The following is a 230686-nucleotide window of genomic DNA, read 5'->3' as shown; positions in this document are numbered from 1 at the left end:
AGCTGGCGGTGCCACAGCTCCTTGCCGGTGGCCGCGTCGAAGCACAGGACGTGGAGCCGGTCGTCCTTCTTGCCCGACGAGCAGGTGACGTAGGCCTTGCCGGCGGCGACCACCGGCGACGACACGCCGCGCGCCGGCAGCTTGGCCTGCCACTTCACGCCCTTGTCCTTCGACCACTCGGTCGGGAGGGCGGTTTCCTCCGACACGCCGGACGCGCCGGGGCCTTTGAACTGCGGCCAGTCGGCGGCGCCGGCGGTGACGGCGAGCGCGAGCACGAACGCGGAGCCGATGAGGGTGCGGGTCACTTCTTCGTCTCCGGTTGGGGGGTCGCCCCGAGGGGCAGCTTGCGGCCGTCCACCACCTGCGTCAGCCCCGCGATCGGGCCGCCGGTGGAATCGCACACGCGGGCCTGGAACTGCCACCGCTGCGCCCAGCTGTCGGTCTGGTTGTTCTGACACACCTTCACCACCACCGTGTTCTCGCCGGCGGCCAGCACGCCCTTGCCGACGTGGTAGTCCATCTGGTCGCCGTGGTGGTACTCCTCGCGGCCGAACAGCTTCTTGCCGTTGAGGTAGATCGCCACCGCGTTCGGGCTGCCGACGCGGATCTCCGCCGGCGTGGCCTTGTCGGCGTGGACCGTGGCGCGGGCGTAGATACAGGCGTTCTTCAGCCGGCCGACCTTGTCGTTCAGGTCGAGCTGGCCGTACTTGTGGGCGGTGCTCTGCGGCTGCCACGCCACCTTGCCGTCCTTGCCGTCGTACTCGGCGGCCGCGGGCGTAGTCTCGGGCGGGTAGTTGAGCGTGAGCGCCTTCCCCTTCTCGCTGAAGAACGGGCCGACGACGCGGAAGTGCGTGAGGAACGCGAAGTGCTCGGTGACGCTGACCGTCTTGCCGGCCTTCTCCAGTTCCTTGGCGATCGCCTCGGCCTGCTCCTTGTCGCGGGTGTAGTCGAACAGCTTGTCGAGGGTGAGCGCCTGGCCCATCCCCGTGAGCCGGGTGAGGCCGTCGGCGATGGCCTCGCGGCGGAGGTCGGGGTGCGGGTCGTCGAGGAGCTTCGGCAGGAGGCGGGCCGCCGTCCGGTCCTGGGCCGACAGCACCTCGTACGCCAGCCGCCGGGCCGACGGGGCGTACTTGGTGTCGAGGACGAACGCCTCCAGCGCCGCCTCGTCGATCCGCTTCCGGGCCGTCTTCTCCTTCTCGGTGATGGCCTCGGCGGCGCTGCGGAGCCAGTTCGCGGCCGTGGGGTTGGCGTCGTCCACGGCCGCGAGCGCCGGGAAGAACGCGGGCGCGCCGGCGTCCACGACGGCCTTCCACGCGGGGCCGGCGGCGTCGTTGCTGGCGCCCTCCTTGGTGACGCCCTTGAGCGTGGCGAGCGCCTTCACCAGGTCGTCGGGCTGGGCGGGGGCGGGCGCCGCGAGCAGCGCCAGCACCACCGCCGCGGCCCACCCGGGCCGGAACCGTCGGAGCATACGAGGGGTCTCCTACAAGGAACGATCGGTTCGAGTTTCGTAGGTCGGGTCGAGTCTGCGAGGCCCGACGCGGGGTGCGAACGACGCACGGAGAAACACCCGTGACGTTGGCGTGGCTGGGTTGTGGTCCGAGCTCACTCGCGCCCCGCGTCGGGTCTCGCAGACTCGACCCGACCTACAAGCCCCGAGCCGGGTGGCGAGTCAGTGCAGCGGCACCCGCGCCGCGGCTTCCATCTGGCCGCGCAGGTCGGCGAAGTACGCCGTCAGCTCCGTCGCCGACTTCACCGCGCCGCGGGAGCACGAGCCGGTCGAGCAGCCGCCGCCGGTGCCGCACCCGCCGGCGCCGGAGCCGCAGTCGGGCTTGCCGCAGCTCGTCGCGGGTTCGGGCGGGTCGGGGTTCGCAGGCGTGCGGGAGAGGTCGAGCAATCTTACGGGTAGGCCGAACCGCTCGGACAGGGCCACGAGAACCGCGTCGAGGTCGCACCCGGCCCACGGCAGCGCGTGCAGCACCGCCGCGGTGCCGTCGAGCGCTACCTCGGCGTCCGGGAACGCGACGGGCAATCCGGCGGCGAGCTCGTCCGCGGCGGCGAGCAGGTCGCGGGCCAGCGCCGCGGAACGATCGGCGGCCGCTTCATCGGCGGCGGTCGCGGCCCTCAGCAGTTCGCCTTCGTCGTCGATGCCGCTGACGCCCGCGACGGCCGCGCACAGCACCGTGCCGAGTTCCAGCCCGCGCGGCCCGCGCAGCACGACACAGGCGCCGCGCACCGCTTCCACACTCGCGCGGAAGCGGCCGACGTAGCCGGGCCGGCCGTACTGCACCAGCAGGGCGGCCGTCACGGCGCCTCCTCGAAGCCGAAGAACTCGCGCATGTGCTTGTCGTACTCGTTGTGCCCGAACTCCGAGCTCAGGTCGAGCCGCATCTCGTTGATGACCTTGATGCTGAGGTCCTTGAACCACAGGTTCCAGCAGCCGGCGCAGACGTTCTGGTGGATGCGCTCGCCGATGGCGTCGGGCACCGGCGGCGCGGGCAGCTGCTTGGCCCGCTTCCCCTCCATGCACCCGGGCCGCTGGCAGCGGAACCCGGTGTCGGGGCCGTCGTCGTCGGCGACCGCGGTCGGCGCCGCGGCCTTCGGCACGGGGGCGCCGATCTGCGTCAGCAGCTTCGCCATCGCGTCGCGCGGCATCTTGTCGCCGCGCTCGTCGGCGGTGGTCCAGCCGGTGGTCAGCACCTCGGCGGCGCGCGGCTTCTGGTCGAGCTTGATGAGGCACTCGCCGAGCAGCTGGTACACCTTGGAGAACTGCGGGCTCAGTTCCAGGGTGCGCTCGAACGACTTGGCGGCCTCGGCGGGCTGGCCGTCCTCCAGGAGTAACTGGCCGAGGCGGAAGTGCCCGAGTTCGTTTTCCGGGTCGTCGGTGGCCATCTTCCGGAACTGGGCGATCCGCTCGGCGAGCTGACTCATTTCGGGCACCTGGGGGTGGGTGGGGGAATTGTAGGCACCCGGTGGGGCGTCATTCGTCATTCGTCATTCGTCATTCGGGGGCACTGGGCGCGTCCCGAATGACGAATGACGAATGACGAATGACGACAAGTCACTGCGGCGGGTCGACGCGGATCGGCAGCTCGAACTGCGCCCGCTTGTTGGTCACCTTGTCGAGCGCCGACACCCGCACCGTGAACCGCCCCGGCCGGCTCAGGAACACCGGCACGTGCTGGCCGAACACCGCGTCCTTCTCGTCCACCCCGCCGGTCTGCGCGTCGCGGATCGGCTGGCCGAGCGTCGCCACCCCCTTCTCGTCGAAGAACTCCAGCGTGAACTCCACGTTCGGCTGCTTCTTCTGGGCGTCGCGGCCGAACCCGACGACGGTGAACTGCACCCACAGCGTCTCGCCCACCGAGCCGGCCGCCGGCGCCACGATCGTGCCGCGCACGTCCCGCGTCGGGTTGATCGCCACCAGGCCGAAGTCCGCCTTCAGCACCTCGAACTTCACGGTGAAGCTGTTCGTCGCCTTCGCCTTCGGGTCGGTGACGGTGAGCTTGCAGGTGTACGCCCCGGCGGGGGTGTCGTTGCCGATGGTGACGAACGCCCGCGCCGGCATCTTGCCGCCGCGGAGCGGCACGGTGTCGCGGCTCTCGCGCGGGTCCTGCTTGAACAGCAGCTTGTTGGCCGCGTCGGTCACCTCCATGCCGACCGTGTAGACGGTCTGGCCGTCCGGCGCGATGGTGAGGCCCTCGATGTCGAAGGCGATGAACAGCACGTCGCCGGGGAGGAGCTTGGCGTCCTTGCGGGCCGGGCCGAGCTCGCCGGTGGTGAGGCGGACGTTGTTGAGCTGGAGGCTGCCGGCCGGCGGCTGGGCCGGGGCGAGCGTGGCCGCGGCCAGGGCGAGGGTGGTGAACATCGATTGTCCTCGGCGGGGTGGCGGGCGGCGGCGCCCGTCAGACGGAACCGCGCTATTGTTGCCGGCGTTGGCGGTGCCGACCAGTGGAACCGCCGCGGACGTTTGCGACTTGGTTGGAGGGCGCGATTTTCTGTTCCCCGCGGGGCGGGTGTGTGTCTATAGTGGGGTGTCGGTCGGATGTCCCGCGGCCGTGGCGGGACGGGCAAAAGGCCTCGGGCGGTCCGCACTGGTACGCGGGTCGCCCCTGGCGTGGCCTTTCACAAAGGGGGTGGTCCTGTGAGTTGTTGCGACCAGGTTCAGAAGGGCCGGCTAGCTTAGCGGCTACGTAACGGGTTGTCCGTTAAGCCGGCTACCCAGATAGAAGCGATCCCGCGGGTGCCCTGTGCCCGCGGGGTCGCGTCATTTTCCGCCCGCCGCGATAAGCTACCCCCGTCTCCACGGGGGTTCGCGGGCATGGCCGATCCGGTCCGACAGGATGTCATTGAGCGGGCGCACACGGTCGTCGTGAAGGTCGGCACCAACGTCCTCGCCGACCCCGCCGGTCGGCTCGACGCCGGCCGCATCCGCGCCCTCGCCGACCAGCTGCACCGCGTCCGCACCGCCGGCCGGCGCGTCGTGCTGGTCACGTCCGGGGCCATCGGCGCCGGCGTCGGCAAGCTCGGCCTCGGCAAGCGCCCCACCGACCTCGCGCAACTCCAAGCCTGCGCCGCCGTCGGCCAGTCGGCGCTGATGCAGCTGTACCAGGAGAGCTTCGCCCCCCACGGCGTCCACACCGCACAGATCCTTCTCACCGCCGGCGACTTCGACAGCCGCGCCCGCTACCTGAACGCCCGCAACACCGTCCGCACGCTGTTCGAGTACGGCGCGCTGCCGATCATCAACGAGAACGACACCGTGTCCGTCGCCGAGATCAAGTTCGGCGACAACGACCACCTCGCGGCGATGGTGTCGAACCTGCTCCGCGCCCCGCTGCTGGTGCTGCTGACGAACGTGGACGGCCTCTACTCCGCCGACCCGCGCACCGACCCGGCGGCGGAACTGGTGGCGACGGTGCCGCACATCGACCACGCGGTGACGGACATGGCCGGCGCCAGCAAGAGCGACCTCGGCACCGGCGGGATGCGGAGCAAGCTGAAGGCGGCCCGGGTGGCGACCGACGCCGGCGTGGCGGTGGTGATGGCGAACGGCTCGCTCGACGGCATCCTCGACCGCGTGTTCGCGGCGGAGCCGGTGGGGACGCTGTTCCTGCCGCACCGCGACGACATCCCCGCGTGGAAGCGCTGGGTCGGCTACACGGCCCGGCCGGTGGGCACGCTCACGATCGACGCCGGCGCCGTGCGGGCGGTGGTGGAGTTGGGGAAGAGCTTGTTGCCGGTGGGGGTGGTGGGGGTGGGCGGCGAGTTCCGCAAGGGGGACGTGGTGTCGGTGTGCGACGCGGCCGGCCGGGAGGTGGCCCGCGGGCTGACGAACTACGCTGCGGCCGACGCGCTGCGACTCCGCGGCAAGGCCGGCGCACCCTACGCCGAGTTGATTCACCGCGACAACCTGGTGGTGACGGCGCCGGGCTGACTACGGCAGCAGGTCCGCGACGCGAACGGCGGCACCCGGCGCGGCGAGGGGGGTCACGACATCCGCGGAGCCGAGGTCGAGGTGGGTGCGGTACGCGGTGCCGCCGAGGCCGGTCGGCAGTGGGGCCGGGTCACGGAGGACGTGGAGCCGGCCGCCGGCCACGTCGAGCACCCAGTAGTCGGCGATCCCGGCGGTCGCGTACAGTTCCGCCTTCGTCGTGAGGTCGTACCCGAGTGACGAGTCGCTGATCTCGACCACCAGCTCGGCCGTGGTCGGGTGCGGCCCGAGGGTCGGCGCCCCACGGACGACGGACACGTCGGGCCCGGGGTCGATCGTCAGCCCGAAGACGAGCGGCTTGTGCACCCGCACCCGCCACCCGGGGCCGAACGCCGCGCGGACGGCGTCCTCGGCCTTCTCACCGGCAATGGCGTGCGGCGGGTTCATCGGCCCCTCCTCGATGATCTCCCCGTGGATGAGCATCGCCCGCCGGCCCTCGAACATCCCGAGGTCGCCGAGGTAGTGGAACTGGTCCACGGTCCACACCTTCGCGGCCGGGCCGTGGGCCGGGGAGGGGCCAGGGCGGAGTGGGGCGGGCGGCGGGGTCGCGACGGACGCGGTCATCGGGTGTCCTCCGTCGGTCAGGGTAGCGTCAGGCTTTTCCGAGCACCAGATCGACCACCCAGCAGCCGCGGACGTGCGGGCCGCCGTCGCGGCAGTGGGCGAGCACGTCCGCGTTCGCGCAGCCGGCGTCCTCCAGCGCGTCGGCCAGGACCGGCATCGTGGCGAAGTCGCGGCTCTCGTACATCCCGCGCGCCAGGCCGACGACCGCCTCCGTCCGCCAACTCGCATCGAACACGACGGGAGCGAACGGGTTGCCGAAGACGTCGCGGATCAGGTCGCAGTGGGCAGGTGAGGGGAGCCGGAAAGGATACCCGTCGAACGGACCGGACCCGGTAAACGTGTTTCGCCACTCGTACACCGAGGCGGTCAAGGCTGCCGCCTCAGCCAACCACACCCGGTCATCGTGGTCCGCGGGCCCGGCGTCCCACAACTCGTCTCGCACGTCCCACGCGTCGTTCACGACGGCCTCCAGTGCCGAGGCGTCTACGTGCCCGTCGGCGAACGCTTCTGCCGTCAGAACGGCTCTGCGGGTGCGATCGTCCTCGATGCGGTCCCAGGATGCGCGGGCGATCGCTACTCCCAGCAGCCGCAACTTCCGATCGCCTAACTTGCCTCGAAGAAACGTGAGCATCGGGGTCGGATTGGTCGCCACCATCCAGTCGGCTTCATTCATGGCGGATCACCTCCCGAGCGGGGTCGCGTCAGCGCCCCGTGCGAACCCGCAACTCGAAGTTATGGGTTCGCACGGGGCGCTGACGCGACCCCGCTCGGTGGCGTTACCTCACTCCCGGATCGTCGGGCGGAAGTCGAGCGTGCGCACCAGGAACGCCCACTGGTCGGCCACCTCCTCGATCACTTTGGCCGTCGGCTTCCCGGCCCCGTGGCCGGCCTTCGTCTCGATGCGGATCAGCACCGGCGCCGAGCCCTTCTGCATCGCCTGCAAGGCCGCCGCGAACTTGAAGCTGTGACCCGGCACCACCCGGTCGTCGGTGTCGGCCGTCGTCACCAGCGTCGCCGGGTAGTCGCGCGGGCCGCTCCGCAGCAGCGTGTGGTACGGGCTGTACGCCAGCAGCGCCTTGAACTCCTCCGGGTTCTCGCTCTCGCTGCTGCCGTAGTCGTCGGTCCAGAAGCGGCCGGCGGTGAACTTCTGGAACCGCAGCATGTCCATCACCCCCACCGCCGGCAGGCACGCGCCGTACAGGTCCGGCCGCTGCGTCATGCACGCCCCCACCAGTAGCCCGCCGTTGCTGCCGCCCTGGATCGCCAGCTTCTTCGGGCTCGTGTACTTCTCCTTGACGAGCCACTCGCCGGCCGCGATGAAGTCGTCGAACACGTTCTGCTTCTTCGTCTTCGTGCCGGCGCGGTGCCAGTCGTCGCCGTACTCGCCGCCGCCGCGCAGGTTCGCCACCGCGAACACGCCGCCCATCTCCATCCACATCAGCCGGCTCACCGAGAAGCCGGGCGTCAGCGAGATGTTGAAGCCGCCGTAGCCGTACAGCAGCGTCGGGTTCGTGCCGTCGAGCTTCAGCCCCTTCTTGTGGGCCACGAACATCGGCACCTTCGTGCCGTCCTTGCTCGGCACGAACACCTGCTTCACCTCGTAGGCGCTCGGGTCGAACTTCACCTGCGCCTGCCGCAGCAGCGTGCTCTTGCCCGTGGCCAGGTCGTACTTGTAGGTGCTCGGCGGCGTGGCGAAGCTGCTGAACGAGTAGAACGTCTCGGTGTCGGTCCGCTTGCCGTTGAACCCGCCGGCGGTGCCGATGCCCGGCAGGTCCACCTCGCGGACGAGCTTCCCGGCCATGTCGATCACCTTCACGACGGTCCGGGCGTCCTTCAGGTAGCTGCACACGAACTGGTTGCCGAACAGGTCCGCCCCTTCGAGCACCTCCGCGGCCTCGGCGACGATCGTCTTCCACCCCTTCGGGTCCGGGCTCTTGGTGTCGATCGCCACCACCTGGTACTTCGGCGCGTTGTAGTCGGTGAGGAAGTAGAACAGCCCGCCGTCGTTGCCGAGGAACGAGAACTTGTTCTTGTGGTTGGCGACGAGCTCGACCGGCTGCGCCTTCGCGTCCGTGAGGTCGCGGTAGACGACGCGCGACTTGCGGCTGGTGGTGCCGTCGCCGACGCTGATGACGAGGTACTTGCCGTCCTCGGACACGGTGCCGCCGACGGTCCAGCGCGGGTGCTCGGGCGTGCGGTACACCATCACGTCGTCGCTCTGGGGCGTGCCGAGGCGGTGGTAGTAGAGGGTCTGGTTCTCGTTGAGCGCCTGGAACGCGGCGTCCTTCTGCGGCTCGGGGAAGCGGCTGTAGTAGAAGCCCTTGCCGTCGAGGGTCCACGCCGCGCCGCTGAACTTCACCCACTCCAGTTTGTCGTCGAGGAGCTTGCCGGTGGCGACTTCAAGGACGTGCCACGTGTTCCAGTCGGAGCCGGCCGCGGCCTTGCCGAAGGCGAGGTACTTGGCGTCGTCGCTGATCGCCATGCCGGAGAGGGCGACGGTGCCGTCCTTGCTCCAGGTGTTGGGGTCGAGGAGCATCCGCGCGGGGCCGTCGAGCGTGTCCTGGGTGTAGAAGACGCTCTGGTTCTGAAGGCCGTCGTTCTTGCTGAAGAAGTACCGGCCGCCGACCTTCGACGGGGCCGAGATCTTCTCGTAGTTCCACAGGTCGGTGATGCGCTTGCGGATGGCCTCGCGCTGCGGAATGTCCTTGAGGAAGGCGTCGGACACCTTGTTCTCGGCCTCGACCCAACTGGCGACCTCCGGCGACTTGCGGACGTCGTCTTCGAGCCAGCGGTAGGGGTCGCCGACGGTGGTGCCGTGGTAGGTGTCGGTGGTGCTGCCCTTCTTGGTATCCGGGTAACTCAACTTCCTCTCCTGGGACGTCGCCGGGACGGCGAGCAGAACGGCGGCGACGAGGGCGACGGTCGCCCGTCGGGCGGTGCGCATGGGGTGGCTCCGTGGGGGCCGGGGTGAGGGGCGGCCGGGGTGCGGGTCGGAGGGATTGTAGGGGCCGGGCGGGGCCGCGGGACGGGGCGGACGGGGCGATGGTGAACAAGTGTAAGGTACGCCTTTGGGTAGTCAAACGAGCCGGATGTGCTTTGCCCGCGATGGAAGACGAGTACCGCGATGGCGAACGAGGTGCTGGCGAAGGTGGTCTGTCACAACGTCGTGTGCTGTATCCACGCGGACCACGAGTTGCGGATCGACGTGGGGGTTCGGCGGGGTGAAGCGGGACGAACCGGACAGCGGCGACGCGCCGTGGCTCATTCGGTTTCCGGGGGCGTGATCCAGGGGTAGCGGAGGCCGCCTCTCTCCCGCAACCCCACCACGTAGGCGTAGATCGCGCTTTTTTCATCGATCTGCCAGTAGGAGATCAGGTCGCCAGCGTCGTCCCACTCCCGGGACTCAATCTCGACCCCGTACTCGTACTGCCCGACGGCCTTGAGCGCGCCCCCCGGGTGCCACTCCGTCTTCACCCCCGTTATGGTGCCCTGGGCGGCAATCCACTCACACCGGAGCCGACCATTCGGGTGCCACTCCCGGCACAGCCCGTCTCTAAACCCGTCGCGGAACGGCGACTCACTGCGAAGTGATCCGTCCTCGTACAGGTCGAAGCCGACTCCCGAGAACGGCACCCCGGCCAAGAGCAGCATGTCCTCGTCCAGCTCCAAATCGTTCTCGTTAACCCGCACGTCGTCTGCCATTCTCCCTCCCGGTCGCGGGTTGATCTGGCGCCAAACCAAGCACCGACAGCGGAGCAAAATCTCGTCACGTCTAACAATGTCTATTTAACTGCTCTTATGCCGCCCACAATCGGCTACTAATCCCGTCTCGCCCGCCACCAAAAGGCGAAATCCGCCTCGAACTCGAAAAAGTCGCCGGAATTCCGTTTGACACGCATACTGAACATGCGTATAACTTGTGTGTCGGCCGCTACTGAGGAGTTTCAACCCTCACCGCGGAGCATGACGCACGCCCTTCGACCGAGGAACGACCATGGAAAGCTGGCGTCTCGTGTGGCGGGATGGGTTCGCTCCGGTCCTCTCCACCACCGGCCTCGAAGCCCTCCGCGACGCACTCCTGCTCGACGACCCGCGACTCACCCAGGGGAGCACTACCACCCCGCCCCCGCTCATGTGCGTCCAGGACTGGCCCGTCGAGGCCGCCTGCGCGCTCGGCTACTGCGGCTGGCAGGGCGACACGCTCGACACCGTCGGGCAGGTCGAAGAGTTCTTCGCCCGCGTCTGCTTCGAGGCCGACCAGCGGCTCGGCGAGCCCGCCGCCTGCCGGTGGTTCCTCAACTGGTTCGACGACACGCCCCGCGCCCAGATGCGCCGCGAACTTCTGGCCGAGGTCGAACTCGCCCTCGCCGAGCGCAACCCGGTCGAGGAGCTCGCCGAACTGGACGCCGTGGCAGCTTAACACCCGTACACCTGCGTCGCAACCGAATTCCCCCCGAACCCGTGCCGGAGCCCGCCCATGACCGCCTGCTGCCGCCACTGCTCGAAGTCGAAGGTGAACCGCCCGCGCGGGCTGTGCTGGAGCTGCTACTACACCCCGGGCGTGAAGGAGCAGTACCCGTCCACCAGCAAGTACGCCCGCCGCGGCGTCGGCAACTTCACCGGCAACGCCCCGCTCCCCGACGCCCCGACCAGCGCCGCCCCCGGCAGCCCGGAGAAGCTGGCGGTGCTGGAGCAGCGGGCGAAGCTGAAGCAGGCGCTGTTCCACCCGGCCGACGCCACGTTCGTCGGCGACCAGCGACCGCTGGAGTTCCTGCGCGGCACGTTCGCCCCGCTCGGCGTGTGAGGAGGCTTCCGATGATCGCAGCAACCGAGATGTACCTGGACGCCGTGCGGGTGATCGCCGCCGCGACCGCGACGGGCGAGCCAATCCTGACGGCGGTGCTGACGCTCGGGGCGGCGCTGGGCTGGCCCGGCGAGTGAGACGCGAGGGCGCGGGGGAGGAAGCGCCTCCCGCCCTCCGGGGCCGGGCCGTGCGAGCGGCCCGGCCCCGTGCGTTTGGTGAGGAGAAGAGTTTTGACAGGATAACAGGATGAAGCAGGATGCCGATCCAAGACAAGGCTTTGGTTCGGCATCCTGCTTCATCCTGTTATCCTGTCAAAACTCTTCGTTCTCCGCGCGTGCATCAGTACTTCGCCAGCTCGCCCGCCGCCTTGCCCAGGCCGAGGCCGTCGGTCACCTTCTTCGCCGCGTCCAGCATCAGCTTCAGCTCGCTGCCGACGGCGATGAACTGCCAGCCGTCCGCGATCCGCTGCTTCGCCTCCTCCACCGAGAACGTGTGAATCCCCGCCGGGATGCCCAGCTCCTTGCAGCCGGCGAGGATCTCGGCCAGCGCTTGCTTGAACACCTCGGGCGTCGGCGGCGTGCCGTCGGCGGCGCGCATGCTCGCCATCAGGTCGTTCGGCCCCACGAACACGGCGTCCACGCCCGGCACGCTGTACACGTCGCGGAAGTTGCGGACGGCGTCGATGTGCTCGCACTGGAGCACGACCAGGATTTCGTCGTCGGCCTTGGCGTAGTAGTCGGCGGGGGTGGCGGCGAAGTTCAGGGCGTGGGTGGCGCCGCCGACACTGCGGGTGCCCTTCGGCGGGTACAGGCACGCGGACACGGCGGCCTCGGCCTCCGCGCGGGTGTTTACCATCGGCACGACGACGCCGTGGGCGCCGGTGTCGAGGACGCGCTTGATGTGGTCGTGGCGGTTCGACGGCACGCGGGCCAGGCACACGCCGCCGGCGTCGGCGACGGCCGCGAAGCAGGCGGCGGTGGCTTCGATGCCGATGGCGTTGTGCTCGGTGTCCACGGTCAGGTAGTCCCAGCCGCTGCGGGCGAGGAAGCGGGCGGCGACGGGGCTGCCGAGGGACAGCCAGGTGCCGACGGCCGGGCGGCCGGCGCGGAGGAGCCGCTTGGCGGAGTTCGGGCGCATGGGAACGCTCTCGGAGAATGCGGGCGGGTGTGAATAGGGTACGGCCGCCGTCCGCTCACGGCGTCGGCACCGGGTCGTCGCGGCCGACCGGGGTGCCCTCCCACGTCACGGCGCCGGTGCGGGCGTCGTAGGTGAGCACCCGCTGGGCGCTGCCGGGGGCGTGCGGCTCCTCCTTCGCCGGCAGCCACTTCGCCAGCTCGCGCTTCACGCCGATCAGGGAAGGGTCGGCGGCGCGGTTCGTCCACTCGTTCGGGTCGGTGACGGCGTCGTACAGCTCCTCGCTGCCGTCGGCGTAGCGGATGTAGCGCCAGCGCTCGGAGCGCACCGTGTGGTTTCCGGGGTTGTGCGTCGTCAGCGCCGGCCGGTCCCGCGGCGCCACCGCGTCCCGCAACTGCGGCACCAGCGACAACCCGTCCAGGTCCGTCCGGGCAGGCAGGCCCGCGAGCTCCAGCAGCGTCGGGTACACGTCCAGCAGCTCGGCGGGCCGGCCGCAGCGGCCGCGGTTCACCCCGGGGCCGGCGAACACCAGCGGCACCCGCGTCGAGCGCTCCCACAGCGAGTTCTTCCCCGTGATCCCCTTCTCGCCGAGGTGATAGCCGTGGTCGCTCCACACCACCACGACCGTGTCGTTCGCCCGGCCCGTTTTCTCCAGCGCGTCCAGCACGCGACCGAGCTGGTGATCCATGAACGCGGTCGAAGCCAGGTACCCGCGCACGAGCGGCCGCCACTCGTTTGCAGCTTCCAGCGTCGCCAGCCGCGGCTCCGGCAGCTTCCAGTGCAAGTACCACGAGAAGCGCGGCGTGTCGGCGCGGTCGTCGGCGCGGACCGGCGGCAGCTGCACGCGGTCGGCGGGGAACTTGGCGAACCACGCCGGCGGGGCGAAGCACGGCACGTGCGGCAGGCGGAACCCGCACGCCACGAAGAACGGTTTGTCCTTCGGCGCCCGGTTCAGCGCCGCAATCGCCGCGTCGGCGATCTGGTGGTCGGCGGCGTCCGCGTCCCGCTCCGGGAACGGCCCCCAGTCCATGAGCGGGTGCGGCGTGCCGGGCAGTTTGGCGAACCGTTCCTTGGGCCGACCCATGCCGGGAGCCGGCCCCCACTCGGCGAACTCGGCCGGGCGGTCCTTCGCGGCGACGGAGCCGTCGTGGAAGATTTTCCCGCAGGTGTACGTGCTGTACCCGGCGCGCAGGAACGACTGCGGCAGCGTGACGCAGCCGCGGGCGGCGGGCGCGGCGCGAAAGCCGGGGGCGAGGCCGTACACGCCGGTGGCGGTGGGGCGGCGGCCGGTGAGGAGGCTGGTCCGCGACGGGTTGCACAGCGGCGCCTGGCAGTGGGCGTTGGTGAACGCGGTGCCGCGGGCGGCGAGGCGGTCGAGGTTCGGGGTGCTCGCCTGCGGGTGGCCGTGCAAGTGGCCCACCCAGTCGTTCAGGTCGTCGATTGCGACGAACAGTACGTTCGGCGCGGCGGCCGCGGGGCCCGCGAGGAGCGCGAGCGCGGCGGCGGCAAGGAGAGGGCGCATGTCGCTAGCCTACGAACCAGTTGAGCCGCTACACCAACGAAGACTCCGGAGGGCGGCGCGATGCGATTCCTGGTGGTCGGCGCGGGGGCGGTCGGCGGCTACTTCGGCGGGCGGCTCCTCGAAGCCGGCCGCGATGTGACCTTTCTTGTGCGACCGGCACGCGCCGAGGCGCTCGCCGCCACCGGCCTCGTCATCACCAGCCCCGCCGGCGACGTCGCCATCCCGGCCCCGCCGACGGTCGTCGCCGCCGAGTTGCGGGCGCCGTTCGACGTGGTGCTGCTGTCGTGCAAGGCCTACGACCTGGACGACGCCATGACCGCGTTCGCGCCGGCAGTCGGGCCGACCACGGCGATCATCCCGCTGCTCAACGGCCTGCGCCACCTCGACGCCCTCGACGGCCGCTTCGGCCCGGCCCGCGTCCTCGGCGGGTCGTGCTTCATCTCGGCGAAGCGCGACGACGCCGGCCGCATCGCCCACGTCAGCGACCCGCACCGGCTCGTCTTCGGCGAGCGCGGCGGCGGCCGGTCGGCGCGCGTCGATGCCATTCTTGCCGCGATGACGGGGGCGAAGTTCGAGGCCGACGCCAGCGACGACATCGTGCAGGAGCTGTGGGAGAAGTGGACGTTCCTGGCGGCGCTCGCCGCGGTGACGTGCCTGACCCGTGCGGCCGTCGGCGACGTGGTCGCGGCCGGCGGCGCCGACCTGACGCTGGCGCTGCTCGACGAATGCCGGGCGGTCGCGGCGGCGGCGGGTCACGCGCCGCGGCCGGGCCCGTGGGAGGCGGCCGTGAAGCGGCTGACGCACCCGAAATCGACGGTGACGGCCTCGATGCTCGGCGACGTGGAGCGGCGCGGCCCGACGGAGGCCGACCACGTACTCGGCGACCTGCTGCGGCGCCGCGGCCCGGTCGAGGGCGACCGGTCGCTGCTGCGCCTGGCGTACACCGCGGTGAAGGCGGCGGCGGCGCGGGCCGCCCGCGAGGCGGGGTGACGGCCCGCTACCGGTCGGGTCGGGTCGGTCGGGCCGGTTCGCGCCGCGCGTCGGATCGTGTACGATAGCCGCCGGTTCCCCACGCCCGCCAGCCCCACAGGTCGCCATGACTCGCGCTCTTCTGGCACTCCTCGTGCTCGCCGCCCCCGCATCCGCACAAGACGGCTGGCACGCCGGGTTCGCCGCCCAGCGGATCACGCCCGCCGAACCGATGTGGATGTCCGGGTACGCCAGCCGCACCGCCCCCGCCGACGGCACCGAGACCGACCTGTTCGCCAAGGCCGCCGTCCTCCGCGCCCCGGACGGCAAGACGTTCTGCTTGGTCACCCTCGACCTCGTCGGCATCGACCGCGACACCTCACGGCAAGTCGTGACCGCGATCACGGACAAGCACCGGCTGCCGCGCGAGGCCGTGGCGCTGGCCGTGTCGCACACGCACTGCGGGCCGGTCGTCGGCAAGAACCTTCGCTCCATGTACTTCCTCGACGACCACCACGCCCGCCTCGTGGACGCCTACACCGACGCCCTTCCCGGCAAGGTGTTGAAGGCCGTCGACGGCGCCGTCGCCGCGCTCGGCCCGGTCACGCTGTCGGCCGGCGTCGGCAGCGCGACGTTCGCGGTGAACCGGCGCGAGAACAAGGAGGCCGACGTGCCCGCGCTCCGCGAGGCGGGCAAGCTGAAGGGGCCGACCGACCACGACGTGCCCGTCCTGGCCGCCCGCGACGCGCAGGGGAAGCTCAAGGGCGTCGTCTTCGGCTACGCCTGCCACGCCACCGTGCTGAGCGCGCAGAAGTGGTGCGCCGACTACCCCGGGTTCGCGCAGCTGGAGCTGGAGAAGGCGCACCCCGGGGCGGTGGCGTTGTTCTGGGCCGGGTGCGGCGCCGACCAGAACCCGCTGCCGCGGCGCACGGTGGAACTGGCCCGCGGCTACGGCAAGCAGCTGGCCGACGCCGTGGACGCGGTGCTGGCGAAGCCGATGCCGGCGGTCGGCGCCGGGGCGGCGGCGGCCTACCGCGAGGTGCCGCTCCCCCTGCACGAAATCCCGTCCCGCGAGGCGCTGCTGAAGCAGGCCGAGAACCCGAACAAGTACGAGGCGGCGCGGGCGCGGCACCTGCTGAAGCAACTCGACACCCCGCGCGGCATCCCGGCCGACTACCCGTACCCCGTTCAAACCTGGAAGCTCGGCCGCGTGACCTGGGTGCTGCTGGGCGGCGAGGTGGTGGTGGATTATTCGCTGCGGCTGAAGCGCGAGCTGGGCGCCGGGCTGTGGGTGGCGGGGTACGCGAACGACGTGATGGCGTACGTCCCGTCGGCGCGGGTGCTGCGAGAGGGCGGGTACGAGGGGGCCACGTCGATGGTGTACTACGGGCTGCCGTCGGTGTGGGGGCCGGAGGTCGAGGAGCGGGTGGTGGCGGAGGTACGCCGGCAGGTCGGGGCGAAGTGACGGCGGGACTTGAGCGGTTTCCCAATTTTCCCCTGGCACCTGCCGGCCGGCGCGGGTATGGCCGACGCCCTCTCGGGGAACCGTTCGTCGCAGAAGGGGGGCGGAAGATGCTCCGCAAGCTCGTGCTCGGGCTCGGCGCCGCCGGGCTGTTCGGCTCCGCGGCCGTCGCGCAGTTCGCCGCCGACCGCGTCGGCACGCCCGCCGCCCCGAAGGCGGCCCCGCCCGTCGGCGGCTACGTCCCCCCGGTCGGCGGCTTTACCCCCGCCCCCGCGCCCCCCGGCTTTACCCCCGCCCCCGCGCCCCCCGGCTTTACCCCGGCCCCCAAGCTCGCCCCGACGACGCCCCCCGGGGCGCCGCCGATCCTCACCCCCACGCCGACCGCGGCGCCGGCCGAGCCGCTGAACATTCCCACCGCGCTGCCGGCCGACCACCCGTGGCTGCTGCGACCGGAGCACGGGCCGTTCGTCATCCTCGTTCGCAGCTACAGCCGACCCGCCCGGCCGAGCGCCGCCGACCCCGGCCTCACCGCCCGCCAGCTGGCCGAGGGGCTGGCCGACGAGATCCGCCGCCTGCCGCAGACCAAGGGGCTCGGCGTCTACCTGTACGAGCACATCTCGGAGGAGCGCAAGGCCGAGGCGCAGGCGCTCGCCGACGCCCGCCGCAAGGCCGCCGAGTTCGCCACCCGCGTCAACGACTTCCGCCAGAAGGCCGAGCTGAACAGCATGACGTTCCTCGACCCCGAGCACACGCTGCGGTACAAGTCGTTCAACTACCGCGACCAGATCGGCGTCGTGGTCGGCGGGTACCGCACCGAGGACGAGGCCGTGCGGGCGCTGGCCAAGGTGAAGGCCTGGCCGATGCCGTCGGACACGCGGCTGCTCGACGGCGGGGCCATTGCCAAGCAGGGCTCGGACGGCAAGGCCACGATCGAGAAGACGTTCCTCAGCCCCTACGGGCAGGCCATGGTGGTCGCCAACCCGACGATCCCGCGGCAGCTGCCGGCGCCGGGCACGGTGTCGCAGCTCGACCCGTTCATCGTGCGGCTGAACGAGGGCCGGCCGTACAACCTGCTGCGGGCCACGAAGACGTGGACGCTCGGCGTGAAGGCGTTCAACGCGCCGGTGCGGGTGCAGACCCGCGACGAAGAAAGTGTCGGCATCCGGCTGTTCGCCACGCCGAAGGGCGGCGACGCGATGGCCGCCGGGGCCGAGGCCGCCGAGCAGATGGCGAAGGGGCTGCGCGAGATGAAGCGGCAGGACGGGACGCCGCTCGGGCTGGAGGCGTTCGTGCTGCACCACCGCAACGGCAGCATGGTGACGGTCGGCCAGTTCGACGGCCCGACCGACCCGGCCCTGCACACGACGCGGCGGTTGCTCATGGGGATGCGCTTCCAGGCGGCCGACCCGCGGGCCGCGGAGAACGCCAGCCACTACCTGCACGAGAGCATCGTGCCCATCCAGATTCCGAAGCCGTGACACCGGGCTTGACACCCGCGGCGCGGGCGGCGGATACTCCCGCCCCCCGGGCCGCGTTCGGCCCGCGACCACACGGAAGTGAGTCGCCGTGCCCCACCTCGCGCCCGCCCGCCGCGCCGCCCCGCCGGCCGCCGCCTACACCACCGACCGCGGCCGACTCCTCGTCGGCAAGGCCGAAGACCTCCTCGCCGACCCGGCGCTCGACGACCTGCGCGGCCGCGTGCAGCTCGTCTTCACGTCGCCGCCGTTCCCGCTGCTGCGGCCGAAGAAGTACGGCAACCGCCAGGGCGACGAGTACGCCGCCTGGCTCGCGTCGCTGGCCATCCCGCTCACGAAGTTCCTCACGCCGACCGGCTCGATCGTCATGGAGCTCGGCAACGGCTGGAACCCCGGCACGCCGACCGTGAGCACCGTCGGCATCAAGGCGCTCCTGGCGTTCCAGGAGGAGGCCGGGCTCCACCTGTGCCAGGAGTTCATCTGCTACAACCCGGCCCGGCTGCCGACGCCGGCCGAGTGGGTGGCCGTGCGCCGCGAGCGGGTGAAGGACGCCTTCACGCGGGTGTGGTGGCTGAGCCCGACGCCGACGCCGAAGGCCGACAACCGCCGCGTGCTGACCGAGTACAGCGACGCGATGCGGAAGCTGCTGAGCCGCGGCACGTACTCGTCGGGCCGGCGGCCGAGCGAGCACAAGGTGGGGCGGCGGTCGTTCCTGGCGGACAACGGCGGGGCCATCCCGCCGAACGTGCTGGTGGCGCCGGCCGAGGAGCCGCAGGCGGTGCTGCCGATCCCGAACACGGCGAGCCGCGGCGGGTACCACGAGAAGTGCCGCAAGGGGAACGTGCCGCGCCACCCGGCGGCGATGCCGGAGCCGCTGGTCGAGTTCTTCGTGAAGTTCCTGACCGACCCCGGCGAGCTGGTGCTCGACCCGTTCGCCGGCAGCAACACGACCGGGGCTGTGGCCGAGAACCTGGGGCGCGAGTGGGTGGGCTTCGAGGCGGACGCGGAGTACGCAGCGGCGTCGCAGGTGAGATTTGCGGCCTGATTTCCACCGCTTGCGGCGTAGCGGCGTGTACGCCGCTACGCCGCAAGCGGCAAAACCCGTTAGCTAAACCGCTTCTTCGGCTTCGCCCCCGCTTCCACGTCGAGGTGCTCGGGGAAGCGGTACGTCAGTGCCGTCAGGAAGTCGAGCAGGTCGGACACGTCGCGGACGTGGATCGGGGCGCCGCCGGCGCCCGAGCCCTTCGTCAGGAACGCCACCTCCTCCACGCGGCACCAGTCGAGCGCCGCCTTCATCGCGCCGCGCACCTCCTCCAGCCGGGCCACCGGGTCTTCGTGGCCGCTCTTGCCGGACAGGCCGAGGAACGTCGCGGCGCCGGCCCAGTCGCGCGGCTCCTCCGGGTTGTCCTGCCAGCGGCGGAACTCGGGCTTGCCGGCGTACACCGCCACGGTGTCGTACAGCTCGCGCACCGTCACGGCGCGCCGCACCGGCTTCACCTTCGCCCCGCCCCGGAGCTTCGCGGCCGCGGTCTTCCCGGCCGGCGTCAGCTTGTAGACGTTGGGGCGGATCTTCTCCAGGTACTTGTTCACGACGGGGCTGCTGGGCTTCTGGCCCATGATCTCCATCATCACGCGCTTGTGGTCGGGGTACGACTGGGCGTACCCGCGGAGGCCGAACCGGAAGCGGTCCAGCGACCACGCGGCGACGGTGAGGTCGAATTCGGTGAACTCGTCCTTGCCGGCCGAGGCCAGGTCGTCGGCGGCGAGGAGCACAGTTTCGGACGCGGTTTGCTTCGGCTGGGTGGTGACCACGGGGGGTGCCCTTGACGGGGCTCCGGTGCGGGAGCGGGGTGCCTGTCTGATTCAGGCTAATGGTCCCTACCGCGCCCGCAGCGCGAACGTGAGTCAAAGTGAGCGAGCTCCCGAAGCCGGGGCCGCGCGCCGCCGGCAGACGTGGCAAAACCGCTACAGTCGGGGGAATCGGAAAAGCGCCGCCGCTCGCGGCGGAACTCAGGGGGTCACGATGCTCTTGCGCACCGCGGCCCGGTTGCGCATCTCCTGCTTGTCGATGCCGAGCGCCAGCAGGATCGGCTGGTACACCTCGGCGTAGAAGTTGTCCTCGTTGAAGATGTTCAGCGACTTCACCGCGGCCACCCGCCGGCGGCTGTCGGCCAGCAGGTGCGTCGCCGGCATGGCGAAGCCGTTCAGCACGCGCTTCAGTTGCTCGATCGTGCCGGCCCGGTCGTCGGCCAGGTGGAGCTTCAGGATCTTGACGTAGAAGTCGTAATGCGCCCGCTCGTCGGTCGCCACCAGCATCAGCAGCTTCGACAGCGCCGGGTCGGACTCGCCGACGAGCAGCCGCAGGTTGCGGTAGTGGAGCCACGTCGCCAGCTCCTGCGACATGGTGTAGCACGCCAGCCCGCGCACGTCGTCGGTCGGCAGCTCCCACTCGCCGATGACGGCCCAGCTCTGCACCTCCTCGATCTGCTCCTCGGTGCGGTGGCCGCTCTTCACGAGCCACTCCTGCATCACCATCGAGTGCTTCGACTCCTCGTAGCCCCAGTTCGCCGCGAACCAGGCCCGGCCGCGGGTGCCGCGGACCAGTGGCAGGAACTTCCCCACGTAGTCCGGGAGGAACAGCTCGACGGCACAGAACGACTCCACCACGTCGGCGATGGCGTGGCTGGTGTTCGGGTTGCACTGGTCCCAGGGGATGTCGAGGCGCATGTTCCAGCGCCGCCGCCGCTCGGCGAGGTCGAAGAACTCCTGGTAGATCTTCCAGATTTCCCGCTCCATCGCGGGGCCGTACGGGGACGACGCGGACATGGCGGCTCCGGCGCGGGCGGTACGGCTCAGTATACGACGCCGGGCGTGCGACCCCGCGGACAATCAAAGCTCAGCCCGAGTGCGGTGTGTACACGGGAGAGGGGGTGGGGTTCCCCGGACGCATTAGAGGGGCGCCGCAATAGCCGGGTAAGGGGTGGGGTTCTAACCTGGCTGAGCTCACGGCTCCGACCCCACACCAACACTCGCCCATGATCGCACGTCTCGACCGCCTCCGGAAGAACCCGGCCGTCTTCCGGTCCCTCACCGGGGTCACCCCGGACGTGTTCGACGCCCTCCTCGCCGACGTCCTCCCGGCCCTGGCCGACGCCGACTTCGCCCGCCACGACCGACCCGACCGGAGCCGCGCCGTCGGCGGCGGCCGCACCACCGGGCTCGAACACCCCGACCGCATCCTGCTCGCCGTCGTCTGGCTCCGGGTGTACCCGACCTACGCCGTCCTCGGGTACCTGTTCGGGGTTTCCGAGTCGGCCGCCCGCCGCCTCGCCGGGTGGTCCGTCCCGGTCCTCGCCGCGGCCGGGAAGGACACCATGCGAATGCCCGACCCGGGCAAGCACCACCGCCGCGACCTCCCGGCCGTGCTCCGGCACACCCCCGGGCTGGCCGTCCTGGTGGACACGTTCGAGCAGCCGACGCACCGGCCGAAGCGGCGGCAGCGGGCCGACTACTCGGGGAAGAAGAAGCGGCACACGGTCAAGAGTCAGGTCGGGGTGGACGAGGAGACCGGGCGGGTCGTCCACGTCCCGCCGAGCGTGCCGGGGCCGACGGCCGACCTCAAGCTGTTGGGGCGGTCGCGGCTCCTGGGGCGGCTGCCGAAGGGGGTCGGGTTGATCGGGGACAAGGCGTACATCGGGGCGGGCGAGTTGCGGCCCGGGGTGGTGTGTACGACCCCGCGGCGGAAGCCGCGGGGGAAGCCGCGGCCGGCGGCGGACGTGCGGTACAACCGGGCGGTGTCCCGGCGCCGGATCGTGGTCGAGCACACGATCCGGCGGCTGCGGGTGTTCCAGTCGCTGACCCAGGTGAACCGGCACGGGCGGAAGAGGCACGAGGTCCGGGTGCGGGCGGTGGCCGGGCTGGTCAACCGGATGATCGACGCCCGGCCGGCGGACTGACCCGTTCTCGGGGAGGGGGACGGTCGTGACCGCCACTATTACGGCGCGCCTCTATTGCGTCGGCGGCACGACAGAGTATCAGACCGACCGCCGCCGGCACGTTCGGCCGAAAGTCGGGATTGATGCGTATCCGGCGACAAGTTATGCCGCGCCCCCACTGCCCTGGGGGACCGCCATGCGCCTGCCGCTCGTGTTGCTGACGCTCGCCGCCGCGGCGGCCGCCGCGCGGGCGCAGGACGCGCCGCCCGCCGCGCTGCCGCCCGCCGCGCCGGTGAACGTGAACCAGACGGTGGTCATCGCCGCCCCGGCCCCCGACCCCGGCGAGCCGGTGCTGGGCCTCGACCTGATGCTCGGCCAGCTGTCCGGCATCCGGCCGAGCATCGCCATCCACCGCGGCGACCGCACGGCCCTCGTGGTGGAAGCCTTCTACGGCGGCATCCTGACGAAGCTCGGCACCTCGGAAGGCGCCGGGGCGGGGCTGCGGTACAACGTCAGCCGCGGCAACCGCGACGGCGTGACGGTGGGGCCGGGGGTCGACGTGCTGTTCAACTTCCGCGACGGGCAGGCGGTGATCTTCGCGCCGACGGTGGACGTGGCGTGGCGGCGCGACTTCGGCGACCGCGTCGGCTGCTCGCTGGGCATCCAGGCGGGCGTCGGCGTGGGGCTGAGCGGCCGGTACAGCGGCCGCGACGACAAGGCCGCCGCCGGGCAAGTGACGCCGCTCATCAGCGTGTTCGGCGGGCTGCGGTTCTGACGGGGCGGTGCCTTCCGTAGTAGTCCGGCTACCGATCGATGTCGGGTGCGTGTTAGGCCGGGGCGCAAGCCCCGTTGCGGTCCAGAACCCCGACGGGGCTTGCGCCCCGGCCTAACGGCTCGCCGGTCCTCCCAGCGACGAAGCCCGACGTCGATCGGTAGACGGACTAGTCGGTCGGGTCGAGGCTCTGCGAGGCCCGACGCGGGGCACGACGTGCGTTGGATGAAGAACCGCGGCGATAGCGCCTCCGGGCTACCTCCCTAACTCCTTTACGCCCCGCGTCGGGCCTCGCAGAGCCTCGACCCGACCTACCAGACCAAGCCATCTCTCAATACGGGCTCTGGAACTCCAGCCGCGCCAGGTACAGCATCCGCCGGTCGCCGCGCTGGTAGTAGTCCTCCAGCATCACCGCCGCGTCCGGCTCCAGCACCCGCGGCCGCCAGCCCACCGCCGGGCTGCCGTTCAGGTTCACCCGCACCGGCTTCGACCAGTCGATCATGTCGCGGCCCAGCCACACCGAGATCGTCCGCACGCCCCGGCCGCGCAGCTCCAGCAGGTTGTTCCCCTTGATGTCGCCCATCAACTCGGCCGGCGTCACGTTGCGGTTCGGCGCCTCGCGGTTGGTCAGGTTCGCCGCCGCGATCCGGTCGGCGCCCAGCCAGTAGAAGCGGTTGTCCGTCTCGCGGTTCGTCTGCCAGCCGTACCGGGCGCCGCCGCCGAACTGGAGCGTCGCGGTGCCGTTGGCCCGCCGCTTCCGCCCCATCCAGTCGAACATCACCGGCACCTCCGCCGGGTACCACTCGATGCCGCGGCCCTTGTACACCACCTGAATTGCCGGGAAGCCGTTCGCCGTCCACCGCTCGTAGAGGTAGCGGAGGTTCTGGTTGGCGTCGCCGGCGAGCTGGCCGCTGACCACGTAGAACGGCAGCTTCTGGGCGTTCTTCCAGTAGTTGATGAACAGCCCCTGCCACTTCGGGTTCGGGCACACGGCCACTACCCCGGCGAACAGGTCCGGGTGCGATGCGCCCACGTCCATCGCCATGTCGGCGCCCTCGCCGGCGCCCATCAGGAACACGCGGTCCGTGTCCACGGTGAAGTGGCGGATCGTGTCGCGCAGCACCTCGGTGACGAGGTCGTGGTCCTCGCCCTTCCACTCCCACTGGTTGCGGTTGCCGAACGCGGCGGCCCAGTCGGGGGCGACCAGGATGTAGCCGTGGCGGTCGGCGTCGGCGGCCGCCGAGCCCAGGAACTCCTCGGGCTTCACGCCCGGGTAGGTACACATGACGACGACCGGGTACGCCCGGCCGTGGTGGTACTCGGCGGGGAGCCGGACGCAGTAGCCGACGCCGACGGGCCGCTGCCCGTGAGGGGCGCTGGTGCGGCGGTACACGTTGTCGGGCACGTTCGGGCCGGCCTTCACCGCCTCGCCCGTGCGGGCGCTCAGGTTCTCGGGCTCGGCCGGCGGCAGCAGCGCGATCACCTGCGCCAGCTCGTCGAGGCCGACGGTGCTGGCCTGCTGGTACTTCGTGAGCGCGGCGTTGCGGGCGTTCACGTTCGCCCCGCGCTGGTACTCCAGCGCCGCCTCGCGGGCGTTCCACACCTTCTGCGCCCGCACCGGGTCCGGCGTCGCGCCCGTCTTCCCCTTCGCCCACCCGCTGATCGCCGTCGCCAGCAGCTCGGCCGGGTTGCGCGTCGGTGGCTTGCCGGCGGCGCGCTCCTTCTCGGCCTGCGCGGCGAGGTTCACGAAGAACTCGATCCGCCCGGCCGAGTCGGGGTGCAACTCCGCGGCGACCGTCTCGGCCGCGGCCGCGAGCGCCGCCGTCTTCGCGTCGATCTTCGTCGGCAGGGCGAAGCGCGCCAGCCCGCCGCCGGCGGCGACGAACGGCGCCGCCTTCCCCGCGCCGGTCAGGTCGTCGGTGATGGCCGTGAGCAGCCGCTTGCCGAGGGCGTACTGGTCGCGGGCCGTCTCCCACCTGGCCTTCGCGGTCGTGAGCCGGTCGAGGCTCTTGGGGTCGGCGGTCTTCTCGGGGAAGGCGCGGAATAGCAGCCCGGCCCGCTCGTACCGCCCGGCCGCGACCGCGACCTCGGCCTCGACGGCGACGTACTCGGCCTCCGCGTGGTCGAGCTCGCGGGTGACCTTGTCCACCTCCTCCTGCGCCTCCTTCGCGTAGGGGCCGGGGTTGGCCTTCGCCAGCGCTGCCAGCTCGTCGCGGGCGTCCTTCAGCCAGCCGGCGTCCTTCTGGAAGCGGGCGATGGCGGCGCGCTTGAGCGGGTCGGCCTTGCCGTCGGCTTCCACGAGGTCGGGGTGCGTGCTGAGGAGCTTGCGGACCATCTTGGGGTCCATCTCGGACGTGCGGTACGTGAGCGTCCACTGGTGCGACCGCGACGACACGAAGCAGCAGTACGGGTCGAGGTACGTGACCTGCTGGTCCACGCGCTCGAACCCGGCGGGGACGTTGAGTTCGAGCGTGCGGCGCCAGGCGGCGTCGAAGTCGGGCGTCTTGCGCGGCGACCAGGCGACGGGCGGGGGGTAGTTGTTGGTGCGGACCTTGAACAGGTTGCGGTAGGCGCGGTAGTCGGGGCGGACCTTCACGTCCTTGCCGACCTCGCCGAGCTGCTTGTGGTGCGACGAGAAGATGACGACGCGGGCGCCGTCGTCGAGGAAGTCGAACCCGTTCCCCTTGGCGACGACGAACGCCTGCCCGGTGGCCGGGTCGCGGATCGTCTCCATCTCCTTGCCGACCTTCCCCTGGACGACGAAGCCGTCCTTGAGGATGACGACGTCGCCCGGCGCGGCGCCGGCGAACACGGCGAGGGCGAGGCCGGCGAGGAGCGGGGTGCGGGGCATCGGCGGACCTCGGCGGGGCGACTCGGGTTCATTGTCCCCGGGCGGGGGCGGGGCGCCAATGACGAATGACGAATGCCGAATGACAGAACGCGAGCCGGCGGGCCGCGTGAGCGCCGCCGCGGTCGTTCGGCATTCGGCATTCGGCATTCGGCATTCCCGCCGCCCCTTCACCGCGGCCTGAGTCGTCGGCTACAATGCGCACGCATTCCCCCGCAAGGGTTTTCCCATGCCCAGTCCGTTGCCCGGAATGGACCCGTATTTGGAGCACCCGAAGCTGTGGCCGGCGTTCCAGCACCAGCTGCTGGCGTGCCTGTACCAGGTGCTCCTGCCCGGCCTCGTGGACCGCTACCGGGCCCGCGTCGGCACCCGCGCCTACACCACCGAGATGGCCCTGTTCACGTCCGTCGTGAAGGAGGACCACAGCGAGGAGTACATCGAGGTGCGCAACCGCACCGACGGCCGGCTCGTCACGCTCGTGGAGGTGGTGAGCCCGACGAACCGCACCGCCGCCGCCGGCCGGGCCGCGTACCTGGAGCGCCGCCGCGACGCGCTGGCCCAGCGCGCCGGCGTCGTGGAGATCGACCTGGTGTTGCAGGGGACGCCGACGCTGACGTTCAACCGCGACGGCCTGCCGGAGTACGACTACGCGGTGACGGTGACGCGCGGCGCCGCCCCGGACCGGTACGAGATTTACACGACGACGCTGGCGAAGCGGCTGCCGAAGTTCAAGGTGCCGCTGGCCGCCGACGACCGCGACGCGCTGCTGGACCTGCAGGCGGCGTTCGCCCGCGCCTACGACCTGGGGAACTTCGGGGCGCAGGTGGACTACAGGGCCGCGCCGCCGCCCGACGTGCCGCTGGCGGACGCCCAACGTGCCTGGCTGGACGACCACTTGAAGAGTTTGAAGCTGCGCTGAGCGATCAGCCGAGCAGTTCGGCGGCCGGGATGTCGGCGACGCGGCGGCCGTCGAGTTCGAACGGCACCGCGTCGGCCGGGCCGTACTGGTCGCGGGCCGCGTACCCGCCGGCGGCGGGCTGCCGGTACACGATCACCAGCCGGTTCGTCACGTCCACCACCCAGTCCGCGGGTACGCCGGCCGGCCCGTACATCCGCGCCTTGTCCTGCGTGTCGCGCACCAGCGACGTGTTCGACACCTCGACCAGCAGCCCGACGTCCGCCGGTTCGGGGTGCCGCTGCCGGTACGCTGCCGCCGGCCCCCGGACCACCGCGAAGTCCGGCTGCGGCTCGCTGTCCGACAGCCGGAGCGCCGACGGGATGCGGTAGCACCACCCGGCTGGGCGGCGGGCGTAGAAGGCGTCGGCCACCCCCTGCACCGCCCCGTCGTGTTCCGGGTTACCGGGCAGCTTCAGCACCACGTAGCCTTCGAGTAACTCCACCCGGTCCGTGTCGTCGATGATCCCCTCGTCCACCATCCGCTCGTACTGCGCCACGCTGAACCGGGCGATCGACGCGACGCTTCCGTACGTCACCGGGGTCGCCGGGATCGACGGCGGGGGCGTGGCGGCGGGTGCGGGGAGCGTGGCGGCGGTGATCGGAGTCCTCACGCGGTCGGGGCCTCGGCGGGGCTCGCCGGCGGCGGGGCGAACACCGCCTGCACCAGCAGCAGCCCCGCCCCGACCACCAGGCAGCAGTCGGCGAAGTTGAACACCGGCCACTCGATGCGGTAGAAGTACATGAAGTCGCGGACGCCGCCGAAGACCACGCGGTCGTAGAAGTTGCCGAGCGTGCCGCCGAGGATCAGGCCGAGGGCGATGCTCAGCCACCGCTCCCGGCTCGGCTGGCCGCGCAGGCCCCACGTCAGAATCGCCACCGCCGCCGCCAAGCTGACCACGGCGAAGAACCCGTTGGCGAACCCGCGCCCCGCCCCGCCCATTCCGAACAGCGCCCCGTGGTTCACCCGCGGCATCACCTCGTCGCCGCCCGTGCTCCAGGTTTGCAGCGCCCGCAGGGCGCCGTCGCTGACCGGCGCGGACGAGTCGTACTGGGCGATGAACTTGAACCACCCGGGCACGAGGTCGTGCTCGCCGCGGTGGTACAGCTCGCGGAACGAATAGTACTTGGAGCCGAGGTCGGTCGTGAGGGCGAACGCGGCCAGCCCGAGCAGGAGCCACCGGTAGGAACGTCCGGTCATGTCGGCCTCGGTGGAGCAAGCGAACCAACCGTCACGCTAGACGCCCCCGCGGGGCGCGTCAAGCGACGGGGTATACCGGCGGCGCGGGCGGGGTGCGAGAGCGGTTGGCGCGAAGCTGTGCGGGTCGCCCCGGTTCCCCGGCCCGCCCCGGTTGCCCGGTCGCAGCGGCCCCGCGGGTGGGCTTGACCGCGACGCCCCTCGCCGGAAAGATGCGCTGAGCCCGGCGGTCGGCTCAATCGGGGGAAGCCATGCGGCGCGGCGGGGGCGTTCTCATCGCGGCGGTCCTCGCACTCTCGGGGTGCAAGTGGGCCGGCACGCGCCCCGCCGACAAGGACAAGGAACTGCCCGCCGCCGCCGCCAGCCGGCCGAAGGGCGGCGAGGTGCCGTGGCTCGACGAGGCGCTCGGCAAGCTGCCGGGCGGCGACACCGGCGTGCCGAAGGCCGGCTCGTGGGCGCACCCGAAGGACGGCAACTTCAACCCGACGGCCGAGAACCGCGGCGTGCTCGCGGGGCGGGTGCTCGACCCGTACAACCAGCCGGCCAAGAACGTGTTCGTCCGCATCGAGGCGGCCGACGCCCGGCCCGGCGAGAAGGCCGCCGCCGGCGTCTACGCCGACGGTAACGGCTACTTCCTGGCGAACGGCCTCCGCGCCGGTCAGGCGTACACACTCACCGTCAACGCGTCCGCCGACGGCAGGCCGCTGTTCGCCACCGTGCAGACGCGCCCCCCGCAGGCGGCGCTGGTGCTGGCCCTGCGCGACGACCTCGCCCCGGGCGCCGCTCCGTCAACGGCCGCACCGGTGCCCCCGGGCACGACGGTCCTTCCGCCGCCGGCGCCGAGCACCGGGCTTCCGCCGCCGTCGGACCAGCTGCCGCCGGTCGCCGTGCCGCCGCGGCCCGCGGACGGGAGCTGGTCGCCGAGCGGCTCGGCACGGCCGGGCGCGGCGGGCGTGCCGCCGACGCTCGGCGGGCCACCCGCCGCGCCCGCGGCCGTGCCGCCGGCGCTGCCCGCACCCGACCGCACCGCGGAAGGCCCGACGGTGCCCGGTCGGCCGCCGGCGGCGAACCTGCCGGGGCCGCCGCCGTTCCCGCCGCTGCCGGTGCCGCCGGCCGTGACACCGCCGGTGGTGGCGCCGCCCGCCGGCCCGACGGGTCAACTCATGTCGCGGCCGCGAAACGCGGCGAGCTTCACGCTGCTCGACCCGCTGGACCGGCCGTGGGACTTCGCCACGCACAAGCACGGCAGCCTCGTGCTGCTCGACTTCATGACCACGACGTGCGTGCCGTGCAAGCGCGCCATGCCGACGCTGAACGAGCTGCAGGCGAAGTACGCGGGCAACGGCCTCGAACTGATCGGCGTGGTGTGCGACGACGCCTCGCCGCGCGAGCGGACGGAGCGGGCCGCGCGCTACGGCCGCGAGCAGCGGCTGAACTACGTGCTCTACACCGAGCCGGGCCAGGACGCCGGCGCCGTGCGCGACCGGTTCGGCGTCGAGGTGTACCCCACGGTGGTGCTGCTGGGGTCCGACGGCTCGGTGCTGTACAAGGGGAACCCGAACGACCGCAGCGGCCAGCTCGAAAGCGTGATCCAGCGGAACCTCCGCCGCTAGCGTTGCACCTCGCCCGCACCCCGGCTACGCTTCCCCCATGACCCCCTCCCATCCCGCGGCGATCGTCGCCCTGCTGCTCGTGCTTGTCGCCGCGGGCTGTGGCCGACCGCCCGCCGCGCCCGACGCCGCCCCACTGTCGCGGGAAGAGGTCGAGCAGAACCTCCAGGCGCAGGCCGGTGAGTTGGGGCGGGCCGTCGTCGCCGAGGACCACGAGCGGGTGGCCGGGCTCACGCACCCGGAACTGGTCAAGAAGCTCGGCGGCCGGGACAGGTACGTCCAGCGCCTCGGCGAGATCGCGGCCCAGATGAAGGCCGGCGGGTTCCGGATGGCGGCGATCACCCCGGCGCGACCGTCCGCGCTGGCCGAGACCGCCCGTAAGTGGTTCGGCGTCGTGCCGACCGAGGTGGAGATGACCGGCCCCGGCGGGGCGCGGACGACGCTCCGGTCGTACCACATCGGCGAGTCCGGGGACGGCGGCCGGGCGTGGCGGTTCGTCGACGCCAACGGCGTTAATGGTGACCGCCGGAAGTTGACGCTGATCATCCCCGACTACCCCGCCGACCTGCCGGTTCCCGTGAGCCCGCCGCCGCAGTAGGGCGCTCGCCGGCCCAGGACGATTGCAAAGTCGCAGGTATCAGCGGGTCATGAGGTTGATGGCGCGTTCGATGTCCCAGTTGAGGGCGTCGGCTTGCGCCTTGAGCGGCTCGCCCTTACCCCCGGGGTTGAGTACCCGCAACACGCTCACGGCCGCGCTCAGCAGGGTCGTGAAGCGCTCGGCCAACCCCGGCCGGCGGCACACGTGCCGGTCCTCGTCCCACCACCGGTCCTTCTCGAAGTGCAGGCTGTTCTCCACCGACCAGTGCCCGCGAACGAGCCGGAGCAACGCGGCGGCGGTCACCACGGCCGGGTCGAGACTGGTGGCGAAGTACCGCGTCTCGCACGTCCGGGCGCCGTCGGCCCCTCGGGTCTCCCGGTCCACCCGCACGACCGCCCGCAGGCCGGGGACGTTCAGCGCCTCGCGGGCGTAGTCCGCCGTCGCCGCGTCGCACCAGACCCGCCGGGTCTCGACCGCCCCGCGTTTTTTCCCCGCGCCGTCGCGCTCGCCGACGCCGGGGTGGCGTCGGCGAACGCGGCCCGGATCGTCTCGTGCAGGTCGGGCTGGTTGTCCTTGACCGCCAGCACGTAGTCCCGCCCGGCCTCGACGATCGCCCGGGCCAGCGGGCGCTGGCAGAACAGGGCGTCCCCGGTCAGCACCCGGAGCGACGGCCAGGCGGCGAACAACTCGTCCAGGTGGGCCTTGAGGACCTCGGGCTCGGTCTCCTTCCCGTCCCCGATCGGCCAGTCGGCCAGGCACACCCGGGCGTCGTGGGCGAACACGTTGAGGACGTGGATCGGGTCGCCGTCGGCGTCGTGGGCCTGCTTGCTCGTCTTCCCGTCCACCGCGGCCGCGGTCGGGGCGTCGGCCATCACCCGGGCGAGCCACCCGGCCAGGGCGCCGCGGAACTCGTCGATCGAGAAGGCGGCGGCCGCGCGGCTGTAGGTCGTCGCGTGCGGGGCGTACGGGCGGGTCAGCCCGAACGCCTCCCGGAGGGCCGGCCAGTGCCGCTTGGCCCACCGGGCGAGGGAGGCGAAGTCGGGGTGCCGGCTCAGCAGCCCCAGGAAGACGACGGACAGTAACCCCGCGAACGGGTGGCGGACACCACGGCGGTGGCGAGGGTCCGTGAGTTGGCGGAACGCGGCGACCAGTGAGTCGGAAGTGGGTGACATCGGGGCTCCATCCCGAGGTGAGTAACTCGCAACCCGTCAACACGTTAACCGGAATTCTGGACTTTGCAATCGTCCTGCTCGCCGGCCCCCGCCCGTTGCACCTCCCGCGCTCCTCGGCTACCCTTCACCTCCACCCTCCCCACGGGAGCGCCCGATGCGCCTCGCCGCCGTCGCCGTCCTCTTCGCGGCCACCGCCCCCGCCGCCGCGCAGATGCGTGCCCCGAACGTCGTGCTGATCGTCGCCGACGACCTCGGCCAGCGCGACCTCGGCTGCTACGGCAGCACGTTCCACCGCACCCCGCACCTCGACTCGCTGGCGAAAGCCGGCGCCCGCTTCACCGACTGCACCTCGTCGTGCCCCGTCTGCTCACCGACCCGCGCCAGCATCCTCACCGGCATGTACCCGCAGCGGTTCGGCATCACCGACTGGCTCCCCGGCCGGCCCGACCAGCCGGGGCAGATGCTCCGCCGGCCGGTGCCGACGATGCAGCTGGCGCACGACGCCGTCACCCTCGCGGAGCGGCTCCGCGCCGCCGGCTACGCCACCGCGCACGTCGGCAAGTGGCACCTCGGCGGCGAGGGCTTCGGCCCCGAAACACAAGGCTTCGACCTGAACGTCGCCGGCGACCACACCGGCACGCCGCTCAGCTACTTCGCCCCGTTCCAGAACAAGAAGTCCGTCATGCGCGGGCTCGAAACCGCCCCCGCCGGCGAGTACCTGACCGACCGCCTCACCGCCGAAGTGGAGAAGTTCATCACGCGCAACAAGGAGCGGCCGTTCTTCCTGCACCTGGCGCACTACGCCCCGCACACGCCGCTCCGCGCCCCGGACGACGTGGCCGCCCGCTACCCGTCGCCGCCCGTGCACGGTCGGCAGAGCCACGCCGTTTACGCGGCCATGGTCGAGCGCCTCGACGCCAGCGTCGGCCGCGTCGTCGCCCTGCTCGACGAACTGAAGCTGAGCGACAACACGCTCGTCATCTTCACGTCGGACAATGGCGGCCTCGCCACCCTGGAGGGGATGCCGTTCGCGCCGACGTTCAACGGCCCGTTCCGCGAGGGGAAGGGCTACCTGTACGAGGGCGGGCTGCGCGTCCCGCTGCTGGTGAAGTGGCCGGCCCGGGTGAAGCCCGGCACCACGTCCGGGCTGCCGGTGAACAGCATCGACCTCACCCCCACCATCGTCGCCGCTTCCGGCGTTACACCGGACCCGCGCCCCGACGGCATCTCGCTGCTGCCGCTGTTCCGCGGCGAGGCGCCGGCGGCGCGCGACCTGTTCTGGCACTACCCGCACTACGCCAACCAGGGCTCGCGGCCCGGCGGCGCCGTCCGCAGCGGGCCGTGGAAGTTCGTCGAGTTCTACGAGACGAACCGGCGCGAGCTGTTCGACCTGTCGCGGGACCCGTCTGAGAGCAACAACCTCGCCGCCGCGCGGCCCGAGGTGGTGACGGAGCTAGCCGCGAAGCTCGACGCATGGCGCAAGGGCGTGGGCGCGAAGATGCCGACGCCGAACCCCGACTACCGGCCGAACCCCGCGAACGGGAACGGCGTGTACACGCTTCATGCCCGCACGGCGCAGGTGTTCGGCACGATGCTGCGGTACGAGCCGCTGCCGCACAAGGAGACGCTCGGGTTCTGGGTGCGGCAGGACGACCACGCGGCGTTCCCGTTCACGGCGGGCGCGGCCGGCGAGTACCGCGTCGAGGTGTTGCAGGGTTGCGGCAAGGGGAGCGGCGGTGCGGAGGTGGAGCTGGCCGTCGGCGACTCGAAGCTGACGTTCACGGTGAAGGACACCGGCGGCTTCCAGGCGTTCGAGGCCCGCGACGTCGGCGTGCTGCGGCTCCCGGGTTCGGGCCGGCACGAGCTCACCGTCCGCGCCCGCACGAAGCCCGGCGTCGCCGTGATGGACCTGCGACAGGTCGTGCTGCGGCCGGTCCGATAGAACGGGAAGCGTCCTCCCCCCGCAGGCGCGCCATGATTCGCTTCAAGTGTCAGAGCTGCGGCGAGCCGCTGACCTCGCCCGACTCGACCGCCGGCGAGACCGGCCGGTGCCCGCACTGCCGCGAGATCTTCGACATCCCCTCGCCGCGCGCCGCGGCCAAGCCGGCGGGCCTGCTGCGGCTGGTCTGCCCCGGGTGCGACAAGACGCTCGGCGTCCCCGCCGCGGCCGCCGGCAAGCCGTGCGTCTGCCCGTCGTGCTCGCTCAAGTTCCTGGTCCCCGCCGACGCCGAGCCGGAACCCGCGCCGGCGCCGCGCTCCCGGCGGGGTCGTGACGACGACGAGGACGACGGCCCGGCCCGCCGCCGGCCGCGCGACGACGACGAGGACGACGACCGCCGCCCGGCCCGCCGCCGGTCGCGCGACGACGACGAGGACGACGACGAGCCGGTGAGCCGCAGCCGCCGGCCGCGTGACGACGACGAGGACGACGAGGACGACCGCCCGTCGCGGCGGTCGCGGTCGAAGCCGAAGAAGCGGCGGAAGTCGCGCGGCGGCGGCGGTGGGCTGCCGGACTGGTACCGCGGCCCGCTCGGCCGGCTGGCCGAGAACGCCGTCATCACGGTGCTGCTGGGCCTGCTGGCGCTGGCCGTGCCGGGCCTCGGCGGTGGCCTCCTGACCGCGTGGGGCTTCGTCCTCATGATGGGCGGGTCGATCTGGTTCCTGGTGCTGTCGGCGAAGGAGGGTGTCGACCAGCTGCTGCTGAACCTGTTCATCCCGTTCTACTCGCTGTACTACGCCATCAGCCGCTGGGACAACGTGAAGCACCCGGTAACGCTCTACCTGATCGGGCTGGTGCAGTACCTGATTGGCGCGTTCGTGTTTCTCCTCCCGCTGCTGGCGATGGCCCAGCAGCAGCAGCAGATGCGGTAACACCTCACACCCGGAGTCGTCATGACCGCCGCCCGCCTGACCCGCCTCCCGGCGTGGGCCGCCCTCCGGGCGCACCACGCCGCCGTCCAGACCACCCACCTCCGCGAGCTTTTCGAGGCCGACCCGACGCGCGGCGAGCGCCTCACCGCCGAGGCCGCCGGCGTCTTCCTCGACTACTCCAAGAACCGCGTCACCGACGAGACGCTGAAGCTGCTCCTGCAACTCGCCGAGGAGTGCCAGCTGCGCGACCGCGTCGAGGCGATGTTCGGCGGCGAGAAGATCAACGTCACCGAGAACCGCGCCGTCCTGCACACGGCGCTGCGGGCGGCGCGCGGCAGCACCGTCAACTTCGACGGCAGGAACGTCGTGCCCGACGTCCACGACACGCTCGACCGCATGGCCGCGTTCTGCGACCGGGTCCGCTCCGGCGACTGGAAGGGGCACACCGGCAAGGTCATCCGCAGCGTCGTGAACATCGGCATCGGCGGCAGCGACCTCGGGCCGGTCATGGCCTACGAGGCGCTGCGGCACTACACGGACCGCACCCGCACCTTCCGCTTCGTGTCGAACGTGGACGGCACCGACTTCGCCGAGGCCGTCCGCGACCTGGACCCGGCCGAGACGCTGTTCATCGTCTCCTCCAAGACGTTCACGACGCAGGAGACGATGACCAACGCCGCCACCGCGCGGGCGTGGCTGCTCGCCACCCTGAAGGACGACGCGGCGGTGGCGAAGCACTTCGTCGCGGTCAGCACGAACGCCGCGGAGGTGTCGAAGTTCGGCATCGACACGGCGAACATGTTCGGCTTCTGGGACTGGGTCGGCGGCCGCTACTCGATGGACTCGGCGATCGGCCTGAGCACGATGCTCGCCGCCGGGCCCGATGGCTTCCGCGAGATGCTGGCCGGGTTCCGCGCGATGGACGAGCACTTCCGCACCGCTCCGTTCGCGCAGAACCTGCCGGTGCTGCTCGGGCTGCTCACCGTGTGGTACGTGGACTTCTTCGACGCGCGGTCGGTGGCGGTGCTGCCGTACGACCAGTACCTGAAGCGGTTCCCGGCGTACCTCCAGCAGCTGACGATGGAGAGCAACGGCAAGTGCGTCACGCTCGCCGGCGCGGAGGTGGACTACGCCACCAGCCCGGTGTACTGGGGCGAGCCGGGCACGAACGGGCAGCACAGCTTCTACCAGCTCATCCACCAGGGGACGAACCTGATCCCGTGCGACTTCCTGATGTTCGGGAAGAGCCTCAACCCGGTCGGCCGGCACCACGACCTGCTGACGGCGAACGTGCTGGCGCAGGCCGAGGCGCTGGCGTTCGGCAAGACGGCCGCCGAGGTGCGGGCCGAGGGCGTGGCGGAGGCGCTCGTGCCGCACAAGACGTTCCCCGGCAACCGGCCGTCGAACGTGCTGGTGGTGGAGAAGCTGACGCCGTTCGCGCTGGGCTCGCTGATCGCCCTGTACGAGCACAGCGTGTTCACGCAGGGCGTGGTGTGGGACGTCGGCTCGTTCGACCAGTGGGGCGTGGAGCTGGGGAAGGTGCTGGCCCAGCGGATCGTGCCCGAGCTGAGCGGCGCCGGCGAGTTGAAGCACGACTCGTCTACGAACGCGCTGATCCGCCGCTACCGGGCGGGGCGAGGGGCGTGATATAATCGCGGTGAGGAGGGTACGCCGATGGTCAAGCTGTACATCGCCGGCCGACTGGCCGGCACGATGGACGACGCACTTCGGGTGATGCGCGAGGCGGCGGCGAGTCGCCAGCCGGTCGAGTACCGTGAGGCGGACGGCAGCGTCTTCGGCGTATTTACCCCGATCACTGTGCCGGCCCCGTTCAGCGAGCCGCCGTGCCCGTGGGAGCCGTCGCTCACGTGGGAGGATATCGAGCGCCGCCGACAGGGCGAGATGCTGACGTTCGAGGAACTCAAGACGCGGCTGGGCTGGGAATGACCAGGCCATTCACGGTGTGAGACTCACGGATTCCGGCTGACTTTCGCCTGACGGGTCTTCTTCCCCTCGTCGAGCAACCGGGCCGTGGAAACATGTGGGCTCTTGTCCTTGATCCGTCGGGTCGCCGTCCTCGTCGGCTTCCGGGGCGGCGCTTTCTTGATCCTCCCAAGGTCGACCTTGCCCGCCCACTCGCGGAGGTGGCCGGCCAACTCCGGGCTGGGCATCGGACCGAACGCCTCCCATTCCGACGCGGGCAGGGCGATCATCATCCCCGCGTACACCATCGCCCACTCCAGCGCCAGGTAATACCCCGACACCTCCTCCTGCACCTTCTTCTCACCATGCACCGCCCGCAGGGCCGCCTTCAGTACGGCCAGCACGTTGTACGCGGCCACCGCCACGCAGAACCCGAACAGCGCGGCCCTGGGGTACCCCAGGGTGTTCACCTCACAGTTCAAGGCGACTGTCAACTCGTGGAAGGCCCCCTCGATCTTCCACCGCTTGAGGTAGATCTCGGCCACCTTCTTGGCCGGCACCTTCGCCGGCAGGTTGGTCAGGATCTCCACCTCCGCGTCCCCGTCCGCGGTCGGCGCCCGCAGCCGCACCCGCACCTGCCGCAGGCGCACCAACCGCGCCCCACCCCAGCAGACCCAGACCCGCCGCTCGCCCACCCAGCCCCGGTCCGTCGCGACCTCGGCCCCGTACCCGGCTTCGGCCTCGACGCTCAGGTTCCCGTGGCGTCGGATGACGACGTAGGCCCGCCGGGCGGCCACCTCACACAGGAACTCCGCCGTGCAGAAGTTGCGGTCCGCGACCCACACGTCCCGCTCCCGCACCAGCGGCACAATCTGGTCGATCAGCGCCCGCTCCTGGGTGTGGGCGTCCTCGCACGGGACGATGTCGGTGACCAGCATCAGGGCCGGGTCGAGCACGACCAAACTCTGCCCGGGCAAGGGGCCGGCGGTGTGCCCCCGGGTGACGCCCAGCCGCCGCTGGGTGGCGGCCAGGTGGTTGCCGTCGAGGACCCGCACCCGGTAGCCCGGCAGCAGGCTCTTGCACCCCCCGCCCAGCGCGGTGATCAGCCCCTCGCACCGGCCCGACACGTGCGCGACCAGCCCCGCGGACACGCCCGTCTCGATGTTCCGGAGCTTGTCGTAGACGCACTTGAGGGTGACCGGGACGCGGTCCCGCAGGTGCCGGTAGGCGGCCTGGACGTGGAGGGCCTTGCCGCCGACCACCAGGGTCATCAGATCGACCGTCGTGGAGAACAGCAACTCCCGGGTGTACCCGCGCTCGGCGGTCCGGTCGAACAGCGCGTCGAGGGCCGAGGCCGAGAGGGCGTGCTCGATGGTCGCCCGGGACATCACGCTGAGCGGGCTCTCCTCTAGGAACCGCTCGAAGACCCCACCGAACAGCATGGGCGCGCCCTCTCCCTGGCTTGGCCAAGTCCCTGCCAGCGGACGGCTTACGACCGGGATGCGTCACCGTGAATGGCCTGCTGGGAATGACCTACGCCGTCGTCTGGACCGTCGCAACGGTTCAGGAACTCGCCCGCATTCAGGCGGCGGAGGCCGACGCCGCGCGGGTGGCCGCCGCGGCGAATCGGATCGACTTCGCGCTGCGCCGCACCCCGCACGACATGGGCGAATCCCGGGAGAAGGGCTACCGGCTCTGGTACGAGGACGTACTCGGGGTCCGGTACTATGTGGACGACGCCGCCATGCGCGTCGAGGTGCTCTCCGTCGGCCCCGCACGGCGCCGGTAGCCGGTCGCGTCACCCGCCCCGAATCCGCCCGCCGGAACTTGGCACATCCCCCCGGCGGCCTACCATCTTGGACACACCGCCGAGCCGAGAGGACCGGATGAATCCCGAGCGCGCCCGCCTGGCCGAGGCCGAGTCGAAGACGGCGTGGTGGAAGAAGTGGGGGCCGTACCTGTCCGAGCGGCAGTGGGGCACCGTCCGCGAGGACTACTCCCCGCGCGGCGACGCCTGGGACTATTTCCCCCACGACCAGGCGCGCAGCCGGGCCTACCGGTGGGGCGAGGACGGCCTCGCCGGCGTGTCCGACGACCGCCAGCGGCTGTGCCTGTCGCTGGCGCTGTGGAACGGCGCCGACCCGTTCCTCAAGGAGCGGCTGTTCGGCCTGACCAACGAGCAGGGGAACCACGGCGAGGACGTGAAGGAACAGTACTACTACCTCGACAGCACCCCCACCCACTCGTACATGCGGTTCCTGTACAAGTACCCGCAGCGCGAGTTTCCCTACAGCCTCCTCCTGTCCGAGTCCCGCCGCCGCACCCGGCTCGAACCCGAGTACGAGCTCGTCGATACCGGCATCTTCGACGACGACCGCTACTTCGACATCGAGGTCGAGTACGCGAAGGCGGCGCCGATGGACCTGCTGATGACGGTGACGGCCCACAACCGCGGGCCGGACGCCGCCGAGCTGCACCTCGTTCCGCAGGCGTGGTACCGCAACACCTGGAGCTGGACGCCCGACGCGGCGAAGCCGCACGTCAGCCGGTGCGGCCCGGCCGTGGCGCACCTCGACCACCCGGCCTGGCTCGACTTCCGCCTCCACTTCGACGGCGCGCCGGACCTGCTGTTCACCGAGAACGAGACGAACGCGCCGCTGCTGTTCGGGTCGGCCGACACCGGCCACTTCAAGGACGCCTTCCACGAGCGGATCGTCCACCAGGACGTGAAGGCCGTGAACCCGATGGGCGAGGGGACGAAGGTCGGCGGGTGGTACCGCTTCACCGTGCCGGCGGGCAAGTCCGTCACCGTCCGCGCCCGGCTGCTGCTCGCGCCCGACATGCCGGGCCAGGCCATCGCCGACCCGTTCGCCGACTTCGACGCCGTGGTCGCCGCGCGGAAGCAGGAGGCGGATGCCTACTTCGCCGATCTGCAAGACGGGATCGACGACCCGGACGAGAAGCTGGTGCAGCGGCAGGCCTTCGCGGGGCTGCTGTGGACGAAGCAGTTCTACGCCTACGACGTGACCACCTGGGAGAGGGGCGACGCGCTCCCGCCGAAGCCGCCGCCCGGCCGCGGAAAGGTGCGCAACGGCGACTGGGAGCACCTGTACAACGACGACGTCATCTCGATGCCGGACAAGTGGGAGTACCCGTGGTACGCGGCGTGGGACCTGGCGTTCCACTGCGTCCCGTTCGCGCTCGTGGACCCGGAGTTCGCCAAGAGCCAGCTCCTGCTCCTGACGCGCGAGTGGTACATGCACCCGAACGGCCAGCTGCCGGCCTACGAGTGGAACTTCTCCGACGTGAACCCGCCCGTCCACGCCTGGGCGACGTGGCGCGTCTTCCAGATCGACCGCAAGCGCCGCGGCGACGGCGGCGACGTCGCCTTCCTGGAGCGGGTGTTTCACAAGCTGCTGCTGAACTTCACGTGGTGGGTGAACCGCAAGGACGCGCAGGGGCGGAACCTGTTCCAGGGCGGGTTCCTGGGGCTGGACAACATCGGCGTGTTCGACCGGAGCAAGCCGCTGCCGACCGGCGGGTACATCAACCAGGCCGACGGCACCGCGTGGATGGCGATGTTCTCGCTGAACATGCTGCGGATGGCGCTGGAGCTGGCCCTGCACAACCAGGTGTACGAGGACCTGGCGAGCAAGTTCTTCGAGCACTTCCTCCACATCGCCGAGGCGATGGCCGACTTCGGCGGCGCCGGCCGCGGGCTGTGGGACGAGGCCGACGGCTTCTACTACGACCAGCTCCGCTGCGAGGGCCACGCGCCGGTGACGCTGCGGGTGCGGTCGATGGTCGGCCTCATCCCGCTGTTCGCGGTCGAGACGCTCGAACCGGACACGATGAAGCGGCTCCCGGGCTTCACGCGGCGCATGGACTGGTTCCTGAACCAGCGCCCGGACCTGGCGGCGCTCGTGTCGCGGTGGAACGAACCCGGCGTCGGCGAGCGCCGGTTGCTGAGCCTGCTCCGCGGCAGCCGCATGAAGAAGCTGTTGCGCCGGATGCTGGACCCGGCCGAGTTCCTGTCGCCGTACGGGGTGCGGGCGCTGTCGAAGTACCACGAGGACCACCCGTACACGTTCACGCTGAACGGCGAGACGCTGAGTGTGAAGTACGTGCCGGGCGACTCGGACTCGTGGCTGTTCGGCGGCAACTCGAACTGGCGCGGCCCGGTGTGGTTCCCGGTGAACTACCTGCTGATCGAGAGTTTGCAGAAGTTCCACCACTACTACGGGCCGGACTTCCAGGTCGAGCACCCGTTCGGCTCGGGGAAGACGGCGAACCTGGAGGACGTGGCGGACGAGCTGGCGGGCCGGCTGAGCGGGCTGTTCCGGAAGGGCGCCGACGGCCGGCGGCCGGCGTTCGGCCGGCACCCGAAGTACGCCGACCCGCACTGGCGCGACCACGTGCTGTTCTACGAGTACTTCCACGGCGACGACGGCGGCGGCCTGGGGGCGAGCCACCAGACCGGGTGGACGGCGCTGGCCGCGAAGCTGCTGATGCCGCGCCGCCCCGACCCGGTGCAGCACCTGTGCACGGTGCCGCTGGCGAAACCGACCATCGTCGGGTAACCGACTTCAAGTGTCGTTGCCGCTCGGGGCTTCGCGCTGCGAGGCGCGGAGCTCCAAGCGGCAACGACACTTCCCCCCCCTCCTGACCCCTTCACCGGAATGACGCCGACCGAAGTCATCGCCTGCCCGGCCTGCCGGCACACCGTCCGCGTGCCGACCGACTGGCTCGGCCAGACGGTGCAGTGCCCCGAGTGCAAGGCCACGTTCACCGCCCCCGTCCGCGAAGGCGGCCGGCTCACCGAGCCCGTGCTGCTGTCGGCGACGCCGCGGGTTCGCGGCCCGTCGCCGAAGCGGAACCGCGTCATGCTCCGGTTCGCCGGCGCCGGCCTCGTCCTCGTCGGCGTGGTGTCGTTCGTGGCGAACGCGCTGGTGCTGTCCGACTTCCTGCGCGGCCCGGACGGCGGCAAGGAGTGGCTGAAGGAGCGGCTGCCGGGCGTGCGCCAGATGGGGCTGGCGCCGCCCGCCGCGGAGGGCGGCGACGAGGCGGAGGACGACCGCGCCGCGGCCGAACTGGCGCCGAAGCTGACGTGGGTGTGGCCGGCGGCGATGGGGCTGGCGGCACTGAGCGCGGCCGGCGGCGTGTGCCTGATCCGGCGGAAGGGCTACCGGCTCGCGCAGCTCGGGTGCGCCGCGGCGGCGCTGAACGTGCCGCACCTGTGCTGCATCCCCGGCGCCGTGTGCGGCTTCTGGGGGATGCTCGCGCTCCTCGCCGACGACGGCTTCGGCCAGCCGGACGCGCCTTCGCCTTGACACCCCGGCCGGGTTGCCGCACCCTGTGCGCCGTCGCGGGGGGCGGGCATGGGCGTGGCACGGGCGGTGCGGCGGAAGTGGCGGGCGGTGCGGACCGTCGGGGCGCTGTGGCCGGCGCTCGTCCGCGGCGGCCGACTCCTGGCCCGCGGCCGCGTCCGCGAGTTCACGGCGAAGCTACTCAGCGAACGCCCCGCCGCCGTGCCGCAGCGCAGCGGCCCGCCGCTGGCCCTCGCCGGCATCGCGCTGAAGCCCGGCGGGTACGACCACGTCGTCCTCGAAGTCGCCCGCGGCCTCCTCGCCCGCGGCGTGAACGTCGTCCGCGACCCGACCGCCGTCGTGTCGCTGCTCGCGCTTCCCGAAGCCGATTCCGCCGCGCCGCGACTCGTCGCGGCGCCGCCGCACCTGCTCCACCGCTTCGCCCCGTGCGGCCGGTCCGTCGCGTACACGATGTGGGAAACCGACACGCTGCCGCCGGGGGCCGTGGCGGCGCTCGACCGCTGCCGGCTCGTCGTCGTGCCGAGCGCGTGGGGCGCCGCGTGCTTCCGCGCGAACGGCGTGCGCGTGCCGATCGAAGTCGTGCCGCTCGGCATCGACCCGGCGGCGTTCGCGCCGGCGCCGGCCGGCGGGTCGGTCGTGTTCGGCACCGCGGGGGCGCTCGACGAGGGCGGGCTGCGCAAGAACGTGCAACGCGTCGTGGACGTGTTCGTCCGCGCCTTCCCGGCCCACGCCGACGTGCGGCTGCGGGTGAAGATCACGCCCGCGTCGCCGCCTGTGGACACGCACGGCGACTCGCGCGTCGAGGTGACGCGGCACACGCTCGGCGCGGCCGAGCTGGCGGCGTGGTACCACGGCCTCACGGCGTTCGTGAACCTGTCGCACGGCGAGGGCTTCGGCCTACACCTGCTGGAGGCGATGGCGTGCGGCCGGCCGCTGGTGTCGGCGGCGTTCGGCGGCGTCGGCGCGTTCTTCGACGGGTCGGTGGGGTACGCACTGCCGCACCGCTTGGTAGTAGCGCGGAACGCGGTGTACGCCGGCCGCTGGGCCGACGTGGACGACGGTGACGTGGCGCGGCGGATGCGGGAGATCGTGGCCGACCCGGGCCGCGCCGCGGAGTTGGGTGCGCTCGCCGCGGCACGGGCCGCGCGGTTCACCTGGGAAGCCACGGTGCAACAGCTCGCCGCGGCGCTGGCGCGGCACGGGGTGCTGTAGCGACCTACCCGTTCAGCCACGCCGCGAACTGCGCGGCCTTCGCCGCCCACCCCTCGGCGTTGAGCCGCTTCCGCCCGTCCGCCTGCGCCGCCGGCACCCCCGTCGCCAGCCGCTCGCGTACCGCGGCCGCGAAGGCCGCCGGCGTCGCCGCCGCGTCGAGGCAGTCGCTCCACTCGCGCGTCGCCGGCAGCTCGCGGACCACGACCGGCTTCCCCGTCGCCAGGTACTCCTTGAGCTTCAGCGGCTGCATGGCCCGCGTCACCGGCAGGTCGGCGTAGGGCATCACCAGCACCGCCGCCCGCGCCGCCAGCGCCGGCAGGTCGGCGTAGGGCACCGGCGGCAGTGTCGCCACCCGCGGTAGCGCCAGCAGCGCCGGGTCGGGGTCGTCCTGTGGGCCGACCAACAAGACGGTCCCGGCATCGAGCGAGGCGGCGAGTACCCGCACGAATTCGGTGTCCATCCGCCGGTCGATCACGCCCCAGAACACGACCAGCGGCCCCGCCAGCGCGTCGAGCCGGCGCAGCGACTCGGGCAGCACTTCGGGCGTGCGGCGGAAGTGGTCCAAATCGACGCCGTGTGTCAGCAGGTGCGACGGCCGGCCGAGCGCCGCGAGGTGCCGCTGGAGCGTCTCGCTGACGGCGACCACGGCGTCCACCTTCGCCGCCAGCTCGGCCTCCATGTCGCGCATGGTGCGACCGTCGAGGCCGGGCCACACGGCGAAGTCGTCGACGCAGTAGTACACCCACCGCGCGGCGGGGAACGTGCCGACGAGGTCGGCGGTGATCGGCAGTGTGGTGACGACGACCGGCGGAGCGGCCAGGTCGGCGAGTGCGGCACGGACGGCGCGGCCGAGGACGTGGCGGTTCAGCCCGCGGGCAAACCGGCCGCGGAACGACGGCCACATGCGCGGGTTCAGCACGCGCGGCGCCGGCGCCTGCGCCGGGCTCGGCGGGCGTCCCCACTGTTTGAGCTTCTCGACGACCCGCGCCAGCGTCGCCCGGTCGAGCCGCGGCGGGCGGGTGCCGATCGTGTTCACCCACACCACCGGCCGCGTCGGCAGCAGGTGCGAGATCAGGTGCTGGCAGCTCGACGGGTGCCGGCCCCAGTCGTCCGAGAAGACCACCAGTGGCGTCGGGTCAGGCATCGGGGGCGCCCCCGAACCGCGGCCGCAGCACCTTCGCGGGAACGCCGGCGGCCACCACGTAGTCCGGCAGCGGCTTCGTCACCACCGACCCGGCCGCGACCACGGTGCCCTTGCCGACATCGGCCAGAACGATGGCCCCGGCGCCGACCCACGCTCCTTCGCCGATGGTGACGAGCGTCAGTTCGCCGCCCTGGTCGCGGATCGGTACGTCGGGGTCGTCGAACCGGTGCGTCTTGCCGCCGGACGGCACCTGCACGCCGGACGCCAGTAGTGCGTCCTTGCCGACGCGGACCAGACCGAGGATGCAGCGCGGGCCGACGTACACGCCTTCGCCGAGTTCCGCGCCGGGCTCCGAGAACAGCACGCCGAACTCGACCCGCGCCGACGGGTGGCACCCGGCGAGCGTGTGGGTCAGGAAGGCGCCGCGCATGTAGATGCCGGGGAGGCCGGGGAGGAGCGAGACGAACTGCACGGCGCCGCGGAACGCGGCGTGGTGGCCGACGACGAGCGACCAGAACCAGTAGTGCAGCAGCACCGGCAGTACGGCGACGAGCGCGGCGGCGCGGGCGAGGCGCTTCGCGGTTTCGCGGGTGGCATTCACGGCGTGCGTCCGGCGAGGCGGCAGTACAGGCGGAAGTATTCGTCCACGGTGCGGTCGAGCTGGTAGCGCTGCCGCGCCCGCTGCCGGGCCGCGGCGCCGAGGCGGGCCGCGAGCGCCGCGTCGGCGAACAGCCGACGGAACGCGGCGGCGCAGCCGGCGGCGTCGCCGCGCGGGAACAGCAGCCCCTCGCGCTCGTGCCGCACCAGCTCGGGGTTGCCGCCCACGGCCGTCGCCACCGAGGGCAGCCCCGTCGCCATCGCCTCCAGCAGCGTCAGCGACGCGGCCTCGCTCACCGACGTGAGCGCGAACACGTCCGCGGCGCGCATCAGCTCGGCCACGTCGGTGCGGATGCCGAGGAAGCGCACCCGCTCCCGCACGCCGAGCCGCGCCGCCAGCGTTTCCAACTCCTCGCGCAGTAGGCCGTCGCCGGCCATCAGCAGCTCGACACCCTCCAGCTCCGCCGCGGCGAAGCCGCGGAGCAGCGTCGCCTGGTCCTTGACCGGGTGGTGCCGGGCCACATGCACGACGTACCGCCGCGCCGGGTCGAGGCCGAGCGCCGCCTTCTGCGCCGCGGGGTCGGCCGCGGGGCCGTACCGGTCCACGTTGATGCCGTTCTCGACGATCTCGATGCGGTTGCCGCGGAAGCCGTCGGTGCGGGTCAGCCCCTCGGCGCTGAAGTGACAGCACGCTGTCACGGCGTCGGCGAGGCGGTCGAGCGCCAGCCGGTTCACGGCCCGCCGCAGCGGCGACACGCGGTCCGGGTAGTGCCGGCCGTGCTCGGTCAGGATCAGCCGCCAGCGCGGGTTCAGCACCTTCGCCAGCGCCGAGTAGAAGAACGGCGTGTACTGGTGGGCGTGCATCACCTCGACGCCGCGCTCGCGGGCCGCGGCGGCGAGGCGGCGGGCCACGCCCCAGTCGCGGCCGGGCCGGCGGCCGAAGGCGATCACGTCCGCGCCGTCGGCCGTCATCTCCTCGCCGATGCGGCCGATCGCGTCGAGGCAGAACACGGTCGCCTGCACGCGCCCGGCCAAGCGCGCCACCGTCTCGCGGACGAGCACCTCGGCGCCGGCCACCTGCATGACGTGGACGACGAACCCGACGCGGAGCGGTCGGGTCATACGCGGACCACCCCGATCCCCATCCCGCCGCTGGTCCGGCCGGGCGGGTCGATGAACTCGCGGGCGTCGTACCGGCCGCGCAGCTCGGCCCAGAACTCGGGCACCTGGATGTGCGCGTTCCCGGGGTCGGGCAGGATGTCGTGGAAGGCCACCAGCCCGCCCTTCCGGACGAGCGGGCCGTACGTCTCGAAGTCCTGGCGAATGCCGGCGAGCGAGTGGTCGCCGTCGAGGAACAGGAAGTCGATCGGCCGGCCGGCCAGCACGCCGACCAGCCACTCCCGCGAGGCGGGGAGGTGTGAGTCCTGGCGGAGCGTTTCGAGCCGCTGCCCGGGGCGCAGGAACTCGGCCAGCCGCGCCAGCACGGGGTCGCCGGAGCCGCCGCCGAACGAGCCGGCGGGCAGGTCCATGCTCACGAGCAGGGCGCCGTCGGCGGCGACGGTCGGCCAGCACGAGAAGGTGCCGCCGTGGCGCGTGCCCACCTCGACGACCACGTTCGGCTTCAGGGCGGCGACCATGCTCACGAGGCCGGCCAGCTCGGGGAGCCGCTGCACGGCCTGGTGGCGGCGGATGGCGTGGTCAGCCAGGCGCGTGGGCCCCCAGCCGTGGCGGGCGGCCGTGGTCAGGCGGCGGACCGGGCCGAGCAGGGAGGACGGGAGGGACACGCGACGATCCTCGGTGGGTCAGTCCGCCTTCGCGCGGAGCAACTGGTACAGCGAATCCTTGTCGCGGGTGAACTCGGCCGGGTCGTCGCGCACCGGGGTGATGTACGGCCCGTCGTACACGGCCAGGTCGGGCAGGAACTGCGGGTCCTTCCAGCGGTGCGGGAACAGGTCGAACAGGAACGTCGGCAGGCCGAAGCGGGTGGTGCGCTTGCCGTCGCGGCGGGCGTACAGGTTGGCCAGCACGTTCCGCCACTTCTGCCGCAGCCGGGCCGGGTTCCGCACGAAGCCGAAGTGATGCACCGCGAACTTCGCGTCCACCGCCGGGCGTGTGGCCGACTCGCCGACGCGCCGCACGTTCGACCCGTCGTTGTAGACTTCGATGTCGGGCTTGTTGCGGTGAACGTTCCACTTCACGTCCGGCCACGGCACTTTTTCCGGGTGCCGGTGGTAGACGCGGTAGCTGCCGTAGAAGTTCATCATCCGCAGCGGCAGCACGTCGGCGTCGGGCGGCGCCTGCGCCAGCCACTCGCGGAACGGCGCGAAGTCCCACTCCGGCAGGAACTCGTCGCAGTCGAGGTTGATGGCCCAGTCGCCGGTGCAGCGCCGGCGGGCGGCGTTCTTGAAGTTGGTGATCCAGTCCAGGCCGGTCGGCTTCCCCCAGTCGGAGCGGAACAGCTTCACCTTGTCCGAGCCGATCGCGGCCACGGCCTCGGCGGTACCGTCGGTCGAGTTGCCGTCGTGGACAACGATCTCGTCGGCGACCGCGAGGTGGTGGCGGATCATCTGCACGACGTGGTAGTCGTGGTACAGCCCGTCGCGGACGCAGGTGTAGATCGACAGCCGCATCGCAGCTCAGCTCCGGGTGGGCGTGCCGGGAACCGGCGCGGCGAAGTACGCGAGCCGCAGTTGGGCCGCGGCGAGGAACAGCCAGTACTGCGGCTCGAACGCCTCGGCCGACAGGAACGTCGCCCCCACCAGGAACGTGACGATCGCCCCCTGGAAGCCGGCCGCGGACACGTAGGCGCGCACGGAGTCGGGGTCGTCGAGGGGGCGGGACCGGCGGATCACCTTCTCCAAGTCCCACATGGCGAGCCCGACCACGGCCAGGTAGCAGGCCAGGCCGACGTACCCGTTGTCGGCGGCGATCTGGATGTACTGGCTGTGGATGACGCGGCCTTCCATGTCGGCCCCGTACGAGTACGTGAGCAGCGGCGAGTTGCGGATGCCGACGCCGAACACCGGGTTCTCGTTGGCGATCTGGACGCCGATCTTCCAGCTCGTGAGCCGGCTGTTGGCGCTGTTGTCCTGTTGGTACTTCTCCACGGAGAAGAAGCGGTCGCGGATCTCCTGCCCGGCCAGGAACGGCAGGCACGCGAGCACGCACACGCCGAGGGCGATCTTCGGCTTGCGGTAGCGGCCGCGGAGGATCCAGAACGGGGCGGCCACGACGAGCGCGACCATGGCCCCGCGGGAGTACGTCATCAGCACGGCGTGGAGGATGACGGGGATGAACGCGGCGAACGCCCACCGCCACCACCGGGTCGTGCTCTCCCAGGCGAACGCGCACAGCGGCACGCCCATCGCCAGGAGCATGCCGGCGCCGTTGTTGTCGGCCCCGCCGTAGCCGTTCGTGGCGATGCCGAGGTAGCCGTGCCGGAAGTACAGGAAGTTGACCTCGTACGCGATGTACGCCAGCGACAGGGTGTACGTGAGGTACAGCGCCCACACCTGCCCGACGGACCGCGTCACGACCGCGCCGACGCCGAACATCAGGAACATCTTCCAGTAGTCGCCGACCATGCGGTCGCCGGCCTCGGGGACACGCGCGGTGAAGTAACTGGCGACCAGGCACAGCCCGAACAGGAACATGGCGACGTGCAGCGGGGCGATCGTGACGCGGCTCGGCGGCAGCCGGCCGGGCGCGGGGCGCGGCGGGCGCGGGCCGAACACGGCGGTGGCGAGGATGGTGGCCAGCGCCACGTACAGCGACCAGTTGACGCCCACGGGGAGCGACCACTGCCACATGTACTGCGGGCGGAGGACGGCGTAGAGGACGTAGACGCAGAACCCGACGAACGGGGTGCTGGCGAACGACCCGACGACCGCGAACCCGGTCAGGGCGGCCATGAACAGCGTCTGCTTCACACACCCCCCGGGCCGGACGGAGCACCGAACTATACTACAGCGCTCCCGGAACGAAAGGCGGCCCCGTGGAATCGCCCCGCGTCGTGCTGACGGTGACTACCCCGGCCGCCGGCCGCGGCCCGGTGACGGCCGGCGTCCCGTGGCCGCGCGGCGTCGTGACCGACGCGGCGCGGCTCGCCCTGACCGATGCCGCCGGCCGCCCGGTTCCGCTCCAGGCGAAGGTGACCGACCGCTGGGCCGACGGCTCCGCCCGGTGGGTGCTACTGGACTGGATCGCGGAGTCGGGGGCGGGGCCGTACACGCTGTTCGTCGGAGATCAGTCGAGGCTTGAGGGACGGAACCTCGCCGAGCGAACCGGCAATGCCGTGTGGGTTCACCCGGGAGCGGCGCTATTCATCGTCCGACCGGGTAGTTGTTTCCCGTTCATGAGCGTCGCCCTCGCCGTGGGCACGGGCGTATCGCCCGAGCCGAGCCCACGCGGGTTCCTGGTGACGGACGGTAACGGGCACACCTGGCTGGCGGATGTACGGACGGTCGAGATTGAGGCGCCCGGCCCGTGCCGGTCGATCTTGCATCTGACGGGTCAACTCGTTTCGGAGCAGGGGTCGCGATCGGACTCACTGCTCGACTTCGACGCCCGGATACACTTCTTCTCCGGCTCAACAGTTGTGCGCGTCGAGTTCACGCTGCGGAACCCGCGCCGCGCCGAGCACCCTGGCGGCCTCTGGGATCTCGGCGACCCGGGCTCGGTGTTCCTGAAGGATGCGTCGATCACGTTCGCGCTGCCGGAAGGGCGCGGCGGCGAACTCCGCTACTCCCCAGAGCGCGGCGCCCCCGTCGTGCCGTACCCGCTGCCGTTCGAGCTGTTCCAGGCGTCCAGCGGTGGGGAGAACTGGAACGGCCGCAACCACGTCACCCGCGCCGGCACTGTCACGCTCCCATTCCGCGGCTACCGGCTCAACGCAGCGAGCGGCCGCCGCGCCACGCCGATCGTCCTGCTGCCGGGTCTCGGCGTCACGACGGAGCACTTCTGGGAGAACTTCCCGAAGGCGATCGAAGCCACCGCCGACGCCATCACCCTGCGGCTGTTCCCGCAGCAGGCCGGCGACCTCCACGAGCTCCAGGGCGGCGAGCAGAAGACGCACACGTTCGCCGTCGCCTTCGGGGCCGACGCCACCGCCGAGGCGCTGGAGTGGTTCCGCACGCCGCCGCGCGTCACGCTGCCGCCCGAGTGGGTCGCCGCCACCGGGGCCGTGCCGTACCTCACGCCGCAAGCCACCGACCCCCACGCCGACTACCTCGCGCTCGTCGGTGCCGCCCTCGACGGCCCGGACACCTTCGTTCAGAAGCGCGAGACGATCGACGAGTACGGCTGGCGCCACTTCGGCGACATCTGGGGCGACCACGAGGCCGTCTACGACGCCGGCCCGGCGCCGATGGTGTCGCACTACAACAACCAGTACGACCCCGTGTTCGGCTTCGGCGTGCAGTTGCTCCGCTCGGGCGACCCGCGCTGGGCCGAGCACATGGACGCCCTCGCCGCGCACGTCGCCGACATCGACATCTATCACACAACCCGCGACAAGGCGGCGTACAACGGCGGCCTGTTCTGGCACACCTACCACTACGCCCCCGCCGACACCGCCACGCACCGCTCGTACCCGAAGCTGCTCCGCACCCTCGGCGGTCCTGCCGGACTCGACCCGAACGATCCGAAGGCGAAGAAGTCGAAGCACGTCTACGCGCTCGGCGGCGGCCCCGGCAACGAGCAGAACTACGCCGCCGGCCTCGCGCTGCACTACTTCCTCACCGGGAGCGAGCAGTCGCGCGCCGCCGCAATCGGGCTGGCGCAGTGGGTCATCGACATGGACGACGGCTCGAAGACCGTCTTCCGCTGGCTGGCCCGCGGCGACACCGGTCTCGCCAGCCAGAGCCGCGGGCCGGAGTACCACGGCCCCGGCCGCGGTTCGGGTAACTCGCTCGCCGCCCTGCTCGTCGGCCACACCCTCACCGGCGACGCGAAGTTCCTGGCGAAGGCCGAGCGGCTCATCCGCCGCGTCGTGCATCCCGCCGACGACGTGCCGGCGCGCAAGCTTCTCGACGTGGAGAACCGCTGGTTCTACACGATGTTCCTGCATTCGCTCGGCAAGTACCTCGACCACAAGGCCGAACTCGGGCAGCTGGACGCGATGTACGCCTACGCCCGCGCCAGCCTGCTGCACTACGCCCGCTGGATGGCCGACCACGAGGTGCCGACGCTGAGCCGGCCCGACATCCTCGAGTACCCGAACGAGACGTGGGCGGCGCAGGACGTGCGTAAGTTCGAGGTGCTCCGCCTCGCCGCGCGCCACGCCGGCCCCGACGCCGAGCGCTTCCGCGAGCGGGCGCGCTTCTTCTTCAGCGACTCGATCGCGCGCCTGACGGCGTTCCCGACGCGGACGCTGTGCCGGCCGGTGGTGCTGCTGCTGTCGCTCGGCTACACCGCGGCGTGCCCCGCCGACGCGGCGCCCCCGCCGGCGGTGGCGGTGACCGACTTCGGCCGGCCCGAGCGGTTCGTGCCGCAGAAGCAGACGGCGCTGAAGCGGGCCAAGCTCCTCGTCGCCGCCGGGGCCGTGGTCGGGTTCGCCGCGGTGGTCGCACTCGGCGTCTGGCTGCTCGCCGGGTGAGCGGGTAGAATCCGCCTTCGACTCCGGAGCCCGCCCCATGAGCCGCGCCGACGACGACGACTACGACGACCGCCCGCGCCGCCGCCGCCCGCGCGACGACGATTACGACGACGACTACGACGACCGCCCGCGCCGCGGCCGGGCCAGCGGCGGCGGGAGCGGCGGGGGGGCCGGCGCCGCGGCCGGGATGAGCGTTGCGGCCATCGTCGGCATCGTGGTGGTGATCCTGTTCTGCTGCGCTGGGGGCGGCATCGCTCTGTTGCTGCCGGCGGTGCAGAAGGTCCGCGAGGCGGCGGCGCGGACCAAGGACATGAACAACTACAAGCAGGTGGCGCTCGGGTTCCACAACTACCACGACACGAACGGCCGGCTCCCGGCGGCCGACGGCCCCGTGAGCTGGCGCGTCCACCTGCTGCCGTTCCTGGAACAGGAGAACCTGTACCGCCAGTTCGACGTGACGCAGCCGTGGGACGACGGCAAGAACCGGCCGCACGCCAACGTGCCGGTACCGGTGTACGTCTCGCCGTCCGACCCGGGAGACACGAAGCAGACGCACGCGCGGGTTTTCACCGGGCCGGACACGCTGTTCCCGCCGGGCCGCCCGCCGCTGAGCATTAACCCCCGGAACGGCCAGATTCCGGACGGGACGAGCACGACGTTCCTGGTGGTGGAGGCGCGCGAGACGGTGCCGTGGCCGCAGCCGCGCGAACTGACGTACACGAAGGACGGCCCGCTGCCGCAGCTCGGCCAGGTCCACCGGAACGGGTTCATCTTCGCGATGGCCGACGGCAGCGTCCGGTTCGGCCGCGAGAGCACGCCCGACGCCGCCCGCCGGATCGCGGCCACCGTCAACGACGGCCTGCCGCTGCCGCCGGACTTCTGACGGCCGTGCCGCTCGCGGCGTGGCACCGCGGTGCTACGCCGCGAGCGGCGGTCAGTCGCGCCACGCCCCGCGGAACAGCGTCCGCCGCGCGCCCGGGTGGTCGGCCAGCAGCAGCTCGTGCGGGTCGGCGGCGTCGCGGTCCGGCAGCGGCACCGCCACCGCGTCGGCCGACTTCCCCGCCTCCAGGCTCCCCGCCTCGTCGGCCCAGCCGAGCGCCTCCGCGCCGGCCAGCGTCACCATCTTCAGGATCAAGTCGGCAGCAACGTCCGGCCGGCGGGCGCGGACGAACCGCGCCTCGGCGAGCGGGTCGAGGTCGGGGTTTGACGCGAGGCTGTCGGTGCCGAGGCAGACGCGGACGCCGCGCGCCAGGAAGTCGCGGACCGGGTGCGGCGGGTGGCCGAACGCCGCGTGCGTGCGGGGGCAGTACACGACCGTCGCGCTCCGCGGCAGTCGTCGCGTCGGGGTCAGGTAGTTGGCGTGGACGTACAGGTCGGGCGCGCGGCGAAGGCGGCGCACCAACCACTCTTCGTGCTCGTGAGCCAACCCGTCGGGCTCCCAGGCGCCGACCCGCTTGAGGAATTCGACGAGCGGCCCGCGGCGGCGGCGGAGCAGCTCGAGTTCCGCCGGCGACTCGGCCAGATGAACCGCGACGGGGAACCGGGTCTCGCGCGCCAGATTCACCGCCTCCTTGTGCAGCCGCGCGTTGACGCTGTAGGGGGCGTGCGGGCTCAGGCCCGGGCGGCACAGCGGCGTCGGAGTTCGACCACTCACCCACCCCCGGGCCGTCGCGATCCCGAGCACCGCCCGGGCGTGCGGCAGCCCGATCAGCTCGTGGAACACCACCGCCCGCAGCGGCGTCGCGGCGACCGCGTCCCAGCTGGCCCCCTCGGCGGCGATGTCGCCGAGCAGCGTCGTGCCGGCCCGCAGCGCCTCGGCGAGGCCGACCCGAATGTCGGCCTGCACCTGCTCCGGCGTGCGGCCGCGGCGGTAGGCGATGACGCCGCGGAGCCAGTCGGTGAAGTGCGCCGCGTCGGCCGGCGGGACGAGGCCGCGGGCGCCGCTCAGGTCGAGGTGCGTGTGCGCGTTCACCAGCCCGGGGATCAGCGCGACGTTGCCGAGGTCCACGTCGGCGGCGCGGGCGCCGCGCGGCTCGACGGCGAGGATGCGGTCACCGGCGACGGTGAGCGTGCCGCCCGGCAGCGGCGGCCCGGCGACCGGGAAGACGACGCGGGCGGTGTACGTGACCGCGAACCCGTTGGCGGCGGCGGCCGTCTGGTGTGGTGGGTCGGTCGCCAAGTGGTAAGGCCCCCGTCTGATACGCGGGGAAGCGCGGGTTCGACTCCCGCCCGACCCACTGCCGGGTAGAATAGCAAAGTCCCTTTGGCCGAAGCATTTTCTGCTTACCCCGGTGCGTGACCGGGTGCGGCTTCCGAACGACGGTTTCGTGGAATCGTTCCACGGAACGGATCGAGGAACCGCACCATGCCCCGTCCCCGGAACCTGACCCCCACATATTCCCGCCACAAGCAGTCCGGCCGCGGCCGGCTCACGTGGACCGATATCGCGGGCGTCCGCCACGAGAAACTCCTACCCGGGCAGCACGGCAGCACCGAATCACTCGCCGCGAAGGCCCGGCTGGAGTTGGAGATCGCCACCTCGCCCACCCACTCCTCGGTCACCCCGACCGACATCACGCTCGCCGAGGTGTTGGCCGCGTACCTCACCCACGCCACGCGGTACTACGTCGATGCCGCGGGGAAGCCGACGAAGGAACTCGACAACATGAAGTCGGCGATCAAGCCCGCCCGCGAGTTGTACGCGGCGACTCCGGCCGCGCAGTTCGGCCCGAAGGCACTGGCTGCCGTGCGGCAACACATGGTCGGGCTCGGGTGGTGCCGGTCCCTCGTCAACCGACAGGTGGACCGCATCCGCCGGGTGCTGCGGTGGGCGGCGAGCGAGGAGCTGATCCCGGGGAGCACCTACGAGGCCCTCCGCACGCTTGCCGGTCTCCGCCGGGGCCGGACCGAGGCGAGGGAAAGCGAGCCGGTCCGGCCGGTGGCCGACGAGGTCGTCGCGGCGACGCTACCCTACCTGCCGCACCACGTCCGGGTGATTGTGGAGCTGATGATGCACACCGGGATGCGGCCGTCGGAGGCGTGCAGGCTGACGCTCGACCGACTCGACCGCGGCAGCGAGGTGTGGGTGTACCGGCCGGAGAAGCACAAGACGGCGCACCACGGCAAGCCGCGGGTGATCCCGTTCGGGCCGAAGGCTCGCGCGGTCCTCTCGGCATTCCTGGCGGGCCAGGAACCGAGCGCGACCGAGCCCGTCTTCTCACCGCGGCGCGCGGGAGAGGAACGGCACGCCCGCCTCCGGGCCGCCCGCAAGAGCAAGGTGCAGCCGTCGCAGGTGTCGCGGAAGAAGGCACGCCCGAAGCGGCAGCCGGCGGTACTGTACACGGCCCGGGCGTTGGCCCACGCGGTCCTCGTCGCGGCCGAGAAGGCGGGGGTGCCGCACTGGCACCCCTACCAACTACGGCACAGCTACGCCACGAAGGTCCGCCGACACCACGGTCTGGAGGCGGCGGGGGCGGCACTCGGCCACACGCGGATGAGCGCCACGGAGGTTTACGCGGAGCGGGACGAGCAACTCGCCGTGAACGTGGCCGCGAAGATCGGGTAACGAGACTGCACGGGAAAAGTGCCCTACGCAAGCCTCGCAAGGCGGTGGTATACTTATGGTCAGCAAGCCAGTCGGCGGGCGACGACCACTCGGTCTCGCTCCGCCGGTCGGCCCGTGCCGTAGGTGTCCAGCATGTCCCGGGATTGGCAGGCACCCTTCCGCCTCCTCCGCGAACAATTCCTCACCGCCGCGAACGAGCCCCATCGGGTTAAAGTCGCACTCACGGCGTTTCCGGATTACGACACCTACTCGGCCTGGTACGACCGAACGGTCCGGCGCGATCTGGATTCGGAACTGACCAGCGCGATGAACCAGCACCCCGGGCGTCCGACCCGGGCCAGTTCGCGCGGGACGGTATGGGGCTTGGAGGCACGGCCAGCGCGCATAACTGGGCAATCTGGGGGGCATTGCGCGAGGGGCCGCATCGGCGTACACCAGGGCCTGGGGCCGGGGCCGTCGGGCCACACGACCGTCGGGGGCATCCCGGCACCGCCCCGCTCACCGAGGGGCCACCGGCATGGCGACCACGAGGGTCAACGTCGAAGCCATCGGCTCCTACTTCGAGTCGTTGTCCGACCCCCGGCACGTCCGCAACCGGAAGCACCTCCTGGTTGACGTCGTGGTGATCGCCGTGTGCGGCCTGGTGTGCGGGTGCGACGGCCCGACCGCCATCCACCGGTGGGCCGCCAACCGCCGGGATTGGCTCGACGAGTTCCTCACGCTGCCCAACGGCGTCCCCTCACGGGATTGCATCCGCCGGGTGCTGATCGCCCTCCAGCCCGAGGCTTTCCAGCGCTGCTTCCAGGAGTGGATCGCCGACGCCCTGGCACCCGCCGGGGGCGGCCCCGGCCGCCTGGTCGCCATCGACGGCAAGACGCTCCGGCGGTCCCACGATGCGGCCAACGGGCTGGGTCCGCTGCACGTCGTCAGCGCCTGGGCGAGCGAGCACGGGGTCGCGTTGGGCCAGGTCGCGACCGGGGAGAAGTCGAACGAGATCACTGCCATCCCCGTCCTGCTGAAGCAGATCGAGCTCGCCAGGGCCGTGGTCACGATCGACGCGATGGGGTGCCAGAAGGACGTCGCGCGGGACGTCGTGGCCGGCGGCGGGGACTTCGTGATCGCCGTGAAGGACAACCAGCCGAAGCTCGCCGAGGCCATCGGGTCGGTCGTCGAGAAGCACCTGGACGGCGAACTGGAGGCACGCAAACGCCGGCGCCACGAGACCGACGAGCGTGGGCACGGCCGGCGTGACGAGCGGTTCTACTTCGTGGCCCAGGTGCCGCCGGATTTTGCGGCCCGAGCGGAGTGGCCGTGGGTCAAGGCCGTCGGCACGGCGGTGCGGGTCACCACGCACGCCGACGGGACCCAGAGCGACGAGGTGCGGTACTACATGCTGAGCCGGTTCCTGAGCGGCAAACGCTTCGGGGAGGCGGTTCGGGCGCACTGGGGCATCGAGTCGATGCACTGGGTCTTGGACGTGACGTTCCGCGAGGACGAGAGCCGGACGCGCGAGCGGGTGCTGGCGAACAACTTGAGTTGGCTCCGGCGGTTCGCCGTCACGCTACTGAAGCGGCATCCCATCAAGGACAGCATCCGGGGGAAGATGATTCGCTGCCTGATGAATACACAGTTCCTCGACGAAGTCCTGACATTACCAGCAGTCTGATACGCGCTGACCGTGGGGTGCTCCTCCGCACCGACGGCGATCGGACCGCCTACCCGGTGACCCTTGAGGGCTCCCGTCGCCGCGTCCTGCACGTCGCCGCCGCTATCGTCTTCCCGAAACCGGGACACCCGGGACGGGAGGCCGAGATCCCCGTCGAATCCGACCCAGCCTCGTGTCCCGTGTCCGCCACCGCGGTCTCGTACCCGGGACACCGAACCGGGACGAACCCCGCGAGGAACGCGAGCTTCGTCCCGAACATCCCGGGTGTCCCGGCTTCCGCGACGTGGGAGATAGACCCGGCGGCGAGTACCGGGGCCGGCGTGGTTGAGGGCGACGTGGAGGTGTTTGCCCCATGACTCCGTCCGCCCTGCTCTCCGCCCTCCGAGGTCGCGGGTTCGCCGTCGCCGCGACCGGGGGGAAGCTGACCGTGCGGCCGGCATCGGCGCTCACGACGGCTGAGCAGGCCGCGATCGTGACACACCTGTCGGGACTGGTCGCCGCGGTAGCCACCGGTGTCACTCCGGCCGTGGGCGACCGGGACAACGATACCGCGGTCCGCCTGCTGACCGATGCCGACACGCTAGTCGAGCGGCTGAGGGTGAGCGGCACCCGCCCAGAAGTCAACGCGGCGGCCGCTATGGTGTGTCGCGCGTACGCCACCGGCGACCTTGCCGCTGTCCGGTTCGCAGTAGCGGAGTTCGAGCGGGTGGTCCGCCGGCTGGCGGGTCGTCCGCGCGTGGGCGCCGGAGCGGGGCACCCGCCGGGCGCGTAGTACACGCCGCGGGTCTGCAATTGGAGGTCGTCATGGGTTGGGAATTGCGGGGCGGCCGGCGCTACCTGTACCGGAACCGCCGGGTGAACGGGAAGCCAGTCAAGGAGTACCTCGGCCCGGACGACCAGTTCGGGTTCGGGGCAGAGCTGGCCGACAACCTCACCCACGTCCAGCGACGGGCCGCGAAGGCCCGAGCGCTGGAGCGTCGGGCGGACGCCGAGTTCCGAGGGCGGATCGGAGTGCTGCTTGCCGCCGCGGGGGCGGTCAACGCCGCCCTCCGGGTTATCGCCGAGGGAATCCTGACCGCGGTCGGGTTCCACAACCACAAGCGGGGGGAGTGGCGGATGCGCCGGGGACTGAAACATCTGGCCGAGCAGATCGACCTTCTGGAGGCCCAGTTGGCGAAGCCCGGGCCGCTGGTCAACTACCAGGCTCCCGCTGGGGACGCCGAGGCGATCGAGATGTTCGCCAAAGCCCGGGCGGGGGACGCGGCGGCACTCGAGCGTGTGCGAGGTGTGATCGCCGCCCGGGGGTGGACCGGGTGGCTCGGCGACATCGGGCAGCAGGCCACCCGCCAGCTCATCCGGGCTGCGGCCGCCAACGACCCGGTGTGGGAGGCCGGGATTACCGAGAAGGTGGCGGCCCTGCGGCGTGAGCTGCTCGGGCCGAACCCGACGGCGCTGGACGACTTGCTGGTCCGGCGGGTGGTCAACGGGTGGGTGGCCGTTCACGCCCTGGAGTTGGAACTCGCCGTCCGCCCCCCGGGGGAGCGGAAGGCGCGAGACTACCTCGACCGGGCGCTGACCCGCGCCCAGAAGCGGATGACCGATGCCGCCCGCGAACTCGCCCGCCTCCGCCGTCTGTCGGTGCCGGCGGTCCTGACGCGGGCGACCATCACCCCGCCGCCGGCCATCGCGCCCTCAGCACCAGCGGCCCTGCCCCCGGCCCCATGGCATGGTACGGGTGGACTCTGCGGAATGGCCGGCAACGAGAACGCACCGATCAGGACGGCCGCACTTGCACCCCAGGGCGATGATCCCGCGGCGTGAGAGACCCAATTGATTTCGGAATAACGGAAGGCGTCATGGGCGGGCTCGGGAGTGGCGAACGCTGGCGAAAGAAGCGGACGGCCGACAGCTGCATGTGGCTCGACACCCGGGCATTTCGGCAGTGGGGGTGGCTTGCCGCCCCGGGTTCCCGGTCTGGTAGCCTCGGCTGGGGTGCGGTCCGCGCCGGGCGCCACGAGGCCGAGATCCAGTACGACCTGACGGTCGGGGAGTCAGCGGGATCGGTCGGCCTCCGGTATGCGCTGGCCGGCGACCCAAAAGCCGTGATCGACTACCGGGTGTCGCTGGTCACGACGGCATGCCACCTCGGCGGCCGTCGCTGGTGGTTCCAGTGCCCCCTCGTCCGGGGCGGGACGCCTTGCCGGCGGCGCGTCCGCAAGTTGTTCCTGGTCGGCCGGTACTTCGGGTGCCGAGGCTGCCACGACCTGACCTACAGAAGCCGTCAGCAGAGCGACAGCCGGGTGTACGCCGCCGTCCGCACCGGCGTGGGGTTGGGCCATGCCAGCTTGCTCGATCGGCTGTCGGTCGAGCAACTCGGCTTCATGTTGAAGGTTGCGACCCTGCGCGAGAAACAACGCGGCCGTTCCACCCACTCGTAGCGGAGGAAGGGCTTCGGCCCTGCGGACACGGGCGTGTCACCGCGACTCAATTCGTTGAGGCGGCGGGAAGGGTGTTGCGGAATATCGACCGATCCTGCACGGCGGTCACCCCGCCGCGGGAGTTCTCGCCCCGGGTCCGGCTCCCGGCCGCGATGTACCACACTTCCGCTTCCAGCTGGTCCGGCCGACCAACTCGGCCGGGGTCCCCGCGGGTCGTAGGCGGTAATGGCGACGACCCCGAACCGGAAGCTGCTCGTCCCGGACATCCTGCCACCGTGGTGCCGGAAACGGCGAACCGACCGGTGCGCCGCTACCGACCGTCCCAGACGGTCTTGCTGATGACACAGCGGAACCCGATGTGGGACATCCCCGTGTCGAACGGGGTGCCGCGCCGCGCCGACGGGCGGTAGCTCTCGCAGTACGAGGCGTGGCACAGGAACGACCCGCCCCGGGTCACCCGCCGCTGGGACGACGCCTCGCCCGGGTCCCACGAGGTCTTCGGCCCGGTCGGGTCCGTCGTGACCCCGACGCGGCCGATGTAGGTGTTCGGCCGGTACCAGTCGCCGCACCACTCCCACACGTTCCCCGCCATGTCGTACAGCCCGTACCCGTTCGGCGGGTAGCGGCGGACCGGCGCGGTCCGGTCCCACCCGTCGGCCTTGGTGTTCAGGTGCGGGAACGTCCCCTGCCAGATGTTGGCCCGGCCGTCGGTGTCGGTCGCGGGCTCGTCACCCCAGACGTACCGCTTGCCGGCGAGGCCGCCGCGGGCGGCGTACTCCCACTCGGCCTCCGTCGGCAGGCGCTTCCCGGCCCAGAGGGCGTAAGCGGTCGCGTCGTCCCACGAGACGTGGACGACCGGGTGCTCGTCGCGGTCGGCGAGGTCACTCCCCGGGCCTTCGGGGTGCTTCCAGCACGCCCCGGGGGTCCACGTCCACCACCGGGCCATGTCCGACGTGGGCACGGCCTCGGCCGGGGGCGTGAACACCATCGACCCGGCCACAAGCTTCTCGGCCGGGGGCCGCGGCGTCTCGGGCGGGAACTGCTTCTTCATCACCTCCCAGTCGGGCGGCTTCTCGGCCGTGGTGACGTACCCGGTGGCGTCGACGAACGCCCGGAACTGGGCGTTCGTCACCTCCGTCTGGTCCATGAAGAACGGGGACACGACCGCCTTGTGGGCGGGCATCTCGTTCCGGTGGCGGAGGTCGTCGGCCCCCATCACGAACTCGCCGCCGGGGACCGCCACCATCCCGGGCGGGTTGCCGCGGCGGGTGAGGAGCGTGACGCCGTAAGCGGCGCCGAACGCGGCCGTGAGGAGGGCGAGGTACACGAGCGGTCGGAGGACACGCCGCCACCACGGTGGTGTCGGTACAGCCGGGACGACCGCGGTCGGGGTCTGTTTCTTCGCGCGGCGCTCGCGGTTCTTGGCGGACATGGCCCTACACGACGTTGTGGAAGTGGAAGAAGACGACTACCGGGGCGGGAACATCGTGGCCCAGTCGTCTTTCATACTGACCACGGACCAGCCCCGCGCCGGGGCTTCGTCCAGCGCCCTGGCGAGCCGCCCGATGTGGGACGTGCGGTCGTAGGCGTACTCGCGCGCGGCGTCGGTGTGGTGGACGATCAGGCCGAACCGCGGGCCGGCGCCGGCCGTCGTGTACCGGAGCATCTCGTAGTCGCCGTCCGAGTTGCCGAAGCACATCACCGGCCGGCGGCCGATGAACTTGTTGATGGCGACCGGCTTCCCGCCCTTGTCGTCGTTGAAGTCGAGCCGGGGCAGCCGCACCAGGACCGGCACGCCGTCCCGCTCCTGGTATTCAGTGGCGATGGTGCTGCCGATTACCTGCTCGGGCGGGATGCCGTACACCCGGTCGGCCCACACCCGCATGAACTCGACCCCGCCGCCGGACACGATGTACGTCTTGTACCCGCTCGCGCGCAGGTGGCTCAGCACCTCCAGCATCGGCTGGTACACCGTCTCGGTGTACGGCCGGTCGTACTTGGGGTGCCTCGCGGCGGCGATCCAGGCGGCGACGATCGCCTCGAACTCGGTCGTGGTGTTGCCGGCGTGCGTCGCCATCATCAGCTCGACGACTCCCTTCGTCCCGCCGGCCGCGAGCGCCTTCACGTCTCCGGCGAGCGCCGCCTTGAACGGCTCCTTGTCGGCCCATTCGGGGTGTTGGGGGGCGAGCGCCTTCACCCGGTCGAGGGCGAAAACGAGTTGGGGGACGATCGGCTGCTCGCACCACAGCGTGCCGTCGTTGTCGAACACGGCGATCCGCTCCGCCGGGGGCACGAAGTCGGGGCCGCCGGCCTTCGTCGTCTTGGCGACGAAGGCGAGGACGGCCCCCTTGCTCGCGGTGTCCTTCCACGACGGCAGCGGGTCGGCGGGGGCCGAGGTCCACAACCGCTTCTGGGCCGTGCCGAAATTCCCGAGTTGGTAGACGCTGACCGCCCGCGGCTTGAAGGTGAACGAGTCGAACGGTTCGGCCTTGAGCTTGTCGACGAACGCCCGCGTGCCGATGCCCACGGTCACGTGCGGGTTGTACTTCGCGCCGCTGCCCGCCGGCACGAACCCGGCGACGTAGTCGATAGTCGGCTGGTTGATGGCCGCGCCGGTGGGGTCGGGGGCGAACGCGGCGCCGGTCCCCTTCGCGACCGTGTACGGGGCGACGGCGTCGATCACCTTCTGTTGGAGGCGGAGCAACTCGGGCGTCGGGCGGACCACGATCCCGGCCAGGCCCAGCTCCTGGAACGGGATGTCGTAGTATCCCGTCGCCCGGAGCTCCAGCGCGGTCGGGTTCTCGTCCGCGGCGACCTTCGCCACGGCGGAGTAGACCTTCTCCAGGTCGGCGGTGCGGACGTACCGCTGGACGATGGTGACGTGCGGGGCGTGGTCGGCGTCGAGGGCGAAGCCCTTCGGGAAGTCGCCGCGGAGTCGGGCGTTCGCCGCGCCGGCCCGGTCCGCCATGACCGCGTCCGGGTCGAGGAGCACGTCGATCGCCGTCACCCCGGCGTCTGCCGGCGGCTGGGCCGGCACGACCGGCGCGAGGCCCGCCAGCAGACAGGCAGCCCCCAGCATCGCGGCCAATAGCGATCGCATTGCCTGCTCCCGCAGAGATGTGAACCGATCACTCACGTTGTACGACGGGGCGCCCGGCCGGTCGTGCGACCGGCCGGGCGCCCCCGAGCATTACGGCGTCACCGGCTCCCGTGGCCTTCCGACAGGCGGCGCATCACGTCGTCGAGGTTGAAGCTCGCGGCCTTCTGCCGCTGCGGGTAGTCGCGGAACGTCATCAGAAACTTGCCGATGTAGTCCTGCGCCGGGACCAGCAGGAACACATGGTCCATCAGCCAGTCGTAGTAGGTGTTCGAGGTGATGTCGGCCCGCTCGTACGGGTCGAGCCGGAGGTTGAAAATCTTCGGCACCCGCAGCATCACGAACGGCTCGGCCCAGATGCGTAGCGTTCCCTGCACCCGCTGCTCCATGAACACGATCTTCCACTGGTGGTACCGCAGGCCGGTGACCTGCTGGTCGTCGTTGCAGTAGATGAACGACTCGCGCGGGCTCTTCGGCACCTGCCCGGTCAGGTACGGGACGAGGTTGTACCCGTCGAGGTGGACCTTGTACGTCCGGTCCCCGACCCGCAGCCCCGCCAGCAGCTTCTGGGTGATCTGGTCGTCGCCGGCCATCGCCGCGAACGTCGGCAGCCAGTCGAGGTGCGCGACCATCTCGTTGGACACGCTCCCCGGGCGGATCCGGCCGGGCCACCGGACCATGCACGGCACCCGGTAGGCGCCCTCCCAGTTCGAGTTCTTCTCGTTCCGGAACGGGGTCATGGCGCCGTCCGGCCACGAGTTCATATGCGGGCCGTTGTCGGTGCCGTACATCACGAACGTGTTGTCCGACACCCCGGCGTCCTCCAGCGCCTTGAGGACGGTGCCGACGTTCTTGTCGTGGTCGATCATCGCGTCGATGTACGCGCTCATCCCCGGGCCGGACTGGCCACGGCTCTCCGGCTTGACGTGGGTGCGCAGGTGCATGTGGGTAAAGTTCACCCACACGAAGAACGGCTTGCCCGCCTTCGCCTGCCGCTGAATGAACTCGGCCGACCGGGCGGCCACGTCGTCGTCGATCGTCTCCATCCGCTTCTTGGTCAGCGGGCCGGTGTCCTTGATGACCTGCTTGCCGACCTTGCCGAACCGCGGGTCCACGGTCGGGTCGTCCTTGTCGCTGGCCTTGGTGTCGAGCACCCCGCGCGGGCCGTACCGGGCGCGGAACGCCGGGTCGCGCGGGTAGTCCGGCAGCTCGGGCTCCTCCTCCGCGTTCAGGTGGTACAGGTTGCCGTAGAACTCGTCGAACCCGTGGACGGTGGGGAGGAACTCGTTCCGGTCGCCGAGGTGGTTCTTGCCGAACTGCCCGGTCGCGTACCCGAGCATCTGGAGGATGATCGCGATGGTCGGGTCTTCGGCCTGGAGGCCGAGGGTGGCGCCGGGGAGGCCGACCTTGGTGAGCCCGGTGCGGAGCCCGTGCTGGCCGGTGATGAACGACGCCCGGCCGGCGGTGCAGCTCTGCTCGGCGTAGTAGTCGGTGAAGATCATGCCCTCGCGGGCGATCCGGTCGATGTTCGGGGTGCGGTAGCCCATCAGCCCCATCGTGTAGGCGCTGACGTTCGACTGCCCGACGTCGTCGCCCCAGATGACGCAGATGTTCGGCTTCTTCCCGTCCTTCTGCGCCTGGGCCACGACCTGCTGGTTGTGGATGGCGACCGCGGCGGCGACAGGGTCGGCCGGGGCACAATCGACGGGACCGGCGGCGGGGCCGGGCCGCGCCGCGGGCGCGCGGAGCGGCACCGCGACGGGCTGCTCGGCAGGCTCGGCGGCGACCGTGCGGGCGAACGGGAGGCTGAGGCGGTCGGCCCCGGCCGCCCACCCGAGTGTGGCCGCGAGGGCGACGAACGCCCCCGCGACGAGGTTGGAGCGAGTCATCATGTTGTGTCCCGTGGAGACATGTGGGGCGGCGGTGCGAGCGCGTCCCACGGTCTGCCATACGTGCAAGACCGGTAACTCCCAAAGTCAAACCAGTCGACTATCCACAATCGGCAAACGGCTGGGGTAAGCGACCCACACCGATTTCGAGCACCTCGCCACGTTCGTTACCCGCGAGGGCTGGCCGGGCTCGCACGCCGGCGGGCTCGGGCGGCTCTCATTGGTTCCAGGGACGGAGACACCCCGTCCGTGGAAGCACTGAGTCGTCTGGAAGAAATACTGTTGGAACGATTCGTTCGGGTCGGCCGCGGCGGGAGTCTCTGGCCCGACGACACTTGCGACTACCAGCCGCGGATCTACCCGCTCTGGTATCAATTTGCCCGCGGCGGGTGTGTCGGTGGCGGCGCCCGGAAGCCGACGGCGGCGAAGTAGCCGACGGTGTAGATCACCACGGTGGCGTCGACCGCGAACGGAACCCAGAACCCGCTCACGAACGGCTCGCCGGCGTTGGACAGCACGAGCCACACCATGAACGCCTTTTCCAGCGCGCTGTAGAGCAGGATCGGGACGCGCCAGGCCGGGACCACGGCGGCGAGCATCATGGCCGCGCCCATGAGGCCGACCATGATCCCCCAGTGCTGGACGATGACCGTGTAGTCCCGCAGGTAGGGCAACTTCGCCACGTTGGGCATGGCCCACGCGGGGGCGACGGCGTAGAGCCCGACCAGCGCCGTCCCGGCCCCCGTGAGCAGGAAGAACGGGCGGACGGTTCGGACGAAGAATTGCCCGATCGGCCCGACGGGTGTGGCACTCATCGTGGGAGTCGGTTCGGGTGAGGGTCAACGGGGGAGCGGCCCGGCGGGTGTTCTCCGCCGGGCCGCTCGCGGGACGGGTCAGTTCCGCGGCGTCGCCGGCGCCTCGAGGCGGCGCATCAGCTCCTGGACGCGGATCGAGTTGTAGTTGATCCCCGCGGCGTTCAGGCTGCTCCCCTCCTGGCGGGGGAACTTGTCGTAGTCGGCGAAGAAGTCGCGGATGACCCCCTGGATGGGGACGAAGATCCACATGTTGTCGGCGTACCAGCGGAGGTACCCCATCTCGCCGTGCTTCCACATCATCTCGTACGGGTCGGCCCGGAGGTTGATGATGAGCGGCCAGTTCGACACCTGCCGCACCCCGGTCGCGATGTTCCCCTGGAAGGTGGCGAAGTGGACCTTCCAGTTGCGGTAGCGGACCGCGTTCAGCTCGCCGCCCTGGCCGAAGTACAGGTACTCGTTCCGGGGGCTCCGCGCCTCCCGCCCCTGGAAGAATGGTAACCAGTTGTACCCGTCCAAATGGACCTTAAAGTCTTTCCCGTTGGCTCGGTGGCCGGTCTTCAACTTCTCCTTGACGTCCGGCTCGCCGGCCGCGGCCAGGAACGTCGGGAGCCAGTCGTTGTGGGCGATCGGGTCGATGATCTTGCTCCCCGCCTTGAGCACCCCGGGCCACCGGACCAGCAGCGGCACCCGGTGCCCGCCCTCCCAGGTGGTCCCCTTCTCGCCGAAGAACGGCGTGATCCCGCCGTCCGGCCACGACCCCGACTCGGCCCCGTTGTCGGTCGAGTACATCACGATGGTGTTGTCGGCGATCCCCAGGTCGTCGAGCTTCTTGAGCAGCTGGCCGACGTGGCCGTCGTGCTCGACCATGCCGTCCGGGTACAGGCCGATGCCGGTCTTCCCCTCGCTCTCCTTCTTCAGCCGCGTCCACACGTGCATGCGGGTGCTGTTGTGCCACAGGAAGAACGGCTTCTGGGCCTTCACCGCCCGGTCCATGAAGTCGAGGCTGGACGCCAGCATCTCCTCGTCGATCGTCTCCATCCGCTTGCGGTTGAGCGGCCCGGTGTCCTTGATCTCGCCGCCGGCGGTGGACTTGATCACGCCGCGCGGGCCGAACTTCTTGCGGAACTCGGGGTCCTTCGGGTAGTAGTACGTCTCGGGCTCTTCCTCGGCGTTCAGGTGGTACAGGTTGCCGAAGAACTCGCCGAACCCGTGGGCGGTCGGGAGGTGGCTGTCCTGGTCGCCGAGGTGGTTCTTCCCGAACTGCGCGGTCAGGTAGCCGTGGTTCAGCAGCAGGTCGGCGATCGTCGGCGCCCAGGGCGGGATGCCGTGGGTGCTGCCGGGCATGCCGATGGTGAGCATGCCGGTGCGGAACGGGTGCTGGCCGAGGAGGAACGCGGCCCGGCCGGCGGTGCACGACTGCTCGCCGTAGGCGTCGGTGAACAGCGCGCCCTCGCGGGCGATGCGGTCGATGTTCGGCGTCTGGTAGCCCATGATGCCGTGGTTGTACGCCGAGATGTTGTGCACCCCGATGTCGTCGCCCCAGATCACGAGGATGTTCGGCTTCTTCCCGTCCTTCTGCGCCTGGGCCGTCACCTGCTGGTTGTGCGCCAGCAGCGCCGCCGCCTCGGCCGGGCTCACGTTGGGGGCACGGCCCCCGCCGACGTCGCAGCAGGCCGGCGCGCCCGGCGTCGCGCGGGCGACGCTCGGCGTGGGGAGCGGGACCGACACTTCCGGGGCCGCGGCGACCGGCCGCAGCTCGAACTTGCCCGACGCCGCCGCCCACCCGAGGGCGCTGCCGAGCGCGACCAGCGCCAGGCTACCGAGGTACGATCTCTTCACAGCTGCGACCTCACGCGGGAAAGGGGATGACAACACGCCCGACCGGATTGGCTGAATCTTATCCAGCCCAGTAGGGTAATTGTGTTCGGACACCGGTGCAAGCAGCGGGTGGGTGGGTTATCCAAAAACGGCAAGTGTTGCAGAAGAACGGATGAAGTCCGGTTGATGTGTTGGTGATGCGGACGACGGCCGGCCACGAACCCTCCTCGGGAGGACACGCGCGATGGCGGTTCGCTCCAGGCTGACGAGCTTCGAGCAGGTGCCCATGTGCTTCGCGGGGTGGGACGGGACCATCGAGCAGGTCACGTGCGGGCGCTTCGAGGGGTCGCTCCAGGTGGTGCGGAGCCGTGCGGTGCGGGTCATCCGCATCACCGGCACGCAGAGCCTCCGCCTCCGCGGACAGGAGAACGGCACCATCGTCTCGCTCACCCCCGTGCTCCCGGGCAACGCCGCCGGGGTGTGGCACGGGCAGCGACTGGACCCCGGGCAGGTGGTCGTCCGCGGCCCCGACGCGGGCATCGATCACCGGTCGGCGCGGACGTCCGAGTACCTCAACGTCTCGGTGCCCGTGGCCGCGCTGGAGGCCGCGACGCGCGCGATCGGCGGCCCCGACCCGCTCCCCGCCCTGCGGGCGTGGGCCGTGCTCACGCCGCGCCCCGACGACTACCGCGCGCTGGGACTGGCGACGGACCGGTTGCTCGGCGCGACCGGCGACTGGCCGGTCCTCAGCGACCCCGAGGCCGGGCAGTTCGAACAGGAGTACCTGCGGCTGGTCGCCCGGGCGCTCGGCACCGGGGAGGAGGCCGGGCGTAGCCCGACGCTCCCGGCCCGGCTGAGCCTGCTGAGCCGGGCCGAGGAGTTGATGCGCGGCAGCCTCCGGAGCCCGCTCGGCGTCCTCGACCTGTGTGCCGCGCTCGGCGCGAGCGACCGCACCCTGCGGCTCGTCTTCAAGGAGCAGTACGGGTGCGGCCCGATGACCTTCTACCGGCGGCTCCGGCTGAACGCGGTCCGCACCCGGCTCGCGGCGGACGCGGGCGTGCCGGTCGCCGCGGCGGCACGGGAGTACGGGTTCACGCACCTCGGGAACTTCGCCGCCGACTACCGCCGCCACTTCGGCGAGCGGCCGTCGGAGACCGGGCGGGGGTGACGGGCCGCGAGCGCCCGCCCCCGCCGTCGGCGAGGTCAGAAGTCGAGCTTCAGCCGGAAGCCGCCGATGTACGCCATGTCAGCGATCGCCCCGGCCTCGGGCTTCACGATCTGGAAGTCGGGGGTGAGGCTCATCCAGGGGGTGACCCGCACGTTGTAGAACACTTCGAGCCCGTACCCGTCGCGCGGGCCGAAGGCCGCCCGCGGCCGCGGGCCGAATTCCTGGCTCAGCCCGGTGTAGTAGAAGCCGACGCCGAACTGGTCGCCCTGGCGGTGGCGGATCGGGCTGTACCCGCCGACCCCGGCGCTGAGGAAGTAGCGGATCGGGGTCGGGTTCCCGTCGCTGATCGACGCCCGCCCGAACAGCCCCCACCCGCGCTTCGTGTCCTCGGAGTACACCTGCACGTACTGGTCGAACCCGTAGTAGACCGTGTACGAGTCGTTGAGGGTGGGCGACCCGCCGACCGCCTGGTACGGGTAGACGCCCGGCGGCGGCTCGTTGAACGCCAGGTTCGTCAGCGCCAGGTGCTTCCAGATGCCGCCGACGTGCTGCTCGCCCGGGAGTTCGAAGAAGTTCGTCTTCAGTTTCACCTCGGTGCCGACGATGACGCCCGTCGAGAACAGGTCGTCGAACCGGAAGAAGTCCTTGGTCCGGTTCTGCGGGTCGTACACGTACGCGGACACGGCCCCCCACTCCTGCGGGCTGACCACGCCGGCGGTGAACCCGGTGTACGGGAGGGCGAGCAGGAACGCCGGGTTGGCGATGAACGCCTGGTTCATGAACTGGACGGTGCCGTTGCCGCCGGCGAAGTCGTCCTGGTCGGCCGCCCCGATCACGTTCTTCTTCCCCGCGAACACCACGAAGTTCGGCGAGAAGGGCTGGGTCACGAAGAAGTCGGTGAGCATCGGCACGCCCGGGTCGTTCGGGACGGGCGGCAGGGCGGCGGGGAAGACCGCCGGCGGGAACGCCCCGGTGTTCAGGCTCACGTTCCCGTACTGGCCCCACCAGTTTTGGGCGCGAACGGTGAGGGTTCCCTTCGGCAGCCCGCCGAACTTCTCCAGGTCGAACAGCAACTCGTAGTCGCCCCGGCCGGTGTACGCGCTCGTATCCCCCTGCCCGAGCAGCGGCGGGACGCGCGGCGAGTTAATCCCCCCGCCGAGGCCGAACCCGAACTGGGTGACGCTGGCGTTGAACTGGACGCCGTGGTCCCGGAGGTTGGGCCGCAGCCCGCCCCAGTCGCCGGTCAGCGTCGGGCGGGTCCAGAGGTCGTGCCCGCGCAGGTCGCACGTCGGACAGGCGGCCGCTCCGCCGGTCGGGAGTGGGGCGACGCCCTCGGCCGGGCGGATGGTCGGGTAGAGCCCGTTCAGGCCGGGCGGGGCGTCCCCGGGGGCCGGCTGGACCGCGGGGACCGGTGGCACGTCGGCCGGTGCCTGGGCTCGGGCCGCCGGGGCGACCCCCAGCAGTGCGGCGCACGCCGCCAAAAACGCTCGCCGTGACATCACGCACTCCGTTGCGGGTCGTTCGAGTGCCGCCATCCTGGCGACCACCTTCTTCTCAATCGCCCGCATGAGGTCGGATTCGGGACCGGAACAGACGGGAACGTGATTGCCGCTTTTGGATGATCCGCTCCCTTCGTGGTACAGCCTGCTCAAGTGGCGTAATTCACCCAACCGATATTCCTGCTGTGATCCCACTGTTCGGGAGAGGGCTATGACACGAACGTGCCGGCTCGGGCTCGGCGTTGCGGTACTCCTCGCGGCCGCCCCCGCCACGGCGAACGCTCAGCCGGGCGTGTACCTGCCCGGCGCGGGAGCGACGCACGCCGGCATGGCCGGCGTCTCGACCGCGACGCCGATCGACGCCATCGGGGCGCTGTACTGGAACCCCGCCGCCATCGGCCGGCTCGGGCGGAACGAGGCCTCGATCGGGGGCGCGTTCGTGTACCCCGAGATCTACGTCTCGTCGAGCCGCCCGGCCCCGCTCCAGGGCACCGTCCTGTCCGGCCGCACCCGGAGCGACAACGGCTTCCCCCTGATCCCGACCCTCGGGGTCGTGTCCAAGCTGGACGAGGAGAGCCCCCTGACCTTCGGGACCGGGCTCATCGCCCTCGGCGGCGGCGGGGTCAACTTCCCCGGGGACGCGAACAACCCGATCCTCTCGCCGACCGGCCCGTTCGGCCAGGTCGTCCTCGGCCCGACGTTCGCGAACATGCAACTGCTGCAGCTCACCCCGACCGTGTCGTACCAGGTCACCGACCGGCTGGTCGTCGGCGTCGGCCCGACGGTGGACATCACGTTCGTGTCGTTCGACCCGGCCTACTTCGCCCCGCCGAACCAGATCCCCGGGCAGCCGAACACGTTCCTGGCGGCGACGGACTCCCGGCCGTTCTGGGGCGGCGGCGTCCGGGCGGGTCTGGTCTACTCGGTCACCGACGCCCTCGACGTCGGCTTCGGGTACACCAGCCCGCAGTGGCTGGAGACGTGGAAGTTCAACACCCGCGACAACCTCGGGAACGCGCAGACGCTGTCGCTCAAGGCGAGCCTGCCGGCGATCTACTCGTGGGGCGTGGCGTGGCGGGGGATCGACCGGCTGACGCTGGGGGTGGACATGCGGTACTTCGACTACGCGAACACGGACCTGTTCGGCACCCCGACCAGCGAGGGCGGACTGGGGTGGGAGAGCGCCTTCGCCGCGGCCGTCGGCGGCAACTACCAGCTCACCGACCGCGTCGCCGTCCGCGCCGGGTACCAGTACAACACGAACCCGCTCGAGAACACCCGCGCCCTGTTCAACCTCCAGTCGCCGGCGATCATCCAGCACACGATCAGCGTCGGGACGACCATGAACCTGACCGAGGCGATGGCGCTGTCCGTCGGCTACGCCTACGGGTTCCAGAACGAAATCAACGGCGTGGTCGACCGGATCCCGAACACGAACGTCGGCCTCGAGGCGTCGAGCCACTCCCTGCTGTTCAACCTCCAGATCAAGTTCGGCGGCGCGTGGGGCGGGGCCGCGGCCTGCCCGCCGGCCGGCGAGGCGGTCGTGGCGGCGCCGTGACGCGACCAGGCGTTGACCGCCCGGTCGGACCGGGTTATTCCCCGGGGTCGGTGCCGACCCGCTGATCCCGCGAGGGCCCCATGACCCGTGCGGCGCTGCACGCACTGCTCGCCGTCCTGACCGGGGTTGGGACGGTTCGCGCGGAGCCACCGCCCGAGCCGCCCGCGAGCCCCGTCGCCGCGAGACCGCCCGAGGCCGAAGACCCGCCGGCGGCGGACCGACTCGCCGGGCTGCTCGACCTCAAGCCGACGATCCAGATGCGGGGCCGGGTCGAGGCCGACGCGGTCCTCGCGTCGCAGTCGGAGCAGAGCAAGGCGACGCTCGGCGACCTGATGAACGGCTACGGCTTCCGCCGCGTCCGGCTCGGGGCGCAGGGGACCGTCGGCGACTCCACGAGCTGGGTCTCGGAGGTCGAGTTGGCCGGGGGAAACGTCCGCCTGCGCGACGTGTTCGTGGGGCTGGACGCGATCCCGGGGGTGCGCCAGGTCCGCATCGGGCACTTCCGCGAGCCGTACAGCCTCGAAGGGATGACCAGCTCGAACTTCATCACGTTCCTGGAGCGCGCCCCGCAGAACGTCCTCGCCCCCGCGCGGAACTGGGGCGTGTGCGGCTTCTGGTGGCCGGACGACGAGCGGGTGCTGTTCTCGGTCGGCGCCTTCCGGGACGGCACCCCGAGCAACGGGCAGAGCCTCGGCGACGACGGCAACTGGGCGGTCACCACGCGGCTGACCGGCCTCCCCGTGTACGAACCGGACGAGGACGCTTTCCGGCTGGTCCACCTGGGCGGCGCGTTCTCACAGCGGGTGCCGCCGAACGGGGTCATCAACTTCACCCCGCGGACCGGGTCGAACCTCCTGTCGGTGGACGACAACCCGGGGTCGCCGTTCCTCGCCCCCGTGGACATCCCGGCGAATGGGTACCAGCTGTACAACCTCCAGGCCGCCGGCGTGTGGGGGTCGTTCTCGGCGCAGGCCGAGTGGTCGGCGGCCGGGGTGCAGCAGACGGACGCGGGGTCGGTGTTCGTGCACGGGAGCTACCTCGCGGTAAGCTACTTCACGACCGGCGAACATCGGGGCTACAACCGGACCCGCGGCTCGTTCGACCAGGTGGGGGTCCGGCGGCCGCTGATCCGGTCGCGGACCGACCCGCGCGGCGGGTGGGGTGCTGTGGAGTTGGTCGCGCGGTTCGCGTACCTCGACTTCACCTCCCCGAACCTCCCCCCCGACGCCAACGGGTTCCCGGCTGCCACCCGCCTCTACGAGTTCACCACGGGGGCGAACTGGTACCTGAACAGCTACACCCGGGTGATGCTGAACTACACCGCCGGGATCCCGTACCCGGTCGGCGCCCCGTCGACGGTCGCCCACATCTTCGGCGTCCGGTACGCGCTGTTCTTCTGACCACGACCGGGCGGGCACCCACGGGGCGTGCGAATGAATCGCACCGTGAACGAGATCATCCGCGACTGCCTCGTCGAAACGCACGAGTGCCTCGCACAACTGGACCCAGGCCGATCGCTGAGAAGACGGCTACCCGGCGGAGGTCAGCCCGCCGGAATCTTGTCGTCCCGGTTTCGCGTGCCGGGTTGCTTTCCGGATTGGCGCGAACCGGGACAAGAGTTCCGCTCTCGTTCGCATGACACACTACACCTGTCCCGGTTGTCCCGGTGACTGGAACAGAGGGGTGGTGTGGGAATACTGTGATGCGGCCGCGTGGCGCCGACGAACGCGTTCCCTGTCTTCACTCCGACCAGTAACCGGCAAAATTGTGGTGGAGAGGACAGCCTGCCACTGAGGCCAGAAAGGTACCACGGCATTCCGCGGAATGCCGTGGAGCATCCAGAAATCCTAGGAAATCCACGCAACGGTTCTGGCACCGTGCAAGACGTGTAGGTAGTATCAAAGTCCTGGAAAACGCAGGCGTTCGGAGCGTTTTCGGGGGCAATTGCAGTCTTCCTTTTAAGCGGGTGGTTGTGGGTTCGACTCCCGCCCGACCCACTGCGAATAGCGCCGGAATTCTTGGATCAACGGCCACGAAAATCGGTCTGGCTCCGGCCCCGGAGTACAGTTCGATTCGGTCCGCGGACCGGAAGCACCCGGTGGCGCTGCCGTGGCCCGTCCCCGCAACCCCGTCCCGACCTCCGGCACGCACCCGTCGAGCGACTCCGCCCGCTGATCGGTCGGCGGGGAGTGGGTCTCCCGCGCCCCGTGGGATTCTACCGAGTGTGCCTCGAAGCCTATCCCGTTCGTGGACCCCCTCGCCGGCGCGTCCCCAACCGTCGCGTCGCCCGCGGGGGATGACGCCCCCGTGCTCGACCCTTCCATCGCCGACACCCACCCCCATAAGTTAAGGAGCTACAGCCGGGCACCCGCGTGAAGGTCCATGACGCCGGCTGGCTGGCCGGTCGGCGGACGATGGGGCTTCGAGTTTCGACAGTAGCATGATCCGCGGCGAACCGATCGGCTTCGTGCTCGACCGGGTTCGCACGGGTTGGGAGGACGGCATCCCGGGAATGAAGCCGGGTGGCGTCCGCGTACCGAGAGGCCCGCCATGACCCGCACCGTCACCCGCCGTACCGTCGTCGCCGCCGGGGCCGCGCTCGTCGCCGGCCGCGCCGCCGGCCAGCCCGCCCCGCCGCGGATCAAGGTCGGCCAGATCGGCGTCGGCCACGCCCACGCCACCAAGCTCGCCGCCTACCGGGCGTCGCCGGACTACGAGGTGGTCGGCGTCGTCGAGCCGGACGAGGAACTCCGGACGCGGGCCGCGGACCAGCCGGCGTACCGCGGGCTCCGCTGGCTGACCCGCGACCAGCTGCTCGGCACGGCGGGGCTGCAAGCCGTGCTCGTCGAGACCCGCGTCCGCGACCTGCTCGGCCACGCCGAGGCCTGCGTCGCGGCGGGAATGCACGTCCACATCGACAAGCCGGCCGGCGAGTCGCTCGCCCACCTCGCCCGCGTCCTCGCCGTCGCCCGACAGAAGAAGTTGCTCGTGCAGCTGGGCTACATGTACCGCTACAACCCGGCGGTCGTGCTGCTCCGCGACTTCCTGCGGAAGGGCTGGCTCGGCGACGTGTTCGAGGTGCACGCGGTGATGAGCAAGGTCGTGGACCCGGCCGGGCGCCGCGAGCTGGCCGCGTACCCCGGCGGCATGATGTTCGAGCTCGGCTGCCACGTACTCGACCTCGTCGTCGGCGTGCTCGGCAAGCCGGCGGCGGTGGCGCCGTTCAACACGCGCACGGGGGCCGACGGCCTGCTCGACAACACGCTGGCGGTACTGTCGTACCCGCGGGCGACGGCGACGGTGCGGTCGACCGCGCTGGAGGTCGAGGGCGGCGACCGGCGCCACCTCGTGGTGTGCGGCACCGCGGGGACGTTCCACGTCCAGCCGCTCGACAACCCGGCCGCACGGGTGGCGCTGTCCCGCGACCGGGACGGGTACAGGAAGGGGACGCAGGCGGTGACGTTCCCGCGGTACACCCGGTACGTCGCCGACGCGGCCGACATGGCCCGGGTGATCCGCGGCGAGAAGCCGACCGACTTCCCGCCGGCCCACGACCTCGCGGTGCAGGACACGCTGCTGAAGGCGAGCGGCCTGCCGGGCTAGTGCCCCGGGTCGGACGTCCGGCGAAACCTTGCACTCCGGGAGCGCCGGGCGGGCGGATCAGCGTGAGGTCGTCCACCACGCCGGCCGTGTGCGGGATCAGCTCGGACAGCTCGATGCCGCCGCGGCCGTGCCGGCGGAACGCGAACGGGCTGCCGGCTAGCGGAAAGCCCGGCTGGTCGCGCGTCATCGCCGTGGTCCGCTGGTCGCCGCGGACCGACGGCGGGATCTCGCGGCCGTGCATCTCGGCCAGCTTCGGCTTCGGGTCGAACAGGTCCGTCTGGCTCGGGCCGCCGGACTGGAACAGGTAGATCACCCGCCGCGCCCGGGCGGGGTTGTGCGGCCCCGGGTACGCGCCGCCGTCGCGGCCGAGCAGCCCGGCCGCGGCTAGCCCCCGGAGGAACGTCCCGCTCCGGGCGAACTAGTCCCGGCTCGTCAGCGCCAGCGCGGGCGCCATCGGCTACTCCAGGGTGATCGGTTCGTCGAGGTTGAGGAGCAGGTGCGCCGCGACCGTCAGGGCGGCGAGCTCGGCCGGGTCGGCGCCCGCGGGAGGTTCCCGTCGTCGCGGTCGCGCTCGAACGCCTCCCAGGCCGCGAGCGACTCGGTCCGTGCCGACCACACTACCCCGACCGCGAGCCCGCTCACGCCGTTGCCCGCCGGCAGCCCGACGGCCTCGGCCGGGATTTCGAGCCGCACCCACGCGCCGGCCGGCGGGAGCGGCCCGAGCCGGTGCCGGCCGGCCGACCCGTCCAGCCCGCGGGCGATTCGGTTCTCGCCCCAGAACGCCCGGTGCTCGGCGGTGTCGACGCGGAACTCGACGAGGAGTTCGGCGGGCGGCGCGGCCGGGTCGAGGACGACGTTCACGACCAGCACGTCGCCCCGCGCGACCGCCTGCGGTGGCGAGGCGTCGTCGAACGCCAGCCACGCCTCGCCGCTCGCGGCGGTCACGCGGGCCGCCCGGGGCCGGCCGGGGCCGGGGCGAGGTCCGGCCGTGCCAGCATTTCCCAGGCTGACGCTCCCCAAGTATCCTAGTCTCCAGGTGAGGGGTGTGGGCCCCGAGGGGGAGCACCCTCAACGTCTCCGCCGTCAGCGGATTCTGACCCCTCCGGGTCACGCGGACGGCTCGTGGGACGTCAAGGAGTGGCTGGCAAGCTCTGCCGCCTGCGCCGGTCGCGCCGCCCGCCGCACCGCCGGTGCCGCGCAGTTCGACTCCACACAACCGGCGCCGACGGTCGATCCCACGCGGCAGGTTGGGGCACGGCACTTGCGGGTGTACGCCGCCCCGTCCGCCGACTTCCCCCGAGCTCGCATGACCCTGCGCACCCGCCTCGCCGTTGAGCCGCTCGACGCCCGCGTCGTCCCCGCCGTCGGCGGCCTCGACCCCACCTTCGGCACGGGCGGTGCCGCCACGGTCGTCGGCGTACCCGTCGCCGACATGGCCGTGCAGGCCGACGGCAAGGTCGTCACCGTCGGCACCGCCGGCGACAACATGGTCGTCACCCGGTTCAACGCCGACGGCACCCTCGACACCACGTTCAACGGCACCGGGCAGCGCGCCATCGACTTCGGCGGTATCGACATCGCCCAGGCCGTGGCCGTCGGCCCCGACGGCTCCGTCGTCGTCGCCGGCGGCGCCGACGGGCCGGGCGGCTCGGACTTCGCCATCGCCAAACTCACCCCCACCGGGCAACCCGACGCGACCTTCAACCCCGGCTCCGGCGGCCGACTCGTGCTCGACCTCGGCGGAACCGACTTCGCCCAGGCCGTCGCCGTCCGGCCAGACGGCCGCATCGTCGTCGCCGGCGGCGGCGGGGCCGGCGCCGACTTCGCCGCCGTCCGCCTCACCACCAGCGGAGGCCTCGACGGCACGTTCAACGGCGGCGGCATCCAGCTGATCGACCTCGGCGGTGCCGACGGGGCCTTCGCCGCGGCGCTGCAGGCCGACGGCAAGCTCGTCCTCGCCGGCACCGCGGGGTCCGACGTCGGCGTCGTCCGCCTCACCGCCCTCGGCACGCTCGACGGCGGGTTCGGCACCGGCGGCGCGGTCGTGATCGACGCCGGCGGGGCCGACGCCGGCAACGCCGTGGCCGTGCAGCCGGACGGCCGCATCGTCGTTGCCGGCAGCGACGGCACCGACCTGGTCGCGGTGCGGCTGCTGGCCACGAACGGCGGCTTCGACCCGTCGTTCGGCACCGCCGGCCGCGTCGTCCTCGGCCTCGGCGCCGCCACGTCCGCGAACGCCGTCGTCGTCCAGGCCGACGGCAAGGTCGTGCTCGTCGGCGACGCCAACTCCGACATCTTCGCGCTCCGCCTCGACGCCGCCGGCCGCCTCGACCCGGTGTTCGGCACGAGCGGCGCGACGCTGGTGGACCTGACCGCGTCCGACATCGGCTCGGCGGCGGGGCTGGCGCCCACGGGCGAACTCGTGATCGGCGGCGGGGCCGCCACCGACGGCGTGCTGGTGCAGCTGTTCACGGCGCCGGCCGGGCCGGGAAACACGCTCACCGTCACCGGGCAGGGCGGCGGACAGGCGCTGGTGTACACCGCCGACCCGGCGACCGGGGCGTTCGGCACCACGCCGACCGCGACCGTCGGGCCGCTCGGCGGCCTCGGCCTCCTCGGGCTCCGGGGCGCCAGCGGCGACGTGGACGGCGACGGCGTCCCCGACACGGTGCTCGTCAGCGGCCCCGGCACGGCGCTGCGGGTGGCCGTCGTCAGCGGCGCCACGGGGCAGCCGCTGGTGCAGCCGTTCGACCCGTTCGGCGGCGACTTCCAGGGCGGCGGGTACGTCGCCGCCGGCGACCTGGACGGCGACGGTCGGGCCGAGTTCGTGGTGACGCCGGACGAGGGCGGCGGCCCGCGCGTCACCGTGTTCAGCCTCGCCGTCGGGTCCGCGGCCGTGGGCGTGCGGGCGAACTTCTTTGGCATCGACGACGCCAACTTCCGCGGCGGCGCCCGCGCCGCGCTCGGCGACGTGAACGGCGACGGCACGCCCGACGTGGTGGTCGCGGCCGGGTTCGGCGGCGGGCCGCGCACCGCCATTTTCGGCGGCGCCAGCGTCCTGGCCGGCGGGCCGACGCGGCTCGTCGACGACTTCTTCGCCTTCCCCGGGTCCGACGCCGTGAACCTGCGCAACGGCAGCTTCGTGGCCGCCGGCGACGTGACCGGCGACGGGTTCGCCGACCTCGTGTTCGGCGGCGGCCCCGGCGGCGCCCCGCGGGTGTTCGTGCTGAGCGGGGCGCTGGTGAGTGTGGGTCAGGTGGACGCCGCGCAGGCGAGCCCGGTGGCGAACTTCTTCGTGGCCGGCGACGCCGACGACCGCGGCGGCGTGCGCGTGGCCGTGGCCGACGCCGACGGCGACGGCGTCGGCGACGTGGCGGTCGGCAGCGGCGCGGGCCGGCCGGCGCGGGTGCGGGTGTACTCGGGGGTGAGCCTCGGCGGCGGCGGCGAGCCGGCCGTGCTGCAAGACCTGGCGCCGTTCGGCGGCGCGTTCCTCACCGACGGCGTGTACGTCGGGTAGGGCGCGGCTCGTCGCCGCGCGTCCGCCGTCACGGCAGCGGCAGGTTCGACAGCCGGAACGGCACCGCCACCGGCACCACCCGCGGGCCGACGACCACGAGCCGCGCCGGCATCACGGGGTAACTCAGCTCCCACGCCACCGACTTCACCACGCCGTCGTCCGACACGCGCGGCGTCGGGCGCGTCGCCGCGGGCAACTCGCGGCCGGCGGCGTCCGTGGCGCGTACCGCGTACCCGGCGCCGACCGGCGTCGCCACGTCCGGCCACAGCGGCCCGTCCGGCTGCCGCCGCCGCAGCCGCTCCCACGGCGACGGCGCTTCGAGCTCCGCCGTCAGCCGCACGCCGCCGGGGTGCGTGTCCACGCCGCGCACGACCAGCCGGCCGCCGCCGCCGACGCCCACCCGGCCCGTGGCCACGTCCGTCAGCGCCGCCAGCTCCTCGCCCGCGGCGGCGACCTCGCCGAACACCTCGCCTTCGACCACGGTCAGCACCCGCGCGTCGGCCGAGCCCGGCCGCACCGGCACCGCGACCACCCGCGGGTTCGGCCGCGTCGCCGGCGGCTGGATTTCGACCGGCGGCAGCGGCGCGATCAGCACCCGCCCGGCGGCCGGCGGCTCGAACGCGAACACCGGCAGCGGCGGCGGCGCGGCGTCGTGCCCGCGGGCGCCCGCGCGGCCGGTGTCGTCCACGACGCGGGTCAGGCGCACGCCGGTGGTGCCCTCCCACTTCACGCCGGGGAGCGGCGTCACGTCGAGGTGCAGCGTGCGCTGCCCGTCGATCCGCCCGCCGGGGAAGCTCGGCGGCAGCGCCGTCACGCGGACGGCACCGGCGCGGACCGCGGGCAGCTCCGCGGAGCCGTCCACGAAGCGGACCGGCACGTCGGAGGGGCCGAGCGGCGGCGGCGGGGTGTAGTACGAACGGTTCCGCGCCTGCGGCGGCGGCGCGGGAATGCCCACCTCGGCGTCGATCGCCTCACGCAACCCCGCGGCGCGGGCGAAGGCCGCGACCGCCTCCCACGGCGGCACCGCGCCCGTGTCGCACGTCACCGGCCGCGTCACGTCGGCGACGCCGGCCAGCTGTACCTCGACGCCGGTGACGTCGCGCAACTTCCCGACGGCGTCGCGGAGCGGGGTGTTGTGGAGGCTCAGCCGAACGGGCGGGACCCGGAGGCGATTCGCGGAGTCGGCGGTGAGGCGGGCGCGGGCCAGCAGCGGCGCCGCGCGGCGGGCGACTTCGGGGTTGGGGCTCGCGGCGGCCGCTTCGAGTGCCGGCAGCGCCGCGGGGCCGAGGGCGGCGAGGGCGCGGGTGGCGGCCTCGCGCTCGGCGGGAACCGGGGCCGCGAGGCGGCGGGCCAGGTCGGCGGGGTCCGCCGCGGGGGCGACCGCTGCGATGCCGACCGCCCCGACCGCCGCCAGCCAGCGCCGCATGGTGTCGTCCCCGGGTGTGCGTCGATCGTACCCGCGGCGGCGGGCCGCGGTCCACGAGCGCGGCGTCGAATGGGGCGCGATTGGTGGCCGCGGGGCGCGACGGTTCGGGTTGTGCCGGTCGGGCGGGATGGGAAGTGTGGGCGAGCCGCTTCCGGCGCTCATGCCTCGCGAAGAAGTGCCTCCACGCGCGGCCGCATCGCCGCGGTCGCGGCCGCGTTCAGCGCCCCCGCCCGGAGCCGGCGGAACAGCACGTCGTCGGCCGTGCGCGCCATCTCGTGCCGCGCCGCCCACAGCACCTCGCCCGCCCGATAAGGCAAGTCCGGGTGCAGCCGTTCGCGCAGCGCCGCGTCCGACTCCACGATCGCCCGCACGGCCGACGCATCGCTCCCGTAGCCGCTGTACTCATCGGTCGCGTCCACGTCCGCGGCGCCGTGCAAGCGCAGCTCCGCGGTTGGGCACGGGCGCGGCGGCAGGTTCGCCAGCCGGGCCGCCACGTCGACGCACTCCTCGGCCATCGCCCGGTACGTCGTCCACTTCCCGCCGGTGATTGTCACCAGCCCCGGCTGGTCGGTGCGGATGACGTGGTCCCGCGACAGCCCCGCCGTGCTCGCCGCGTCGCCCTTCACCAGCGGCCGCACCCCGGCGAACGTCGCCAGTACGTCGGCCCGCGTCGGCGGCGTGGCCAGGTAGCGGCCCGCCGTTTCCAGGATGAAATCGATCTCGGCGTCGCTCGCGGTCGGGTCGGTCGGCGCCGCCGGGATCGGCACGTCGGTGGTGCCCACGACCGTGTGGCCGTGCCACGGTATGGCGAACAGCACGCGGCCGTCGGGCGTTTCGGGGATCAGCAGCGCGTGGTCCGTCGGCAGGAAGCGCCGCGGCAGCACGACGTGGCTCCCCTGGCTGGCCGCGAGCAGCGGTGCCGTCGCGGGGTCGGCCAGCCGGCGCACCTCGTCGCAGAACGGGCCGGCCGCGTTCACCACCACCCGCGCCGCGGCCCTCACCTGGGTGCCCGTCTCGGCGTCGTGGAACATCAGCCCGCGGACGTGTCCCTGGTGCGACAGCAACTCCGTCACGGGGGCCTGGTTCAGCACCACGGCGCCGCGGTCGGCGGCGGTGCGGATCAGCGCGATGAGCAGCCGCGCGTCGTCGAACTGCCCGTCGTGATAGAGGACGCCGCCGCGCAAGCCGCCGGTCCGTACCGTGGGAAGGAGGCGGCTCACGCGGCCGGCCGACAGCAGCTTCGACCGGCCGAACCGCTCGCGGCCGGCGAGCAGGTCGTAGGCCGTCAGGCCGGCGCCGAACTTCAGCAGGTCGAGCCGGCGGTAGCACGGCAGCACGAACCGCAGGTCGTGGACGAGGTGCGGGGCGTTGCGGCGGAGGCGGCCGCGCTCGCGCAGCGCGCCGGTCACGAGGCCGAGGTTCCCCTGCCGCAGGTAGCGGACGCCGCCGTGAACCAGCTTCGTGCTGCGGCTCGACGTGCCGCTGCCGAAGTCGGCGCGCTCCAGCAGCAGAACGGAGTAGCCGCGGGCGGCGGCGTCCACGGCGACGCCCGCGCCGGTAGCCCCGCCGCCGACCACGACCACGTCCCAGGGGTCGCGGCGGTCGGCCGCGCGGGCGAGCATGTCGGCACGGGTCATGGGGGAAGTGTAGCCGCCGGCCGACGCTCAGGTGGGGTTCATTGTGTGCAGCGGACCCCCCCCGGGGGGCTGGCGGCCCGACACTTATTTCGGAGGAGCGATTTCCCTGGGTATTCTGAGGTTGGCGACAATCCTCTTCTCGCGGATGCGGATTGTCGGGATCACCGCCACCCCATCGAATCCTCCGGGAATCCTGGGGCCGGGCGGGCCGGGCGACCGAGCCACGACCCCAGCGTTTCCAGGTCCTCCAATAAGTGTCGGGCCGCCAGCCCGTCGGGGGAGAGGGTCGCGGCGGAGCACGCGGGGTGAGGGGGTTAACCACGTCGGACGGGGACCAACTCCACGCACCCATCCCGAGCAACCTGCGGGTCCGTCACCCGGAACACCCCCCGTCACGGCCGCAGGTTCGACGGCACGCCGCGGAGGAAGACGCGGGCGTTGAACGCGATCACCACCCGGTCGCGCGCCCCGGTGTACGGCAGCCCGCTGTGCCGCAGGTACGACGGGAACAGCACCAGCAGCCCGTCCGCCAGCGGGGCGTCGAGCTCCTCGATCTGGTGGGCGTTGCCGGCGTCGCGGTAGCCGAGCGAGAGGGGGGAGTAGAAGCGCGTGCCGCCGTTCGGGGCGCCGCCGTCGGCCGCGGCCCCGCTGTCGCCCACCTGCACGTAGTACACGCCGCACCACGAGCAGTTCGGGTGGACGTGGGCGTCGTGGAAGCCGCCGCCGTTGGTGACGTGGAACCAGCTCTCGACGACGGCGATCTCCAACTCCGCCGGCCGCACCCGGCCGCCCTCGGCGTGGCACACCGCCGCGGCGAGGCTCTGGCCGATGAAGCCCTTCAGCCGGTCGAGCGCGGGGTGGGCGTGGGTGAACAGGTCGAACCCGCTCTCGTAGAGCCCGTGCCCCGACTTCGCCCGCACCGCCACCCCGCTGGCGACGCGGCCGGCCTGCTCGGCGCGCCGCTGGGCCAGGAACTTCAGCAGCGCCGGCGCCTCGGCGTCGTGGTCGCGCCAGCGGCGGTGGAACAGGAGCGTCGGCCAGCACGCCTCCGCCGCGAGCTCGAACGGCGAACCCTCGGTCGGTGACACAACGCCCTCCCGTCGGCCATCAGCTCTATTCCACCGGTCGCGTGGTTGTACCGGGCGGCCCGTGGTCAGAATGAATAGTCGGAGAAATTACTGGCCTTCTCCGGCTCTTCACGCCGCCGCCACGCGACGCACACACCCCCGCGGACAACAGCACCCGACCCCGCCCCGGCGCCCGCGGCCGGCTGCTGCTCGTTCGGAGCACGCACTCCATGTCCCGCCGGTGGATCCGCTCGCTGTTCGCCCGCCCCGCCCGCCGCCCGTCCCTCCGCGTGGAGGGGCTCGAACCCCGCGACCTCCCCGCCACGCTCGACCTCACCGGCGGCACGCTCACGTACACGGCCGGCGCGAAGGCGGACGTGGCCGTGGGGAGCGGCGCCGGTCGGCCGGCGCAGGTGTGGCTGTTCCCGGGCGCGGGCTTCGGGCCCGGCACGCCGACCGCGGTCGAGCTCGACCCGTTCGGCGGGGCGGTGCTGACCGCCGGCGTGTTCGTGGGCTGACGGCACACGCCGTGGGCCGACGTTCGACTCACGTGGTCTTGGGCCGTGACCCCGGGGGCGGCCGACCAGGCATCCGGCGACGATTCATCAGGGCTTCATTCGCGGCGCGGTAGGTGTAGGTGTGCTCACGCCCCGCCGGCCCGCGCGGGGGACAGGCATCGGAGCCGAAGCATGCCCGTGTCCGACCCAGGCCAAGCGGACGTGTCCCTCCTCGCGGTGGCTTTTGCCGCCGGGGTGGGGCTGTTCCTGGGCGGGGTCGCGAACACGGTACTGGGCCGGGCGCGGCCGTGGGCGCGGGCGGCCGGGTCCGCCGTGGCGTGCTCGGGGGCGGCAGTCGGGGTGTGGGCGGCGGCCGGGTCCGCCGCGTCGGCGGCCGCCGGCGGCGGGTTCGCGGCGGTCGGGCTGGCCCTGGCCGCACCCCGCCGGCCGGGCGCCCGGTGGGCGGTGGCGGGGGCCGCCGGTCTCGTCCTGGCGGTCGGGGCGGTGGTCTGGCACGGGGCGGCGGAAGACGCCGACGACGACCAGGCGCAGGCGGAACTGCTGGCGGCCGCCCAGCGACCCCCGACCCGCCCGGCCCCGGTCCCCGTGTTCACCGACCGGGGCACCCGCGTGGGCGCGTGGCAAGCCACCCGCCCCCGGTCGCGTGCCGAACTGGCCGCCCTGGAGGTCCGCCCGGCCGACACCCCGGCCGTCGCGCCCACGGCGATCCGCTCCTACCCGGCGGACGACCGGTCGAACTGCCACGGGTGGGTGTTCACCCGCGGGCGGTACTGGGTGAGTGAGACCGACGTGGACGTCATCCTGGCCGAGAACGGCTACCGGGCGGTGCCCGACCCGCGGCCCTCCGACCTCGCCATTTACCGCGCGGACGGGGTGGTGACCCACACCGCCGTGGTCCGGTACGTGTCCCCGGGGATGCCGGTCCTGGTCGAGGGGAAGTGGGGCCCCGGGCCGGTCTACCTGCACGCGGCCGACGAGTCGGGGTACGGGACCGACATCACCTACTACCGGGCCGATCGCACCGGCCACGTCCTCGCCGGCCTTGACAGCCACCCCTCGGCGGACGCGCCGGTCGGCGGACAGTGACGGCACTCCGGTGACCGATTCCACCCCCGCCGCTCACCCCGTTACTGCCCGGGCACCGCCCAGACTGCTAACGCGAGTGGCGCGCGCCCTCGAACGCCGACAACTCTGCCGCGGTGGGGAGCGACGGCTGCGCCCCAAACCGGGTGACCGAGAGGGCGGCCGCGGCACAGGCCCGGCGCGCGGCCGCACGCACGTCCAGCCCGGCCGCCAGGAACCGCGCGAGTGCGCCGGTAAACGCGTCCCCCGCGGCCGTCGTGTCGACCGCCCGCACCCGCGCGGCGGGGACAGCTTCGACTCCGGTCGCGTCGGCGATCAGGACGCCACGCCCCCCGAGGGTGACGACCACCGTCCTCACCCCCGACTCAAGGAGGGTGAGAGCGGCCCGCCGGGCGGACGCCTCATCACCGACCGGCACCCCGGATAGTGCGGTCGCTTCCGTTTCGTTCGGCGTCAGCACCGCGACCGCCCGGAGCAGGTCCGCGGGAAGTGGCCGGTCCGGCGCGGGGGCGGGGTTGAGCACCACCGGCACCCCGGCCTCGGCCGCCAGCCGGACCGCGTGCCGGACGGTTTCGAGCGGCGTCTCCAGCTGGGCCACCAGCACGCCCGCGCTCCGGATACTGTCCGCCGCCCGGTCGACGTCGGCGGGGGTCAGGGCGGCGTTCGCCCCGGGCGCGACCGCGATCGCGTTCTGCCCGGCGGCGTCCACGGTGATGACCGCGACCCCGGTCGCGTGGGCCGGGTCCCGCGTCACGTGGTCGGTCCGAATCCCCTCGGCGCGGAAGTGGGCGAGAGCCTCGTCGCCGAACGAGTCGGTCCCGACGCGAGCGACCAGCCCGACGGCCGCCCCGAGCCGGGCCGCCGCGACCGCCTGGTTCGCCCCCTTCCCCCCGTGGGCCTGGAGGAACGTCCCGTCGCCGACCGTCTCCCCCGGCCGCGGCAACCGGCCCGCCCGCACCACCAGGTCCACGTTCACGCTGCCCACCACCACGACGTGTTCGGGTCGGCTCATCGGGCAATCCTTCCGGGGTCACGCCCCGCCTGCCGATTCTCGCAGCCGGGCGTCAACTTCGGGACCCGGCCGCCCCCGGCGCCATGGCCCGCTGTGGCGATACTCGCACCCGCTTCCAGCCCCAGCCGACGAGGCACACCTGGCCCAGCCCAAACCACACGACCACGAAACTCAGGGCCGCGGCCACCGCTCTCGACCAGAAGTGGACCTTTCCTCGCAACTCCTCCAGCTCGCCGCGCGCGTCGACGGAGTGCTGGCGGACCGCGCCGATGCCGTCGGCCACTCGCTCGAGCGGCCCGCGGGTGCGCGCGGCGAGGTCGGTCAGCTTTCGGGGGTCCGGGGCGGCCTTCCGGGTGCGGAGCTCGGCCAGTTCCGCACGGATGCCGGTGAGCACCGCGGCGGCCTGTTCGAGCGCGTCGGCGACGCGCCTCAGAAGCTCCACCCGTTCCGGCGCGCCGTCGAGCTGCGCCGCGAGGTCCGCCACGTCTTCGACCAGCCGCGCGATCACGTCCAGCGTCTCCCCCAACTCGTCGGCCTTCGACAGCGAGCGGTCCAGGCGTTCGACGAGCTGTTCGACCTCCGTCCGGGCCACCACGTCCGCGACGGCCTTTTCGACGAGGCGCGCGGCGGCCGAGCGGACCACGTCCACGTCCACCGTCAGGTCCTTGACCCGGCCTTCCAGCCGGGTCAGCCGGCCCTCGACCTTGACGAGCCGCTCGGCCGTCCGGGCCGCGACCCGGTCGGTGCGGTCGACGACGACGCCCTCCGCCCGCCAGACCGCGACCCCGCACGCGACGAGCAGCACCACGCCGACTCCGCCGAGGAGCATCGCGAGCAGGCCGAGGATCGTCTTCACGGGTGCCTCCTTCGATCAGTGGTCCTGGCGGCCTCGTTCCAGCTCCGCGCGGACGTGGTCGCCGAAGCCGGCGGCGGGGGCGGCGTTCGCGATGTCGCCGACGTACGCCCGGCGGCGGAGAACCTCGAACGGTACCGACCGGTCGAGGCTCCCGGCCTCGTACAGCGCGCGGTCCAGCTTCCCGTTGACGATCACCCGCCAGTCGCGGCGGTACCGGCTGTTCGGCAGGCGGTAGAAGTTGGTCGTGCAGTTCGCGCACACGCCGTGGTACCACCGCGGGGCGGCGTGGATGGCGTTGATGGTCCCGACGTAGTCGAGGAAGACCCGCCGCGCCTCGTCGGCCGGCGTGGTGAGCCGGTACAGGTACGCGTCCTTGCAGTTCCCGTACTTGGTGCGCCGGAGGATCACGTCGCGCTCGTCGGCCGCGACGAAGATCAGTTCCTGCTGCCGGTACAGGCTGTTGACGACCGAATACGTCTGCCCCTTCCGGAAGCGGACCTCGATCGACATGCAGACGCGGCCGTCCGGCCCGAAGTCGAACACGAGCACCGGGTGGCTCATCCACTGGGAGCCCCAGTAGAAGAAGATGACGTCCACCCCCCGCAGGTTCGAGAGGGCGTAGGTGCGCGTCTCGTACCGCGGCGTGAAGTCCTGCAGCGACCGGTACTCGTTGTTGCGGACGTTCTCGATCGTGACGGCGTCGCCGCGGCGCTCGGCCCGCGGCAGCCAGGCGACGCTGGCGTCCCAGTCGCGGTCGTGGCTCGGCTTGAGGGAGAGCCACCAGGCCATGAACAGCGCCGTCGCGGCGAGCAGGGCGAGGGCCGGCTGCCAGAGCGGCTGCCACGCGACGAACGCCGCCACGACCGCGCCCACCCACCCCCACGCGAGGGCCCGGCCCCACCGGCTCCCGCCCCCGACGTCGAAGTAGACGGCGCCGGCCGTCCACGCGGTAACCACGCCCGCGGCGGCGAGCACCAGCACCGTCAACGCCCAGTGGACCACGTCGCCCATCAGTCTCTCGCGTACGACGGTCGCCTTCCGCGCCGGCTCCCCGACCCGCACCGGGACCGGCGCGTCGGGTCAATAGCCACGGCCTTCGGCACCTCCGGCCGGAAGCCGATCACGACCCACGAGTCGGCCGCTTCGGGTAGACCCGCTGGAACGACACCTCGACCGGGCTGGTACTGTGCAACACGCCGCCGACCGTGTCGGGTCCGGGGACCTTCGGGTTTTCTCGACCGCCTGATACGGTATACTACAGCCGTATCGACCGATACTTTTGCACCCGTCATATGGCGTACCCGGGGCGAACCCTCCTGACGTGTTGGCTCGTCGTCGTCCTCACCGGGACGGCGGTCGGGCACCGTCACGCCGCCGCGCAGGCCCACTCGCACGGGCTCGGGTGGGCCGTCATCCCCGGCACGCCCGGGTCTGAGTCGCTCCCGCTCGACCACCGCCACCTCGTACTGCTTGGGATCGAGTTCGGCCCGACCGGCGTCCCGGCGGACGGCGACACGTCCGCCGGGTCGGGCACGGCGGCCGGCATGTTGGCCGTGACCGAGGCGGAGCCGCCCGACGCCGCGACCGCCGCCGAGCCACTTCCGCCGACCCCCGCGTTCGCACCGGCTGGTGCCCTCGCCGCGGTCGGCCGGGCCGCACACGCCCGCCCCGCCACCTCCTGCGCACTCGTCACCCACGCCCGCACCGGCGTCCTCCGCTCGTAGCCCCCTCCAGCTCCGTCGCCTCCGTCACCCACACCCACTCGGGCCTCCGTGCCCGCGTCCACCCATTCCCGAGGAGCGGACCATGTCCGTCGCAGCCCCGCCGTCACCGGCCGGCCCACGGCCGAAGCGGCCGTTCGTCCGCCGGCTCACCGCCCTCCTCCTCCTGCCGGTCGGGGCCGCGCTGGGCGTCGCCGGCACCCGCGCGCTGACCCCGCCGGCCGCGCCTCCGCCCGCCCCGGTCGCCGCCCCGCCGGCCGCCGACGACCCGACCGCGGTCCACTTCGCCCGCGACCGGTGGGAAGCCGCCGGCGTCCGCACCGAGCCGGTGACCGCCACCCCGCTCGCGGACCACGCCTGGCGGTCCGGCCGGGTGGTGCTGAACGACGACCGGGTCGCCCACGTGTCGCCGCCGGTCGAGGGGATCATCCGCGAGGTCCGCGTCCGGCTCGGGCAGGACGTGACCGCCGGGCAGGTCCTCGCCGTCCTCGACAGTAAGGAGGTGAGCCAGGCCAAACTCGACCTCGTCACCACCCGCGTCGCGCTGGCCGCCGAGCGCGAGCGCGAGGAGTGGGCCCGGACGACCGCCGCCAACACCGAGGCGCTGGTCGCCGCCGTCGCCGCCGGGAAGTCGGTGGCCGAGATCGACGCAGCGTTCAAGGACCGCCCGGTCGGCGACCGCCGGCAGCTGTTGATGGCCGCGTACACCGGCCGGAACCAGCTCAAGGCCCAGCTCGCGTCGGACCGGGCCAGCACGGGGGCGATCCCGGGCATCACCCGCCGCAAGACGGAGGCGGACTACGACGCGGCCGAGGCCGCGCTCCAGGGGTTGCGGGAGGAGTTCCGGTTCCAGGCCCGGCAGCAGGCCCGGACCGCCGACCTGAAGCTGAAGGAGGCCAGCGCCGCCCACGACGTGGCCCGCACCCGGCTCCTGACGCTCGGGTACACGGCCGACCAGATCGAGCGGACGGACCCGGTGAAGGAGGGGCCGGCCGCGGCCCGGTACGAGGTCGTGGCGCCGTTCGCCGGGACGGTGGTCGAGAAGCACGCGGTCCTGTCCGAGCGGGTGTCGGCGCAGTTCCAGCTGTTCCAGCTCGCCGACCTGTCGGCGGTGTGGGTGCAGGCCGACGCCTTCGAGGCCGACCTGCCGCTGCTCCGCGGGCTGGCCGGGCGCGGGGTGGTGTTCCGCGCCCCGGCGGCCGGCGTCGCCGAGCGGCCGGCGACGGTGTTCTACGCCGGCGACCTGGTGGACCGCGCCTCCCGCGCCGTCACCGTCTCGGCCGCGGCCCCGAACCCGGACCGCACCCTGAAGCCGGGGATGTACGTCGAGGTGGGGCTGCCGCGCGGCGACGCGGCGCCGGTCGTCCACGTCCCCGCCGCCGCCGTCCAGCGGCACCAGGGCGGCACGTTCGTGTTCGTGCTGCACGGCCGCGACGAGTTCCGCCGCGCCGACGTGGAACTCGGCCGCGAGGCCGGGGACCGGGTGGAGGTGAAGGCCGGGCTGCGGCCCGGCGACGTGATCGCCGTCGCCGGCGGGTTCGTGCTGAAGTCCGAGCTGTACCGCGACCAACTGGCCGGGGACTGATCCCACACCGAACCGGAGACTCCCCGTGACCCGCGTGATCGACTTCGCCCTGGCGAACCGCTTCCTCGTGATCCTCGGCTCGCTGCTCCTCGCCGGCGGCGGGTTCTGGGCGATGACGAAACTCCCGGTGGACGCCGTGCCGGACGTGACCAACGTCCAGGTGCAGGTGATGACCACCGCCCCGGCCCTCGGCCCGCTGGAGGTCGAGCAGTTCATCACCGGCCCGGTCGAGGCCGCGATGAGCGGCATGCCGCGGGTCGAGGAGATCCGCTCCGTCTCGCAGTTCGGCCTGTCCGTCGTCACCGTCGTGTTCGAGGAGGGGACCGACCTCTACTGGGCGCGGCAGCTCGTCGGCGAGCGGCTCGGGCAGGCCCGGGAGCGCATCCCGGCCGGCGTGCCGACCCCGCAGATGGGGCCGATCGCCACCGGGCTCGGCGAGATCTACCAGTTCGAAGTCCGCTCGAAGCCCGGCCACAAGCACAGCCTGATGGAACTCCGCGAGGTGCTCGACTGGCAGATCGCCTACCAGCTGCGGAGCGTGCCGGGGGTGATCGAGGTGAACACCAGCGGCGGCGAGCTGCGGGCCTACGAGGTGCGGATCGACCCGCGGAAGCTGCACGACTTCCGGGTGTCCATCTCCCAGGTCGTGGAGGCGCTCCAGCGGAACAACGCCAACGAGGGCGGCGGCTACCTCATCCTCCACTCGGACGAGCAGCGGATCGTCCGCGGCGAGGGGCTGGTCCGGTCGCCGGCCGACGTCGAGAAGATCGTCCTCGACACCCGGGCCGACGGCACCCCGGTGTACCTCGGGCAGGTGGCCGCGGTCACGTTCGCCCCGGTCATCCGGCAGGGGGCGGTCACCCGCGACGGCAAGGGCGAGGGCGTCGTCGGCATCGTCATGCTCCTGGCCGGGGAGAACTCGCGGGCGGTGGTGCAGCGGGTGAAGGAGAAGATGGCCGAGATCGAGCGGACGCTCCCGCCCGGCGTCGAGGTCGCGCCGTTCTACGACCGCACCGAGCTGGTCGAGCGGACGGTGAGCACGCTGACGAAGAACCTGATCGAGGGCGGCGTGCTGGTGGTGGTCGTGCTGCTGGTGCTGCTCGGCAGCCTGCGGGCCGGGCTGGTGGTGGCGCTGGCGGTGCCGCTGTCGATGCTCGGGGCGTTCGTCGGGATGCTGTACGCCGGCCTGTCCGGGAACCTGATGAGCCTCGGGGCCATCGACTTCGGGCTGATCGTGGACGGGTCGGTCGTGCTGATCGAGAACGTCGTCCGCCGCGTGGCCGAGCACCGGCACGAGCACAAGGCCGACCGCGCCCCGGTCGAGGTGGTCCGCGACGCCTGCCGGGAGGTGGCCCGGCCGGTGGTGTTCGGCGTCGGCATCATCCTGCTCGTGTACCTGCCGATCCTGTCGCTCCGCGGCCTCGAAGGGAAGATGTTCCGGCCGATGGCCCTGACCGTGATCTTCGCCCTGCTCACGTCGCTGGTGCTGGCCCTGACGCTGATGCCGGTGCTGGCGTCGGTGTTCCTGCGCGGCGTGAGCGAGACCGAGCCGTTCCTGATCCGCTGGGCGAAGGCCGTGTACCGGCCGCTGCTCCGCGCCGCCGTCGCGGCCCCGGCGCTGACGTTCGCCGCGGCCGCGGTCGCGTTCGGCCTGAGCGTGGTGGTCGCCACGCAGCTCGGGGCGGTGTTCATCCCCAAGCTCGACGAGGGGTCGATCGCCATCCAGGCCGTGCGGCTGCCGAGCGTGTCGCTCGAAACGTCGGTGGCGATGACGACGAAGATCGAGAAGTGCCTCCTCAAGTTCCCGGAGGTCGAGTCGGTGGTGTGCAAGACCGGCCGGCCCGAGATCGCCAACGACCCGATGCCGGTGAACCTGACCGACATCATGGTCACGCTCAAGCCGGCCGCGGGGTGGCGGTTCCCGGGCAAGGAGGAGCTGGTGGAGGCGATGGAGGCGGCGCTGGAGGCGGAGGTGCCGGGCAACGCCTTCAGCTTCTCGCAGCCGATCGAGCTGCGCGTCGCCGAGCTGGTCGCGGGGGTGAAGTCGGACGTGGGGATCAGCCTGTACGGCGACGACCTCGACCTGCTCCGGGCGAAGGCGGAGGACATCTCGAAGGTGCTGTCGCGGGTGCCGGGGGCGGCGGACGTGTCGGTCGAGCAGACCGGCGGGCTGCCGGTCCTGCGGGTGGTCGCCGACCGGGCGGCGGTGGCCCGGCACGGGGTGAACGTGCGCGACGTGCTCGACGCGGTGGCCGTGATCGGCGGCAAGGAGGTCGGGCAGGTGTACGAGGGGCAGCGGCGGTTCCCGATCCAGGTCCGCCTCGGCCCCGAGTGGCGGGACCGGCTCGAAGCCATCCGCCAGATTCGCGTCGCGGACAAGGCCGGCCGCCCGGTGCCGCTGGAGCAGCTGGCCGCGCTGAAGCTCGAAGAAGGCCCGGCGCAGATCAGCCGGGACGCGATCCGCCGGCGGATCGTGATCCAGTGCAACGTCCGCGGCCGCGACCTGGCCGGGTTCGTCGGCGAGGCCCGGGCCGCGGTGGACCGGGAGGTGGCGCTGCCGACCGGGTACACGGTGGCGTGGGGCGGGACGTTCAAGAACCTCCAGGAGGCGAGCGCCCGGCTGGCGATCGCCGTGCCGGTCGCGCTGGTGATGATCTTCGTGCTCCTCCACTCGACGTTCAACTCGTCGAAGCTGGCCCTGCTGATCTTCATGAACGTGCCGATGGCGGCGACCGGCGGGGTGTTGGCGCTGTGGCTGCGGGGGCTGCCGTTCTCCATCTCGGCGGGGGTCGGGTTCATCGCCCTGTTCGGCGTCGCGGTGCTGAACGGCGTGGTGCTGGTCACCTACATCGTGGACCTGCGCAAGGCCGGGCGCGACCCCGCGGCGGCGGCGTTCGACGGGGCGATGATGCGGCTGCGCCCGGTGCTGATGACCGCGCTCGTGGCGACGCTCGGGTTCATCCCGATGGCCGTGTCGGCGGGCTCCGGCGCGGAGGTGCAGCGGCCGCTCGCCACGGTCGTGATCGGCGGGCTGGTCACGTCCACGCTCCTGACGCTGTTCGTCATCCCCGCCGTGTACCGCTGGTTCGACCCGACCGACCGCCCGGCGGCTTGACTCGCCCGCGTTTCTCCGTTGTTCGGTGACCCCATTCGTTCCCAGGAGACCGTGATGACTCGCAGCAGTGACAGCCGGTTCCGCCCGAGCCTCGACGTGCTGGAGGCGCGGGCCGTGCCCGCGATCCTGTCCCCCATCCCCGACGACTCGATCGCCGTCGGTCCCGACGACGGCGGCATCCCGCGGGTGAAGATCATCGACCCGGCGACCGGCGAGGACGTCGCCGAGGTCGAGGCCTACGAGGGGGCGTTCCGCGGCGGCGTCCGGACCGCCCTCGGCGACGTCACCCGCGACGGGGTGGACGACCTCGTCGTCGCCCCCGGCCCCGGCGGCGGGCCGCGGGTGAAGATCATCGACGGCCGGACCGGCACCCAGCTCGCCGACTTCTTCGTGTACGAGCCGACGTTCACCGGCGGGCTGTACGTCGCGGTCGGCGACGTGAACGGAGACGGGTTCGGCGACATCATCACGGGGACCGGCAACGGCGGCGGCCCGCGGGTGCGGGTGCTCAGCGGGGCCGACCTGGGGCGGACCGCGCTGAACGACTTCCTCGCCTACGAGGGGTCGTTCCGCGGCGGGGTGCTGGTCGCGGCCGGGGACGTGGACGGCGACGGCCGGGCCGACGTGATCACCGGCACCGGGGTCGGCGGCGGACCGCGCGTCATCACCTTCTCCGGGGCCGACGACCGCGTGCTGGGCAACTTCTTCGCCTACGAGGACAGCTTCCGCGGCGGCGTGCTGGTCGCGGCCGGGGACGTGGACGGGGACGGGGACGACGACATCCTGACCGGCACCGGCCCGGGCGGCGGGCCGGTCGTCCGGGTGGTGGACGGTCGCGACGGCCGGGAGTTGCGGCGGCTGCTGGGCGACGACGCCGGGTTCCGCGGCGGCGTCCGCGTCGAGGCCGCGGATATCAACGGCGACGGCCGCGACGACGTGATCACCCACACCCGCCACGGGAACGACGTGCTCCTGCTCGGGTTCGACAGCGTGACCGGCGTTCAGGTCCGCACGTTCACCCGCACGGTGGACGACAACCCGTCGGCGGACGACCTCGCCGAGGGCGGCGGGGGCGGGGGCGGGGCGGGCGGCGGCGGGAGCCTGACCGTCGCGGCCGAGGTGGAGGGGACGATCACCGCGGTGGACACCACGGCCGGCACGGTGACGATCCGCCGGGCGGACGGCACGTCGGTGGTCGTGAAGACCGGGCCGGGCACGCGGGTCGAGCGGAACGACGCCCACGCCACGCTCGCGGCGTTCCACACCGGTGACGCCGGTGAGGCGAAGCTCGGCGCCGACGGGGTCGCCCTGAAGGTGGAGGCGACCGGCCCGTAGCCCTTCACGGGGTTGGATCAAGTTGCCCCCCGGGTCGGGCCGATTGTGAGGGATGAAGCGGTAGTAGGGCCGGCCCCGGAGGGTGAACCTTGACGTGCTGGATCATCCCGTCACGGCGGTGGACGGCGCGCCCCGGGTTCCGGGCCGCCACCCTCGCCGCGACGTGCGCGGTCGGGTGTGCGGCACCCGAGCCGTGGCGGCCGATGACGATTCCCGCCCCGCCACCCCTCTCGGCCCTCGCCCGCGATCCCGCCACAATTCAGCCAGTTCGCCACGAGACGGCTGAGGAGCAAGCCGCGCCCGGTCCCGCGGCGCCGGCCGTGTTCGGGCTCGACGACCTCGTCCGGTTCGCGGTCGAGCGGAACCCGCGGGTCGCGCGCGCCGCGATCGCGGTGGACGCGGCGCAGGGGCGGTACGTCCAGGCCGGGCTGTACCCGAACCCGGACCTCGCCCTGGCGTGGGACGAGATCGGCGACCGCACCGGCGCCGGCGGCATCCTCACCGCCCCGCGCGTCACGCAGACGATCGTCACCGGCCGGAAGCTGACGCTCGCGCAGGCGGTCGCCGGCCGGGAGGTGGACCAGGCCGCGCTCGACGTGCTGGCCGAGCGGTTCGCCGTCATCGGCTCCGTCCGCGCGGAGTTCTACGACGCCTACGCCCTCCAGCAGCGGCGGGAGATTCTCGCCGAGTTGGTGCGGCTCGCCGAGCAGGGCGTCGAGCAGGGGAAGGCGCTGCTCGCGGCCGAACGCGTCGCCCGGCTCGACCTCGTGCAGCTGGAGGTCGAGCTGGAGCGGTACCGGGCGGAGGCCCGCGCCGTCGAGCGAGAGCTGCCGGCCGCCTACCAGCGACTCGCGGCGGTGGCCGGCGACCCGCGCCTCCCGGTCGGCCGGCTGACCGGCCCGTTCGACGCGCCGCCCGCCTACGACCTCGACGCCGCCCGCGAGGTGCTGCTCGCGTACCACCCGCAGGCCCGGTCGGCGCGGGTCGGCGTGGAGCGCGCCCAGGCGGCGATCCGGGCGGCCGAGGCGCAGGTGATCCCGAACGTGGCGCTCACCGGCGCCTACATCCGGCAGTACGAGAATCAGTCGCACGACGCGGCGGTGGGGCTGTCGGCCCCGATCCCGGTGTGGAACCGCAACCAGGGGAACGTTCGGGCCGCCCGCGCCGAGCTGGGGATGGCGGTGCAGAACGTCGGCCGGGTGGAAAACGACCTGGCCGACCGGCTGGCGGCGGCGTTCCGCGGCTACGCCGCCGCGCGGGAGCGGGCCGAGAACTACCGCACGCGGGTCGTGCCGCGGGCGGAGGAGACGTACAAACTGTCGATGGAGGCGTTCCGCGGCGGGCAGTTCGAGTACCTGCGGGTGATCCAGGCCCAGCGGGCGGTGGCCGAGGCGCGGCTCGAACTCAACCGGTCGCTCGGCGACGCGTGGCGGGCGGCGGGCGAGATTTCGGGCCTCCTGCTCGAAGAGGCGTGGCCCGAGCGCCCACCCGGCCCGTGAGCGGCCGACCGCGACCGGCGGCACGCTCGCCCGGTCCGCCGGCTGGACCCCGCCGCCGCCCGCCCCGCCGGCGACGGGGCCGAAGCGGACGCTCGACGTGTTTCCGAAATCCTGAGCCGGACTGTCCGAGGCCTCCCATGTCTGCATCCGCTTCACCCGACCTCCAACCCCTGACCGTCCGGAGCTTCGGCCTGACCGACCCCGGCCGGGTGCGGCCGAACAACGAGGACGTGTTCCTGGTGGGCGAGTTGGCCCGCACCCTGATCGTCCGCCACACGAACATCCCGCAGCCGGACGAGACGCACAGCCGGCACCGCGGGTACGTGTTCCTGGTCGCCGACGGGGTCGGCGGGAACGAGGCCGGGGACGTGGCCAGCCAGCTCGGCGCCGCGTCCGTCGAGGAGTTCCTGCTGAACACGTTCCGCCGCGTCGCCGCCGCCCCGTCCGGGGACGGGCAGGCCGCCCTCCAGGAACTCCAGGCGGCGCTCCGGCGGGCCGACGCCCGACTGTTCGACGCCGCCGGCCGGCACCCGGAGTGGCGGGGTATGGGGACGACGCTCACGCTGGCCCTCGCCGCCGGCCGGCGGCTGTTCGTCGCCCACGCCGGCGACAGCCGCTGCTACCTGTACTCCGGCGACGCCCTCCGGCAGTTGACGGCCGACCACACGGTCGTCGCCGACCTGGCCCGGTCCGGGTTGTTGACCCGGGCCGAGCAAGCCCACCACCCGTGGCGGCACGTGGTCACCAACTTGTTGGGCGGGACGGAACCGGGGGTGCGGGCGGAGGTTCACCTGCTCGACCTGCACGCCGGCGACGCGCTGTTGCTCTGCTCGGACGGGCTGACGGACATGGTGGCGGACGAGGCGATCGCGGCCGTTCTCGCCGCCGAAGCGGACCCCGAGGCGGCGTGCCGGCGGCTGGTCGACGAGGCCAACCGGAACGGGGGGAAGGACAACGTGACCGCCGTCGTCGCCCGGTTCGACGGGCCGAGTTGACGCACGCGCGCCCGCGGACCTGGTGGCGGCCAGAGACCACGACGGCGTCACCCGCGCACGTAGATCGGGTTCGAGTACAGCCACGGCCGCCACTCGTCGTCGAGGCGGAGCCACGCCTCCAGCCGGTAGGCGCCGGGCTCCGTCGGCGTGTACTCGAACGCGGCCGCGTCCTCCGCCCGCGCCACCTCGCGGCCGTGGCGCAGCAGCCGAACGCACGCCGGCTGCGGCAGCCGCGCGGTGAGCTTCGGGCCGGCAGCGAGGCGGATCTCGTCGCCCATCTCCGCCCGCGCGGCGCCGGCGGCCGCCTCGAACCGTAAGCCGGTCGGGTCGCCCATCCAGTCGTGCGAGACGTAGGCGTGGCCGGCCTGGAGCGCGGCACGGATCGCGGGCTCGTCGAGCCGCGGCGCCAGGACGTGGGTGCTGGAGTTGCGGAACGAGCGGAAGTACGGGTCGAAGTCGAGCCGCGCGAGCACGTCGCCCGCCGTCCGGCCGCGCGTCATCTCGCGGATGCCCGGCCGCAGCGCGGCGGAGACGCGCCGCATCTTGTCGTCGGGCTCCACGTTGGTCCCGACCAGCACGGTGTCCGCGTCCACCATCTTCACCAGGAACACCTGGTTGTGGTGGCAGTCGTTGGCGGCGACACCCGTGAGCCGCCGCCGCTTCGTCCCCTCGTCCCACTTGTCCAGGTAGACCGTCGGGTAGTCGCACTGGAACGCCAGCACCTCGTCGGGGAACTGCCGCAGGCTCTTCTCCAGCGATGCGACCTGCCGCGGGTCGGTGAGCATCAGCGCGAGCGCGACGATCGACGCCGGGTCGCGCTTCGCGTCCCAGTGGCGGTTGTAAATTTCGAGCCCGGTCAGGCCGTCCACCGGGTGGCCCTTCCGCTCCTCGACGTGCGACAGGAAGATCATGCCGTCGTCGGCGGTGACGGTGTCGATGAAGTCGGCGCCCTTCAGCTCCATGCGGTTGAGGATGGACTTGCTCGGGTACAGCAGGAACCCGCGGGCCTCGGAGCCGGGGATGAACAGGACGCCGTCCTTCAGGCCGCGCCAGCGGCCGTCGATGAAGTCGGTCGGCGGGCGGTAGTGGTCGGTGAGGAGGACGGCGTGGACGCCGGCCTTCTTCGCGTCGGCGAGCATCTCCGGCAGCGTGCCGCCGGTGTGCGTCGAGTCCTCGGCGTGGGCGTGAAGAATACACTTGTAGTCCGTCAGCCCCGGCCGCGGCGGCACCGCGACGCGCTTCGCGTAAAGGCGCTCCACGCCCGCCCGCACGGCGGCGAGGCGCTCCGGCGCCAGGCGCTCGACGTTGGTGTGCTTCCGGGGCAGCGGCTCGGCGGCCGTCAGCAGGATCACGACCCCGACGGCGACGAGCGAGCGGTGAAGGGGCATCGCGACCTCGGGGTGCATCGTTAGGCCGGGGCGCAAGCCCCGTCGGGGTTTCGACGCCCGACGGGGCTTGCGCCCCGGCCTAACGAGTGGTCCGATATGCGGACCCGTCATCCGATCACGCGAACAGCTCCCGCACGACGCGGCCGTGCACGTCGGTCAGGCGGAAGTCGCGGCCGGCGTGGCGGAACGTCAGCCGCTCGTGGTCGAGGCCGAGCAAAGCCAGCACCGTCGCGTGCAGGTCGTGGACGTGGACCTTGTTCTCGGCGGCGTACCAGCCGTACTCGTCGGTCGCGCCGTAGCGGAACCCCGGCTTCACCCCGCCGCCGGCCATCCACACGGTGAACCCCTCCGGGTTGTGGTCGCGGCCGTCGCGGCCGCCGCCCTCGACCGTCGGCGTGCGGCCGAACTCGCCGCCCCACAGCACGAGCGTGTCGTTCAGCAGGCCGCGGGCCTTCAGGTCCTTCAGCAGCCCGGCGATCGGCTTGTCCACCTCGCGGGCGTTCTTGGCGTGGCCGGCACGCAGGTTCCCGTGCTGGTCCCACTGCACGTTGGCGTCGCTGTGCGTCACCTGCACGAACCGCACCCCGCGCTCGGCCAGGCGGCGCGCGAGGAGGCACTGCCGGCCGAACGGCGCGGTGACGGGGTCGTCCATCCCGTACAGCGCCTTCGTGAGGTGCGACTCCTTCGCCAGGTCTTCCGCCTCGGGCATCGTCTGCTGCATCCGGAAGGCGAGTTCGAACGACTCGATGCGCCCCTCCAGGGCCGCGTCCGGGCCGGAGCGGTCGAGGTGGCCGCGGTTGAGGTCGGCGAGGAGGTCGAGCTGCCGGCGCTGGGCGGTGCGGGTCGTGCGCGGGTTGTCGATGTAGCGCACGCGGGCCTGTTCGACCGGCGTGCTGGCGTTGCCGAGCGGCACGCCCTGGCACGCGGCCGGGAGGAACGCCGAGCCCCAGTTGTTCACCCCGCCGTGGGCGAGCGTCGGGCACACGGTCACGAACGCCGGCAGGTCGGCGTTCTCCGTCCCGAGGCCGTAGGCGACCCACGCGCCCATGCTCGGGCGGACGAAGTTGTCGCTCCCGGTGTGGAGCTTCAGCACCGCCCCGCCGTGCGCCGGGTTGGTGCCGTGGAGCGAGTGGACGAAGCAGATGTCGTCCACGCACCCGGCGACGTGCGGGAACAGCTCGCTCACCGGGCTGCCGCTCTGGCCGTACTGCCGGAACTTCCACGGCGACTTCAGCAGGTTGCCGGTCGGCGCGAACACCACCCGCGGCCGCGAGCCGGGGTACGGCTTGCCGTCGTCGCGGTCCAGAAGCGGCTTCGGCTCGAACGTGTCGAGGTGCGACGGGCCGCCCTTCATGAACAGGAAGATGACCCGCTTCGCCCGCGGCGCGAAGTGCGGGGCGCGCGCCGAGTCGGCGGCGCGGAGCAGGTCGGCGAGGGCGAGCCCGCCGAACCCGAGGGCGGTGTGGCGGAGCGCGTCGCGGCGGGTCATCACGGGCCGGTCTCCGTCACTCAGTTCAGGTGGATGAACTCGTTCCCCGCCAGCACCGCCTGGCACACGGCCGCCCACGCGGCGCGGCGGCCCGCGTCGGCCTCGAACGCGGCCACGCCGGCGACCACCCGCGCGGTCTCGGCTGTCGTCGGCGGGCGGCTGTAGGCGAACTCGAACAGCAGCCGCACGCGGCCCGCGTCGTCGAGGCCCGGGGCGGCGAGCAACCGGCCGGCGAGCGCGTCGGCGGCCCGCGCCGACAGGTCGCTGTTGAGGAAGAACAGCGCCTGCGTCGGTACGGTGGTCGTCGCCCGGTCGCCAGTCGGCACGGCCGGGTCGGGGGCGTCGAACAGCTGGAACACGTCGTACAGGTTGTTGCGGATCACCGGCAGGTACAGCGACCGGCGGTCGCTGGCGTAGCTCGTGCGGTCCTTCGAGGTGTGGTCGAACAGGTAGTCGCGGTTCTTGACGCCCGCGAGCGCCGGGCCGCCGGCGGTGCGGTCGAGCAGCCCGCCGACGGCCAGCAAGGAATCGCGGATCGCCTCGGCCTCCAGCCGGCGCGGGTTCGCCCGCCACAGCAGGCGGTTGTCCGGGTCGGCGGTCGCGGCCTTCGCGTCGTGGGCGGTGCTCATCCGGTACGTGGCCGAGAGCATGATGCGGCGGTGGAGGCGCTTCAGGCTCCAGCCGTCGGCCGTGAACCCGGCGGCGAGGTAGTCGAGCAGCTCCGGGTGCGTCGGGGCGTCGCCGGTGAGGCCGAAGTTGTCCACGGACCGCACCAGCCCCTTGCCGAAGTGCCACCGCCACACGCGGTTGACGATCACGCGGGCGGTGAGCGGGTGCCGCGGGTCGGTGAGCCACGCCGCGAGTTCGAGCCGGCCGCTCTGCCCCTTCGGCAGCGCGGGCTGCCCCGCGCCGGCGAACACGAGCGGGAACCGCCGCGGCACCACGTCCGCCGGGGTGAGGTGGTTCCCCCGGCGCAGCACCCGCACGTCGGTCGGCGTGCCGTCGGCCACGCCCATCGCCGTCGGCAGGTCGGGCGAAGCCGCCGCCAGCGCCGCCGCGGCCGCGGGCAGCGACTTCACCACGGCGCCGGCGGCGTCGATCTGGGCCTTCGCCCGCTGCTCGGCGGGCGTGGCGATGGAGTTCTCGTGCCAGCGGGCCACCTTCTTGAAGTGCTCCATCGTCCGCGTGCTCACGAACACGCCGGCGAGGCCGTAGTAGTCGGCCTGCTCGATCGGGTCGAACTTGTGGTCGTGGCAGCGGGCGCAGCCGAACGTCATCCCCAGCACGGCGCGGCCGACGGTGTCGATCTGCTCGTCCACGATGTCGAGTTCCATCCGCTTCTCGTCGGGCTCGGCGAGCACCTTCGGCCCGAGGGCCAGGAACCCGGTGGCGACGAGCCGCTCGGCCCGCGCGGCGGGGTCGGCCGCGGGGAGGAGGTCGCCGGCGAGTTGCTCGCGGAGGAACTGGTCGTACGGCTTGTCGGCGTTGAGGCTGCGGACGACGTAGTCGCGGTACCGCCAGGCGGTGCCGTGGGCGACGTTCTCGTCGAGCCCGTTGCTGTCGGCGTAGCGGGCCACGTCGAGCCAGTGCCGCCCCCACCGCTCGCCGTAGGCCGGCGACGCGAGCAGCCGGTCCACCACCGCTTCGAACGCGGCGTCCGGCGTGCGGCGTGCGGAATCCCGGAGGAAGGCGTCGATCTCGTCCGGCGTCGGCGGCAGGCCCGTGAGGTCGAACGTGGCGCGGCGGATCAGCGCCCGCGCGTCGGCCGGCGGGGCCGGGGTCAGGCCGGCGGCGGCGAGTTTCGCCAGGACGAAGCCGTCGATCGGGTTGTGAATCTCGGGCTTCGGATTTCGTGCCTGCTGAAGCGGGAGGAACGCCCAGTGCTTCGCCGGGTCGGCAGCGGGCGCCTTCGCCACCGAGGCCGGGTAGGGCGCTCCCGCCTTCACCCACGCCGCCAGGTCGGCGACCTGGGCGGCGGTGAGCTTCCCCTCCGGCGGCATCTTCTCGACCCCGTCGGCGTGACGGACGGCGCGGAGGAGGAGGCTGTCGTCCGGTCGCGCGGGGGTGACGAGCGGGGTGCCGGACCCGCCGCCCTTCTTGAAGCCGTCCGCCGTGTCGAGCCGCAGGTCGCCGCGCTGCCGGTCGGGGCCGTGGCACTTGAAGCAGTTCTCGGCCAGGAGCGGCCGGACGCGGGTCTCGAAGTGCCGCGTGTCCTGGGCACGTGCGGCGGGCACGACCAGGAGCGCGACGACGAGCGGGAGGGAGTGGCGGTTCATGCGCGGGCAGGCCGGGGAGGCGCGGTGCGGAGGGCTCAGGGTATTCTCGCCCACATCGCCGACGGCTTCAAGCGTCGTTCGGTCGGACCCTCGCCGGCCGTGGCCGCGGCGCCGGCGCGGGCTACCGTGAGGGGAACCACCCACGCCCGCCCGCCGACCGGAACGTGCCGATGGCCAGCGCCGCCGTCGCGGCTGCGCCACAACGATCTTTTGTGTACTCGACTCAATTCGTGCCTCGACCCCCCGGGGGGGAGTCGTACACACAATGCCCGCGGTCCGAACGACCCGCGTGGCCTGACCCGAACCCGGAGACCGTCGTGCGTCCCTCTCTCGCCGCCGCCGCCGTCGTCGTGATCCTGGCCGTGGCGAACGCGCAGCCCGCGCCGCCCGCCGCACCCACCGCGGCCGACCCGCGGCTCGTCGTCGAGCGGTTCGCCGCCGCCCCGGACATCGTTCAACCCATCGCCCTCGACTTCGACGCCCGCGGCCGGCTGCTCGTCGTCGAGAGCCACACGCACTTCCGCCCGGCGAACTACGCCGGCCCGAAGGCCGACCGCGTCCGCGTGCTCGAAGACACCGACGGCGACGGCCGCGCCGACAAGTTCACCACCTTCTTCGAGGGTACGACCGCCACGATGGACCTCGCCGTCCACCCGGACGGGTCGGTGTACCTCGCCACCCGCAACGAGGTGCTGCGCCTCCGCGACACCGACGGCGACGGCACGGCCGACGAGAAGACCCGCGTCGCGTTCCTCGACACCGCCGGCAACTACCCGCACAACGGCCTCGCCGGGCTGGCGTTCGACGCCCGCGGCGACCTGATCTTCGGCATGGGCGAGAACCTCGGCGCCCCGTACAAGCTGGTCGGCGCCGACGGCACCACGCTCACCGGCGGCGGCGAGGGCGGGAACCTGTTCCGCTGCACCGCCGACGGGAAGCAGCTGCGCCGGATGGCGACCGGCTTCTGGAACCCGTTCGGCACGGGCCGCGACATCTTCGGCCGCCTGATCGTCGCCGACAACGACCCGGACTCGTCGCCGCCGTGTCGGCTGCTGCACGCCGTCGAGGGCGGCGACTACGGCTTCCAGTTCCGCTACGGGCGCTCCGGGCGGCACCCGTTCCAGGCGTGGAACGGCGAGCTCCCCGGCACGCTGCCGTTCGCCGCGGGCACCGGCGAGTCGCCGTGCGAGGTCGTCTGCTACGAGTCGGACGGGCTGCCGGCCGAGTACCGCGGCGACCTGCTCGTGCCGGCGTGGGCCGACCACCGCGTCGAGCGCTACACCCCGCGGGCGAAGGGGGCGACCGTCGTGGCGGAGCGCCGGCCGTTCGTGCAGGGCGGCCCCGCGTTCCACCCGTCCGGCCTGGCGACCGCCCCGGACGGCTCGCTGTTCGTGAGCGACTGGGGCTCGAAGGAGTACACCCTGCACGGCAAGGGGGCGGTGTGGCACGTCCGCTGGAAGGACGCGAAGCCGGCGCCGCGGCCGGCCGACCCGAAGCTCGCGCTGGCGAGCCCGCACCGCCCGGCGCGCGACGCGGCGGCACGCACGCTGGCGCGCGACGAGGCCGGGCGGTCGTTCCTCCGCGGGCAACTGAAGGCCGCCGACGTGCGCACGCGGGCGGCGGCGCTCGACGGCCTCATCGCGGTGAACGACGGTAGTACCGATCTCGCCTCGGTCGCCCGCACCGACGCCGAGCCGGCGGTGAGGGCGATGGCCGTTCGCGGGCTGGTCGCCCGCAAGGCGGACGTGGCCGAGTTCGCGGCGGACGGGGTGGGCGCCGCCGTTCGCGCGGAGGCGGTCGCCGGGCTGACGGGCGAGGCCACGGTCCCGGTGCTGCTGAAGTTGCTCGCCGACGCGGACCCGTTCCTGCGACATGCCGCGGTCCGGCAGTTGGCCCGTCATCCGGACTTGCTCGTGCGGCTCGACCGCCACCCGCTGACCGAAGACCCGAAGGTGCGCGCCGGGCTGCTGCTCGTGTGGCGGGCGACCGGCCACGCCGACGCGGTGCGGGCGCTGGCCCTGTTCCTCGCCGACCCCGACCCGGACGTCCGCTTCCTGGCGGCGAAGTGGGTGGCGGACGAGCGGCTGGCGCGCTACCGGCCGCGGGTCGTCGAGATGATGGCGGACCCCAGGATCGACCCGCGCGGGCTGACCGGGCTCGCGACGGCCCTGGCCCGGATCGACAACCAGCCCATCGACGAGGACGGGCTGGCGAAGTACTTCCTCGACCGCCTCGCCGACCCGGCCGCGCCCGCGGCGCTCCGCCTCGCGGCGCTGCGGGCGGTGCCGGCGGCGAGCAAGCGGCTGCGGACGGACACGCTCGTCGGGTTCCTGCGCGACCCCTCCGCTGCGCTGCGCGTCGAAGCTCTACGTGCGCTGAAGGACCGGGCCGACCCGGCCGCGGCGGCCGCGGCGAGGGCCGTCGCCGCCGACGCGAAGGCGCCGACCGCGGTGCGGGCGCAGGCGCTCGTCACGCTCGCGGCGGCGGGCGCACCAGACGCCGACTTCCTCCTCGGGCTGGCCGCCGGCGGGGACGCCGTACTGAGCCGCGAGGCGATCCGGTCGCTATCCGGCGCCACACTCACCCCGGTACAGCGCGGGCGACTCGAACCGGCGGCGGCCGGTCAGGCGGAGCGTGAGGAACTGGCCGCGCGGGTGCTCGGGAAGCCGTTCCACGCCGGCCGCCCGCCGGCGACCGACACGGCCGCGTGGCTGAAGCGGCTCGACGGCCCGGCCGACGCCGAGGCCGGGCGGCGCGTGTTCGAGCACCCGCGGGTGGCCGGGTGTGCCCGCTGCCACGCGGCCGACGGCCGGGGGGCGGGCGTCGGCCCGGACCTGAGCCGAATCGGGCGGACGGACCGGCGGTGGGTGGTGGAGTCGATCGTTCAGCCGTCCGCCGCGGTGGCCCCGCACTACCAGGCGTGGCGGGTGGAAACGCTCGACGGCCGGTCGCGGACGGGCCTACTGGTCGGTACGCATCTGGACGAGTCGGTGTACGTGGACGAGAAGGGGGAGCGGTTCCGCGTCCGCGCGGGCGACGAGGCCGGGATCACGCCGGCCCGCGGGTCGCTGATGCCCGACGGCCTGCTCGACGGCCTCACCGACCAGGAGGCCCGCGACCTCGTCGCGTACCTCCTTTCGCGGAAGTAGGTCCGGCGGGATTGGTGTTCGTCCCCGGGCTCGGGTAGGATGAATCCCGTCCCCCCCGCCGGCCACACGGGCCACCCTTGATGCGCTCCGCCTCGCTCACCGCGGTCCTGCTCCTCGCCGCCCCCGCGGCGGCCCAGCCGGACGCCGCCGCGCACTTCGAGAAGTCCGTGCGCCCGGTCCTCGTCGAGAAGTGCGTCTCGTGCCACGGGCCGGAGAAGCAGAAGGGCGGGCTGCGCGTCGATTCGCGTGCCGCCCTGCTCGCCGGCGGCGACCGCGGCCCCGCGCTCGTCCCCGGCGACCCGGGCAAGAGCGTCCTGCTCCACGCCCTCGCCCACGACGGCGAACTGCGGATGCCGCCGAAGGACAAGCTCCCCGCGCCCACGGTCGCCGCCGTCGCCGCGTGGGTGAAGGCCGGCGCCCCGTGGCCCGACTCCGCCCCCACGGCCGCCGCGCCGAAAGCCACCGGGCCGCGCCCGATCACCGCCGAGGAGCGGGGGTTCTGGGCGTTCCAGCCCGTCAGGCGGCCGCCGGTGCCGCAGTCCGCGTTCCCCAACCCGATCGACGCCTTCCTCGTCGCGCGCCTCGCCGAACAGGGGCTCGCGCTCGCGCCGCCCGCCGACCGGCGCTTACTCCTGCGCCGCGTCATGTTCGACCTCACCGGCCTCCCGCCGACGCCCGCCGAGACCGACGCCTTCCTGCGCGACACTGCGGCGGACGCTTACGAGCGGGTCGTCGAGCGGCTCCTCGCGTCGCCGGCCTACGGCGAGAAGTGGGGCCGGCGCTGGCTCGACGTGGCCCGCTACGCCGACAGCAACGGGATGGACGAGAACCTCGCGTACGTCAACGCGTGGCGGTACCGCGACTGGGTGATCCGCAGCCTGAACGCCGACAAGCCGTACGACCAATTCGTGCGCGAGCAGGTCGCCGGCGACCTCCTCCCCGGCGGCACCGACGCCGAGCGCGCCGACCGGCTGACCGCCACCGGGTTCCTCGTGGTCGGGCCCAAGATGCTCGCCGAGGACGACCCGATGAAGATGCGGATGGACATCGTGGACGAGCAACTCGACGCGCTCGGCCAGGCGTTCCTGGGCCTGACACTCGGCTGCGCCCGCTGCCACGACCACAAGTTCGACCCCATCCGCGCCGAAGACTACTACGCGCTCGCCGGCATGTTCTCCTCCACGAAGACGATGAAGAACCACACGGTCGTGGCGGCGTGGAACGAGCGCCCGATCGGCAGCGCCGCTTCGGCCGCGGCGCTGGCGGCTCACGAGAAGACGGTGGCCGCCGCGAAGGCGGAGGTGAATGCGGCTGACGCCAAGCTCAAGGCCGCGGTGGCGGCGCGGCTGACGGAGGAGCGGAAGCGCGCGGCCGAGTACACCTCGGCCGCGGCCGAGGTGGCGCGGCGCTCCGGGCCGCTGAAGCTGGTCGTCGCCGACCCGACGAAGGACGCGCCGGCCGGTACGGTCCGCGTGGAGGCCGAGGCGTTCGCCCGCGGGAACGTGTTGAAACTCACCGACGGCTACGGCGCCGGGATCGGCGTCGTCATCAACGCCGGGCCGCTGCCGAACGTCGCCGAGTACGACGTGGAGGTTCCCGCGGCGGGGACGTACCAACTCGCCGTCCGCTACGCCGCCGCCGAGCCGCGGCCGGTGCGCGTGACGGTCGGCGGCAGGTTGCTCGCCGGGGCGGCGTGCGGGGCGAAGACCGGCTCGTGGAACCCCGACACGCAGACGTGGCACGCCGAGGGCGTCGTCGCGCTGCCGGCCGGGAAGGCGGTGGTGCGGTTCGAGCGCGCCGGCCCGTTCCCGCACCTCGACAAGTTCGCCCTCCTGCCGATGACGCCGGAGCAGGTCGCGGCGGCGCCGCTGTCGGTCGAGCAGCTCGCGGCGGATCGCAAACTCCTCGCTTCGGTCCTCCGCCAGTTCGCTGAGGACGCGAAGACGAAGGGCAACGATTCGTTCCGCACGTCGCCGGCGGTGGAGGCGGAAGCGGCGCCCGAAGCGAAGCGCGAGGCGACGTTGCGGCGCGAGGCGCTCGCCGCGGCCGAGAAGGCGCGGCCGCCGGTAGACGAGGCGATGGCGGTCGAGGACGCCAAGGGCGAGAACCTGCGCGTCCACCTCCGCGGCAACCACCTCACGCTCGGCGCCGAGGTGCCGCGCCGCGTCCCACAGGTGTTCGGCGACGCCGCGGCGCCGATCGGCCCCGACCGCAGCGGCCGGCTCGAACTGGCCGACTGGCTCACCCGGCCCGCGAACCCGCTCACCGCCCGCGTGATGGTGAACCGCCTCTGGGCCGGGCACTTCGGAACCGGGCTGGTGCGGACGCCGGACAACTTCGGCCGCCTCGGCGAGCGGCCCAGCCACCCCGAGCTGCTCGACTGGCTCGCCGCCGAGTTCGTCGAGAAGGGGTGGTCGCTGAAGTACATGCACCGGCTGATGGTCACGTCCGCGGCCTACCGCTCCGTCTCGCAGGCGGACGCGACGGCGCTCCGACGTGACCCCGAGAATCGCCTCCTGTCGCGCTTCCCCCGCCGCCGGCTCGACGCGGAGGAGGTGCGCGACGGGATGCTCGCCGTGTCCGGCCTGCTCGACCGGACCGTCGGCGGATCGCTGCTGAAGGCGACCCCGCGGCAGTACGTCACCGGGACCGGCAGTCGGAACTACGAGGACTACGACCACCCGCGCCGCACCGTGTACCTGCCGGTGGTCCGCAGTGCCGTGTACGACGTGCTCCAGACGCTCGACTTCCCCGACCCGTCGGTCCCGGCCGGCCAGCGGCCGACCACCGTCGTCCCGACGCAGGCGCTGTTCATGCTCAACGGCGGGCTCGTCGATCGCGCCGCGGAGGCGTTCGCCCGCGTGCTTCTGGCCGCGCCCGGCGACGACCCGGCCCGCGTCACCGAGGCGTACCGCCGGGCCTTCGGCCGCGCTCCGACGACGGCCGAGCTCGACCGGGTGGCGACATACCTGACGCGCTCCGAGGCGGCGGCCGACCCGGCGCTGGCGCCGGCCGACCGACGGCTCCGCGCCTGGCGCGGGCTGTGTCGGGTGCTGCTGGCCTCGAACGAGTTCGTCTTCGTGGAGTGACGCCGATGACGCGCCGCGACGCCCTCCGCTCGTCCGCCCTGGGGTTCGGCTGGCTCGCGCTCGCCGACCTGCTCGCCGCCGCCGACCCGCCGCCGCGCGACCCGCTCGCGCCGCGGCCGCCGCACTTCACCCCGAAGGCGAAGCGCGTCATCTTCCTGTTCATGCACGGCGGCCCGTCGCAGGTGGACACGTTCGACCACAAGCCCCGCCTCGCCGCGGACGACGGCAAGCCGCTGCCGTTCCCGCTGCCGCGCGTCGTGTCGAGCGCCACGGGGAGCCTGCTGAAGTCGCCGTTCGCGTTCCGCCAGCACGGCCAGAGCGGCGCGTGGGCGTCGGAGCTGTTCCCCCACATCGCCGCGCGGGCCGACGACCTGTGCTTCATCAAGTCGATGCACGGCTCGAACTCGCGTCACGGCGGGGCGCTGCTCGAACTCCACACCGGGTCGGACACGTTCGTCCGCCCCAGCATGGGGAGTTGGGTGACCTACGGCCTCGGCACCGAGGGCCGCGACCTGCCCGGGTTCGTCAGCATCTGCCCGACGCTCACCCACGGCGGCGTGAACAACTACTCGTCGGCGTTCCTTCCCGCGGCGTACCAGGCGACGCCGCTCGGCAACGCCGGCACGCCCGCCGGCCGTGCCGCGGTGCCGTTCGTCCGCGGCACCACGCCGCCGGCGCAGCAGCGGCTCGAGATCGACCTCCTCGCCGACCTGGAGCGGCAGCGCACGACCGCCCCCGACGCGGCGGCCGAGGGGCGCATCCAGTCGTTCGAGACGGCGTTCCGCATGCAGGCGGCCGCCCCGCTGGCGCAAGACCTGTCGAAGGAGACCGCCGAGACGCACCGCCTCTACGGCATCGACGAGCCGGCGACGGAGAACTTCGGCCGGCAGTGCCTGATGGCCCGCCGGTTCGCCGAGGCCGGGGTGCGGTTCGTGCAGTGCACGCACAGCTACAAGTGGGACCAGCACGAGAACCTGAAGCGCGACCACACCACGAACGCCCGCGAGGTGGACAAGCCGGTCGCCGGGTTGCTCGCCGACCTGAAGCGGCGCGGGCTGCTCGCCGACACGCTGGTGATCTGGGGCGGCGAGTTCGGCCGCACGCCGGTCGCGCAGGGGAAGGACGGCCGCGACCACAACCCGCACGGGTTCACGATGTTCCTCGCCGGCGGGGGGGTGAAGGCCGGCCACTCGCACGGCGCGACCGACGACTACGGCTACTTCGCGGTCGAGAACAAGGTCCACGTCCACGACCTGCACGCGACGATGCTCCACCTCCTCGGCCTCGACCACACCCGCCTGACGTACCGCCACGCCGGCCGCGACTTCCGCCTCACCGACGTCCACGGCGAGGTCGTGCGCGAGGTGCTCGCGTAGCCGCGAACCGACGCGACGTTCGGGCCACGGCCATTGTGTGCCGCCGACCCCCCGGGGGGTCGAGGCACGCATTGAGTCAAATACACAAATTACAACTAGATCGACTCCGCGGCAGGGTTCTGACGTAAGGTTCGGCCTCCTCGACACTTGGGGCGCGGTCACGGCTTGACCGCCTCGACGACGACGACCGCGTCCACGTACTCGCTCTCGCGCCAGTCGACGATCCGGAACCCCGCCCCCTCGACGTACGACCGCACGCTCGACTTCGTGTCGCGGTGGATGGCGGCGTCCATCGCGTCGTGCCGGCGGCGGGCGTCGTCGAAGTTCGGCCTCAGTTGCTCGAACAGGCCCTTCGCCTCCAGCACCTGCCGCATCCGGGCGAACAGCTTCCCGACGTCCGTGTCGCGGTGCGAGGTCGAGAGCACCAGCCGGCCGCCCGACCGGAGGAGCGCGAACACGTCCTTCAGGCACTTCAGCGGGTCGTCCAGGGCGTACAGGACGTTGACCAGCAACGCGCCGTCGTAGCTGCCCGCCGTGAGGAAGTCGCGGACGTCGTCCAGCCGCTGGATGTCCTCCTTCAGGACGTGGAGCCGGCCGAAGTAGTCCTGCCCCGCCTCGGCCCCCGCCCGCTCGACCTTGGCGACCAGCTGCTGGACCATCGCGTGGTTCGACTCGACGGCCCACACCTCCTTCCCGCCCGGCGCGCGGAGCAGGCGGAGGGTGCCGTTCCCGGTCCCGGCCCCGAGGTCGAGCACCTTCCGGGCCCCCGCCAGCTTGCCGACCATCAGGCCGAGCAGGGCAGCGTTCTCGTCGAAGTCGCGGAGGAGCAGGTCGTAGGAGATGGCGTACCGGGACCAGTTCAGGTCGCGCTCGAGCCGGACCCGGAGGTCCTCCCACAGGTCGCCCCGCTCGGTCCCGGTCACGTTGAGGTACACCGACCAGGCCACCAGCTGGGCCCGCTCGTCGATGATCTGGGCGGCCACCTTCAGGAACGAGACCCGCCCGTACCGGTCCGTGCGGAGGGCGAGCGGCTCGGTGTCGATGGCCGGCGGGTTCTCGGGGTCGAACACGTGCTTGGACCGCTTGTAGACGCTGTCCACGTTCTCGAGCTTGGCGACGAAGTCCTCGGCGTGGTTGCGGAGCCGCTTGAGCCCGAGCGGGCGGGCCACCAGCTCGTCGAACGCCGGGTTCCAGTCGAGGAACCAGTAGTTGGCGTCGAGCAGGTAGGCCGGGACGGACTGGTCGAAGGCCGGCGCCCGGGCGGCGGCGATCCGCCGCCACGACTCGTCCGGCCCGGTCGGCCGCGCGGCCGAGCCCGGGAGGCCGAGGTTCTGGGGCTCGAGCGGCGGGGCGGGCGGGTCCGGCGGCGGCGCCGGCTCGGGCGGCCGTGGTCGGGGCCTGACAGCCTTCTTCCCCATCGCTCCTCCTCGGCCGGCGCGCCGCCTAGACCGCGGCCGGCCGCGCCGGTGCGGGCGCGGCCGGCGGGCAGAGCGGGCAGGTCTGCTTGGTGCGGGACTCGTACCGGCCGGTGGACCAGCACGTCAGGTTGTCGCACAGGCACAGGTACGGGGCCGCGAGGGCGCTGGCCGGGCCCAGGGCCAACATCTTTAGGTCTTGCTTGACGACCGCGTCGAGCCGCCCCTTCTGCGGGCGGATCATCATCGCCACCGCCTTCTGGTCGAGGTCCTGGGCGCGGGTGTGGCACCCCTCGATCGCCTCGAACCCGAACTTCTGGTACATCGGCACGTGGCCCGGGACGCACTCCAGCAGGAGCATCTTCTTGCGGAGGTCCATCGCCACGGCGACGGCCGCGCGGACCAGCAGGCGGGAGAGCCCGCACCCCCGGAACTGGGGGGCGACGACCACCCGGCTGAGCTCCGCCATGTCCCCCGCGTCCTGCAGGATCGTCCGGTTGTTGGCCTCGAAGTCCGTCGACTGGAGGATCGGGAGGGTGCCGAACCCCTTCTTCGCCATCTGAGCCGCGAGCACGTCCGCCGATTTCTCGTCCCCCGTCGCCCGCAGGTCGTCCAGGATCTCCCGGATCAGCCGGGACTGGCGGACGAGCGCCGCGGTCGGGTCCGGCCCGAGTAGGGTCGGCCGGTCCTCCTCCGGGATGTGCCGGGCGAAGGCCAGGCGGGCGGCCCCGACCACCTCCTGGTCGACCCCGCCGTGCCGGAGCTGAGCGACCAGGTGGAGCGTGCCCCGCCGGCCGGCGGTGTCGAAGCCGTCGAACCGGTCGAGCTCGAGCCGCGCGGGGCACCCGGAGACGTGGTCGTTCAGGTACCCCATGCGGTCGTAGATCAGGTGGCGGAGTCGCAGGCACGCCCGCAGTTCGGCGCGCGTCGAGGCGGCCTTCACGACGACCGAGTCCCCCGCCAGGAACTCGCGCGGCGGGCCGGGGGGCGCCTTGAGCCGGAGGCCGTCGGCGACCGTCGCCACCGCGTCCCGCAGCACGTCGCGGTCCACGGCCCGCGCGTCGAGCGTCCGGTCCAGGTCCGGGGTGCGCGACGCCGTGCCCGGGACGAGGGCGATCAGCCCGCCGTAGTAGTTGGTCCGGGGCAGGAGCCGCGCCCGGAGGTCGGCCGCCGCCGCGGTCGGCTCGTACCGACCCGCGCCGGCCGGCGCGGCGAGGGTGTCCGACACGACGACGAGCAGGCGGGTGTCGCCCTGGAGGAAGAAGCGGTCCACCTCGGCCGGGAGGGCGGCGGCCGGGACAGACCGCCACTCGACCAGGAACGACTGGTTCGTGGCGAACAGGTGGTAGTCCGGCTCGTCCTCGTGCTTGTGGAACACCGGCAGCGCCGGGTCGTACCGGCGGGCGTACTGCGCGAGCTCCCGCCCGAGCGACTCGTCGGCGCACGCCAGCATGACCAGCACGCGGAGTTCCGGAGTCTTCCAGTACCCCGGCTCGACCGGCGGGGACGACACGGGCGCCGCGACCGGCGGGGGCAGCGGTTGCGGCGCCGGTTCGACGGGGCGAGGCGGGGGTGCGACATCGATCAGCGGCGGAGCCTGGGACCGCTCGGGTTGTGGCACCGGCGCGGCGGCGGGCGGGGCGGGCGGGGAGGCCACGACGAGGCGCGGCGGGGGTGCGACGGGCAGCGGCGCGACCGCGGCCTGCGGGGTGATGCCGAACAGGACGCCGTCCGCGCACTGGGTGTACAGGACCGGCGTCCCCCACTCGACCGAGTTCCGGACGGACATGGCCACGGCCCGCCGCCCCTGGAGGACGGCCGCGTCCACGGGGAGCCCGTCGGCCAGCGCCTGGTAGAACCGCTCCGAGAACTTGACCGCCGCCTTGTCGCTGATCTCGTACTGCATCGCCACCACCGCGGCGACGCCCTCGCGGACGAGCGTGGCCGCGGTGCCCCCGGGCCGGCCGGTCGGGCCGCCCGCGGCCGTCTCGCACGAGCAGAGGGTCACCAGCCGCAGGGCCCGGGAGTCGCCCAGCAGCAGGGCCAGTTGCTGGGCGGACCGCTCGTCGATCCCCCCGGCCCCGTCGTCGAAGAACAACAGCCCCTCGTCGGCGGCCGCGTCGTACCGCCCGTGCCCGATGAAGTGGAGCACGTGCCAGGAGCCGGACTGGAGGGTCGCCTCCAGGCTCTCGTAGGTGGCGGCGTCGAGCCACGTCAGCGCGACCGCCCGCCGGTCGGTCAGGCGCTTCAGCGCCACCTCCATACACGCCTTCTCGGCCGCGACGTCGATCGGGGGCAGGTCGCGCGGGCACGCCACGACGGCCAGGATCCGGAGCGGGCACGCGACCGCGGCGGGGGTCACCGGCTGGCCGGTGTCGAGGTACCGGACCAGTGTCGTGTTCCGGGTGCAGAGGAACTGGTCGGTCGCGCGGTTGTACAGGAACTCCCACGGGAGGCGGCTGAGCTCCGCGGACTCGAGGTCGAGCCGGAGCCGGACCCCGGCCCCCTGCCGGACGGCGTCGCGCCGGACCTGTTCGTACCGCTCGCCGACCGCCCCCCCGAGCAGGGCCTCGTACAACCCGGCCCCGAGTTCCTTCGCCGGCGTTTCGACCCGGGCGACCGCGCCCCGCCGCGCCCCGTCGGACCGGAGGACGGCGTTCTGCAACTCGAGCAGGTGGCGGTCGAGGGCCCCGTCGCTGAACGGGAGCCGCATCCGGCCGGTGCCGTCGCCCCCCGGGGTGAGCGCGCGGACGGTGTAGTCCCGGCCGTCGTCGGCCGGTCGGACCTGGAGGACGAAGTCGAGGTACGACCGCCCGGCCGGCGGCGGCGGCGGGGCGGGGGTTTGCTTCTTGCCGGTGATCCCCCACTCCAGTTGGTCGAGCCCCTCCTCGGTGAGGCCGCCCCGCAGGTCGACCCACAAGACGGTGCCGAGAAACAGCGGGAGGGCCGGCTGCTTGGCGCACCCCGGCAGCAGGAGCGGGATGACGGTGAGCTGGTGGTTGATGAATTGCTGGAGACACAACCGCAGTTCCGGCACCTGCCACGGGCCCAGTCCGTCGGCCCCGATGACCGCGACCGCCGTCCGCGTCGACCGGATGATCGCCTCCAGGGCGTCCAGGATCGGCTTCCCGGGTATCAACTCCCGCTCGTCGAGCCAGACCTTCAAGCCCCGCGACTCGAGCCGGTCGGCGAGCTCGCGGACCTCAGCCTTGTTCTTGCTGTTGTGGCTCAGGAAGACGTCGAATTGATAATCCGCCCGATCGTTTTCCATAAAAGCAAATCCGTATTAATAGAATTGCTCCTACTCAACTCCATCCAGACGTAATGTTCAGCGTCTGCGGTTTAAACTAACAGCCCCCTTCATCCGCTGCAAACGAAAAGTGACGAGTGCTGCCGGCGGGGAGCAGCCGTGACGCGGTGGCCGGGATCCCGAGCGGCGACACGGCGACCGCTCCGGGTGAATCCCCGGCAGCGGACCGGCCGCGCTCCCGGGTCGATGCCACCCGACCGCGGACCCGCGAATCCTGCCTGCGCTACCGGGCCGGACTCGAGCGGTGTGGCGATCCGAACCCGACAACCGTTGCAATCGGCACCCCCTGAACAATCGTCGTGGCGTGCGCAATTTCTCCGACCTTCCCGATCGGAGTGCCTTGTTTGATCTTTGGAAGTCTTGTAGAGGTAGTGTCTACACTGCTGGTTGGGGGGTTTGGTCGGCTCACGCCGGGTCTGCGGCCTATTTCGCCGCGGGCCCCGCCGCGTACCCGCGTTCCCCGGTCGTAGTGTCGCTTGTACAGACCTGAGCCGTCGCGGACTCGCTACTCACCCGTCGCCGGCCGGTTTCCCAGGCGGTTTCCCCCGTCCCACCACGGTCCGATGCTCGTGCCCCGGCTCAGGTCTGGCCGCCGGTGGGGGCACCGTACCGGCGGGGTCGGGGATTCTCACCCGTCCTCTTCTCTCAGAAGGTGCCGGAACATGTCTTCGACCTCGCCCGCTCGCCGGTTCTGGACGCGCCCCCTCACCCGCCGCCCCGCCCCGCGACCCGCGGGCGCCGTCGGCCGCACCCTCGAGCTTCTCGAAGACCGGACCAATCCGGCGATCACTCTGAACTTCACCGCCGGCGTCGCCACGTTCACCAGCGACGGGGCCAGCGACACCCTCCAGGTCCAGGCGACCGCGGACCCGGCGAACATCCTGTACAACTCGGGCGGCATCGGGCTGGCCTCGCTCACCGGCGTGACCCAGTTGGTGTTCAACGGCAACGCCGGCGCCGACGTGTTGATCCTCCAGAGCCCGGCGGGCACCCACTTCGCCCCGGTCAACGGCATCGTCTACAACGCCGGCGGCGACGCCGCCGACCGCCTCGACATGATCGGCGGGGCGGCCACCTGGACCGGCACCTACGCCCCGACCGGCACCCAAACCGGGTCGCTGAGCTTCACCAACGCGCCGGGCACGCTCACCCAGAACATCACCTTCACCGGCCTGCCGACGATCCGGAACTCGATGTCCGGCACCACGATGGCGGTCACGACGCCGGGGGCGAACGACACGATCAACGTCGAGACGGGGCCGAACCTCGGGGACATCGGCGTCGTGCAGCAGGGCCCGGTGCTCATCGACGGCGGCGACCGCGACGACCACGGGTCGTTCGGCCCCGCCCAGAACATCTGGGCGTACACCACCCACCAGCACCTCGAAGATGGCGGGTGGAGCCTGGCGGCGAACGCGAACATCACCGACTCGACGACCGTCCCGCACACCACGGTCACGTCCACCGCGGCGACGAACACCGTCGGGAACGCGGACTTCTACGGCTTCGACGTGACCGTGCCCGGCTCGGTCGGGACGTTCGACATCGACGGCGCCGCGGGGGTGAACACGTTCATCGCCATCTACGACCACCACGGCACGCTGCTGGCGACCAACGACAACGCCGCCGCCGACGCCGGGAACAGCCTCGGGACCGAGTCGTTCCTGACGTACACCTTCCCCGAGGCGGACGAGTACTTCGTCGTCGTGACCCGGTCCAGTGGTGGGGTCGGGGCGGCCGTCGACAACGGGATCCTGACGAGTAACGGCGGCGTGAACCCCGGCGCGTCGTACACCCTGCACGTCTCGATCGACAACCACCCGGTCACCGCCCCGCCGCTCGCCGACTCGGCCCCCGAGGTGGAGCCGAACGAGTTCGCTACCACCAACCCGGCCGGCAACCGTAACGGGTGGAAGTTCATCGAGCAGGGCGTCCGGTTCGTCCGCGACAGCGCCTTCAACGAGGTGTCGCCCGGCGTGCCCCCGCCGCTTGCGAACACGATCCTGGCGATCGGCGTGACGGGCAGCACCGCCCTGAACGCCATCAACAGCGTTGCCTCCGTCCTGGGCATGTCCGTCCAGACGGTCACGGGGGCAGCAATCGGCACCGTCAACTTCAACGACTACCGCGTCCTGTACGTCCCGAGCAACTCCCTCAACACGGGCGGCGGCATCACCCAGCCCGACCTGACCGCACTCAACCTCCGCACCACCGACATCCGCGACTTCATCAACAGCGGCGGCGGCATCTTCGCCCTCACCGAGGCGAACTCGACCAACCCCTACGGCTGGCTCCAGATCCCGAACCCGTTCACCATCCAGTCGTTCGGCGGGGGCGGGATCAGTAACGCCCTGCGGAAGACGCCCGCGGCCCTCTCCGCAGGGGTGACCATCACGGATCTCGAGTTGAGCAACGGCGTCCCGTACCACAACGTGTTCACCGGCCCGGTCGGGTTCAACAACCTCCTCCCGTTCGTCCTCGACACCGGTCCCAACAACGTCGCCGACGGCCTCCCGGCCGGCTTCGGCTACCCGGCCCCGTTCGGCGACGACCGCGTCGTCGCCCTCGGCCTCGGAGCGATCACGAACTCCGGCCTCGGCGGCGCCGGGCCGTCGACCGCCATCACCTTCGGGACCAACCCGACGGTCAGCCCGACGTTCCCGACGATGTACATCACCGCCACCCCGGGGCTGTCGCTCGACGGCGCCGCCGGCGGGGACACGTACAACATCCAGCTCGGCACCCCGGTCATCACCTCCATCGCCGTCGCCGACGCCGGCGGCAGCCCCGACGTGGCGAACCTGTTCGGCACCACCGCGCCCGAGTCGTTCAACGTCAACTCCGCCGCCGCCAACACCGTGTTCTACGTCGGCCCGACGTCCGAGACGGTCACGTTCGCCGGCCTCGAAACCCTCACCATCGACGGCAAGAGCGAGCCGAACACGCCGTCCCCCGTGACCGGCGACACGTTCACCGTCCGCCCCGTCGCCGCCACCGCGATCACGGTCACGGCGGGCGACCCGATCATCTACCCCGGCGACACCCTCGCCGTGGACCTGGTCGGCCTCGTCGGCCTCAACCCGACGATCAGCGACCCCGCGCTGCCGGACGGCAACCTGACGCTCACCGGGTACGGGACGCTGACGTGGACCGGGATCGAGAACTTCCCGGTGCCGCGGGGGCTGGGCGGGTCGTTCGACTTCGGGACCGCCACCAGCCCGGTGCAGTTCGGGTTCACCCAGGTGCTGCCCACGAGCACCTACCCGGCCGCCGCGACCGCCGGCACCGGGTGGTTCGGGTGGGCCACCACCCCGCTGTACGGCAACCAGGCGTACCAGGAGCCGAACCTCCCGCCGGCCGTCGCCGCCTCCCCCGTCGCGGCGCTGCTCCAGGACTTCGCCTACGGCTTCCAGGGCGACCCGAGCAACGGCGTGTTCCGCGTCGACGTGGCCCCGAACAAGCCGGTGCAGCTGACGGCCCTGGTCGGCGTCCCGGTCGGCGGCCGCGACGGGCTGGTGGTCGAGTGGGGCGTCGCCAACAGCCCCACCGGCCTGCCGACGACGTGGACCGCCATCACCCCGGCCGGCGGGCTGTTCACCACCGGCGGCGAGATGACCACCGTGTCGGCGGCGCTGACCGCGGCGGACGTCGGCAACAACCTCAGCCTGTTCGTCCGGTTCCGCGACGTCGTCGGCGAGCCGAACTGGTCGATCTCGGCGCTCGACGTGCGGCCGACGAACCCGACCCCGCCGCTCGGCCAGCTCATCCCGGCCGGGCTGGTCGCGCCGCTGCCGCTGCGGCGCGAGTTCTCCACGAACGGCGTGACGCCGAGCGTCCCCGAGGCCACGTACGCCGACCAGCACGCGTTCGCCGCCGTCGCCGCCGACGGGCTGACCGTCGACTACTTCCGCGGCAAGGACGCCATCCCCGGCTCGCTCGTCACCATTACCGTGTCGAACGGCACGCCGGTGGACGCCGCCTTCACGGCGGGTGACATGGCCCTGGCGACGCGGCTCCTGAACCCGGACGCGGCCGGCTACCTCCAGCAGTTCCAGGTGCAGGCCGACGCCGCCGGCGAGTTCACGTTCGGCGTCCGCCGGCCGACCGGCACCGCCCCCGCGACGGTGACCGCGGCCGACGCCACCGGGTTCCGGGCCGGGGCGTACACCCAGCCGTTCGTGCTCCCGAACGCCCGGCGGCTCGACTTCGGGCCGCTGCCGGCGGCGTCCACGAGCGACTACGGGAACGGCGGCACGGTCGGCGCGGGGTACGTCCCGTTCGCCGCCGCGACGTACACGGACGCGGCGACCAACGCCCTGGGGTGGACCGGGGCGAACCTGCCGGTGCCGTTCGCCTTCGGCGGCACCGGCACCGCGGTCCAGCGGGACGCGGTGTTCGGCGGGTACGCCCCGAGCGAGTTCGTGCTCGACATGCCGGCCGGCGACTACGTGGTGACGGCGACGCTCGGCGACCAGGGCGCCCGGCGGGACGACATGTTCGTCGAGGTGTGGAACGGCTCCGCCTGGGTGGTCGCCCGGGGGTTCAACCCGGCCACGAACGCCTACGACACCGACCTGAACGGCCTGACGTCGCCGCCCGGGGTGGCCCCGGACGCCGGCCAGTCGCTGGTCCGGTCGTTCCTGGCGACGACGGCCGGCGGGCAGATCCGGGTGCGGTTCGGGAACGTGACCGGCAACCCGAACTGGACGCTGGCAGCCCTGGAGGTGCGGCCGGCGCAGGCGGCGCTGACGATCACCCGCGCGGGCGGGGCGCTGACGGCCGACGGGTCCACCGTGACCGCGTACACGGTCACCGGGGCGGCGCCCGGCACGGTGCTGACGGTCCGCACGGCCCTCGGGTCGCCGGCCGGGGCGGACGCGAACACCACGTACGACGGCTTCCAGGTCGTGGTGCCGGCGTCCGGGCCGACGTTCTCCGTCAAGGCGCCGTACTCGACGACAGTTGTGACGTCGGTGATCGAGGTCGAGTCGGTGTCGGGCGGGGAGCGCGGGACGCTGGCCGAGAGCTACGCGGCCACGACCGTGCCGACCGTGCCGGCGGTGCGGCGGTTCGACTTCAACGGCGCGTCGGACGACACGAACCCGAACATGGTGGGCGTCCGCGGCAACCAGCTGTGGACGGCCGGGGCCGACTACGGGTGGCTGACGGCCGTGAACGAGTTCGAGCGGGCGACGACGTCGCTGCCGGCGTCGATGACGGCGGCGCAGAAGGCGCTGTTCCGGGACGGGGCGACGCTGGGCGGGCCGGCCGGGACGTTCCGGGTGAAGGTGGACGCGGGGGCCGACTACGCGGTCCGGTACTACGTGGGCGACTCGTACAAGAAGTGGCCGTGGATCCGGCTGCAGGTCGAGGGCGGGACGGCGAGCGGGCAGCTGGCGACGAACGTCAACCAGTACTGGTCGTACGTCATGTTCGGGAAGGACGCCGACGGCGACGGGTACCTGGACGTGAAGGTGTACGGGACGGCGACGTGGGTGCTGAACGCCGTCGACGTGGCCAAGGGGACGACGGCGGCGGCGCTGCCGCCGAGCCTGCTGGCGGCGAGCCCGCAGCTGGCCGGGTTCGCGGTGACGAGCGGCACCGCCCCGACGCTGACGGCGGCGGAGCTGGCGCCGATCGTCGTCGAGGCGACGCGGCGGCTGGTCGCGGCCGGGGCCGACCCCGGGCGGCTGGCGGCCGTCACCGTGTCGATCCTCGACCTGAACGCCGCGGGCCGGCTCGGCGAGCACGTGCCGGGCTCCGTCCACATCGACGACGACGCGGGCGGGGCGGGGTGGTTCGTGGACCCGACGCCGGCCGACGACGCCGAGTTCGGGTCGTCGGTGGCGTTCGGGCTGGGCGCGACCGACGGCGCGGCCGCGCGGGGGGTGGACCTGCTGACGGTGGTGATGCACGAGCTGAGCCACGAGCTGGGGCTCGCCGACCTGGACCCGACGGCGAACCCGGCCGACCTGATGGCCGAGGCGCTGGACGTGGGCGTGCGGCGGCTCCCGGCCGGGCTCGCGTCGGCGGAGCGGCCGGCGCCGGTGGACGTGCCGCCGGCGCGACCGACGACGACTGAGAAGCCGTCCGCGGGGACGGTGCTCCGGCCGACCCCGGCGCTGTGGTTGGCCGTGGCCGATCCGGTGTTCGCACCCGGGCTGCCGGTGGTGGCGACCGACGACCGGGTGCGGGCGACCGTGGCTCCGGTCGAACCGGTGCTGCTCGACCCGGCGGCGGCGACGCCCCTGGCCCCGTCCCTGGCCGCGACGCCGGCCTGGCCCGACGCCGACAGTCTGTTCGACCTCGACGGCGTGTACGTCGGGTGACCGCCGGGTGCGGCGACGGACGGACCGGGGTGGTTGCCACGGTCCGTCCGTAAGTCTCACCGGGAACACATCCCGGCGCGCTCACGTCGCCCGGACCTGCTACCCAGCCATTCCGGCCGGCGCCGGTTCGTTCCGGAAGAACGACCCGATCGCGGCGGCCAACTCCGGGTAGCGCGCGGCCAGCTCGGCGAGCCGCGGCACCAAGCCGGCCGCGCTGGCCGCCGGGTACGCGGCCGTCACCACGTCCTCGGCACTCGCCCCGTCCACGCCGGGGCAGTGGAACCACGGGCTCGCCAGCAGGTGCCCCGCCAGCAGCCCGACCACCCGGTCGTGTTCCTTGGCGCTCATCGTACGCCCCCCGCGACATGTGTTCGTGGCTTCACCCGGGACATGCCCGCCGCCGCGCCGCCGGGGCCAAAAATCATTCCGCCCCGAAGTTGGCCCCGCGGCGCGGGGGACGGGCATCCCCCTCGGATGAGGACTCGCACGCCGCCGGTTGTAGCCCCCGCCCCGGGGGGGTATGATCCGGCTACCTCCCCCCCGCGCGCGGCATTCCCCATGCCGACCGACCCCATCACCGTCTGGCTCGGCCGCCTCCAGGCGGGGGAGTCGTCGGCCGCGGGCGCGCTGTGGCAGACGTACTTCCACCGGCTCGTCGGGCTGGCCCGGCAGCGGCTCGGGGCGGCGCCGCGGCGCGCGGCCGACGAGGAGGACGTGGCCCTCAGCGCGTTCGACAGCTTCTGCCGCAACGCCGAGGCCGGCCGCTTCCCCGACCTGGCCGACCGCGACAGCCTGTGGCGGCTCCTCGCCGCGTTCACCTTCCGCAAGGCCGCCCACCACGTCCGCGACGCCGGCCGGAAGAAGCGCGGCGGCGGCGCGGACGCCGGCGGCGACATCGAGGCCGTGCTCGGCCGCGAGCCCGACCCGGCGCTGGCCGCCGAGATGACCGAGGAGTGCGAGCGCCTCCTGGCCGCGCTCGGCGACCAAGACCTGCGCCGGGTCGCCGTCCTGCGGATGGACGGGTACTCGGTGGACGAGGTGGCCGAGCGGGTGGGCTGCGCCCCGCGGTCGGTGAAGCGGAAGCTGCAACTCATCCGCGGCATCTGGGAGTGGGAGGCGGGCGATGGCACGGCCTGACCACCCGACCGTGACGTACCCCGCGGCCGGGGCCGGGTTGCCCGTCGCGGACGCGCGGGCCCTCGACCGGGCCTGTGACGAGTTCGAGCGGAAGTGGCGCGCCCGCGGCCGGCCGGACCTGCGGGCCGCCGTGCTCGAACTCGACCCGGGCGTCCGGCCGGCGGGTCTCCGGGAACTCCTCCAACTCGACCTCTACTACCGCCGCCGGATCGGGGAGGCGCCGCAGGCGGCGGACTACGCCGACCGCTTCCCGGAGCTCGACCCCGGGTGGCTGGCCGCCGCCGTGGCCGGCCCGAGCGGGAGCGGCCGCGAGTGCGGGTGGCCGGGCGGCGGCGACCGCGGCGGGCTACCGGCCGGCGGGCGGGTCGGCGACTTCGAGCTGTTGGGGGAGGTCGGCCGGGGCGGCATGGCCGTCGTCTACCGGGCCCGGCAGGTCGGCCTGAACCGCGAGGTGGCGGTCAAGATGATCGTCGCCGGGCCGACCGCCTGGGCGGAGTTTCGCACCCGGTTCCTCGTCGAAGCCGAGGTGGTGGCGGCGCTGGAGCACCCGCACGTGGTCCGGCTGTTCGCGTTCGGGGAGCACGACGGCCGCCCGTACCTGGCGATGGAGTACCTCCCCGGGGGCACCCTGACCGACCGGGTGCGGGCGGCCGGTGGGCTCCCGGCCCGGGAGGCGGCGGCTGTCACGGCCAAGCTCGCCCGGGCCGTCTCCCACGCCCACAGCCGGGGCATCATCCACCGCGACATCACCCCGCGGAACGTCCTGTTCGGGGCCGACGGGGAGCCGCGGCTGACCGACTTTGGGCTCGCGAAGGTGGCCCGGTCCGACCTGACCGTGACCGGGCAGGTACTCGGCACCGCGGCGTACATGGCTACCGAGCAGGCGGCCGGGCGGGCGGCCGAGGTCGGCACCGCGGCCGACGTGTACGGGGTCGGGGCGGTGCTGTACCACCTCCTCACCGGCCGGCCGCCGTTCGACGGGGGCTCGTACCACGCAACCCTCCGAAAGGTGGTCGCCGAGGAGCCGGCCCGGCCCCGGTCGCTCGTCCCGGGTGTGCCCCGGGATCTGGAAACCATTTGCCTGAAGTGCCTGAGCAAGGAGCCGACCCGGCGCTACCCCACGGCCCAGGCGCTGGCCGACGACCTGGGCCGGTTCTTCCGCGGCGAGCCGATCGCGGCCCGCCCGCCGGGGGCGGCCGGGCGGGCCGTCATGTGGGTGCGACGGCACAAGGCCGCGGCCGCCGTCGCCGTCGCCCTCCTCGGTGGGTCGGCCGTGGCCGTGGGGTACGCCGTCCAGGCGGGGCGGGCGAACGCGGCCCTGCTGGAGGTCGTGGCGAAGGTCCGGACGGCGGCGTACCCGGGAGCCGTCCGGGAGGCCCGACAGGCGTGGGAGAACGGCGACTCCACCGCCGCCCGGGAGGCGCTCGACCGCTGCGTCCCCGGCCCGGGGGAGGCAGACCTGCGGGGGTTCGAGTGGTACTACCTCGACGCTTGCCTCCGTCAGGCGGACCGAGTGGTCGCCGGCCACGACGCCAGGTTGCTGACCGCCGACGTGTCGCCCGACGGAACGCTCGTCGCGAGCGGCGACGCGGCCGGGTTGGTGAAGGTGACCGAACTGGCCACCGGCCGGGAGGTGACCGTCTTCCGGTGCCCGGCCCGCGAGGTGACCGTCGTCCGCTTCTCCCCGAACAACCGGACCCTCGCGGTCGGCGGGAACGACGGGTCCGTCTCCCTCCGGAACGCCGCCGACGGGTCGGTGGTATGGTCCCGGCAGGCGCACCCGGGCCCGGCCCTCGGGTTGGCGTGGTCGAAGGACGGGGGCCGGGTGGCGTCCGGCGGGGCGGGGCGGGCGGCGAAGGTGTGGGACGCGGTCACCGGCGACGTGCGCCAGGAACTCCCCCACCCGGACCGTGTGACCTGCCTGGCGTGGTGGCCCAAGTCGGTCCTGTTGACCGGGTGCGAGGACAAAGTAGCCCGCCAGTGGGACCCGGACACCGGGGCCCTGGCCTTCGAACTTCCGGCCCGCGACGACCCGCTGCGCGTCCTGGCCCACAGCCCGGCCGACCGCTGGTTCGCGTCCGCCGGGGAAGGTCCGACGATCGACCTGTTCCACACCGCCACCAATCGGATGCCTCACCGGCTTCTGTACGCCGGCGGTCCGGTCTGGTCGGTCGCCTACGAACCGGGCGGCCGGTACCTGTTCGCCGGCCAGTCCGGGCGAGTGTTGATGTGGGACACGGTGGAAGCGGTGGGCACCGTGTTCCCGTGCCGGACGGTCGCCCTCGCGCGCCGGGTTCGGGCGGTGGCGGTCACCCACCAGGGGCGGTACCTCGTGGTCGCGTCCGAGGAGCCGGCCGAGGTGCGGGTGCGGCCGACCTCCGCCGTCAGCGGGTACGACCGGTGCGGCTACCCCGGCGACCGGCCGGCGGCCAGCCCCGGCGGTGACTGGCTGGCCGTCGTCATGCCCGACGGCGCGGTGAAGCTCCGTGGGCCGGCCGGGGCGGAGCGGCCCCGGCGCCTCCCCGACCACGTCCAGGCGGCCGGGTTTCCGGCGTTTGCCGCGGCGGGGTACCGGTTCGTGACCGTGGACCGAGCCGGCACAATGTCGGCCTGGAACGCGGCGACCGCGACCCGGCTTGGGGTGCCGCTCGGCGGCCCGGTCCGGGTGGCGGACGCGGCCATCTCGCCCGACGGCACCTGGGTGGTCGGAAAGACCCCGACCGGTGAGGTCCACGCTGCCCCGGTGGCCGGCGGGCCGGCCCGCATCCTCCCGGGGGTCCAGGCGCTTTCGGGCGACATGGCCTTCTCGGCCGACGGCTCGGTCCTGGCTTCCGCCACCGGCCGGTTCGTGACCCTCTGGCGGGTCGGCGACTGGGACCGCGTGGCCGACCTCGCCACCGACCAGAACGTCTCGGCCGTCGCCCTGAGCTCGGACGGCGGGTTACTCGCGGTCGGCGGCGGGGAGTACGGGCTGACGCTCTGGGACGTGGCCGGCCGGCGGCGGTTCGGCGTCCTGGCCGAGCACGTCGGCCCGGTCCGGTCCGCCGCCTTTTCCCCGGACGGGCGGACCCTGGCGACAGGCGGCGCGGACGGGACGGTCCGACTCTGGAACATGGCCACCCGGCAGGAAATGTTCGTCCTCCACCGCAACCCTCAGGGGAGTGTGTTCTGGGTCCGCTTCGCGTCCCCGACCCGGCTGCTGGTCGGCGCCCGCGCGATCACCCGGGGGCAGTGCGAGGTGTTGTCGTTCCCGCCGGCCTCCGACCCCGGACCGGGCTGACGGGACCGGTCGGGTGGAGAACCCCCGGGCCGGTGGCCCCGACCGGGGCGGAACGGGCATCCCTGGGTACACGCCGCGTTCGCCCGACCCGCCCGTTCGACCGGGCGACTCGCAACCAGGTCGGCGGGAGCCGCCGCTCACCGGAACGTGGATCGTGAGGCAGTTCGATGGCCGAGCCCGACCGCCCGACCGTGACGCACGACGGCCGCAGCCCGCACACGGCCACGGCCTCGTTCGTCGCCGGCCCCGCCGACCCGCGGGCGAGCCTGCCGGTCGATGCGGCCCTGGTACTCGACGGTGTTTGCGACGCCTTCGAAGCGGCGTGGCGCGGCGGCGAGCGCCCCGACGTCGCCGCCGCGACCGCCGGGCTGGGCGACGCCGTCCGCCCCGCCGCCGTCCGCGAGCTGGTGGCGCTCGACGCCTTCTACCGCCGCCGCGCCGGGGAGGTGCCGCGCACCGCCGACTACGCCGCCCGCTTCCCCGAGCTCGACCCGGACTGGCTCGCCGGCGCGGTCGCCGACACCGACCCGACCGGCGCGGGCGCGAGTACCGGCGTGCCGGCGGCCGCGGCCACGCTCGTCGCCGCGGGCGGGGAGCGGCTGGGCGACTACGAGCTGCTCGGCGAGGTGGCCCGCGGGGCGATGGGGATCGTCTTCCGCGCCCGGCAGGCGAGCCTCGACCGGGTGGTGGCGCTGAAGGTCATCCGGTCCGGCGAGTTCGCCGACCCGGCCGAGGTCCGCCGGTTCCGCGCCGAGGCCGAGGCGGCCGCGACGCTCGACCACCCGAACATCGTCTCCGTCTACGACGTGGGCGAGCAGCGCGGGGTGCAGTTCTACGCGATGCGGCTGGTGGAGGGCGGCAGCCTCGCCGCCCGGATGGCCGAATGGGCCGTGCCGAAGGCCGCCACCCGCGCCGCGGCGAAGGAGCGGCAGGCGGCCGCGGCCGTGCTGGCGGCCGGGGTGGCGCGGGCCGTCCACCACGCCCACCAGCGCGGCATCCTCCACCGCGACCTGAAGCCCGGGAACATCCTCATCGACGCGGCCGGCGCCCCGCACGTCACCGACTTCGGGCTGGCCCGGCGGATCGGCCGCGACAGCACGCTGACGCGCACGGGGGCGATCCTCGGCACGCCGGCGTACATGGCCCCGGAGCAGGCCCGCGGCCGCGACGACGTGACCACCGAGGCCGACGTGTACGGCCTCGGGGCGGTGCTGTACGAGCTGCTGGCCGGCCGCCCGCCGTTCCTCGGCGAGGACGTGCTCGACACGCTGTACCAGGTCCGCGAGCGCGAGCCGGCGGCGGTCCGGGCGTACAGCCCGCACGTGGACCGCGACCTGGAAACGGTGTGCCTGAAGTGCCTCGACAAGACCCCGGCCCGGCGCTACTCCAGCGCCGCCGCGCTGGCCGACGACCTGGACCGGTGGCGGCACGGCGAGCCGATCCTGGCCCGCCGGGCGGGGTCGGTGGAGCGGGCGGTGAAGTGGGCGCGCCGCAACCCCGCCGGCGCCGGGCTGGTGGGAGCCGGCGCGGTGGCCGCCGCGGCGGTGATCTGGGGCGTGGTGGCCCTGTCGTACAACGCCGAACTGGAGCGCCGCCGGCACCTCCTGGAGGTTACCAACGGCGAACTGACCACGGCGAAGATCGGGCTCGAAGGTGCGAACGACGAGCTGACCAAGGCCAAGCTCGGCCTGGAGGACGTGAACGGGAAGCTCCGGATGGCGCTTGCCCAGGTGAATATGGAGAAGGCGGTGGCCGAGCGCCTCCGTGTGGAGGCGGAGCGGAGCGAGAAGCAGGTGGCGCGCATCCTGACCAGCGTGCGGTTCCAGAACGCCGCCCGGCTGTGGCGCGAGGGGCGGCTGGAGCGCGCGATCGAACTCCTCGGCGAGCCGGTGCCGGGGTACTTCGCCGCTGGGACCGGCCCCGAGTACGCGCTGGCCGGGATCGTCCCCGTCCGCATCACCGACATCGGCCCGTCGCCGGTCGAGAAGGGCGTCCGGGGGCTCCTCGACGCGAAGACGGCGACCCTCGACCCGACCGGCGCAGCGGTCGGGATCAACAGCACGAGTCTCCCCGTGCCCCCGGAGGCCCGCGTCCCGGGCGGCCACCCGCCGGGCAAATCGACGACCCTGGTCCCGGACTTCGCCAAGGACACCGGGGCCGAAACCACAACGAGGTCCGCCGACGGGGAAGTCGTCGTGACCCACGGCAAGGCGGCGGCCCGGGTGTGGAACCGCCGCGGCGAGTGGCTGCTGACGTGCGCCCCGGAGTCGGGCCGGGTGCTCGGCGTGGACGTCCGGGGGCCGTGGGTCACGTTCCTGACTCCCGGCGTCGATCGGGTGGTCCGCTTGACGACCGTCCGGATCGACCCCGCGGCCCGGGTCGTCGTCCCGGTGCAGGGGAAGGCGGGGTGCGTCCGGTTCCGTCCCGACGGGGGGGCCGTGCTCGCGGCCACCGACACCGGGGTCTGGTCGTGCGACCTGCCCGGCGGTACCAGCCTGATCGGGCTCGCCGGGCGGAACAGCACGTCCGGGTCCGGCGGGGCCGGTCGCGTCGGGTACAGCGGTCGCGGGGACGTGATCGGGGCCGTGGGCGACCCACCCCAGGTCCGCGACGGGCGGACCGGGGACCTCCGAACACCCCTCGCCGGCGGCCTCAAGTCGGTCCTGGAGGTCGCGGTGTCCCCGGACGGGTCGTTGGCCGCCGCGGCCGGGGCGACCGGCGCCGTGGTCTGGGACGCCCGGACGGGCCAAAAACTCCACCAGATCGACCCGTTCGACAAGCAGCGTCGCTTCGGAGCCTGCTCCGTCGCGTTCTCGCCGACGGGTGAGTACCTCGCGGTCGGGACGTTCGTGTCGATGAGCGACTCCCTCGACGGGCCCGGCATCGCGTCGGTGTGGGAGGCGCGGACCGGGCGGCACGTGCGGACGTTCCCGCCGGACCACTGCGGCGTCTGGCGGCTCGCCTGGAGCCCGGACGGCCAACGGCTGGCGGTCGCCAGCGGCGTCCACTGGATCAGCCGCGGTACGGCGAAGGTCTGGGACGTGCCGACCGGGGAGTTGGTGTACCACCTCCGGGGTCACACCGAGTGCGTCTGGGGGGTGACGTTCTCCCCGGACGGCCGCCGGCTCGCAACCAGTTCCGGGAGCCGCGCCGGCAGAGCCCCCCAGGCGAACGGCGAGGTGAAGGTCTGGGACATGGAGACCGGGCTGGAGTTGGTATCCCTCCCGGAGAACCGGGCCACGGCCTTCGACGCCGCGTTCAGCCCGTGTGGGCGGTGGTTCGGGGCGGGGTACGCCGACGGCAAGGTCCGCGTCTGGGACCTCAAACCGTGGTCGCCTCCGCTCGCGCCGCCGCCACGGCCGGTCAGTCGTTGACATGTGGTTCCGATCCCCCTTCCCCGTTCGGAGGTTCGTCATGTCCGCGTTCACCCTGCGTGTCGGCGCGTTCGCCGCGGCCCTCGGGTGCGTCGCGTCGGTCGGCCCCGCGGCCGCCGACGACGCGAAGCCGGTGGAGCTGAAGGTCGGCGACACGGCGCCCGCGTTCGAGGCGCCGTCCGACGCCGGCCCGACGTGGCTGTCGAAGGACCGGTTCGGCAAGAAGTGGGTCGTCGTCTACTTCTACCCCGGCGACTTCACGCCCGGCTGCACCGCCCAGGCCAACGCCTTCCGCGACGCCATGCACAAGCTCGCCGAGAAGGGCGTCGAGGTCGTCGGGATCAGTGGCGACTCGGCCGACGTCCACGCCAAGTTCCGGGCCGCCCAGAAGCTCAACTTCACGCTGCTGGCCGACGAGGACGGCGCGGTCGCCAGGAAGTACGGGGTGCCGTTCACGAAGGGGGCGGTGGTGAAGGCGCGCGACGCGGACAAGACGCCGTTCGAGTTCACCCGCGCCGGCACCGCCGCCCGCTGGACGTTCGTGGTCGGGAAGGACGGCACGATCGCGTACAAGAACACCAAGGTGACCCCGGCCCTCGACGCGAAGGCGATTACCGAGTTCATCGACAAGGCCGAGGGGAAGTAGCCTCCGCGCCGCAGCGCACCCCACCGAGGGCCGAGCCGTGTCACCCGCCTGCCGCCTCGTCTCCGCCGCCGGCCTGCTGCCGGCGCTGGTCCTCCCCGCCGCGTCCGCCGACTGGCCGACCTGGGGGCGGGACGCCACTCGGAACGCGGTCAGCCCCGAGGCCGGGGCGCCGCACGACTTCCGGTTCCCCGTCCCGGCCGCCGACGGCCGGCCGGCGACGGTCGGGCACGGGGTGGCGTGGGCGGCCGAACTCGGCAGCCGCACGATCGGTACCCCGGCCGTCGCCAACGGGCTGGTGTGGATCGGCACCAACACCCGCCCGCCGGCCGACGAGTCGATCCCGTCGAGCGCCTGGGACGCCGGCGTGCTCCGGTGCTTCCGGGAGAAGGACGGGGCATTCGTATGGAGCCGCCGCAGCCCACGACTGACGGCCGGCTACCCGCAGGACCTGTGGGGCGGGGCGCTCGGGTCGGCCCCACTCGTCGAGGGAGACCGGCTGTGGTACGTCACCAACCGGTGCGAGGTCGTGTGCCTGGACGTCGCCCCACTCCGGGCCGGCAAGGGCGAACCGCGGGACGTGTGGACGCTCGACATGCGGGCGAAGCTGGGCGTGTACCCGCACATCCCGGTGATGCAGGGCGGGGGCGGGGCGGCCGTCGCCGGGCTCGGCGACCGGCTGTACGTCGTCACCCACAACGGGGTGGACGAGGGGGTCTTCAACATCCCCGCCCCGGACGCCCCGAGCCTGGTGTGCCTGGAGAAGGCCACCGGCCGGGTGGTGTGGACCGACAAGTCGCCGGGCAAGAACATCATGCGCTGCCAGCTGTCCAGCCCGGCCGTCGTCACGGTCGGCGGCCGGTCCCAGGTGGTCGTCGGCCAGGGCGACGGCTGGCTCCGCGGCTTCGACCCCAACACCGGCCGGGTGCTGTGGGCGTGCGACTTGAATTTGAAGGGCGCGGAGTTCAACTTCGGCGGCCTCGACAGCAAGAACTACGTCGTGGCGACGCCGGTCGTGTACGCCGGCCGGGTGTACATCGCCACCGGCCAGGACCCGGAGGCGGGGTCCGGGGACGGCGGGTTGTACTGCGTGGACCCGACGAAGACCGGGGACGTGAGCCGTGAGCTGGCCGACGGGCCGAAGAAGGGGCGGCCGAACCCGAACTCGGCGGTCGTCTGGTACACCCCGAAGGCCGTTCCAGACAGCGCCCCGCGCATCGAGGTCGGCAAGAAGAAGAAGCTCGACCTGCTCCGGGAGTCGCGCGACTTCTACTTCGGCCGGACGATCGCCGGCGTGGTCGCGCACGACGGGCTGGTGTACGCGGCCGACTTCTCCGGGTTCGTGTTCTGCTTCGACGCGGCCACCGGCCGGTGCCACTGGGTTGACGACCTGAAGGTGTCGGTCTGGGGTCAGCCGCTGTGGGCCGACGGGAAGGTGTATTTCGGGAACGACAACGCGGAGGTGGTGGTGTACGCCCACGGCCGGGAGCGGCGGCGTCTGGCGACGATCGAGTCTCCCTACGGGATCCGGGCCGGGCTCGTCTTCGCAAACGGCACCCTGTACGTCCCGACCGAATCCACCCTGTACGCCATCCGTGGCGGGAAGTGAGGCGGCCCGTGCCACGCCTGGTCGCCCTGATCGCCCTGCTGCCCCTCGCCGCCGCCGACCCCGATCCGCCGCCGCGCCCGCGGCCGGCGGTGGTGTTCGCCCCGACCCCGCGCGACGTGGTGACGAAGATGTTGGAACTGGCGGCGGTGACGAGGGACGACGTGGTCGCCGACCTCGGGTGCGGCGACGGCCGGATCCTGGTCGCCGCGGCGAATCGTTACGGCTGCAAGGCGGTCGGGTACGAGCTCGACCCGGAGTACGTGAAGAAGGCCCGCGCGGCGGTCGAGGCGGCCGGCGTGGGGAAGCTGGTCCGGGTCGTGGAGGCCGACCTGCTGACGGCCGACCTGACCGGGGTGACGGTGGTGACCCTGTACGTCGGGGCGACCCTCAACGCCAAACTGGTCCCGCGGCTGCACGGGATGAAGGCGGGGGCGCGGGTGGTGTCGCACTCCTTCCCGATCCCCGGGGTGCGGCCGGACCGGGTGGTCCGGGTCGCCTCGGCCGACGACGGCGTCGGCCGGTCGCTGTACCTCTACACCGTCCCCCTCACCGGCGCCGGCCCCGCTCGACCGTGACCGCATTCCACGGCTGTCCCGGCCGCGTCACCAGCCACAGGACTTGCCGCCGGGACTGCTCGGCCGCGTCTTGGTGAACCCTTCCCCCGCCGGAGAGAGAGGGTTACGCATCAGCCGGATTCGGTATCACACACTCGGAATCCGGAGGAAAGCGCCTGACACCGCCCGACGACCAGTGTGACATGCTCGACGTCTGGCTCGGCGGGAAATGGCGAAATCCGACCGTAAGCCGTTGACACGGCAAAGGAAATCTCGGCATATGAAGCGTGTCAGAATCAGTTACGCTGTCTGGCACTGCGCCAACCCCTGACTGCTCCCCGCGGTCCGGCCGGGCGCGCGCCCGTCTATCGGGCCGGGGTGACCGATGCCCGACCCGACGCCCGACGGCCCCCCCACCCGGGTCACTCTCGCACGCCAACTCCACCGGTTGCAGGCCGCCGTCTACACCCAGACCGACCCCAGCGCCGACGCCGGTCTCCGCGCCGAACTCGCCCGCGTGCAATCCGCCCTCCGCGGGGCGGCGGCGGACGTGCCACTCGCACCCCTGCCCGTGGCCCCGCCCCCGCCCCGCCCGCCGGTCGGCCGGCTCCTCGGCCCCGAGACCACCGGCCTGAAGGTCGAGCCGACGCTGAACCTGAACCCCGTCCCGACCGCGATCTACCCCCTCCTCGACCCGGACACCGACCCGCTCCTGACGGTCGCCGTCACCAACGTCTCGCTCGACGCCAAGAGCAAGCGGGTGTGCGTCCGGGCGTGGGTCGAGGGGCTGTCCGCGGAGGCCGTGCGCACGATCGAGCTCAGGCGCGGGGTGAAGGAGCCGACCGTCCTCAAGTTGCTGCCGCTCCTCTTCCCGGAACGGGTGAGCCGGGTCACGACGGCCCAGCGGGCGACGCTGCACCTGCGCGTGGACGACCTCGACGGCCGGCCCGAGTGCCACGACACGTTCCCGCTCGTACTGCTGGCGCGGACGTGCGGGTTCAACGCGGTCCGCGACGCGGCGACGGGCGAGGCGAAGGACCTGACCCGCTACTACGGGGCGTGGGTGACGCCGCACGACGACGCGGTGCAGGAGCGCGTCCGCCGGGCCGCCGCGCTCCACCCGGCGGGGATGCTCGCCGGCTACATCCACGGCGGGCCGGACCGCGTGCGCGAGCAGGTGGCGGCGCTGTACCGGTCGCTACAAGAGGCGGGGCTCGCTTACATCAACGCCGTCACCGACTACGGGGCGCCGGCCGACAGCGTGACGCAGCGGGCGCGGCTGCCGCGTGAGTCGCTGGCGCGGAAGAGCGCCAACTGCCTCGACGGCGCGGTCCTGTTCGCGAGCCTGATCGAGGGCGCGTCGCTGAGCCCGGCGCTGCTGCTGATCCCGGGCCACGCCCTCGTCGGGTGGGAGTCGGACGACGGCGCCGGGGACTGGCAGTTCCTCGAAACCACGATGGTCGGGGCCGCCGACTTCGACGCCGCCTGCCGGTCGGGCCAGCGCCAGTACGAGGAGGCGCGCGAGTTCGCCCCCGACGACGTCCGCCTCCACCGCGTCGCCGACCTCCGCGCCCGCGGCGTCTGGCCGATGGAGTGACCCGTGCCCGACGACGACACCATCTGCCTGAACGGCATCAACGCCCTGACCGGCGAGTACCTGGTCGCGCCGCTGACCGTGGAAGAAGCCGGCCGCCGCGCCGCCGGCGGGGCCGCGCCCACGGCCGAGCGCGCCGGCTGGCTGCGGCGGCTGGCGAAGAAGCTCACCGGCAAGTTCTTCGGCCTCCCGGCGGACGTGGACCCGACCGACCTGGCGCAGGCCGGCTGGGGCGTCGTCTTCGCCAAGGAGACGCCGGAGGACGTTCGGGCCGCGCTGAAGCCGCTCCTCGACCGCCGCGCGGGGCAGGCCGGGCCGCTGTTCCGCGCCCTGGAACTGCTGCCCGGCGAAACCCGCGAGGCGTGGCTGGCGCGGCACAAGGTCCACGGCTCGGACGTGAACCCCGCGGCCGTGCCGTACTACCTCCTGCTCGTCGGCACGCCCGAGCAGATCCCGTTCGAGTTCCAGTACCTCCTCGACATCGACTACGCCGTCGGCCGCGTGTCGTTCGACGACCCCGCCGACTACGGGCGCTACGCCGCGGCGGTGGTGGCCAGCGAGACCGCCGAGGCCGCCCCGCCCGCCCGCGAGGTCGTGTACTGGGGCACCCGGCACCCGATGGACCGCGCCACGCAACTGAGCGCCGACAAGCTCATCGCCCCGCTCGCCGGGGCGGGCACGACCGACCCGACCGTCGCGGAGAAGTACGGGTTCCGCACCCGCTCGTTCCGCGCGGCCGACGCCACGAAGGCGAACCTGCGGGCCGCGCTCGACGCCCGGCCGGCGCTGCTGTTCACCGCGTCGCACGGGATGGGCGGCTGGCCGAAGGGCGACCCGCGCCAGCGGCCGGCCAGCGGGGCACTGCTGTGCCAGGACTGGCCGGGGTACGGCGCCGTTTCCGCGGACCACTACCTCGCCGCCGCCGACCTCGGCCCGGACACGCGGCTCGACGGCACGATCGCCGTCGTGTTCGCGTGCTACGGCGCCGGCACGCCGCGCTACGACCCGTTCCTGACGGCCCCCGCCGGCGGCCCCGTCGAGGTGGCCGAGGCGCCGTTCGTGTCGGCGCTCGGGCAGCGGCTCCTGGCCGCGGGGGCGCTCGCCGTGGTGGGGCACATCGACCGCGCGTGGGGGTACTCGCTGGAGGCGAAGGGGGCGGGGGCGCAGATCCAGCCGTTCCGCAACATGCTCGCCCGCGTCCTCCGCGGCGACCCCGTGGGCCAGGGGACGATCGACTTCAGCCAGCGCTTCGCCACCTACTCGGCGGAGTTGCTGAACCGCCTCGACCCGACCGCGCCCGGCGCCCGGTCGGCGGCCGACCCGAAGCTCGCCCAGGCGTGGGTCGAGCGGAACGACGCGCAGTCCTACGTCGTCCTCGGCGACCCGGCCGTTCGGGTCCGCAAGGACGGAGCTTGATCGGAGGTGTGATGGCCCGCCTCGCGTGTGTCGTGCAGCCGACCCCGGCCGGGGTGAGCGTGACGTGGTCCGACGGGCCCGCCGCGTTCGCCCCGTACGAGCTCCCGGCGCGGCCCCTCGCCGCGGCCGCGGACGCGGCGCGCGCGGCGCTCGGGGCGGTCGTCGAGGGCTCGTTCACCGACGACGGCGGCGACGGCCCCGCGGCGGCGGCCGCGCTCGCGGCGGCGGGCTACGGCCTGTACCAGGCGCTGTTCAAGCCGCCGGCCGAGCAGATGGCGCTCGCGTCCGAGGTCCGCAAGTGGCTCGACACGCTCCAGGCCGAGGGGGCCGTCGAGGGGCTGGAAGTCGTCGCCGAGGGCGGCCCCGCGGTGCCGTGGAACCTCGTCTACGACCGCCGCCCCGACCCCGCCGCGTTCAAGGCCGGCGGCGACGACCCGGCCCGGTGGCGGCCGTTCTGGGGGCTCCGCTACGACCTGTCCGGCGGCCGCCGCGTCAGCCCGCTGCGGCGGCTGCCGGTGCTCCACAACCCGCGCGTCGTCGTCGTCACCGACCCGCTCGTGCTCGACCGACTCCCGACGGAATCGCGCGAGTTGGCGGCGCTGTGCCAGGAGCACGGCTGGGTGCAGGCCCGCACCCGACAGGAGCTCGCCGACGCCCTCCAGGCCGGCCGCCCCGACCTCCTCTACTGGCTCGGGCACACCCAGGCCGACCCGTTCGGCCTCGTCCTCGGCGACGACGCCGTCACGCCCGACGACCTGAAGACGATGCTGGAGGGCGACCCGTTCGCCGACGCCGGCAGCGTGTTCGGCGGGGTGGCGTTCCTGAACGCCTGCGGGACGGCGGTCGCGGAGAAGTCGGGCTCGTTCCTCGACGCCCTCCACCCGCTCGGGCTTACCGGGTACGTCGCCACCGAGCAGGTGACGGTGGACACGTTCGCGGCGCCGCTCGGGCGCGAGTTCCTGACGGCGTTCGCGGTCCGCGGCGAGCCGCTCGGGAAGGTGATGCGCCAGCTCCGCGGCCAGGTGCCGCTCGGCCTCCTGTACGGGTCGTACTGCCCGTCCGCGGTCCACGTCCGGCGCGAGCCTCGTGCGCCGGCCGACGCCGCGCCGATCGTACTCACGCAGGCCGCCGTGGGCACGAAGCTCCGGCGCGACCCCACGCGCGCCCACGCCGATACGCACCCGCTGCCGCCGCAGCCGTACCGGTCGCTGCAATCCTACGGCCCGGCCGACCGCGCCCTGTTCGCCGGCCGCGACGACGACACCCTCCGGTTCGCGCAGCTGCTCGACGAGCCCGGCACGCGGCTGGTGATCCTCCACGGCGAGAGCGGCGTCGGGAAGACCTCGTTCCTGCGCGCCGGGGTGGTGCCGTTCCTGGAGCGCGAGTGCGTCGGCTACCGGTTCGCGCGGGACCGCTCGCACGGCGACGGCGACACGGTGCTGCTGGTGCGGGCGACGAACGACCCGGTGGCGCAGATCGCCGCGGCGCTGACCACGTTCTGCGCCGCCCCGCTCGCCCACCGCACGCCGGCCGGCGCGGCGGCGGCCGCCGACCTACCCGGGGTCCTCCGCGCGGCCGTGGGTGAGCGGACGGGGCGCGACGCCCTCCGCGACGCGCTCCGCGCCGACCCCGGGTTGCTCGGCCGGATTCTCGCCGACCTGGGCCGCGTCCTGCCGTTCACGCCGGTGCTGGTGATCGACCAGGCGGAGGAGGTGTTCACCCTCGCGCGCACGCCGGCCGACGAGGCGAACCGCACGCAAGCGCTGGAGATGCTCCGCCGCGCGGCCGGGGCGCCGGGCGGGTTCAAGGTGGTGGTGTCGCTGCGGACCGAGTACCACGGCCGGCTCACCGACAGGCTGCGGAAGGGGACGCACCCCGCGGCCGGCGTCCGCGACTACCTGCTCACCGACTTCGGGCACGAGGCGCTGACCGAGGTGATCCGGCGGCCCACGTCGCCGACGCCGGTCGAGCACGCGGCGGAAATCCCGGCCGAGAAGTACGGCTTCCGCTTCGCCGACGGCGTGGCCGAGGACATCGCGCGGCGGACCCGGGCGTACTCGATCAACCGCACCGACAGCGTGCTGCCGCTGGTACAGGTGGTGTGCACGCAGCTCTACGACCGGGTGTGCGCCCGCGCCGACAAGGCCGTCACCGCCGCCGACCTGAATGCGATCGGCGGCGTCGAGGGCGGGATGCGGGCGCACGCCGAGGCGCTGGTCGGGCACCTCTTCCCCCACCGCGCCGACCAGCGGGCGTTCAAGCGGCTCCTCGCCGACCCGCGCACCCAGCTGTTCATCCGGCAGGCCGACGGCACGCTCACCACGGCACTGCTGCCGGCGGCCTTCCTGGCCCAGCACTGGCGCGGGCGGATGCCGTTCGAGGAGGTGCTGCGGACGGCCGGCGACGGCGACCGCCGGCTCGTGCGGGTGAACAGCCTGCGGATCGGCGGGGACGAGGAAGAGCAGCGGTACGTGAGCCTCGGGCACGACGCGCTGGCGAAGGTGGCGGCCCGGTGGCAGGAGGAGCAGCGGCGCTGGGCGCAGGTGCGGAAGGTTGCCGCCGTGGCGGCGGCCGTCGTCGTCGTGGCCGCCACCGTGTTCGCGCTTCAGGCGCAGGCCGCTCGGAAGGAGACGGAACTCGCACGGACCAGGCTCGCCGAGGCCGAGCGCCACGAGAAGGCGCGGGCGCAGTTCGCCGCCCTGTTCGCGAAGGCCGAGCAGACCGTGACCGCCACCCCCGCCGCCGCGGTCCCGTGGGACGCCGTCGCCGCCGACCTCCGCGCCGCCGACGCGCTGGCGAAGGCCGACCCGGCGGCGTTCGCCGACTGGCCGCTGAAGCCGTCCGCCGACCAGCTCCTCGCCCGGGCCGACGCCGCCCGCGCCGACAAGGACCGGCGGGAGGCGGAGCGGATGAAGCTCACCCGCCTCGGGAAGCACCACCGCGACGCCGTCTTCTTCAACACCCGCGCCGCCGGCCTCGCGGAGGCGGAGACCCACGGCCTCGTCCGCGCCGCGGCGGCCGCCGGGCTGAAGGAGGTCGGCGTCGAGCTCGCCGGCAGCGGCCCGCCGGGGCTCGCCCCCGGGTACTTCACGTCCGACGAGGAGCGGCTGGCGGCGTACCGCTGCTACGAGCTCCTCCTCATCGACGCCCACGCGGTGGCCCTGGCCGCACCGACCCCCGGTGAGACGACCGGGGAGCGGAAGGAGAAAGTTCGGAACGCCCTCCGGATGCTCGACCGGGCCGACCTGCTCCTCCCCCCCGGCACGCGGACGCGGGTCGGCCTCACGCGGCGCGCCGAGTACCACACCGGGCTGGGCGAGAAGGCGGCGGCGGAGGCGGCGCGGACGGCCGCCGACGCGACGCCCCCGGTCCTCGCCGCCGACTACTACCTGATCGGGCTCGAACACCACCGCACGGAGGAGTACACCCGGGCGATCCCGGCGCTGGGCGAGGCGCTGCGGGCCGAGCCCGAACACTACGGGGCGCAGTTCTTGCTCGCCGTCTGCTTCCTGCAGGACAAGCGCCCCCAGGACGCGAAGCTGGCGCTGGACCGGTGCCTCGGGCTGCGCTCCGACTTCCTCTGGCCGCTCGTCTACCGGGCGTCGGCCGAGGTGGAGCTGGGCGAGTACACGAAGGCCGAGGCCACCCTGAAGGAGGCGATCGAAAGGGGCGCGGGGGACGACGCGGTGCTCTACGCCGCCCGCACCAACCGCGGCGTGCTGGCGTACAAGCAGCGCAACTGGGACGCCGCGGTCGCCGACCTGACGGCGGCAGTCGCCCTCCGCCCGGACGCCCTGCCGGCCCGCATCAACCTCGCCCTGACGCACAGCCACCGGGCGGAGGAGTTGCCCCTGCCGGCGGTCGCGTGGGAGCTGGCCCCGGGCGGGACGGTCGGGTTCGCGGCGGCCGCCGCCGGGCACCGCCACGCCGCGCTGGACGCCGCCGCGGACGTCCTCGACAAGGCGATCGACCTGCAACCCCGGGTGGCGCGGCTCTACCACGAGCGGGTCCACGTCCACCTCCTCCGCGGCGGCGCCGCCGCCGCCGGGAAGGACTTGCTCCTCGCGGTCCAGCTCGCGCCGAACCTGGGGCGGGCCTCGACCCTGGCCGACGACCTGATGGCGTTCGCCCGGTTGAAGCACCAGGCGCGCCAGTTCAAGCACGCGTCGGACGTGTACGGCATCGTGCTCCGGCTCCCCGACACGGCGCTCACCCGCGAGAAGCGGGCGCTGGCGGCACGCCACTCGGCCGACGCGCTCCTCGCCGGCCGGCAGTACGACGGGGCGGTCGTGGCCATCGACCTGTACCTGTCGCTGACGCCGGCCCCGGAGGGGACCGCCCTCTCCCGGACTCAGGCCGACCGGCTCGCCTCCGCCCTCACCACCCGCGGCGTGATCCTGGCCACGAAGAAGGACCACCGGGGGGCGATCGAGAGCTTCACCCGGGCGCTCGTGTACGCCCCTGCCGACCCGGAGGTGCTGACCCTCCGCGGCGGCGCGTACCTCGCTACCGGGGCCACGGGGCTCGCCGTCGCCGACTTCGACGAGGCCCTCAAGGACGGCCGGACCTACCCCGACGCGCTGCTCGGGCGGGCCGAGGCCCGGGTGCGCACCGGGCAGTTCCCGGAGGCGCTGGCCGACGCCGAGGCCGCCGCACGGCAGGCGGCGGCGTCCACCGACCAGCCGGAGCGAAAGCGCCAGCGGTACACCGCGGCCCGGGTCGTCGCCCTGGTCGTCCTCGGCGACCCGAACACGGACGACGCCCCCCGCCGCGTCGCCCGTGTCGCCGCCCTGCTCCGCGCGGCGCTCGCGGACGTGGAGCCGGCCGGGCGGGCGAAGTTCTGGCAGGACTTCGTGCTGGCCGACACGGCCCTGGTCCGCCTCAGCGCCAGCGACCCGCTGGCCGAGCTGGCAACCGAAATCGGGGCGAGGAGCCCCTAGCCCGCGTGGGAACCGACCGCAGACGCACCATGACCCGCCACGCCGACCGCCGGACCGTACTCCTCGTGGAGCTGCTCGAAGGGCGGCTGCCGCCGGCCGCCCACACCCTCGCGTCGGCCGAGGTGCTGGCGCTCGGGCCGCTCGACACCGCGAACGTGGGCGGCTACCTGGCGGCGCCGGACCAGCACGACCTGTACCGGGTCGAACTCGGCCGGGGCGACACCCTCCGCGCGGCCGTCAGCGCCCAACTCGCCGGGAGCGGCCTCCGGCCCCTGTTGCGCGTGTTCGACGCCGCCGGCAACGAGGTGGCGCTGAACAACCAGGAGGGGGGCGACCCGGCGCTGACGGTGCAGGCCGCGGCGGGCGGCAGCTACATCGTCGGGGTGTCGTCCGCCGGGAACGCGGACTACAACCCGACCGCCAGCCGGAGCGGCACCCCCGGCGCCACGACCGGTACGTACACCCTCGCCCTCGCGGTGCGGAAGGGACAACCGCTCGCGGCGGACGTCGTCGGGTCGTCGTTCCGGCTGGCGGAGGCGGCGGCCGTGTGGGGCGAGACGGTCCACGCCTCCTTCAGCGTCAACAACCGCGGCGGGGTGGCGGCCGGGGCGTTCACCGTGCAGGTGGTCGCTTCGACCAGCCCCGGGTTCGACCCCGCGACCACGACACCGCTGCTACCGGCCCCGATCGCCGTACCCGGACTCGCCGCCGGGGGCGAGTGGTCCCTGGCCGACCTCGCGATCACCCTTCCGGCCACACTCCCGGCGTTCGCGTCGGCCCCGGCCGACGGATACCCGGACCTCTTCCCAGACCTCGGCCGACTGGCGAACGGACCGATCTACCTCGGACTTCGAATCACTCCCGCCGCGCCGGGCGACCACTTCGGGCACCGCGGGGCGAGCTGGGAGTCGCTCACGATCGTGAGCCCGACCGGCGCCTCGGTCCGCGCCACGGCGGACGGAGAGTTCCAGCGGAGCGGGGGCGCGGGCTATTCGTTTACAATCAGTCCGGCCGTCGGGGCCGGGCTGTTGACGGCGACCGCCCGACTGGGTCCGGCCGGTGAGCTCCCCCAGCTAATACTCAGTGGTGTAGACGTCCGGCAGGAACTCCGCGTCGTGGTCACCGGGACGCCCGCCAACCCGACCGCGACGCTCAGCCAGTACCTCCCCCCGGGCACCTACATTCTGTCCGTCCACCACGTCGACGCCTTGACCCCGGAAGACCCGGAGAACCACGGCCGGCTGTACGAGTCCCACCTCGACGCGGCGTTCTCCGCCGGCACCCTCAACTCGCGGTCCGACACCCCCCTCGACGACGTGTTCCCGAAGATCCCGGTCACCGTTACGCAGGCCGGGACGTACACGGCAACCGCCGTCGCCAAGGCCGGCGCGCACCCCGTCCTGTCCCTCTTCACCGGCACCACGGGCGACACCCTCGTCTACCAGACTGAAGGCCCGCCCGGCAGCGCCACGGCGGCGTTCTCGCAGTACCTCCGGCCCGGGGTCTACTTCCTCGCCCTCGGGGTCGACCGGCCGGACGACGTCCGGCTCACCACCACGTTCACACCGACGAGCCCGCCGACCGACACCGCCCCGTTGGACGGCGTCCTCGGGCCGGTGGCGTCGGGCGACTTCAACAACGACGGCTACCCCGACCTGGCCGTTCTCCACGGCCCCGAAGGCCCCCTCTCCGGTAAATTCAGCATCCTCCTCGGGCACGGGGACGGCACCCATACCACGAGCTTCTCGCAGGAAACGACTCAGACCCGCTGGACCGCGCTGGCGGTCGGCGACCTGGACGGCGACGGGGCGGCCGACCTGGTGCTCGCCAACGAGTCCGGCGTCCTCGTCTACCCGGGCAAGGGCGACGGCACCCTCCGCCCCGACGCGTGGACGGGCGAACTCGACCCGTACGCGTCCCCGATCGCGGTGTCGATCGCCGACCTGAACGGCGACGGCGCCGCCGACGTGGTCGTGGCCGAAGGGGCCTACAACGCCGTCCGGGTGCTCCTCGCCGACGGGCACGGGGGCTTCCGCCCGGGCGAGTCGATCGCCATCGGCTCACCGTTCGATCTAGCGGACAGCCAGCCCCTGCCACAACTGCGGTCGGTGGCGGTGGCCGACCTGAACGGCGACGGGATCCCGGACATCCTGGCGACGACCGCCGTCGGCGCTCCCTTCTCGAACCGGATCCAGGACATTACCGCCGGTCCCGGCGGGGTCGCGGTGCTGCTCGGCCGCGGCGACGGGACGTTCCAGCGGGCCGCCGACCTGGCCGACGCCCGTGGGCCGGGAGCGGTGACGGTGGCCGACGTGAACGGCGACGGCCTGGCGGACGTGGTGGTCGGCAACGTCGCGGCCAAGTCGGTCGGGGTGTTCCTGGCTACCGGCGGCGGGCGGTTCGGGCCGATGACCGAGGTGCCGCTTTCCGCCCGGCCGATCCGGCTGGTGGTCGCCGACTTCAACCGCGACGGCCGGCCCGACCTCGCCGCCGCCGGCGAGTTCACCGTCACCCCACTCCTCGGCGACGGCCGCGGCGGGTTCCAAGCTCAGCAGTCGATTCTGATCCCGCGGCTGTCGGACGCCGGGCTGGCCGTGGCCGACGCGGACCAGGACGGTATCCCGGACCTGATCGTCGAGATGCTCGGCGTGACCGACGGCCCGGCCGCCGGCCTGGACGTGCTCCGGGGCAACGGCGACGGCACGTTCCGGACCCGGCCCGCGACCGCCGAGCCCGTCGCCGGGGGGCCGGTCGCACTGGCGGTCGGGGACTTCAACGGCGACGGCCTCCTCGACGTCGTGACCACTTTGGCCCGCGAGCCGGCGGTGGCCGTGCGGCTCGGCAACGGGGACGGCACGTATTCCCCGCAGGCGTCGTTCCCGGTCGGGGCGCGGCCGCTGGCGGTGGCGACCGCCGACCTCAACCGCGACGGCCGGGCCGACCTCGTGGTGGCGAACCGCGGGGACGACACCGTCGGGGTGCTGTTCGGCAACGGCGACGGCAGCTTCCGCCCGCAGGTGACCTATCCGGTCGGCCGCGGGCCGTGTGCCCTCCTGCTGACCGACGTGAACGGCGACGGCAACCCGGACGCGGTGGTGGTGAACAACGAGGACGGCACGGTGGTCACGCTTCTGGGGGCCGCCGACGGCACCCTCCGCGACACGCGGGCCGGGCCGGCCGCGCGGCTCCCGGGGGCCGCGCCCGGGCTGGCGCCCGAGGACCTCACACTAACCGGCCTCGTGGACGTGGCGGCCGTCGATCTGAACGGCGACCGGTGGCCGGACCTGGTGACCGTCAACAGCCGTGAGCGGACGGTCGGGGTGCGGTTCGGCTACGGCGACGGGTCGTTCGCCACCGAGGTCGTCACCCGCCTTCGGTTCGTCCCACACGGGGTGACGATCGCCGACGCCGACGGCGACGGCTCCCCGGACGTCGTCGTGCGGCACAACACCGGCAACTCGGTCGGCATCCTCCGGTACGGGGGCAACGGCAGCTTCGACGTGGTCGAGCGGTCGGTGATCGTGGACGACCCGGCCGCGGTCGCGGTGGCCGACCTGAACGGCGACGGCAAGCCCGACCTGGTGGCGGCGGGCGGGCGGGCCGCCGCCGTGTCCGTCCTGCTGGCTGACGGCCGCGGGTCGTTCCAGGACCCACAGGCGCTGCCGGTCGGGCTCTCCCCCCGGGCCGTGCTCGTCCGGGACATGAACGCCGACTGGAACCCGGACCTGGTAATCGTCAACGGGGTGGAGGGGACGCTCTCCACCCTCCTCGGCCGGGGCGACGGGACGTTCGCCGCGGCGAGCAACCAGAGCGGCGGCGGGCGGTCGAACACGCCCTTCCTGGTCAACTTATCCGGCGCGACCGACGCCGCGGGCCGGCCGGTGCTCGACAGTGTGGTGGTGGACGCCGCCGGGAACCTCCTCTACCGCCCCGGGCGGCCCGGCTCGACGGACTTCGGCCCACCGGTCGTCATGAACCCCGGCCTCCCGGCCCGCGACGCCGTCGCGGTGCAGACCCCGACCGGGTGGGTGGTCGCCGCCGCCAGTCGAGCGGCGAGATTTCTCGTCGATTTCACTAAGTCGTACGAAGTCTCGCTGTACACGCTCGCCGGCGGCCAACTCCATCTCGCCGAGTATTTCTTAACCAGGGTTGTCGCGACCCGGATGTTCGCAGCCGACCTGAGCGGGAGCGGCCGGGCCGACGTGCTGATCCTCGTCGATACGCTCGGAAGCGGAATCGAGATCGTCTTCCCGAGTAGCGAGGGGAGGTACAACGGAGGAAACCGCATCTTCCGGAAATCCGGCGGAGCCCCGTCGGACGTGGCGTTCGCCGACTTCAACGGGGACGGCCGGCCGGACATCGCCGTCACGGACCAGGCGAGCGGCGACGTAACCGTCTTCTTCAACGACGCCGACCACTCGTTCGCCTGGAGCACCCGCGTCCGCGGGGGGCTCAGCCCCCTCAACTTCGGAACGTCGTCTTCGGTCTCGACGGTCGTGGGGGGCGTCAGGCGGGTCGGCGACGGCCGGCCGGCGACCGAGAACCCGCTGAATGACGTCTCCGCCCTGACGGTGGACGGCCAGGGGAACGTGTACTTCGCCGACAACCTCCTTGGCGTCGTTCGCCGGGTCGACGCGGCGACCGGGCTCGTCACCACGGTCGCCGGGAACTGGGCCCGACTGGACCCGATGCTGGGCACCTCCCGGGACTTGTACAAGTCGGCGGCCGGCGGCCCGGCCACGTCCGCCCCCCTGTACCCGGTCAACAGCCTGGCCGTGGCCGGGGGGTACTTGTTCATCAACGAACAGCTCGGCTACGCGCCCCGGGAAGACGCGACCCGCCGGGTGGACCTCGCGACCGGGATCATCACGCCCGCCGAGGCTGACCCCGACCGCCCCTGGTCGCGGACCACGGACGATGCCGGACGGACGTACACCGCGGACCAGAACCTGATCGTCCGGACGGACGGCGGTGTGCAGACCACGATCGCGGGCGCCCTGGCGCCCCGGGCGGTTGACCAGCTTGGGCTCGGCGCCGGCGGCACCTACCAAACGGATGTCTACTTCGCGGAGCCGAACCGGGTTTACCGGGTGGACGGGCGGACCGGCGTGATCAGCGTCGTCGCCGGCACCGGGGCGCCCGGGTACAGCGGGGACGGCGGACCGGCGACCGACGCCCGGCTGAACTCCGTCGATGCCATCGCCCTCGGTTATAGTTTCTTCGCCTACCAGCCAGCGCCTTTGTACATCTCCGACCGCACCGACGCTGTGATCCGCCGGGTGGACTCGGGGGCCATCACCACGGTCGCCCGCCTCCCCCAGGACTTCGGGCTGAACGCGGACTACATCGCGGTCGATTCGGCTGGCGCCGTGTACGTCGCCGACGGCCGGACGGTCCGGAAAGTCCAGGGCGACGGCCCGGCCGTCACTATCGCCGAGAACCGCTTCCTCCGCGGGCTCCGGGGACACCTCAGCGACTTTGACGGCTACCCCACTCCCGTGGTGGTCGACGCGCGCCAGGGGTTCCTGTACTTCGCGGACGGCCCGACCGTCCGCCGGGTGAACCTGGTAACCGGCGCGGACACCACCGTCGCCGGCACCGGGCAGTACGGCACCCTCGGCGACGGCGGGCAGGCCACCGACGCCCAGCTCGGCTACGTCCGCGGCCTGGCGCTGTCCGCGTCCGGTACCGACCTTTACATCGTGGACTCGGAAAGCCTGCTCCGGGTCGTGGACACGGTTGGCGGCGTCATCACCACCGTGTTCGACCTCGGCGGCCGGTTCGACACCTTCGGCGGCATCAAGGGGCTGGCGGTCGATGCCTACGGGAACATCCTGGTCAAGGGGCCGGCGCCCGTGCGCTTCCCCGACGGCTCCGGTCGCCTGGTCAACACGGTGCTGAAGGTGACCGCCCCGGTGACGACGTTCGCGTCGGCCGCCCGGCCGGTCGCGGTCGCCTCGGGCGAGTTCACCGGCGACGGCCGACCGGACCTGCTCGTCGTCAACCGCGGCGAGCACTCGTTCTCCGTCCTCGCCGGCAGCGGCCGCGGCGGGTTCGCGGCCCCCACCGCCGCGCTGACCACCTCAACCAGCCTGGGCCGGGCCGTCAACGACGAGGCCGGCGCCGCGGTCGCGGGGCGGTTCACGCGCGGCGGGACGGTGGACGACGTGGCGGTGCTCATGCGCGACGCCGGCGAGGTGTGGGTCTTCGCCAACAACGGCGACGGCACCTTCCGGCGGGGTCAGGTGATCGCCGTCGGGGCGGGGGCCACCGGGCTGTCCCTCGCGCCGGCCGCCGACGGCGGACCGCCCGACCTGCTCGTCGGCAACGGGGCCGGGGACGTGCTCCGGCTCGTCGGCAACGGCGACGGGACGTTCACCCCGCCCCCGCCCGTCACCGGCACCCGCGCCCCGATCGCCGTCCAGACGGGCGGCGGCGGGCCGGTCGCCCTGGTCGCCAACCAGCAAACGAACCGGGTCACCGTGCAGGCCCGGGGGGCCGGCACCTTTACCCCGGTCGGCACCCTGACCGCGGAGGACGCCGGCGCCCAGCTCGCGCCGGGCGACGTGACGTGGTACCCGCTCTCGCGGGGCGACACCCGGGCCGACGCCGTCGTCCTCGCCAGCGGCAGTAACAGCGTGCTCGTCTACCGCGCCACCGCGCCGGCCGCGGACGGCACCCCCACCTTCGCCGCCCCCGCGAGCTACCCGACCGGCACCAACCCGGTTCACGTCACCGTCGCCGACGTCAACGGCGACGCCGTCCCCGACATGCTCGTCGCCAACGCCGGGTCGAACGACGTGTCGGTGCTGTTCGGCAGCTACGGGGCGGGCGGGCGGTGGGTCGGCACGGCGGGGCCGCGGCTGCGGGCGGCCGGGGCCGGGCCGCTCTCCGCCGACCTGGTCGCAAACCCCGCGAGTCCCGGCGGGAGCGACCTGGCGATCACCACCCGGGACGGCAAGGTGACCGTCCTCCCCGGCCGCGGCCAGGGGTTCTTCGACGACCGCAGCCCGCGCGTGCTCGACCTCGGCGCCGCGCTCGCCCCCCAGGCGCCGAGCTACATCCCCGGCCTCCCGGCCGGGTACGTGGTCACCGCCGGCGGGGACGTGATCCGCTTCAACGCGACGGCCGGGACGCAGGCCGTCGTCTCGACGGGCCAGCCCGTGCTGCTCGTGCAGGCCGTGGACTTCTCCCGGGTGATCGAGGTCCGGAGCGGGGGCGGCGTCGTCCTCGCGACGGCCGGCGGCGGATCCACCGACCTGGTCCCCCGCGGGGCGGTCGCGGGGGTTCCCAGCGGACTCGCGGTGGTGGACTTCGCGTCCGCCGTGCTGGAGGTGCTGGTCACCAGCGCGGGGGACGACGCGATCTTCGAGTACGCCGTGCGGACGGGCTCGGGCGGAGACCCGATCACGTTCGAGATTACCAGCGACCTCACCGCCGTCGACACGTCCTCGCCCCTCGTCCCCACCCTGGTGACGACGATCTCGACGGCCGGGGGCGGGCGGGGCGCCGCGTCCGCGACCGGGTTCGGCCTGCTGGACGCGGCGGCCGCCACCGGCCTGCCCGCCGGGTTCCTCTCACGCCTCGGGGAGATGACCGACGACGAGGTGCTGGCGTCCGAGGGCGAGTCGTTCATCGCCGCCGTGGCCTCCACCCTGTCGGGCGAGCCCGACCCCGACCCGTCTCACGGCCCGCGGCCGGCCGCGCCGACCCGGGACGAACTCCTGGACGCGACGGCCGACGTGCTGGAACGGCTCGTCGAGGCGGCGCGGTCCGGCCGGCCGCCGGCCGCCGACGGTGAGGCGGCGCCCGACGGCCCGACCTTGCTGGAGCGGTTGCTGGACGCGCTCCAGAAGCTCCCCGCGGACGTGCCACCGCCGACCACCCCCGCCGGGGATCCGTCACCACCGAGTTCCCCCCCCGCCCCGCCGCCGGGCGAGCCGGACGGACCGGGCGAAGTGCCAGCCGAGCCCGACGACCAGGCGGCCGGCGAGTCCGTTCACGGCCCGGTGGACTGGCGGGTCGTGGCGATCACGGCGTGGCTACTGCTCGAGGCGGCGGCTCTGCTCCACAACCCGGACTTCAAGGCCGCGAAGCCCTCAGTCAGGCCACGTGGCTAGGTCGAGACGATCGCCTGGCCGCACCCGAACGAGTAAGGGCGGCGGTCGTCACCCTTCGACGTCGGCCTCCACCGCGAGCGCGGCGGCGTCGCCGTCGCGCACCAGCAAGGTGATCTCCGTCACGAGCCCCCGTGGGCGGCGGGTGTGGCACGCCCCCTGGTTGTGATCCTGGATTGCGGGTTCGGCACGTGAACTCCGCCGTGGTGACTGCTCCGGGTTCGGGTCAGGAGTATCGGGCGGCGGCTCCGGCGGTCCGGCAGCCGCTCCCGTCGATCGCGGCTCCCAGGCCTCGGCCGGTGCGGCGGCGGTCAGCGCCCCGCCCCCACGCCGCCCCCGGCGGGCCGCAGGAGAACCCAGGACAAACGAGTCGGATGGGTGAAGCGCCTGGCGGGCGTCGGACGAGACCGACCGCAATTCTTACCGACCCCCGCCGCACGTCACGACGGCAGCGGGCGGTGGGGCGGCGCGCAGTGCTGGGGGCCGCGTGACCGGTCCGGCTTCGGGTCGGACACGGGTTGGGGGAAGTGTTCTACAACCGCGTCCGCCGCCACTCCTCCCTGGGGTTCGTCTCCCCGGAGGAGTTCGAGCGCACGTACCACCAGACCCACCGTTAACTTCGACTCCACTTTTCTTGGGGAAGATCAGGGTGTCACCGTCGAGCGCGGTCAGGCGGGCCGGAGGGGTGCCACGTTCGTGTCCGGGCGGACCGGCAGGGTGACCCGGACGGTGGTCCCCGCGCCGACCCGGCTGTCGATCTCCAGGGCGCCGTTGTGCTGCTCGACGATCCGCCGGCAGATGGCCAGACCCAGCCCGGTCCCCTTCCCCTCCTCCTTCGTCGTGAAGAACGGGTCGAGCACCCGGGTTAGGTGCTCCGGCGGGATGCCCGACCCGGTGTCGGCCACGTCCACAACCACGGCCGCCCGCCCGCCCGGCAGCGTCCCGGGGGCGACCCGTACGGTCAGCCGGCCGCCGGAGGGCATGGCGTCGGCGGCGTTGGTGAACAGGTTCAGGAACACCTGCCGGAGTTGCTGCCGGTCGGCGTAAATGACCTGCCCCGCCGGGGTGAACTCGGGCTGGAACCGGATCTGCCGCTTCCGCAGGTGTTGGGCGGCCAACTCGGCCGTCCGGGTGACCTCCTCGCACACGTCCACGGTGGAAACCTGGTCCCGCCCGGCCCGGCTGAACCCGAGCAGGTTGCCCACCAGACCCGCCATCCGGGTGACCTCCTGGTCCACGACCTCGAGCGGCCGCCGGCGGGGGTCGCCCGGCGGCGTTTTCGCCAGCAGCCCCTCGACCCGAAGGTGGACGGTGGCGAGCGGGTTGTTCAACTCGTGGGCCAGGCTGGCGGCGAGTTCGCCGACCCCGGCCAGCCGGGCCGCCTGCCACAACTGCTGGGTCGTGGCCCGGAGCTCCTCGGATTTCGCGCGCAGGTCCTCCTCGGCCCGCTTCCGGTCGCTGATGTCCAGGTGGGACACCACGACCCCCCGGCGGTCGGGGCCGAGTGGGGTGACGATCATCGCGAACCACATCTTCTGGTCCACGAAGTCGCACGGGTATTCGAGGACGAACCGGGGCAGGACCCCGGCGAGGACGTCGCGGATGCCCGCCGCGACGACCGGTGCCTCCTCCGCGAACGGCCCGGACGCCCGCCGGCAGACCTCCAGGTAGTTGGCCCCGACCCCGCACCGGTCCGGGTCCCCCTGCCGCTCCCGGGCAAACGCGTCCCAGGCGGCGTTCACCGCCACCACCGCCCCGGCTCGGTCGAGGACGGCGATGTGTGCGGAGAGGGAGTCGAGGACGGCCCGGGCAAACTCCTGGCTCTCCCGCAACGCGTCCCGGTACCGCCGGGCCTCGACCAGCCGCCCGAACCGGGTGCGGAGTTCGTCCGCGTTCACCGGCTTGAGGACGTAGTCGGCCGCCCCCAGGCGGAACGCCGCCACCGCCCCGTGGAGGTCGTCGAACCCGGTGACGATCACGACCGCCGCGTCCGGGGCGAGCCGCCGGAGGTGGGGGAGCAGGTCCTCGGCGGTCCCGTCGGGGAGTTGCCGGTCGAGGACCACCGCCCCGTACCGGCTCCAGTCGTCGCGGGCCAGGGCGTCGGCGACCGACGCGGCTTCGACCACCGGGTACCGGTCGAGGTCGAGGATGTCGCGGAGGTTGGCCCGGGTGTCCGGGTCGTCGTCCACCACCAGGACGGTGAACGGGGCGGGCTCAAGCATGCGAATCCCCACCGGCCGGCTCGTCCCGGCTCAGCCGCCCGACCGTGTCGAGCAGCCCGGGCACGTCGAACGGCTTGTAGCAGACGGCGTCGGCCCCCGCGCGGAGCACCTCGTGGACCAGGTCGCCGAGCTCCTCCCGGTGTCCGGTGATGAGCACCGTGTGCGCGTCCGGGCAGGACTCCCGGACCATCCGGAAGACGGCCGACCCGTCCCCGGCCGGGAGCCGCATGTCGATCAGCACCACCTTGAACGGCCCGGTGCCCATCCGCTCGGCCGCGTCCGCGGCGTCGTGGGCGATGCAGACCCGGAAGCCGCGCTCGCGGAACAGGTCCCAGAGCGTGGCGCACAGGTCCGGGTCGTCGTCCACCACCAAGACCAGCGGCTGCCCGACGGCCTCGTCCACCAGCCCGAGGAGCCGCGGCAGATCGACCGGCTTGGACAGCACCCGCCACGCCCCCGCCCCGAGGGCCGCGTCCCGGGTGGCCAGGCTGGTGTACGCCGACACGATGATGGCGACCGTGCCGGCCCGGAGCCGCTTGATCTCCCGGTACAGCTCCAGCCCGTCCATCCCCGGCATCTTGAAGTCGAGCAGGGCGACGGCGTACGGGAACTTCCGGACGAGGTCCAGGGCGGCCGGCCCGTCGGGGGCCGTGTCCACCCGGTACCCCAGGTCGGTGAAGATGTCGGCGAGGTTCCGGCAGGCGTCCGGCTCGTCGTCCACCACGAGAATCGCCGGTGCGGCGGTCGTCATACCCGGTCCCCCTCCGCGGTCGTCAGCCGGACGGTAAACGTCGTGCCCTGCCCGGGCGTGCTGGCCACCCGCAGGCTCCCCTTGTTCTTCTCGAGGATGGCCCGGGACAGCGCGAGCCCCAGGCCGATGCCCCGGGCCTTGGTGGTGAACAGCGGCTCCATCACCCGGCCCAGGTTTTCCGGCGCGATTCCGCCCCCCGTGTCGGTGACCGTGGTCACCACCGCCCCACCCCCGGCGGCCCGCCCGGCCAGGGTGAGGGTGCCGGTGCCGCCCATCGCCTCCCGTGCGTTGCGGACCAGGTTGGCGAAGACGATCCGCAGCTGGTCGGCGTCGGCGAGCACGTCCGGCAGGTCGGCCGGCCAGTCGTGGGTCACAACGACCCCGGCCGGCGGCGGGTTCGACTCGACCGCCTCCTCGACCACCCGACGGATCGGGATCGGCTTGAGGTCCGGGGTCGGCATGCGGGCGAAGTTCGACAGGGCGGTGATGACCCCGTCGGCGAGCACGACCTGGCGCTCGATCCGGCCGAGGTGCTCGGCCGTTTTTGCCGGGGTCGGGTGTTTGGCGTTGAGGAGGTAGTATACGGAAGTCTTGATGACGTTGAGCGGGTTCCGCAGCTCGTGGGCGATGCCGCCGCCGACCTGCCCGATGGCGGCCATCCGCTCCGTCCGCTGATGGCGGGCGTGGTACTCGGCCTGGTAGGCGTCCTCGATGATCGCCAGGTCCAGGTCGAGGAGGGTGTTGAGCGACTGGCGGACGGGGAGGAGGTCGCGGAGGTCGCCCGGCCAGGCCTCGGTGACGACCCGGAGCAGGCCGCGGCGGAGGCGGGACAGGGCGACGTTGGTGTACACCTGGTCGAGGCCGATCTCGACGTGCCGCCACCCGACCCGCCACCGCCGGGCGACGTACTCGCGGTCGTACGGGCCGCCCAGCAGCTGCCGGAGCCAGTCGAGCAGTGTCCCCTTGAGCCGCGCGATCTGCTCGGCGCCGCCGGTGATCACCTTTCGGGCGGCCGGGTGCTGCTCGATCTCGGCGTAAAAGTCGTCCACCAACCCGGCCAGGTGCGGGTCGAGGAGGGCGGCGACGGACCGGACGTTCCGGGCGTCGTCGTCCGTCCAGCCGACGTACCGCTGGAGGTCCTGGTATCGGCTGAACTGGGCGTCGGCGGGGGTCATGGCAGGGCCGATGAGGGAGGTCGGTCGGGGGCGGCGTCCCGCCGGCTCAGCTCACCCGGCCGGGCCGGCGTCGGCAACGGACCGAACGACGTCGGCCGTCGGCTTCAAGCCCAGTGTATCGCCGTCACGGCCGGGTCGGCCCGGGTCGTCGGGCTCTGCCCTGCCCGACCACCACCTCGGACCCGCATCATTCCGGCCACCGCCCTCGATGACCGCACCAACGGAGCCAGCGCCGGTGAGCAGGCGGGATCTCGCACTTGACGGCGGGCTGTGAGGAGGCGGCCGAACCGGGAAGGCTGCAAGGGCCGGGAAGACCGGGAGCGAGGTGCGGCGGCGCGGGTCGCATCCCACGCCGTCAGTGGTCAACCACAATCCGGTTCGCGACGACGGCGATCCCGATCCGCCGCGCCTCGTGGAGGGCCATCTGCTTGCCGTAGTACGAGACCGCATGGCCGTGGAGGACCGCGCCGCCGTCACGGACCTCGATGCACAACTCCCGGAGCAGCCCTCGGTGACGGAGTCGGATGTCGGCCGCGAGCAGGAGGGCGGTGGACTCAGGTTCCGCGGCGTGGGCGGGCAGCACGTGAACCGGCCCGGTGGGTGTGTGAAGCATGGGCGCTCACATGTGGTCGCTTCGGCGCGGGACACCGTTGTGCCACCACCGCGGTCTGGCGGGGATGCCGACCCTCGGCTGTCGGCTCACCGCGACTCGGCGGATTCGACCAGCCGCTCGTGGACTTCGGCTCGGTCCACCCGGATCTCGGGCGGGGCCGTGATCCCGACGCGCACCCGGTCACCGCCCACGGCGAGGATGGTGACACGGACGCGGCCGTCGATCACGATTTCCTGGCCGCCCTTCCGGGTGAGTACGAGCATGGCTGGTTCCGTCCAGAGGTTGGTGTTGGCTCCGACCCGTGGAAAGCAACCCCGAGGCCGAAACGGCTCAAGTCCTCAAGACGCCGGGCCGACGCGGTCGCCTCGACTTGGCAAACTGATACCGCCACAGGGGTTTGGGCAAGAACGGGCCGGCAGCAACTCCGCAGGCGGCGCCACGGCTGCGACCACGGCGGTCGTGCGGTGTGCCGGTCTGGCACTACCGCACACCCGAGTGCCGGTCTGGTTTCGCCGCACTCGGCGCCGGTTGGTGTGCCGGGCCGCACACGGCGCCACCCGGGTGTGCCCGCCCTGCACACCCGGGCCGCCGGCGAGGGTGGGGTCGGAGCGGTGGCGCCCGGCGGCGCGGCCCCGGTTCGGACGCGGGCGATTGGCTCCGGACTTGCGTTGGGACAGTCCCATTCCGTCCCGCTACCGCCCGTGCGACACCCTGCGGGTATCCACGCGCGCCCCGTCCGAGGAGCCCCGATGAACCTGTCCCGTCTCGTCCTGGCGCTCCTCCTCGGCGCCGTGGTCGCGGCCCCCGCCGCGGCCGACGACGCCCCGCCGGCCGTGAAGTGGTACGAGGTCAAGGACGGCAAGGTGAAGGTGAACCTGTACCTCTTCTACTCGCGGACGTGCCCGCACTGCACGGCCGCCCGGACCTTCCTCGACGGGCTCCAGAAGCGCCACGACTGGCTGGCCGTGACCGCCTACGAGACGTCCGGCAGCCCGGCGAATATGGACCACTACCGGCGCATGGCGGTGGGCGTCGGCAAGCAGGCCGGGCAGGTGCCGGCGTTCTTCTACTGCAAGCAGATGGAGATCGGCTACCTCGGCGACGCCACGACCGGGAAGCGGCTGGAGGCCGCCCTCGTCTACTACCGGACCGCCCTCCAGAAGCAGGTGGACGACCGCCGCCCGCCGCCACCGCCGCCCGCCCCGCCCCCGCCGGCCGCGGTGCCCCTGATGCTGCTGCTCCTCGCCGCGCCCGACGGCGTCCCGGCGGCCCAGGACCCGGACCTCGACCTGCCGCTCGACCTCGACTTACCCCCGCCGCCGGAGGCGGCGACGGTGGACGTGCCGTGGTGGGGCGCGGTCCGGCCGGAGGAGGTGTCGCTCCCGGCGCTGACGGTGGTCCTCGGCGGGCTCGACTCGTTCAACCCGTGCGCCTTCTTCGTCCTGCTGATCCTGCTCGGGCTGATGTTTCGCACCGGCAGCCGGCCGCGGATGCTCCTCGTCGGCGGGGTGTTCGTGGCCGTCTCCGGGCTGGTCTACTTCCTGTTCATGGCCGCGTGGCTGAACCTGTTCTTCCTGGTCGGGCACATGCGGGCCATCACCCTGGCCGCCGGCGCCGTGGCGACCGCGGTCGCTGTGGTGAACATCAAGGACTACTTCTGGTTCAAGCAGGGAGTGTCGCTGTCCCTGTCCGACTCGGCCCGGTCGCGGCTGGTCCACCGGATGCAGGCGGTCGGCGGCGCGGACGGCCTGCCGGCGCTTGTGGCCGGCACCGCGGCGCTGGCCTTCGCCGCGAACGCCTACGAGCTGCTCTGCACGGCCGGCTTCCCGCTCGTCTACACCCGGGTGCTGACCCTGCGGGACCTGCCGCCGGCCGGGTACTACGGCTACCTCGCGCTTTACAACCTGGTTTACGTCACCCCTCTGTTTCTGATCGTGGTCGGGTTCTCCGTCACCCTGTCGTCGCACAAGCTGACGGAGTACCAGGGGCGGGTGCTCAAGCTGCTGTCCGGGATGATGATGCTGGCGCTCGGGGTGGTTCTCCTTTCCGACCCGGGACTTCTGGGCAACCTCCTCGGAGCCGCCGCGACGCTCGCGGCCGCGATCGGGGGGACGGCCGCGATCGTCCTGGGGCACCGGGTGGTGGCCCGGGCGAACCGGGCCGCCGCGCCGCACCCGCCGTCGCGAACAACCCCAGCGGGTTGATCGCGCCTCGGCGGATGCCAGTTCCGAAGGTCCCGCCTCCCGACGCGAGCGTCGTGTGCGACAGTTCGGCGGTACTGAACCCGGTCACTTCGGGTCCCGCCGTGCGGAAGGACTCGCACAGGGCGGCCACCAACTCCGGCTCGTCGTCGACGACCGCCAACCGCCCGGCGCGGCCGAGCGCGTGATCTCCCCCAGACCGCCCCGCACGGGCATAGCGGCTTGCCGCCGGGGTCGCTGGTGCTCCGAATCGGGAGCGCGGCCCGGCCGACCGCCGCCGTGTGCGGGGCCGGCACACGAACGGGAGAGGTGGCGACGAACGGCACAGCCGGCCCCAGCCGTCCGCACCCCCCGGCGGTCCAAACCACAAGCCACTCCGTCGTATTCCGGTTTTCCCACAATCCTGACGGCACCGGCTACGGCTTTGCCTTTGGAAGCCGACACAAGCCGTTGTCCAACTTCACGCCCCCCGGCGCCGGAAGACGCGGGCGTCAGGCTGTTGACCTCATCACCCACGAGGAACTCCCACATGCCCCCGCCACGCACGGCCGACCGGACCCGTTCGCGCCCCGCGCCCCGCCTGGAGGCCCTCGAGGCCCGCGAGGTGCCGGCCGAGGTCGGTGCCCTCGACCCGTCCTTCGGGGCGGGCGGCCTGGCGAGTCTCAACGTCGGCGGGGGCGATGGCGCGTATGCCGCCGTCGCCCTCGGCGACGGGCGGGTGGTGGTCGCCGGCTTCACCCCAGGAGTGGGCGGGGTCGACTTCCTCGTCGAGCGGGTGAACCCCGACGGGTCGCTCGACCCGACGTTCGGAACCGGCGGGCGGGCGACCATCGACTTCGGCGGCGGGAGCGACGCGGCCCGGGCGGTCGCCCTCGACCCGGCCGGGAACATCCTCGTCGGCGGGAAGTCGACGCCCGGTCTGGGCAACGACCGGGTCGCGGTGGCCCGGTTGACCCCGAACGGGATGATCGACGCGACCTTCGGGCTCGCCGGCCGGGTCATCCTCCCCGCCCCCGTCATCGGTCAGGACATTGAGGCGAGAAGTCTGCTGCCCGAGGCGAACGGCGGGGTGGTCGTGGCCGGGACGCTCACCGCCGGCGGCGTCGGCCGGTTCACGATCGGCCGGCTGACCAGCACCGGGGCCATCGACCCCACTTTCGGGACCGCCGGGAACACGACGTTCAGCTTCGGGTTCCTGGGCGACAGGCTGTACGAGGCCACCCGCGACGCGGCCGGGAACATCGTCCTCGTCGGCGAGACGCAGGTGGGCGCCGTTTACCGATTTGCGGTCGCCCGACTCACCCCGGGCGGCGTGCTCGACGGCACGTTCGGGATCGGCGGAAAGGCGTGGTTCAACCTCGCCGCCGGGACGAGCGACAGCGCGTCCGCGGTGGCGGTGGACGCCGCCGGTCGGCTGGTGATCGCGGGCACGAGTAGCGGCCCGGGCGGACTCCTCATGGGAGTCGCCCGGCTGAACGGGAACGGGGCACCGGACGGGACGTTCGGGACCGGCGGGGTCGTCCGGACCGGCGCCGGGGGGGGGTTCAATCAGGCGAGTTCCGTCGTGATCCAGCCCGGCGGCCGGATCGTGCTCGGCGGAATCACCGGAGGGCCCGCGATCGACTTCGCCGCCGTCGGGCTCACCCCCACCGGCGCGCTCGACCCCGCGTTCAACCCGGCCGGGCCGACCCCCGGCGCCACCGTCATCGACTTCGGCGGCACGGACATCGGCCACGCCCTGGTCCAGTCGGCCGACGGGCGGCTCGTCGTGGCGGGGACGCGGGAGGCGGCGCCGGGCGGCGTCGAACTCGCCCGGCTGATCGGGGACGTGGAGAAGGGGACGGCGGTGGCCGCCGGGGGGGTGGCGGACGGGACAGCGGCCCTCCTCGACCCGACCCCGGCCGGCGCCCTCCCGGGCACGCCGACGGCGACTCTTACGGCGTTCGGGGGCCCGGCGGTGAACGTCCGGACGGCGGTCGCAGACGTGAACGGGGATGAAATCGATGACGTCATCCTCATCACCGGCCCCGGCACCCCGCTCCGGGTCGCGGTGGTGAGCGGGGCGGACAACGTCACGCTGTTGGTGGCCCCGTTCGACCCGTTCGGCGGCGACTTCGCCGGCGGCGGGTTCGTGTCGGCCGGGGACTTCGACCACGACGGGCGGGCCGAGTTCGTGGTCTCGCCGGACGTCAGCGGCGGCCCGCGGGTGACCGTGTTCAGCCGCCGCCCCGACGGCTCGACCCCGGTCCGGGCGAACTTCTTCGGGATCGACGACCCGGACTTCCGCGGCGGCGCCCGGACCGCCGTCGGCGACGTGGACGGGGACGGCACCCCGGACCTCCTGGTCGCGGCCGGGTTCGGCGGCGGCCCGCGGGTGGCCGTGTTCCGCGGGGCGTCCGTCCTGAGTTCGCCGACCCGGCTGGTGGGCGACTTCTTCGCCTTCCCCGGGACTGACGCGGTGAACCTGCGGAACGGGGCGTTCGTGGCCGCCGGCGACGTGACCGGGGACGGGTTCGCCGACCTGGCGTTCGGCGGCGGCCCCGGCGGGGCGCCGCGGGTGTTCCTCCTGAGCGGGGCGCTGGTCGCGGCCGGCGACGTGGACGGGGCCCAGGCGGCACCGGTGTCGAACTTCTTCGTGGGCGGGAACGCGGCCGACCGGGGCGGGGTGCGGGTGGCGGTCGCCGACCTGGACGGGGACACCCGGGCCGAGGTGGTGGCCGGGAGCGGCGAGGGGGTGGCGGCCGGGCTCCGGGCGTACCTCGGGAAGAACCTGTCCGGGACGGGCGAGCCGGCGACGTTTCAGGATCTGACTCTGTTCGGCGGCACGACCCTACCCGGCGGTGTGTTCGTCGGGTGACCGGCGGGGACCGGCCGGCGTGGGCGCGGCCGGTCCCCGCGATTCCACCGCCTGCATACAGCCGCCCTCGGCGGCGTTCACCCGGAGTAACCATGACCCCCGCTCGCACCCGCCGATCCTGCCCCCGGCTGGAATCCTTGGAGGCCCGCGAAGTACCCGCCGCCGTCGGCGCCCTCGACCCGTCGTTCGGCACCGCTGGTCGCCAAACGATCGCTTTTAACCTCGGTAGTTCCAACTCCGACTACGTCAACGCCGTGGCAGTCCAGCCGGACGGCCGGACGGTCCTTGCCGGGCCGGTCGATACGGCGGGCGGGTCCTTGGACTTCGGGGTGGCCCGGCTGAACCCGGACGGAACTCCGGACGAGACGTTCGGGCCGGGCGGCAAACGCACCGTCGCCTTCAACTTCGGCGGCACCAACGGCGACTATGCCAACGCGGTGGCGGTCCAGGCGGACGGCCGGATCGTCGTCGTCGGGGACGTGACCACGGCTGGTGGTGCCGACTTCGGGGTGGCCCGGCTCAACCCGGACGGAACCCTGGATGGGACGTTCGGGTCGGGCGGCAAGCGCACCATCGCCTTCAACCTCGGCGGGTCAAACATCGACTTCGCGCGGGCCGTGGCGATCGCACCGGACGGCCGCATCGTCGTCGCCGGTCAGGTCGATCGGGGCGGCGGCGACTTCGATTTCGGCGTCGCCCGGCTGAACGCGGACGGGACCCCGGACGGGTCGTTCGGGCCGGGCGGCAAGCGCATCGTCGCGTTCGACCTCGGTGCCACCAACTTCGACTCCGCACGGGCCGTAGCCGTCCGATCGGACGGCCGGGTCGTGCTCGCCGGGCAGGTCGATGCGGCCGGGAATGTCGACTTCGGGGTGGCCCGGCTGAACGTGGACGGAACCCCGGACGGGTCGTTCGGGCCGGGCGGCAAACGCACCATCGCCTTCAACCTCGGCGGTGGCAACGGGGACGTCGCTAACGCCCTCGCGGTGTATCCGGACGGCCGGGCCGTCGTCGCCGGGTATGTCACGGCCGTCGGCATCAACACGGACTTTGGGGTGGCCCGGCTCAACGCGGACGGAACCCCGGACGGCACCTTCGGGCCGGGCGGAAAGCGCACCCTCGCCTTCGACCTCGGTGGGATGAACCGCGACCTCGCCACCGCCCTGGCCCTGCGACCGGACGGCCGGGTCGTGCTCGCCGGGTACGTTGATACGCCCGGTGGTACGGACTTCGGGGTGGCCCGGCTCAACGCGGACGGAACCCCGGACGGCACCTTCGGGCCGGGAGGTCAACGCACCGTTGGCTTCGACCTCGGATTCACCAACTTCGACGCCGCCTATGCCGCGGCAGTCGGACCGGCCGGCCGGATTGTCGTCGCGGGTCAGGTCGGCACGGCCGGCGGGGATTCCGACTTCGGGGTGGCCCGACTGATCGGGACGGTCGAGAAGGGGGACGCGCTGATAGCCGGCGGGACGTTGGACGGGACGGCAGAGCGCTTCGCCCCGAACGCCGCCGGTACCCTGGTGACCCCCCCGGCGGCCACCCTGGCGCCATTCGGACCGGCGACGGTGAACGTGCGGGCTGCGATGGCGGACGTGAACGGCGACGGGGTGACCGACGACGTCCTCGTCACCGGCCCGGGCACTCCGCTCCGGGTGGCGGTCATCAGTGGCGTGGACAACGCCACGCTCCTGGTGGCCCCGTTCGACCCGTTCGGCGGCGACTTCGCCGGCGGCGGGTTCGTGTCGGCCGGGGACTTCGACCACGACGGGCGGGCCGAGTTCGTGGTCTCGCCGGACGTCAGCGGCGGCCCGCGGGTGACCGTGTTCAGCCGCCGCCCCGACGGCTCGACCCCGGTCCGGGCGAACTTCTTCGGGATCGACGACCCGGACTTCCGCGGCGGCGCCCGGACCGCCGTCGGCGACGTGGACGGGGACGGCACCCCGGACCTCCTGGTCGCGGCCGGGTTCGGCGGCGGCCCGCGGGTGGCCGTGTTCCGCGGGGCGTCCGTCCTGAGTTCGCCGACCCGGCTGGTGGGCGACTTCTTCGCCTTCCCCGGGACTGACGCGGTGAACCTGCGGAACGGGGCGTTCGTGGCCGCCGGCGACGTGACCGGGGACGGGTTCGCCGACCTGGCGTTCGGCGGCGGCCCCGGCGGGGCGCCGCGGGTGTTCCTCCTGAGCGGGGCGCTGGTCGCGGCCGGCGACGTGGACGGGGCCCAGGCGGCACCGGTGTCGAACTTCTTCGTGGGCGGGAACGCGGCCGACCGGGGCGGGGTGCGGGTGGCGGTCGCCGACCTGGACGGGGACACCCGGGCCGAGGTGGTGGCCGGGAGCGGCGAGGGGGTGGCGGCCGGGCTCCGGGCGTACCTCGGGAAGAACCTGTCCGGGACGGGCGAGCCGGCGACGTTTCAGGATCTGACTCTGTTCGGCGGGACGGTCCTGCCCGGCGGCGTCTTCGTCGGGTAGCAGGGCCCACCGGTACAGGGGCATGTCATGAAACGGCGACCACACCCGGCGGACCGGATCGGGCTGGAGCGGCTGGAGGCGCGAGAGGTTCCGGCCGCGGCCGGAACCTTCGACCCGAGCTTCGGGGTCGCCGGGGTCAGCCCGGACCTGGGCGGGGCGGCCGCGGTCGTCGTGGACCCGCTCGGCCGGGTGGTCCTCGCCGGGACCGCGGACGGGGCCGGGGGGCACGACTTCCTGGTCACCCGGCTGAACCCGGACGGCACCCCGGACACGACGTTTGGGACCGGCGGCACCGCGGCCGTCGACATCGCCGGCGGGGACGACGTGGCGGCCGCCGTCGCCCTCGACGCGGCCGGCCGGGTGGTGGTGGCCGGCGTCTCCACCACCGGCGACCTCGGCCGGTTCGCGGTCGCCCGGCTGACCGCGGCCGGTGCCCCGGACCCGACGTTCGGGACGGGCGGGACGGTCGCATTCCACGTCGCGGCGGGGGCGACCGACACCGCCACCGGGGTGGCCGTGGACCCGGCCGACGGCGGGGTGGTGGTCGGCGGGTACACCACGACCGGCACGATCAGCCGGTTCGCCGCCGCCCGGCTCACGTCGGCCGGCATCCTGGACGCCGGGTTCGGAGGCGGCGGGGTGACGTCGTTCACCATCCGCGGTGCGGACAACGAGAAGGCGTTCGACCTGGCCCTGGACCCCGCCGGCCGGATCGTCCTCGCCGGGCAGTCGTGGAACATCGTGGCTTTCGCCGACCTGGAGGCCTCGGTCGCCCGGCTCTCCCCGGCCGGGGCCCTCGACGCGACGTTCGCCGGGGACGGGACGGCCCGGCTGAGCGGGATGGACTGGGCGAACGCGGTGGACACCGACCCGGCCGGGAACGTGTACGCGACCGGGGCCAAGTTCCTGCTCTCCACCGTCCTCGTTGTGAGCAAGCGCACCGCGACCGGGGCCCCGGACCCAACCTTCCACGGCGGGTCGTTCTCGGGAAACCTCCCGGGGATCACGGCGAACCACTTCGTGGGCACCGGGGTGGCGGTGCAACCGGACGGGAAGGTGGTCGTCATCGGGGTCGACTCGGCCGGGGAGGTGTTCCGCCTGACCGCGGCCGGTGACCTCGACCCGACGTTCGACCCGGGCGGGAGCCGGCCGAACATCGCGTCGCTTTCGCCGATCGTCGGTCCGGCGCGGGTGGTCGTCGCCCCGGGTGGAACGATCGTGGCCGCCGGGACCACCAACGCCGGGACCGGGAAGGCGGTCCGGTTGCTCGGGGCGGCGACCGCCGAGGACCTGGCCGCGAGCGGGACGGCGGACGGCCGGGCGGCCGTCTACACCGCCGACCCGACCACCGGGGCGATCCCGGGCGGCCCGGCCGCCACCCCGATCGTCTTCCCCGGGTTCGCCGGGGCGGTCCGGGTCGCCACCGGGGACGTGAACGGGGACGGGGTGGACGACACCGTGCTGGCGACCGGCCCGGGCACCCCGGTCCGGTTCGCGGTCGTCAGCGGGACGGACCACACGACCGTCCTGGTCGGCCCGACCGACCCGTTCGGGGACCCGAACTTCACCGGCGGGCTGTTCGCGGCCGCGGGCGACCTGGACCGGGACGGGCGGGCGGACCTGGTGTTCACCCCGGACCAGGGGGGCGGCCCGCGGGTGGTGATCTTCTCCCTGCCGGCCGGGGCCGCCCCGGTCCTGCGGGCCAGTTTCTTCGGGATCGACGACTCGAACTTCCGGGGCGGAGCCCGGCCGGCCGTCGGGGACGTGTTCCCCGACGGGACGCCGGACCTGGTGGTGGCCGCCGGGTTCGGCGGCGGCCCGCGGGTGGCCCTGTTCGACGGGAGGACGGTGTTCGACACACCGACCCGGCTGCGGAACGACTTCTTCGCCTTCCCCGGGGCGGACGCCGCGACCCTGCGGAACGGGGTGTACCTGGCGGCCGGGGACATCGACGGGGACGGGGCCGCGGACCTGGTCTTCGGCGGCGGGCCGGGCGGAGCCCCGCGGGTCCGCGCCCTGTCCGGCCAGGTCCTGCTCAACGCGAACCTGGAATCGGCTGAGATGTCGCCGCTGATGGACTTCTTCGTGGCCGGCGACTCGTCCGCCCGGGGCGGGGTCCGGGTGGCGGCCACGGACCTGGACAACGACCGCCGGGCGGACGTGGTGGCAGGGAGCGGGGAGGGGTCGCCGAGCCGGGTCCGGGTGTACCTGGGGCGGAACATCACCGGCCCCGCCGAGCCGGCCGCGTTCCAGGACCTCGACCCGTTCGGGGCCATCCTGCCCGGCGGCGTCTACGTCGGCTGAGACGACACGATCGCTCTCACGAGGGGATGTTATGCTGGGAACAGAGTCTGAGCGCCGCTCGGCACTCCGCTCCGGTGTCGGATCCATGCGATCCCTCAGGATCATCGGGCGGCGCCGCGGCGGGCTCGGGCGCGTTGCCCGCGCGAGTCCGCCGTGGCCGGACCGCAAACGAGGCCGCCTCCTCGCCCGCGCTTCCGACGGACCTCCCCGGCCGCGGGAGCGGCGTCGGACGGGCCGGCCGTCGTGGTTGCGACCTCGCTGCCCTGGCAAAATGGCACGCGAGGTAAATACCGGGCGCCGCCGCCGGCTATAATTCAATCAACCGTCCAGGTCATTCCCGCCTGCTCACCACTATCACCCCACTCACCGCGCGAGCCGGGCAGCTCCCGCCCGGAGTTCGGCCGATGGACCCCAGCCCCGTGCCGCCGCGTGTCCTCGACCACCTCCCACAACTCGTGTGGGCGGCCGGGTCCGACGGGGCCGTCGAGTACCTCAACCGCCGCTGCACCGAGTACGCCGGGCTCCCCGCCGACGACCTGCTCGGGTGGGACTGGGGGTGGGTCGTTCACCCGGACGACCTGCCGGCCGTGCTCACCCGCTGGGCGGCCTCGGTCCGCGACGGGCTCCCGCACCGGGACGAGTTCCGCCTCCGCCGCTCCGACGGCGAGTACCGGTGGTTCCTCGCGCGGGGGGAGCCGGTCCGCGACGCCGACGGGCGGGTGGTCCGGTGGGTCGGGACGTGTACCGACTTCGACTACGCCCGCCGGTCCGTGGCCGGCGCCCGCGACGAGCGGCGGCTGGTGCGGGCGTTCCTGGACCGGAGCCGCGACGGGCACGCGCTGGTCGGGGCCGACCGGGTGGTCCGGTACGCCAGCGCGGGCCTGGCCGCGCTGCTCGGCCGGGCCGTGGACGCCCTCGTCGGCACCGACGCGCGGGACTGGGTCCACCGGGACGACCGGCCCCGGCTGCGGATGGAAGCGGACGAGTTACTGACGCGGGCGGGGGAGCGGGTCGAGGCCCCCGCGCGGCTCCGGCACGCCGACGGGAGTTACCGGCGGGTTCGCCTGCAGGCGACCAACCTCCTCCGCGACCCGGACGTGCGAGCAGTCGCGGTCACGGTGCTGCCGGCCGGCGCCGGGTGACCCGCGTCTACCGGCGGCGGAGGGCGTCGATCGGGTCGAGCCGGGCCGCCGTCCGGGCCGGGTCGTAACCGAACACCAGCCCGACGGTCACCGCCACGCCGCCGGCCGCGGCGATCGGGTCACCGGCCCCGGCCACGGCGAGGAGGTGCGTCACGTCGGCCATGCGGCCAAGCATACCCGCCCGGCGGGCGGACGCAACCAGGTGGGCTGAGGGTTCCCGCTAACTCAATGTGAGTTCGTGGCGGTGGTGGCGGGTAGTCGGGCGGACAGGGTGCGAACTCCCTGTGCACCCACGCGGCTCGGAGTACCGCGGGCTACCCGACGAACACCCCGGTCGACACTCCCGGGAAGGCGTCGAACCCAAACGACTCGGGGGCACCACCACCGCCGAAGTCCTTGCCGAGGTAGCCGGTCACCCGGCTCCCCGCGCCCGCCCCGTCGCCCACCACCACGTCCGCCTTCGCGTCCCCGTCCAGGTCTTTCACTGCCACCCGCACGCCGCCGCGGTTGGTCGCGTCCCCGGCGAAGAAGTTCGCCACCACCTCGTCGCGGCCCGCCAGCAGCGCTTGCCCGCTCAGGGCGTACACGCGCGGGCCGCCGCCCGGCCCGCCGCCGCCGACGATGTCGCCGAACCCGTCGCCGTCCACGTCGCCGACCGCCACGAATGCACCGTTCCGGAGCGCGGGCTCGAACAGGAAGAAGTCCGCCACCGGGTGTACCTTTTCCCCCGCGGCCAGTGCCGCGCCGTCGTACACCGACACGCGCGGCCCGCCGCCGAACCCGGCGCTGAGCACCAGATCGGCCCGACCGTCGCCGGTGATGTCGCCCAGGGCCGCGCGGGCGCCGCCGCGGAAGTTCGGGTCGTCGATGCCGAAGAAGTCGGCGACCTTCCCGAACCCGGACCCGGAGTACACCTGGACCCGTGGGCCGCCCCCCTCGTCGGGTGTGACGACCAAGTCGGCGATCCCGTCGCCGGTCAGGTCGCCGGCGGCGACGTACACCCCGCCCTGGAACGCCGCCTCGAACGGGTCGATCGAGAACAATTCTCGCTGCGTCGCGCCGTCGATGACCACCACCCGGGTGGACCGACCCGGCCCGGTCCCGACGACCAGGTCTTCGACCCCGTCCCGGTTGAAGTCGGCCACGGCGACCCGCACGCCGCCCGCGAACCCCGGGAACGGCTCGACCGCGAGCCGTTCCGCGCCGTCCGGGCCAAGAACCCGGACGGCGCCGGACCCGGCGTCGGCCCCGACGGCGATTGCCCTCGTCCCGATCGGCGTGCCCAGGCCCGGAGGTGGTACGGGCGGCGGCGGTGGGGCGGGCGGTTCCAACCCGAGTGTGACCCGGTTCTCGGCGGCGACGAGTGCCCCGACCGTGTCGGACTGGTAGGCGGTGATCCCGACACCCGTGCCGCCGAGCAGCCTCGATGCCAGCTCGCGAATCTCGGCAGGGTCCGTGAGCGCCACCGGGACGGACGGGTCGAGGAGCATCCCGGCGTACGCCGAGTGAGTGGCCCGGCTCGCGTCGGCCAGGGACACCTCGGCGGTGCCCGCGAGCAGGGTTGCCAGGTGGAGGCTGGTGTCCTTCCAGACGGTCCAGTGGTCGTACACCATGCCCGCGCCGGGGTTGCCCGCGAGGGCGAGGGCGTACACGTCGTGGGCGAGGAAGTCGAGCGCCGGCAGTCCGAGCCGGGTGCGGATCAGGGCCGCCGCGTCGGCCGTGCCGAGGTCGCCCTGGGCCATCACCGCGAGCGTCAGCGTGGAGAGGGGGGAGATGTACGCCGACCCGCCCGGCGCCGCCATCGGGGTGAGTACGGCGCCGCCCGTGCCGCGCACCCCGCCGAGGCTGACGAGCGTTCCCTCGTCCTCGTCGAGCAACCCGTTACCGTTGAGGTCGACGTCGGGCGGCAGCGAGAGGACCGTGTTTCCGAAGCCGTCGGTAACGCCCACCGGCTCGCCCTCGGACGGGAGGCCGTCCCCGTCCGCGTCCACGAACACGGTGGCGTCGGCGACGCGGCTGCTCCGGACCCCCACGAGGACTGTCCCGGTGCCGCCCTGGGCGAACGTCACGGACACCGTCGCCGTCGCCCGCAGCCCGCCCGGGTCGGCGACCGTGTAGGTGAACGAGAACGACGACCGGAGAGCGCCCTGGAGCGTCAGCCTGAGGCTGCCGGGGAGTATATCGACCGTGCCGCGACCGGCGGGCGGCTGCGTGACCGTCACGGCCAACGCGGCGTCGGGCGTCTGTGCGTCGCTCACCACGGCGGTGTATCCGATCGTCACGAGCGCGATTCCGTTCGGCACCTGGACGGCGATGGGAGCGGCCGTCGGCGGCGTGTTCACCACGGGCGGACTGGTCCCGGCTGCGGGCGGCTCCGGCGGGATCACGAGATCGCTGCCGACCTGGATGGGGGCGGGCACCGGCACGACGAGCGCCAGGTTGTCGATGGCCCACTCGCCGCCGCTCCCGCCGAGCCCCGTGAGGCGGAACGTGATCGTCCGTGTTCCGAGCGCAAGGGTCCGTGGAATGTCCAGCCCGTCGAACACGCGGGTGTACCGCGCCCCGCCGGTGGCTCCGTTCGCGATCACGGCCCCGAAGTTGTCGTAGCTCCAGCGGAGCTCCCAGGTGGTCGGCGCGGCACCGGTCCGTCGGGTCCAGAAGTCGATGGCGAGCGGCGGGAGTTCGACCAGCACCGGCCCGCTGATCCCGGGGGCGACGAGTGTCAGGGTGAACTCGAACGGCGTGGACGACGGCGTCGCCACCATGCCGGGGCTGACGTCGGCCTCGGCCGGGAGCCACTTCGGCACCCCGGCGGTGGCGACCGCGCCGGCCGCCAGGGTGTTTGTCGGGTTCGGCAGCAGCGGGCCGGGGACGAGGGTCGGGACGACCGGCGCGGCGGTCACGCCGGTGAGCGGCCGCGCGGTCGGGTAGGTCTTGCCGCCGTACGTCACCGTGGCGGCCTCGCCGGCCGCGTCGAAGGCGTACCCGTTCGCGGTCCGGCGGTCGAAGTCGTACCACAGGAGCGTGTTCGCGGGCTTCTCCGGGTCGTCGTTCTTGACCCGCACCCGCACCGTGTTCGTCATCAGGGTGACGGACTCCATCCCCGACGACGACCCGACCGAGAGCTGGATGTCGAACTGCTCCGGCAGCTCGTACACCGAGTCGGCAACGATCGTGACGGTGGCCCTGCGGCTCGTGGCGTCGTGCGTCAGCTGGAGTTTCCCCGTCGGGACGCTGAACTCGGTGGCGGACGCGGTCGCCGTCGCCGTGTTCGGCACGACCTTCAGGGTGATCGATTCGCCCTCGGGGATGTGCCCGGACGCGTGGAACGTGATCGGGATCGTTACGTTCCCGGTCGCCGGGTTCCCTTCGTGCACCGTGACTTCCAGCACCTGCTTCCCGTTCTCCGTGATCGTCTCCCGGGCGACACGCTCTGGGACGGTGGCGAACACGCGGGCAACGGCGGGGAGGTCGCACGCGGTCGCGGGCAGGTTGGCCGGGTCGAAGATGTTCTGCCCGATCAGGGGCCGGGTCAGGTCGATGAACAAATCGAGTGGCAGCTTCAGGCCCAGCACGTCCAGGTCGGACGTGATCGTCAGTATTCCGCAGTCGGTCAGCTTGGCCGTGAACGAGCCCAGAACCTGGTTGACGGGGAACCCGAACAGGTTCCCGACGAACGTGGCGGTGCCACGGATGTCGAACGTGAGCTTCGGCACGCCGTCCAGCCCGATGCCAAACGTCACCTCGGCGCTGCCGACGAGGGTGAAGCGGTTCCCGCCCCACTCGACGGCCCAGTTCAGGTCGAGTTCGCCGCTCAGTTCGATCCCGCCGACCACCTGGAGCGGGTCCGTGGACGCGGTGTCGAAGCCCGGCGTGTACCCGCGGACGCGGGCGGTGAAGTTCGTGGGCAGGGTAAAGTGGTCGTTCACGAACCCGAACCCGTTCTCGTCCATGACCTCCGCGAACTGCGTCGAGTCGATCGACGCCTCGAACCCGGCCCGCGGCTTGCCCTGGGGGCTGCGGCCGACATCCACGTCCACGTCCACAGCCACCAGCCCGAGCAGGTCGGCCGCGCCGGTGATCCGGTACTGCGGGGCGCCGTTCTCGACGGTGGCGAGGAACTCCACGCCCACCAACTCCAGGCCGAGAACCTTCCCGGTGAACCGACCGACGAAGTACCCGTCGTCCGCCCCGACGTTCGGTATGAACAGTTGTGCCTGCCCGGCGTGGTCGTACAGGTCCACCTCGCTCGCCCGGCCGAGGAACGCCTCGGCGAACCCGACCGGATCCGCGAGCGGGTCGGGGAGTGACCCGGCGATGTCCTCGAACAGCGCCCCCGGGTCGGAGACGAGTCGGTGGAGATAGATGCTCCCGTCGAGCAGCACGCCGCCGCCCGCCACGAGCCTGTCGAAGTGGTCCTCGCTCGGGACGATCACCGGCACCGCGAGTTCCAGGCCCGACTCATTCTCCGCGGAGCCGGGGACGTGGAACACGCGTCGCAGCAGCCGCTCATCTCCGCCCGGGAAGAACACACCCGAGGCCGCGTAGGCCACCGTGCCGAGATTGAACGTCTGGGTGAACCGCAGGAGCCAGTTCGCCCCCGGGTCGATTTCGGGGAGCCGCCCGCGGGCCAGGTCGAGGAACGCGTCCTTGAACGGGAACTGTGCGTCCAGCGTCTGGCGGATCAGGGCCGCGTCCGGGTTCTGGAGTAACAGGGCGAGGGGCCCGAGATGCTGCAAGGACCACAGGCTCAGCGGGTCGAGGTCGATGCCGACCAGGATGCCCCGCTTGCTGAGGCTGAAGTCCGCCGCACGGATGTCCGGGCCGAGGCTCACGCCGAACAGGGTCGGCTTCACGGTGGCCGTGAACGTGAGCGACGGGTCGGCGATCGCGGCGGCCGTGCCGGCGGCGTCGGCGAAGGCGTCCTTCAGCACATCCACCAGCGCCAGGACGGTGCGCCGGGCGTCGGTGTCGAAGAACTCGATCACGCCCTCGGCGAAGTCGCCGAGGTCACCCGGCACCGGCGGCGCGCCCGGCTCGCGGAGGAGTCGATCCATCGCGCCGAACAGGTCGGCGAGGAGTTGTTGCGCGACCGCGCCGACCCGGTCCGCGTCGTCGAGCGCGTCCAGGATGAGATCGGCGAGCGCGCCCACCGTGGCCGGCGGGACCGGCCCGACCTCGAGCAGTGTGCCGAGCACGCCGTTCGGGCTCGACGCGACGTCGGCCCGGACCTGCTCCAGCGCGTCGCGGAAGAACAGGTCGAGGGTTCCGCCCACGGCCCGGTTCACGAACACCTTCAGCCCCTCGGCCAGCGCCGGAGCGAGCCCCTTCGTGTCGATCTTCAGCACGACCGACGACGACAGTGGCAGGACGTACTGGAGCAAACTGCCCGGCGGCGGGAGCTCCAACTTCGCGAACAACACCGGCTCCGAGAGCGAGGTGAAGTCCAGCACCGCCAGCCCGGCCGCGATGTCGGCCATCCCGAAGAGCGTCGCGTCCACGGTGCCGAACAGCCTCAAACTGTCGATCGGCGTTGCGGGATCGATCGTCGCGCCGAGCGCCACCGACCCGCTCACGATTCCCGGGGCGATGGCGATGGTGAGCGTACCCCGCAGCACGACCGTGAGCGGGAGCGTCCAGGTGAACCCCTCGCCGTCCAGCGCCGCGAGCACCGCCGCGTCCAGGTCCACGACCGACTCGAAGAAGTCCGGCACCGCGGCCGTCTCCAGCAAATCGTTCGCCGGGAGCGACGTGTCGATGCCGATGGTCTGGCCGAAGAAGAGACCGCCGTCCACGCCGGTGAGGATCAGGCCGCTCGGCCCGAGCGGGACCGCGAGCGGGGCGGAGACGGTAGCCGCCACCGGGCCGCGCTCGCCGATCGCCAGCGTCAGTCCGGCCCCGATGCCGCCGACCGTGAACTCCCCGCCGATCACGACGTACACCGCCTTCCGGCCGTCCGCCGCCTCGGCCACGTCGAACGACAGCGTCCCGCCGATTTCGAGCTGGTCGCCGAGCTTGAACTTCGGGACAGTGATGCTGACCCCGGTCAGGCTCTCGGGCTTGATCGGGTACTCGCCGTCCCTCAGCGCCCCGAGGTCGATCTCCAGGTTCTCCACGCTCAGGGTGAACGGCCACTTGCCGTCCTCGGCCTCGCTGTCGCCGATCATTCCGCTGAACAGCACCGAGAAGTCGGCGAGGTCCCGGACGACGCCGTCCACCACGTCGTTGAACTGAACCCCGAGTGCGTCCACCGTGAACGGCAGCTTGCCGAGGCCGACCAACTCCGTCAACTCGTCCGGGATGGTCAGCTCGAACGTGGCGCCCGGGAGCAACTTCAGGTCGCCGTCGGCGGTGATCGCGACGTTCTCCACCGCGCCGCCGGGGAGCACCTCCAGCGAGGGGAACGCGATCGACCCCCGCTCCAGCGTGAAGAACGCCTCCGCCCCCTCCGCCTGGAAGTCGATACCCGCCGTCGCCTCGAACGTCATGAACTCGCCGAGCGTCACCGTGAGCCGGTCCACCGAGCCGTTCCGGAGCGTGAGCGCCGGCGGCGCGAGCAGCATCATGTCGCCGTCGAAACTCAGGTTCAGGTCGGCGGTGAGGGTCAGGTTCTCGACGCTCAGCACGTCGCCGGGAAGCGTCGCTGACACGGTGCCGACGAACCGCAGGTCGAGATCGACGCCGCCCCGGCTGTTCGGCTCCAGGGCACCGGTAAAGTCCAGTTGCGCCGCCGTCACCGGGCCGGAGGAAGACTCGACCCGCACCGTGGCGCCGACCGAAGAGACGAACTCGCCGTTGACGTACTCGCCGAGGGTGACGGTCGCGCCGAGGGTCAGCGGGCCGGCGTGCCAGTCCTCGAACCCCAGGGTGATCGGGCCGGGCACGATCACCTGCGCCCGCCCGTCGTCCACGCGGACCGCGAGCGCGAACGGCTCGTTGGGGTTCACGACGGCCGAGTAGTCGCGCCCGCCGACGCCGATCACGGGCCTCGCGGGCAGGCCGTCGAAGACCGAGAAGTCGAACGTGCCGGTGACCGTGATGTAGAAGTCGTCCAGGTCGATCACCTCTCCGCCGGAGATGCTCACTGACCGGACCGTGAGGGGTAGCAGCCCGCCGAGGCCGACCGTCCGCAACAGGTCCTCGTCGGCAGACAGTTCCGCGCTGGTGATGGTGAACTTCTCGGCCTGGGACAACGTGAGGTCGGTGGCGGTGAGGGTGATCGTCTGCCCACCGACCGGCAGCGCGACGGCCGCGTCTTCCACGAACAGGTACGGGGTGATGTCGCCGACGCCGAAGTCGCGGACGTTCACCGCGACGCCCGTGCCCGTGACGGTGAGTGGGCCGACCGTCGCCGTGACGTTCGCCGCCGTCAGCGCGAACCGGCCCCCGGTGTCCACCGACCCGGTAATCGCCGGCTCCCCGGCCTCGGTGGAGAAGATGCGGACCTTCCCGGTACTCGGGGCGGCACTGCCCAACGGCACTTCGGGGAGCAGGATCGCCTCGTCCGCCCGGAACGTCACGCCGCCCGCGAACGACTCATCCCCGATGGCGAAGTTTGCCTCGGCGTGGAAGGAGAGGAACCCCTCACTCACCCAGAGCAGGTGGTCGGGGCCGACGTACTGCGACGTCGGCAGGTCGATCTCGCTGTCGATGACCAATAACTCGTTGTCAAGGAAGAACCCCAAGCCGATCTCGGTCGGTTCGAGCGATCCGGCCAGGATCACGGACAGAATGCCGGCCCCGAACGCATCGACCCCCGCGTCCGTGATGTCCATCTCGAAGGAGAGTTCCTTCACCTCGTAGCCGTGGAGCTTGTACCCGGCGTCGACCTCGCCCTCGCCTTCGAGGTGCCACCCGGCGCCGCCGTACGCGCCGACCAGCACGAACTCCGCCGGCGCCGGCTCGCCGTTGTTGTTGCGGGTCAGCGCCGGAACGGTCAGCCGCCCTTCGAGGCTCGTGGTGTGCGCGGGCGGCTCGACGCCGGGCGTAAATACCCAGACGCCGTGCCAGTCCAGCTTGACGTTCGAGGTCTGCACCGCGACGTCGACGACCACGTCCCCGTCGAGCCGCACGTGGAGCTGGCCGGCGATGCCCGCGAGTTGTGCGACGCGGATCGGCCCGATCTCGTCCGGCCGCACGCGGACCACGAACGGAACGATTTCGTCGCCGGTGTCCTTGCCGACGACGACGGTGCCCTCCAGCGCCTCGCCGACCGCCGCGCCGTTGTTGTCGAGCAGCTTCGAGGTGCCGGTGAACGCGCCCTCGGCCACGCCGTCGTCGTCCACGTCGTTGTCGATCTCGACCAGGACCGAGCTGTCGTCGCTCAGGTAGAACCCGCCGTCCTCGTCCACACCCATCACCAGTTCGAGGACGAGCTTCGCCTCGATCTGGAGTTCGTCGTCGCTCAGTTCGGTGTCGTCGCCGACGCCTTCCAGCACCTCGCCGATGTTGTCGAGCAGCGGGCGGTTGAACTCGGGGTTCACGGCGAGGGTGGCGATCTCCTTGCGGTACCGCACCTGGATGTACTTCCCCATCGGCGACGCGGGGATGCCGCCGAGGCCGAGGTAGATGTGGTCGATGGTGAACCCGGCCGCCTCCAGCTTGGTCCGCAGCGCCTCGGTGGTGTCGGAGGTGAAGTCTGCGAGGTCGCCGTACAGGGTGGCCAGCGCGCCCGGGATCCCGAACAGCGAGCCGATGTCGCTGGTGAGCACCGGTAGCTCGAACGACGGGGTCGGGAGCCCGGAGGCGTCGAACAGGCCCGCCCAGCGCGGCAGGCCGTCGAACGTGAGCGAGACGCCGTTGAACAGTTCGGCGCTCCAGCCGCTCACGCGGGCGTCCGGGGGGAGTTCGTGCGCCTGGGAGAACTCGAACGTGGCCTTCGTGGTGGTGTTCGTGGCCGTGGCGGTGATGAAGAGTTGCTGCGCCTCGACGTTCGGGACGCTGACCCCGGTGAAGGTGGCGAGGCCGCTCGCGTCCGTCGTCACGGTGACGGACCCGAGGTACGTCTGCCCCTCGCCGTACCCGCTCGGGTCCCGGGCGGCGCTGCTGAAGAACTCCGCGGTGTACTCGGTGTTCGCCTGGCCCTGGATCCGCCCGCTGATGTCGAGGTTGCCGCCGTTGCGGACGACCGATTCGAGGACCGGGTGCGGGGTGTGCGGTTGCGGAGTCACGCCGGGCGACCCGTGGTCGACGCCGATGCCGCCGTTCGAGTAGAGCGAATTCTGGGTGATGGTGACGCCGGGCGTTCCGGCGAAGACGCCGTTGTACCCGTTGTGGGCGATCCGGTTACCCCGGATCGTGGCGATGCCGTTCGCCCAGGTGCCGCCCCCGGCCACGATGCCGTCCCAGAGGCCGTAATGCGTGTTTCCGAGCGGCGACACCCCGTCGGCCTGGAGGCCGACGAAGTTGTTCTCGATCGTCAGCGTGTGCCCGGTCCCCCCGACCGACCGGAAGAAGATCCCGGTCCCGCCGTTGCCGGAGACGACGTTCCGGTCCGCCGGGTTCGGCCCGCCGATCAGGATCGACGAGGCGGCGTCGCCCGCGTCGATCTGGATGCCCGCGCTGAAGACCCCGTTGGCCCCGTTCCCGATCGCCGCCGTGCCAGTCCGGTCGGTGCCGACGTAGTTCCCCTGGATGACTCCGTTCAGTTCCCAGTTGGCGGAGATGCCGGCGTAGAAATTCCCTGAGATGAGGTTGCCGAGGATGCGGTTGTCGTTGGTCGGGGTGCCCAACCCGCCGGAAAAGACCCCGTTCGCGCCGTTGGCGAGCTTCGCCATCCCGGTCGCATCCGTGCCGATGAAGTTGCCCAGAACGCGGTTGTGCGAGTACTGCAGGTAGACCCCGGCCCCGGTGTTGCCCGAGATCAGGTTCCGGGCGGCCGGGGTCGTGCCGCCGACGACGGTGCCCACGGTCCAGTAGGCGTTCCCGACGCCGTTCGTGCGGTTCGGCCGCGCGATCGTACCGGTCGGGTCGGTGCCGATGAAGTTCCCCTCGATGCGGACCTCCGGGTCGTAGGCCGCGATCCCGTCGCTGTTGGAGTTGTTCACCACGAGCCCGCGGATCACGGTGCCCCGCGCCGCGGTGGTGAACATCTGGCCGACGGTGAGGAGGCCGTTCCCGCCGCTCGTCCGCAGGCTGCCGTCGATCTCGATCTTCAGCACGGCGTTGGTCCCGAGCGCGCCCGACCCGAGGGCCAGTGGGTTCGTGTTCGGGCTCGCCCCGGGCTGCGTGTAACCGTCGATCACGACCGTGTCGAGGATGTCCGGGAGCGACGTCGTCGGGCGGATCGTGTGCACCCCGCCGCCGGGGATGTTGAACCGAATCTCGTCCGCGCCGGCCGCCGCGTTCGCGTCCGCGATCGCCTGCCGAAGCGACCCAGGGCCGGTATCTGCCGTCGTGGTGACGGTGAAGACGGCCGGGGCGGTGCGGTCTTCGAGCGGCTCGAAGTTCAACGTTCGGAACGGGCGGCGCGTCCGGCGGGGAGTCGGATCGGGCATCGGGGCGATCCCAGGGGTGAAGCCGAAGACAAGGGGGTACAGAACTACCTGCGCTCGGGCGCAGACGCGGACAGGGTGCGGCCGAGAAAGTTACCACCGCGGACCCGCCCGCACGTCGAGGTGGTTGATTCCGCTCACGAGGGGTGCTAAGTTCGGCTCCGGCACACTCGTTCCGCGATCTCGGCACGACATGTCTCACCCCCCGGACCCGACCCTAACCAGGCTGTTCGACCGGATCCGTGCGGGGGACCGCGCCGCCCTGGACGAGTTGCTGGCCGCCCACCGGGACGTGGTCCACCGGTTCGTCGAGCTGCGGATGGACCCGCGACTACGGAAGCGGGTCGGGGTGTCGGACGTGGTCCAGGAGACGCACCTCGAAGTGGCGCTCCGCATCCACGACTTCCTGGCCCGCGAGCCGATGGCGTTCCGGGTCTGGCTCCTCAAGACCGCGCACCAGCAGCTGCTCCGGCTCCGGCGGTTCCACGTCGAGGCGGCGCGGCGGTCCACCGAGCAGGAGGTGCCGCTGTCGGACAACGCCTCGCTGCTCCTGGCGTCGCGGCTGGCGGAGCAGGCCCACGGCCCGCACCAGGCGCTGGCCCGGAGCGAGACGGTCCACCGCGTCCGGGCCGCGCTCGCCGACCTGTCGGGCGTGGACCTCGAGGTGATCCTGCTGCGGACGTTCGAGGGGCTGACGAACAAGGAGGCGGCCCACGTGCTGGACCTGGAACCCGACGCGGCGAGCAAGCGGTACACGCGGGCGCTGCTCCGGCTCCGGCAGTCCCTCGCGGACGGCGCCTGACGCGGTGCGGATTCCGTGTCGGCGGCGGCCGCGGACCGCAGGTACGTCAGCGGTGCCCGGCCGCGCCTCGCATGACGACAACGCCCATGAGTACCACCGCCGAGGACGACCTCTACGAACTGGTGGACGAGTTCACCGACCGGCTGAACCGCGGCGAGTGCCCGGCGGTCGAGGAGTACGTCGCGCGCCGCCCGGGCCGGGCCGGGGACCTCCGCGGCCTGCTCGCCATGCTCGCCGCCCTGCGACCGCTCCGCTCGGCAGTGATGGCGGGGGGCACGGTGCCGCCGGGCGGGGGCGTCACCCCGGCCGCGTCCGCGGCGGGGAGCGGCGAACTGCCGCACGTTCCCGGGTTCGAGATCCTGGACGAGATCGGGCGCGGCGGGATGGGCGTCGTGTACCGGGCGCGGCAGGTGTCGCTGAGCCGCGTCGTGGCCCTGAAGATGATCCTGGCCGGGGACCACGCGGGGGCGGACGCCCGGACCCGGTTCCTGGCCGAGGCCGAGATCGTGGCCCGGCTCGACCACCCGCACATCGTCCGGGTCCACGAGTTCGGGGAGCACGACGGCCGCCCGTTCTTCGCGCTGGAGTTCGCGCCGGACGGCGGGCTCGACCGGCTCCTCGCCGCCGGCCCGCTCCCCGCGCGCGACGCCGCCCGCCTCGCCCGCGACCTGGCGCGCGGCGCGGCGCACGCCCACGAGCGCGGCGTCCTCCACCGCGACCTGAAGCCGGCGAACGTGCTCCTCTGGCCGGGCGCCGTCCCGAAGGTGGCCGACTTCGGCCTCGCCAAGCTCGCCGACGCCGCCGCCGGGCCGACCACGACCGGCTCGGTCCTCGGCACGCCGAACTACATGGCCCCCGAGCAGGCCGCCGGCCGCCCGGCCACGCCCGCCGCCGACGTGTACGCGCTCGGCGCCATCCTGTACGAGTGCCTGACCGGCCGCCCGCCGTTCCGCGGCGCCACCGCCCTCGACACCCTCGACCTCGTCCGCCGCGCCGCCCCGGTGCCGGTCCGGGCGCTGCAACCCGCCGTTCCCGCCGACCTCGAAACCGTCGCGCTCAAGTGCCTGGAGAAGGACGCGGCCGCACGCTACCCGTCGGCCGCCGCGCTGGCCGACGACCTCGACCGCTTCCTCGCCGGCCACCCGACCGTCGCCCGCCCGGTCGGCCCGGCCGGGCGGCTGGCGCGGTGGTGCCGGCGGAACCCGCGGCCGGCGGCCCTCGTCGGCGGCGCGGTCGCGGCCCTCGTGGCGGTGGCGGTCGGGTCGGCCGTCGCGGCAGTCCAGTTCCGCGCGAGCCAGCAGCGCGCGGAACTCGCCGAGGGCGAGGCAGAGGACCGGCTGAAAGCGGCGCTGCTCGCCGAGGCGAAGGCGGCGCGAGTGAGCGGCCGGGCCGGACAACGGCTACGGGCGCTAGAGGCACTCAAGCAGGCCGCCGAACTCGCCCGCCGCCGCGGCGCCACCGCCGCCGAGCGCGCCGCGCTCCGCGACGAGGTGATCGCCGCGCTCGCCCTGTGCGACGTTCGCACCGGCCCCGACGGCGTGGTTCCGACAGTCCCGCCCGAGCTCGAGGTCGAGCAGGGGCGGCTCGCGTTCGACGCCGACTACGAGACCGTCGCAGTGCCCGAGCCGGACGGGCTACGGCTCCACGCCACGACCGACGGGCGGCTCGTCCGCCGGCTCGCGGTGCCGATGAAGGGGGGAGTGCCGAACGGCGCGCTCGGCGGCATCCGCTTCACCCCCGACGGCAGGCACCTCACCGTCCTCGCCGCGAACAACGAACTGCTGGTCCTCGACACCCACACCGGGGCGGTCACCGGCCGGGTCGCCGGCGTCACGCGGGGCGACGCGGTGGACGTCGCGAAGGACGGGACGACGCTGCTGGTCGGCTGCCGGGACGGGACGGCGCGGCTGCTGGCGCTGCCGGACGCGCGCGAGCTGCGCCGGGTGGCGGTCGGCGGGCCGGTGCTGGCCGCGGCGCTGTCGTGGGACGGGACGCGGGCGGCGGTGTGGGGCGACGGCGTCAACTACGTCCACGTCTTCCAGACGGCGGACCCGGCCCGGTTCGTGAACTTGAGGGTGGACGGGAAGTCGAACTGGCCGCACGCTCTGGCGTGGCACCCGCACCCGCACAACCGCTGGCTCGGACTCAACGGCGGCGGGAACGACTACCCGCAACTGCGGGACGTGGACCTCGGCCACCCGATCTGCCTGTACCACGGCCACGGCACGACCGTCGCGTCGCTGAGCTACGACCCGACGGGCGAGTTCCTCGTCACGTTCTCCTACGACAACACGTCGCGCGTGTTCGACGGCCTCAACGGCATCCCGTACCTGCTGCTGCCGGCCCAGGTCGGGCACCCGCGGTTCAGCCGCGACGGCCGCTACTTCGGGTACCAGCCCGGCCCGCGGACGGTGCGAGTGCTCGAACTCGTCCGCCCGGCCGAGTACCACCGCCTCCGCGCCGACCGGGCCGGCGGGTTCCCGGCCGCGTCGGTGGACCCGGACGGGCACCTGATCCTCGAACACACCCCCACCGGCCTCCACGTCTTCGACCGCCGCGCGGCGCGCTGGCTCGCCACCGTCGGCCCGGGGGCGCCGGAGAACACGACGGTGGAGTGGGCGGCCGACGGGCGGGAACTCGTCGCCGCGTCGGAAGCCGGGTACTGGTGGCGCTGGCCGGTGGCACAGGCCGGCGGCGTGCTGCGGATCGGCCCGCCGGACCGGCTCGACCAGCGCGGCCGGGGGGTCGATTTCGTCGGCTACCACCCGGACGGGCGGTTGATCCGCCGGGCCGACGGGCGGGGCGCCGCGTTCGCGGACCCGAGCGGGCGGCGCCCCCCGGCCGCGACGGGGCACGTCGCGTCGAGTGGGTATGTTGCGCTGTCGCCGGACGGCCGGCTGATGGCCGAGACGACGTGGTTCGACCGCTTCGTGGACGTGTGGGCGACCGACACCGGCACGCGCGTCCGGCGGCTCGAAACCGGCGACATGACGGCCGTGGTCTTCGCGCCCGACGGCAAGCACCTCGTCACCTCGCGCGGCGACGGGCTGACGTTCCGCGACACGGCGACGTGGGCCGTGGTGAAGACGATCGACCGCACCGGGGCGACGCAGCCGGCGGCGGTGGCGTTCGACCCCACCGGCACCGTGATGGCGGCGGAGGAGGTGTCGGGCACGATCACCCTGCGCGCGTACCCGACGGGCGACGTGCTCGCGCGGCTGGACGCGCCGCTGGGCGAGGCGACGTTCTTCAACCGCGGCCTCCACTTCACCGCAGGCGGCGGCGAGTTGGTGAGCCACGCCCGGGCGAACAAGGGGCTCCGCACCTGGAACCTGCGGCTCATCCGGTCCGAGCTTGCCGCACTCGGGCTCGACTGGGACGCCCCACCGCTCCCGCCCGACGACGCCCCGCCGGACCGGGTCGAGGTCGTCGGGGTAGAGATGGCGAACGACAAGGCGTGGGAGGCAGCGCAGTTCGAGCGGGACGCGCTGACCCTCCTCGGGAACCCGTTCGACCCGGCCGCGAACGCCCGCTTCGCCGAGCGGACCAACTACCGGTGCGGCGACGCGTTCGCCCGCGCCACGTTGGCCGTGGTGCAGACGCCGGACAACGCGGCGGCGTGGGCGGCCCGCGCACGGGCCGCGGTGGCGCTGGAGCGGTGGACCGACGCGGAGGCGTCGGCGCGGGCGGCGCTGCGACTGGCCCCGCGGACGACCGGGGCCAGCTTCCACCTCGGGCAGGCGCTTCAGAACACCGGCCGGCACCAGGAGGCGGTCGCCGCGTTCACCGCGGAGTTGGCGGCCCACCCGCGCGACCCGTGGGCGCGGAACTGCCGGGTGTTGAGTCTGCGGGCGCTCGGGCGGGTGGCGGAAGCGGCCGCCGACGAGTCCGCCGCGACGGCGCCCGGCTCGCCGGGGTACAGCACCGATCTCCCGATCTACCTGCTCACCCGTCCGGCGGCGTGGTGCGCCGACGACCACGTCGTCCGGCTGACGAGACGGAACTCCGCGGGGCGCGGGTGGGACAACGTCTCCCAGTTCGCCCACGGGCTCGCGCTGTACCGCACCGGCGACCATCTGGGGGCGCTGGCGGTACTGGGCGCGACCGCCCGGCGCACGTCCGGGCACTCGTTCTGGGTGTACGCCGCGTTGTACGTGCCGGTGTGCATGCACCGGCTCGGCGAGCCCGGGGCCGCGGCCGAGTTCGACCGCATCCTCCCGCGCGTGCGCGCCTACCAGCGCGGCGACCAGCGGCACCAGCAGACCGCGTTCTACCTGTCCGAAGCACAGGCCGCCTTCGCCGCCAAGCCGTGATCGACGCCGCCGGCGGCCTACGACCGCACCCGGTACGCGACGCGCGAGTGACGTGGGTGTCGGGCCGGCCGACCCGGCGCCGGCCGTCCGGGCGGCGCCGGCGGCCGACCCGGCGCGGCACCACCTCGGGGTGACCGCCGTTCACTCCCCCCGGCGACGGGCCGGTCAGCCGACCCAGACGCCGAGCCCGAGTGGGTCGGCGAACGGGTCGGCCGGGGCAGCGGGTGCGGACCACCCGCGCTGGAGCGGGGGCGGGGCGGCGAACCCGCGGGCGACGAGACCGACGGCCGAAGCCCGTCCCGGCGGCAGACTCTTGGCGGGCGCCGCATGACCGGGCGCCGCCGCGGCGGTCGCGAGGCCCGGCGGGGGCCCCGCCCGGTCTCCCGTGACCGACAGGACGTACTCTCGACTGTGATGGTCGTCTCCTCGGCGGTCGTGGTCGCGATGCTCCTCCCGGTCGCCCTTGTCCGAATGGTCGTCTCCTCGGCGGTCGTGGTCGCGATGCTCCTCCCGGTCGCCCTTCACCGACAGCATGTACTCCCCGCGGGTCGGCACCGCGGTCAGCGGCGAGGACGTGACCTCGACGTAGTACGCCCCGCCGGCCCCGGCCGGCACCTTGTACCGCAGCACGGCGTTCCGCCCGTCGCCCCCGCCGTTGTCGTTCGACGCGACCAGGTTCCCGGCCGCGTCGTACAGCCGGACGATCGGGTCGAACGTGTTCCCGAACGCCCCGGCCCCGCCGCCCGGCGTCGCCGTCTCGATCTCCAGCATCGCCCGGGCGTCGGCGGTGATCTGGTAGAAGTCCGAGGTCCGGGTGGTGATCTCGATCTGCCGGGTGCCGTTGCCGGAGCCACCGAACGCGAACTCGGAAATCGAGTCCGGGCGGAGCGTGGTCAGCCCCCCGCCCATGGCGAATAGCCCGCCCGCACTGGCCTGGAGGGCGGCCCGGCCGGCCGCGTTCAGGTCCACGGTCACCAGCCCGGGCGTGCCCGCGGCGGACACGGTGGCCGACCCGTACGCGCTGCCGGTCCCCAGGTCGTCGAACACGCCGGTGAGCCCGAACCCGCCCGCGGTGAGCACCCCGACCGGTGTGTTCACGTCGAACAGCGAAAACGTCTCGCTCGGGTCGGGGCTGTTGTAGTTCGGGTTCTGGATCCGGAGCTGAGCGGCCAGCACCTCCCCGTCCACTTCGGACAGGTCGGCCACGAAGAACGACCGGTATTCCAGCGGCGAGAAGCTGGTGTAGCGGCCGGTGATGTAGTTCGTGTTCGACGGGTCGTGGTACCCTTCCGCGGTGTACCAGCCGGAGTCCGCCAGGTCGAGTACGACCGTCGGGTCGATCGCCCCGAGCACCCACCGCCGCCCGGCCACCTGTCCGCCGGTCAGCGGCTGGGCGGTGGCGATCGAGCTGTTCCGCTCCAGGTCGAGGGTGACGTTCCGGGTGACGACCAGGTTGTAACCGGCGTCCGGGGTGCCGGTCACCCGGACGTAGTAGATGCCGTTTGCCGGGGCCGTGAACGCCGGGATCGCCGCCCCGACGTTCGTCGGGTCCGGGCTGCCGGCCGCCAGCACCGCCCCGCCCGGCCCGACGATCTCGACCTGGACCGCCCCGCCGGCCAGCTCCGTCACCGCGGCGGCGACCGACTCGCCCTTCTTGAGCCGCAGGGCGTACAGGTCCGGCGTCGGGAGCTCGGCCGCGTGCCCCTCGACCGACACGTACATCCGGTACACGTCGCCGGCCTCCGGCGGCAGGCCGTAGAGCGCCCCGAAGCCGGGGTCGGTGGCGGCCCCAAACGTGCCGACGCCCAGGTAGTACACGCCGCCCGGGAGCGTGCCGAAGAACGGGCCGAACTGCAAGAATTCGTCCGCGGTGGCGACCACCCGCCCGGCCGCGTCGTACAGGAAGATCCGCCCGAGGGCCGCGATGCCGTCCGGGTTGAACCCGAAGTTCACCAGCCCGCCGCCGGCCGGGACGGTGAACCGGTAGTAGTCGAACGTCCCGTCCCCGGTTCCCGCGATCACGACGTGCGGGAGGGTGGCGTCCGGCACGAACGGGTCGGTGTTGATGACCCACGTCTCGGTGTCCAGGTCTTGCGCGACGGCGGCCAGGTCCACCGGACCCGCGACCGGGTGGTTCGGCTCGGCCTCGATCGCGACCCCGGACCCGCCGGCGGTGACGGCGTGGCCCTCGGCGAAGAGAACGAGCTGGTACGTCCCGCCGGCCGGCGGCGCCTCCCCGCCGAGGAGCCCGGGAAGGGTGTACCCGTCGGAATACCAGGTGCCCACGGCGGCGGTGTAGGTGCCGGCCGGGAAGCTCCCCCACGTCGCGGACCCGAAGTCGTCCCAGAAGCCGACGACGGCCCCGGTGTCGTCGAACACGTACGCCGCCGCCCCGTACGCGCCGTCGCTCACGTCCACGAAGTCGCTGAAGATGGTGGCCGTCATCAATCCGTCGGCGGGGAGCGTGAACCGGTAGTAGTCGAACGTCCCGTCGCTGGTGCCGTCGATCGTCAGCTGCGCCGCCGGCACGCCCTCGAAGGGGTCGATCCCGTCCACCCACTCGGCGGCGTCCACGTCCTGGGCGAACGTGTCGGCGGTCGGCAGCGGCGGCAGGTCGGTCGGCTCGTTCGGCTCGGCCTCGGCGACGAGCCCACTCGACGGGCTCACGTCGGTCCGGCCCAGCACCGCCGCCCGCTGCGGCTGCCGGCCGCTCGGGTCGGCGGTGCCGGCGCGGTTCAACTGGAGGAACACCGGGTCGAGGCTCTGCGCCCCGGCCGGGGTGTCGTTCCGGGTGCCGCCGCTGCCTTCCGCCTCCAGCGCGGCGTTCAGCACGACCCGCACCGAGTACGCCCCGAGGTTCCCGGTCACGCCGCCGACTTCGAGGGTATACGTCACCGGCCCCGGGGTGCCGTCGGCCAGCCGGCCCGGGACGCGGACGGTGTGCAACTCGGCGATGCCGCCGGGCGCCGGGGCGGTGGCGGTCGCCACGGTCGCCCCGCCGGTCGTCAACCGGATGTCGGGCTGGAGGATGGCGCCGCCGTCCACCTGGATGGTGAGCGTTTGCCCGGGATCGACGGTGAAGGTGGTCGTGTCAGCGGCGCCGGGGCCGACCACGGCGATCGAGTCCCAGCCGCGGCCGTCGGTCGGGACCGGGAAGTTGTCGAACTGCTGGAACTTGACGAAGTAGCTCGCCGGGTCGAGCGTCCCGCCCGCCAGCCCCACCCGGGCCGCCACGTCGAGCGTGTACTCGACCCACGCCTCGGCCGCCTGGCCCGGCGGGCTCCAGATCGGGTACCACGTCACCCCGTCGTTGCTGACCGCGATCCCGTCCGCGTTCCGGTGGCCGGTGAACGGCGTCGTCCCGATGGACGTGAACTCGTCGTTGAACTGGGCGTGCGAGAAGCGGAGTAACGGGCTCGCCACCCCGGGCGTCTCGACGTGCCAGACGGCCTCGTTCAGGGTGTTCGCCCCGGAAGGGGTGCGGTCCATGACCAGGGCGAACGCCCCGGCCGCGGTGCCGGACGAGCCGGTCACCCGGACGCGGCCCTGGGCGTCGGACGAGTAGGTGGACCACGCCGGCCCGAGGTCGCCGGACTCGAACCCGTCGGCGGCGACGGTGGTGCCAACGAACCCGGTCCCGCTCGCCTCGTAGACGAGCGAACCGAGTTGGGGCACGACGCTGAACGCGCCGAGCGTGGCGGGGGTGGTGCGGTCTTCCAACTGGGTGAGAGCGAGTGCGCGGCGCGGTGCGGTCACGGTGGGCTCCGTGGAACGTGAGGGGGGGTAGACGGGGCGGCCGGTGCGAGTCCGGGGCGGCGTCCGAAAGGTGATGTTCCGGCGGTGGGCGAAATCCGCCGCGGAATCCGATTATTCCGCAGAACCGGTCCAGCCGGCGCCCGCTGCCGCGGGCGGGAAGCTGTCGCGGTCCCGGGCCGTCGGTCCAACAGTATTTCTTATTGGAGAGTTAATGCTTCTTGGGACGGGGTGTCTCCGTCCCAAGAACCAATGAGAGCCGCCCGCGGATCCGCCCGAACCGCCGAGCTAGTCAGCGGTTGCACCCGCGACCGTTACTCAGGCCGAGGTTTGTGCGCCGTCACGGCACGCCGAGCACCTCCGCCGCCTCCCGACGGACGGTAGCGAATACGATCGTCACCGGGTCGTCCGGCGGGCGGTTCGCGCCGGTCGCCCGGTGCCGCTCGTCCGCCCGGGCGAGGCACCGGCGGGCCGTCGCCGCGTCCCCGAGCCGGTGGTGGGCCATCGCCAGGAACAGGTCGGCGACGGCGTGCGACGGGGCGGTCGGGTCGTGCCGCGCGGCCTCGGTCAGGTCGCGGACCGCCCCGGCGTCGTCGCCCGCCCGGTAGCGGGCCATGCCCCGCAGCCAGAATTGGGCGAACGGGTTCAGCTCGGCCGGGATGGCGGTTTCGACGAGCTTCGTCATGGCCGCCGGGTCGCACCCGCCGGGGGCCATCAGTGCGAGCCGGCAGGCGAGCGACCGCCGGTAGACGTGGGCCGCCGTGAGCGGGCCGAGCACCCGCCCGCCGACCGGGGCGGTGACGCGGTCGCAGAGCCGGCGGTACGAGGCGCGGTCGCCGTCGCGGAGGAGCCGGGCGGCGAGGGGGAACGCGACCGCGAAGTCGTCCGCCTTCGCCCGCCCGGCCAGCGCCGCCGCCTCGGCGGGGGTGAGGTCGTCGAGCCGGCCGGTCTTGGCGATCAGGTCGCCGCGGCGGGCCTGGAGCTCGACGTCGCCGGGGTTCTCGGCCAGCATCTTCCCGACGTGCCACAGCGCGGCCCCGAGCCGGCCCTCGGCCTGGGCCTCGGTGGCGTGCAGGTCGTGCCAGAACTCGAGCCGCCGCCGCCGGGCCTCGGCCGCGACCGCGGGGGCGGGCGGCCCGCCGTCGAGCACCCACACCCGGCCGGTCCGCGACACCACCGCCAGCGACCGGCCGGACGGGTGGAAGTCGAGCCCGACGGCCGCCGCCGGGAGCGGGACGGTGAACAGTTCGAGCCCGGTGTCGGCGTCCCACACCCGCAGCCCGACGGCCCGGGCGTCCTCGTCCCCGAGCCCGCCGACCACCCGCTCGCCGTCCGGGCTGAACGCCAGACTCCGCACCCACTGCCCCGCCCCCTGGAGCGCCCGCAGCGGGCGGCCATCGGCGGCGTCGTACAGCCCGACCACGCCGTCGGTCGTGCTCACGGCGAGCCGCCCGCCGGCCGGGTCGATCGCGGCCACGATCACCTGGGTCGGGAACGCCCGCTCCCACCGCTTGCCGCCGGCCGCGTCCCACACCCCGACCACCTTCTTCACGTCCGCCGTCGCCACCCAGGTGCCGCCCGGGGCGAGGGTCACGAACTGGGTCAGCGCGGTGGGGCTCTTGAACTCGGCGAGCGCGGTGCCGGCCGCGTCGTATAGCCGGGCGGTGCCGGTCCAGTCGATGGCGGCGAAACGGGAGCCGTCGCGAGCGAACGACGCCTGCCCGGTGAACGGGGCGCTGAAGGTCTGCCGCGGGTCGGGGATTGTCGGGGCGGGTACGCCGGCGGCACCCCGACCCTGGACGGACACGAACGGGAACGCCTCCCGTGGGTTGCGGTCGCTCGCCGCCCACCGGCACCCGCCGGTCGGAGTCACGAGCACCACCTCCCCGCCGTCCGGCGCGAAACCGGCCCCGAGGACGTACCGGCCGATCGACTTCGTCGGCTCCGGCCTGGCGGCCCCGGCCCCGAGCCGCTCGCCGGTCGCCGGGTTCCACAGGCTCAGTCCGGTCCCGGCCGTCACGAGCAGCCGGTCGCCGGTGGGGTCGAACCGGGCGGCGGCGTTCGGCGGGAGCCCGGTCGGGCTCGCCGCCATCACCGTCTGGCGGCCGACGGGCCGGGCCTCCGGGGCGGTGGTCAAGTCCCACGCCCGGACGGCGCTGGGCGTGTCGGTGCTGGCCGAGACGAGCGCCCGCCCGGTCGGGTCGAAGGCGACGACCTCCGGCACCCGGTCGTGCCCGCGGAGCGCGCGGACCGGCCGCCCCGAGTCCGCGTCCCACACCCGGATCACCTTGTCGTGAATCCCGGTCGTCGCCACCCACCGCCCGTCCGGGCTGAACGCGACGGCCGTCACCGGGCCGGGGTGGGCGGCGACTTGAAGCCGGAGTTCCCCGGTGTCGGTGTCCCAGAACTTGACCGTGCCGTCGGCCAGACCGGCGGCAACGAGCCGGCCGTCCGGGCGGAAGGCGAGGCCGCGGAGCTGGTGGACCGACACCTCCCCGCCGGCCACGCGGAAGCCGTCGTCCCGGATCACGCGGAGGCTCTTGCCGGTGTCCGCCGCCCACAGCCGGAGCGTGCCGTCCGCGGCGACCGAGGCGACGACCGGCCGGGTCGGGTGGAACGCCACCTGGCTTACCATCTTCGCGTGCCCGGTCATCGTCGCCGTCGGAGCGGCGGTGGCCGCGTCCCACAGCCGGACCGCCTTGTCCCGCCCCCCGGACACGACCCACCGGCCGGACGGGTCGAACGCGACCGCCTCGGTCCCGCCGGTGTGGCCGGCGAACCGGACCCTCTCGGCCAGGGTGTCCACGTCGTGCAGGGTGAACCCGTCGCGGCCCTTGCCCGGCTGCGCATGCAACTGGTAGAAGGCGACCGTGCCACCGGGGCCGATCTCGGCCCGGTTCGCCGGCACCCGCACCGGCACGACGGCGGGGTCGGAGTCCGTGAAGCGGGACAGCCCGCGGGTGTCGGCGACGACGAGCCGGCCGGCGGGGTCGAACCCGAACCCGCGGACCTCGAACCCGCTGAGCCCCGGGACCCGGCCGTCGTCCGCCCGGGCGAGGTGGTCGAGGTGATACCAATCCCAGCGGCGGTGTTCGGGCGGGCAGTCGGCCAGGAGCGCGGCGGCCCGGCCGAGGTTCCCCACCTGCCACTCCCGGAAGGCGTGCGCGACGGTGTGCAACGTGACGGTCCGCTGGGCGGCCGTCCGTGCGGCCTGTTCGGCGGCGAGGGCGGCGTCGGCGGCGCGGCGGGCGTCGGTCTCCTTCCCCAACGCCGCGGTCTCCCGGCCGAGCGCCGCCTCGGTCTCGCCCCGCCGGGCCTCGATCGCCGCGTTGCTCGCCAGCAGCACCCCGACCGTCGCGGCCAGCCCGAGCACGGCCGCCGCGGTCGTCGTCACCACGAGCGGCCGGTTCCGCCGCACCCACTTACGCCCGCGGTCGAGCGGGGTCGGGGGGCGGGCGGTGATCGGCCGGTCGGCCAGGAACAGCCGCAGGTCGGCGGCGAACGCCGCGGCCGTCTGGTACCGCTCGGCCGGCTCCTTCGCCATCGCCGTGAGGGTGATCGTCTCCAGTTCGGGCGGGAGCCCGGCGGCCCGCGTCCGCGGCGGCGGCGGCTCCTCCTCCAGCACCTTCCGCAGCAGCGCCCGGCGGTCGTCGGCCGCGAACGCCGGCTCCAGGGTGAGGAGCTCGTACAGCGTGACCCCGAGCGAGTACACGTCCGCGCGGGCGTCGAGTGCGACCGCCCGCCCGCCCGCCTGTTCGGGGCTCATGTACCGGACGGTGCCCATCAGGTCGGCGGTGCCGGTCAGGTCACTGCCCGGGAGCTTGGCGAGCCCGAAGTCGGCCACCCACACGCCGCCGGCGGCGTCGAGGAGCAGGTTCCCGGGCTTCACGTCGCGGTGGACGATGCCGCACTCGTGGGCGTGGTGGAGGGCGTCGGCCGCCTGGGCGACCAGTCGGGCGACCTCGCGGTAGTACGCGGGGGTGCCGGCCGGGGCGGCGAACGGGCGGCCCGGCGCCGGGGTGGCGGGCGGGGCCGTGTCGGCGGCCGGCGGGGCGGTGGTGGCGGCCGGGGTGGCGGCCCCGGCCCGCAGCCCGGCGACCACGTCGGCGAGCGAGCGGCCGTCCACCAGATGCATCGCCAGGAATGGGACGCCGGCCGCCTCCCCGACCGCGTACACCGGAACGATGTGCGGGTGGTGGAGGGCGGCGGCCGCCATCGCCTCGTGCCGGAACCGCCGCCGCGCCCGGTCGTCGAGCCCGGTCGCCGCCAGGAGCACCTTCACCGCCACCCGCCGGCCGAGCGACACCTGCTCGGCCTCGAACACCACCCCCATCCCGCCCCGGCCGAGTTCCCGCCCGAGCCGGAAGTCGCCGAGCACGGCCCCGGAGCCGACCGCGGCCGGGGGCGGGCCGTGGACCGCCCCGTGGACGAACTCGACCGCCCGCAGGCAGTCGTCGAGCACGCCCGCGAGGTGCGGGTGGCGGGCGAGGTACGCGGCCCGGTCCGGCCGCCGGCCGGCGTCGTACTCGGCCTGGAACGCGGCCACGACGGCGGCCGCGGCCGATTCGGGGTCGGGGGTCGGGTCGGGCATCGGGCACCAGGCGTCGAGCCGTGACACCACCAGTAGTTCCGCCGGCCGGCGGAATCCGCCACCGGTCAGGGGCTGCCGTCGAGGGCGCGTCGGAGGGCGACCAGCCCGCGGACCCAGAGTTTCTGGACGGCGTCCTCGGTCCGCCCCATCCGCCGGGCCACCTCGGCGAACGGCAGCCCTTCGAGCTGGCGAAGGAGGATCACGTCGCGGTAGTCCGGGGTAAGCCGCTCGAGGGCGTCGCCGAGCCGGGCCAGATCTTCCCGTCGGGCGGCGGACTCGCTCGGCGACGTGCCCGGGTGCGACAGCCCGCGGGCGATCGACTGCGAGGACGAGTCCAGCTCCTGCTCGATGGATTGTTCCAGCCGGACGTCCCGGGCCTCCGTCCCGAAGTACCGGCGAACCAGGTGGGCGAGCTGGCCGGCAAGGACGCGACGGAGCCAGGCGGCGAGTGCGTCGGCCGTCTCCCCCCGGAACGCCGGGAATTGCCGGTGGGCGTCGAGGAAGGTGTCCTGCACGACGTCGGCCGGGTCGGCTTTGCTCTGGAGTCGTCGGCCGATTTGGATTCTGGCGAGGAGGAGAAGATAGCTCCGGTACGATTCCAGGAGTCGGCCGAGGGCGGCCGTGTCTCCGGCCCGTGCGGCAGCCAGCCCCGAAACGGCGGACTCCGGTGATGGAGACATGGTTGCGGTGTCGGGATTCGGAACCGATCGCGAGTGCGGTTAAGGTAGCCCGAATCGGTCTCAACGTCTTTTTGGCGCTGTCACGGAGGTCACGACGCGAGCGGCCCGGGCGTTGACGGTCTGCCGCTCGGGCGACGACGCGCGCTACGCTGCCGACCTGACGCCCGACCCGGGCCGCCACGTGGGCGGGTCGAGTCGGGCAGACGAACCGGGGTTCAATCCCGGTAGGACACGACCGCCTGCTGGGTGGTCGGCGGGAGGGGCTGGAACACGCTCCGCACGAACCCGGCCGCGGCGAACACCCGCTCGTACTCGGCGAACGTGTACGCGTCGCCGGCCGCGGTCGTGGCGAGCATCGTCAGGGCGAACGCGGCCGTCGCCGGCGGCGTCACCCGGTCCGGCTCCGGGACGAACTCCAGCGTAACGGCCCGGCCGCCCGGGGCGAGGGCCGCGTGGGCCTTTGCCGCCAGCCGCTCGCACGTCGGCAGGTCGAAGTGGTGGAGGAAGTTCGTCAGCAGGACCACGTCGTACGGCCCGCCCCAGTCCAACTCGAACGCGCTCCCCGGGAGCAACGCCACCCGGTCGGCCACGCCCTCCCGCGCGGCGTTCTCGGCCGCCACCACCAGCACGTTCGGCCAGTCCAGCGCCGTGACGCGGGCGGCCGGGCAGCGGCGGGCGACGGCGATCCCGAACAGCCCGTGCCCGGCGGCCACGTCGAGCACGCGCAGCCGGGTCTCTTCGCCGTCGCCGACCAGGTCGGCGAGGATCCGCGCCGGGAGGCTCATCATCGGGGCCATCGCCCGGGCGAACGCCACCCACACCGGGTTGTCGTGCGACACCGTCCCCTCGGCGGAGGTCGCCGTCCCGCCCTTGCGGACGGCCGCCGTGAGGGACTGGAAGCACTCGCGCAGCTGGGGCGTGAGGAGGAACTCGAGCGCCCCGCCGAGGTAGGCGGGGGAGGCGCGGTTCAGGAAGGCGTCGGCGTCGGGGGTGAGGGCGTAGCGGTCGGCCGACTTGTGCAGAAGCCCGACGACGGTCAGGTAGTCGGCCAGGATGCGGACGCCGCGCGGGGACGCGCCGGTCGCCGCGGCGAGGTCGGCGGTCGCGGTGCGGCCGGCGGCGACGTGGGTGAACAGGTCGAGTTCCACCGCCGCCTTCAGCGCCTCGGTCCGCTGGTAGGCGTTGGCGAGGTCGAAGAACGCAGCCGGGGACGGCGGGGCGGGCGGCATCGGCATTCCTTCCGCGGACGATAACGGCGAAGCGTCATTCTAGGTCGGCCACCCGGCCCGGCGGGCGGAACCGCGGCCCCACGGAGGTGGTTCACGGGCTGGCCTTTGCCGCAGACGGGTCGCGGCTGATGTCGGCGTCCGGCGACGGCACGCTGCTGGTGTGGTGCGCAGTCACGCCGCCGGAGGCGGCGAATTCTTCCGGGCTCTTAAACTCGCTCAGGGCGGGACGTAATGCCCGCCGGAACCGCCCGCGGCCGGCCGCGGTGAGCTAGGCTTCCAGGGCGCCCGCGCCGCCCGAGGTTCCCATGCCGGCATCCACCGACCCTCCCTCCTCCCCCGGTCGCGGCGTCGTGTTCGTCCTCCCGAAGTAACCGAGCGGCCGTGCCAGCCATCGACCCGTCCGTGTCCGCCAACCGCCAGGCCGGCGACGAGCCGGTCCCCGGGTACGTCCTCGTCGAGCCGCTCGGCCGGGGCGGGTTCGGGGAGGTGTGGAAGTGCGTCGCCCCCGGGGGGCTCCACAAGGCCGTCAAGTTCGTCCCCGGCGGCGGCGACCAACTCCGTCAGGAGGCGGCCGCGTTCGAGCGCGTCCGGGCGCTCCGCCACGCCTTCCTCCTGTCGCTGGAGCGGGTCGAGCTCATCGGCGGCGACCTCGTCATGGTGATGGAGCTGGCCGACGCCCAGCTCCAGGACCGGTTCGACGAGTGCCGCCGCCGGGGCCGGTGCGGCATCCCGCGGGACGAACTGCTGCGCTACCTCGCGGACGCCGCCGAAGCCCTCGACGTGATCGCGGCCCGGTACGGGCTCCAGCACCTCGACGTGAAGCCGGCCAACCTGTTCCTCATCGACGGGCACGTCAAGGTCGGCGACTACGGCCTCGTCCGGGCGCTGGGTGCCGGCCCGACCGAGGCCGGGCTGACTCCGAAGTACGCCGCCCCCGAGGTCCTCCGGGGCAGCGCCGACGCGCGGTCCGACCAGTACAGCCTCGCGCTCGTCTACTACGAGCTACTCACGGGGGCGTTCCCCTACCCCGGGCGGACCGCCCAGCAGTTGATGCTCCAGCACGTGAGCAGTGCGCCGGACCTGACGGCGCTCCCGGCGACCGACCGGGCGGCGGTCGGCCGGGCACTCGCGAAGGAGCCGGCCGACCGGTTCCCGAGTTGCTCCGACTTCGTCCGGGCGGTGGCGACGGCGGGGGGTGGGAACCCGGGGTCGGGCGTCCTGTCGTTCCCGACGACCGTAGCCGACCTGCAACTCGGCGCCGAGACGCGCACCGCGCCCGTCAGCACTGTGGTGACCCCGGCGCCGGCCGAGACACGGGTCGCCCCCCGCGCGCCGGCCGCGGCGCCGGCCGACCTGCCGGTCGTGGCCTTCGTCCCGCGGCTGCGGCCGCGGCCGGGCCGCGCCGGCGACCTGTCGGCGGCCGAGTTTATCGAGGCGGTCGTTGCGGCTGCCCGGTACGAGAGCGGCGCGGGCGAGCCGGCGGCGGACGGGACGCGGTCGTGCCGGTTCCTGTGTACGACGTCGGCGGCGGTGCTCCCGTCGAAGTTGGCCGGCGTGGCCCGACAGTTCGGCATGACCGTGGAGGAGTGGGAGTCGGGGGCGGTCCTGCGCCGGCCGCTCGGGCCGAGCGGGCGGGGCTCCTCCGGCGCGGCCGCGGGCGAGTTGTGGGTGCTGGTCCAGCGGGCCGCGCCGGGCCCCGAGACGGTCGCCACCGCGGGGCTGGCCGGCGAGCTGACCGCGGCCGACCAGCGAACGTACCTGGCGGCCCTACCCGGGGTGCTGGCCGCGGTCCGCGGGGCGGTCGAGACCCTGCGCGACCGCCGGGCTCACCCGCGGTACGCCGTGGGGCTCCCCGTCCGCCTCCACCCGGTCGGCGCCGACGGGTCGATCGGGGCGGCGGAGGACGGGGTGAGCGAGGACGTGTCCGCGGGGGGCGTGCGAATCCTGACCCGTGCGGCCGCCACGTGGCGGCAGGTGTACCTCGAGTTCCGGAGCATCGAGGGGGTGGCCGGCAACGCGCTGCTCGCGGCCGTGGTTCGCTCCGAGCCCGGGTCCGGAGGCCACCGCCTCGCTTGCCGGTTCATGTCGTAGAGCCGACCACAGGTGTCCACGGGGTGTTGCCAGCAACGCGAAGGCAGTCGGGCCTTCCCCACGAAAAGTGGACACGGAGTTAAGCGGACGCGGCTGTAGAACGCCTCCAGGTGCTCGAAGATCTCGGCCCGCGCCTGGTCACGGGTCATCGGTGCACCGCCGACCCGAATGGCTCCGCACCCCGCCGCCGTCGTCGGCTCGGCGGGGTGCGGGTGACGACCGGATACTACCCGACCCAGACGCCGCTCCGGTCGGCCGGGTCGAACGCCAGGAAGGTGTCGAGCACGTCGAGGGAGATCGGCTCCAGGATCTTGACCACCGGCCCGTCGCCCGGGCCGGCCCCGAGCAGCAATTCGCTCCGGCCGTCCCCGTCCCGGTCGATCGCCCCGACCCGCACGCCGGCCCGGGACGCGTCACCGAACGCGAACACGTCGGTGACCGACGACAGGTCGTGCCCGTCGAACACTCGGGCCCGGCTCCCGCCGCCGTCGCCGGGGCCGGCGATGATGTCCATCCGCCCGTCCCCGACCACGTTCCCGACGGCCAGGTAGACCCCGCCCCGGAACGACTCCTCGAACGCCTGGAACGACTGAACCACCGCCTGGGTGATCCCGTCGAACACCTTGACGTGCGGCCCGCCGCCGGCCAGCGGGGCGGTGATGATGTCCGCCTTCCCGTCCCCGGTCACGTCCCCGACCGCCACGCTCGCCCCGTTCCGGAGGCTCGAGTCGTAGGCGAAGAACGACCGCACCTCGGCCCCGGTGACCCCGTCGAACGCCCGGATGTGCGGGCCGCCGCCCTCGGTCGGGGAGGTCACGATCTCCGCGACGCCGTCGCCGTCCAGGTCCCCCGCGGCCACGATCACCCCGCCGCGGAACGTCGGGTCGTAGGCGAAGAAGCTGCGGACCTGGGCCCCGGTCGCCCCGTCGTACGCCTTGACGTGCGGCCCGCCGCCCGGGCCGGCCCCGACGATCAGGTCCGGCACCCCGTCGCCGGTCAGGTCACCCGTCGCCACGTGGACGCCGCCGGTGAACCCGGGGAAGGCGTCGATCTCGCGGATCAACGCCCCGTCCAGCCCGTACTGCCGGACGAGGCCGCTCCCCCCGCCACCCACCGCGTAGACGTCCACGTTGGCGGCGGTGAAGGTCACCAGCCGGGTCCGGATCTCGAGCCGGTCGGAGTCGCGGTCGCGGGCGGTGATGGTGATTCCGAGGGTGGCCGCGCCCTCGCGCGCCGCCCGGACCGTCAGCCCCGGAAGCTGCGCCGCGGTCAGTTCCCAGCTCCCGTCGGTCCGCCGGATCCCGCCGGAGAGCGTGGCGTCGGCGGGGAGGCCCGCGACGACCACGGACAGGACCTCGTAGATCCCCGGAGTCGATTCGACGATCCCGATCGGGAGTGGGAGCAGCTTCCGCTCGATCCCGGCCACCGACCCGGCATCGACCGCGAACGAGTCGACGTTCGCGGCGGTCATGGGCACGGTCAGAACCGTGGTCGCCTCCCGGCCGGTCTTGTCCTCCGTCGCGACGCCGGTGATGGTCAGCGTCGCGGTCCCCTCGTGGGAGAACTGGACGGTGAGCCCCGCCAGGTCGCCCGGCGCGAGGACCCACGACCCGTCCGGTTGCTTCACCCCGGCCGACAGGGTGGCGTAGTCCGGCACGCCGGTGATCACGACCGAGAGGGTCTCGAACACGTCGAGGTCGGCGGCGGCGATCGTGACCGGCAGGACGAGCGGGGCCCGCTCGTTCCCGTCGACCGGGCCGCCCGGCCCGGTCATGTTCGGCGCCGTCGGGACGGCGTTGATCCCGAACGCCCGGCCGCCGATCCCGTCCACGTGTTCGGCCATCGTCCCGGACCAGAACAGGTCGTAGTTCCCGAGCACCCCGCGGGCGTACACCGGCTCGATCTGCGGCCCGCTGGTCACCGTGTTGACGACCTGCTCGCCGGTCTCCGGGGTGCCGTCCGCCCGGTACTGCCGCTGGAACACCGCCCAGCTCGACCCGTCCTGGTTGATCGTCTGCCAGGCGATCGCGAACCGGCCGGCCCCGTCCACGCCGACCGCCGGGAACCGCTGCGGGGCGGCGACCGTCTCGTTGACCTGGAACTCCTGGGCCTGCGGGGAGGTGCCGTCCGGGCGGAACTGGCGGGCGAACACGTCCCACGACACGCCCGTGCCGGTCGCCTGGTTGATGCTCTGCCAGGCAACCACGAGGTCGCCGGCCGCGTCGATCCCGATGGCCGGGTGCTCCTGCGCGTCCTTGGTGTACACGTTCGCCAGGAATTCGGGGTTCGGGGCCACCCCGTCGGCCCCGTACCAGCGGACGAAGACGCTCTTCTCGGTGTCCGTCGGGTCGTTGACGACGTTGTGGTCGCTCACCCACGCGACGGCGAACTGGCCGGCCGCGTTCATCGCCACCTGCGGCGAGTACTGGGTCGTGGCCGTCTCGGTGTTCACCCGGAACTCCGCCGCGAGCGGGGTCGCGGTGGTGCCGCTCGTCGCGAACCGGCGGCCGTAGATCTCGGTCAAGTCCTCGGTCGCGTCCTGGGCGTCCGACTGCCAGACCACGACGAAGTTGCCGGCCGCGTCCGAGGCGACCGCCGGGGCGGTCTGATGTCCGGTCAGGGTGGCCTCATTCACCACGAACTCGGCCCCCGGAACGAGGGCGCCGGCCCCGTCCTGGGTGAAGACCCGGCCGACGACGTCGTAGCCGTTCGCGGTCCGCGTCTCGGTCTGCCACACCACCACGAAGCCGTTGCCCGGCAAGGCCGCGACGGCCGGGTGGCTCTGGTAGCCGAGCGTCGTGGTGTTGACCAGAAACTTCGCCCCGATCAGGGTGCCGTCGGCGGCGACCCGCTGGCCGTAGACTCCGAACCCGCTCGCGTCGTCGGCCTCCTCGAACGCCTGCCACACGACGACGTAGGTGCCGTCTGACAGGATCGCGGCGGCGGCCGGTACGTCCTCGCCGGCCCCGACCACGGCCAACTGGAACTCCAGCCCGTTCACGTTGACCGCACCGATTCCCGGGGCCACGTCGGTCGAGCCGGTCGCGCCGAACCGGCGGGCGAACAGCGACGGCTGGTGGCCGCCCTCGCCCTCGACGCCCTCCTCGCCTTCCGTCCCGCCGTGGCTCGGGACGAACGGCCCGGCCCACACCGCGACCGCGTTCCCGTTCGGGCCGACCGCGACGGCCGGGCTGGTCTGCGGCCCCTGCTCGTTCACGTTGACGATGAAGTCGGCCCGGAGCTCGGTCCCGTCCGCCAGGAACGCCCGGCCGACGATCCCCCAACTCTTGCTGTCCGCCCCCTGGCTCTGCCAGGTGACGAAGTAGTTCCCGCCGGCGTCGATCCCGACCGCCGGCCCCCGCTGCGGCTGCGAGGTGACGGTGTTGACCAGGACGTTCGTGGCGTCCAGCCCGTCGCCGTTCGCGTCGAACCGGCGGGAGAACACGTCCGACCCGCTCCCCTGCTGCCCCTCGGCCTGCCAGACGAGGACGAACCGCCCGTCCGGGGTCATGGCGACCGCCGCGTTCACCTGGTCGTGCTGGGCCGCCGCCGTGAGCTGGTACTCGGTGTGGGCGGCGTCGGTCGGGCCGACCAAGGTCAGCGCGGCGTTGTACGCGAAGACGGTCCCGACGACGACGTTCGTCGCCTCACCCTCGGAGCTGATCGGCCCCGGGCCGGTCCAGGCGACGACGGCTCGCCCGTCGCCGGCCGCCGGAACGCCCGTCGCGGCCATCGCCGACGTCGGGTTCCGCTGGTCGCCGGTGGCGATCGAGATCTCGCTGTCCACCGTACCGAGCAGGCCGGCCGCGTACGTGCCGTACCGGCCGTAGATGTCGAGGCCGGTGGTCGCGAGGTTCTGGTCGGTTTGCCAGACGAGGCTCATGACGCCGTTCGCGTCCATCGCCGCCGCCGGGTTGGTCTGGCTGCCGGCGGTGGTCAGGTTCGCCGGCAGCTCGGTGGACGACAGCGTGAAGACCGGTGTCGCCCCGCCGGTGTCGAGGGCCGCGGTCCGGTAGTACACGTCGTACGCCCCGCCGCCGGCCGACTCGCTCTGCCAGGCGAGCACGACGTGCCCACTCCCGTCCGTCGCGATCGTCGGGCGGGACTGGTTCCCGGCGGTCGTCTGGTTCGCCAGGGACGGCGTGCCGACCGGCGTCCCGTCCGCCAGGAACGCCTGGGTGTACACCCCGACGCCGCTGCCGTCGGTTTCAAGACTTTCCCACGCCGCGACGAAGTCGCCGGCCGGGTTGACCACGGCGACGACGGGCGGGCCGGCCTCCGACCCGGTGACCCCGGCGACGGTGAACTGCGGCGCGAGCGGCAGGGCAGCGGGCGTCGAGCGGTCTTCGAGCTGGGTCAGGGCCAGACTCGCGGCCGACCGACGGGCGGTTCGGGTGCGAAACGCACGCAGGTTGTTCGACATCGTTGCGTCCTCAGGAGAATGGGCGACCCCGGGCCACCGACCGGGTCGGCGGGTTGGGCAATCGCGGGAGGCCGGGTAAGCAATCGGTGGTGAGCAAACGCAGCGGTCGTGCCGGCGCGAAAGAATTCCGACACATCGCGAGAAACCGATATATTTGGTCGTCGTTTCCCCTGCATTCCTGTGGCTTCGCAGCCGTCACTCCGTCGATCACCGCCCCCCGATGCCGGCGGCCGGGGTCGGAGCCGTGTGTGGGGTGTGCGGCGATGACACAGGTGTGCCACCGCCGGTGGCGCCGCGCCGACCGTGATCCCGGCCCCGCACGGCACCGAGGCCACCGGCTTCAACGTGACTGCGGACGCCGGCGCCCTGGTCACGCGAGCCGTGGCGACGGTCGTGAACGCGCTCGTCTCCGTGGCGGCCTACTCCGCGGCAAACGACCTGACCGGGAAGACGAACGCGGACGTTGCCGCGCTGTTCCAGCGACTCGGGCTCGCGGTCGGCGACGGCGCGGCCACCCGGGGTGCTCGCCACCGCCCTGAACGTGTACGCGACGGCTGCGTCACTCGGCGGCACCCAGGGCGCGGCCGCCGGCTTCCAGGCGTCGGCCGCGGTGCTCGGCGCGCGGTCGTACAACGTCCGCGGGTGCGGCGCCGCGGTCGGGGTGGCGAACGGCTCGACGCGGAACGTGTACCAGCTCATCTTGGCGGTGAACAACCTGGCCCGACGCGGGCTGCTCTACAATGGCAACGGCAGCCTGCTTGACGCTGCCAAGGAGTTGTTCCGTGGGCTGAACTCGATCTGACGGGCGCGGCCGGGCGTGCCGCAGCCGCCTTCTCCGGGCGCGGAACGTGCAACGTGATCGGAGGACCCACGGTCAAGCCCGATCACGACCGCACCCGTGGCTGCACGGGTGCGGTCGGCCCGTTCGACGAATTCGAAAGGCACCATGAACGGCCCCGCGCCCGACGGCTACCGGTGGCTCTCCAAGGAGCCGGTCATCGCCGGGGTCGCCCTCGCGGCCATCGCGACTCACCTGGTACTGCGCTTCGCCCTCGACACTGGGGGAACGCTGCTCGGGTTTCCCACGCCGGCGGTTCCGCTGCTCGCCGCCCTGACCGTCGGCGGCATTCCCCTCGTCGCCGGGCTGGTGCTCCGACTGGTGCGGCTGGACTTCGGGTCGGACCTGCTCGCGGGCATCTCCATCGTCACGGCCGCCGTTCTCGGCGAATACCTCGCGGGCACGCTCGTCGTGCTCATGCTGTCGGGGGGGCAGGCGCTCGAGGCCTACGCCGTGCGCCGGGCGTCGTCCGCCCTGCTGGCCCTCGCCCGGCGGATGCCGTCGCGGGCGCACCGCAAGCGGGACGGGCAGGTCGCCGAGATCGCGCTGGCCGAGGTCGTGGTCGGCGACCTGCTCGTCGTGTTCCCGCACGAGACGTGCCCGGTCGACGCGGTCGTGGTGGAGGGGCACACCACGATGGACGAATCGTACCTCACCGGGGAACCGTACGTCCTGTCCAAGGTCGTGGGCTCGGGGGTCCTGTCCGGTGCCATCAACGGCGAGGGCGCGCTGACGATTCGCGCGGAGAAGACGGCGGTCGACTCGCGGTACGCGAAGATCATGCAGGTGATGCGCGAGTCGGAGCAGCGGCGGCCCGCGCTGCGGCGCCTCGGCGACCAGCTCGGCGCGGTGTACACGCCGGTCGCGGTGGCCGTCGCGCTGGTCGCCTGGGCGGCGAGCGGCGACGCCCTGCGGTTCCTGGCCGTGCTGGTGGTCGCCACCCCGTGCCCGCTCCTGATCGGCATCCCGGTGGCGATCATCGGGTCCGTGTCGCTCGCGGCCCGGCGCGGCATCATCATCAAGGACCCGGCCGTGCTCGAGAAGATCGACACGTGCCGCACCGCGATCTTCGACAAGACCGGGACACTCACCTACGGGCGCCCGGAACTCACCGACGTCCTCCCGGGCGAGGGCTTCACCAAGGAGGACGTGCTGGGCGCGGTCGCCAGCCTGGAGCGGTACTCGCGGCACCCGCTGGCCGCCGCGACGGTCGCCGCGGCGGACGACGCCGGTCTCGCGCCCGCGGCCGCCGCGGAGGTGAGTGAGCGCCCCGGGGAAGGGCTGCGCGGCACCATCGGCGGACGCGCCGTGCAGGTGACCAGTCGCAAGAAGTTAGTCGCGCAGCTGCCCGCGTCCGCGGGGCTGCTCCCGCCGCTCGCGGGCGGGCTGGAGTGCGTCGCACTGATCGACGGGCGGTACGCGGCGACGTTCCGCTACCGCGACGAGCCGCGGGCCGAAGGGAAGGCGTTCATCGGCCACCTGAAGCCGCACCACGGGTTCGAGCGCGTCATGCTGGTGTCCGGCGACCGCGAGTCGGAGGTCCGGTACCTGGCCGAGAAAGTCGGGATCACTGAAGTCCACGCGGGGCAAAGCCCCGAACAGAAGCTGGCACTCGTGCGCGAGGAGAGCCGGAAGGCGGGCACCGTGTTCATGGGCGACGGGATCAACGACTCGCCGGCACTGACGGCCGCGACGGTCGGCATCGCCTTCGGCCAGGGGAGCGACGTGACCGCCGAAGCCGCCGGCGCGGTCATTCTGGAGAGTTCCCTCGAGCGGGTGGACGAGTTGCTTCACATCGGCAAGCGGATGCGCGCGATCGCCCTGCAAACGGCTATCGGCGGGATGGCACTGAGTCTGATCGGGATGGTCGTCGCGGCGGCGGGTTACCTACCCCCGGTCGCCGGCGCGGTGACCCAGGAAGTGATCGACGTCCTCGCCGTCTTGAACGCCCTGCGCGCGTCGTTGACGCCGCGTGTGCTCACGGATTATGCCAGCTGAAAGGTCTACCGGTTCTGTGAAGCACGGCGTCCGATCTCGTCACCCGGCGGCGTGCACTGCTGGGAGGTCGGGCGTTGTTCGACACGCGGTGAGGATCGGGCTTCATCCAGGGTATCTCGCCTCCAGCCCCGCTACTCCATCCAGGTCCGCCTTCGCCCCCTCGAACTCCACCGTTGCCACTCGCCTTTCCGCTGTGAGGTGAGCACACGGCGTGAGGTCGTCAGCCGTACAACAGCCGACCGGCACGGCGACGACGAGGTCAAACTGACCCGGCAATGTCATACCGCCGACCGCCGGCCTTAACCGCTCCGGCTGCCCGCGCACGGTCATCGGCCCTCCCCCGCCCACCACGCCAGCCGGGTTGAGCCCAGACGGCAGGTGGTTGGCCTCGCCCAGCTGCTACCGCGCGGGGGCTGGGTGCAGGTCTGGAACGAGACACCGTGGGTCAGGCCGTCGGACCGGTGGCGCGCCGACAAGCCCCGGGGGGGGCGTCCTGCTCGACGTGGCGGGCGACGAGGTGCTCGCCAGCGGGCTGTCGATGCCGCACTCCCCGCGGTGGCACGACGGCCGGCGGTGGGTACTCGAGTCGGGGTCCGGCCGGGTCCTGCTCATCGACGCCGCGGGCGGCGCGACGGAGGTCGTCGCCGGGCTCCCGGGGTTCGCACGCGGGCTGGCGGCCGCCGGCCGGTACGCGTTCCTGGGGCTGTCGAAGATCCGCCCGACGTCGGCCATGGACGGGGTGCCGCTGGCCGCCCGGCGGGCCGAGCTGAAGTGCGGGGTGGCGGCGGTGGACCTGGCCGCCGGGCGGGTCGTCGGGCTGCTGGAGTTCCAGACAGCCGTCGAGGAGATTTTCGACGTTCAACTGCTGCCCGGGGCGCGCTTCCCGGAGGTGGTCGGGTTCCAGAAGGAGTCGCTTCACCACACGTTCGTCGTGCCACCGCAACCGCCGCCCACGCAGGTGACCACGAGAGCCGAGGGGATGGGTTCTTGAGCGATCGGGAGTAGGCCGGGCGCGGGTGCGGCTATACCTCGGGCGAGGGCTTCGCCGGCGGCGGAGCTCCCCACGAAAAGGTCTACACGCCGGATTTCAAGCTCCAGGCTGTGAGGATGATCACCGAGCAGAAGCTCTCCGTGGCCGGGGTCGCCCGGCGATTCCTCGTGTACCACCTTGATCGGGTGCTCCCCCGCCACGTCGGCGGGATCGGGAGGTTCGCCCCCCGGTACCTCCGCGCCCTTGTCCGGATCAAGGAGATGCTCCCGGGGCCCCCCGCGCGCCGGTGAGCTAGGAGGCGGGTCGCTACGCCCGGCCACCACCGAGCGCCCGCCCGAGCCAGGCGCGGGCGTAGGCCCAGTGACGGTCGGCGGTGCTCGGCGAGAGGCCAAGCGCGGCCGCCGCCTCGTCGGCGGTGAGGCCGGCGAAGTAGCGGAGCTTCACCAGCTCGGCCTTCTCCGGGTGCGCCGCCGCGAGCGCGTCCAGCGCCTCGTGCAGCGCCAGCAGCTCGTCGTCGGGCACCGGCGCGGGGACGGCGTCCGGGTCGAGCGCGGCGCGGCCGCGGTCGCCCCCGCGCTTCGCGGCCTGCCGGCGGCGGGCCTGCTCGACCAGGATGCGGCGGATGGCCTCGGCCGCGGCGGCGAAGAAGTGGCCGCGGCCGTCGAACCGCTGGTCGCCGACGAGCCGCAGGTACGCCTCGTGGACGAGCGCCGTGGCGTCGAGCGTCTGCCCCGGCTTCTCCTGCGCCAGCCGCGCGGCGGCGAGCCTGCGGAGCTCGTCGTACACGAGCGGCAGCAGGTCGGCGGCGGCCTGCCGGTCGCCGCGGTGTGCCGCTTCGAGGAGCCGTGTCACGTCGGTCACCGCGTCACCTCCCGCGGCGGCGGGGCAGTCCGCTCCACCTCACCGAGCACCTCCCGGAAGTCCGCGCGGCCGCGGAGCGGGGCCAAGTCCGGGTCCGTCCGAAGCGTTCTCAGGTCGTGCCACCCCGCCCGGCCCCACTCCCGCAGGAGGCCGACCGCGCGGGCGGCGTACTCCTCCCGCCGGTCCGGCACCTTCGAGCTGGCGATCGCGTACACTCCGGCGACGGTGAACTTCGCGGTGATGAGGTCCGGGGCGGCAAGCACGGCGGCGACTTCGGCCACGGCCTCGTCCACCCGCCCGGCAGCGGCGAGCGAGAGGGCCCGGTTGGCCCGCGGGCGCGCCTTCTCGCCCGCCGGGGTGAGGTCGATCACCCGGTCCCACTCGGGGACCGCGCGGTCGTCCTGCCCGAGGGTGTGGAGGGTCATGGCCCGGTACCAAAGGGCGTCGCGGAGCTGCTGCTTCCCGGGCCGGTTCGGCTCCTTGTCCCAGACCGCCGTCAAGGCGGCGACCTCCTTGTCGTGCCACGGCAGGGCGGCCGCGTGGTCGTTGACACTCCGCAGGAGGAGCGTGTACGCGCCGTACGCGCGGCCCAGATCGAGCCTGTCGAACCCGTCCGTCCCCGCCGCCACCCGCCGCTCGAACACGTCCAGCGCCTTGCGCAGGTGTTCCTCGGCCGCCGGGCGGATGCGGAGCCCCGCGTACGCCCGGCCGAGGCCGCGCTCGATCCGGGCGCCAAGGAGTTCGGCGTAGGTGGGCGAGGCGTAGGCCGCGGCGAACTCCTGGTGCCGGGCCGCGGCGAGCTCGAACTGTTCGAGGGCGTCGTGAAACCGCTCCCCGTCTAGGAGGGCTTCCGCCAGGAACAAGTTACTCTGAACCGATCGGAGTTGGTGGAAGGGAATGCCCGGGTAGGCCCGGGCGGTCTCCTCGGCCGCCGCGAGCGTCTTCAGGTACCCGTCGACCGACCGGGGCGGCGGCACCCGGCCGTCGTGCCAGGCCCGCAGGTCGTCCAACGAGGCCCGGTCCCCGAACTCGTCCCGGAACTCGGCCGCCAGCGCGCCGCGGACCGCGAGCGAGGCCTGGTAGTGCCGCTCCGCCTCGAGGGCGTTCCCCGTCCGCCGGAGGGCGTACCAGAGTTCCCGGTGGACCCCGGCGAGTTCCCGCCGGTGCTCGGGGTTCTTCCCGTCGAGCCGCACGAGTCGTTCGAGGACTCCGACCTGATCGCGCCGGAGCCCGATCGATCCCTCATCGTCGTGCCGCTCGGCGAGGGCGTGGGCCAGACCACCGAGGGCGCGGTTGAGGGACACCAGGTGACGCGGGTCGCCGGGGTTGGCGCCGGCCAGTTGCCGGTAGATCGTAGCCTGCTCGCGGAACCTCCACTGCGGGTCGGCGGCGTCTCGCACCGGGTCGGGCATCCCCCCGATGCACATGACAAGGCTCTCCCAGTACTCCGGGGCGGACGGGAACTCGGCCGTGAGCCCGCGCAGCAGGGCGTGACACGTTTCCCAGTGGCGGTCCGCCTCGGGTCGGGCCGTGGCGAAGAGGCGGTACGCGATCATCTGGTGGACGTCGGCCATCTTGTGCCGGTAGTCGCCGGTGCCCGGGTGGTCGGCCACCAGGGTCGCGTACTCGGCGAGCGCCGCCCGGTACCCCTCGACAGCCTCCGCCCGCTGGCCCAGGCGGTAGCGCAGCTTCGCGACCTGGACGAACCCCTCCGCCCGGATGCTCCGAGCCTGTTCCCCGTTCCCCTCCGTCGCGGCGAACTCCTGCCAGCGGGCGAGCGCGGCGTCGAGGTACGCCCGCTCGGCCGCGCCGAGCGCGGCCTTCGACCCGATCAGCTTCTCGACGACGTCGTCGGTGGAGGTGCGGAGGGCGGCCACGGCCCGGTTCCGGGCGAGCACGGCCGCCGCCCGCTCGGCTTCGGCCTCCTGCGACCGCTGTTCCGCGACGAGCCGCTGGCGCTCGGCAACGGCTTCGGCCCGCTTCGCCTGCACCGCGAGGTACGCGCCCGCCGCCACGGCGCCGAGGCCCATGCACACGAACGCGCTCCCCACTCGCACCGCCGCTTTGTTCTTCTGAAGGAACTTCCCGACGCGGTAGCCGAGCGTCGGCGGGCACGCTTCCACGGCGTCGCCGATGAGGTAGCGCTGCACGTCCTTCGCCAGCCCCGCGGCGGTGTCGTAGCGGCGGTTGCGGTCCTTCTCCAGGCAGCGCATCACGATCCAGTCCAGCTCCCCGCGGACGAGCCCGGCCAGCCGCGCGGGGTCGGTGCCGCGGCGCGCCGACACGCCGGTCAGCGTCTCCCCCAGCGAGGTGAGGCGGGTGCTCGGCTTCGGCGGGTCCTCCTCGCGGAGGATGCGGCGGATCTCGTCGAACGCCGCCTTGCGGAACCGGTCGCCGTCGAACGGCGTGGTGCCGGTCAGCAGTTCGTACAGCAGCACGCCGAGGGCGTACACGTCGGCGCGGGTGTCCACGTCGAGCTGGTTCACCTCGGCCTGCTCGGGGCTCATGTACAGCGGCGTCCCGATCATCTGGGCGAACCGGGTGTAGATCGTCTTGTCGGTCAGCGACTGGCCCACCGCCTTCGCCACGCCGAAGTCGATCACCTTCACCACGGGCACGCCGTCGTGCGGGGCCACGAGCACGTTGCTCGGCTTGATGTCGCGGTGGATGACGCCCTTCTGGTGGGCGTGCTGAACCGCCTGGCACACCTGCACGAACAGGGCGAGGCGCTCGCGCGGGGGGAGCTTCTGCTGGTCGCAGTAGTCGGTGATCGGCAGGCCGCGGACGAGTTCCATCACGAAGTACGGGCGGCCCTCGGGCGTGGCCCCGGCGTCGAGCACGCGGGCGATGTGCGGGTGGTCCATCAGCGCCAACGCCTGCCGCTCGGCCTCGAACCGGGCGACGACCTGGCGCGTGTCCATGCCCGGCTTGATGACCTTCAGCGCCACCTTGCGGCGGACCGGCTCGGTCTGCTCGGCGACGAACACGAGGCCCATGCCGCCCTCGCCGATCTGCTCCATCAGCCGGTACGGCCCGACGCGGTCGCCGACCGCCGCGGCCGGCGGGCCGTCGTCGGCGGCGTAGGCGCCGGTGCGGGCGAGGTCGGCGGGCGGGTGGTCGAGGGGGTTGCTGACGGCGTGCGCGGCGAGAAGTTCGTCGATCTCCTGGCGCAGCGCCGGGTTGCCGGCGCAGGCGCGGTCGAGGTACGCTCGCCGCTCGGACGAACTGCCGATGGCGACGGCGGCGGCGAAGAGCGATTCGTCGGTCACGGTCGGGCCTCCGCGGGCGGGTCAGGGGCTTGCCCCTACCATGCGCAGGCCGTGAGCGATTCGCACCAGGAAAAATCGTCCGGCCAATAAGTCCCGCCCCGGGAGATGACCCCGGCGAGCGGGGCGCCGGCCTGCTCCGCCACCGCCTTTCCCCCGTTACCCGCCGCTCACTTCTTGAAGTCGCCGGCGCGGATGATGACCAGCCGCGCCGGATCGACGTGCCGGCGGAACGCCGCGGTGATCGCCTGCGGCGTCAGCTCGGCGATCTTCTTCTCGGCCTCGGCGACGTGGGCGAACGTCCGTCCCAGACTCAGGTTCGACGCGATCTGCCCGGCGATGGCTGCGTCGCCGGTCCGGCCCACCTTCGCCGCCTCCAGGAACGCCCGCTGCGCGCCAGCCAACTCCTCCGACGTCGGGCCGTCGGTCAGGAACTTGGTCAGTTCCTCGACCGCGGCCTTCTCCACCTTGTCGATGTTCTGCGGGTTCGTGATGGCGTTGATCGTCAGGCTCGCCACCGGGTCGCGCGCCGACGCGGTGAACGCCGACGTGACGCCGTACGACAGCCCCTCCTTCTGGCGGATGCGGTCGCCGAGCCGCGACGAGAGCGTGCCGCCGCCGAGGATGAAGTTGCCGAGCCGCATCGCCGCGTAGTCGGCGTCGCCCTCCTTCGCCGGGAACGCCACCGCCGCCAGGAACACCGCGTTCGCCCGGTCCGGCGTCAGGATGTCCTCCTTCGACCCCGGCCGCGCCGCCGGCGCGTCGCGGGCGATCCGCCGCACCGGCACCTTCGACTCCCACTCGCGCAGCACGCCCCGCACCTTGGCGACGGCCGCGTCCGGGTCGAAGTCGCCGACCACGGCCAGCTCGACCTGGCTCGCGCCGACCTGCGTCTCGTACAGGGTGCGCACCTGCGCCAGCGTCAGGGCGTCGGCGCGGGCCAAACTCTCCTCCAGCGTGGGGACGTAGCGCACGTCGCCCTTCGGGTACGACGACAGGGCGCGGGCGAGCTTGTTGTTGGCGAGCGTCGCCGGGTCGCCGGCCGAGCCCGCCAGCGCGGCGCGGCCGGCGCGCTTCATCGTCTCGAACTCGTCGGCCGGGAACGCCGGCTCGCGGAGGATTTCGCCGAGCAGGTCGATCGCCTTCGGGAGCGTGTCGCGCTTCGCCTCGACGGAGAACGTGAGCTGGCCGGGCACGCCGGGGGCGCCGCCGCCGCCCTTGCCACCCTTCCCGCCGCCGCCCCCGCCGCCGCCTGTTGAGATACGCACGCCGAGCGACTCCATCTCCTCGCGCAGCGCCTGCCGGTCGTGCTTCTTGGTACCGGCCGCCATCAATCGCGGCAGCATCCCGGCCGCGGCCTCCTGCCCCTTCAGCGAGTCCTCGTTGCCGTAGTGCAGCGTCAGCACCAGCGACACCGTCTCGCCGCGGTTCTTCTTCGCCAGGAGCCCGGCCTTGAAGCCGCCGTCCTCGATCACCTTCACGCGGGCGTCGAGGTTCGCGGGCGTGGGGTCGAACGCCTCCCCGGCGGCGACGGTGGCGCCGCCCTTGAAGTCCTTCACGATGGTGGCGATCGGCGGCGCGGCCGGCACCGCGAGGCGCTTCGGCTCCGTCTCGGGGATGAACACGCCGACCGTGCGGTTGTGCTTCGGGAAGTACGTCTTCGCCACGCGGTTCACGTCGTCCACGGTGACGGCCGCGAGGCGGTCGCGCTGCACGAACAGCAGCCGCCAGTCGCCGAGCGCCGACGCCGAGCTGAGCGCCATCGCCATCCCGGAGGCGTTCGCCGGCAGGCCTTCGGAGTTGCGCTTGCTGCGGAGCTTCGCCTTCTCCACCTCGTCGGCGGTGAACGGCACGTCGCCGAGCGACTCGAGCACCTTCAGGAGCGTGTCGCGGGCGGCGTCGAGCTGCGCCGCCTCGGTCTGGGCGGACGCGAAGAACAGACCGGGGTCGTGGGCGTTGTCGGCGCGGGCGAACGCGCCGGTGGTGAGCTTGCTCTCGACGAGCGCCTTGTGGAGCCGGCCGTTCGGCGACTGCGAGATGATGCCGGCCATCAGGCTCAGCGGCGCCCAGTCGGGGTGCGACGCGCTCGGGATGTGGTACGCCGCCGCGACCGCCCCGACGGTGCCGACGCGGCGCAGCACGACCGTGCGCTCGCCGTCCTGCGGCGGCTCCTCGGTGTACGTCGCGTCGAGCTTGCGTTCGGGCCTGGGGATCGACCCGAGGTACTTTTGGCAGAGCGCCAGCGCCTTCGGCTCGTCGAACTTGCCGGCGACGATGAGCACGCAGTTGTCGGGCTGGTAGTACTTCTTGTAGAAGGCCTGCAGGTTGTCGATCGGCACGCGCTCGATGTCGGAGCGGTTGCCGATGGTGGACTTGCCGTAGTTGTGCCACTCGTAGGCGGCGGCGTGGACGCGCTGCCCGAGCACGCCCGCCGGGCTGTTCTCGCCGCGCTCGAACTCGTTCCGCACGACCGTGAACTCGCTCACCAGGTCTTCCCGCTTCACGAAGCTGTTCACGAGCCGGTCGGACTCCAGGTGGATGGCGAAGTCGAGGTTCTCGTCGGTCGCCGGGAGCGTCTCGAAGTAGTTGGTGCGGTCCACGTTGGTGGTGCCGTTGAAGCTGGCGCCGTGGTCGCGCAGCTCCTTCGGCACGTTCGGGAACCGCGGCGTCCCCTTGAACACCATGTGCTCCAACAGGTGGGCCATGCCGCTCTCGCCGTACCCCTCGTGGCGGCTGCCGACGAGCACGGTCATGTTCACGGTGACGGTCGGCCGCGACGGCTCGGGGTAGAGGAGCACGCGGGCGCCGTTGGCGAGCCGGTACTCGGTCACGCCCTCGACGGACGCGACCTTCTCCTGGGCCGGTGCGGGGGGCGCGGCCAGGACGAGGAGCAAACAGACGAGGCCGGCGCGGCGCATCAGAACCCCCTGCAGCGTGGGTGCGAGTCGGGACGCGGAGAGGTGGCGGGGCGTGCCCCGCAGGACAGGGTAGTCGGACGCAATGCCACCCGCCACCCGCGAGCCCGCCCCGGCGCGGGGGCGCCGGCTCCAACGGGGCCGGCCCCGGCCCCGCCTACACCAGCACCTCAAGGACCGCTACGCCGACTACGCCTTCCACCTGCCGACGACCGCGGCCCCGAACGACCGGACTGCGCCACCGTGAATGACCCGCCGGCCGGGATCAGTGGCAGCACGATCCGGCCGCGGTACTCGGCTTCGAGGAGGGCGGGACGTCGTTCGCCGGGTTCCGGGCGAAGAACCCGTTCGGCTTGAGCACGAAGCCGATGTAGGCCGTCGGCATCACCGGGTAGTCCTCGGGCCGCGGGATGTGAGTGTGCCCGAAGGTGTACCACAGCACGACGTCGGTGTTCTCGATCGGCCGGTCCCGCTCGGTCCAGCGCGCCAGGCCGTCGCCGCCGGCGCTCTGGTTGGGGTAGTCGCCGGCCCCGTACTTCTCGTCCTCGTGGTACGGTGTCACCCAGACGTGGTGGTTCACGAAGCCCGCCCGCTTCCGCCACCACGCGTTCGGCGAGGCGAACGGGAACGAATTGTCGCCGGGTAAGAGCTTGTAGCCGACCGGCTCGCCCACGGCGTTGGTCACGGTCGGGTTGACCACCTTCCACGTCCGGGCCGTCTCCAGGTTCAGGTGCCCGCGCGCCTGCTTCTCGGACGTGAGCGGCGTCACCCGCGTGTGGAAGGCGTTCTCGAACGGGTTCTCGTCGTCGATCGCGTCGGCCACCACGTCGTGTTGCTGGACCGTGTTGGCCGTGCCGTCGAGGTCGAAGTCGAGGCGCATGTTGAAGAAGTGCTGGTGGTTCGGGGCGTACAGCTGCGGGGCGACCAGGTTGCCGTACTTCGGCTTCTCGCCCGGGGGAAACGCCCCGAGCGAGAGGATGCCCGTCAGCTTGATTTCGAACTGGATGCTGCCGTCCTGGTAGAGGTACCAGAAGAAGCCGTACTCGTAGTTCTCGACGGTGGACACCGACGAGACCACCAGCCGGCGCGACCGCCGGACCTCGGGCGCGTCCGGGAGGCGGCGGTCGGTGTGCTTCCAGAGGATGCCGTAGTCCTCCTCGTGCATGCAGACCGCGTTCTTGATGGTGAGCGGCTTCCCCCGGCTGTCGCAGAGGTGCGCGTCGAAGTAGCGGATCAGGCCGAGGCAGTCGCAGCCCAGCTCCAGGCTGTTGGCGCAGGCGCCCATGCCGTACTCGCCCACGTCGAAGGCGTTCTTCCGCCGCTGCGTCGGGCCCGGGTCCCCGTACGGGACGACCATCTCGGTGAGCGACGCGCGGTACAGGACGGAGCGCTCCCGGCCGTCGTCGTCGTAGCGGAGGTGGTGGAGCGTCAGCCCCTCGCGGGCGTTGAACCCGATCACGAACCGCCACTTCTGCCAGCGGACGCTGTGGCCCTCGACCTCGAAGCTCGGCCCCTCCGGCTGGGTGATCTCCAGCTTCTTGATGTCCGTGCGGAGGCGGCCCACGCGGTCGGCGGCGTAGTTGCCACTCCCCGGGGGGAGCGGCCAGTGGCCGTGCTCCTCGACGCGGAGGACCGTCATGGTGTTCAGATCGACGACCGGCCGGAGCCCCTCGATCGGCCGGACGTAGCCGTTGTCGGTGGGGTCCTCACGGAGGAAGCAGAGGGGGCGGGCCAGCCGGCGGGTGCGGTCCTCCTCGCTGCCGTAGTTGCCCGCACTCCAGATGTCGACCATGACCAGCCGGGTGTCCTCGACGCCGTAGTGCGCCTTGAGCGCGGCCTTGAACTCCGCGCTGGCCAGCACCGCGTGTTCGCACTCGATCTGCTCGTCGATGGTCATGGTCGGCTGGACGCCGGGCACGTGCCGGACCGCGAGCACCTGGCTCCGTGTGAGGCAGACGGTGGCCTCGTGACAGGCGTTGGTGGCGTTGTCGAACAGCACGGCGAAGGCCTCGCGCCGGACCGCCTCGCGGCCGGTGAAGCCGTGGACCAGTTCCTTCGACGGCTCCTTCAGGCTGACCGACACGACCCGCGTCGTCGGGGTGACTTTGCCGTCGGTCCGGAGCAATCGCACGGTTTGCTGCACCTCCGCGGCGCTGAGCGGTTCCAGGGGATGGCGGGCGTGGTCGGTCACGGGTCGGTTCCTGGTGGTGACGAGGCGTTCCCTGGCGAGTCATCTTCGCACCCCTTCCCCCACTCGTGCCACTGGTTTTCCCGCCGCTCCTCGGCCCTCGATCACCGTGCGGGGTACTCGCCTGCGGGTTCAGGGGGTGTGCTGACGCGTCGGGCGAGCCGGGCGTTGAGGGAGAGGTGGTTGAAGTCCACCTGCCACTCCCGCCAGATGACCTTACCGACGCGCGTGGCGGTCCGGCGGTACCCGACGATCTCCGGGGAGAGCACGCTGACCGGCCTCACCGTCGAACGGGTCGCGCCGCTTACCTGAGCGAACGAGCGGGTACTGATGACCGCGCCGCAGATGCTCGGGTTCTCGACCCGGGTGGCGTGGGTGCTGAAGCACAGCCTGGCCCCGCGCCCGCGGTCAGCTTGTCCGGCGCGGTGATCTGAACTCACCCTCTGGCAAGGCATTTCATCACAGCGCCGGCGACACCGACGATGTGATCGGGTATGACAGTGGTGCCGGGCGAATCGGACAGTTTTTCCCCAATCGACGGTCCGCGACCGGAGCCGCGGCGTGCCCCGCCGGAACCTGCGAGTGCGACTCAACCTCAGCCGCCTGGACGCCAGCGACGCCAACCTCGCCCGCGCGGGCGGAAATCGAACCGCGCAGACGCGGCTGGTCCGCATCGACCAGCCCGCCTGGTCGAACCCGACGCCGCGGCCGGGGCGTCGCCCGCGACCAGACCCATAGACCCCGTTGACCTGCTGCAAGGGAGGATCCGCATGCTCTCTCGATGCCTGATTGCCGCCGCGCTGTTCGCGGCGAGTGGCGCGGCCGGCTGGTTCACCGCCGCCGGCCGGCTCGGGACGGCGCTCGCCCAGGAGCCGCCCCCGACCGGCGGTACCCCGAAGGTGCTCCCGCGGCCCGATTTCCAGTTCAAGGGGAAGGTCGGCAAGACCTACAAGGACTCCGACCCGCCGCAGTTCCCGCAGCCGGTGAAGGCGCCGAAGGGGGCGCCGAACGTCGTGCTCATCCTCCTCGACGACACCGGCTTCGGGCAGTACTCAACGTTCGGCGGCGGCGTCCCGTCGCCGACCCTCGACCGGCTCGCCGCCGAGGGGCTGCGGTACACCCGGTTCCACACGACCGCGCTGTGCAGCCCGACGCGGGCGGCGCTCATCACCGGCCGCAACCACCACTCGGCGACGTTCGGGTGCATCACCGAGGCCGCGACCGGGTACGACGGCTACACCTGCGTGCTGCCGCGCAGCTGCGGGTCGATCGGCGAGGTGCTCCGGCAGAACGGGTACATGACCGCGTGGCTCGGCAAGAACCACAACACGCCGACCTGGGAGACGAGCGCGATCGGGCCGTTCGACCGCTGGGCCAACGGCCTCGGGTTCGACTACTTCTACGGGTTTAACGCCGGCGACATGAACCAGTGGAACCCGACCCTGTTCGAGAACCGTAACCTCGTGCCGGCGAGCACCGACCCGAACTACCACCTGACCGAGGACCTCGCTGACAAGGCCATCCAGTGGGTGCGGCGGTCCACGAGCATCTCGCCGGACAAGCCGTTCTTCCTGTACGTCGCGCCGGGGGCGAACCACGCCCCGCACCACGCCCCGAAGGAGTGGATCGACAAGTTCCGCGGGCAGTTCGACCAGGGCTGGGACGCCTACCGCGAGGCGACCCTCGCGCGGCAGATCAAGCTCGGCGTCGTCCCGCCGGGCACGCAGCTCACCGCCCGCAGCGAGGGGTTGCCGGCGTGGGACACGCTGGCCCCCGACCAGAAGCGCGTCTACGCCCGCATGATGGAGGTGTTCGCCGGGTTCGCGGCCCACGTCGATCACCACATGGGCCGCGTCATCGACGAGGTGAAGAAGATGCCCGGCGGCGACAACACCATCTTCCTCTACGTCGTCGGCGACAACGGCGCCAGCGCCGAGGGCGGGCTCGAGGGGAGCCTGAACGAGAACTTGTTCTTCAACGGCTTCCCGGAGCGGTGGCAGGCCGCCCTCCCCCACCTCGACGAACTCGGCGGGCCGCGGTGGTTCAACCACTTCCCGGCCGCGTGGGCGCACGCCATGTCGACCCCGTTCCAGTGGACCAAGCAGGTGGCCAGCCACCTCGGCGGCACCCGCAACCCGATGATCGTGTCGTGGCCGGGCCGCATCCGCGACCGCGGCGGCCTCCGCACCCAGTTCCTGCACGTCATCGACATCGTGCCGACGCTGTACGAGGCGATCGGCATCACCCCGCCGACGATGCTGAACGGCATCGCCCAGCAGCCGATCGAGGGGGCGAGCTTCCTCGGCACGTTCGCCGACAAGAACGCCCCGGCGACGCGGCGGACGCAGTACTTCGAGATGTTCGTGAACCGCGGCATCTACCACGACGGGTGGATGGCGTCGAGCCGCAGCTTCGTGCCGTGGAGCCCGATCCGCGGCGCCTTCGACCCGTTCACGGCCAAGTGGGAGCTGTACAACCTGGAGCAGGACTTCTCGCAGGCGACCGACCTGGCGGCGAAGCACCCGGAGAAAGTGCGGGAGCTCGAAGGCCGGTTCTGGCAAGAGGCGGAGCGGTACAAGGTTCTGCCACTCGACTGGCGCGGCGTGGAGCGGCTCAACGGCGAGTTGCAGGGCCGCCCGAACCTCGCCGGGAAGCGCGACAAGTACGTGTACTACCCCGGCCAGATCGCCCTGCCTGACGGCGCGTGCCCGCCGGTGCTGAACAAGTCGTTCTCCGTGACCGCGGACATCGAGGTCCCCGAGAAGGGGGCCGAGGGAATGGTGCTGACGCAGGGCGGGCTGACCGGCGGGTACGGCCTGTACCTGCGCGAGGGGAAGGCCCACTTCGTGTACAACATGCTCGCCACCGAGCGGTTCACGATCACGTCCGAGGAACTGCCGCGGGGGAACGTGGCGCTGGCGATGAACCTCACCTACGAGGGGAAGGCCGGCGAGCGCGGGAAGGGCGCGACGGTGACGCTGACGGCCAACGGCAAGAAGGTCGGCGAGGGACAGCTGCCGCGGACGATCCCGCTCTCGCTGTCGCTCGGCGAGGGGATCGACGTGGGGATGGACACGGGCTCGGCCGTGGACTTCACTTACCGCCTGCCGTTCCGCTACACCGGCCGGATCGAGCGGGTGACGATCGAGCCGAAGCCGTAGCCGCCCCGGCGCCCGCGTGCGGGGCGACCCGCACGCGGACCCCCACGGGCGTCAGAACAGGAGCTGGAAGCGGAAGCCCGGGATGATCGCAGTGTCGAGCCCGACGGTGCTCGGGCGGGCGACCTGGAGGTCGGTCGTGAACCGCGCCCACGGCGTCACCGCGAGGTTGTAGAAGACCTCGACCCCGTACTCGTCGCGCTGCGGCAGGAGCGGGCCGGCCAGCGCCTTGAAGTTGTCGCTCAGCCCGAGGTAGAAGTACCCCACGCCGAACGTGTCGTAGGTCCGCCCGGGGATCATGCTCCGCCCGCCCACGCCGCCGTTAGCCACGAACCGCACCGGGTTCGGGTTCCCGTCGGCGACGCCGAACTGCCCGAACACGCCCCAGTGCCGCTTCTCGTCCGCCGCGTCCACCCACACCGACTGGAAGAAGTTCGCGTACACCGACCACGACCCAGTTTCCTTCGGCGACGCGGCCTCGTCGCGGACGAGGGCGGGCGGGATGCGGAGGTACGCGGCCGGGTCGAAGGAGCGGTATTGTGAGTTGCTGTAGGTGCCGCCGAAGTTGTACCGCCCCGGCCGGCCGAGCGGCTTCACGTCAAGCGTCAGGTCGGTGACGACGGTGACGCCGCGGACGAACAGGTCTTCGAGCCCCTTCGTGGACCGCTCCTCCGGGTCGAACACGGTGACGGCGAACAGCGGCTCGCCGTCCTTGAGGACCGCACCGCCGACGCCTGCCGCCGAGTACGGCACGGTCCGGCCGACGATCGGGTTGAACACCAGCGAGGTGTTCATGAACCCTTCCAGCCCGGGGCGGTTCGTGCCGAGCCCGGGGGCGTACCGGAAGCCGTACTCGTCGAGCGTGTTGATCTTCCCGGCGAACACGACCACCTCCTCGCTCAGCGCCTGGGTGAGCTTGAGCCCGGTGATCGAGCTGATCGAGCCCTCGGGCTCGGGGAAGCTGAGCGGGATGTTGGACGGGGTGAGGAGCCCGTCGAGGGCGTTCACCGACCGGCCGTACCGGGTCTCGGCGTGGAGGTTCAGGAACCCGCCCTGCCACCACCCGAGCTTGCCGGTGTCGAGGTTGAACAGGTAGTCGAGCTTCCCGCCGAATTCGAACTGCTGCTCGCGCCCGCCGCTCGCGACCCCCTGGTAGAACTGCGTGGCGAAGAGGTCGAACGTCAGCCCGCTGTCGGCGAGCGCCGAGCGGTGCCCCCACCAATCGCCGGTGGCGCGCAGCCGGGTGAGGAGGTCACCGCTGTAGGGGTTTGGCGGCACGGGGTCGGCGGTCGAAACCGCCTCGGCGACGGGTGCCGCGACCGCCGCCGGTTCCTGCCCGCATGCGACCGAACCGCCCGCCAGAAACAGCGCGGCTGAGAGGAGCGTTTCGAACGGTCTGGGTGGCATGGCCTTCCCCCGGATGCTGTCCGCCTGAGGCGCTCGGGGACACGCGGGCCGTATGACCTGATCGGATGGCGTGGGTCGGGGGCTGACCCGATCGCGGATGCGTCGCGGTGGGATTCCGAAAGTTGGGTAAGGGCTGTGGGATACACCGGTATTGCGGCGCGCACCCCTATCGACGGCCGCCGTCGAGCTGCCGGTCGCCGGGCGGCCGGATGACGAGTCGGAAGTGTTGTGCCTCCTCGACGCCGGCCGTGGCCTCGACGCCGCCGACCGACACGGCCAGCGCCCCACGCACGCGGAACGACTCCTCGGCGGCCGCCACCCGGCCGCGCGCCGCGTCGTACCGGATCGAGCCGCCGGCGGCGTCCACCCGGAAGTCACCGCGGAGGACGCGAAACGGCAGCCCGCCGGCGGCGGTCGGCGGCCGGTACGTCAACTCGTGGGCGTACTCGACGCGCTCCGCGCCGTCGCGCGGCCCGACGGCGGTGTAGCGGGTCCGCCCGGCCCAACTGCCGAGCGGCCCCCAACTGTGGGCGAACGGGCGGGCCCACGTCGCGCCGGCGGCGAGCGGCCGGCCCGGCTGGAAGAACGTGAGGCCCGCCAATTCCTTCCACCCGTCGGCGTCGAGAAGCGACCACACGCGGAAGGTCTGGTCGCCGCGCGGGTCGTTGGCCTCCGCCACCCGCAGCGGGTCCGCCAGCCCCTTCAAGCCGGTCACCTCGCCGGTCGGGCCGACGGTCAAATCGAACGTCGTCCCGCGCGCCGCCCGCAGGGCGGCTTCCAACTCGCCGCGGACGGCCGGGTCGGCGGTGACGAGTCGCGCCGCCTCCACCCGCTGCCGGACGGCGAGAGTCCCGTCGGGCCCGACGGCCGTGACGGTGAGGCGCGAGGTAAAGGTGTACTCGGCGGCGCGCGGGGCGCCGGACCCGAGGACGTGCAGCACCGACCGCCGCGACAGGGTCACCTCCTGGTCGAACGCCTCGCCGACCCGGTAGCGCCCCACGACCGCAGGAGCCAGGACGCCGGTAGGCGCTTGCACCGGCGGTGCTGCCGGCGGTGGGGCGGCGGCGGGTGTCGGGGGCCGGTCAACCGGCCGCGGGGGAGGAGTGACCGATTCGGGCGCACGGGCCGACGGGCGGGCGGGCGGCGTCACAGCGACGGGTTCGAATGCGGCGACGGGTTCGGTCGGGCGCGGGCGGACGAAGAGGGCGGTGGCGGCGCCGCCGGCGGCCGAGAGGGCGCACAGCCCGGCCAGCACCAGCACGGGACCGGCCGAGCGGCGGGCGTGGGTGCGGCCGCACTCCCGGCAAACGAACGTGCCCACCGCGGACGGGAGTCGTTCCCCGCACCGACAGCGTCGCGCTCCTGACATCAGACTCCCCCGTCAGCCCGGCGGGCGTCCGTTCAGTCTACCCGAGAGTTCGACCGCTGCGTACCGGACGGTTGGCGGGGGGCGGCGGACCGGGGTGATCAACCGTTAGGCCGGGGCGCGAGCCCCGTCGGGTTTTGGGAACCCGACGGGGCTCGCGCCCCGGCCTAACGAGTTTGACGAAAGCCGAAGTCGCACTCTGCCGGGGCTACGCCCGCACCACCTTGTCACGCCCGTCGCGCACGTTCCGCGTGGCGTTGCGGGTGTCGATCACCAGCCGGCTGTGCCGCACGATCTGATCGTAGTCGTAGGCCGTGTGGTCGGTGGCGATCAGCACCGCGTCCTGCGCCGCCAGGTATTCCGGCGTGATCGCCTGACTCGCCATCGCCGGCAGCTGCGGCCAGTGCCGCATCCGCGGCAGCTCCGGAACGTGCGGGTCGTTGTACGTCACCTTCGCGCCCTTGCCGATGAGCTTGTCCAGCAGCTCGAACGACGGGCTCTCGCGCGGGTCGTCCACGTCCTTCTTGTACGCCACGCCGAGCATCGCCACCTTGCTCCCCTTCACCGCCTTGCCGGCGTCGTTGAGCGCGTCGGCGAGCTTCGTCACGACGAACGCCGGCATCCCGGTGTTCACCTCGCCGGCCAGCTCGATGAACCGCGTGTTGCAGCCGTACTTGCGGGCCACCCACGTCAGGTAGAACGGGTCCACCGGGATGCAGTGCCCGCCGAGGCCCGGCCCGGGGTAGAACGCCTGGAAGCCGAACGGCTTCGTCTTCGCGGCGTCGATCACCTCCCACACGTCGATGCCCATGCGGTCGTAGAGCACCTTCAGCTCGTTCACCAGCGCGATGTTCACGGCGCGGTACGTGTTCTCCAGGATCTTGCACGCCTCGGCTGTCTCCGGGCTGTTGACGCGGACCACCTGCGGCACCACCGCCGAGTAGAGCGCGCACGCGGCGTCGCCGCTGCCGGCGTCGAGCCCCCCGACCACCTTGGGGATGTTGTTGACCGAGAACGTCGCGTTCCCCGGGTCCTCGCGCTCCGGGCTGAACGCCAGCAGGAAGTCCTTGCCGGGTTCGAGGCCGGTGCGCTCCAGGATCGGCAGCACGACGCCGCGGGTGGTGGTCGGGTAGGTGGTGCTCTCAAGGACGACGAGCTGCCCCGGCCGCAGCTGCGCGGCGACGGCGTGGGCCGACTCCTCGACGTAGCGCAAGTCGGGCTCGCGCGCGTCCGTGAGCGGCGTGGGGACGCAGATGAGCACCGCGTCCGCTTCGCCCAGCCGGTCGAACCGGTCGGTGGCCTCGAAGCCCTTCTCGCGCATGCCGGCGATGGTGGCGTCGGGGAACTGTTTGATGTACGACTTGCCGGCGTTCAGCTTGGCGACCTTGTGCGGGTCGATGTCGAAGCCGAGGACGCGGAACCCGGTGCGCGCGAAGGCCCGGGCCAGCGGCAGGCCGACGTACCCGAGGCCGATGATGCCGACCCGGGCGGTGCGGTGCCGAATCTTGTCGATGAGCGTGGTGGCGGCGTCGGTCATGCCGGTTCCCGTCCGTGGGTGAGGCGACGGGGGCCATGGTGGCACGAAGGGCGGCGGCGTGTCAACCGCGACCTGCGGCGGGCTAGAATGCCGGCATGGCGACCTGGAACCCCGAGTTGTACTTGAGGTTCGGCGGCGAGCGAACCCGCGCCGCGGCGGACCTGTTGGCCCGCGTCGGGCTGTCGGAGCCGGCCCGGGTGGTCGACCTCGGCTGCGGCGCCGGCAACAGCACGGCCCTGCTCCGCGCCCGCTGGCCGGCGGCGGACGTGACCGGCCTCGACAACGACCCCGCGATGCTCGCCGCCGCCCGCGCCACCGACAGCGGCGTGACCTGGGTGGACGCCGACGCGGCCGCGTGGACCGCGGACAGGTCGTACGACGTGGTCTTCTCGAACGCCGCGCTCCAGTGGCTCCCCGACCACGCGGCCGTGCTGCGGCGCTGGTTCGCGGCCGTCGCCCCCGGCGGGACGCTCGCGGTGCAGCTGCCGGTGGCGCACCTCCGCTCGCCGCTCCACCTGCTCGTTCACGACGTGGCGGCGCTGCCCGAGTGGGCCGCACACACCCTGGGGTACGACTCGGCGGTCTGTCACGAGCCCGGCTTCTACTACGACGCGCTGTGCGAGTCGGCGGCGCGGCTCGACGTGTGGGAGACGGAGTACGCGCACGTGCTGGCCGACGCCCACGCGATCGTGACGTGGCTCCGCGCCACCCGGCTGCGGCCGATCCTCGCGGCGCTCCCCGACGACGCGACGCGGGGCCACTTCGAGAGGGTGCTCACGGACCGGCTCGCCGTCGCGTACCCGCCGCAGGTCGACGGGCGCGTGCTGCTCCCGTTCCCGCGGCTGTTCGTCGTCGCGCACCGCGCCGGGTGACAGCCCACTGTCACCATCCCATGCTCGCCGGCCACGCCGCCAGCAGGGCCGCCGCCTTCCGCCACCGCGGCAGTCGCGCCCGGCCGGCGAACACGTCGAACCCGCGCCGCTCGATCTCGTCCAGCAGGCCGCGGTACGTGGCGCACATCAGCCCGTAGATCGCCCGGCCGTCCGGCGTGAGGTAGCGGTTCAACCCTTCCGCCGCGGCGTAGTACGCCCGCGCCCGCGCCGCCTGGAAGCGCATCATCGCCACGAACGCCGGCGCCCGCGACGACCACGCCCGCGGGTCGACGCCGAACGCCGCCAGCTCGTCGGCCGGGAGGTAGACGCGGCCGCGGGCGGCGTCCTCGCCCACGTCGCGGAGGATGTTCGTGAGCTGGAACGCGATCCCCGCGGCCTCGGCCGGCGTGTCGGCCTCCGCCCACGTCGCGCCGGGCCGCAGGCCCCACACGCGGACGCACGCCAGCCCCACCGCCGACGCCACCCGGTAGCAGTACGGGTACAGCTCCGCGAACGTGCCGACGCGCACCGGCTCCACGTCGGCCGCGACGCCGTCGAGCACGTCGTACAGGAACCGCGGCGGGATCGCGTAGCGCTCGACGGCGTGGTGCAGCGCCGGGTGGACGGGGTGCGAGTACCGGCCGGCGAGCGCGGCGGTGAGTGCCGCGCGCCAGGCGGCGAGCGCCGCGGCGTCGGCGCCGGGGCCGTCGGCCAGGTCGTCGGACACGCGCATGAAGGCGTACAGGGCGTCCATCGCGCGCCGCTTCGGCGGGGGCAGCAGGCGGAAGGCGAGGGGGAAGGAGCTCTTCGCGGCGCGGGTGAGGGCGCGGCAGTGCGCGTAGGACGCGGAATGACCAAGGACCAATGACCCACCAACGACCAAGGAAGACCGCCCGGTTCCGTCCTTGGTCATTGGTGGGTCATTGGTTATTGGTCATTCCCCGCTCAGGGGGCGAACGTGACGCGCACCTGCTGCCCGACCCGCAGCGGCGGCTTGCCCGGCGGGGCGGCGTCGAGAACCTCCACCACCACCTCCAGCGAGCGCGTCTCGTTCGTCACGATGGCGCCCTCGTTGGCGCGGCGCGGCAGGAAGCTGCCGCCGAGGCCGCGGACCTTCCCCTGCCACGTCACCTTCGGGTCGGTGAAGTCCTGGATCGTGACCTGCCGGCCGATCTGGTTCGGGCCGATCTTCGACGCGAACTCGGCCTCCACCCGCGCCCGCACCACCCGCGGCCCGGATGGAATGAGCACCAGCGCCGGCACCACCGAGCTGATTCCCATCACGTCCCCGGGGCTGACCGACACGCGCTCCACGGTGCCGTCGCGGCGGGCGGTCACGGTGCACATGTCGACCGCCGACTTGGCCTCCTCGACGTTCGACTCGGCCTGCTTCACCACCGCCTCGGCCACCGCCACCACCTTCGCCAACTTCTTGTCCTGGGCGGACTTCACCGCACCGAGTTTGGCCTTCGCTAGTTCACTCGCGATCTCGGTCTTGGCGTGGTCGGTGTACAGCTTGAACAGGTCGGCGTCGTTCTTCAGCAGCTCGGGCCACCTCGCGGCCTCGATGCCCTGCCGGCTGTAGGAGTCCTTCTTGTTCCACTCCGCGACCTGCCGCGCCTGGAACGCGAGTTCGACGCTCCGCTGCGCGGCCTTCACGTCCTGCTCGGCGAGGACGACGTACGTGGCGTGGAGGTCGGCCTCGCCCTGAGCCTCGGCCAACTTGGCCCGGGCGGTGCCCACCGCCGCCTCCGCCTCGGCCAGCTTCCGCTCCAGCGGGCGGGAGTCGAACTTGTACAGCTTTTCGCCCACCTTGACGGTGTCGCCCTGCTTCACGAACACCTCGGCCACCTGCCCGGACTGCAACACCGGCGGCAGCCCGTACCGGGCCGGCGGCGGGTCGCTGTCGGCGTCGCCGATGACGACGGTGCCGATGGTGTCCTTCGCGGCCGGGGGCGCCGGCGACTTGACGGACGAGTCGGTGCCCCCGCCGCCGCCCGGCCCGAGCAGCCGGGCGCCCAACAGGCTGCCGACGACGACCACCACCGCCGCCGTCAGCAGCAGCGGGCGCATCATGCGAAGCCGGGTCATGGCACGGTCCTCCCCAGTGGGCGGCGGGCGGCGGGCGTCAGTGCCCGGGCGGGGTCAACGGCCGTTCTTCGAGGTGGCCGTCTTCCAAATGGTAATATACGTCCACGTACGGCAGCAATCGATGGTCGTGGCTCACGACCAGGATGCTGGCCCCGCGCTCGTGGGCGCCGTCGCGCAAGAGCTCCATCACCTTCTGGCCGTTCTCCCAGTCCAGGGCGCTGGTCGGCTCGTCGGCGAAGACGAAGCTCGGGTTCTTCACCAGCGCCCGGCCGATCGCCACCCGCTGCTTCTCGCCGCCGGACAGCTGCGCCGGCTTCTTGTGCCGGTTCGGCGTCAGGCCGAGGCGGTCGAGCATGTCGTCGGCCTGCCGCCGGGCCTCGCCGCCGTGGGCGTAGCCGCCCCAGTTCAGGACGATCTCCAGCTGCTGCCGGGCGTTGAGCGCCGGGAACAGGTTGAACCCCTGGAACACGAACCCGGTGGTGCGGAGACGGTACTCCTCGCGCTGCTTTTGCGTCATCGCCCACACGTCGCGCAGCTCGCCGCCGTCGTCCGCGAGCACCTGGCCCTCGTCCGGTTCGAGCAGGCCGGAGAGCACGGCGAGGAGCGTGGACTTGCCGCTGCCGCTCGGCCCCATCAGCAGCGCGATCTGGCCGGGGAACAGGTCGAGCGACACGTGCTGCAGCGCGGCCCGGCGCTTGGCCCCGTCGCCGTAGGTGCGGGTGAGGCGGACGCCCTTCAGGGTCGGCGTGGTGGCGATGGCGGGCATCGTTCCCGGAGGACAGAGTACGGTAGAACAAAATCGCTACCGGAGCAGCGACATCGGCTCGATCTTGCGCACCCCGCGCAGCGCCAGGATGCCCGCGACGGCGCACATGAGCGTCGTCACGGCCGCGGTGCCGGCCAGCACCTCCCAGCGCAGGTCCACGTCGGCCCCGCCCATGCGGGCCACCCCGCGCAGCGCCACGCAGATCGGGTAGGCGAGCCCCATGCCGATCACCGCCACCCAGAACGACTGTTGCAGCACCATCAGCTGGATCCGCCAGCGCGGGATGCCGAGGGCCAGCAGGATGGCGAACTCGCGGGCGCTCGCCTCGGTGGCCGTCTTCAGCGTCTGGTAGGTGATGACGGCGCCGACCACGAGGCCGAGCAGCGCCGCGTACCCGATCGCCACGCCGGCCTTCGTGCGGAGCAGCCAGTACTCGCGGCTGGAGTACGAGAAGTCCTGGGCGACGTAGGCGGTCATGTCCTCGGAGTGTGCCGCCCGCAGCTCGGCGACCACCTCGCGGGCGCGCTCGGGCGTGTCGGCGCGGGCCAGCAGGTACGTCGTGTGGTCCGGCGGCAGGAGCGGCCCCATCAGCTGGCGGGCGGTGTGCGTGCTGCAGAACACCCACGGCGCCGCCAGGCTCCGCAGCCCCGTCACCACGCCCACCACCCGGACTTCCTTGCCGTTGATCTTCGGCTTCCCCTCGGGGCTGTCGAGCTTCAGCCGGGCCACGTCGGACTGGTCCACGACGATGGTGAACGGCTCGGACAGGGCGGCCCGCAGCTCCGGCGTCAGCACGTCGGCGGGGGCCAGCGCGTCGTCGTCGAGGCGGGTGCCGAGCAGGAAGCAGAGTTCGGTGCCGCCGACGGGCTTGGTGAAGTTGCCGAAGTTGGCGATGTACAGCTCCGGGGCCGACACCCCCTCGCGGCCGGCGAGGCGCGACAGGAACGCGACCGGGATCGGCTTGCCGAGGTCCACACTCGGGGCGCCGGTCGAGCCGACCCAGATGACCCGGTCGCGCAGCTCCGGCGTGGCGTGGTCGATGGGGATGGACGTGATCTTGAACAGCCCGAGGAGCAGCCCGCACTGCAGCGCGATGAGCATCGCCGAGAACGTGACGGCGAACACGCCGGACACGTACCGTTGCCGCTCGTGCCAGAGGGTGAGGAGGGCGTAGGACATAGCGGGCAGAGGCCAGAGGTCAGAGGTCAGCCCGCGGCCGCGAGGCCCGGGCTCCCGGGGTTCGCCACACGGGTCGGCAAGTCACACAGCCCGCCCCCGAGGTACAGGTGGTGCCACACCTGCGTCGCGGTGACGGCGGTCAGGCCCATCTCTAACCCGGTGCGGGCGATGCCGCGGCGCATCGTCGGCAGCTTCGCCCGCGCCGCGGCGACGGCAGCCAGGTCGAAGTAGCCGGCCTTCTTCAAACTGTCGGCCGACAGCACCTGCTCGATCCAGCCGCCGGCGCCGTCCACGGCGCTCCAGCTGTCCATCGGGGCGCGGAACATCATCTTCCGCCGCCACGCCACGTCCGCCGGGAGCCACCGCTCCGCGACCTTCCGCTCCACGAACTTGTCCTTCATCACGCCGCGCAGCTTCCAGCGCGGGTGGAGCTTACTCATGTACCCGATCACGTCCTCGTCGAGGAAGGCGTATCGGGTTTCGACCGACGAGTGCATCGCCACCCGGTCGCCCTTCGACGACAGCAGGTGCCCCGGCAGCATGATGCGGCTGCCGAGGTACATCTGGCGGTTGAACGGGTGCCACCGCGTCAGGTCGGGGTGGAGGTTGATCTCGTCCCACGGCGAGGTGGTCAGCGCCTTCTCGCGCAGCTCCGGCGTGAAGAAGCGGAGCTTGTTCAGGCTCATCATCCCGTACAGGTCGAGCCAGCCGTTCGGGCCGCCGATCTTCGCCAGCGTCTTCTTGTAGTTCGAGAACGGGAAGTTCGGCTGGCCGGTGGCCTTGAGGAACAGCGTCCGCAGCGCCCCGCCGACGGGGAACACCGGCGTGCGGTCGAGGAAGCCGATCAGCTTGTTGACCTTGAACCACGAGTAGCCGCCGAGCCACTCGTCGGCCCCCTCGCCGGTGAGGGCCACCTTGTAGCCCTGCTCGTGAACCGAGCGCGCCAGTTGCAGCAGCGCCAGGCACGACGTATCGACCACGGGGATTTCCGCGGCGCCGATCAGCTCGGGGTAGCGCGCCCGCAGGTCGGCGTGGCCGGACTTCACGACGAACGGCGTGCAGCCGAGGTGGCGGGCGACGTGCAGCGCCTCGTTCTCCTCGTTCAGCCCCTCGCCCTGGATCGAGATGGTGAACGTGGGGATGGGCCGGCCGAGCACCTTGTTCGCCATCGCCACCACGAGCGACGAGTCCACGCCGCCGCTGAGGTACGACACGACCGGCACGTCGGCCCGCAGCCGGCGGTTGACCGCCGCCAGCAGCACCTCCTCGAAGCCGTCCACCGTCTTCTTCTCGTCGGCGCCGTACTCCTCCTGGCCGTGGTCGGGGTAGCTGACGCGCCAGTAGTGCGTCTGCTTCTCGGCCTCGGCGGGGGTGCAGTTGCCGAGCTTCAGGTGGAGGTAGTGCCCCGGTTGCAGGATCGTGACGCCGTCGAAGACGGTGACGGGGCCGGGGAGCGCGAAGAAGGTGAAGACGTGGTTGAGCCCGCGCCAGTCGGCCTTCGGCTGCACGAGCCCGGACGCGAACAGCGCCTTCGCTTCCGATGCGAACAGGAGCCAGTCGGTGCCGTCGTGCCGGCGCACGGCGGTGAACAGCGGGCAGATGCCCGAGCGGTCGCGGCCGAGCACCACCTCGTTCGTCTTCTTGTCCCACACGCAGACCGCGAACTGGCCCTTGAGGTGCTCGAAGAGGCCGTGCCGGTGGTCTTCCCACAGGTGCGGGATGATCTCGGTGTCGGTGTGCGTGCGGAAGCGGTGGCCCTTCGCCTCCAGCGCCTGCCGCTTCTCGGGGTAGTCGAAGAACTCGCCGTTGAAGACGGTCCAGACGCTGCCGTCCTCGTTGCTGATCGGCTGGCGACCGTCGGCGAGGCCGATGATGGAGAGCCGGGTGTTGGCGAGTTCGAGGCCGGGTTCGCTGAGAAAGCCGTCCTCGTCGGGGCCGCGGTGGTACAGCGCCCGGGCCATGGCCGCGACGGCGCCGTGCGGGGCTGCCCGCTTGCCGCCCAGGTCGATCATCCCCGCGATTCCGCACATCAGGCGTCGTCTCGTAGTGGACAGTGTGCAGTGATCAGTGGACAGTTGGAACCGGCCGGCCAAGCTCCTTCGCCGTCTCGATCCACTCGGCGATTACGACTTCAGCCGCGGCGATGGCCTCCTGCCGGGTCGCGCCGTCGGCCATGCACCCGGCGAGTTCGGGCACCTCGGCGATGTACGCACCGTCCTGCTCGCTCCAGTCCGCCTCGATCCGGTAGCGCGGTACGTCGGTCATGCTCCGCCTCCACTTGTCGGAGGCTTCCAGCCCGGCGAAGGTATCCGGTCACTCATCGAGCGACTCTCCAAAACCTCTCGCCGCAGCCGTTGCATCACCGTCGGCGGGTTCACTTCTTCGGCCCAGGCGAAGAAATCCTCGTCGCTATTGTCACCGCCGATGTTGCACACACCGAGCACAACAGCTTCACGGCCCTCACCAGTCCCGAACACGCCCTCGGTGTCGAGATGTCGGAGTGCTGACTGGGCAAGTGATTCAAGCTGCCCGTCGAACGGCTTGATCCACTCCGCCGCGAACGCTTCGTCCAACAGCTTGCTAGTCGGCACGAAGGCGTCCGAGTTCAGACCCTGAAACCAACCGTCTTCGGGACCAGCCCATCGGAGCCACTTTTGGAGCGCCGCTGTCGCGTCTTTCAGCCCGGCCGCATATCCCTTCGCGGCGTACTTCTTCACCACCCGGGTAAGCCCTTCTTCCGTGGCCGCTGCCGCACAAGCGTAGCTACCCTCCGGGGGCAACTCGAACAGGAACGAGTACATTGTCTCATTCGGCCACGCCGCCCGGAACTCGGCCAGGAAGGTCTTTGCCCCTGATGCGAGAGAGTCCCGGATCGCGGCAAGTAGGTCTTCCTTCATCGCGGACCCCGGTCTATGTAGCGCCCGCCTTCCGCTCCCGCCGCGCGAACCGCCACACCTTCCGCTGCATCACGAACCGCACCACCCGCGGGAACGCCCGCTTGCCGAACCACACCCACCACGACACGAACCCCACCGCCGCCTCCGTCCGGTTCCGCAGCAGCGTCTTCAGCACCCCGTCGGCCACCTCGTCGGACGGCTGCGCCCCCTCGAAGTCGAGGTAAATCTTCCCCTCGTTCCGCAGCAGGTGGCGGTTCAGGTCGTCGCTGCGGACCAGCCCCGGCAGCACCAGCAGGGCGTCGATGCCGAACCGCTGGAACTCGCCGCGGAACGCTTCCGTCATCGCCACGAAGGCGTGCTTGCTGGCGCAGTGCTCGGACATCGACGGGATGCCCGACCGGCCGCAGATGCTCGCCACGTTCACCACCGCCGGCCGCCAGCCCGCCTCGTAACTCGCCGTCAGCAGCGGCACGCACAGCCGGGTCAGCTCGGTCGGGGCGAAGAAGTTCACCTCCAGCACTTTGCGGGCGATGTCCTCCGACGACGTGCCGAACTCGCCGAAGCTGCAAACGCCGGCGCAGTTTACGAGCACGTCCAGCGCGCCGAATCGCGCCGCCACCGCGTCCACGAGCCGCTGCCGGTCGGCGGCGCTCGTCAGGTCGGCGGGGAACGTCTCGGCCTCGGCGCCGGCGGCCCGCAGCTCGGCGGCGAGCTTGGCGAGGTCGTCGGCGGAGCGGGCGGTGAGCGCGAGCTTCGCCCCGAGCCGGGCGAGTTTGCCGGCCAGCCGCTTGCCGATCCCGCGGGACGCCCCGGTGACCAGCACCACCCGCCCCCGAACGTCCCGCCGCATCGGCTCACATCTCCCGTCGGTTGCCCCGCCCGGTCGTATCCGGCAATTCTAGAAGAACCGCCCCGCCGCACCAACCGCCGCGGCCGCCCCGCCGGCCCTGCCTGCCGGTGCGACCGGCGCAGTCGGCCGGGCTTCCGTACCTTACCTGAACGACCGACCGTCACCGGATGTGAGGGAACGATGGAGTACGCGATCGGGGCCGCGCTGGGGGCCGGGCTGGTGATGTTTCTGGGGTTCGTGGTGCTGACGGCCCGCGCCGGGAGCCTCGGCAACGGCCTCCGCGGCCTCGCCGTCGCCGGCCGGGCCCACGCGGACCCGGCGTTCAACGCCAGGCTGACCGCTCTCGAAGGCGGCGCCGCCCCGAAGCCGGCCGCCCCGCCGGCGCCGCCGAAGCCGTCCGGCGCCCCACTGCGGATGCTCGCCGTCCTCCAGGCCGAGGCGCGGCTGGTGGACTTCCTGCTCGAAGACATTGCCGCGGCGTCGGACGAGCAGGTCGGCCAGGCCGTGCGCGAGGTCCACAAGAAGGCCGGGGACGCGCTGCGGCGGCACGCCGTGATCGAGACGATCCTGCCGGGCAACGAGGGGGACACGACCACCGTGGCGGCCGGGTTCGACCCGTCGGCGGTGCGGGTGGTGGGGAACGTGGCGGGGTCGCCGCCGTTCACCGGGTCGATCAACCACCCGGGCTGGAAGGTGCGCGAGTTGAAGGTGGCGCCGCCGCCGGCCGGGGCGGACGAGTTCGTCCTCCAGCCGGCCGAGGTGCAGGTGGCGTAGCGCGCTAACGGGGGCCGGGAATGAAAGGGCGCGAGAGCGGAATGCCGGACGAGGGCCACTGGGCCTCGTTCTTCAACCCGGGTTGAATCGTCGACCGCCTCGGCTGCACGGGTCCGTGCGGTGACGTGGTCGAGTTCGGCTGCGGGTACGGCACGTTCACCCTGCCGGCCGCGCGGGCAGTGACCGGCCGCGTCGTTGCCCTGGACATCGAGCCGGGCATGGTCGCCGCCACGGACCACAAGGCTCGGGCTGCCGGGCTGACGAACGTGACCGCCGTGGTACGCGACTTCCTCGCCGACGGTAGCGGCCTCCCGGACGGGTCGGTCGGGTACGCGATGCTGTTCAACATCCTCCACGTCGAAGAGCCGGTCGGGTTGCTCCGGGAGGCTGCCCGAGTGCTCGCGCCCGGGGGAGCGGCGGGCATGATCCACTGGCGGGCGGACGTGGAGACGCCACGCGGGCCGCCGGCACCGATCCGTCCGACGGCGGAGCAATGCCGGGTCTGGGGCGAGGCGGCCGGGCTACGGTTCGAGCGGCGCGAGAGCCTGTGCTGCTGTTCGTGGCACTGGGGGCTGGTCATGCGCCGCCCCGTTCACGGGATCTCGTAGAACCCGAGGTCGGCCGCGTCGCGGCCGGTGTCGGTGATGTTGAACGTGCTGTCGCCGTTTGCGGCGAAGAAGCCGTGGTCCAGCAGCCAGTCGAAGTGGGCCTGGTCGTGCCGGGTCATGTTGCGGGCGTCTTCGTACCGGAAGCGCTTTTTCTTGAGCACGCGGCGGAGCATCCGCCAGCGGCTTTCGCCGAGACTGATCGTGGCCATGGACGATGCCCCTCCGAGGCGGTGACGTGAATTTCGCGGAAGTCCAAACAATCCTGCGGGATGAACAGAACCGAGCCACTCCGATGTTGCAGTTCCTGACGGATCCTCCGTCCCGTCGCGCCCACCCGCCCGGCCTGTGCCGGTGGTAGGGGGGAGGCACGGCCCGGTGCCGCAGCGGCGGCCCTTCCGACATTGCACACCGGCCGACCGGTTGCCACCCTATCCGCCGGGTTCAACCGGGAGGCGGCGATGGACGGGACGGGGCCGGTGGCGGTGAACGGGTCGGTGGTGTACGGGTACTGGACCGACCGCGGCGGCGCCTGCCGGCTCCGGCTCGGGCTGGACGACTGGGACCGGCTCGGGTTGCACCCCGGCCAGCGGGTGCGCGTCGGTCGCGGCGACCAGCCCCCGGAAGAGGTGCTGATCGCCGCCGCCGACCGCCACCCGCCGGTGGTGTGGCTGGACCTGGTCCCGGTCGCCCGTACCAACACGACCCGTGCAGGTTAGCCCGGTCGTGCGAGTCAGCCCCGGTGTCTGCAACGGATAGCCGGAGTGTAGTCAGGCCCGAACGATGGTGCAATCGGGAATCCGTCCGAAATGTCGGAACCGTCGGCGGCCGGTCGGAACTCACACCGCCGCGACCGCCGCCCCCAGCAGGGCCGCGAGGCGGTCCGCCGCCAGCAGGGCGTTGCGGACCACCTCGGCGTGGTCGAGCGGTTCGCCGCCGATCCCGGCCGCGTGGTTCGTCACACACGACACCGCCGCCGCCTCCAGCCCCAGCGCCGCCGCCGCCTCCGCCTCGCGCGCCGTGGACATCCCCACCACGTCGGCGCCCATCGCCGCCAGCGCCCGGATCTCGGCCGGCGTCTCGTAGCTCGGGCCGGTCAGGGCCGCGTACGTGCCGGTCAGCAGCGTGCGCCCCCGGGCCGCCTTGGCCGTGGCGAGTACGTCGAGCAGCCGCGGCGAGTACGGCGATGCCGCGACCGGCGTCCGCCACGCGGAGCCGTCGAGTAGTGTGAGGTGCTTCGCCACCCCCATCAGGCTGCCGGGGCCGAGCGACGGATGAATCCCGCCGACGGCGTTCGTCTGGATGAACGCCCGCGCGCCGAGCTCGGCGGCGACCCGGGCCGGGCCGCACACCACGCCCCACGGGTGACCTTCGTAGAAGTGCAACCGGCCGAAGAAGACCAGCGCCGGCTCCGCGCCCCACTCGCCGAGTGCGAGTCGGCCGCCGTGGCCGCTCACCGTCGGCGGCACGAGCCCGGGCACGTCACCGAACGGAATACTGACGTGCTCGCGGAAGGCGGTGACGACGCCGCCGAGGCCGGAGCCCAGCACGACGGCCGCCCGGGGGGCGAGCGCGCGGGCGGCGGCGGCAAACGCGGTGTAGTCGGGCATCAACCGGCGTCCGGGTCGGTGCGGTCGGCCCGGAACTCGGCGAACTGCTGCTTCACCCGCACCGCCCAGCCGACCAGCTGCGCCGCGGCCTCGAGCCCGAGCCGGACCGGGTTCACCACGAGGTCGTAGCCGGACAGGTCGGTGGCGTCGAGGAACACGGTGCGGGCCACGAACTGGGCCCGCCCCGCGTCGCGCCGACGCACCTCTTCCGCGGCCTCGTCGCGGGTCAGCCGGAGCGTCTGCGCGAGGTACGCGACGCGGGTGTTCAGCGGCGCCGCGACGCGGACGTGGAGCGTCGATTCGACCGGCAACAGGTGCCCGGCGGCCCGGCCGACGAGGACCGCGTCGCCCCGCGCGGCCACGGCGAACAGCAGCCGGTAGAGCCGGGCGGTGTCGTCGTCGGTCTCGATCCGGCGGGCCTGTTGCAACCGGGCGAGGTGGGCGTCGGCCCAGGCCTTCGCCGACGCCGGGATGTCGGCGAGGAGTTGGTCGCGCTCGCCGTCGTTCATCTGCAGGTAGTCGAGGTGGTCCTGGTCGAACACCTGCCAGCCGAGGAGCTCGCCGACCTTGCGGGCGAGGGTGGTGCCGCGGGCGCCGGCCTCGCGGCTGACGGCGACGGTGAGCCCGCGCGGCCGTGCCGCCGGCCCGTCGTCGGTCGCGTCGCCCCGGAACCCGTGGACCGGAACCTCGTTCATCGCCGTCGCGTCAGGAGAGGCCGGCATCGCTCACCTCTGTACCGGCGAACGGCCGGCGTCAGCCGGCTGGTCGTTGTCCCAGGTCGTTGGGCTCGCCACCAGCCGGCTGACGCCGGCCGTTCGCCTAGACATCGTCGCGGTACTCCGCACGCCCGAACCGCCATGCCCCGAGGGCCAGGAGTGCCAACGTGGCCGTCGCCAGCACCGCCCACGCGGTCCCGGCCGACACCGCCTCGGGCACCTCCAGCGCCGCCGCCGGGTAGCCCGCGTCGACCGCATCATTATAGATCAACGACCGGGCGTAGAAGCTCAAGCTCAGCAACTTCAAACTTCCCGGCAGCAGCGCGACCAGCGCCTCGAAAAAGAAGACATAAACCAACCCGACGACCACCGGCCGGCGGAACGTCGCCCCGACCAGGTGGAACAGCGCCGCGAAGGCCGCGGTGCCGCCCACGGCCGCGGGCCAGAACCGGGTGAACGCCTCCCGCCCCAGGTCGCCGCCGGCCAGGCACAGGGCCGCGAACCCGCCCACGCCGAACAGCAGGCACCACGGCAGTGCCCCCAGGAACGTTGCCACGTAGATCGCGGGGCGGGGCTGGGGGCGCGTCAGCAGCCACACCAGCGACCGGCTCTCGCGCTCGGTGCCGAGCGCCCCGCTGGCGAACGCCAGCGTGAACAGCGGCAGCACGAACCCGACGAACGCCCCGAGCGGCACGCTCCGGGTGAAGTTCGTGAACGCCCAGTCGTGGGTGAACTTCTCCGACGCGAGCACCGCCGCCGGCACCGACAGGACGAGCGAGCGGAGGGCGTCGGCGGTGGGGTCGAGCGGCGTCGGCGTCTCGCCCGGGTGCGGCAGCCGCACCGGGGCGGACTCCGGCGGCCGGGAGCTGTGGCGCGACGGCACGGCGTCCCGCAGGTCGGCGTCGAGCGCCTTGTACCGGGCGGCCGGCCGCAGCTGCTCCGCGTACTCGCGGTGCGACAACCCCCCGAAGCGCCGGCTGCGACGGTCTTCGAGCCGCCACCCGGCGGCGCTGAGGGTGACGGCCGCGACCCACGCCACCGTGAGGCTGAGGAGCCCGATGCTGACCCAGCCCATCTGCCGGACGCGCCAGTGGCGGCGGAACGAGTGGGCGACGAGGACGAAGAAGCCGACCAGCGGGGACGGGCGGGGGGGGATTGATGATTGATGATCGACGATTGATGATTGGGCGGCATCGATCGGCATCACAATTCCACCCGTGGGGACGGCCCGGCGTTCGTCATTCATCAATCCGAAATCCGCAATCATCAATCAGGTTCGTCCGCTGCCGCCGAGCAGGTACCCCAGGATGGCGTGCGCCGACTCGTCCAGCGGCTCCAGCCGCCGCACCTCGGCGTGCTCCTCGATCAGCACGCGGCCCACCGCCGGGAAGAACCGCTTCGGGTTCCGCGCCTTCACCACCAGCCCCGGGCCGTCGGCGCCGGCCACCACCTCGACGCCGAGCACGTCCGGCAGGTCGAGCAGCCGCCGGGCCACCTCGCGGGCCACGTCCACGTCGATGCGCACCGACACCGGGTGGTCGTCGAGCAGCTCCCGGATCTGCGGCAGCGTGCCGACGGCGGCGACCCGGCCGCGGGCCATGATCACGACGTGGTTCGTCAGCTTCTCCAGCGCTTCGAGTTCGTGGCTGGAGATGAGCAGGCACTTCCCCTGGGCGGCGAGCCGCTGGAACAGGTCGAGCAACTCCTGCCGGCCGATCGGGTCGATGCCGGACAGCGGTTCGTCGAGGACGAGCAGCGCCGGGTCGTGGAGCAGCGCCTGCGCCAGCTTGATGCGCTGGCGCATGCCCTTCGAGTAGCCGGCGATGCGGCGGTCGGCGCGGTCGGCCATGCCGACGAGGGTCAGCACCGCTTCGGTGCGGCGGCGCGCCTCCCGGCGGTCGTACCCGCACAGGCGGGCCATCACCAGCACGAAGCCGCGGCCGGTCATGTCCTCGTAGAAGGCGTCGGCGTCGGGGCAGTAGCCGACCAGCCGGCGGGCGCGCCAGTCCCAGGCGTCGGTGCCGCGGATCGAGACGCGCCCGAGCGTCGGCCGCAACTGGCCGGTGGCGAGGCGGAGCAGGGTGCTCTTGCCGGCGCCGTTGGCGCCGACCAGGCCGGTGATGCCGCCGGTGAGTTCGAGCGTCACCTGGTTCAGCGCCAGCACGGAGCCGTACCACTTCGACGCCTGCTCAAAGAGCAAGAGCGGCGAGCCGGGGGCGTCAGCCCCCGGTTTTCCCGCCTCGTCGGGTAACAGCGGGCTAACGCCCGCCGCTCGCCGGGTCTTCAATTCCGCGCTCCGCATGCCGCACCTCAGCCGATGACTTCGACCGCCTGCACCCGCCGCCGCAGGTAGAGGCAGCACCCGACGCACACGCCGACCACCACCGCCGCCGCCTGCCAGTACGCCGGCTGCGGCTGCGGCCGCACCGTCGCCGGGTCCACCTGGAGGCACCACATGCCGACCAGGTACAGGTTGTTCCACAGGTCGAGGAGCCGCCACTCCGGGTCGGCGCGGAGGCCGTCCACGACCCACCCGGCCAGCATCCGCATGAGCACGAACACGCCCATCCACACCATCACCATCGGGACCGTCTGCCGCACCCACACCGCCGTGGCCACCACCAACAGGCTCAAGCATACCGTGAGAACCAGCCCGTAGCCGAGGACGCCGGCGAGCAGGTTCAGGTTGTCCAGGTAGTACGTCTTCCAGTCGTTCAGCAGCCCGGCCTCCAGCCAGAGCACGACCGCGGGGGCGGTGGTCGCCAGGTTGATGACGGCGCCGATGCCGAGGCACTTCCCCAGCACGTAGTGCCAGCGGCCGATCGGCTTGGCGAGGTAGAACGGCAGGCTGCCGTGGTGAAAGTCGTTACCGACCAGGACGGAGCCGGCCAGGGCCAGCAGGATGACGACGACGTACCCCTCGAACCAGAACAGGTTGCCGAACGTGTGGGCGGTGCCGTTCAGGTTCAGCCGTTCGAGGAACTTGGTGAAGTTGGTCACCGGCACCTTCACGCCGGCGACGAGGACGCTGTCGCCGACCTGGCCCGGGATCCAGGCGACGAGGTACTGGCCGTAGAAGAAGAAGAAGAAGACCAGGAGCACGAGCGCGAACAGCCCCCAGTACAGCCGGCGGCGCGCCATCAGCAGCAGCGACGAGCGGGCCATCGCCAGCGCCGCCCAGCCGGGGCCGCGCAGGGTGCCGCGCCAGGGGCGGTAGCGGAGCAGAGTGTCGGTTTGCGCGGGCATCGGGTTCCCATGCCGCTTGCGGCGTAGCGGGGTCTACGCCGCAACGCCGCAAGCGGCGATTCAACTACTCACCGTCCGCAGGAACAGCTCCTCCAGCGTCTCGTCGTCGCGGGTCAGCGACCGGACGGTGACGCCGTTCACCTCGGCGAGCTTGAAGAACGCCAGGTTCGTCCACCCGCGCGGCACGCTCACCCGCCACTCGCCGGGGCCGACCTCGCCGAGCAGCTGCACGCCCTCCGTCAACAGGTCGTCGCGGAACCCGGCCGGGTCGCCGTCCACGCGGACGCGGTAGTGGTCGTCGCGCCGGCCGCACAGCTCGGCGACGGTGCCGACGCGCCGCACCCGGCCGCCGGCCACGATCACCACCCGCTCGCACACCGCCTCCACGTCCGCCAGCAGGTGCGTCGAAAGGATCACCGACTTGCCGTGGTCGGCGCCGAGCGCCTGGACCAGCCGCAGCATGGCGTCGCGGCCGGCCGGGTCGAGGCCGCTCGTCGGCTCGTCCAGCAACAGCACCGGCGGGTCGTGGACGATCGCCTGTGCGAGTTTGACCCGCTGCTTCATCCCGGCCGAGTACTCTTCCACACGCCGATACCGCGCCTCTTCCAGTTCCAGGAACGACAGCACCTCGTGCGCCCGCCGCTGGGCCTCGCGGCGCGGCATGCCGTACAGCTCGCCCGCGAGCGTCACGTACTCGACGCCGGTGAGGCCGGGCACGAGGGCGTCGGCTTCCGGCATGAAGCCGATGAGGCGGCGGAGGCGCCAGTTGCCGGCACTGTCGCGGTCGCCGCCGAGCTCCTGGTCGAAGACGCGGCCGCGGCCGGACGTGGGGGGGATGAGCCCCATCAGAATCTTGAGGAGCGTGCTCTTGCCGGCGCCGTTCGGCCCGAGCAGCCCGACGCGCCCCGGCGGCAGCGACAGCGTGATGCCGTGCAGCGCGGTGAAGCTGCCGAAGGTTCTTGTCAGCCCCTCAAGCTCCAGGAGCGGCGTCATTCGTCATTCGTCATTCGTCATTCGTCATTCGTCATTCGGGAAGGCCGGCGTGCCGATCAGCCCCCGAATGACGAATGACGAATGACGAATGACGCCTCAGGTCGTGTAGTCCGCGTTCAGCTTCACGTACTCGTAGGTCAGGTCGCAGGTGTGGAACGTGCAGCGGCCGGGGCCGTGCGTCAGGCGGAGCTTGAAGTGCACGTCGCGGTTGTGCTTCAGGTACCCGGACGCGGCCGCGGCGTCGAACGGCAGCGGCGTGCCGGCGCGGTACAGCAGCATGTCGCCCATCCACAGCGACAGGTCCTTCTCG

General features: G+C 72.7%; 154 protein-coding genes, 1 tRNA gene and 2 pseudogenes (2 of these 157 only partly in view). 75 read left to right on the top strand and 82 right to left on the bottom strand.

The window, feature by feature from the left end; translation table 11 throughout:
• From ETAA1_RS29375 to ETAA1_RS29355, 5 genes are all read right to left on the bottom strand, one after another.
• A protein-coding gene (locus ETAA1_RS29375; protein ID WP_145244164.1) for an outer membrane protein assembly factor BamB family protein crosses the window boundary here: on the bottom strand, positions 1-305 show its 5' portion. Its footprint begins 898 nt before the window's first position; 305 of the gene's 1203 nt are visible here — the first part of the coding sequence; it begins with the start codon at positions 303-305; its stop codon lies beyond the left edge, outside the window.
• On the bottom strand, positions 302-1468 hold the full coding sequence (locus tag ETAA1_RS29370; RefSeq protein WP_145244163.1) for a hypothetical protein: 1167 nt from the start codon (positions 1466-1468) through the stop codon (positions 302-304). The genes ETAA1_RS29375 and ETAA1_RS29370 overlap by 4 nt, the downstream gene beginning before the upstream one ends.
• A 201-nt stretch (positions 1469-1669) precedes the next feature.
• Complete coding sequence (locus tag ETAA1_RS32550; RefSeq protein WP_202920500.1) at positions 1670-2305, bottom strand: hypothetical protein; 636 nt, start codon at positions 2303-2305, stop codon at positions 1670-1672.
• Complete coding sequence (locus tag ETAA1_RS29360) at positions 2302-2928, bottom strand: tetratricopeptide repeat protein (protein ID WP_145244162.1); 627 nt, start codon at positions 2926-2928, stop codon at positions 2302-2304. Before ETAA1_RS29360 ends, ETAA1_RS32550 begins: the two co-directional genes overlap by 4 nt.
• A 130-nt stretch (positions 2929-3058) precedes the next feature.
• Entirely contained in the window at positions 3059-3865 is an 807-nt protein-coding gene (locus ETAA1_RS29355; protein ID WP_145244161.1) for a hypothetical protein, read from the bottom strand.
• A 453-nt stretch (positions 3866-4318) separates the two neighbouring features.
• On the opposite strand from ETAA1_RS29355, the gene proB reads away from it, so the two are divergent.
• A complete protein-coding gene (gene proB / locus ETAA1_RS29350) occupies positions 4319-5434 on the top strand; it encodes a glutamate 5-kinase (RefSeq protein WP_145244160.1) in 1116 nt (371 codons plus the stop codon).
• Here the strand turns inward: proB and ETAA1_RS29345 are convergent, their stop codons facing one another.
• From ETAA1_RS29345 to ETAA1_RS29330, 4 genes are all read right to left on the bottom strand, one after another.
• Entirely contained in the window at positions 5435-6055 is a 621-nt protein-coding gene (locus tag ETAA1_RS29345) for a Uma2 family endonuclease (RefSeq protein ID WP_145244159.1), read from the bottom strand.
• Between the two features lie 28 nt (positions 6056-6083).
• Positions 6084-6728 (bottom strand): hypothetical protein, encoded by a 645-nt coding sequence (locus tag ETAA1_RS33215; protein WP_238389322.1) that lies wholly within the window; start codon positions 6726-6728, stop codon positions 6084-6086.
• A gap of 108 nt (positions 6729-6836) precedes the next feature.
• Positions 6837-8999 (bottom strand): prolyl oligopeptidase family serine peptidase, encoded by a 2163-nt coding sequence (locus ETAA1_RS29335; RefSeq protein WP_145244158.1) that lies wholly within the window; start codon positions 8997-8999, stop codon positions 6837-6839.
• A 317-nt stretch (positions 9000-9316) separates the two neighbouring features.
• A complete protein-coding gene (locus ETAA1_RS29330) occupies positions 9317-9757 on the bottom strand; it encodes a toxin-antitoxin system YwqK family antitoxin (RefSeq protein ID WP_145244157.1) in 441 nt (146 codons plus the stop codon).
• 292 nt (positions 9758-10049) lie between these two features.
• On the opposite strand from ETAA1_RS29330, the gene ETAA1_RS29325 reads away from it, so the two are divergent.
• Genes ETAA1_RS29325 through ETAA1_RS33630 form a run of 3 tightly spaced genes read left to right on the top strand, consistent with a single transcriptional unit; the run spans position 10050 to position 10996 of the window.
• Positions 10050-10475: a hypothetical protein gene (locus tag ETAA1_RS29325; protein WP_145244156.1), complete on the top strand. Its 426-nt coding sequence runs from the start codon at positions 10050-10052 to the stop codon at positions 10473-10475.
• A gap of 57 nt (positions 10476-10532) precedes the next feature.
• Positions 10533-10859, top strand: a complete 327-nt coding sequence (locus ETAA1_RS29320; protein ID WP_145244155.1) for a hypothetical protein — start codon at positions 10533-10535, stop codon at positions 10857-10859.
• A gap of 11 nt (positions 10860-10870) precedes the next feature.
• A complete protein-coding gene (locus ETAA1_RS33630) occupies positions 10871-10996 on the top strand; it encodes a hypothetical protein (protein ID WP_261342001.1) in 126 nt (41 codons plus the stop codon).
• Positions 10997-11198: 202 nt separating this feature from the next.
• Here ETAA1_RS33630 and ETAA1_RS29315 read toward each other — a convergent pair whose 3' ends face one another.
• The gene (locus ETAA1_RS29315) at positions 11199-11996 is read right to left on the bottom strand and encodes an HpcH/HpaI aldolase family protein (RefSeq protein ID WP_145244154.1); all 798 of its coding nucleotides are present in this window, start codon (positions 11994-11996) and stop codon (positions 11199-11201) included.
• A 55-nt stretch (positions 11997-12051) separates the two neighbouring features.
• Complete coding sequence (locus ETAA1_RS29310; RefSeq protein ID WP_145244153.1) at positions 12052-13515, bottom strand: sulfatase; 1464 nt, start codon at positions 13513-13515, stop codon at positions 12052-12054.
• 60 nt (positions 13516-13575) lie between these two features.
• On the opposite strand from ETAA1_RS29310, the gene panE reads away from it, so the two are divergent.
• The 4 genes from panE to ETAA1_RS29290 all read left to right on the top strand — a co-directional run bounded on the left by panE (position 13576) and on the right by ETAA1_RS29290 (position 18466).
• A complete protein-coding gene (gene panE, locus ETAA1_RS29305; protein WP_145244152.1) occupies positions 13576-14505 on the top strand; it encodes a 2-dehydropantoate 2-reductase in 930 nt (309 codons plus the stop codon).
• 106 nt (positions 14506-14611) lie between these two features.
• On the top strand, positions 14612-15949 hold the full coding sequence (locus ETAA1_RS29300; RefSeq protein WP_145244151.1) for a neutral/alkaline non-lysosomal ceramidase N-terminal domain-containing protein: 1338 nt from the start codon (positions 14612-14614) through the stop codon (positions 15947-15949).
• Between the two features lie 107 nt (positions 15950-16056).
• On the top strand, positions 16057-17424 hold the full coding sequence (locus tag ETAA1_RS29295) for a hypothetical protein (protein ID WP_145244150.1): 1368 nt from the start codon (positions 16057-16059) through the stop codon (positions 17422-17424).
• 88 nt (positions 17425-17512) lie between these two features.
• Positions 17513-18466, top strand: coding sequence for a DNA-methyltransferase (locus tag ETAA1_RS29290; protein WP_145244149.1), 954 nt, complete (start codon positions 17513-17515; stop codon positions 18464-18466).
• Positions 18467-18525: 59 nt separating this feature from the next.
• Here ETAA1_RS29290 and ETAA1_RS29285 read toward each other — a convergent pair whose 3' ends face one another.
• Both ETAA1_RS29285 and ETAA1_RS29280 read right to left on the bottom strand, forming a co-directional pair.
• Positions 18526-19233, bottom strand: a complete 708-nt coding sequence (locus tag ETAA1_RS29285; protein WP_145244148.1) for a hypothetical protein — start codon at positions 19231-19233, stop codon at positions 18526-18528.
• Positions 19234-19431: 198 nt separating this feature from the next.
• A complete protein-coding gene (locus ETAA1_RS29280) occupies positions 19432-20247 on the bottom strand; it encodes an acyl-ACP desaturase (RefSeq protein ID WP_145244147.1) in 816 nt (271 codons plus the stop codon).
• A gap of 209 nt (positions 20248-20456) precedes the next feature.
• Here ETAA1_RS29280 and ETAA1_RS29275 point away from each other — a divergent pair, with 209 nt between their 5' ends.
• The gene (locus ETAA1_RS29275) at positions 20457-21377 is read left to right on the top strand and encodes a transposase family protein (protein ID WP_145239544.1); all 921 of its coding nucleotides are present in this window, start codon (positions 20457-20459) and stop codon (positions 21375-21377) included.
• A 175-nt stretch (positions 21378-21552) separates the two neighbouring features.
• Positions 21553-22131 (top strand): hypothetical protein, encoded by a 579-nt coding sequence (locus ETAA1_RS29270; protein ID WP_145244146.1) that lies wholly within the window; start codon positions 21553-21555, stop codon positions 22129-22131.
• 328 nt (positions 22132-22459) lie between these two features.
• Here the strand turns inward: ETAA1_RS29270 and ETAA1_RS29265 are convergent, their stop codons facing one another.
• Complete coding sequence (locus tag ETAA1_RS29265; protein ID WP_145244145.1) at positions 22460-24979, bottom strand: PHB depolymerase family esterase; 2520 nt, start codon at positions 24977-24979, stop codon at positions 22460-22462.
• Positions 24980-25205: 226 nt separating this feature from the next.
• Between ETAA1_RS29265 and ETAA1_RS29260 the strand changes: the two genes are divergently transcribed.
• Positions 25206-25895 (top strand): DUF4058 family protein, encoded by a 690-nt coding sequence (locus ETAA1_RS29260; protein ID WP_145244144.1) that lies wholly within the window; start codon positions 25206-25208, stop codon positions 25893-25895.
• Positions 25896-25899: 4 nt separating this feature from the next.
• On the opposite strand, the gene ETAA1_RS29255 is transcribed toward ETAA1_RS29260, so the two are convergent.
• Both ETAA1_RS29255 and lspA read right to left on the bottom strand, forming a co-directional pair.
• Positions 25900-26544, bottom strand: a complete 645-nt coding sequence (locus ETAA1_RS29255) for a Uma2 family endonuclease (RefSeq protein WP_145244143.1) — start codon at positions 26542-26544, stop codon at positions 25900-25902.
• Positions 26541-27131 (bottom strand): signal peptidase II, encoded by a 591-nt coding sequence (lspA, locus tag ETAA1_RS29250; protein WP_145244142.1) that lies wholly within the window; start codon positions 27129-27131, stop codon positions 26541-26543. Before lspA ends, ETAA1_RS29255 begins: the two co-directional genes overlap by 4 nt.
• A gap of 248 nt (positions 27132-27379) precedes the next feature.
• Here lspA and ETAA1_RS33625 point away from each other — a divergent pair, with 248 nt between their 5' ends.
• Positions 27380-28741: a TlpA family protein disulfide reductase gene (locus ETAA1_RS33625; protein ID WP_145244141.1), complete on the top strand. Its 1362-nt coding sequence runs from the start codon at positions 27380-27382 to the stop codon at positions 28739-28741.
• Between the two features lie 37 nt (positions 28742-28778).
• On the top strand, positions 28779-29336 hold the full coding sequence (locus ETAA1_RS29240; RefSeq protein ID WP_145244140.1) for a hypothetical protein: 558 nt from the start codon (positions 28779-28781) through the stop codon (positions 29334-29336).
• Positions 29337-29375: 39 nt separating this feature from the next.
• On the opposite strand, the gene ETAA1_RS29235 is transcribed toward ETAA1_RS29240, so the two are convergent.
• Together ETAA1_RS29235 and ETAA1_RS29230 are read right to left on the bottom strand one after the other, a co-directional pair.
• Positions 29376-29720: a transposase gene (locus tag ETAA1_RS29235; RefSeq protein WP_145234610.1), complete on the bottom strand. Its 345-nt coding sequence runs from the start codon at positions 29718-29720 to the stop codon at positions 29376-29378.
• Positions 29721-29749: 29 nt separating this feature from the next.
• Positions 29750-30508, bottom strand: coding sequence for an ISAs1 family transposase (locus tag ETAA1_RS29230; protein WP_145234612.1), 759 nt, complete (start codon positions 30506-30508; stop codon positions 29750-29752).
• A 154-nt stretch (positions 30509-30662) separates the two neighbouring features.
• Between ETAA1_RS29230 and ETAA1_RS29225 the strand changes: the two genes are divergently transcribed.
• Genes ETAA1_RS29225 through ETAA1_RS29210 form a run of 4 tightly spaced genes read left to right on the top strand, consistent with a single transcriptional unit; the run spans position 30663 to position 35326 of the window.
• Positions 30663-32450, top strand: a complete 1788-nt coding sequence (locus tag ETAA1_RS29225) for a sulfatase-like hydrolase/transferase (protein ID WP_145244139.1) — start codon at positions 30663-30665, stop codon at positions 32448-32450.
• A gap of 32 nt (positions 32451-32482) precedes the next feature.
• Positions 32483-33379, top strand: a complete 897-nt coding sequence (locus tag ETAA1_RS29220; RefSeq protein WP_145244138.1) for a hypothetical protein — start codon at positions 32483-32485, stop codon at positions 33377-33379.
• A gap of 21 nt (positions 33380-33400) precedes the next feature.
• The gene (pgi, locus tag ETAA1_RS29215; RefSeq protein ID WP_145244137.1) at positions 33401-35026 is read left to right on the top strand and encodes a glucose-6-phosphate isomerase; all 1626 of its coding nucleotides are present in this window, start codon (positions 33401-33403) and stop codon (positions 35024-35026) included.
• A gap of 27 nt (positions 35027-35053) precedes the next feature.
• On the top strand, positions 35054-35326 hold the full coding sequence (locus tag ETAA1_RS29210; RefSeq protein WP_145244136.1) for a hypothetical protein: 273 nt from the start codon (positions 35054-35056) through the stop codon (positions 35324-35326).
• 23 nt (positions 35327-35349) lie between these two features.
• On the opposite strand, the gene ETAA1_RS29205 is transcribed toward ETAA1_RS29210, so the two are convergent.
• Positions 35350-36744 (bottom strand): transposase, encoded by a 1395-nt coding sequence (locus ETAA1_RS29205; protein WP_145233609.1) that lies wholly within the window; start codon positions 36742-36744, stop codon positions 35350-35352.
• Between the two features lie 68 nt (positions 36745-36812).
• Between ETAA1_RS29205 and ETAA1_RS29200 the strand changes: the two genes are divergently transcribed.
• The 4 genes from ETAA1_RS29200 to ETAA1_RS29185 all read left to right on the top strand — a co-directional run bounded on the left by ETAA1_RS29200 (position 36813) and on the right by ETAA1_RS29185 (position 41841).
• Positions 36813-37091 (top strand): hypothetical protein, encoded by a 279-nt coding sequence (locus tag ETAA1_RS29200; protein WP_145244135.1) that lies wholly within the window; start codon positions 36813-36815, stop codon positions 37089-37091.
• Positions 37092-37188: 97 nt separating this feature from the next.
• A complete protein-coding gene (locus ETAA1_RS29195) occupies positions 37189-39882 on the top strand; it encodes an MGH1-like glycoside hydrolase domain-containing protein (protein ID WP_145244134.1) in 2694 nt (897 codons plus the stop codon).
• Between the two features lie 99 nt (positions 39883-39981).
• Complete coding sequence (locus tag ETAA1_RS29190) at positions 39982-40632, top strand: Trm112 family protein (RefSeq protein ID WP_145244133.1); 651 nt, start codon at positions 39982-39984, stop codon at positions 40630-40632.
• 48 nt (positions 40633-40680) lie between these two features.
• Positions 40681-41841 (top strand): glycosyltransferase, encoded by a 1161-nt coding sequence (locus ETAA1_RS29185; RefSeq protein WP_145244132.1) that lies wholly within the window; start codon positions 40681-40683, stop codon positions 41839-41841.
• Between the two features lie 4 nt (positions 41842-41845).
• Here ETAA1_RS29185 and ETAA1_RS29180 read toward each other — a convergent pair whose 3' ends face one another.
• Genes ETAA1_RS29180 through ETAA1_RS29155 form a run of 6 tightly spaced genes read right to left on the bottom strand, consistent with a single transcriptional unit; the run spans position 41846 to position 47511 of the window.
• The gene (locus tag ETAA1_RS29180; RefSeq protein ID WP_145244131.1) at positions 41846-42985 is read right to left on the bottom strand and encodes a glycosyltransferase; all 1140 of its coding nucleotides are present in this window, start codon (positions 42983-42985) and stop codon (positions 41846-41848) included.
• Positions 42978-43586: an acyltransferase gene (locus ETAA1_RS29175; protein ID WP_238389321.1), complete on the bottom strand. Its 609-nt coding sequence runs from the start codon at positions 43584-43586 to the stop codon at positions 42978-42980. Before ETAA1_RS29175 ends, ETAA1_RS29180 begins: the two co-directional genes overlap by 8 nt.
• On the bottom strand, positions 43583-44704 hold the full coding sequence (locus ETAA1_RS29170) for a glycosyltransferase (RefSeq protein WP_145244130.1): 1122 nt from the start codon (positions 44702-44704) through the stop codon (positions 43583-43585). Before ETAA1_RS29170 ends, ETAA1_RS29175 begins: the two co-directional genes overlap by 4 nt.
• Entirely contained in the window at positions 44701-45366 is a 666-nt protein-coding gene (locus ETAA1_RS29165) for a class I SAM-dependent methyltransferase (protein ID WP_145244129.1), read from the bottom strand. Before ETAA1_RS29165 ends, ETAA1_RS29170 begins: the two co-directional genes overlap by 4 nt.
• Before the next feature lie 18 nt (positions 45367-45384).
• A complete protein-coding gene (locus ETAA1_RS29160) occupies positions 45385-46212 on the bottom strand; it encodes a glycosyltransferase family 2 protein (protein WP_145244128.1) in 828 nt (275 codons plus the stop codon).
• Between the two features lie 6 nt (positions 46213-46218).
• Positions 46219-47511, bottom strand: a complete 1293-nt coding sequence (locus ETAA1_RS29155; protein WP_145244127.1) for an O-antigen ligase family protein — start codon at positions 47509-47511, stop codon at positions 46219-46221.
• A 65-nt stretch (positions 47512-47576) separates the two neighbouring features.
• On the opposite strand from ETAA1_RS29155, the gene ETAA1_RS29150 reads away from it, so the two are divergent.
• Complete coding sequence (locus tag ETAA1_RS29150; RefSeq protein WP_238389320.1) at positions 47577-50177, top strand: RIFT barrel domain-containing protein; 2601 nt, start codon at positions 47577-47579, stop codon at positions 50175-50177.
• Between the two features lie 37 nt (positions 50178-50214).
• Positions 50215-51060 (top strand): DUF1559 family PulG-like putative transporter, encoded by an 846-nt coding sequence (locus ETAA1_RS29145; RefSeq protein WP_238389319.1) that lies wholly within the window; start codon positions 50215-50217, stop codon positions 51058-51060.
• A gap of 51 nt (positions 51061-51111) precedes the next feature.
• On the opposite strand, the gene ETAA1_RS29140 is transcribed toward ETAA1_RS29145, so the two are convergent.
• A complete protein-coding gene (locus tag ETAA1_RS29140) occupies positions 51112-52356 on the bottom strand; it encodes an amidohydrolase family protein (protein WP_202920499.1) in 1245 nt (414 codons plus the stop codon).
• Between ETAA1_RS29140 and ETAA1_RS29135 the strand changes: the two genes are divergently transcribed.
• The 7 genes from ETAA1_RS29135 to ETAA1_RS29105 all read left to right on the top strand — a co-directional run bounded on the left by ETAA1_RS29135 (position 52343) and on the right by ETAA1_RS29105 (position 57846).
• A tRNA-Ile gene (locus ETAA1_RS29135) sits at positions 52343-52414 on the top strand. The genes ETAA1_RS29140 and ETAA1_RS29135 overlap by 14 nt on opposite strands.
• A 128-nt stretch (positions 52415-52542) precedes the next feature.
• Positions 52543-53742, top strand: coding sequence for a tyrosine-type recombinase/integrase (locus ETAA1_RS29130; RefSeq protein ID WP_145244125.1), 1200 nt, complete (start codon positions 52543-52545; stop codon positions 53740-53742).
• 517 nt (positions 53743-54259) lie between these two features.
• Positions 54260-55408 carry an ISAs1 family transposase gene (locus ETAA1_RS29125; RefSeq protein WP_145244124.1) on the top strand — a complete coding sequence of 383 codons (1149 nt, stop codon included), beginning with the start codon at positions 54260-54262 and terminating at the stop codon, positions 55406-55408.
• Positions 55409-55425: 17 nt separating this feature from the next.
• Positions 55426-55764, top strand: a complete 339-nt coding sequence (locus tag ETAA1_RS29120; protein ID WP_145244123.1) for a hypothetical protein — start codon at positions 55426-55428, stop codon at positions 55762-55764.
• A complete protein-coding gene (locus tag ETAA1_RS29115; RefSeq protein WP_145244122.1) occupies positions 55761-56180 on the top strand; it encodes a hypothetical protein in 420 nt (139 codons plus the stop codon). Before ETAA1_RS29120 ends, ETAA1_RS29115 begins: the two co-directional genes overlap by 4 nt.
• A gap of 32 nt (positions 56181-56212) precedes the next feature.
• Positions 56213-57229, top strand: a complete 1017-nt coding sequence (locus tag ETAA1_RS29110; protein WP_145244121.1) for a hypothetical protein — start codon at positions 56213-56215, stop codon at positions 57227-57229.
• 92 nt (positions 57230-57321) lie between these two features.
• Complete coding sequence (locus ETAA1_RS29105; protein WP_145244120.1) at positions 57322-57846, top strand: hypothetical protein; 525 nt, start codon at positions 57322-57324, stop codon at positions 57844-57846.
• Positions 57847-58156: 310 nt separating this feature from the next.
• Here ETAA1_RS29105 and ETAA1_RS29100 read toward each other — a convergent pair whose 3' ends face one another.
• The 5 genes from ETAA1_RS29100 to ETAA1_RS29080 form a co-directional block, all read right to left on the bottom strand.
• Positions 58157-59278 carry a formylglycine-generating enzyme family protein gene (locus tag ETAA1_RS29100; protein ID WP_145244119.1) on the bottom strand — a complete coding sequence of 374 codons (1122 nt, stop codon included), beginning with the start codon at positions 59276-59278 and terminating at the stop codon, positions 58157-58159.
• Positions 59279-59314: 36 nt separating this feature from the next.
• Complete coding sequence (locus tag ETAA1_RS33990) at positions 59315-60250, bottom strand: HAD family hydrolase (RefSeq protein WP_145244801.1); 936 nt, start codon at positions 60248-60250, stop codon at positions 59315-59317.
• Between the two features lie 794 nt (positions 60251-61044).
• Positions 61045-62835 carry an arylsulfatase gene (locus ETAA1_RS29090; RefSeq protein WP_202920498.1) on the bottom strand — a complete coding sequence of 597 codons (1791 nt, stop codon included), beginning with the start codon at positions 62833-62835 and terminating at the stop codon, positions 61045-61047.
• A 368-nt stretch (positions 62836-63203) separates the two neighbouring features.
• Positions 63204-63647: a hypothetical protein gene (locus ETAA1_RS29085; protein WP_145244118.1), complete on the bottom strand. Its 444-nt coding sequence runs from the start codon at positions 63645-63647 to the stop codon at positions 63204-63206.
• A 78-nt stretch (positions 63648-63725) separates the two neighbouring features.
• Positions 63726-65261 carry an arylsulfatase gene (locus ETAA1_RS29080; protein ID WP_390621257.1) on the bottom strand — a complete coding sequence of 512 codons (1536 nt, stop codon included), beginning with the start codon at positions 65259-65261 and terminating at the stop codon, positions 63726-63728.
• A gap of 448 nt (positions 65262-65709) precedes the next feature.
• Here ETAA1_RS29080 and ETAA1_RS29075 point away from each other — a divergent pair, with 448 nt between their 5' ends.
• Complete coding sequence (locus ETAA1_RS29075; RefSeq protein WP_145244117.1) at positions 65710-66633, top strand: helix-turn-helix domain-containing protein; 924 nt, start codon at positions 65710-65712, stop codon at positions 66631-66633.
• Between the two features lie 35 nt (positions 66634-66668).
• On the opposite strand, the gene ETAA1_RS29070 is transcribed toward ETAA1_RS29075, so the two are convergent.
• Positions 66669-68132, bottom strand: coding sequence for a carbohydrate porin (locus tag ETAA1_RS29070; RefSeq protein ID WP_145244116.1), 1464 nt, complete (start codon positions 68130-68132; stop codon positions 66669-66671).
• Between the two features lie 211 nt (positions 68133-68343).
• On the opposite strand from ETAA1_RS29070, the gene ETAA1_RS29065 reads away from it, so the two are divergent.
• The 4 genes from ETAA1_RS29065 (at position 68344) to ETAA1_RS29050 (ending at position 73293) form a co-directional block, all read left to right on the top strand.
• Complete coding sequence (locus ETAA1_RS29065) at positions 68344-69690, top strand: OmpP1/FadL family transporter (protein WP_145244115.1); 1347 nt, start codon at positions 68344-68346, stop codon at positions 69688-69690.
• Between the two features lie 80 nt (positions 69691-69770).
• Complete coding sequence (locus tag ETAA1_RS29060) at positions 69771-71090, top strand: OprO/OprP family phosphate-selective porin (RefSeq protein ID WP_145244114.1); 1320 nt, start codon at positions 69771-69773, stop codon at positions 71088-71090.
• Between the two features lie 1040 nt (positions 71091-72130).
• Positions 72131-72244 (top strand): hypothetical protein, encoded by a 114-nt coding sequence (locus tag ETAA1_RS33985; protein WP_145244113.1) that lies wholly within the window; start codon positions 72131-72133, stop codon positions 72242-72244.
• On the top strand, positions 72241-73293 hold the full coding sequence (locus ETAA1_RS29050) for a Gfo/Idh/MocA family protein (protein WP_145244112.1): 1053 nt from the start codon (positions 72241-72243) through the stop codon (positions 73291-73293). The genes ETAA1_RS33985 and ETAA1_RS29050 overlap by 4 nt, the downstream gene beginning before the upstream one ends.
• A 112-nt stretch (positions 73294-73405) precedes the next feature.
• Here ETAA1_RS29050 and ETAA1_RS33980 read toward each other — a convergent pair.
• Positions 73406-73606, bottom strand: a pseudogene (locus tag ETAA1_RS33980) (DUF1501 domain-containing protein); the annotation flags it as partial.
• Between the two features lie 197 nt (positions 73607-73803).
• On the bottom strand, positions 73804-74238 hold the full coding sequence (locus tag ETAA1_RS29040; RefSeq protein WP_145244111.1) for a hypothetical protein: 435 nt from the start codon (positions 74236-74238) through the stop codon (positions 73804-73806).
• Between the two features lie 361 nt (positions 74239-74599).
• On the opposite strand from ETAA1_RS29040, the gene ETAA1_RS29035 reads away from it, so the two are divergent.
• Positions 74600-76810, top strand: a complete 2211-nt coding sequence (locus ETAA1_RS29035) for a beta strand repeat-containing protein (RefSeq protein WP_145244110.1) — start codon at positions 74600-74602, stop codon at positions 76808-76810.
• A 28-nt stretch (positions 76811-76838) separates the two neighbouring features.
• On the opposite strand, the gene ETAA1_RS29030 is transcribed toward ETAA1_RS29035, so the two are convergent.
• The 3 genes from ETAA1_RS29030 to ETAA1_RS29020 all read right to left on the bottom strand — a co-directional run bounded on the left by ETAA1_RS29030 (position 76839) and on the right by ETAA1_RS29020 (position 80961).
• Positions 76839-78236: a hypothetical protein gene (locus tag ETAA1_RS29030; protein ID WP_145244109.1), complete on the bottom strand. Its 1398-nt coding sequence runs from the start codon at positions 78234-78236 to the stop codon at positions 76839-76841.
• Positions 78237-78394: 158 nt separating this feature from the next.
• On the bottom strand, positions 78395-79873 hold the full coding sequence (locus ETAA1_RS29025; protein WP_202920497.1) for a glycerol-3-phosphate dehydrogenase/oxidase: 1479 nt from the start codon (positions 79871-79873) through the stop codon (positions 78395-78397).
• A gap of 392 nt (positions 79874-80265) precedes the next feature.
• The gene (locus tag ETAA1_RS29020; RefSeq protein ID WP_202920496.1) at positions 80266-80961 is read right to left on the bottom strand and encodes a TIGR02466 family protein; all 696 of its coding nucleotides are present in this window, start codon (positions 80959-80961) and stop codon (positions 80266-80268) included.
• A gap of 209 nt (positions 80962-81170) precedes the next feature.
• On the opposite strand from ETAA1_RS29020, the gene ETAA1_RS29015 reads away from it, so the two are divergent.
• Both ETAA1_RS29015 and ETAA1_RS29010 read left to right on the top strand, forming a co-directional pair.
• Positions 81171-81458, top strand: coding sequence for a hypothetical protein (locus tag ETAA1_RS29015; protein ID WP_145244107.1), 288 nt, complete (start codon positions 81171-81173; stop codon positions 81456-81458).
• 171 nt (positions 81459-81629) lie between these two features.
• Positions 81630-82544: a hypothetical protein gene (locus tag ETAA1_RS29010; RefSeq protein WP_145244106.1), complete on the top strand. Its 915-nt coding sequence runs from the start codon at positions 81630-81632 to the stop codon at positions 82542-82544.
• A 67-nt stretch (positions 82545-82611) separates the two neighbouring features.
• Here the strand turns inward: ETAA1_RS29010 and rbsK are convergent, their stop codons facing one another.
• The 3 genes from rbsK to ETAA1_RS28995 are packed head-to-tail and all read right to left on the bottom strand — an operon-like array spanning position 82612 to position 85420.
• Positions 82612-83553: a ribokinase gene (gene rbsK / locus ETAA1_RS29005; protein WP_145244105.1), complete on the bottom strand. Its 942-nt coding sequence runs from the start codon at positions 83551-83553 to the stop codon at positions 82612-82614.
• 52 nt (positions 83554-83605) lie between these two features.
• On the bottom strand, positions 83606-84409 hold the full coding sequence (locus ETAA1_RS29000) for an AAA family ATPase (RefSeq protein ID WP_145244104.1): 804 nt from the start codon (positions 84407-84409) through the stop codon (positions 83606-83608).
• 15 nt (positions 84410-84424) lie between these two features.
• The gene (locus tag ETAA1_RS28995) at positions 84425-85420 is read right to left on the bottom strand and encodes a lipoprotein N-acyltransferase Lnb domain-containing protein (RefSeq protein WP_145244103.1); all 996 of its coding nucleotides are present in this window, start codon (positions 85418-85420) and stop codon (positions 84425-84427) included.
• A gap of 281 nt (positions 85421-85701) precedes the next feature.
• Here ETAA1_RS28995 and ETAA1_RS28990 point away from each other — a divergent pair, with 281 nt between their 5' ends.
• The 6 genes from ETAA1_RS28990 to ETAA1_RS28965 all read left to right on the top strand — a co-directional run bounded on the left by ETAA1_RS28990 (position 85702) and on the right by ETAA1_RS28965 (position 94659).
• On the top strand, positions 85702-86133 hold the full coding sequence (locus tag ETAA1_RS28990) for a hypothetical protein (protein WP_145244102.1): 432 nt from the start codon (positions 85702-85704) through the stop codon (positions 86131-86133).
• 82 nt (positions 86134-86215) lie between these two features.
• Positions 86216-87715, top strand: a complete 1500-nt coding sequence (locus ETAA1_RS28985; protein WP_145244101.1) for an efflux RND transporter periplasmic adaptor subunit — start codon at positions 86216-86218, stop codon at positions 87713-87715.
• Between the two features lie 25 nt (positions 87716-87740).
• A complete protein-coding gene (locus ETAA1_RS28980) occupies positions 87741-90830 on the top strand; it encodes an efflux RND transporter permease subunit (protein ID WP_145244100.1) in 3090 nt (1029 codons plus the stop codon).
• 54 nt (positions 90831-90884) lie between these two features.
• A complete protein-coding gene (locus ETAA1_RS28975; protein ID WP_145244099.1) occupies positions 90885-92165 on the top strand; it encodes an FG-GAP repeat protein in 1281 nt (426 codons plus the stop codon).
• 89 nt (positions 92166-92254) lie between these two features.
• Positions 92255-93664, top strand: coding sequence for a TolC family protein (locus ETAA1_RS28970; protein WP_145244098.1), 1410 nt, complete (start codon positions 92255-92257; stop codon positions 93662-93664).
• 137 nt (positions 93665-93801) lie between these two features.
• On the top strand, positions 93802-94659 hold the full coding sequence (locus ETAA1_RS28965; protein WP_145244097.1) for a PP2C family protein-serine/threonine phosphatase: 858 nt from the start codon (positions 93802-93804) through the stop codon (positions 94657-94659).
• A gap of 47 nt (positions 94660-94706) precedes the next feature.
• Here ETAA1_RS28965 and ETAA1_RS28960 read toward each other — a convergent pair whose 3' ends face one another.
• The 3 genes from ETAA1_RS28960 to ETAA1_RS28950 form a co-directional block, all read right to left on the bottom strand.
• Positions 94707-96047 carry a CehA/McbA family metallohydrolase domain-containing protein gene (locus ETAA1_RS28960; RefSeq protein WP_145244096.1) on the bottom strand — a complete coding sequence of 447 codons (1341 nt, stop codon included), beginning with the start codon at positions 96045-96047 and terminating at the stop codon, positions 94707-94709.
• 115 nt (positions 96048-96162) lie between these two features.
• Positions 96163-97536: a DUF1501 domain-containing protein gene (locus tag ETAA1_RS28955; protein WP_145244095.1), complete on the bottom strand. Its 1374-nt coding sequence runs from the start codon at positions 97534-97536 to the stop codon at positions 96163-96165.
• Between the two features lie 20 nt (positions 97537-97556).
• Positions 97557-99812 (bottom strand): PSD1 and planctomycete cytochrome C domain-containing protein, encoded by a 2256-nt coding sequence (locus tag ETAA1_RS28950; RefSeq protein WP_145244094.1) that lies wholly within the window; start codon positions 99810-99812, stop codon positions 97557-97559.
• Positions 99813-100129: 317 nt separating this feature from the next.
• Here ETAA1_RS28950 and ETAA1_RS28945 point away from each other — a divergent pair, with 317 nt between their 5' ends.
• From ETAA1_RS28945 to ETAA1_RS28935, 3 genes are all read left to right on the top strand, one after another.
• A complete protein-coding gene (locus tag ETAA1_RS28945; protein ID WP_202920495.1) occupies positions 100130-102961 on the top strand; it encodes a PVC-type heme-binding CxxCH protein in 2832 nt (943 codons plus the stop codon).
• An 80-nt stretch (positions 102962-103041) separates the two neighbouring features.
• Positions 103042-106050 (top strand): DUF1553 domain-containing protein, encoded by a 3009-nt coding sequence (locus tag ETAA1_RS28940; RefSeq protein WP_145244092.1) that lies wholly within the window; start codon positions 103042-103044, stop codon positions 106048-106050.
• 5 nt (positions 106051-106055) lie between these two features.
• On the top strand, positions 106056-107426 hold the full coding sequence (locus ETAA1_RS28935; protein ID WP_145244091.1) for a DUF1501 domain-containing protein: 1371 nt from the start codon (positions 106056-106058) through the stop codon (positions 107424-107426).
• 158 nt (positions 107427-107584) lie between these two features.
• Here the strand turns inward: ETAA1_RS28935 and ETAA1_RS28930 are convergent, their stop codons facing one another.
• Positions 107585-108844, bottom strand: coding sequence for a class I SAM-dependent methyltransferase (locus tag ETAA1_RS28930; protein WP_145244090.1), 1260 nt, complete (start codon positions 108842-108844; stop codon positions 107585-107587).
• A gap of 25 nt (positions 108845-108869) precedes the next feature.
• A complete protein-coding gene (locus tag ETAA1_RS28925) occupies positions 108870-112112 on the bottom strand; it encodes a GNAT family N-acetyltransferase (protein WP_145244089.1) in 3243 nt (1080 codons plus the stop codon).
• A gap of 701 nt (positions 112113-112813) precedes the next feature.
• Here ETAA1_RS28925 and ETAA1_RS28920 point away from each other — a divergent pair.
• On the top strand, positions 112814-118480 hold the full coding sequence (locus tag ETAA1_RS28920; protein ID WP_145244088.1) for a pre-peptidase C-terminal domain-containing protein: 5667 nt from the start codon (positions 112814-112816) through the stop codon (positions 118478-118480).
• 99 nt (positions 118481-118579) lie between these two features.
• Here ETAA1_RS28920 and ETAA1_RS28915 read toward each other — a convergent pair whose 3' ends face one another.
• On the bottom strand, positions 118580-118828 hold the full coding sequence (locus ETAA1_RS28915; protein ID WP_145244087.1) for a hypothetical protein: 249 nt from the start codon (positions 118826-118828) through the stop codon (positions 118580-118582).
• 210 nt (positions 118829-119038) lie between these two features.
• Between ETAA1_RS28915 and ETAA1_RS28910 the strand changes: the two genes are divergently transcribed.
• The 10 genes from ETAA1_RS28910 to ETAA1_RS28865 all read left to right on the top strand — a co-directional run bounded on the left by ETAA1_RS28910 (position 119039) and on the right by ETAA1_RS28865 (position 145147).
• Complete coding sequence (locus ETAA1_RS28910; protein ID WP_145244086.1) at positions 119039-119617, top strand: ECF-type sigma factor; 579 nt, start codon at positions 119039-119041, stop codon at positions 119615-119617.
• Entirely contained in the window at positions 119604-122897 is a 3294-nt protein-coding gene (locus ETAA1_RS28905) for a WD40 repeat domain-containing serine/threonine protein kinase (RefSeq protein WP_145244085.1), read from the top strand. The genes ETAA1_RS28910 and ETAA1_RS28905 overlap by 14 nt, the downstream gene beginning before the upstream one ends.
• A 167-nt stretch (positions 122898-123064) precedes the next feature.
• Entirely contained in the window at positions 123065-126271 is a 3207-nt protein-coding gene (locus tag ETAA1_RS28900; RefSeq protein ID WP_145244084.1) for a protein kinase domain-containing protein, read from the top strand.
• Positions 126272-126311: 40 nt separating this feature from the next.
• Positions 126312-126917: a peroxiredoxin gene (locus ETAA1_RS28895; protein ID WP_145244083.1), complete on the top strand. Its 606-nt coding sequence runs from the start codon at positions 126312-126314 to the stop codon at positions 126915-126917.
• Between the two features lie 37 nt (positions 126918-126954).
• Positions 126955-128523 carry an outer membrane protein assembly factor BamB family protein gene (locus ETAA1_RS28890; RefSeq protein WP_145244082.1) on the top strand — a complete coding sequence of 523 codons (1569 nt, stop codon included), beginning with the start codon at positions 126955-126957 and terminating at the stop codon, positions 128521-128523.
• An 8-nt stretch (positions 128524-128531) separates the two neighbouring features.
• Entirely contained in the window at positions 128532-129098 is a 567-nt protein-coding gene (locus ETAA1_RS28885) for an SAM-dependent methyltransferase (RefSeq protein ID WP_145244081.1), read from the top strand.
• A gap of 364 nt (positions 129099-129462) precedes the next feature.
• Positions 129463-130674: a hypothetical protein gene (locus tag ETAA1_RS28880; RefSeq protein WP_145244080.1), complete on the top strand. Its 1212-nt coding sequence runs from the start codon at positions 129463-129465 to the stop codon at positions 130672-130674.
• A 3-nt stretch (positions 130675-130677) separates the two neighbouring features.
• Positions 130678-132087: a hypothetical protein gene (locus ETAA1_RS28875; protein WP_145244079.1), complete on the top strand. Its 1410-nt coding sequence runs from the start codon at positions 130678-130680 to the stop codon at positions 132085-132087.
• Positions 132088-132098: 11 nt separating this feature from the next.
• Entirely contained in the window at positions 132099-137027 is a 4929-nt protein-coding gene (locus ETAA1_RS28870) for an nSTAND1 domain-containing NTPase (protein WP_145244078.1), read from the top strand.
• 29 nt (positions 137028-137056) lie between these two features.
• Positions 137057-145147, top strand: a complete 8091-nt coding sequence (locus ETAA1_RS28865; RefSeq protein ID WP_145244077.1) for an FG-GAP-like repeat-containing protein — start codon at positions 137057-137059, stop codon at positions 145145-145147.
• 665 nt (positions 145148-145812) lie between these two features.
• On the opposite strand, the gene ETAA1_RS28860 is transcribed toward ETAA1_RS28865, so the two are convergent.
• The 5 genes from ETAA1_RS28860 to ETAA1_RS28840 all read right to left on the bottom strand — a co-directional run bounded on the left by ETAA1_RS28860 (position 145813) and on the right by ETAA1_RS28840 (position 150168).
• Complete coding sequence (locus ETAA1_RS28860) at positions 145813-147366, bottom strand: ATP-binding protein (RefSeq protein ID WP_145244076.1); 1554 nt, start codon at positions 147364-147366, stop codon at positions 145813-145815.
• The gene (locus tag ETAA1_RS28855; RefSeq protein WP_145244075.1) at positions 147359-148117 is read right to left on the bottom strand and encodes a response regulator; all 759 of its coding nucleotides are present in this window, start codon (positions 148115-148117) and stop codon (positions 147359-147361) included. Before ETAA1_RS28855 ends, ETAA1_RS28860 begins: the two co-directional genes overlap by 8 nt.
• The gene (locus ETAA1_RS32540; protein WP_202920494.1) at positions 148114-149292 is read right to left on the bottom strand and encodes a sensor histidine kinase; all 1179 of its coding nucleotides are present in this window, start codon (positions 149290-149292) and stop codon (positions 148114-148116) included. The genes ETAA1_RS28855 and ETAA1_RS32540 overlap by 4 nt, the downstream gene beginning before the upstream one ends.
• 355 nt (positions 149293-149647) lie before the next feature.
• On the bottom strand, positions 149648-149905 hold the full coding sequence (locus tag ETAA1_RS28845) for a BON domain-containing protein (RefSeq protein WP_145244074.1): 258 nt from the start codon (positions 149903-149905) through the stop codon (positions 149648-149650).
• A gap of 86 nt (positions 149906-149991) precedes the next feature.
• Complete coding sequence (locus ETAA1_RS28840; protein WP_145244073.1) at positions 149992-150168, bottom strand: carbon storage regulator; 177 nt, start codon at positions 150166-150168, stop codon at positions 149992-149994.
• A 486-nt stretch (positions 150169-150654) separates the two neighbouring features.
• Between ETAA1_RS28840 and ETAA1_RS28835 the strand changes: the two genes are divergently transcribed.
• The 5 genes from ETAA1_RS28835 to ETAA1_RS28815 all read left to right on the top strand — a co-directional run bounded on the left by ETAA1_RS28835 (position 150655) and on the right by ETAA1_RS28815 (position 160877).
• Positions 150655-152109 (top strand): hypothetical protein, encoded by a 1455-nt coding sequence (locus ETAA1_RS28835; RefSeq protein WP_145244072.1) that lies wholly within the window; start codon positions 150655-150657, stop codon positions 152107-152109.
• Positions 152110-152635: 526 nt separating this feature from the next.
• Positions 152636-154963, top strand: a complete 2328-nt coding sequence (locus ETAA1_RS28830) for an FG-GAP-like repeat-containing protein (protein ID WP_145244071.1) — start codon at positions 152636-152638, stop codon at positions 154961-154963.
• A 92-nt stretch (positions 154964-155055) separates the two neighbouring features.
• Positions 155056-157431 carry a delta-60 repeat domain-containing protein gene (locus ETAA1_RS28825; RefSeq protein ID WP_145244070.1) on the top strand — a complete coding sequence of 792 codons (2376 nt, stop codon included), beginning with the start codon at positions 155056-155058 and terminating at the stop codon, positions 157429-157431.
• A gap of 27 nt (positions 157432-157458) precedes the next feature.
• A complete protein-coding gene (locus ETAA1_RS28820) occupies positions 157459-159735 on the top strand; it encodes a delta-60 repeat domain-containing protein (RefSeq protein WP_145244069.1) in 2277 nt (758 codons plus the stop codon).
• Positions 159736-160139: 404 nt separating this feature from the next.
• Positions 160140-160877, top strand: coding sequence for a PAS domain-containing protein (locus ETAA1_RS28815; RefSeq protein ID WP_145244068.1), 738 nt, complete (start codon positions 160140-160142; stop codon positions 160875-160877).
• 7 nt (positions 160878-160884) lie between these two features.
• Here the strand turns inward: ETAA1_RS28815 and ETAA1_RS32535 are convergent, their stop codons facing one another.
• Together ETAA1_RS32535 and ETAA1_RS28810 are read right to left on the bottom strand one after the other, a co-directional pair.
• Entirely contained in the window at positions 160885-161052 is a 168-nt protein-coding gene (locus ETAA1_RS32535) for a hypothetical protein (protein ID WP_202920493.1), read from the bottom strand.
• A 139-nt stretch (positions 161053-161191) separates the two neighbouring features.
• Entirely contained in the window at positions 161192-171373 is a 10182-nt protein-coding gene (locus tag ETAA1_RS28810; RefSeq protein ID WP_202920492.1) for an FG-GAP-like repeat-containing protein, read from the bottom strand.
• 190 nt (positions 171374-171563) lie between these two features.
• Between ETAA1_RS28810 and ETAA1_RS32530 the strand changes: the two genes are divergently transcribed.
• Together ETAA1_RS32530 and ETAA1_RS28800 are read left to right on the top strand one after the other, a co-directional pair.
• The gene (locus ETAA1_RS32530) at positions 171564-172172 is read left to right on the top strand and encodes an RNA polymerase sigma factor (protein ID WP_202920491.1); all 609 of its coding nucleotides are present in this window, start codon (positions 171564-171566) and stop codon (positions 172170-172172) included.
• A gap of 86 nt (positions 172173-172258) precedes the next feature.
• Complete coding sequence (locus ETAA1_RS28800) at positions 172259-176485, top strand: WD40 repeat domain-containing serine/threonine protein kinase (RefSeq protein WP_145244065.1); 4227 nt, start codon at positions 172259-172261, stop codon at positions 176483-176485.
• A 165-nt stretch (positions 176486-176650) separates the two neighbouring features.
• On the opposite strand, the gene ETAA1_RS28795 is transcribed toward ETAA1_RS28800, so the two are convergent.
• The 4 genes from ETAA1_RS28795 to ETAA1_RS28780 all read right to left on the bottom strand — a co-directional run bounded on the left by ETAA1_RS28795 (position 176651) and on the right by ETAA1_RS28780 (position 186738).
• A complete protein-coding gene (locus ETAA1_RS28795) occupies positions 176651-180241 on the bottom strand; it encodes an RHS repeat domain-containing protein (protein ID WP_145244064.1) in 3591 nt (1196 codons plus the stop codon).
• 337 nt (positions 180242-180578) lie between these two features.
• Complete coding sequence (locus tag ETAA1_RS28790) at positions 180579-184859, bottom strand: protein kinase domain-containing protein (RefSeq protein WP_145244063.1); 4281 nt, start codon at positions 184857-184859, stop codon at positions 180579-180581.
• 35 nt (positions 184860-184894) lie between these two features.
• Entirely contained in the window at positions 184895-185509 is a 615-nt protein-coding gene (locus ETAA1_RS28785; RefSeq protein WP_145244062.1) for a sigma-70 family RNA polymerase sigma factor, read from the bottom strand.
• A 215-nt stretch (positions 185510-185724) separates the two neighbouring features.
• Positions 185725-186738: a class I SAM-dependent methyltransferase gene (locus ETAA1_RS28780; RefSeq protein ID WP_202920490.1), complete on the bottom strand. Its 1014-nt coding sequence runs from the start codon at positions 186736-186738 to the stop codon at positions 185725-185727.
• Between the two features lie 381 nt (positions 186739-187119).
• Here ETAA1_RS28780 and ETAA1_RS28775 point away from each other — a divergent pair, with 381 nt between their 5' ends.
• Positions 187120-188829, top strand: coding sequence for a serine/threonine-protein kinase (locus ETAA1_RS28775; RefSeq protein WP_145244060.1), 1710 nt, complete (start codon positions 187120-187122; stop codon positions 188827-188829).
• A gap of 226 nt (positions 188830-189055) precedes the next feature.
• Here the strand turns inward: ETAA1_RS28775 and ETAA1_RS28770 are convergent, their stop codons facing one another.
• Complete coding sequence (locus tag ETAA1_RS28770) at positions 189056-193252, bottom strand: VCBS repeat-containing protein (RefSeq protein WP_145244059.1); 4197 nt, start codon at positions 193250-193252, stop codon at positions 189056-189058.
• Positions 193253-193772: 520 nt separating this feature from the next.
• On the opposite strand from ETAA1_RS28770, the gene ETAA1_RS28765 reads away from it, so the two are divergent.
• The 3 genes from ETAA1_RS28765 (at position 193773) to ETAA1_RS28755 (ending at position 197079) form a co-directional block, all read left to right on the top strand.
• Complete coding sequence (locus ETAA1_RS28765) at positions 193773-194054, top strand: hypothetical protein (protein WP_145244058.1); 282 nt, start codon at positions 193773-193775, stop codon at positions 194052-194054.
• Positions 194055-194198: 144 nt separating this feature from the next.
• Complete coding sequence (locus tag ETAA1_RS28760) at positions 194199-196088, top strand: heavy metal translocating P-type ATPase (RefSeq protein ID WP_145244057.1); 1890 nt, start codon at positions 194199-194201, stop codon at positions 196086-196088.
• 361 nt (positions 196089-196449) lie between these two features.
• A complete protein-coding gene (locus ETAA1_RS28755) occupies positions 196450-197079 on the top strand; it encodes a DUF4915 domain-containing protein (RefSeq protein ID WP_315851283.1) in 630 nt (209 codons plus the stop codon).
• Between the two features lie 306 nt (positions 197080-197385).
• Here the strand turns inward: ETAA1_RS28755 and ETAA1_RS28750 are convergent, their stop codons facing one another.
• The 5 genes from ETAA1_RS28750 to ETAA1_RS32520 all read right to left on the bottom strand — a co-directional run bounded on the left by ETAA1_RS28750 (position 197386) and on the right by ETAA1_RS32520 (position 206578).
• Entirely contained in the window at positions 197386-197940 is a 555-nt protein-coding gene (locus ETAA1_RS28750) for an ECF-type sigma factor (protein WP_145244055.1), read from the bottom strand.
• Entirely contained in the window at positions 197937-201209 is a 3273-nt protein-coding gene (locus ETAA1_RS32525; RefSeq protein ID WP_202920489.1) for a serine/threonine-protein kinase, read from the bottom strand. The genes ETAA1_RS28750 and ETAA1_RS32525 overlap by 4 nt, the downstream gene beginning before the upstream one ends.
• A gap of 167 nt (positions 201210-201376) precedes the next feature.
• Positions 201377-204124: a M16 family metallopeptidase gene (locus ETAA1_RS28740; RefSeq protein ID WP_145244054.1), complete on the bottom strand. Its 2748-nt coding sequence runs from the start codon at positions 204122-204124 to the stop codon at positions 201377-201379.
• Between the two features lie 262 nt (positions 204125-204386).
• Complete coding sequence (locus ETAA1_RS28735; RefSeq protein WP_145244053.1) at positions 204387-206312, bottom strand: primary-amine oxidase; 1926 nt, start codon at positions 206310-206312, stop codon at positions 204387-204389.
• Positions 206313-206413: 101 nt separating this feature from the next.
• The gene (locus ETAA1_RS32520) at positions 206414-206578 is read right to left on the bottom strand and encodes a hypothetical protein (RefSeq protein WP_202920488.1); all 165 of its coding nucleotides are present in this window, start codon (positions 206576-206578) and stop codon (positions 206414-206416) included.
• 292 nt (positions 206579-206870) lie between these two features.
• Here ETAA1_RS32520 and ETAA1_RS32515 point away from each other — a divergent pair, with 292 nt between their 5' ends.
• Both ETAA1_RS32515 and ETAA1_RS28730 read left to right on the top strand, forming a co-directional pair.
• Positions 206871-207047, top strand: a complete 177-nt coding sequence (locus tag ETAA1_RS32515; RefSeq protein WP_202920487.1) for a hypothetical protein — start codon at positions 206871-206873, stop codon at positions 207045-207047.
• 32 nt (positions 207048-207079) lie between these two features.
• The gene (locus ETAA1_RS28730) at positions 207080-209470 is read left to right on the top strand and encodes an arylsulfatase (protein WP_145244052.1); all 2391 of its coding nucleotides are present in this window, start codon (positions 207080-207082) and stop codon (positions 209468-209470) included.
• A 51-nt stretch (positions 209471-209521) separates the two neighbouring features.
• Here the strand turns inward: ETAA1_RS28730 and ETAA1_RS28725 are convergent, their stop codons facing one another.
• The 3 genes from ETAA1_RS28725 to ETAA1_RS28715 form a co-directional block, all read right to left on the bottom strand.
• On the bottom strand, positions 209522-210874 hold the full coding sequence (locus ETAA1_RS28725; RefSeq protein ID WP_145244051.1) for a carbohydrate porin: 1353 nt from the start codon (positions 210872-210874) through the stop codon (positions 209522-209524).
• Positions 210875-211040: 166 nt separating this feature from the next.
• Positions 211041-212195, bottom strand: a complete 1155-nt coding sequence (locus ETAA1_RS28720) for a hypothetical protein (protein WP_145244050.1) — start codon at positions 212193-212195, stop codon at positions 211041-211043.
• Between the two features lie 253 nt (positions 212196-212448).
• On the bottom strand, positions 212449-213777 hold the full coding sequence (locus ETAA1_RS28715; protein WP_145244049.1) for a nucleotide sugar dehydrogenase: 1329 nt from the start codon (positions 213775-213777) through the stop codon (positions 212449-212451).
• Between the two features lie 95 nt (positions 213778-213872).
• On the opposite strand from ETAA1_RS28715, the gene ETAA1_RS28710 reads away from it, so the two are divergent.
• A complete protein-coding gene (locus ETAA1_RS28710) occupies positions 213873-214649 on the top strand; it encodes a methyltransferase domain-containing protein (RefSeq protein ID WP_145244048.1) in 777 nt (258 codons plus the stop codon).
• 10 nt (positions 214650-214659) lie between these two features.
• Here the strand turns inward: ETAA1_RS28710 and ETAA1_RS28705 are convergent, their stop codons facing one another.
• Genes ETAA1_RS28705 through ETAA1_RS28670 form a run of 8 tightly spaced genes read right to left on the bottom strand, consistent with a single transcriptional unit; the run spans position 214660 to position 222432 of the window.
• Positions 214660-215562 (bottom strand): phytoene/squalene synthase family protein, encoded by a 903-nt coding sequence (locus tag ETAA1_RS28705; RefSeq protein WP_145244047.1) that lies wholly within the window; start codon positions 215560-215562, stop codon positions 214660-214662.
• Between the two features lie 32 nt (positions 215563-215594).
• On the bottom strand, positions 215595-216740 hold the full coding sequence (locus ETAA1_RS28700; protein WP_145244046.1) for an HlyD family secretion protein: 1146 nt from the start codon (positions 216738-216740) through the stop codon (positions 215595-215597).
• Between the two features lie 37 nt (positions 216741-216777).
• The gene (locus tag ETAA1_RS28695; RefSeq protein ID WP_145244045.1) at positions 216778-217506 is read right to left on the bottom strand and encodes an ABC transporter ATP-binding protein; all 729 of its coding nucleotides are present in this window, start codon (positions 217504-217506) and stop codon (positions 216778-216780) included.
• A gap of 36 nt (positions 217507-217542) precedes the next feature.
• Positions 217543-218685 (bottom strand): ABC transporter permease, encoded by a 1143-nt coding sequence (locus ETAA1_RS28690; protein WP_145244044.1) that lies wholly within the window; start codon positions 218683-218685, stop codon positions 217543-217545.
• A gap of 26 nt (positions 218686-218711) precedes the next feature.
• Complete coding sequence (gene asnB, locus ETAA1_RS28685) at positions 218712-220715, bottom strand: asparagine synthase (glutamine-hydrolyzing) (RefSeq protein ID WP_145244043.1); 2004 nt, start codon at positions 220713-220715, stop codon at positions 218712-218714.
• A 34-nt stretch (positions 220716-220749) separates the two neighbouring features.
• The gene (locus ETAA1_RS28680; RefSeq protein ID WP_145244042.1) at positions 220750-220950 is read right to left on the bottom strand and encodes a type II toxin-antitoxin system HicB family antitoxin; all 201 of its coding nucleotides are present in this window, start codon (positions 220948-220950) and stop codon (positions 220750-220752) included.
• Complete coding sequence (locus tag ETAA1_RS28675) at positions 220947-221582, bottom strand: DUF4303 domain-containing protein (RefSeq protein WP_145244041.1); 636 nt, start codon at positions 221580-221582, stop codon at positions 220947-220949. Before ETAA1_RS28675 ends, ETAA1_RS28680 begins: the two co-directional genes overlap by 4 nt.
• A 13-nt stretch (positions 221583-221595) precedes the next feature.
• Positions 221596-222432, bottom strand: a complete 837-nt coding sequence (locus tag ETAA1_RS28670) for an SDR family NAD(P)-dependent oxidoreductase (protein ID WP_145244040.1) — start codon at positions 222430-222432, stop codon at positions 221596-221598.
• Positions 222433-222612: 180 nt separating this feature from the next.
• Here ETAA1_RS28670 and ETAA1_RS28665 point away from each other — a divergent pair, with 180 nt between their 5' ends.
• Positions 222613-223206: a DUF2760 domain-containing protein gene (locus tag ETAA1_RS28665; protein WP_145244039.1), complete on the top strand. Its 594-nt coding sequence runs from the start codon at positions 222613-222615 to the stop codon at positions 223204-223206.
• Between the two features lie 20 nt (positions 223207-223226).
• Positions 223227-223814: pseudogene (locus tag ETAA1_RS28660) on the top strand (class I SAM-dependent methyltransferase).
• On the opposite strand, the gene ETAA1_RS28655 reads toward ETAA1_RS28660, so the two are convergent.
• Positions 223799-224023 (bottom strand): hypothetical protein, encoded by a 225-nt coding sequence (locus tag ETAA1_RS28655; RefSeq protein ID WP_145244038.1) that lies wholly within the window; start codon positions 224021-224023, stop codon positions 223799-223801. The pseudogene ETAA1_RS28660 and the gene ETAA1_RS28655 overlap by 16 nt on opposite strands.
• Positions 224024-224272: 249 nt before the next feature.
• On the opposite strand from ETAA1_RS28655, the gene ETAA1_RS28650 reads away from it, so the two are divergent.
• Positions 224273-224530, top strand: a complete 258-nt coding sequence (locus ETAA1_RS28650; RefSeq protein WP_145244037.1) for a hypothetical protein — start codon at positions 224273-224275, stop codon at positions 224528-224530.
• Between the two features lie 120 nt (positions 224531-224650).
• Here the strand turns inward: ETAA1_RS28650 and ETAA1_RS28645 are convergent, their stop codons facing one another.
• The 7 genes from ETAA1_RS28645 to argJ all read right to left on the bottom strand — a co-directional run.
• Complete coding sequence (locus ETAA1_RS28645; protein ID WP_145244036.1) at positions 224651-225421, bottom strand: purine-nucleoside phosphorylase; 771 nt, start codon at positions 225419-225421, stop codon at positions 224651-224653.
• Positions 225421-226143, bottom strand: a complete 723-nt coding sequence (locus tag ETAA1_RS28640; RefSeq protein ID WP_145244035.1) for a cytidylate kinase-like family protein — start codon at positions 226141-226143, stop codon at positions 225421-225423. Before ETAA1_RS28640 ends, ETAA1_RS28645 begins: the two co-directional genes overlap by 1 nt.
• A 97-nt stretch (positions 226144-226240) precedes the next feature.
• A complete protein-coding gene (locus ETAA1_RS28635; RefSeq protein WP_145244034.1) occupies positions 226241-227383 on the bottom strand; it encodes an ABC transporter permease in 1143 nt (380 codons plus the stop codon).
• A 24-nt stretch (positions 227384-227407) separates the two neighbouring features.
• The gene (locus ETAA1_RS28630; RefSeq protein WP_238389314.1) at positions 227408-228424 is read right to left on the bottom strand and encodes an ABC transporter ATP-binding protein; all 1017 of its coding nucleotides are present in this window, start codon (positions 228422-228424) and stop codon (positions 227408-227410) included.
• 23 nt (positions 228425-228447) lie between these two features.
• On the bottom strand, positions 228448-229383 hold the full coding sequence (locus ETAA1_RS28625; RefSeq protein ID WP_145244032.1) for an ABC transporter permease: 936 nt from the start codon (positions 229381-229383) through the stop codon (positions 228448-228450).
• A 60-nt stretch (positions 229384-229443) separates the two neighbouring features.
• Positions 229444-230376 carry an ABC transporter ATP-binding protein gene (locus ETAA1_RS28620; RefSeq protein WP_145244031.1) on the bottom strand — a complete coding sequence of 311 codons (933 nt, stop codon included), beginning with the start codon at positions 230374-230376 and terminating at the stop codon, positions 229444-229446.
• A 96-nt stretch (positions 230377-230472) separates the two neighbouring features.
• Positions 230473-230686, bottom strand: partial view of a bifunctional glutamate N-acetyltransferase/amino-acid acetyltransferase ArgJ gene (gene argJ / locus ETAA1_RS28615; RefSeq protein WP_145244030.1) — the 3' portion only. 977 nt of this gene lie beyond the right edge of the window; the window shows 214 of its 1191 coding nt (coding positions 978-1191); its start codon lies beyond the right edge, outside the window; its stop codon occupies positions 230473-230475.

Origin of the sequence: Urbifossiella limnaea, from assembly GCF_007747215.1 — a bacterium.
GTDB lineage: Bacteria > Planctomycetota > Planctomycetia > Gemmatales > Gemmataceae > Urbifossiella > Urbifossiella limnaea.
This window is presented reverse-complemented; position numbering and strand designations above follow the sequence as displayed.

Coding starts and splice junctions, on each gene's coding strand:
- ETAA1_RS29370 (WP_145244163.1), bottom strand. CDS start 1,468: ATGCTCCGACGGTTCCGGCCCGGGTGGGCCGCGGCGGTGGTGCTGGCG.
- ETAA1_RS29360 (WP_145244162.1), bottom strand. CDS start 2,928: ATGAGTCAGCTCGCCGAGCGGATCGCCCAGTTCCGGAAGATGGCCACC.
- ETAA1_RS29355 (WP_145244161.1), bottom strand. CDS start 3,865: ATGTTCACCACCCTCGCCCTGGCCGCGGCCACGCTCGCCCCGGCCCAG.
- proB (WP_145244160.1), top strand. CDS start 4,319: ATGGCCGATCCGGTCCGACAGGATGTCATTGAGCGGGCGCACACGGTC.
- ETAA1_RS29345 (WP_145244159.1), bottom strand. CDS start 6,055: ATGACCGCGTCCGTCGCGACCCCGCCGCCCGCCCCACTCCGCCCTGGC.
- ETAA1_RS33215 (WP_238389322.1), bottom strand. CDS start 6,728: ATGAATGAAGCCGACTGGATGGTGGCGACCAATCCGACCCCGATGCTC.
- ETAA1_RS29335 (WP_145244158.1), bottom strand. CDS start 8,999: ATGCGCACCGCCCGACGGGCGACCGTCGCCCTCGTCGCCGCCGTTCTG.
- ETAA1_RS29330 (WP_145244157.1), bottom strand. CDS start 9,757: ATGGCAGACGACGTGCGGGTTAACGAGAACGATTTGGAGCTGGACGAG.
- ETAA1_RS29325 (WP_145244156.1), top strand. CDS start 10,050: ATGGAAAGCTGGCGTCTCGTGTGGCGGGATGGGTTCGCTCCGGTCCTC.
- ETAA1_RS29320 (WP_145244155.1), top strand. CDS start 10,533: ATGACCGCCTGCTGCCGCCACTGCTCGAAGTCGAAGGTGAACCGCCCG.
- ETAA1_RS33630 (WP_261342001.1), top strand. CDS start 10,871: ATGATCGCAGCAACCGAGATGTACCTGGACGCCGTGCGGGTGATCGCC.
- ETAA1_RS29315 (WP_145244154.1), bottom strand. CDS start 11,996: ATGCGCCCGAACTCCGCCAAGCGGCTCCTCCGCGCCGGCCGCCCGGCC.
- ETAA1_RS29310 (WP_145244153.1), bottom strand. CDS start 13,515: ATGCGCCCTCTCCTTGCCGCCGCCGCGCTCGCGCTCCTCGCGGGCCCC.
- panE (WP_145244152.1), top strand. CDS start 13,576: ATGCGATTCCTGGTGGTCGGCGCGGGGGCGGTCGGCGGCTACTTCGGC.
- ETAA1_RS29300 (WP_145244151.1), top strand. CDS start 14,612: ATGACTCGCGCTCTTCTGGCACTCCTCGTGCTCGCCGCCCCCGCATCC.
- ETAA1_RS29295 (WP_145244150.1), top strand. CDS start 16,057: ATGCTCCGCAAGCTCGTGCTCGGGCTCGGCGCCGCCGGGCTGTTCGGC.
- ETAA1_RS29280 (WP_145244147.1), bottom strand. CDS start 20,247: ATGTCCGCGTCGTCCCCGTACGGCCCCGCGATGGAGCGGGAAATCTGG.
- ETAA1_RS29275 (WP_145239544.1), top strand. CDS start 20,457: ATGATCGCACGTCTCGACCGCCTCCGGAAGAACCCGGCCGTCTTCCGG.
- ETAA1_RS29270 (WP_145244146.1), top strand. CDS start 21,553: ATGCGCCTGCCGCTCGTGTTGCTGACGCTCGCCGCCGCGGCGGCCGCC.
- ETAA1_RS29265 (WP_145244145.1), bottom strand. CDS start 24,979: ATGCCCCGCACCCCGCTCCTCGCCGGCCTCGCCCTCGCCGTGTTCGCC.
- ETAA1_RS29260 (WP_145244144.1), top strand. CDS start 25,206: ATGCCCAGTCCGTTGCCCGGAATGGACCCGTATTTGGAGCACCCGAAG.
- lspA (WP_145244142.1), bottom strand. CDS start 27,131: ATGACCGGACGTTCCTACCGGTGGCTCCTGCTCGGGCTGGCCGCGTTC.
- ETAA1_RS33625 (WP_145244141.1), top strand. CDS start 27,380: ATGCGGCGCGGCGGGGGCGTTCTCATCGCGGCGGTCCTCGCACTCTCG.
- ETAA1_RS29240 (WP_145244140.1), top strand. CDS start 28,779: ATGACCCCCTCCCATCCCGCGGCGATCGTCGCCCTGCTGCTCGTGCTT.
- ETAA1_RS29230 (WP_145234612.1), bottom strand. CDS start 30,508: ATGTCACCCACTTCCGACTCACTGGTCGCCGCGTTCCGCCAACTCACG.
- ETAA1_RS29225 (WP_145244139.1), top strand. CDS start 30,663: ATGCGCCTCGCCGCCGTCGCCGTCCTCTTCGCGGCCACCGCCCCCGCC.
- ETAA1_RS29220 (WP_145244138.1), top strand. CDS start 32,483: ATGATTCGCTTCAAGTGTCAGAGCTGCGGCGAGCCGCTGACCTCGCCC.
- pgi (WP_145244137.1), top strand. CDS start 33,401: ATGACCGCCGCCCGCCTGACCCGCCTCCCGGCGTGGGCCGCCCTCCGG.
- ETAA1_RS29210 (WP_145244136.1), top strand. CDS start 35,054: ATGGTCAAGCTGTACATCGCCGGCCGACTGGCCGGCACGATGGACGAC.
- ETAA1_RS29205 (WP_145233609.1), bottom strand. CDS start 36,744: ATGCTGTTCGGTGGGGTCTTCGAGCGGTTCCTAGAGGAGAGCCCGCTC.
- ETAA1_RS29195 (WP_145244134.1), top strand. CDS start 37,189: ATGAATCCCGAGCGCGCCCGCCTGGCCGAGGCCGAGTCGAAGACGGCG.
- ETAA1_RS29190 (WP_145244133.1), top strand. CDS start 39,982: ATGACGCCGACCGAAGTCATCGCCTGCCCGGCCTGCCGGCACACCGTC.
- ETAA1_RS29185 (WP_145244132.1), top strand. CDS start 40,681: ATGGGCGTGGCACGGGCGGTGCGGCGGAAGTGGCGGGCGGTGCGGACC.
- ETAA1_RS29180 (WP_145244131.1), bottom strand. CDS start 42,985: ATGCCTGACCCGACGCCACTGGTGGTCTTCTCGGACGACTGGGGCCGG.
- ETAA1_RS29170 (WP_145244130.1), bottom strand. CDS start 44,704: ATGACCCGACCGCTCCGCGTCGGGTTCGTCGTCCACGTCATGCAGGTG.
- ETAA1_RS29160 (WP_145244128.1), bottom strand. CDS start 46,212: ATGCGGCTGTCGATCTACACCTGCGTCCGCGACGGGCTGTACCACGAC.
- ETAA1_RS29145 (WP_238389319.1), top strand. CDS start 50,215: ATGAGCCGCGCCGACGACGACGACTACGACGACCGCCCGCGCCGCCGC.
- ETAA1_RS29130 (WP_145244125.1), top strand. CDS start 52,543: ATGCCCCGTCCCCGGAACCTGACCCCCACATATTCCCGCCACAAGCAG.
- ETAA1_RS29125 (WP_145244124.1), top strand. CDS start 54,260: ATGGCGACCACGAGGGTCAACGTCGAAGCCATCGGCTCCTACTTCGAG.
- ETAA1_RS29115 (WP_145244122.1), top strand. CDS start 55,761: ATGACTCCGTCCGCCCTGCTCTCCGCCCTCCGAGGTCGCGGGTTCGCC.
- ETAA1_RS29110 (WP_145244121.1), top strand. CDS start 56,213: ATGGGTTGGGAATTGCGGGGCGGCCGGCGCTACCTGTACCGGAACCGC.
- ETAA1_RS29105 (WP_145244120.1), top strand. CDS start 57,322: ATGTGGCTCGACACCCGGGCATTTCGGCAGTGGGGGTGGCTTGCCGCC.
- ETAA1_RS29100 (WP_145244119.1), bottom strand. CDS start 59,278: ATGTCCGCCAAGAACCGCGAGCGCCGCGCGAAGAAACAGACCCCGACC.
- ETAA1_RS29090 (WP_202920498.1), bottom strand. CDS start 62,835: ATGATGACTCGCTCCAACCTCGTCGCGGGGGCGTTCGTCGCCCTCGCG.
- ETAA1_RS29085 (WP_145244118.1), bottom strand. CDS start 63,647: ATGAGTGCCACACCCGTCGGGCCGATCGGGCAATTCTTCGTCCGAACC.
- ETAA1_RS29075 (WP_145244117.1), top strand. CDS start 65,710: ATGGCGGTTCGCTCCAGGCTGACGAGCTTCGAGCAGGTGCCCATGTGC.
- ETAA1_RS29070 (WP_145244116.1), bottom strand. CDS start 68,132: ATGTCACGGCGAGCGTTTTTGGCGGCGTGCGCCGCACTGCTGGGGGTC.
- ETAA1_RS29065 (WP_145244115.1), top strand. CDS start 68,344: ATGACACGAACGTGCCGGCTCGGGCTCGGCGTTGCGGTACTCCTCGCG.
- ETAA1_RS29060 (WP_145244114.1), top strand. CDS start 69,771: ATGACCCGTGCGGCGCTGCACGCACTGCTCGCCGTCCTGACCGGGGTT.
- ETAA1_RS33985 (WP_145244113.1), top strand. CDS start 72,131: ATGATCCGCGGCGAACCGATCGGCTTCGTGCTCGACCGGGTTCGCACG.
- ETAA1_RS29050 (WP_145244112.1), top strand. CDS start 72,241: ATGACCCGCACCGTCACCCGCCGTACCGTCGTCGCCGCCGGGGCCGCG.
- ETAA1_RS29035 (WP_145244110.1), top strand. CDS start 74,600: ATGACCCTGCGCACCCGCCTCGCCGTTGAGCCGCTCGACGCCCGCGTC.
- ETAA1_RS29030 (WP_145244109.1), bottom strand. CDS start 78,236: ATGCGGCGCTGGCTGGCGGCGGTCGGGGCGGTCGGCATCGCAGCGGTC.
- ETAA1_RS29025 (WP_202920497.1), bottom strand. CDS start 79,873: ATGACCCGTGCCGACATGCTCGCCCGCGCGGCCGACCGCCGCGACCCC.
- ETAA1_RS29015 (WP_145244107.1), top strand. CDS start 81,171: ATGTCCCGCCGGTGGATCCGCTCGCTGTTCGCCCGCCCCGCCCGCCGC.
- ETAA1_RS29010 (WP_145244106.1), top strand. CDS start 81,630: ATGCCCGTGTCCGACCCAGGCCAAGCGGACGTGTCCCTCCTCGCGGTG.
- rbsK (WP_145244105.1), bottom strand. CDS start 83,553: ATGAGCCGACCCGAACACGTCGTGGTGGTGGGCAGCGTGAACGTGGAC.
- ETAA1_RS28995 (WP_145244103.1), bottom strand. CDS start 85,420: ATGGGCGACGTGGTCCACTGGGCGTTGACGGTGCTGGTGCTCGCCGCC.
- ETAA1_RS28990 (WP_145244102.1), top strand. CDS start 85,702: ATGGCGTACCCGGGGCGAACCCTCCTGACGTGTTGGCTCGTCGTCGTC.
- ETAA1_RS28985 (WP_145244101.1), top strand. CDS start 86,216: ATGTCCGTCGCAGCCCCGCCGTCACCGGCCGGCCCACGGCCGAAGCGG.
- ETAA1_RS28975 (WP_145244099.1), top strand. CDS start 90,885: ATGACTCGCAGCAGTGACAGCCGGTTCCGCCCGAGCCTCGACGTGCTG.
- ETAA1_RS28965 (WP_145244097.1), top strand. CDS start 93,802: ATGTCTGCATCCGCTTCACCCGACCTCCAACCCCTGACCGTCCGGAGC.
- ETAA1_RS28960 (WP_145244096.1), bottom strand. CDS start 96,047: ATGCCCCTTCACCGCTCGCTCGTCGCCGTCGGGGTCGTGATCCTGCTG.
- ETAA1_RS28955 (WP_145244095.1), bottom strand. CDS start 97,536: ATGACCCGCCGCGACGCGCTCCGCCACACCGCCCTCGGGTTCGGCGGG.
- ETAA1_RS28950 (WP_145244094.1), bottom strand. CDS start 99,812: ATGAACCGCCACTCCCTCCCGCTCGTCGTCGCGCTCCTGGTCGTGCCC.
- ETAA1_RS28940 (WP_145244092.1), top strand. CDS start 103,042: ATGCGCTCCGCCTCGCTCACCGCGGTCCTGCTCCTCGCCGCCCCCGCG.
- ETAA1_RS28935 (WP_145244091.1), top strand. CDS start 106,056: ATGACGCGCCGCGACGCCCTCCGCTCGTCCGCCCTGGGGTTCGGCTGG.
- ETAA1_RS28930 (WP_145244090.1), bottom strand. CDS start 108,844: ATGGGGAAGAAGGCTGTCAGGCCCCGACCACGGCCGCCCGAGCCGGCG.
- ETAA1_RS28925 (WP_145244089.1), bottom strand. CDS start 112,112: ATGGAAAACGATCGGGCGGATTATCAATTCGACGTCTTCCTGAGCCAC.
- ETAA1_RS28920 (WP_145244088.1), top strand. CDS start 112,814: ATGTCTTCGACCTCGCCCGCTCGCCGGTTCTGGACGCGCCCCCTCACC.
- ETAA1_RS28915 (WP_145244087.1), bottom strand. CDS start 118,828: ATGAGCGCCAAGGAACACGACCGGGTGGTCGGGCTGCTGGCGGGGCAC.
- ETAA1_RS28910 (WP_145244086.1), top strand. CDS start 119,039: ATGCCGACCGACCCCATCACCGTCTGGCTCGGCCGCCTCCAGGCGGGG.
- ETAA1_RS28905 (WP_145244085.1), top strand. CDS start 119,604: ATGGCACGGCCTGACCACCCGACCGTGACGTACCCCGCGGCCGGGGCC.
- ETAA1_RS28900 (WP_145244084.1), top strand. CDS start 123,065: ATGGCCGAGCCCGACCGCCCGACCGTGACGCACGACGGCCGCAGCCCG.
- ETAA1_RS28895 (WP_145244083.1), top strand. CDS start 126,312: ATGTCCGCGTTCACCCTGCGTGTCGGCGCGTTCGCCGCGGCCCTCGGG.
- ETAA1_RS28880 (WP_145244080.1), top strand. CDS start 129,463: ATGCCCGACCCGACGCCCGACGGCCCCCCCACCCGGGTCACTCTCGCA.
- ETAA1_RS28870 (WP_145244078.1), top strand. CDS start 132,099: ATGGCCCGCCTCGCGTGTGTCGTGCAGCCGACCCCGGCCGGGGTGAGC.
- ETAA1_RS28865 (WP_145244077.1), top strand. CDS start 137,057: ATGACCCGCCACGCCGACCGCCGGACCGTACTCCTCGTGGAGCTGCTC.
- ETAA1_RS28860 (WP_145244076.1), bottom strand. CDS start 147,366: ATGCTTGAGCCCGCCCCGTTCACCGTCCTGGTGGTGGACGACGACCCG.
- ETAA1_RS28855 (WP_145244075.1), bottom strand. CDS start 148,117: ATGACGACCGCCGCACCGGCGATTCTCGTGGTGGACGACGAGCCGGAC.
- ETAA1_RS32540 (WP_202920494.1), bottom strand. CDS start 149,292: ATGACCCCCGCCGACGCCCAGTTCAGCCGATACCAGGACCTCCAGCGG.
- ETAA1_RS28845 (WP_145244074.1), bottom strand. CDS start 149,905: ATGCTTCACACACCCACCGGGCCGGTTCACGTGCTGCCCGCCCACGCC.
- ETAA1_RS28840 (WP_145244073.1), bottom strand. CDS start 150,168: ATGCTCGTACTCACCCGGAAGGGCGGCCAGGAAATCGTGATCGACGGC.
- ETAA1_RS28835 (WP_145244072.1), top strand. CDS start 150,655: ATGAACCTGTCCCGTCTCGTCCTGGCGCTCCTCCTCGGCGCCGTGGTC.
- ETAA1_RS28830 (WP_145244071.1), top strand. CDS start 152,636: ATGCCCCCGCCACGCACGGCCGACCGGACCCGTTCGCGCCCCGCGCCC.
- ETAA1_RS28825 (WP_145244070.1), top strand. CDS start 155,056: ATGACCCCCGCTCGCACCCGCCGATCCTGCCCCCGGCTGGAATCCTTG.
- ETAA1_RS28820 (WP_145244069.1), top strand. CDS start 157,459: ATGAAACGGCGACCACACCCGGCGGACCGGATCGGGCTGGAGCGGCTG.
- ETAA1_RS28815 (WP_145244068.1), top strand. CDS start 160,140: ATGGACCCCAGCCCCGTGCCGCCGCGTGTCCTCGACCACCTCCCACAA.
- ETAA1_RS32535 (WP_202920493.1), bottom strand. CDS start 161,052: ATGCTTGGCCGCATGGCCGACGTGACGCACCTCCTCGCCGTGGCCGGG.
- ETAA1_RS28810 (WP_202920492.1), bottom strand. CDS start 171,373: ATGCCCGATCCGACTCCCCGCCGGACGCGCCGCCCGTTCCGAACGTTG.
- ETAA1_RS32530 (WP_202920491.1), top strand. CDS start 171,564: ATGTCTCACCCCCCGGACCCGACCCTAACCAGGCTGTTCGACCGGATC.
- ETAA1_RS28800 (WP_145244065.1), top strand. CDS start 172,259: ATGAGTACCACCGCCGAGGACGACCTCTACGAACTGGTGGACGAGTTC.
- ETAA1_RS28785 (WP_145244062.1), bottom strand. CDS start 185,509: ATGTCTCCATCACCGGAGTCCGCCGTTTCGGGGCTGGCTGCCGCACGG.
- ETAA1_RS28780 (WP_202920490.1), bottom strand. CDS start 186,738: ATGCCGCCCGCCCCGCCGTCCCCGGCTGCGTTCTTCGACCTCGCCAAC.
- ETAA1_RS28770 (WP_145244059.1), bottom strand. CDS start 193,252: ATGTCGAACAACCTGCGTGCGTTTCGCACCCGAACCGCCCGTCGGTCG.
- ETAA1_RS28760 (WP_145244057.1), top strand. CDS start 194,199: ATGAACGGCCCCGCGCCCGACGGCTACCGGTGGCTCTCCAAGGAGCCG.
- ETAA1_RS28740 (WP_145244054.1), bottom strand. CDS start 204,124: ATGCGCCGCGCCGGCCTCGTCTGTTTGCTCCTCGTCCTGGCCGCGCCC.
- ETAA1_RS28730 (WP_145244052.1), top strand. CDS start 207,080: ATGCTCTCTCGATGCCTGATTGCCGCCGCGCTGTTCGCGGCGAGTGGC.
- ETAA1_RS28725 (WP_145244051.1), bottom strand. CDS start 210,874: ATGCCACCCAGACCGTTCGAAACGCTCCTCTCAGCCGCGCTGTTTCTG.
- ETAA1_RS28715 (WP_145244049.1), bottom strand. CDS start 213,777: ATGACCGACGCCGCCACCACGCTCATCGACAAGATTCGGCACCGCACC.
- ETAA1_RS28710 (WP_145244048.1), top strand. CDS start 213,873: ATGGCGACCTGGAACCCCGAGTTGTACTTGAGGTTCGGCGGCGAGCGA.
- ETAA1_RS28705 (WP_145244047.1), bottom strand. CDS start 215,562: ATGACCAAGGACGGAACCGGGCGGTCTTCCTTGGTCGTTGGTGGGTCA.
- ETAA1_RS28700 (WP_145244046.1), bottom strand. CDS start 216,740: ATGACCCGGCTTCGCATGATGCGCCCGCTGCTGCTGACGGCGGCGGTG.
- ETAA1_RS28695 (WP_145244045.1), bottom strand. CDS start 217,506: ATGCCCGCCATCGCCACCACGCCGACCCTGAAGGGCGTCCGCCTCACC.
- ETAA1_RS28690 (WP_145244044.1), bottom strand. CDS start 218,685: ATGTCCTACGCCCTCCTCACCCTCTGGCACGAGCGGCAACGGTACGTG.
- asnB (WP_145244043.1), bottom strand. CDS start 220,715: ATGTGCGGAATCGCGGGGATGATCGACCTGGGCGGCAAGCGGGCAGCC.
- ETAA1_RS28680 (WP_145244042.1), bottom strand. CDS start 220,950: ATGACCGACGTACCGCGCTACCGGATCGAGGCGGACTGGAGCGAGCAG.
- ETAA1_RS28675 (WP_145244041.1), bottom strand. CDS start 221,582: ATGAAGGAAGACCTACTTGCCGCGATCCGGGACTCTCTCGCATCAGGG.
- ETAA1_RS28670 (WP_145244040.1), bottom strand. CDS start 222,432: ATGCGGCGGGACGTTCGGGGGCGGGTGGTGCTGGTCACCGGGGCGTCC.
- ETAA1_RS28665 (WP_145244039.1), top strand. CDS start 222,613: ATGGAGTACGCGATCGGGGCCGCGCTGGGGGCCGGGCTGGTGATGTTT.
- ETAA1_RS28655 (WP_145244038.1), bottom strand. CDS start 224,023: ATGGCCACGATCAGTCTCGGCGAAAGCCGCTGGCGGATGCTCCGCCGC.
- ETAA1_RS28650 (WP_145244037.1), top strand. CDS start 224,273: ATGGACGGGACGGGGCCGGTGGCGGTGAACGGGTCGGTGGTGTACGGG.
- ETAA1_RS28645 (WP_145244036.1), bottom strand. CDS start 225,421: ATGCCCGACTACACCGCGTTTGCCGCCGCCGCCCGCGCGCTCGCCCCC.
- ETAA1_RS28640 (WP_145244035.1), bottom strand. CDS start 226,143: ATGCCGGCCTCTCCTGACGCGACGGCGATGAACGAGGTTCCGGTCCAC.
- ETAA1_RS28635 (WP_145244034.1), bottom strand. CDS start 227,383: ATGAATGACGAACGCCGGGCCGTCCCCACGGGTGGAATTGTGATGCCG.
- ETAA1_RS28625 (WP_145244032.1), bottom strand. CDS start 229,383: ATGCCCGCGCAAACCGACACTCTGCTCCGCTACCGCCCCTGGCGCGGC.
- ETAA1_RS28620 (WP_145244031.1), bottom strand. CDS start 230,376: ATGACGCCGCTCCTGGAGCTTGAGGGGCTGACAAGAACCTTCGGCAGC.